The 225418-nt window shown below is 71.7% G+C and carries 204 protein-coding genes and 3 pseudogenes; 113 read left to right on the top strand and 94 right to left on the bottom strand.

The annotated features are described in order from the left end of the window. Positions 1 to 368 precede the first annotated feature (368 nt). On the bottom strand, positions 369 to 1130 hold the full coding sequence (locus MB828_RS32975; protein WP_301651394.1) for a hypothetical protein: 762 nt from the start codon (positions 1128 to 1130) through the stop codon (positions 369 to 371). A 349-nt stretch (positions 1131 to 1479) separates the two neighbouring features. On the opposite strand from MB828_RS32975, the gene purN reads away from it, so the two are divergent. Next, positions 1480 to 2109, top strand: a complete 630-nt coding sequence (gene purN / locus MB828_RS32980; RefSeq protein WP_133028863.1) for a phosphoribosylglycinamide formyltransferase — start codon at positions 1480 to 1482, stop codon at positions 2107 to 2109. Further along, positions 2106 to 3689 (top strand): bifunctional phosphoribosylaminoimidazolecarboxamide formyltransferase/IMP cyclohydrolase, encoded by a 1584-nt coding sequence (gene purH / locus MB828_RS32985; RefSeq protein ID WP_301651395.1) that lies wholly within the window; start codon positions 2106 to 2108, stop codon positions 3687 to 3689. Before purN ends, purH begins: the two co-directional genes overlap by 4 nt. Positions 3690 to 3793: 104 nt before the next feature. On the opposite strand, the gene MB828_RS32990 is transcribed toward purH, so the two are convergent. Beyond that, positions 3794 to 4390 (bottom strand): RDD family protein, encoded by a 597-nt coding sequence (locus MB828_RS32990; RefSeq protein ID WP_046727309.1) that lies wholly within the window; start codon positions 4388 to 4390, stop codon positions 3794 to 3796. 229 nt (positions 4391 to 4619) lie between these two features. Between MB828_RS32990 and MB828_RS32995 the strand changes: the two genes are divergently transcribed. The 8 genes from MB828_RS32995 (at position 4620) to MB828_RS33030 (ending at position 12752) form a co-directional block, all read left to right on the top strand. After that, positions 4620 to 5483, top strand: a complete 864-nt coding sequence (locus MB828_RS32995; RefSeq protein ID WP_133028866.1) for a bifunctional methylenetetrahydrofolate dehydrogenase/methenyltetrahydrofolate cyclohydrolase — start codon at positions 4620 to 4622, stop codon at positions 5481 to 5483. Next, complete coding sequence (locus MB828_RS33000; protein ID WP_343236223.1) at positions 5470 to 5889, top strand: DUF3017 domain-containing protein; 420 nt, start codon at positions 5470 to 5472, stop codon at positions 5887 to 5889. Before MB828_RS32995 ends, MB828_RS33000 begins: the two co-directional genes overlap by 14 nt. A 271-nt stretch (positions 5890 to 6160) precedes the next feature. Continuing rightward, a complete protein-coding gene (locus tag MB828_RS33005; RefSeq protein ID WP_301651396.1) occupies positions 6161 to 7324 on the top strand; it encodes a sensor histidine kinase in 1164 nt (387 codons plus the stop codon). Continuing rightward, entirely contained in the window at positions 7321 to 7998 is a 678-nt protein-coding gene (locus MB828_RS33010) for a response regulator transcription factor (protein WP_301651397.1), read from the top strand. Before MB828_RS33005 ends, MB828_RS33010 begins: the two co-directional genes overlap by 4 nt. A 274-nt stretch (positions 7999 to 8272) precedes the next feature. Beyond that, the gene (locus MB828_RS33015; RefSeq protein WP_301651398.1) at positions 8273 to 8734 is read left to right on the top strand and encodes a helix-turn-helix domain-containing protein; all 462 of its coding nucleotides are present in this window, start codon (positions 8273 to 8275) and stop codon (positions 8732 to 8734) included. Positions 8735 to 9000: 266 nt separating this feature from the next. Further along, positions 9001 to 10050: a helix-turn-helix domain-containing protein gene (locus MB828_RS33020; protein WP_301651399.1), complete on the top strand. Its 1050-nt coding sequence runs from the start codon at positions 9001 to 9003 to the stop codon at positions 10048 to 10050. 342 nt (positions 10051 to 10392) lie between these two features. Continuing rightward, on the top strand, positions 10393 to 11382 hold the full coding sequence (locus tag MB828_RS33025; protein WP_133028872.1) for a malate dehydrogenase: 990 nt from the start codon (positions 10393 to 10395) through the stop codon (positions 11380 to 11382). A gap of 113 nt (positions 11383 to 11495) precedes the next feature. Next, the gene (locus MB828_RS33030) at positions 11496 to 12752 is read left to right on the top strand and encodes a hypothetical protein (RefSeq protein ID WP_301651400.1); all 1257 of its coding nucleotides are present in this window, start codon (positions 11496 to 11498) and stop codon (positions 12750 to 12752) included. Between the two features lie 3 nt (positions 12753 to 12755). On the opposite strand, the gene MB828_RS33035 is transcribed toward MB828_RS33030, so the two are convergent. Both MB828_RS33035 and MB828_RS33040 read right to left on the bottom strand, forming a co-directional pair. After that, the gene (locus MB828_RS33035) at positions 12756 to 13442 is read right to left on the bottom strand and encodes a siderophore-interacting protein (protein WP_301651401.1); all 687 of its coding nucleotides are present in this window, start codon (positions 13440 to 13442) and stop codon (positions 12756 to 12758) included. A gap of 38 nt (positions 13443 to 13480) precedes the next feature. Next, positions 13481 to 14884, bottom strand: coding sequence for an MFS transporter (locus MB828_RS33040; RefSeq protein ID WP_301651402.1), 1404 nt, complete (start codon positions 14882 to 14884; stop codon positions 13481 to 13483). 101 nt (positions 14885 to 14985) lie between these two features. On the opposite strand from MB828_RS33040, the gene MB828_RS33045 reads away from it, so the two are divergent. The 16 genes and pseudogenes from MB828_RS33045 to MB828_RS33120 all read left to right on the top strand — a co-directional run bounded on the left by MB828_RS33045 (position 14986) and on the right by MB828_RS33120 (position 32622). Beyond that, a complete protein-coding gene (locus tag MB828_RS33045) occupies positions 14986 to 15966 on the top strand; it encodes a LysR family transcriptional regulator (RefSeq protein WP_301651403.1) in 981 nt (326 codons plus the stop codon). A gap of 100 nt (positions 15967 to 16066) precedes the next feature. Continuing rightward, complete coding sequence (locus MB828_RS33050) at positions 16067 to 17842, top strand: hypothetical protein (protein WP_301651404.1); 1776 nt, start codon at positions 16067 to 16069, stop codon at positions 17840 to 17842. Continuing rightward, positions 17832 to 18182, top strand: a complete 351-nt coding sequence (locus MB828_RS33055; protein WP_133028877.1) for a hypothetical protein — start codon at positions 17832 to 17834, stop codon at positions 18180 to 18182. Before MB828_RS33050 ends, MB828_RS33055 begins: the two co-directional genes overlap by 11 nt. A 610-nt stretch (positions 18183 to 18792) precedes the next feature. Continuing rightward, positions 18793 to 19470, top strand: coding sequence for a hypothetical protein (locus tag MB828_RS33060; protein WP_301651405.1), 678 nt, complete (start codon positions 18793 to 18795; stop codon positions 19468 to 19470). Between the two features lie 369 nt (positions 19471 to 19839). Continuing rightward, positions 19840 to 20559, top strand: a complete 720-nt coding sequence (locus MB828_RS33065; protein WP_301651406.1) for a DUF2637 domain-containing protein — start codon at positions 19840 to 19842, stop codon at positions 20557 to 20559. A 210-nt stretch (positions 20560 to 20769) separates the two neighbouring features. Beyond that, positions 20770 to 22281 carry an aldehyde dehydrogenase family protein gene (locus MB828_RS33070; protein WP_301651407.1) on the top strand — a complete coding sequence of 504 codons (1512 nt, stop codon included), beginning with the start codon at positions 20770 to 20772 and terminating at the stop codon, positions 22279 to 22281. Between the two features lie 68 nt (positions 22282 to 22349). Then, a complete protein-coding gene (locus tag MB828_RS33075; RefSeq protein ID WP_301651408.1) occupies positions 22350 to 23879 on the top strand; it encodes a GMC family oxidoreductase in 1530 nt (509 codons plus the stop codon). Further along, positions 23879 to 25004: pseudogene (locus MB828_RS33080) on the top strand (quaternary amine ABC transporter ATP-binding protein); the annotation flags it as partial. The gene MB828_RS33075 and the pseudogene MB828_RS33080, both read left to right, overlap by 1 nt. Positions 25005 to 25512: 508 nt before the next feature. Continuing rightward, positions 25513 to 27447: an ABC transporter permease gene (locus MB828_RS33085; protein WP_301651409.1), complete on the top strand. Its 1935-nt coding sequence runs from the start codon at positions 25513 to 25515 to the stop codon at positions 27445 to 27447. Between the two features lie 2 nt (positions 27448 to 27449). Then, the gene (locus tag MB828_RS33090; RefSeq protein WP_133028882.1) at positions 27450 to 28400 is read left to right on the top strand and encodes an ABC transporter substrate-binding protein; all 951 of its coding nucleotides are present in this window, start codon (positions 27450 to 27452) and stop codon (positions 28398 to 28400) included. A 106-nt stretch (positions 28401 to 28506) separates the two neighbouring features. Next, complete coding sequence (locus tag MB828_RS33095; RefSeq protein WP_301651410.1) at positions 28507 to 29373, top strand: tyrosinase family protein; 867 nt, start codon at positions 28507 to 28509, stop codon at positions 29371 to 29373. Between the two features lie 123 nt (positions 29374 to 29496). Beyond that, a complete protein-coding gene (locus tag MB828_RS33100) occupies positions 29497 to 30909 on the top strand; it encodes a condensation domain-containing protein (RefSeq protein ID WP_301651411.1) in 1413 nt (470 codons plus the stop codon). A gap of 152 nt (positions 30910 to 31061) precedes the next feature. Then, entirely contained in the window at positions 31062 to 31307 is a 246-nt protein-coding gene (locus tag MB828_RS33105; RefSeq protein ID WP_301651412.1) for a hypothetical protein, read from the top strand. A 36-nt stretch (positions 31308 to 31343) separates the two neighbouring features. Next, positions 31344 to 31721 carry a hypothetical protein gene (locus MB828_RS33110; protein WP_301651413.1) on the top strand — a complete coding sequence of 126 codons (378 nt, stop codon included), beginning with the start codon at positions 31344 to 31346 and terminating at the stop codon, positions 31719 to 31721. Positions 31722 to 31852: 131 nt separating this feature from the next. Next, complete coding sequence (locus MB828_RS33115; RefSeq protein WP_301651414.1) at positions 31853 to 32113, top strand: hypothetical protein; 261 nt, start codon at positions 31853 to 31855, stop codon at positions 32111 to 32113. A gap of 164 nt (positions 32114 to 32277) precedes the next feature. Continuing rightward, positions 32278 to 32622 carry a hypothetical protein gene (locus MB828_RS33120; RefSeq protein ID WP_301651415.1) on the top strand — a complete coding sequence of 115 codons (345 nt, stop codon included), beginning with the start codon at positions 32278 to 32280 and terminating at the stop codon, positions 32620 to 32622. Positions 32623 to 32691: 69 nt separating this feature from the next. On the opposite strand, the gene MB828_RS33125 is transcribed toward MB828_RS33120, so the two are convergent. The 3 genes from MB828_RS33125 to MB828_RS33135 all read right to left on the bottom strand — a co-directional run bounded on the left by MB828_RS33125 (position 32692) and on the right by MB828_RS33135 (position 34192). Beyond that, the gene (locus MB828_RS33125) at positions 32692 to 32982 is read right to left on the bottom strand and encodes a hypothetical protein (RefSeq protein WP_301651416.1); all 291 of its coding nucleotides are present in this window, start codon (positions 32980 to 32982) and stop codon (positions 32692 to 32694) included. Between the two features lie 246 nt (positions 32983 to 33228). Continuing rightward, positions 33229 to 33510 carry a hypothetical protein gene (locus MB828_RS33130; protein ID WP_301651417.1) on the bottom strand — a complete coding sequence of 94 codons (282 nt, stop codon included), beginning with the start codon at positions 33508 to 33510 and terminating at the stop codon, positions 33229 to 33231. Positions 33511 to 33715: 205 nt separating this feature from the next. Then, on the bottom strand, positions 33716 to 34192 hold the full coding sequence (locus MB828_RS33135) for a hypothetical protein (RefSeq protein ID WP_301651418.1): 477 nt from the start codon (positions 34190 to 34192) through the stop codon (positions 33716 to 33718). A 464-nt stretch (positions 34193 to 34656) separates the two neighbouring features. Here MB828_RS33135 and MB828_RS33140 point away from each other — a divergent pair, with 464 nt between their 5' ends. The 3 genes from MB828_RS33140 (at position 34657) to MB828_RS33150 (ending at position 36647) form a co-directional block, all read left to right on the top strand. Beyond that, positions 34657 to 35427, top strand: a complete 771-nt coding sequence (locus MB828_RS33140; RefSeq protein WP_301651419.1) for a hypothetical protein — start codon at positions 34657 to 34659, stop codon at positions 35425 to 35427. Between the two features lie 70 nt (positions 35428 to 35497). Further along, on the top strand, positions 35498 to 35776 hold the full coding sequence (locus MB828_RS33145; RefSeq protein ID WP_046727339.1) for a hypothetical protein: 279 nt from the start codon (positions 35498 to 35500) through the stop codon (positions 35774 to 35776). Between the two features lie 217 nt (positions 35777 to 35993). Further along, positions 35994 to 36647, top strand: coding sequence for a chaplin (locus MB828_RS33150; RefSeq protein WP_343236224.1), 654 nt, complete (start codon positions 35994 to 35996; stop codon positions 36645 to 36647). 77 nt (positions 36648 to 36724) lie between these two features. Here MB828_RS33150 and MB828_RS33155 read toward each other — a convergent pair whose 3' ends face one another. Continuing rightward, positions 36725 to 37222: a carboxymuconolactone decarboxylase family protein gene (locus MB828_RS33155; protein WP_301651421.1), complete on the bottom strand. Its 498-nt coding sequence runs from the start codon at positions 37220 to 37222 to the stop codon at positions 36725 to 36727. Between the two features lie 46 nt (positions 37223 to 37268). On the opposite strand from MB828_RS33155, the gene MB828_RS33160 reads away from it, so the two are divergent. Then, positions 37269 to 38711 (top strand): PLP-dependent aminotransferase family protein, encoded by a 1443-nt coding sequence (locus tag MB828_RS33160; protein WP_301651422.1) that lies wholly within the window; start codon positions 37269 to 37271, stop codon positions 38709 to 38711. A gap of 52 nt (positions 38712 to 38763) precedes the next feature. Next, positions 38764 to 39249: a carboxymuconolactone decarboxylase family protein gene (locus MB828_RS33165; RefSeq protein ID WP_301651423.1), complete on the top strand. Its 486-nt coding sequence runs from the start codon at positions 38764 to 38766 to the stop codon at positions 39247 to 39249. Positions 39250 to 39345: 96 nt separating this feature from the next. Here MB828_RS33165 and MB828_RS33170 read toward each other — a convergent pair whose 3' ends face one another. The 6 genes from MB828_RS33170 to MB828_RS33195 are packed head-to-tail and all read right to left on the bottom strand — an operon-like array spanning position 39346 to position 47339. Next, positions 39346 to 40134: an aminotransferase class IV gene (locus tag MB828_RS33170; protein WP_301651532.1), complete on the bottom strand. Its 789-nt coding sequence runs from the start codon at positions 40132 to 40134 to the stop codon at positions 39346 to 39348. 23 nt (positions 40135 to 40157) lie between these two features. Then, a complete protein-coding gene (locus MB828_RS33175) occupies positions 40158 to 41336 on the bottom strand; it encodes an FAD-dependent monooxygenase (RefSeq protein WP_301651424.1) in 1179 nt (392 codons plus the stop codon). Continuing rightward, positions 41333 to 42904, bottom strand: coding sequence for a class I adenylate-forming enzyme family protein (locus MB828_RS33180; RefSeq protein ID WP_301651425.1), 1572 nt, complete (start codon positions 42902 to 42904; stop codon positions 41333 to 41335). The genes MB828_RS33175 and MB828_RS33180 overlap by 4 nt, the downstream gene beginning before the upstream one ends. Before the next feature lie 2 nt (positions 42905 to 42906). Beyond that, positions 42907 to 44415, bottom strand: coding sequence for an AMP-binding protein (locus tag MB828_RS33185; protein ID WP_301651426.1), 1509 nt, complete (start codon positions 44413 to 44415; stop codon positions 42907 to 42909). After that, positions 44412 to 46721 carry an aminodeoxychorismate synthase component I gene (pabB, locus tag MB828_RS33190; protein ID WP_301651427.1) on the bottom strand — a complete coding sequence of 770 codons (2310 nt, stop codon included), beginning with the start codon at positions 46719 to 46721 and terminating at the stop codon, positions 44412 to 44414. The genes MB828_RS33185 and pabB overlap by 4 nt, the downstream gene beginning before the upstream one ends. Before the next feature lie 30 nt (positions 46722 to 46751). Then, positions 46752 to 47339: a hypothetical protein gene (locus MB828_RS33195; RefSeq protein ID WP_301651428.1), complete on the bottom strand. Its 588-nt coding sequence runs from the start codon at positions 47337 to 47339 to the stop codon at positions 46752 to 46754. A 208-nt stretch (positions 47340 to 47547) separates the two neighbouring features. Here MB828_RS33195 and MB828_RS33200 point away from each other — a divergent pair, with 208 nt between their 5' ends. Then, entirely contained in the window at positions 47548 to 48336 is a 789-nt protein-coding gene (locus tag MB828_RS33200; protein ID WP_301651429.1) for a DUF3050 domain-containing protein, read from the top strand. A gap of 6 nt (positions 48337 to 48342) precedes the next feature. Here the strand turns inward: MB828_RS33200 and MB828_RS33205 are convergent, their stop codons facing one another. Both MB828_RS33205 and MB828_RS33210 read right to left on the bottom strand, forming a co-directional pair. After that, positions 48343 to 49206 (bottom strand): DMT family transporter, encoded by an 864-nt coding sequence (locus MB828_RS33205; protein ID WP_301651533.1) that lies wholly within the window; start codon positions 49204 to 49206, stop codon positions 48343 to 48345. Positions 49207 to 49254: 48 nt separating this feature from the next. After that, positions 49255 to 50258 (bottom strand): annotated as a pseudogene (locus MB828_RS33210) (hydrolase); the annotation flags it as partial. Positions 50259 to 50523: 265 nt separating this feature from the next. Here MB828_RS33210 and MB828_RS33215 point away from each other — a divergent pair. Together MB828_RS33215 and MB828_RS33220 are read left to right on the top strand one after the other, a co-directional pair. Then, the gene (locus MB828_RS33215) at positions 50524 to 50865 is read left to right on the top strand and encodes a hypothetical protein (RefSeq protein ID WP_133025684.1); all 342 of its coding nucleotides are present in this window, start codon (positions 50524 to 50526) and stop codon (positions 50863 to 50865) included. A gap of 7 nt (positions 50866 to 50872) precedes the next feature. Further along, on the top strand, positions 50873 to 52057 hold the full coding sequence (locus MB828_RS33220; protein ID WP_301651430.1) for a glutathionylspermidine synthase family protein: 1185 nt from the start codon (positions 50873 to 50875) through the stop codon (positions 52055 to 52057). Positions 52058 to 52086: 29 nt separating this feature from the next. Here MB828_RS33220 and rocD read toward each other — a convergent pair whose 3' ends face one another. Further along, positions 52087 to 53292, bottom strand: coding sequence for an ornithine--oxo-acid transaminase (gene rocD, locus MB828_RS33225; protein ID WP_301651431.1), 1206 nt, complete (start codon positions 53290 to 53292; stop codon positions 52087 to 52089). A gap of 401 nt (positions 53293 to 53693) precedes the next feature. Here rocD and MB828_RS33230 point away from each other — a divergent pair, with 401 nt between their 5' ends. From MB828_RS33230 to MB828_RS33240, 3 genes are all read left to right on the top strand, one after another. After that, positions 53694 to 55148 carry a glycine hydroxymethyltransferase gene (locus MB828_RS33230; RefSeq protein ID WP_301651432.1) on the top strand — a complete coding sequence of 485 codons (1455 nt, stop codon included), beginning with the start codon at positions 53694 to 53696 and terminating at the stop codon, positions 55146 to 55148. A 124-nt stretch (positions 55149 to 55272) separates the two neighbouring features. Beyond that, positions 55273 to 56286 carry a tryptophan--tRNA ligase gene (gene trpS / locus MB828_RS33235; protein ID WP_301651433.1) on the top strand — a complete coding sequence of 338 codons (1014 nt, stop codon included), beginning with the start codon at positions 55273 to 55275 and terminating at the stop codon, positions 56284 to 56286. 144 nt (positions 56287 to 56430) lie between these two features. Continuing rightward, positions 56431 to 57009: a 2'-5' RNA ligase family protein gene (locus tag MB828_RS33240; protein WP_301651434.1), complete on the top strand. Its 579-nt coding sequence runs from the start codon at positions 56431 to 56433 to the stop codon at positions 57007 to 57009. 18 nt (positions 57010 to 57027) lie between these two features. Here MB828_RS33240 and MB828_RS33245 read toward each other — a convergent pair whose 3' ends face one another. Together MB828_RS33245 and MB828_RS33250 are read right to left on the bottom strand one after the other, a co-directional pair. After that, on the bottom strand, positions 57028 to 57783 hold the full coding sequence (locus MB828_RS33245) for a decaprenylphospho-beta-D-erythro-pentofuranosid-2-ulose 2-reductase (RefSeq protein WP_133025678.1): 756 nt from the start codon (positions 57781 to 57783) through the stop codon (positions 57028 to 57030). A 22-nt stretch (positions 57784 to 57805) separates the two neighbouring features. Beyond that, the gene (locus MB828_RS33250) at positions 57806 to 59188 is read right to left on the bottom strand and encodes an FAD-binding oxidoreductase (protein ID WP_301651435.1); all 1383 of its coding nucleotides are present in this window, start codon (positions 59186 to 59188) and stop codon (positions 57806 to 57808) included. A 151-nt stretch (positions 59189 to 59339) separates the two neighbouring features. On the opposite strand from MB828_RS33250, the gene MB828_RS33255 reads away from it, so the two are divergent. Genes MB828_RS33255 through MB828_RS33270 form a run of 4 tightly spaced genes read left to right on the top strand, consistent with a single transcriptional unit; the run spans position 59340 to position 62183 of the window. Next, positions 59340 to 59864 (top strand): phosphatase PAP2 family protein, encoded by a 525-nt coding sequence (locus MB828_RS33255; protein WP_046727362.1) that lies wholly within the window; start codon positions 59340 to 59342, stop codon positions 59862 to 59864. Continuing rightward, entirely contained in the window at positions 59861 to 60868 is a 1008-nt protein-coding gene (locus tag MB828_RS33260; protein WP_430381466.1) for a decaprenyl-phosphate phosphoribosyltransferase, read from the top strand. The genes MB828_RS33255 and MB828_RS33260 overlap by 4 nt, the downstream gene beginning before the upstream one ends. Continuing rightward, positions 60865 to 61290, top strand: a complete 426-nt coding sequence (locus MB828_RS33265) for a GtrA family protein (RefSeq protein ID WP_301651436.1) — start codon at positions 60865 to 60867, stop codon at positions 61288 to 61290. Before MB828_RS33260 ends, MB828_RS33265 begins: the two co-directional genes overlap by 4 nt. Then, the gene (locus tag MB828_RS33270; protein WP_301651437.1) at positions 61278 to 62183 is read left to right on the top strand and encodes a YihY/virulence factor BrkB family protein; all 906 of its coding nucleotides are present in this window, start codon (positions 61278 to 61280) and stop codon (positions 62181 to 62183) included. Before MB828_RS33265 ends, MB828_RS33270 begins: the two co-directional genes overlap by 13 nt. On the opposite strand, the gene MB828_RS33275 is transcribed toward MB828_RS33270, so the two are convergent. Further along, the gene (locus MB828_RS33275; RefSeq protein WP_301651438.1) at positions 62131 to 63417 is read right to left on the bottom strand and encodes a D-alanyl-D-alanine carboxypeptidase family protein; all 1287 of its coding nucleotides are present in this window, start codon (positions 63415 to 63417) and stop codon (positions 62131 to 62133) included. The genes MB828_RS33270 and MB828_RS33275 overlap by 53 nt on opposite strands. 91 nt (positions 63418 to 63508) lie before the next feature. Here MB828_RS33275 and MB828_RS33280 point away from each other — a divergent pair, with 91 nt between their 5' ends. The 3 genes from MB828_RS33280 to MB828_RS33290 all read left to right on the top strand — a co-directional run bounded on the left by MB828_RS33280 (position 63509) and on the right by MB828_RS33290 (position 66860). Beyond that, a complete protein-coding gene (locus tag MB828_RS33280; RefSeq protein ID WP_046727365.1) occupies positions 63509 to 63748 on the top strand; it encodes an SCO4848 family membrane protein in 240 nt (79 codons plus the stop codon). A 16-nt stretch (positions 63749 to 63764) separates the two neighbouring features. After that, positions 63765 to 65060 (top strand): metallophosphoesterase, encoded by a 1296-nt coding sequence (locus MB828_RS33285; RefSeq protein ID WP_301651439.1) that lies wholly within the window; start codon positions 63765 to 63767, stop codon positions 65058 to 65060. Positions 65061 to 65303: 243 nt separating this feature from the next. Beyond that, positions 65304 to 66860 carry an ABC transporter substrate-binding protein gene (locus MB828_RS33290; RefSeq protein WP_301651440.1) on the top strand — a complete coding sequence of 519 codons (1557 nt, stop codon included), beginning with the start codon at positions 65304 to 65306 and terminating at the stop codon, positions 66858 to 66860. A gap of 31 nt (positions 66861 to 66891) precedes the next feature. Here MB828_RS33290 and MB828_RS33295 read toward each other — a convergent pair whose 3' ends face one another. Both MB828_RS33295 and MB828_RS33300 read right to left on the bottom strand, forming a co-directional pair. Then, a complete protein-coding gene (locus MB828_RS33295; RefSeq protein WP_301651441.1) occupies positions 66892 to 68325 on the bottom strand; it encodes a sensor histidine kinase in 1434 nt (477 codons plus the stop codon). Beyond that, a complete protein-coding gene (locus MB828_RS33300) occupies positions 68322 to 69011 on the bottom strand; it encodes a response regulator transcription factor (RefSeq protein WP_133025670.1) in 690 nt (229 codons plus the stop codon). The genes MB828_RS33295 and MB828_RS33300 overlap by 4 nt, the downstream gene beginning before the upstream one ends. Positions 69012 to 69186: 175 nt before the next feature. Between MB828_RS33300 and MB828_RS33305 the strand changes: the two genes are divergently transcribed. Then, positions 69187 to 71598, top strand: coding sequence for an MMPL family transporter (locus MB828_RS33305; protein ID WP_301651535.1), 2412 nt, complete (start codon positions 69187 to 69189; stop codon positions 71596 to 71598). Here the strand turns inward: MB828_RS33305 and MB828_RS33310 are convergent, their stop codons facing one another. From MB828_RS33310 to MB828_RS33350, 9 genes are all read right to left on the bottom strand, one after another. After that, positions 71599 to 72342 carry a TetR family transcriptional regulator gene (locus MB828_RS33310; RefSeq protein WP_133025669.1) on the bottom strand — a complete coding sequence of 248 codons (744 nt, stop codon included), beginning with the start codon at positions 72340 to 72342 and terminating at the stop codon, positions 71599 to 71601. A gap of 9 nt (positions 72343 to 72351) precedes the next feature. Further along, positions 72352 to 72852, bottom strand: coding sequence for a thiol-disulfide oxidoreductase DCC family protein (locus MB828_RS33315; RefSeq protein ID WP_301651442.1), 501 nt, complete (start codon positions 72850 to 72852; stop codon positions 72352 to 72354). Then, the gene (locus tag MB828_RS33320) at positions 72849 to 73256 is read right to left on the bottom strand and encodes a hypothetical protein (protein WP_132891332.1); all 408 of its coding nucleotides are present in this window, start codon (positions 73254 to 73256) and stop codon (positions 72849 to 72851) included. Before MB828_RS33320 ends, MB828_RS33315 begins: the two co-directional genes overlap by 4 nt. A 94-nt stretch (positions 73257 to 73350) precedes the next feature. Further along, positions 73351 to 73761, bottom strand: a complete 411-nt coding sequence (locus tag MB828_RS33325; RefSeq protein ID WP_046729766.1) for a VOC family protein — start codon at positions 73759 to 73761, stop codon at positions 73351 to 73353. Positions 73762 to 73862: 101 nt separating this feature from the next. Further along, positions 73863 to 74642: a succinate dehydrogenase iron-sulfur subunit gene (locus tag MB828_RS33330; protein WP_133025665.1), complete on the bottom strand. Its 780-nt coding sequence runs from the start codon at positions 74640 to 74642 to the stop codon at positions 73863 to 73865. Further along, positions 74642 to 76396: a succinate dehydrogenase flavoprotein subunit gene (gene sdhA / locus MB828_RS33335; protein ID WP_133025664.1), complete on the bottom strand. Its 1755-nt coding sequence runs from the start codon at positions 76394 to 76396 to the stop codon at positions 74642 to 74644. Before sdhA ends, MB828_RS33330 begins: the two co-directional genes overlap by 1 nt. A gap of 19 nt (positions 76397 to 76415) precedes the next feature. Beyond that, complete coding sequence (locus MB828_RS33340) at positions 76416 to 76898, bottom strand: succinate dehydrogenase hydrophobic membrane anchor subunit (RefSeq protein ID WP_133025663.1); 483 nt, start codon at positions 76896 to 76898, stop codon at positions 76416 to 76418. A 5-nt stretch (positions 76899 to 76903) separates the two neighbouring features. After that, on the bottom strand, positions 76904 to 77284 hold the full coding sequence (gene sdhC / locus MB828_RS33345; protein ID WP_133025662.1) for a succinate dehydrogenase, cytochrome b556 subunit: 381 nt from the start codon (positions 77282 to 77284) through the stop codon (positions 76904 to 76906). 191 nt (positions 77285 to 77475) lie between these two features. Next, on the bottom strand, positions 77476 to 78024 hold the full coding sequence (locus tag MB828_RS33350; RefSeq protein ID WP_301651443.1) for a 2-oxo-4-hydroxy-4-carboxy-5-ureidoimidazoline decarboxylase: 549 nt from the start codon (positions 78022 to 78024) through the stop codon (positions 77476 to 77478). 227 nt (positions 78025 to 78251) lie between these two features. Here MB828_RS33350 and MB828_RS33355 point away from each other — a divergent pair, with 227 nt between their 5' ends. The 4 genes from MB828_RS33355 to MB828_RS33370 all read left to right on the top strand — a co-directional run bounded on the left by MB828_RS33355 (position 78252) and on the right by MB828_RS33370 (position 82706). Continuing rightward, complete coding sequence (locus MB828_RS33355; protein ID WP_301651444.1) at positions 78252 to 79829, top strand: beta-N-acetylhexosaminidase; 1578 nt, start codon at positions 78252 to 78254, stop codon at positions 79827 to 79829. Positions 79830 to 80083: 254 nt separating this feature from the next. Beyond that, positions 80084 to 80641, top strand: a complete 558-nt coding sequence (locus MB828_RS33360) for a hypothetical protein (protein WP_301651445.1) — start codon at positions 80084 to 80086, stop codon at positions 80639 to 80641. Between the two features lie 136 nt (positions 80642 to 80777). Then, a complete protein-coding gene (locus MB828_RS33365) occupies positions 80778 to 81158 on the top strand; it encodes a hypothetical protein (RefSeq protein ID WP_301651446.1) in 381 nt (126 codons plus the stop codon). A gap of 75 nt (positions 81159 to 81233) precedes the next feature. Continuing rightward, positions 81234 to 82706, top strand: a complete 1473-nt coding sequence (locus MB828_RS33370) for a DHA2 family efflux MFS transporter permease subunit (RefSeq protein WP_301651447.1) — start codon at positions 81234 to 81236, stop codon at positions 82704 to 82706. A 13-nt stretch (positions 82707 to 82719) separates the two neighbouring features. Here the strand turns inward: MB828_RS33370 and MB828_RS33375 are convergent, their stop codons facing one another. Beyond that, positions 82720 to 85023, bottom strand: a complete 2304-nt coding sequence (locus MB828_RS33375) for a peptidoglycan recognition protein family protein (protein WP_301651448.1) — start codon at positions 85021 to 85023, stop codon at positions 82720 to 82722. Between the two features lie 697 nt (positions 85024 to 85720). Here MB828_RS33375 and MB828_RS33380 point away from each other — a divergent pair. Next, a complete protein-coding gene (locus tag MB828_RS33380; RefSeq protein ID WP_133025655.1) occupies positions 85721 to 86383 on the top strand; it encodes an RNA polymerase sigma factor in 663 nt (220 codons plus the stop codon). Next, a complete protein-coding gene (locus tag MB828_RS33385; protein ID WP_301651449.1) occupies positions 86383 to 87438 on the top strand; it encodes a hypothetical protein in 1056 nt (351 codons plus the stop codon). Before MB828_RS33380 ends, MB828_RS33385 begins: the two co-directional genes overlap by 1 nt. 210 nt (positions 87439 to 87648) lie before the next feature. Here MB828_RS33385 and MB828_RS33390 read toward each other — a convergent pair whose 3' ends face one another. Further along, a complete protein-coding gene (locus tag MB828_RS33390) occupies positions 87649 to 88539 on the bottom strand; it encodes a L,D-transpeptidase family protein (RefSeq protein ID WP_301651450.1) in 891 nt (296 codons plus the stop codon). Positions 88540 to 88637: 98 nt separating this feature from the next. On the opposite strand from MB828_RS33390, the gene MB828_RS33395 reads away from it, so the two are divergent. Then, entirely contained in the window at positions 88638 to 90218 is a 1581-nt protein-coding gene (locus MB828_RS33395; protein WP_301651451.1) for an acyl-CoA mutase large subunit family protein, read from the top strand. A 45-nt stretch (positions 90219 to 90263) separates the two neighbouring features. Beyond that, complete coding sequence (leuE, locus tag MB828_RS33400) at positions 90264 to 90917, top strand: leucine efflux protein LeuE (protein ID WP_301651452.1); 654 nt, start codon at positions 90264 to 90266, stop codon at positions 90915 to 90917. A 25-nt stretch (positions 90918 to 90942) separates the two neighbouring features. On the opposite strand, the gene MB828_RS33405 is transcribed toward leuE, so the two are convergent. Further along, positions 90943 to 92322 carry an FAD-dependent monooxygenase gene (locus MB828_RS33405; protein ID WP_301651453.1) on the bottom strand — a complete coding sequence of 460 codons (1380 nt, stop codon included), beginning with the start codon at positions 92320 to 92322 and terminating at the stop codon, positions 90943 to 90945. Positions 92323 to 92393: 71 nt separating this feature from the next. On the opposite strand from MB828_RS33405, the gene MB828_RS33410 reads away from it, so the two are divergent. Further along, the gene (locus tag MB828_RS33410; protein ID WP_301651454.1) at positions 92394 to 93044 is read left to right on the top strand and encodes a TetR/AcrR family transcriptional regulator C-terminal domain-containing protein; all 651 of its coding nucleotides are present in this window, start codon (positions 92394 to 92396) and stop codon (positions 93042 to 93044) included. Between the two features lie 94 nt (positions 93045 to 93138). Here the strand turns inward: MB828_RS33410 and MB828_RS33415 are convergent, their stop codons facing one another. Together MB828_RS33415 and MB828_RS33420 are read right to left on the bottom strand one after the other, a co-directional pair. Then, a complete protein-coding gene (locus MB828_RS33415) occupies positions 93139 to 94050 on the bottom strand; it encodes a class I SAM-dependent methyltransferase (protein WP_301651455.1) in 912 nt (303 codons plus the stop codon). Positions 94051 to 94256: 206 nt separating this feature from the next. Beyond that, a complete protein-coding gene (locus MB828_RS33420) occupies positions 94257 to 95366 on the bottom strand; it encodes an acyltransferase family protein (RefSeq protein WP_301651456.1) in 1110 nt (369 codons plus the stop codon). Positions 95367 to 95628: 262 nt separating this feature from the next. Here MB828_RS33420 and MB828_RS33425 point away from each other — a divergent pair, with 262 nt between their 5' ends. Next, complete coding sequence (locus MB828_RS33425; protein ID WP_301651457.1) at positions 95629 to 97089, top strand: glycosyltransferase family 29 protein; 1461 nt, start codon at positions 95629 to 95631, stop codon at positions 97087 to 97089. Further along, positions 97086 to 99404, top strand: a complete 2319-nt coding sequence (locus MB828_RS33430; RefSeq protein ID WP_301651458.1) for a glycosyltransferase — start codon at positions 97086 to 97088, stop codon at positions 99402 to 99404. Before MB828_RS33425 ends, MB828_RS33430 begins: the two co-directional genes overlap by 4 nt. A gap of 200 nt (positions 99405 to 99604) precedes the next feature. On the opposite strand, the gene MB828_RS33435 is transcribed toward MB828_RS33430, so the two are convergent. Together MB828_RS33435 and MB828_RS33440 are read right to left on the bottom strand one after the other, a co-directional pair. Next, on the bottom strand, positions 99605 to 100939 hold the full coding sequence (locus tag MB828_RS33435) for a polysialyltransferase family glycosyltransferase (RefSeq protein ID WP_301651459.1): 1335 nt from the start codon (positions 100937 to 100939) through the stop codon (positions 99605 to 99607). Beyond that, positions 100936 to 101913, bottom strand: coding sequence for a glycosyltransferase family 2 protein (locus tag MB828_RS33440; protein WP_046729787.1), 978 nt, complete (start codon positions 101911 to 101913; stop codon positions 100936 to 100938). The genes MB828_RS33435 and MB828_RS33440 overlap by 4 nt, the downstream gene beginning before the upstream one ends. Positions 101914 to 102111: 198 nt before the next feature. Between MB828_RS33440 and MB828_RS33445 the strand changes: the two genes are divergently transcribed. From MB828_RS33445 to MB828_RS33470, 5 genes are all read left to right on the top strand, one after another. Then, positions 102112 to 103437, top strand: coding sequence for a DUF6716 putative glycosyltransferase (locus MB828_RS33445; RefSeq protein WP_133025643.1), 1326 nt, complete (start codon positions 102112 to 102114; stop codon positions 103435 to 103437). Between the two features lie 59 nt (positions 103438 to 103496). Next, entirely contained in the window at positions 103497 to 104747 is a 1251-nt protein-coding gene (locus MB828_RS33450) for an acylneuraminate cytidylyltransferase (RefSeq protein ID WP_301651460.1), read from the top strand. Positions 104748 to 104762: 15 nt separating this feature from the next. Further along, on the top strand, positions 104763 to 105698 hold the full coding sequence (locus MB828_RS33455; RefSeq protein WP_133025641.1) for an N-acetylneuraminate synthase family protein: 936 nt from the start codon (positions 104763 to 104765) through the stop codon (positions 105696 to 105698). 46 nt (positions 105699 to 105744) lie between these two features. Continuing rightward, on the top strand, positions 105745 to 106887 hold the full coding sequence (locus MB828_RS33460; RefSeq protein WP_301651461.1) for a hypothetical protein: 1143 nt from the start codon (positions 105745 to 105747) through the stop codon (positions 106885 to 106887). 290 nt (positions 106888 to 107177) lie between these two features. Further along, a complete protein-coding gene (locus tag MB828_RS33470; RefSeq protein WP_301651536.1) occupies positions 107178 to 108074 on the top strand; it encodes a hypothetical protein in 897 nt (298 codons plus the stop codon). Positions 108075 to 108120: 46 nt separating this feature from the next. Here the strand turns inward: MB828_RS33470 and MB828_RS33475 are convergent, their stop codons facing one another. After that, the gene (locus MB828_RS33475) at positions 108121 to 108855 is read right to left on the bottom strand and encodes a helix-turn-helix domain-containing protein (protein ID WP_301651462.1); all 735 of its coding nucleotides are present in this window, start codon (positions 108853 to 108855) and stop codon (positions 108121 to 108123) included. Between the two features lie 233 nt (positions 108856 to 109088). Here MB828_RS33475 and MB828_RS33480 point away from each other — a divergent pair, with 233 nt between their 5' ends. Next, entirely contained in the window at positions 109089 to 109760 is a 672-nt protein-coding gene (locus MB828_RS33480) for a DUF4097 family beta strand repeat-containing protein (protein ID WP_301651463.1), read from the top strand. A gap of 123 nt (positions 109761 to 109883) precedes the next feature. Next, the gene (locus MB828_RS33485) at positions 109884 to 110972 is read left to right on the top strand and encodes a glutamate--cysteine ligase 2 (protein WP_301651464.1); all 1089 of its coding nucleotides are present in this window, start codon (positions 109884 to 109886) and stop codon (positions 110970 to 110972) included. 37 nt (positions 110973 to 111009) lie between these two features. Here the strand turns inward: MB828_RS33485 and MB828_RS33490 are convergent, their stop codons facing one another. After that, on the bottom strand, positions 111010 to 111243 hold the full coding sequence (locus MB828_RS33490) for a DUF6480 family protein (protein WP_133025635.1): 234 nt from the start codon (positions 111241 to 111243) through the stop codon (positions 111010 to 111012). A gap of 140 nt (positions 111244 to 111383) precedes the next feature. After that, on the bottom strand, positions 111384 to 112046 hold the full coding sequence (locus MB828_RS33495) for a class I SAM-dependent DNA methyltransferase (RefSeq protein WP_301651465.1): 663 nt from the start codon (positions 112044 to 112046) through the stop codon (positions 111384 to 111386). Positions 112047 to 112307: 261 nt separating this feature from the next. On the opposite strand from MB828_RS33495, the gene MB828_RS33500 reads away from it, so the two are divergent. The 9 genes from MB828_RS33500 to MB828_RS33540 all read left to right on the top strand — a co-directional run bounded on the left by MB828_RS33500 (position 112308) and on the right by MB828_RS33540 (position 123163). Further along, positions 112308 to 113525 carry a M20 family metallopeptidase gene (locus MB828_RS33500; protein WP_301651466.1) on the top strand — a complete coding sequence of 406 codons (1218 nt, stop codon included), beginning with the start codon at positions 112308 to 112310 and terminating at the stop codon, positions 113523 to 113525. Between the two features lie 345 nt (positions 113526 to 113870). After that, the gene (locus tag MB828_RS33505) at positions 113871 to 114902 is read left to right on the top strand and encodes a BMP family lipoprotein (protein ID WP_301651537.1); all 1032 of its coding nucleotides are present in this window, start codon (positions 113871 to 113873) and stop codon (positions 114900 to 114902) included. A gap of 244 nt (positions 114903 to 115146) precedes the next feature. Then, on the top strand, positions 115147 to 116193 hold the full coding sequence (locus MB828_RS33510) for a BMP family lipoprotein (protein ID WP_133025631.1): 1047 nt from the start codon (positions 115147 to 115149) through the stop codon (positions 116191 to 116193). Between the two features lie 459 nt (positions 116194 to 116652). Next, positions 116653 to 118353, top strand: a complete 1701-nt coding sequence (locus MB828_RS33515) for an ABC transporter ATP-binding protein (protein WP_343236225.1) — start codon at positions 116653 to 116655, stop codon at positions 118351 to 118353. Then, positions 118350 to 119471 (top strand): ABC transporter permease, encoded by a 1122-nt coding sequence (locus MB828_RS33520; RefSeq protein WP_046729801.1) that lies wholly within the window; start codon positions 118350 to 118352, stop codon positions 119469 to 119471. The genes MB828_RS33515 and MB828_RS33520 overlap by 4 nt, the downstream gene beginning before the upstream one ends. After that, complete coding sequence (locus MB828_RS33525; protein ID WP_301651467.1) at positions 119471 to 120733, top strand: ABC transporter permease; 1263 nt, start codon at positions 119471 to 119473, stop codon at positions 120731 to 120733. The genes MB828_RS33520 and MB828_RS33525 overlap by 1 nt, the downstream gene beginning before the upstream one ends. Continuing rightward, positions 120730 to 121128 (top strand): cytidine deaminase, encoded by a 399-nt coding sequence (locus MB828_RS33530; protein ID WP_133025627.1) that lies wholly within the window; start codon positions 120730 to 120732, stop codon positions 121126 to 121128. Before MB828_RS33525 ends, MB828_RS33530 begins: the two co-directional genes overlap by 4 nt. Before the next feature lie 71 nt (positions 121129 to 121199). Continuing rightward, on the top strand, positions 121200 to 122483 hold the full coding sequence (locus tag MB828_RS33535) for a thymidine phosphorylase (RefSeq protein ID WP_301651468.1): 1284 nt from the start codon (positions 121200 to 121202) through the stop codon (positions 122481 to 122483). A 95-nt stretch (positions 122484 to 122578) separates the two neighbouring features. Then, positions 122579 to 123163 carry a Uma2 family endonuclease gene (locus tag MB828_RS33540; protein ID WP_301651469.1) on the top strand — a complete coding sequence of 195 codons (585 nt, stop codon included), beginning with the start codon at positions 122579 to 122581 and terminating at the stop codon, positions 123161 to 123163. Positions 123164 to 123171: 8 nt separating this feature from the next. Here the strand turns inward: MB828_RS33540 and MB828_RS33545 are convergent, their stop codons facing one another. Beyond that, positions 123172 to 124092 carry an AEC family transporter gene (locus MB828_RS33545; protein ID WP_301651470.1) on the bottom strand — a complete coding sequence of 307 codons (921 nt, stop codon included), beginning with the start codon at positions 124090 to 124092 and terminating at the stop codon, positions 123172 to 123174. A 161-nt stretch (positions 124093 to 124253) separates the two neighbouring features. On the opposite strand from MB828_RS33545, the gene MB828_RS33550 reads away from it, so the two are divergent. Further along, positions 124254 to 124640 (top strand): STAS domain-containing protein, encoded by a 387-nt coding sequence (locus MB828_RS33550; RefSeq protein ID WP_133025623.1) that lies wholly within the window; start codon positions 124254 to 124256, stop codon positions 124638 to 124640. Here MB828_RS33550 and MB828_RS33555 read toward each other — a convergent pair. Both MB828_RS33555 and MB828_RS33560 read right to left on the bottom strand, forming a co-directional pair. Further along, complete coding sequence (locus MB828_RS33555) at positions 124524 to 125537, bottom strand: sigma-70 family RNA polymerase sigma factor (RefSeq protein WP_301651471.1); 1014 nt, start codon at positions 125535 to 125537, stop codon at positions 124524 to 124526. The genes MB828_RS33550 and MB828_RS33555 overlap by 117 nt on opposite strands. Positions 125538 to 125744: 207 nt before the next feature. Next, positions 125745 to 127013 (bottom strand): MFS transporter, encoded by a 1269-nt coding sequence (locus MB828_RS33560; protein ID WP_301651472.1) that lies wholly within the window; start codon positions 127011 to 127013, stop codon positions 125745 to 125747. A gap of 62 nt (positions 127014 to 127075) precedes the next feature. On the opposite strand from MB828_RS33560, the gene MB828_RS33565 reads away from it, so the two are divergent. Further along, positions 127076 to 128029, top strand: a complete 954-nt coding sequence (locus MB828_RS33565) for a LysR family transcriptional regulator (protein ID WP_133025620.1) — start codon at positions 127076 to 127078, stop codon at positions 128027 to 128029. 83 nt (positions 128030 to 128112) lie between these two features. Here MB828_RS33565 and MB828_RS33570 read toward each other — a convergent pair whose 3' ends face one another. After that, a complete protein-coding gene (locus tag MB828_RS33570; RefSeq protein ID WP_301651473.1) occupies positions 128113 to 128874 on the bottom strand; it encodes an alpha/beta hydrolase in 762 nt (253 codons plus the stop codon). A 123-nt stretch (positions 128875 to 128997) separates the two neighbouring features. On the opposite strand from MB828_RS33570, the gene MB828_RS33575 reads away from it, so the two are divergent. Next, entirely contained in the window at positions 128998 to 130155 is a 1158-nt protein-coding gene (locus MB828_RS33575) for an adenosine deaminase (protein ID WP_301651474.1), read from the top strand. Positions 130156 to 130306: 151 nt separating this feature from the next. After that, complete coding sequence (locus tag MB828_RS33580) at positions 130307 to 130660, top strand: ATP-binding protein (protein ID WP_301651475.1); 354 nt, start codon at positions 130307 to 130309, stop codon at positions 130658 to 130660. A gap of 81 nt (positions 130661 to 130741) precedes the next feature. On the opposite strand, the gene MB828_RS33585 is transcribed toward MB828_RS33580, so the two are convergent. The 5 genes from MB828_RS33585 to afsQ1 all read right to left on the bottom strand — a co-directional run bounded on the left by MB828_RS33585 (position 130742) and on the right by afsQ1 (position 134657). After that, positions 130742 to 130939, bottom strand: coding sequence for a PspC domain-containing protein (locus MB828_RS33585; protein ID WP_046729811.1), 198 nt, complete (start codon positions 130937 to 130939; stop codon positions 130742 to 130744). 95 nt (positions 130940 to 131034) lie between these two features. After that, on the bottom strand, positions 131035 to 131586 hold the full coding sequence (locus tag MB828_RS33590; protein ID WP_133025616.1) for a VanZ family protein: 552 nt from the start codon (positions 131584 to 131586) through the stop codon (positions 131035 to 131037). Between the two features lie 202 nt (positions 131587 to 131788). Beyond that, the gene (locus tag MB828_RS33595; protein ID WP_133025615.1) at positions 131789 to 132391 is read right to left on the bottom strand and encodes a hypothetical protein; all 603 of its coding nucleotides are present in this window, start codon (positions 132389 to 132391) and stop codon (positions 131789 to 131791) included. Further along, positions 132391 to 133983 carry a sensor histidine kinase gene (locus MB828_RS33600; RefSeq protein WP_301651476.1) on the bottom strand — a complete coding sequence of 531 codons (1593 nt, stop codon included), beginning with the start codon at positions 133981 to 133983 and terminating at the stop codon, positions 132391 to 132393. Before MB828_RS33600 ends, MB828_RS33595 begins: the two co-directional genes overlap by 1 nt. After that, a complete protein-coding gene (gene afsQ1, locus MB828_RS33605; RefSeq protein ID WP_177232965.1) occupies positions 133980 to 134657 on the bottom strand; it encodes a two-component system response regulator AfsQ1 in 678 nt (225 codons plus the stop codon). The genes MB828_RS33600 and afsQ1 overlap by 4 nt, the downstream gene beginning before the upstream one ends. 250 nt (positions 134658 to 134907) lie before the next feature. Here afsQ1 and MB828_RS33610 point away from each other — a divergent pair, with 250 nt between their 5' ends. Further along, positions 134908 to 135648, top strand: a complete 741-nt coding sequence (locus MB828_RS33610; protein WP_301651477.1) for a SigE family RNA polymerase sigma factor — start codon at positions 134908 to 134910, stop codon at positions 135646 to 135648. A gap of 242 nt (positions 135649 to 135890) precedes the next feature. Here the strand turns inward: MB828_RS33610 and MB828_RS33615 are convergent, their stop codons facing one another. Continuing rightward, positions 135891 to 136535, bottom strand: a complete 645-nt coding sequence (locus tag MB828_RS33615; RefSeq protein WP_301651478.1) for a uridine kinase family protein — start codon at positions 136533 to 136535, stop codon at positions 135891 to 135893. A gap of 127 nt (positions 136536 to 136662) precedes the next feature. On the opposite strand from MB828_RS33615, the gene MB828_RS33620 reads away from it, so the two are divergent. Then, positions 136663 to 137058, top strand: a complete 396-nt coding sequence (locus tag MB828_RS33620) for a hypothetical protein (RefSeq protein ID WP_301651479.1) — start codon at positions 136663 to 136665, stop codon at positions 137056 to 137058. Positions 137059 to 137126: 68 nt separating this feature from the next. Here the strand turns inward: MB828_RS33620 and MB828_RS33625 are convergent, their stop codons facing one another. The 3 genes from MB828_RS33625 to deoC are packed head-to-tail and all read right to left on the bottom strand — an operon-like array spanning position 137127 to position 140429. Next, on the bottom strand, positions 137127 to 138026 hold the full coding sequence (locus MB828_RS33625) for an aldehyde dehydrogenase family protein (protein ID WP_301651480.1): 900 nt from the start codon (positions 138024 to 138026) through the stop codon (positions 137127 to 137129). Next, positions 138019 to 139455 carry an aldehyde dehydrogenase family protein gene (locus MB828_RS33630; RefSeq protein ID WP_301651539.1) on the bottom strand — a complete coding sequence of 479 codons (1437 nt, stop codon included), beginning with the start codon at positions 139453 to 139455 and terminating at the stop codon, positions 138019 to 138021. The genes MB828_RS33625 and MB828_RS33630 overlap by 8 nt, the downstream gene beginning before the upstream one ends. Positions 139456 to 139475: 20 nt before the next feature. Continuing rightward, a complete protein-coding gene (deoC, locus tag MB828_RS33635; protein WP_301651540.1) occupies positions 139476 to 140429 on the bottom strand; it encodes a deoxyribose-phosphate aldolase in 954 nt (317 codons plus the stop codon). Between the two features lie 120 nt (positions 140430 to 140549). On the opposite strand from deoC, the gene MB828_RS33640 reads away from it, so the two are divergent. Further along, positions 140550 to 141212 carry a PH domain-containing protein gene (locus tag MB828_RS33640; RefSeq protein WP_301651481.1) on the top strand — a complete coding sequence of 221 codons (663 nt, stop codon included), beginning with the start codon at positions 140550 to 140552 and terminating at the stop codon, positions 141210 to 141212. A 213-nt stretch (positions 141213 to 141425) separates the two neighbouring features. Then, positions 141426 to 142052: a TetR/AcrR family transcriptional regulator gene (locus tag MB828_RS33645; protein WP_301651482.1), complete on the top strand. Its 627-nt coding sequence runs from the start codon at positions 141426 to 141428 to the stop codon at positions 142050 to 142052. A 21-nt stretch (positions 142053 to 142073) separates the two neighbouring features. Here MB828_RS33645 and MB828_RS33650 read toward each other — a convergent pair whose 3' ends face one another. The 5 genes from MB828_RS33650 to MB828_RS33670 form a co-directional block, all read right to left on the bottom strand. After that, entirely contained in the window at positions 142074 to 142838 is a 765-nt protein-coding gene (locus MB828_RS33650; RefSeq protein WP_301651483.1) for an SDR family NAD(P)-dependent oxidoreductase, read from the bottom strand. Positions 142839 to 143092: 254 nt separating this feature from the next. Further along, a complete protein-coding gene (locus tag MB828_RS33655; protein WP_430381467.1) occupies positions 143093 to 144277 on the bottom strand; it encodes a hypothetical protein in 1185 nt (394 codons plus the stop codon). A 326-nt stretch (positions 144278 to 144603) separates the two neighbouring features. Continuing rightward, a complete protein-coding gene (locus tag MB828_RS33660) occupies positions 144604 to 146235 on the bottom strand; it encodes a phospho-sugar mutase (RefSeq protein ID WP_301651484.1) in 1632 nt (543 codons plus the stop codon). A 589-nt stretch (positions 146236 to 146824) separates the two neighbouring features. Next, complete coding sequence (locus MB828_RS33665; protein WP_133025606.1) at positions 146825 to 147649, bottom strand: purine-nucleoside phosphorylase; 825 nt, start codon at positions 147647 to 147649, stop codon at positions 146825 to 146827. Positions 147650 to 147784: 135 nt separating this feature from the next. After that, positions 147785 to 148225: a gamma-glutamylcyclotransferase gene (locus MB828_RS33670; RefSeq protein WP_133025605.1), complete on the bottom strand. Its 441-nt coding sequence runs from the start codon at positions 148223 to 148225 to the stop codon at positions 147785 to 147787. A 97-nt stretch (positions 148226 to 148322) separates the two neighbouring features. Between MB828_RS33670 and MB828_RS33675 the strand changes: the two genes are divergently transcribed. Continuing rightward, positions 148323 to 149771 carry an NAD(P)H-quinone dehydrogenase gene (locus MB828_RS33675; RefSeq protein WP_046731850.1) on the top strand — a complete coding sequence of 483 codons (1449 nt, stop codon included), beginning with the start codon at positions 148323 to 148325 and terminating at the stop codon, positions 149769 to 149771. 166 nt (positions 149772 to 149937) lie between these two features. Then, a complete protein-coding gene (locus tag MB828_RS33680; protein WP_133025604.1) occupies positions 149938 to 150906 on the top strand; it encodes a DeoR/GlpR family DNA-binding transcription regulator in 969 nt (322 codons plus the stop codon). 37 nt (positions 150907 to 150943) lie between these two features. On the opposite strand, the gene MB828_RS33685 is transcribed toward MB828_RS33680, so the two are convergent. Continuing rightward, complete coding sequence (locus MB828_RS33685; RefSeq protein ID WP_301651485.1) at positions 150944 to 151492, bottom strand: TetR/AcrR family transcriptional regulator; 549 nt, start codon at positions 151490 to 151492, stop codon at positions 150944 to 150946. Positions 151493 to 151568: 76 nt separating this feature from the next. Beyond that, positions 151569 to 153341 (bottom strand): acetyl/propionyl/methylcrotonyl-CoA carboxylase subunit alpha, encoded by a 1773-nt coding sequence (locus MB828_RS33690; RefSeq protein ID WP_301651486.1) that lies wholly within the window; start codon positions 153339 to 153341, stop codon positions 151569 to 151571. A 372-nt stretch (positions 153342 to 153713) separates the two neighbouring features. On the opposite strand from MB828_RS33690, the gene MB828_RS33695 reads away from it, so the two are divergent. Then, positions 153714 to 154286 (top strand): hypothetical protein, encoded by a 573-nt coding sequence (locus MB828_RS33695; protein ID WP_301651487.1) that lies wholly within the window; start codon positions 153714 to 153716, stop codon positions 154284 to 154286. Here the strand turns inward: MB828_RS33695 and MB828_RS33700 are convergent. From MB828_RS33700 to MB828_RS33715, 4 genes are all read right to left on the bottom strand, one after another. After that, positions 154258 to 154860, bottom strand: a complete 603-nt coding sequence (locus MB828_RS33700) for a Maf family protein (protein WP_046731855.1) — start codon at positions 154858 to 154860, stop codon at positions 154258 to 154260. The genes MB828_RS33695 and MB828_RS33700 overlap by 29 nt on opposite strands. A 23-nt stretch (positions 154861 to 154883) precedes the next feature. Next, a complete protein-coding gene (mmpB, locus tag MB828_RS33705; RefSeq protein ID WP_301651488.1) occupies positions 154884 to 155012 on the bottom strand; it encodes a morphogenic membrane protein MmpB in 129 nt (42 codons plus the stop codon). A gap of 95 nt (positions 155013 to 155107) precedes the next feature. Then, entirely contained in the window at positions 155108 to 155320 is a 213-nt protein-coding gene (locus MB828_RS33710; protein ID WP_133025601.1) for an acyl-CoA carboxylase epsilon subunit, read from the bottom strand. Between the two features lie 17 nt (positions 155321 to 155337). Continuing rightward, positions 155338 to 156930, bottom strand: coding sequence for an acyl-CoA carboxylase subunit beta (locus MB828_RS33715; RefSeq protein WP_133025600.1), 1593 nt, complete (start codon positions 156928 to 156930; stop codon positions 155338 to 155340). Between the two features lie 110 nt (positions 156931 to 157040). Between MB828_RS33715 and MB828_RS33720 the strand changes: the two genes are divergently transcribed. Both MB828_RS33720 and MB828_RS33725 read left to right on the top strand, forming a co-directional pair. Next, on the top strand, positions 157041 to 157916 hold the full coding sequence (locus MB828_RS33720) for a biotin--[acetyl-CoA-carboxylase] ligase (protein ID WP_301651489.1): 876 nt from the start codon (positions 157041 to 157043) through the stop codon (positions 157914 to 157916). 201 nt (positions 157917 to 158117) lie between these two features. Next, the gene (locus MB828_RS33725; protein ID WP_046731859.1) at positions 158118 to 159224 is read left to right on the top strand and encodes an adenylate/guanylate cyclase domain-containing protein; all 1107 of its coding nucleotides are present in this window, start codon (positions 158118 to 158120) and stop codon (positions 159222 to 159224) included. Positions 159225 to 159478: 254 nt separating this feature from the next. Here the strand turns inward: MB828_RS33725 and MB828_RS33730 are convergent, their stop codons facing one another. Then, entirely contained in the window at positions 159479 to 160033 is a 555-nt protein-coding gene (locus tag MB828_RS33730; protein ID WP_301651490.1) for a hypothetical protein, read from the bottom strand. Between the two features lie 214 nt (positions 160034 to 160247). Between MB828_RS33730 and MB828_RS33735 the strand changes: the two genes are divergently transcribed. From MB828_RS33735 to hutH, 3 genes are all read left to right on the top strand, one after another. Continuing rightward, entirely contained in the window at positions 160248 to 161042 is a 795-nt protein-coding gene (locus tag MB828_RS33735; RefSeq protein WP_301651491.1) for an enoyl-CoA hydratase/isomerase family protein, read from the top strand. A gap of 164 nt (positions 161043 to 161206) precedes the next feature. Then, positions 161207 to 162352, top strand: a complete 1146-nt coding sequence (locus MB828_RS33740; protein ID WP_301651492.1) for a GGDEF domain-containing protein — start codon at positions 161207 to 161209, stop codon at positions 162350 to 162352. A gap of 76 nt (positions 162353 to 162428) precedes the next feature. Beyond that, positions 162429 to 163997, top strand: a complete 1569-nt coding sequence (gene hutH, locus MB828_RS33745) for a histidine ammonia-lyase (protein ID WP_301651542.1) — start codon at positions 162429 to 162431, stop codon at positions 163995 to 163997. Between the two features lie 88 nt (positions 163998 to 164085). Here the strand turns inward: hutH and MB828_RS33750 are convergent, their stop codons facing one another. Then, a complete protein-coding gene (locus MB828_RS33750) occupies positions 164086 to 164868 on the bottom strand; it encodes a hypothetical protein (RefSeq protein ID WP_301651493.1) in 783 nt (260 codons plus the stop codon). 41 nt (positions 164869 to 164909) lie between these two features. Beyond that, on the bottom strand, positions 164910 to 165227 hold the full coding sequence (locus tag MB828_RS33755) for an LAETG motif-containing sortase-dependent surface protein (RefSeq protein ID WP_133025596.1): 318 nt from the start codon (positions 165225 to 165227) through the stop codon (positions 164910 to 164912). 109 nt (positions 165228 to 165336) lie between these two features. Between MB828_RS33755 and MB828_RS33760 the strand changes: the two genes are divergently transcribed. The 5 genes from MB828_RS33760 (at position 165337) to MB828_RS33780 (ending at position 173262) form a co-directional block, all read left to right on the top strand. After that, positions 165337 to 165681 carry a hypothetical protein gene (locus tag MB828_RS33760; protein ID WP_301651494.1) on the top strand — a complete coding sequence of 115 codons (345 nt, stop codon included), beginning with the start codon at positions 165337 to 165339 and terminating at the stop codon, positions 165679 to 165681. A gap of 221 nt (positions 165682 to 165902) precedes the next feature. After that, positions 165903 to 167147 (top strand): L,D-transpeptidase, encoded by a 1245-nt coding sequence (locus MB828_RS33765; RefSeq protein WP_301651495.1) that lies wholly within the window; start codon positions 165903 to 165905, stop codon positions 167145 to 167147. Between the two features lie 153 nt (positions 167148 to 167300). Then, entirely contained in the window at positions 167301 to 168782 is a 1482-nt protein-coding gene (locus MB828_RS33770) for an ABC transporter permease (protein ID WP_301651496.1), read from the top strand. A 253-nt stretch (positions 168783 to 169035) separates the two neighbouring features. After that, positions 169036 to 169719, top strand: coding sequence for an ABC transporter ATP-binding protein (locus MB828_RS33775; RefSeq protein ID WP_133025592.1), 684 nt, complete (start codon positions 169036 to 169038; stop codon positions 169717 to 169719). Between the two features lie 291 nt (positions 169720 to 170010). Further along, complete coding sequence (locus MB828_RS33780) at positions 170011 to 173262, top strand: S8 family peptidase (protein WP_430381468.1); 3252 nt, start codon at positions 170011 to 170013, stop codon at positions 173260 to 173262. An 82-nt stretch (positions 173263 to 173344) separates the two neighbouring features. Here MB828_RS33780 and MB828_RS33785 read toward each other — a convergent pair whose 3' ends face one another. Beyond that, on the bottom strand, positions 173345 to 174277 hold the full coding sequence (locus MB828_RS33785) for a helix-turn-helix domain-containing protein (RefSeq protein ID WP_133025590.1): 933 nt from the start codon (positions 174275 to 174277) through the stop codon (positions 173345 to 173347). A 174-nt stretch (positions 174278 to 174451) separates the two neighbouring features. Here MB828_RS33785 and MB828_RS33790 point away from each other — a divergent pair, with 174 nt between their 5' ends. Next, positions 174452 to 175495 (top strand): NAD(P)-dependent alcohol dehydrogenase, encoded by a 1044-nt coding sequence (locus MB828_RS33790; protein ID WP_133025589.1) that lies wholly within the window; start codon positions 174452 to 174454, stop codon positions 175493 to 175495. On the opposite strand, the gene MB828_RS33795 is transcribed toward MB828_RS33790, so the two are convergent. The 3 genes from MB828_RS33795 to MB828_RS33805 all read right to left on the bottom strand — a co-directional run bounded on the left by MB828_RS33795 (position 175462) and on the right by MB828_RS33805 (position 178244). Then, positions 175462 to 175917, bottom strand: a complete 456-nt coding sequence (locus tag MB828_RS33795; protein ID WP_301651498.1) for an iron chelate uptake ABC transporter family permease subunit — start codon at positions 175915 to 175917, stop codon at positions 175462 to 175464. The two genes, MB828_RS33790 and MB828_RS33795, sit on opposite strands and share 34 nt — an antisense overlap. A 275-nt stretch (positions 175918 to 176192) precedes the next feature. After that, complete coding sequence (locus tag MB828_RS33800; protein ID WP_301651499.1) at positions 176193 to 177185, bottom strand: FecCD family ABC transporter permease; 993 nt, start codon at positions 177183 to 177185, stop codon at positions 176193 to 176195. Continuing rightward, the gene (locus tag MB828_RS33805; protein WP_301651500.1) at positions 177186 to 178244 is read right to left on the bottom strand and encodes an ABC transporter substrate-binding protein; all 1059 of its coding nucleotides are present in this window, start codon (positions 178242 to 178244) and stop codon (positions 177186 to 177188) included. An 82-nt stretch (positions 178245 to 178326) separates the two neighbouring features. Between MB828_RS33805 and MB828_RS33810 the strand changes: the two genes are divergently transcribed. Beyond that, positions 178327 to 178710, top strand: coding sequence for a VOC family protein (locus tag MB828_RS33810; protein WP_301651501.1), 384 nt, complete (start codon positions 178327 to 178329; stop codon positions 178708 to 178710). Between the two features lie 18 nt (positions 178711 to 178728). On the opposite strand, the gene MB828_RS33815 is transcribed toward MB828_RS33810, so the two are convergent. Continuing rightward, positions 178729 to 179838, bottom strand: a complete 1110-nt coding sequence (locus MB828_RS33815) for a serine hydrolase domain-containing protein (RefSeq protein WP_301651502.1) — start codon at positions 179836 to 179838, stop codon at positions 178729 to 178731. A gap of 297 nt (positions 179839 to 180135) precedes the next feature. Between MB828_RS33815 and msrA the strand changes: the two genes are divergently transcribed. The 3 genes from msrA to MB828_RS33830 all read left to right on the top strand — a co-directional run bounded on the left by msrA (position 180136) and on the right by MB828_RS33830 (position 182742). Then, positions 180136 to 180648, top strand: a complete 513-nt coding sequence (msrA, locus tag MB828_RS33820) for a peptide-methionine (S)-S-oxide reductase MsrA (protein WP_133025584.1) — start codon at positions 180136 to 180138, stop codon at positions 180646 to 180648. 92 nt (positions 180649 to 180740) lie between these two features. Further along, on the top strand, positions 180741 to 181238 hold the full coding sequence (locus MB828_RS33825) for a hypothetical protein (protein WP_301651503.1): 498 nt from the start codon (positions 180741 to 180743) through the stop codon (positions 181236 to 181238). A gap of 238 nt (positions 181239 to 181476) precedes the next feature. Then, positions 181477 to 182742 carry a vanadium-dependent haloperoxidase gene (locus MB828_RS33830; RefSeq protein WP_301651504.1) on the top strand — a complete coding sequence of 422 codons (1266 nt, stop codon included), beginning with the start codon at positions 181477 to 181479 and terminating at the stop codon, positions 182740 to 182742. A gap of 50 nt (positions 182743 to 182792) precedes the next feature. Here MB828_RS33830 and MB828_RS33835 read toward each other — a convergent pair whose 3' ends face one another. Then, entirely contained in the window at positions 182793 to 183911 is a 1119-nt protein-coding gene (locus MB828_RS33835; RefSeq protein WP_301651505.1) for a hypothetical protein, read from the bottom strand. A 188-nt stretch (positions 183912 to 184099) separates the two neighbouring features. On the opposite strand from MB828_RS33835, the gene MB828_RS33840 reads away from it, so the two are divergent. Further along, complete coding sequence (locus tag MB828_RS33840) at positions 184100 to 185254, top strand: cystathionine gamma-synthase (protein ID WP_301651506.1); 1155 nt, start codon at positions 184100 to 184102, stop codon at positions 185252 to 185254. A gap of 4 nt (positions 185255 to 185258) precedes the next feature. Here the strand turns inward: MB828_RS33840 and MB828_RS33845 are convergent, their stop codons facing one another. The 3 genes from MB828_RS33845 to MB828_RS33855 all read right to left on the bottom strand — a co-directional run bounded on the left by MB828_RS33845 (position 185259) and on the right by MB828_RS33855 (position 186646). Continuing rightward, positions 185259 to 185507, bottom strand: a complete 249-nt coding sequence (locus MB828_RS33845; protein ID WP_301651507.1) for a hypothetical protein — start codon at positions 185505 to 185507, stop codon at positions 185259 to 185261. Then, entirely contained in the window at positions 185504 to 186010 is a 507-nt protein-coding gene (locus MB828_RS33850) for a sigma factor-like helix-turn-helix DNA-binding protein (protein ID WP_301651508.1), read from the bottom strand. The genes MB828_RS33845 and MB828_RS33850 overlap by 4 nt, the downstream gene beginning before the upstream one ends. Before the next feature lie 141 nt (positions 186011 to 186151). Continuing rightward, complete coding sequence (locus MB828_RS33855) at positions 186152 to 186646, bottom strand: MarR family winged helix-turn-helix transcriptional regulator (protein WP_133025726.1); 495 nt, start codon at positions 186644 to 186646, stop codon at positions 186152 to 186154. A 169-nt stretch (positions 186647 to 186815) separates the two neighbouring features. Here MB828_RS33855 and ilvA point away from each other — a divergent pair, with 169 nt between their 5' ends. The 3 genes from ilvA to MB828_RS33870 all read left to right on the top strand — a co-directional run bounded on the left by ilvA (position 186816) and on the right by MB828_RS33870 (position 190093). After that, positions 186816 to 188045, top strand: coding sequence for a threonine ammonia-lyase (gene ilvA / locus MB828_RS33860; protein ID WP_301651509.1), 1230 nt, complete (start codon positions 186816 to 186818; stop codon positions 188043 to 188045). Positions 188046 to 188267: 222 nt separating this feature from the next. Then, on the top strand, positions 188268 to 189296 hold the full coding sequence (locus MB828_RS33865) for an ATP-binding cassette domain-containing protein (RefSeq protein ID WP_301651510.1): 1029 nt from the start codon (positions 188268 to 188270) through the stop codon (positions 189294 to 189296). A 17-nt stretch (positions 189297 to 189313) separates the two neighbouring features. Beyond that, positions 189314 to 190093, top strand: coding sequence for an ABC transporter permease (locus MB828_RS33870; RefSeq protein ID WP_301651543.1), 780 nt, complete (start codon positions 189314 to 189316; stop codon positions 190091 to 190093). Between the two features lie 18 nt (positions 190094 to 190111). Here the strand turns inward: MB828_RS33870 and MB828_RS33875 are convergent, their stop codons facing one another. The 5 genes from MB828_RS33875 to MB828_RS33895 all read right to left on the bottom strand — a co-directional run bounded on the left by MB828_RS33875 (position 190112) and on the right by MB828_RS33895 (position 195892). Then, positions 190112 to 191086 carry an antibiotic biosynthesis monooxygenase gene (locus MB828_RS33875; RefSeq protein WP_301651511.1) on the bottom strand — a complete coding sequence of 325 codons (975 nt, stop codon included), beginning with the start codon at positions 191084 to 191086 and terminating at the stop codon, positions 190112 to 190114. 6 nt (positions 191087 to 191092) lie between these two features. Continuing rightward, positions 191093 to 193810, bottom strand: a complete 2718-nt coding sequence (locus tag MB828_RS33880) for a molybdopterin-dependent oxidoreductase (protein WP_301651512.1) — start codon at positions 193808 to 193810, stop codon at positions 191093 to 191095. Next, positions 193807 to 194634 (bottom strand): FAD binding domain-containing protein, encoded by an 828-nt coding sequence (locus MB828_RS33885; RefSeq protein ID WP_301651513.1) that lies wholly within the window; start codon positions 194632 to 194634, stop codon positions 193807 to 193809. Before MB828_RS33885 ends, MB828_RS33880 begins: the two co-directional genes overlap by 4 nt. Positions 194635 to 194824: 190 nt before the next feature. Then, positions 194825 to 195325 carry a transcription elongation factor GreA gene (gene greA / locus MB828_RS33890; RefSeq protein ID WP_046731888.1) on the bottom strand — a complete coding sequence of 167 codons (501 nt, stop codon included), beginning with the start codon at positions 195323 to 195325 and terminating at the stop codon, positions 194825 to 194827. A 168-nt stretch (positions 195326 to 195493) separates the two neighbouring features. Continuing rightward, positions 195494 to 195892 carry a DUF4307 domain-containing protein gene (locus MB828_RS33895; RefSeq protein ID WP_046731889.1) on the bottom strand — a complete coding sequence of 133 codons (399 nt, stop codon included), beginning with the start codon at positions 195890 to 195892 and terminating at the stop codon, positions 195494 to 195496. 137 nt (positions 195893 to 196029) lie between these two features. Between MB828_RS33895 and mca the strand changes: the two genes are divergently transcribed. Both mca and MB828_RS33905 read left to right on the top strand, forming a co-directional pair. Beyond that, entirely contained in the window at positions 196030 to 196911 is an 882-nt protein-coding gene (mca, locus tag MB828_RS33900; RefSeq protein WP_133025572.1) for a mycothiol conjugate amidase Mca, read from the top strand. Next, positions 196904 to 197155 (top strand): hypothetical protein, encoded by a 252-nt coding sequence (locus tag MB828_RS33905; RefSeq protein ID WP_301651514.1) that lies wholly within the window; start codon positions 196904 to 196906, stop codon positions 197153 to 197155. Before mca ends, MB828_RS33905 begins: the two co-directional genes overlap by 8 nt. 6 nt (positions 197156 to 197161) lie before the next feature. Here MB828_RS33905 and MB828_RS33910 read toward each other — a convergent pair whose 3' ends face one another. Continuing rightward, on the bottom strand, positions 197162 to 200380 hold the full coding sequence (locus tag MB828_RS33910) for a tetratricopeptide repeat protein (protein WP_301651515.1): 3219 nt from the start codon (positions 200378 to 200380) through the stop codon (positions 197162 to 197164). Between the two features lie 90 nt (positions 200381 to 200470). After that, on the bottom strand, positions 200471 to 200863 hold the full coding sequence (locus tag MB828_RS33915) for a hypothetical protein (RefSeq protein WP_133025569.1): 393 nt from the start codon (positions 200861 to 200863) through the stop codon (positions 200471 to 200473). A gap of 185 nt (positions 200864 to 201048) precedes the next feature. Between MB828_RS33915 and MB828_RS33920 the strand changes: the two genes are divergently transcribed. The 6 genes from MB828_RS33920 to MB828_RS33945 all read left to right on the top strand — a co-directional run bounded on the left by MB828_RS33920 (position 201049) and on the right by MB828_RS33945 (position 210294). Continuing rightward, complete coding sequence (locus MB828_RS33920; protein ID WP_301651516.1) at positions 201049 to 201624, top strand: ArsR/SmtB family transcription factor; 576 nt, start codon at positions 201049 to 201051, stop codon at positions 201622 to 201624. A 274-nt stretch (positions 201625 to 201898) separates the two neighbouring features. Then, positions 201899 to 203929 (top strand): thioredoxin domain-containing protein, encoded by a 2031-nt coding sequence (locus tag MB828_RS33925; protein ID WP_301651517.1) that lies wholly within the window; start codon positions 201899 to 201901, stop codon positions 203927 to 203929. A 249-nt stretch (positions 203930 to 204178) separates the two neighbouring features. Then, positions 204179 to 205474 (top strand): glycosyltransferase family 2 protein, encoded by a 1296-nt coding sequence (locus tag MB828_RS33930; RefSeq protein ID WP_301651518.1) that lies wholly within the window; start codon positions 204179 to 204181, stop codon positions 205472 to 205474. A 49-nt stretch (positions 205475 to 205523) separates the two neighbouring features. After that, the gene (locus tag MB828_RS33935) at positions 205524 to 207455 is read left to right on the top strand and encodes a right-handed parallel beta-helix repeat-containing protein (RefSeq protein WP_301651519.1); all 1932 of its coding nucleotides are present in this window, start codon (positions 205524 to 205526) and stop codon (positions 207453 to 207455) included. Beyond that, on the top strand, positions 207452 to 208849 hold the full coding sequence (locus MB828_RS33940) for a right-handed parallel beta-helix repeat-containing protein (RefSeq protein WP_301651520.1): 1398 nt from the start codon (positions 207452 to 207454) through the stop codon (positions 208847 to 208849). The genes MB828_RS33935 and MB828_RS33940 overlap by 4 nt, the downstream gene beginning before the upstream one ends. Before the next feature lie 119 nt (positions 208850 to 208968). Continuing rightward, positions 208969 to 210294, top strand: coding sequence for a UDP-glucose dehydrogenase family protein (locus MB828_RS33945; protein WP_301651521.1), 1326 nt, complete (start codon positions 208969 to 208971; stop codon positions 210292 to 210294). 18 nt (positions 210295 to 210312) lie between these two features. On the opposite strand, the gene MB828_RS33950 is transcribed toward MB828_RS33945, so the two are convergent. The 4 genes from MB828_RS33950 to trhA form a co-directional block, all read right to left on the bottom strand. Beyond that, positions 210313 to 211035: a Mut7-C RNAse domain-containing protein gene (locus tag MB828_RS33950; protein WP_301651522.1), complete on the bottom strand. Its 723-nt coding sequence runs from the start codon at positions 211033 to 211035 to the stop codon at positions 210313 to 210315. A gap of 33 nt (positions 211036 to 211068) precedes the next feature. Beyond that, positions 211069 to 211710 carry a TetR/AcrR family transcriptional regulator gene (locus tag MB828_RS33955; protein ID WP_301651523.1) on the bottom strand — a complete coding sequence of 214 codons (642 nt, stop codon included), beginning with the start codon at positions 211708 to 211710 and terminating at the stop codon, positions 211069 to 211071. Next, positions 211707 to 213275 (bottom strand): MFS transporter, encoded by a 1569-nt coding sequence (locus tag MB828_RS33960; protein ID WP_301651524.1) that lies wholly within the window; start codon positions 213273 to 213275, stop codon positions 211707 to 211709. The genes MB828_RS33955 and MB828_RS33960 overlap by 4 nt, the downstream gene beginning before the upstream one ends. 149 nt (positions 213276 to 213424) lie before the next feature. Beyond that, positions 213425 to 214141 (bottom strand): PAQR family membrane homeostasis protein TrhA, encoded by a 717-nt coding sequence (trhA, locus tag MB828_RS33965; RefSeq protein WP_301651525.1) that lies wholly within the window; start codon positions 214139 to 214141, stop codon positions 213425 to 213427. A 352-nt stretch (positions 214142 to 214493) separates the two neighbouring features. On the opposite strand from trhA, the gene MB828_RS33970 reads away from it, so the two are divergent. Together MB828_RS33970 and MB828_RS33975 are read left to right on the top strand one after the other, a co-directional pair. Next, a complete protein-coding gene (locus MB828_RS33970; RefSeq protein ID WP_301651526.1) occupies positions 214494 to 216317 on the top strand; it encodes a phosphoenolpyruvate carboxykinase (GTP) in 1824 nt (607 codons plus the stop codon). 344 nt (positions 216318 to 216661) lie between these two features. Then, on the top strand, positions 216662 to 218632 hold the full coding sequence (locus tag MB828_RS33975; RefSeq protein WP_301651527.1) for a calcium-binding protein: 1971 nt from the start codon (positions 216662 to 216664) through the stop codon (positions 218630 to 218632). A gap of 7 nt (positions 218633 to 218639) precedes the next feature. Here MB828_RS33975 and MB828_RS33980 read toward each other — a convergent pair whose 3' ends face one another. The 6 genes from MB828_RS33980 to MB828_RS34005 all read right to left on the bottom strand — a co-directional run bounded on the left by MB828_RS33980 (position 218640) and on the right by MB828_RS34005 (position 225011). Then, positions 218640 to 219242: a hypothetical protein gene (locus MB828_RS33980; protein WP_301651528.1), complete on the bottom strand. Its 603-nt coding sequence runs from the start codon at positions 219240 to 219242 to the stop codon at positions 218640 to 218642. After that, positions 219229 to 220773 carry a substrate-binding and vWA domain-containing protein gene (locus MB828_RS33985; RefSeq protein ID WP_301651529.1) on the bottom strand — a complete coding sequence of 515 codons (1545 nt, stop codon included), beginning with the start codon at positions 220771 to 220773 and terminating at the stop codon, positions 219229 to 219231. The genes MB828_RS33980 and MB828_RS33985 overlap by 14 nt, the downstream gene beginning before the upstream one ends. Further along, positions 220770 to 221969 carry a toxic anion resistance protein gene (locus MB828_RS33990; RefSeq protein WP_301651544.1) on the bottom strand — a complete coding sequence of 400 codons (1200 nt, stop codon included), beginning with the start codon at positions 221967 to 221969 and terminating at the stop codon, positions 220770 to 220772. Before MB828_RS33990 ends, MB828_RS33985 begins: the two co-directional genes overlap by 4 nt. 30 nt (positions 221970 to 221999) lie before the next feature. Continuing rightward, entirely contained in the window at positions 222000 to 223076 is a 1077-nt protein-coding gene (locus MB828_RS33995; RefSeq protein WP_301651530.1) for a substrate-binding domain-containing protein, read from the bottom strand. 200 nt (positions 223077 to 223276) lie between these two features. Beyond that, positions 223277 to 223684: a hypothetical protein gene (locus MB828_RS34000; RefSeq protein WP_301651531.1), complete on the bottom strand. Its 408-nt coding sequence runs from the start codon at positions 223682 to 223684 to the stop codon at positions 223277 to 223279. A 115-nt stretch (positions 223685 to 223799) separates the two neighbouring features. Continuing rightward, positions 223800 to 225011, bottom strand: coding sequence for a pyridoxal phosphate-dependent aminotransferase (locus MB828_RS34005; protein ID WP_133025552.1), 1212 nt, complete (start codon positions 225009 to 225011; stop codon positions 223800 to 223802). A 159-nt stretch (positions 225012 to 225170) separates the two neighbouring features. On the opposite strand from MB828_RS34005, the pseudogene MB828_RS34010 reads away from it, so the two are divergent. Further along, a pseudogene (locus MB828_RS34010) lies at positions 225171 to 225418 on the top strand (hypothetical protein); the annotation flags it as partial.

Below are 225418 nucleotides of genomic sequence, written 5' to 3' on the forward strand. Positions count from 1 at the left end.
CCTCCCACCCCCGACCGCCCCGCCCACCCCGACAGACTGAGCACCGGCCGGGAGGCCGGCGGGGCACGGAGGCGTCGAGGACGGACCGGAACCGCAACACCGGACGCGCGAGCAGGCCACGGCGGCCACCCAACGCCGAGGCCGGCCATCCCCGGTGCGGGAGCGAACAAGCGGCCCCCGCACCGGGACCGTACGTCCGCGCACCCCCTCAGAACCGGCCGAGTCGAAGAACGCGCCCCCGCGCAAGGCGTCCGCGCACCCCCTCAGAACCGGCCGGGTCGTAGAACTCGCCCCCGCACCGGGACCGTGCGTCCGCGCACCCCCTCAGAACCCGCCGAGTCGAAGAACTTGGCCCCCCCGCGCCGGGGTCAGCTGTTTGTGGTGGTCAGGAAGGGGCGGAGGTTCTTGGGGAGGAGGTCGTCGCAGGACTGTCTGGCCTCGTTGGTCAGGGCGTCCGCGGCGCAGGTGTAGTAGTCGCGGTAGACCAACTGGACGGTGAAGTTCGTGGCCACCAGGGCCAGCGCCAGGGAGGCCGTGACCAGCCCGCTGATCGCCGCCGTCGTCTGGGGCCGGCCGGTGGCCGCCTCGTCGGCGCCGGCCGACTTCGCGCGGAGTGCGCTGACCCCCCAGTAGACCGCCGGCGCCCCCAGCAGCAGCGCCACGTACGGCCAGCCGAAGAGCGCGAAGAAGAAGGCCCACATACCGCACAGCAGGGCGTAGCGGGCGCGTCGCTGGACCGGGTCCGTGGGGTCCCAGCGCATGCCGGGCCCACCGGGGCCGCCGCCCTGGCCGCCCCCGTTCGGACCGTCGCCCTCGGGCCGGCGCTCGCCGAAACCGCCGGACTGCCGGCCGGGCTGGCGGTCGCTCCACTGGCTGCCCCACGGTGACCCCTGGTCACCGTCGTGGTCGCCGTCACCCTCGCCGGTGGGGCGGCGCGGCCGCCACGGCGAGTCCGGTGTGCCCTCCGGCGGCGGGGCGAAGGGGTTGTCGTCCTGCTGCGAGCCCTTCGGCCGGTCCGAGGGCGCGTCCGGCGGCGAGGCCGGCCGCTCCCGCAACAGCACGGCGGAACGCGCCCCGTCCTGTACCGACTGCGGGGGGAGCATACGGAGTCCCAGGCTGCGGTCCGGCATCAACTGAGCGTCTTCCCCTAGATCGACTACTGCTGGTGAGTACGGCTGATGATCACGGCTGATCGATACGGCTGAGCAGTACGGCGGACGAACACCCGGCCATCTCGTGAACGCGTCGCGCCCCGGACGCGTTCCCGCCGCGGTACCCCCCAGACGCTACCTTCCGGCCACGCCCCCGTCCCGTGGGGGCCGTCCGGTGTGCCGGTATCGTTGCTGACGGTCGGCCGCTTCGTAGACTTCCCCGTATCCCGGGGCGTGAAGCACTCGTACGAATGTACAAGCACCGCGAGTACAAGCTCGGCACGAGGCCGGCCGCCGTACCGACGCTTCCCCGAGAAAGGGCCCCGCCGTGGCCGCCAAGCCCGTGGCCAAGCGCCTCGTCGTGCTGGTCTCCGGATCCGGCACCAACCTCCAGGCGCTGCTCGACGCGATCGCCGAGAGCGGTGCCGAGGCCTACGGTGCCGAGGTCGTCGCCGTGGGCGCCGACCGCGACGGCATCGAGGGCCTCGCGCGCGCCGAGCGTGCCGGGATCCCGACCTTCGTGACCAGGGTGAAGGACTTCGGGACCCGGGAGGAGTGGGACCGGGCGCTGGCCGAGGCCGTCGCCGCCCACCGGCCCGACCTCGTCGTCTCCGCCGGGTTCATGAAGATCGTCGGCAAGGAGTTCCTGGCGCGGTTCGGGGGGCGGACCGTCAACACCCACCCCGCCCTGCTCCCCAGCTTCCCGGGGGCCCACGGCGTACGCGACGCGCTCGCGTACGGCGCCAAGGTCACCGGCTGCACCGTCCACTTCGTCGACGACGGCGTCGACACCGGACCGATCATCGCTCAGGGCGTGGTGGAGGTCCGGGACGAGGACGACGAGAGCGCTCTGCACGAGCGCATCAAGGACGTCGAGCGAAGGCTGCTCGTCGAGGTCGTGGGGCGGATCGCCCGCAACGGCCATCGCATTGAGGGACGAAAGGTAGTTATCCAGTGACCGCCGAGAGCACTGTCACGGCCGAGAGCGGCAAGCGGGCCATCCGTCGCGCGCTCGTCAGCGTCTATGACAAGACCGGGCTCGAAGAGCTCGCCCGTGGACTGCACGAGGCCGGTGTCGCGCTCGTCTCCACCGGCTCCACCGCCTCCCGTATCGCCGCCGCCGGCGTCCCCGTCACCAAGGTCGAGGAGCTCACCGGCTTCCCGGAGTGCCTGGACGGCCGGGTCAAGACCCTGCACCCCCGGGTGCACGCCGGCATCCTCGCCGACCTGCGCCTGGACAGCCACCGCGAGCAGCTCGAAGAGCTCGGTGTCGAGCCGTTCGACCTCGTCGTCGTCAACCTCTACCCGTTCCGCGAGACCGTCGCCTCGGGCGCGAGCGAGGACGAGTGCGTCGAGCAGATCGACATCGGTGGCCCCTCGATGGTCCGGGCCGCCGCCAAGAACCACCCGTCGGTCGCCGTCGTCACCAGCCCGCAGCGGTACGCCGACGTCCTCGCCGCCGTCGCCCGGGGCGGCTTCGACCTCGCCACCCGCAAGCGGCTCGCCGCCGAGGCCTTCCAGCACACGGCGTCCTACGACGTGGCGGTGGCCTCCTGGTTCGCCTCGGAGTACGCCCCGGTCGACGAGTCGCGGTTCCCGGACTTCCTGGGCGCCACCTGGGAGCGCGAGAACACCCTGCGCTACGGCGAGAACCCGCACCAGCCCGCCGCCCTCTACGTCGACGGCAGCGGCGCCGGCCTCGCCAGGGCCGAGCAGCTGCACGGCAAGGAGATGTCGTACAACAACTACACGGACACGGACGCCGCGCGCCGTGCCGCGTACGACCACGACGAGCCGTGCGTCGCGATCATCAAGCACGCCAACCCCTGCGGCATCGCGGTCGGCGCGGACGTCGCCGAGGCGCACCGCAAGGCCCACGCCTGCGACCCGCTGTCCGCGTTCGGCGGGGTCATCGCCGTCAACCGGCCGGTGAGCCGGGAGATGGCGGAGCAGGTCGCCGAGATCTTCACCGAGGTCATCGTCGCGCCCGACTACGAGGACGGCGCCCTCGAAGCCCTGGCCAAGAAGAAGAACATCCGGGTCCTGAAGGCGCCGGGCGCCCCCGCCAACCCGGTCGAGGTCAAGCCCGTCGACGGCGGTGTCCTCCTCCAGGTCACCGACCGCCTCCAGGCCGACGGCGACGACCCGGCCCACTGGACCCTCGCGACCGGCGAGGCGCTGAGCCCGGCCGAGCTGGCGGAACTCGCGTTCGCCTGGAAGGCCTGCCGCGCGGTGAAGTCCAACGCCATCCTGCTCGCCAAGGACGGCGCCTCGGTCGGCGTCGGCATGGGCCAGGTCAACCGCGTCGACTCCGCGAAGCTCGCGGTCGAGCGGGCCGGCGAGGAGCGGGCGCGCGGCTCGTACGCCGCCTCCGACGCGTTCTTCCCCTTCCCGGACGGCCTGGAGATCCTCACCGCGGCCGGGGTCAAGGCCGTGGTGCAGCCGGGCGGTTCGGTCCGTGACGAACTGGTCGTCGAGGCCGCCCGGAAGGCCGGCGTGACCATGTACTTCACGGGGACGCGGCACTTCTTCCACTGAGCCGGCCGCGCGCGGCCGCCGGCGCCTGGCCGCCGGCGCGCGGCTGAAAACACCAGGGCCGTGTCCCCCGCGGGGGACACGGCCCTCGAAGTGCGTGCGGCCGCTCAGTTGCTGCGGATCACGATCGTGCCGCAGACCTTGTCGGCGAACGTCTGGCGCTTGGAGTCCCACGCCGGCCACAGCCAGCCCAGGTAGCAGGCGAGGCTGTCCAGGATGTGCGCGATACGGCGTACGAACGCCATGCCGACGCCGATCGGCTGGCCGGTGGCCTCCTTGACCAGGCGGATGCCCAGCGCCTTCTTGCCGATCGTCTGGCCGGTGCGGCCCTCCTGGATCAGCTGCCAGATCGCGATACCGATGAGCGCGAGCCCGCCGATGATGCCCAGCACCGCCGCCTTGCTGCTGAAGAGCACCAGGATGTACGGCACGAGGAAGACCAGGCCGTCGACCAGCGTGCCCAGGAACCGCTGGCCCCAGTTCGCGTACGGCGGCGTCGCGCCGTAACCCTGCTGCGGGTAGCCGTAGCCGCCCTGCTGCGGGTAGCCGGGCTGCTGGGGGTAGCCGTAGCCCTGCTGCGGCGGCACGCCCTGCGGGGCCTGCTGGTAGCCGGGCTGGCCCTGCTGCGGGTAGCCGTAGCCGGGCTGACCCTGCTGCGGGTTCTGCGGCTGACCATAGGGGTTGTTGGGCGAGCCGAAACTCATGGCGGTCTTCCTCCGTTGGACCTGCGGGGACGCGCGGACAAGGACGGAGGTACGTCATGATCTGAGCGGTTTGCCCCCCAACCGGACCGCGATACTGCGCCGTTCATCGTCAAGTACGGCGGAGGTGTTGTCCAGTCCGATTCGCGAGGTGTTGTGCAAGTGCAACATCATTGATCATGACCGCACACCCGACTGGAACCAGGGGCCCGGCATCCGCGAGGATGGAGCCATGACCGCCCAGATTCTCGATGGCAAGGCCACCGCAGCCGCGATCAAGTCCGATCTGACCGTCCGCGTGGCGGCCCTGAAGGAGAAGGGCGTCACGCCCGGCCTCGGCACGATCCTCGTCGGGGACGACCCCGGCAGCCAGAAGTACGTCGCCGGCAAGCACCGTGACTGCGCGCAGGTCGGCCTCGCCTCCATCCAGCGTGAACTTCCGGCCACCGCGACCCAGGAGGAGATCGAGGCGGTCGTCCGCGAGCTCAACGAGGACCCCGCCTGCACCGGCTACATCGTCCAGCTGCCGCTGCCCAAGGGCATCGACGAGAACCGCATCCTGGAGCTGATGGACCCGGAGAAGGACGCGGACGGCCTGCACCCGATGAACCTCGGCCGGCTGGTGCTCGGCGAGCCCGCGCCGCTGCCCTGCACCCCGAACGGCGTGCTGACCCTGCTGCGCCGCCACGGCGTCGAGATCAAGGGCGCCGAGGTCGTGGTCGTCGGCCGCGGTGTGACCATCGGACGCCCGATGCCGCTGCTGCTCACCCGGCGCAGTGAGAACGCGACGGTCACCCAGTGCCACACCGGCACCCGGGACCTCGCCGGGCACCTGCGCCGCGCCGACATCATCGTGGCCGCGGCCGGCTCCCCGCACCTGATCCGCCCCGAGGACGTCAAGCCGGGCGCCGCCGTCCTCGACGTCGGTGTCTCCCGCAACGCGGAGGGCAAGATCGTCGGCGACGTCCACCCGGGCGTGGCCGAGGTGGCCGGCTGGATCTCCCCGAACCCCGGCGGTGTCGGTCCGATGACCCGGGCGCAGCTGCTGGTCAACGTGGTCGAGGCGGCGGAGCGCGGTGTCGGTGCGGGGGAGTGAGGCCGACGGGGGGCGCCGTACGACGCGGCGCTTCCCGTTGTTCACCCGGGACACGGCGCGTCCCGAAGGGGGCGGCCGGGCGGCGTCCGGGGATCTGCCGGCGCCGGCCCGGCAGTGGCCGATGCTGGTCGTGCTCTCGACCGTCGCGGTGGGGTTGCTGCTGACCTCGCTGGACCAGTTCCGGGTGGGGGCGCTGTTGGTCGGGGCGGCGCTGCTCGGCGGGGGCGTGATGCGGTGGGTGCTGCCGAGCGTCGGCATGCTGGCCGTGCGGTCACGGTTCACGGACATCGTGACGTACGGGGTGCTGGGGCTGGCGATCGTGCTGCTGGCGTTGATGGCGCAGCCGAAGCCGTGGCTGGTGATCCCGTTCCTGAAGGACACCCTGCACTTCACGATGAAGAACTAGGGGCCGGGTTTCGGCCGCGGGCCGGTGGGGGCTCGTCGCGCAGTTCCCCGCGCCCCTGACGGGGCGCTTCGCCCCTGACGGGGCGCTTCGGTGACCCGAGTGTGGAAAGGCCCGCACCTCCCCCGGTGGGTGCGGGCCTGCTTCCCCCCGGGTTCGAAGGTAGGGATGCGGCGGGTCCGGCGAATCCCACGTCCGATTGAACCGTCTACAACTTCCGCGGTACGTCGGGTGATTGACTCGGCCGCTTCGAGCCCCGCGTTACGCTGCGGCGATGCGCCCGCGCACCCCGCCTCCGCTCGCCGTCGACACGCTGATCGCGTGCATGACGGTCGCGACGGCCGTGTCACTGGGGCGGGAGTCGCCCGCGCAGGGCTGGCCGGCGCTGGACGCGCGGGCCTACACACTGGTGGCCCTCGCGCATCTGCCCACCGCGCTGCGCGGACGGTGGCCGCTCCAGGTGTTCGCCGTCGTGCAGAGCGCGTCGATCGTCTACGTCAGCTTCGGCTACTGGCCCGTGGTGTGCAGCTTCGGCTCCATGCTGGCGCTGTACACGGTCGCGTCGGTGCGGCCGGTCCGGGTCGCCGTCGGCTGTGCCGTGTGCATGGCGGGGACGTGGCTGTACGGCGGGCTCGTCAGCGCGCACTCCTCGATGCCCTCCGTCGTGCTCCAGGCACTGCTGTACTGCACGGTGCTGGTCTGGTTCGGGCACCTCGCCCAGCGCTCCGGTGAACTCTCCCGGCGGCTGCGGGCCGAGCAGGCCGAGCGGGCGCGGCGCGCGGTTGCCGAGGAACGCGGGCGGATAGCAAGGGAGTTGCACGACGTCGTCGCCCACCACATGTCGGTGATCTCGGTACAGGCCGGGCTGGCCAGGTTCGTCTTCGAGTCGGACCCCGGCAAGGCGCGGGGCGCTCTCGGCACCATCGCCGACACCAGCGGGGAGGCCCTGGAGGAGTTGCGGCGCATGCTCCAGGTGCTGCGCGAGGAGGACCCGCGGGTCGCCGAGCGGGCCCCGATGCCGACCCTGGAGCGGCTGGCCGACCTCGTCGAACGGGTGCGCGGCGGGGGGCTGTCCGTCGCGTACGCGGTCGAGGGCGAGCCCCGCCCGCTGCCGCCCGGCGTCGAACTGTGCGCCTACCGCGTCGTCCAGGAGGCGCTCACCAACGTCCTCAAACACGCCGGTCACGCGCAGGCGCGCGTGCTGCTGCGGTACCGGCCGCACGAGCTGACCGTGTCCGTCCTCGACGACGGGGAGGGGGTGAATCCGGACAGAGTGCGAACGGGCGCAGGCCACGGCTTGATTGGCATGCGCGAGCGGGCCAAGCTCTACGGCGGGACGATCAGTGTCGGCCCGCGCTCCGAGGGCGGCTTCGCGGTCGAGCTGACCCTGCCGACCTCGGCCACACTCGCACGGCGGGGGGACGACCGTACCGGATGACCAGAGTGCTCGTGGTCGACGACCAGTTCCTCATCCGCGCGGGTCTGGTGGGGCTGCTGGAGGCCGCCCCCGGGTTCGAGGTGGCCGGCGAGGCCGGGGACGGCGCGGAGGCGGTGCGGCTGGCCGCCGAGACCCGGCCCGACGTCGTCCTCATGGACATCCGGATGCCGGGTCTGAACGGCATCGAGGCCACCGAGCGGATCCTCGCGCAGGCGACGGCGCCCGCACCGCGCGTCCTCGTCCTCACCACCTTCGACCTCGACGAGTACGTGTACGGCGCCCTGCGGGCCGGCGCCTCGGGGTTCCTCCTCAAGGACTCAGGACCGGAACGGCTGCTGGCCGCCGTCACCGCGGTGGACGGCGGGGACGCCCTGTTCGCGCCCAGCGTCACCCGGCGCCTGGTCGAGGCGTTCGCCCGGCAGCGCGGCCCCGACCCCGGCACCGGTCCGCCGCCCGACCTGGAAGTGCTGACCACCCGTGAGGTCGAGGTCCTCGAGCTCACCGCGCGCGGCCTGTCCAACCTGGAGATCGCCGACCGTCTCTTCATCAGCGAGGCGACCGTGAAGACCCACCTGAACCGGACCATGACCAAACTGGACCTGGGCAGCCGGGCGCAGGCGGTGGTGGTGGCGTACGAGACGGGACTGGTGAAGCCGGGCCGTCAGGGAGGCTGAGGCCTTGGGCGGCCCGTCCCCTCCCCCGAGCGGGACGGACCGCCGTCGGGATCCAGCCTTCCCGCCGCGGGGCGGCTGTTCAACGCCGGTCCGCCGGCTGTGGCACAGAGGTGACGGTTCCGGTACGGGCCGTCCGTACTGCGACAACCTGCGGGAACCGGCGGGAACCTGCGGGTATCTGCGGGTATCTGCGGGAACCGGCGAGGCGCCACCCGTCGTCACCCGCTCTGGACCGGCAACGAACTGGCAACAAGGCAAGCCGTGGAGGTGCGTGATGGGCGGCTGGCAGCCGCTGCCCCAGGGGCTCCCGCCGGAGGTGCGGCACTTCGTCGAGCAACTGCGGCTCCTCAAGGACGACACCGGGCTCAGCCTGGTGGCGCTGGGCGCCCGTACCGCGTACAGCAAGTCCTCCTGGCAGCGCTACCTCAACGCCGTGCAGCCGCCGCCGCGGCAGGCCGTGGTCGCGCTGTGCCGGGTCGCGGGCCTGGCCGGCGCGGACGCCGAACGGCACGTCGTGCGCTGGGAACTGGCCGTCCAGGCCTGGCCGCGCCCGGCGACCGCCCCGGACCGCCCGCCGGGCACCGAGGAGTACGAGGACGACCCGACGCTCCCCTGGTGGGACCGGCCGGAGCCGGAACCGGCCCCGCGCCCGCACGGGCGGCTGCTGCTCTACGCGATCCTGCTGCTGCTCGTGCTGCTCCTCGGAGCGGTCGTCGCGGTCGTGGTTCTCGGGTGACCTGAGACCGCTGTGACCTGGGAGGTCACGACCGGATGACCGGTGTGTCGATGTGTTGACAAACCGGTGGGCAGATCACCGTGGCACCGCGCGATCCGGCTAACGTGTCCAACCGGGGCGGGCCGAGGGGCGGTTGGACCGTACGCGGGTCGGTGCTTCGGTGCGCCCCCCTGCCCGGGGCCGGGTTCCGGGGCCGCCGCGGTCCGGTGGGTAGCAAGGACCGGGGGAAGACCGGGGCGAAGAGGACCGGGGGAAGAGGGGGAGCAATGCCTCGTTGGAAGGACCTGCCGGATGAACTCGATCCGCAGGTCAAGGAGTTCACGACCCAGCTGCGGCGGCTCGTGGACCGCGGCGGGCTGAGCGTCGCGGCACTGTCCGACCGTACGGGCTACAGCAGGACGTCCTGGGAGCGGTACCTGGGCGGCCGGCTGCTGGCGCCCAAGGGCGCGATCGTCGCGCTCGCCGAGGTCACCGGCACCGATCCCGTCCACCTCACCACCATGTGGGAGCTGGCCGAGCGGGCCTGGAGCCGTTCGGAGATGCGCCACGACATGACCATGGAGGCGATCCGGATCTCCCGGGCGCGGGCCGCGCTGGGCGAGTTCGGGGCGCCGCCGGCCACCTCCGCGGCCGGCGCCGGGGGCAAGCCGCCGCGCCGGGCGGCCGCCTCCGTCGCGTCACCGGGGATCGCCGGACCCGCGGGGGTGTCGCCCACCATCCCGCCCCAGCCGACCGCCCCCGACGCCGACCGCCGGGACCGCGGGGGTGCGGGCGGCCGGGGGCCGGCCGCACCCCGGAGGCCGATGCCTCCGGGAGGGGACAGGCGCCGGCGGCTGACGATGTTCCTGGCCGGGGTCGTCGGGGTGGCCGTGGTCGTCGCCGGTGTCCTCTTCCTCACCGACGACGGCGACCACGGGAAGAAGAACCAGGGCACGGGCGCCTCCGCCACCCCGTCGGCGACCGCCGGCACCGGCCTGCCGGCCGGGGTGAAGTGCGCGGGCGCCGGCTGCACCGGCAAGGACGCGGAGGCCATGGGGTGCAGCGGTGACCTCGTGACCACCGCGAAGACCGCCGCGGTCGGCACGGCCACCCTGGAGGTCCGCTACAGCAGGACCTGCGGCGCCGCCTGGGGCCGTATCACCGGTGCCGCCCGGGGTGACTCGGTCCGGGTCACCGCCGGAACGGTCACGGAACGCGGCGACATCACGGCCACCGGCGACACCATCGCGTACACGCCGATGGTGGCGGTGAAGGACGCGGCGGCGGCGAAGGCCTGCGCGACGCTGGCGTCCGGGCCGGCCGGCTGCACGTCGTAGAAAACCGCGGGGTCCGGGAATGCCGCGCCGATTCCCGGGCACGCGAACCGTAACCCCCACGGGAGTCCGGTCGACGGCACCCCCGAGCGGCGGCCGGCCTGTCCCACCCTCTCCCGGACAGGCGGCCGCCTCTTTTCGTGGCGGCGCCTCCCAGGGGCGTGTGTCCTCCCGGTGGCGTGTGTGTGGGGTGAGCCACACCGACCCCTCCACGCCCGGCATCCGTGATGCGCGATAGCCTGACCGGTGGATCTCTTGATACCAAGAGATCGATCATTTGTACGTCCGCACCCCAGGGCACCCAGGGCAAGGACGCCCACCGCCAGCTGTCATACGGAGAACGCCATGACCCGCACTCCCGTGAACGTCACCGTCACCGGCGCGGCCGGCCAGATCGGTTACGCCCTGCTCTTCCGCATCGCCTCCGGCCAGCTGCTCGGCGCGGACGTGCCGGTCCGGCTCCGCCTCCTGGAGATCACCCCGGCGCTCAAGGCCGCCGAGGGCACCGCCATGGAGCTCGACGACTGCGCCTTCCCCCTCCTCCAGGGCATCGACATCTCCGACGACCCGAACGTCGCGTTCGACGGCGCCAACGTCGCCCTCCTGGTCGGCGCCCGCCCCCGCACCAAGGGCATGGAGCGCGGTGACCTCCTGGAGGCCAACGGCGGCATCTTCAAGCCGCAGGGCAAGGCCATCAACGACCATGCCGCGGACGACATCAAGGTTCTGGTCGTCGGCAACCCGGCCAACACCAACGCGCTGATCGCGCAGGCCGCCGCCCCGGACGTACCGGCCGAGCGCTTCACCGCGATGACCCGCCTCGACCACAACCGCGCGCTGACCCAGCTCGCGAAGAAGACGGGCTCGACGGTCGCCGACATCAAGCGCCTGACCATCTGGGGCAACCACTCCGCCACCCAGTACCCCGACATCTTCCACGCCACGGTGGCCGGCAAGAACGCCGCCGAGGTCGTCAACGACGAGAAGTGGCTGGCCGAGGAGTTCATCCCGACCGTCGCCAAGCGCGGCGCGGCCATCATCGAGGCCCGTGGCGCGTCGTCGGCCGCCTCCGCCGCCAACGCCGCGATCGACCACGTCCACACCTGGGTCAACGGCACCGCCGACGGCGACTGGACCTCCATGGGCATCCCGTCCGACGGCTCCTACGGCGTCCCGGAGGGCCTGATCTCCTCCTTCCCGGTCACCACCAAGGACGGCAAGTACGAGATCGTCCAGGGCCTGGAGATCAGCGACTTCTCCCGCGCCCGCATCGACGCCTCGGTGCAGGAGCTGGCGGAGGAGCGCGAGGCGGTCCGCGCCCTCGGCCTCATCTGAGCCACCCCGCGGCCCACGGGCCCCGATCCGGTTTCGTCCGGATCGGGGCCCGTTCCCGTTTTCGCCGCTACCGTCGAAAGCGGCACTCGGCGCAGTGAATCGGGGGGTTCGCGATGGTCCGCTGGAACAAGGAGAACGACGGGGAAGACCGGCAGGAGGGCTCGGGGAGCGACGAAACCGGCCAGGACGTCCAGGACGTCCAGGACGTCCAGGACGTCCAGGACGTCCGGGACGGACACGACGGCCACGCGGGCCAGGCCGGACCCGGCCCGCAGGACCGGTGGCGGTCACCGGAGGAGCCATGGTGGTCCGCCGGGCCGCTGTCCCTGGAGAAGCCGCGAGGAGCGGAGGGACCGGAGGGACCGGAGGCGGCGGGGTGGCCGCCGGTGGTTCCGCCCGACGGAGCGCCCGGCCCGCCGGACGGGTTCAGGGCGTCGCCGCCCCCGCTGCCCGACGGGTTCAGGGCGTCGCCGCCCGGCCCGCCGGACAGGACCCCGGCGTCGCCGCCCCCGCCGCCCGACGGGTTTCCGGTGCCGGCGTCGGGGCTGCCGGACCTGCCCACCCTGGCGGCCCTGCCCGCCACGCCCCCGCCGTTCCCGGACCGGGGTGACGGCTACACCCCGCCGCCCTGGTCGGGTACCTCGCGGCTGCCTGCCACGCCGCCGCCCGCCGGATACGCCCGGGGCGGGCGCTCCCGCCAAGTGGCCCTCGCCGTCCTCGTGTTCGCGGTCGTCGCCGGGCTGTCCGGGCTCGGGGTCTGGTACTTCGGCCGGGACGGCGGCACCGGCGGCACCGCGGCACCGAGCGCCGGTGCCGGCGTGAAGTCGTCGGCGTCCGGGTCCCGTCCGCCCACGACCGCCGGCGCCGGCCCCACTCCCGGCACCAGCCCCACGCCCGGCACCACCCCGGCCGTCCCCTCCGGGTACCGCGTCGTGCACGACCCCGTCGGCTACACCCTCGACGTCCCCGAGGGGTGGACCCGGCGCCAGGTTCAGGGCGAGAAGGCACCGGTCGTGTACTACGACTCCCCGTCCGACGGACGGCAGTTGCAGATCTTCGCCCTCTCCGAGGACACCCCGGCCCAGTCGCTCGACCTCGCCGAGAACGACCCCGGCTACGGGTACGCGAAGCAGCCGGGCTACCGGGCCGGGCAGCGCACCTCCGGAGACACCTGGGCCGAGCTGTCGTACCGCTACGACGACGCGGACAAGGGGGCCCGGCAGGTCGTCGACCACCGTTTCCAGGCCGCCGACGGCACCCTGTACGCCGTCCGCTCCAGCGGTCCCGAGAGCCTTGCCGCCGCCCTGGTCCGGGGTCCGCTCACCGCGGCCGTCGGCTCCTTCTGCCCCACCGGCGCCCAGTGTTCCTGAGCGTCACTCCATCCCCTTCTTCCCCGGCGTCCAGAACGGCTTGGTGAGTACGGTCCGCCGGTCCCACCCCAGCTCCTGGACCAGCACCTTCCGCACCGCCTGCACGGTCCGCGCCTCCCCGGCCACGTACGCCACCCCACCGGGGGCGGGAGCGAGCCGCCGTACCGCGTCCGGCAGCGCGGTCCCGCCCCGGAGCGTCCAGTCGAGGCGGTCGCCGTGGGCCAGGGGCAGGCGGTCCGCGGCGGTCGCGGTCTCCACGCAGCCGGAGACCTCGGCGTCCGCGGGCAGCGCCGCGAGCATCGCGCCGAAGGCCACCGAGGCCGTCTCGTCGCCGACGAAGACGTGGTGGGCGGCGTCGGGGCGGAGCGTGAACGTGCCCTCGGGGCGGCGCAGCCGGACCTGCTCGCCCGGTCCTACGGTGCGCCCCCAGTGAGCCCCCGGGCCGCCCTCGGGGTGGTCCAGCACGCACAACTCGACGACGCCGGAGGGGTCGTGGCGCCACACGGAGTACGTGCGCAGGGTCAGCCCGCCGACCAGGACCCGGACCTGCTGCCCCGGGCGGACGTCCAGTCCGGCGAGCTGGTCGCCGTCGATGCGCAGACGGCGCATCCGCGGGGTGAGCTGCTCGGTCTCCGTGACGGTGCCGCGCAGGGTCAGCAGATCGAGGACGGGGTTCAGCAGAGTGGGCATGGGGGCTCCTCGACGGGCCGTGTCGTGACGGGAGTTGCTCAGGCACCGGACGAACGCGATAGTACGCGTTCTCGCCCGGACGCGATACTGCGTGTCGGGGTCCGGCCGCCGTATCCGGCCACCACGACCGCGGTCGCCGCGAGCACCAGCAGCGCGACGGTGCGCAGCGCCGGACCCATGCCCGTGGTGAGGTCGGAATGGGCGGACAGCACCGTGCCGGTGACCGCGACCCCGAGGGCCGCGCCGGTCTCCCGGGCGGTGGTGCCGAGACCGGAGCCCAGCCCCGCCTGGTGCGGCGGGAGCGAGGTGACGACACCGAGGGTCAGGGCCGGCATGGACAGCCCGGTGCCGGCCGAGATGACCAGCAGCCAGCAGGCGTACCCCCAGTACGGCGTGGCCGCGCCGACGGTGGACGCGCCGAGCAGGCCGAGGCCGATCAGGGCGAGCCCGGCGCCGGCGACCGCGCGCGGCCGGTCCGCCCAGCGGGCGGCGACCCTCGGGACCAGCGCCATGCCGATCGTCAACGGCATGATCGCGACCCCGGTGACGGCCGCGTCGTAGCCCTTGACGCCTTGCAGGTACTGGGAGTTGAGGAAGAACAGGGAGAACAGTCCGAAGAAGCCGGTGGCCGTGCCGAGGGTCGCGGAGCGCAGCCGGGCGGACCGGAACACGCGCGGGTCGAAGAGGGGCTTCGGTGAGCGCAGCGCGTGAGCCGTGAAGCCGCCGACCAGCGCGCCGCCCGCCGTGAACGCGCCGAGGATGGCGGCGGAGGTCCAGCCGTACGTCGGGCCCTCGATGATGCCGAACAGCACTGCCACCAGTCCCGTGGTCAGGAGCAGGGTGCCGAGCGGGTCCAGGTCGCTGTGCGCGGAGCGCTCGGTGCGCGGGGTGGTGACGGCGACCGCGAGGGCGAGGAGGGCGGCGAGCGGCACCATCGCCGCGAACAGGGCCCGCCAGGACAGGAACTGGCCCACCAGGCCGCCGCCCATGTTGCCGGCCGCGCCGCCCAGGCCGATCGCCAGGGTCCAGGAGGCCAGCGCGCGGGCCCGGTGCTCCGGGGTGGCCAGGTGCATCAGGAGCGACAGGGTGGCCGGGGTGATCAGGGCCGCCCCGGCACCCGACAGGCCGCGGCCCGCGATCAGCACCGCGGGACCGGGCGCGAGCGCGCTGGTGGCGGCGCCCGCCGCGAACAGGGCGAGTCCGGCGAGCAGGGCGCCCTTGCGGCCGTACCGGTCACCGGCCGCCCCGGCCGGGATCAGCAGACCGGCGAAGGCGATGACATACGCGTCGACGGTCCACAGGATCTCGCTGTGCGAGGGGTGCAGCGCGGACGCGGCCAGTTCGGGGATGAGCAGGTTGATGGCGGCGACCATGCTCTGCGCGACCAGCACGCAGGCGCACAGGACGAGCAGGACAGGTCGTTTCAGGGCGTGCGTGGGCACGGCTCCTCCCGGGGAGCTGGTGGGTGGTGTGGGATGCCCTGTCACCGTAGGCTCGGCGCTGACCTGCTTTCCAGTGCAACTTGTGCAAGGGATGACTGCGCATGACGCAATCCGCGGCCGAGCCGGCGGCGGGCGGCCCTCCGGGGCCCGGCGGCCTCGACCTGAACCTGCTGGTCGCCCTGGACGTGCTCCTCGAGGAGCAGAGCGTGCAAGGCGCCGCCCGGCGGCTGCACCTGTCCGAGCCCGCGATGAGCCGCACCCTCGGCCGGGTCCGCAAGGCCCTCGGCGACCCGGTGCTGGTGCGCGCCGGCCGCCGGATGGTGCCCACCCCGCACGCGCTGGCCGTACGGGCCGAGGTGAGCGCGGTGGTGGAGCGGGCGCGGGCGCTGTTCGCGCCGGGCCGGGACACCGACCTGCGGACCGTCTCCCGGACCCTCACGATCATCGGCCACGACGCGATCGCCGGCGCCCTCGGGCCGGCCCTGTTCGCCCGGGCCGCCGCGGAGGCGCCCGGCATCCGCATCCGGTTCCTCGCCGAGAGCCACCTCGACGCACCGGTCCTGCGGCACGGCACCGCCGACCTGGAGGTCGGGGTGATCGACACGGACCTGCCCGAGGTGCACGTGGAGCAGCTGCACGAGGACCGGATGCTCGGTGTCGTACGGGCCGGGCACCCGCTCCTCGACGGCGAGCCGACCCCCGAGCGGTACGCGACCGTGGCCGGTCACCTGAACGTCTCGCGGCGCGGCAGGCTGCACGGCCCGGTGGACACGGCACTGGCCGAACTCGGCCTGGAGCGCCGGGTAGTGGGCACCGTCGGCACCTTCCCGGCCTCGCTCTTCGTGGTCCGTGACTCCGACCTGATCGGCCTGATCAGCTCCTGGAGCGTGCCGCTGGCCGACGCGCTCGGCCTGGTCACCTTCGAGGTGCCGCTGCCGCTGCCGCCGATGGCCGTCGGGCTGGCCTGGCACCCCCGTCACGACGCCGACCCGGCGCACGCCTGGCTGCGGCGCCGCGTACGGGAGCTGATGGCGGCGGAGCGGGCAGGGCAGGACCGCCGGCCGACTTCTGACCAGCGGTGACTTCGGTGAATTCCGTATCGCGGGTCACGGTCGTCCCCCTATGCTGATGGCCTGTCAACTCGCCGTCTAGCAACGCACACCACACGCATCGGGGGATCGCGTGAGCACTGCTTACGTGCCACAGCAGCCGCAACACCCGCAGCAGCCGCAGCCTTCGGGACCGGCCGGGGCGCCGCCCGCACTGCCGCCCACACCGCCGTACGCCAGCGAGGCCACCCGGCTGCTGTGCGCGGGAACCTATCTGGACTCCGGCTACCGGGACCGGGTCATCGAGGAACTCCAGCTCAACGAGCAGCGGATCGCGGCCCCCTCGCTCGGCTTCGACGCGGCCCGCGTCCTCGCCCACGCGCTGCGCGCCCGCCGCCAGGAACTGCTCTGGGCCGCCGCGATACTCGGGCTGTGGGCGGTCGGGCTGCCGCTCAGCGGCTGGCTGCTCGCGTTCTTCCTGCTGCCCAGCATCGCGCTCGCCGTGGCCCCCTGGATCGACGGGTTCACCGTGGTGCCCCCGCTGTACCGCCTGATCGCGGCCTTCCTGGTGCGCTGGTGGGGCCGCGTGTTCTTCACGATCGCCCTGGTCCTGACCCTGGTCATCGCCTTCGGCGGCGGCTCGGACGGCGGCTCGTCCTCCGGTTCGTACAACTCGTACGACTCCTACGACAGTTACTCCGGCTCGTCGCCCGGCTGGGGCGACCTGCTCGTCCCCGGCCTCAGTGACATCGGCGGCCTGGCGAAACCCTGGCACGCCTGGCTGGCGCTCGCCGCGCTGGCCGGCATCGCCCTGTGCGAGCACGCCCAGCGCACCCGGTTCACCCGGGTACTGGCCGCCGAACTCTCCCCGCAGCGCTTCCCGGACGCGGCCAACGACCCCGCCGAGAAGGCGGAGAACCCGCGCTTCCAGCGGCTCAAGCAGCGCATCCGGATCGAACAGGACGCGCCGCTGATCATCTACAACGAGGCCGACCCGTTCTGCGGGGCCGGGGCCGCCTACAGCACCTGGGTGCTCGCCGTCGAACTCCGGCGCGACGAACTGAAGAAGGAGCAGCAGCCGATCGGCAACCGGGCGATCCTGGAGCGGATCCGCCCGCTGCTCGAACAGCTGCGCATCCCCGCCGAGTACGCCGGGCACGGCGTCCGCGACCGGCTGCGGCAGCTGGAGATCGACGAGTGCGTGTTCCTGCCCGCCGAGGGGCTGCCCAGCCGGGACCAGGCGCCGTACACCGCACAGGCCTTCGAGGAGCACCGGGCGCGGGCCGTCGAGGAGGGCGGTGAGAAGCGCAGGCACTTCCTGCGCATCCGCGTCGGCGGCTGGGAGGAGGAACTCGTCGTCACGGTGTTCGTGCGCCTCCACACCCAGGGCCGGATGCTCGTGCTGGAGGTCGCCCCGCACGTCCTGACGCCGGTCCGCGCGGACTTCAAGGACGCCGACCGCACCGCCCACCGGTTCCGGAACAACAACTGGGTCGGCAAGTCGGCCGCCGCGGTGGTCCGGGTCCCCGGCTCCGTGGGCCGTTCCCTCGCCCAGCTGGCCCGGGGCGCGGTGTACGTGTGGCGGCTGCTGACCGGCGGCCACGCGGGCGCGCTGCCCGAAGGGCCGGCGCTGTCCGTGCGCGAACTGGGCGCGGTGGACGTCGGCTCCCACTTCCAGGAGATGGACGTGGTCCGCTACCTGCGCAGCATCCAGGACCGGGTGGCGCACGGGGTACGGGCCGCGCTCGCCGAAGCCGGGTACGAGACCGGCGAGTTCGTCCAGAAGATCGTCAATGTCAGCAACGACGTGAGCATCGGCCGCGTCGAGAACTCCACGTTCGCGGTCGGCAGCCACGCCACCGCGTCCGGCGCCGCGCAGCAGAAGGGGGCCGACAGCAATGGCCAGTGAGGAACCGCGGGTCACCATGGGGAACGTGTCCGGGAGCACGTTCGCCATCGGTAGCCACGCACACGCCGAGAGCCACCACCACGGGGCCGGCGGCTCCGGGACCGACGAGGAACTCCTGGCCGCCGTACGGGATCTGCGCGCCGACCTGGCGCGGGTGCGGGGCACGGAGCAGACGGCCGCGCTGGGCACGGCGCTCGCCGAGACCGAGGACGAGATCACCAGCACGGGGCAGGCGGGGCCCACCCGCCGGGAGCGTCTGCGGGAGCTGCTCGCCGACTCCCAGGCGCTGCTGAGCGTGCTGGCCTCGGCGGGCGCCCTGGCCGGCCTGCTGGGGATGTGAGAGGGCGACGATGAGCAACGGGGGCACGGGCCACTGGAACGAGGCCACACAGCGCTGGGAGGACGACACCGCCCACCCTGCCGCCACGCCGCCCACCCCGCCACCGGTCCCGGCGCACCGGCCCCCGGCGACACCGGCCGCCCCGGCCGACTGGTGGACGGGCCCGAGGGACACCTGGGCGACCACGGCCGTAGGGCCCCCGCCGCGACGACCGGACACACCACCGGCCCAGCCCCCGCAAACGGGCCCGGCACACCCGTCGTCACCGGACCCAACCCACCCCCCGACAGCCACCCCGCCCCACCCCCTGACACCGGAACCGCCCCACCCGGCCCCGGTCCAGCTGACGAAGGTGCCGGGGACACCGGTACCCGACTGGCCGCCCGTGGCCGACGGACCAGCTGCGCCGGCCACCGCCCACGCAACCCCTCTGCCGCCCGTTTCCGACGCGTCCGTTCCTCTGCCGCCCGATGCCGGTCCCTCCGGTCAGGAAACGGCCCCGCTGTTCTCTGCGGACGGGGCCGGCTGGCGGCATGCGGCGCCGATACCTCCTCGGCCGCCTGCCGTGGGTGCGGGTGGGCGGGGGCCCAGTCGGCGGGTGGTGTGGTCCGTGGTCGTCGGGGCCGCCGCCGTGGGCGTGGCCGTGAGCCTGGTGGCGACCCTGGTGGTCGGCAAGGGCGACGGTGACAAGCCCGCCGCGGCCGCCGCCTCCGTCAGCCCGAAACGTTCCGCCCCTCCGACGCCGTCGCCGTCGCCGACCTCCGCGTCCCCCACGGAGTCCGCCTCCGCGCCCCCGGCGGGGTACCGGCTGCGGCAGGACACCGAGGGCTTCCGGATCGCCGTCCCCGAAGGCTGGACGCGCTCCAGCGTCGCCTCCTCGTACGGCTTCGCCGTGGTCAGCTACCGCAGCCCCGACCGCGAGCACCGGCTGCAGGTCTACCAGGTCGCCGAGAGCACCCCGGCCGCCTCCTTCGAGCTCTACCTCTCCGACCAGACCCCCAAGCCGGCCGGTTTCCAGGAACTCGGCCTGACCACCCTCGACGACGGGGAGTTCACCGGCTCCCGCATGGAGTACCTGGCCGGCACCATCAAGGGGGAGCCGGACGTCGGCACCTGGCACGTCGTCGACGAGCGGTTCTTCGGCCAGGACGGCAGGGTCTACGCCGTCGCCTCGTACGGCCCGGACTCCGACGGCCGTGACGACGAACTGACCTACCTGACGACCGCGGTCGACTGGTTCTGCCCGCCGGACACGGTCTGTGACGCCCACCCCTTCGACACGGACTGACCCGGTCACATCGTCCTTCATTTCATTCTGCGTATTCACGGAATGTAACCGCCCGCATATTCACAATTTCTCATGCCGGGCGGCCGCAGGTATTCAATAGGTTCTCTTCCGGGTGACGCGAATTCCCCCGAACGCCCCAAATCCCGTTCCGCGCGCCGGTCGTTAGGTGACCGTGACGCGATTGGACTGGCGCATCGCCGAAGATCACCCGACGACCGTACTCCGCTGGCCCGGAAGTATGGATATCACCTCATGCTCGGACCTGCTCGATGATTTCCTGAAGAGAATCAATGCTATGGAAACTGAATATCGACGGACGTTGGCGGATCTGTACGGGGCGGCCTGAAGCAGCGTGTGGAGGTTTATCCGATGGACGGGATTCAGCATGACACCGGCCTCTATGACAACACGGGTCTCTACGACCACCCAGGCCTGTACGACCACAGCGGTCTCTATGAGCACGCCGGTCTCTACGACCATTCCTGGGGCGCGCCGGAACCCGACGTCGCCCCGAACGACTGGGATCCGGTCGAGGAGCTGGCCCAGATGCTGTCCGCACCGGCCGGGGTGAGTGCGGCCACCACCCTGCTGGACGTGCCGGCCCCGCGCAGGTCCAGCCGCCGCCGGGTCCGGCAGGACTCCCACCTGCTGGACGGCGGCCGCCGCGTCACCCACATCACCCTGCTGATCGTCGCCGTGTCGGTGTGCGCGGTCTGCATGCTGGCGTGGTCGGTCTGCTACTCCTACGGGCAGCTGCGCGGCATCGCCTCGTCCGTGCTGCCCGTGCGACTCGCGCTCTACTGGCCGCTGACGGTGTACGGACCGTGGTTCGTGGCCGCGCTCTCCGTGCTGCGGGCCACCGCTCAGCGGCGCAGCGCGCGCCGGTCCTGGTGCGTGGTGCTGGCGGCCTCCCTCATGGCGGTGGCGCTGTGTGTCAGCCACTCGTCGCACGCGCTGTTGTCGTTAGTGATCTTCGGGATCCCGCCCGTCACCGCACTGGTGTGCTTCTGGGAGCTCGTCGGTCAGATCTCGACCAAGACCCGCCCCCGGCACGCCTCCCACGGCGAACCGTCCGGCGCAAAGGCCTGACTCAGGGGCCGAACGACGCCGTTCCGACGCCGTTCCGGCGCCATCCTGAACCCGTTTCGACCCGCTTTGTCCGTTTGTTCAGTGATGCGGCGCACTTTCGGCCACCGATTGCGCATGCAATCCGAGTCCTTGGGCAGGCGGTGACGGTCCCCGAGTGTGACCTCAGGGTCACACAGGGGTACTGACCAGGAACGGAAGGCAATACCGATCATGGCGGACCGAACCGCACGAGCGACCATCCAGGTCGGAGGCGAGTGGCTGGAAGCCGCCTCCGGCGCGACACGCGAGATCATCGACCCTGCGGACGGCCTGCCCTTCGCCGTGGTCGCCGAGGGCGACGAGAAGGACGCGGAGTCGGCGGTGGCCGCCGCCCGCCGTGCCTTCGACACCGGCGACTGGCCCCGCACCCCCGTCGCCGAGCGCGCCGACCTGCTCCGCCGGGTGGCCGGCCTGCTCGTCCGCGACCGCGAGGAACTCGGCCTGCTGGAGAGCCGGGACGCCGGCAAGACCGTCGAGGAGGGCCGCGTCGACATCGACTGCGTCGCCGACGCCTTCCGTTACTTCGCCGACCTGGTGGCGGCGGAGGGCGCGGGCCGCGTGGTGGACGCCGGCTCGCCCGACGTCCACAGCGTCGTCGTGCACGAGCCGGTCGGCGTCTGCGCCCTGATCACCCCCTGGAACTACCCGCTGCTCCAGGCCAGCTGGAAGATCGCCCCGGCGCTCGCGGCCGGCAACACGTTCGTGGTCAAGCCGAGCGAGATCACCCCGCTGACCACCGTCGCCCTGATCGGCCTGCTGGCCGAGGCCGGACTGCCGGCCGGCGTCGCGAACCTCGTCACGGGCCCCGGGCACAGCGTGGGCGCCCGCCTCGCCGAGCACCCCGACGTCGACCTGGTCTCCTTCACCGGCGGCCTGGTCAGCGGGGTCAAGGTCGCCCAGGCCGCGGCACCCACCGTCAAGAAGGTCGCGCTCGAACTCGGCGGCAAGAACCCCAACGTCGTCTTCGCCGACGCCTGTGCCACGGACGAGGGCTTCGACACCGCCGTCGACCAGGCCCTGAACGCCGCGTTCATCCACAGCGGCCAGGTCTGCTCGGCCGGCGCCCGCCTGATCGTCGAGGAACCTCTGCGGGAACGTTTCGTCGCCGAACTCGCCCGGCGGGCGGCGAAGATCCGCCTCGGCCGGGGCACCGTGGACGGCGTCGAGTGCGGCCCGCTCGTCTCCGAGCAGCAGCGCGCCAAGGTCGAGGCGTACGTGGCGTCCGCGCTCGCGGAGGGCGCGGTGCTGCGCTCCGGCGGCAAGCGGCCCGAGCCGTCCCCCGACCGGCCCGCCACCGGCTACTTCTACGAGCCGACCGTCCTCGACCAGTGCCATCGCGAGATGAAGGTGGTGCGTGAGGAGGTCTTCGGACCGGTCCTCACCGTCGAGACCTTCCGCACCGAGGACGAGGCGGTCGCCCTCGCCAACGACACCGAGTACGGCCTCGCGGGCGCCGTCTGGAGCACGGACGCCGGAAAGGCCCGCCGGGTCGCGGGCCGGCTGCGCCACGGCACCGTCTGGATCAACGACTTCCACCCCTACCTCCCGCAGGCGGAGTGGGGCGGCTTCGGAAAGAGCGGCACCGGCCGCGAGCTGGGCCCCGCCGGTCTCGCCGAGTACCGCGAGACCAAGCACGTCTACCAGAACCTCGCGCCGCGGCCAGTGCGCTGGTTCGCCGGCTGAACTCCCACAACGCCCAGCCGGCGAACCCCCTGCGACCCGTTCTCCCACCCCCCAGGAGTAACCACCCCATGGCCGATCACACCCAGGAATTCGACTACGTCTTGATAGGCGGCGGAACCGCTGGTTCCGTCATCGCCTCCCGCCTCACCGAGAACCCGGACGTCACCGTCGCCGTGATCGAGGGCGGCCCCAGTGATGTCGGCCGCGACGACGTCCTCACCCTGCGCCGCTGGATGGGCCTGCTCGGCGGCGAACTGGACTACGACTACCCGACCACCGAGCAGCCGCGGGGCAACTCCCACATCCGGCACAGCCGCGCCCGCGTCCTCGGCGGCTGTTCCTCGCACAACACGCTGATCGCCTTCAAGCCGCTGCCCTCCGACTGGGACGAGTGGGAGGCGGCCGGGGCCAAGGGCTGGGGCGCGGTCCCGATGGAGGCCTACTACGCCCGCCTCCTCAACAACATCGTCCCGGTCGACGAGAAGGACCGGAACGCCATCGCCCGCGACTTCGTCGACGCCGCGCAGACCGCGCTGGGCGTCCCGCGCGTCGAGGGCTTCAACCGCAAGCCGTTCACCGAGGGCGTCGGCTTCTTCGACCTCGCCTACCACCCCGAGGACAACAAGCGGTCCAGCGCCTCGGTCGCCTACCTGCACCCGGTCATGGACGAGCGTCCCAACCTCCATCTCTTCCTGGAGACCTGGGCCCACCGGCTGGAACTGGACGGCACCCGCGCCGACGGCGTCCACGTGCGCACCAAGGACGGCGAGGAACTGCTGATACGAGCCCGCGAGGAGGTCGTCCTGTGCGCCGGCGCCGTCGACTCCCCGCGTCTGCTCCTGCACTCGGGCATCGGCCGCCGGGCGGACCTGGAGGCGCTCGGCATCCCGGTCGCGCTGGACCTTCCGGGCGTCGGCGAGAACCTGCTCGACCACCCCGAGTCGGTGATCGTCTGGGAGACCGAAGGACCGATCCCGGAGAACTCCGCGATGGACTCCGACGCGGGCCTGTTCGTGCGCCGGGACCCCGAACACCCGGGCCCCGACCTGATGTTCCACTTCTACCAGGTCCCGTTCACGGACAACCCGGAACGGCTGGGCTACGAACGCCCCGCGCACGGCGTCTCGATGACCCCGAACATCCCCAAGCCGCGCAGCCGCGGCCGGCTCTACCTGACCAGCGCCGACCCGTCCGTGAAGCCCGCGCTGGACTTCCGCTACTTCACCGACGAGGACGACTACGACGGCCGCACCCTCGTCGACGGCATCCGGATCGCCCGCGAGATCGCGCGGACCGAACCGCTGGCCGGCTGGCTCAAGCGCGAGGTCTGCCCCGGGCCCGGGATCGTCGGCGACGCCGAACTGAGCGAGTACGCCCGCAAGGTCGCGCACACCGTGTACCACCCGGCGGGCACCTGCCGGATGGGCGCGACCGACGACGAACTGGCCGTCGTCGACCCTGAGTTGCGCGTCCGCGGACTGGACGGCCTCCGGATCGCCGACGCCTCCGTCTTCCCGACCATGCCGGCCGTGAACCCGATGATCGGAGTGCTGATGGTCGGTGAGCGGGCCGTGGACCTGCTGAAGGGCGGTGCGTGATGAACAGCACGACCAACGGGACGACCAACAGTACGACCCAGACCCAGACCCAGACCCCAACCCAGCCCCAGACCAACAGCCAGACCCCGTCTCCGAACCCCGTCTTCTCCGTCGACGGACTGTGGAAGGTGTTCGGCCCCAAGGCCGAGCGCGTGCCCGGGGACCCTGAACTGACCGGGCTGCCGCCCGCCGAGCTCCGCTCCCGCACCGGCTGTACGGCCGCCGTCCGCGACGTCTCCTTCGACGTGCGCAAGGGCGAGGTCTTCGTGGTGATGGGTCTGTCGGGCTCGGGCAAGTCGACCCTGGTGCGCTGCCTGACCCGGCTCATCGAGCCGACCGCCGGCACGATCGCCATCGACGGCGAGGACGTCCGGGCGATGGACCGGGGCCGGCTGCGTGAGCTGCGCAGGCACCGGGCCGCGATGGTCTTCCAGCACTTCGGGCTCCTTCCGCACCGGTCCGTCCTCGACAACGTGGCGTACGGCCTGGAGATCCAGGGCGTCGGCAGGGCCGAGCGGCGGGAACGGGCCGCGGAGGTCGTCGCCAAGGTCGGCCTGGAGGGCATGGAGCAGCGCCGGCCCGGTCAGCTGTCCGGCGGGCAGCGCCAACGTGTCGGTCTGGCGCGGGCGTTGGCCGTCGACCCGGAGGTCCTCCTCTTCGACGAGCCGTTCAGCGCGCTGGACCCGTTGATCCGGCGGGACATGCAGGAGGAGGTCGTGCGCCTGCACCGTGAGGAGGGCCGCACGATGGTCTTCATCACCCATGACCTGTCGGAGGCGCTGAAGCTCGGTGACCGCATCGCCCTGATGCGCGACGGGCGGGTGGTCCAGCTGGGCACTCCGGAGGAGATCGTCGGCTCCCCGGCCGACGACTACGTCCGCGAGTTCGTCCGGGACGTGCCGCGCGAGCAGGTGATGACGGTGCGGCGTGCGATGCGGGCCGCGGGGGCGGGGGAGACCGAGGAGGGGCCGGTGGTCAGCCCCGGCGCGACGGTCGCCGAGGCCATCGACGTGGTCGCGGGGGCGGGGACCGCGGCGCGGGTCGTGGAAGGCGAACGGTGCGTCGGGATCGTGGACGCCGACGCGTTGCTCGGGGTCGTGGCGAAGAACGATGCGGGCAGTGCTTCGGCCGCGGCCGAGCGGGGGCCGGTCGCGCAGTTCCCCGCGCCCCTGAGCGAGAACCCGCACCGCCCACCGACAAGCCCCCCACCCCCAGCCACCCCAACCCCCGCTCCGACGGACACCACCCCAGCCTCCGCCCCCGCGGATGCCCACCCGGCTCCCGCCCCGGCGGATGTCCGCCCGGCTCCCGCCTCCGCGGATGCCCGTCCGGCTCCCGCCCCGGCGGATGTCCGCCCGGCTCCCGCCTCCGCGGATGACCGTCCGGCTCCCGCCCCGGCGGATGCCCGCCCGGCTCCCGCCCCGGCGGATGACCGTCCGGCTCCCGCCCCGGCGGATGCCCGCCCGGCCTCCGCCTCCGCGGACGCTCACCCGGCCTCCGCCCCGGCCTCCGGCGATGGCGGTTCAGTTGCGGGTAGTCGTGCCGGTGGGGCGGCGCGGGTGGGCGCGGCGGCGGCACGTGAGCGCGGGCAGGTGCAACCCCCTGCTCCTCGCACCAGTCCGGAGGGTGTCTGATGGCTACGGTCAGTGTCCCTGCCCTCCGGCGGCCGGCCCTGCCCGCCAGCCAGGCCGTCCGCAAGCTGCTCGTGCTGGCCGTGGTCGCCGCCGTCCTCGTGCCGTTCGCCACCGCCCGCTGGACGTCCGCCGCCTGGCCGCACGGCCTCACCGTCGATCTCACCAAGCCGCTGGCCTCCGCCAGCGACTGGGTCATCGACAACCGTGACACCCACCCCCTCTTCCTCTACTTCTTCGGCTACATCAGCAACGCCGTCGTCCTCACCGTCCGCGCCGTCTACCTCACCCTCCTCGCCGCCGGCTGGCCCGGCGTCACCGTGCTCGCCGCCGCGGTCGCGCACCGCGTCGCCGGTGCCAGGCTCGCCGCCGGCACGGCCGTCGCGTTCCTGGCCTGCGGTGCCCTCGGCATGTGGGTGCCGACGATGCAGACCCTCGCGCTGATGGTCGTGGCCGTGCTGGCGTCCGTCGCCGTGGGCCTCGTCCTCGGCCTCGGCGCCGGCCTCTCCGACCGGCTGCACCGCGCCCTGCGCCCCGTCCTTGACACCATGCAGGTGCTGCCGGCCTTCGCGTACCTCCTTCCCGTCGTCCTGGTCTTCGGCATCGGCGTCCCGGCGGCCGTCCTCGCCACCGTCGTCTACGCCGCCCCGCCGATGGCCCGCCTCACCGCCCTCGGCCTGCGCGGCGCCGACCCCGAGGTCCTGGAGGCCGTGGAGTCGCTGGGCGCCACCCCCCGCCAGCGGCTGCTGACCGCCCGGATCCCGCTGGCCCGCAAGGAACTCCTGCTCGGCCTCAACCAGACGATCATGATGGCGCTGTCGATGGCGGTCATCGCCTCCGTCATCGGCGCCGGCGGCCTCGGTGACCGGGTCTACCAGGCGCTCGCCTCGGTCGACGTGGGCGCGGCGCTCGCGGCCGGCATCCCGATCGTCCTGCTGGCGGTCGTACTGGACCGCATCACCGCCGCGGCGGGAGAGCGCGGAGACAGCCGTAAGCCTGCCGCCGGTCTGGCCTACGCCCTCGGCGCGACCGTCGCCGTCGCGCTCGCCGCCCGGCTCCTCGGACGCCTGGACTGGCCCGCCTCCTGGACCCTGGACTTCGCCCAGCCCGTCAACCGGGCCGTGGACTGGATGACCGCCCATCTGTACTCGGGCGTGCCGGTCGTCGGCGGCACCGCCGACTGGGCGGGGCACTTCACCACCTGGGTGCTGGACCCGCTCCGCGACGGGCTGCAGTGGCTGCCCTGGTGGTCGGTGCTGCTGATCGTCGGCGCCCTGGCATGGCTGATCGGCACCTGGCGCACCGCGCTCACCGCCGTCCTCGCGATGGCCGCGATCGGTGTGCTGGGAGTGTGGGAGCCGTCGCTCGACACCCTCTCGCAGGTGCTGGCGGCCGTCGCCGTCACCCTCGTGCTCGGCTTCGCCACCGGCGTCGCCGCCGCCCGCAGCGACCGCGTGGAACGCGCCCTGCGTCCGGTGCTGGACGTCTTCCAGACGATGCCGCAGTTCGTGTACCTGATCCCGGTGGTCGCCCTGTTCGGGGTCGGCCGCGCCCCGGCCGTCGCCGCCGCCGTCGTCTACGCGCTGCCGGCCGTCGTACGGATCACCGCGCAGGGGCTGCGCCAGGTGGACCCGGCCGCCCTGGAGTCCGCGCGGTCGCTGGGCGCGACCGGCCGCCAGCAGCTGACGCAGGTCCAGCTGCCGCTCGCCCGGCCCGCGTTGCTGCTCGCCGTGAACCAGGGCGTGGTGCTGGTCCTCGCCGTCGTCATCATCGGCGGACTGGTGGGCGGCGGCGCCCTCGGTTACGACGTCGCCTTCGGCCTCGCCCAGGGCGACCTGGCGACCGGTCTGGTGGCCGGCGCCGCCATCGTCTGCCTGGGGCTGATGCTCGACCGGGTCACCCAGCCCACGGAACGCCGTACCGGGAAGGGAGCGTGACCATGCGCCGTACCCCTGTGATCGCCGCCTCCTGCGTGCTGGTCCTCACGACCGGCTGCGGTGCCGCCGACATGACTAAACAGGCCTCGCCGTTCGCCAACGCCCAGGGCGCGAAGTCGCTGACCCTGTCCGTGCAGTCCTGGGTCGGCGCGCAGTCCAACGTCGCCGTCGCCCAGTACCTGCTGGAGCACGAGCTCGGCTACCGGGTGGACACCGTGCAGGTCGACGAGGTCCCGGCGTGGGACGCGCTCAGCCAGGGCCGCGTCGACGCGATCCTGGAGGACTGGGGCCACCCGGACCAGGAGAAGCGGTACGTCGACGACAAGAAGACCATCGCGCGGGCTGGCGGCCTCGGGGTCACCGGGCACATCGGCTGGTTCGTGCCGACCTATCTCGTCAAGCAGCATCCCGACATCACGGACTGGAAGAACCTGAACAAGTACGCCTCGCTGTTCCGCACCGCGGAGAGCGGCGGCAAGGGGCAGTTGCTGGACGGCTCACCGTCGTACGTCACCAACGACAAGGCGCTGGTGAGCAACCTGAAGCTGGACTACCAGGTCGTCTTCGCCGGGTCCGAGGCCGCCCAGATCACCCAGATCAAGCAGTTCGCCAAGGAGAAGAAGCCCTTCCTGACCTACTGGTACGCGCCGCAGTGGCTGTTCAAGAAGGTGCCGATGACCGAGGTGAGACTGCCCGCCTACAAGGAGGGCTGTGACGCCGACGCGGCCAAGGTCGCCTGCGCCTATCCGCACACCCCGCTCCAGAAGTACCTCAACGCGGACTTCGCGCGGAGCGGTGGCAGGGCGGCGGCCTTCCTGAAGAAGTTCAGGTGGACGACGGAGGACCAGGACCAGGTCTCCCTGATGATCGCCGAGCAGAAGCTGAGCCCCGAGGAGGCCGCGAAGAAGTGGGTGGACGCCCACCCCGGCGTGTGGAAGCGGTGGTTGTCCTGACCTGACCGCCGGGCGTGGCCACCGCGTCACCGGTCCGGCCGTAGCGCGGTGACCCGAAGGTGTGTCCGGCGGTTACCCCTCCGGCCGATGCCCGAGGGAGGCACACGTGGTCCACGTCCGGAAGAACGTCAACAGACTGACCCGAGCCGAGCGGCGCCGGTTCGTGGGTGCTCTGCTGGAGGTCAAACGCCGCGGCGAGTACGACGAGTTCGTGCGGGTGCACATCGCGCACAACTCCGCCGACCGGGAACACCGGTTGCGCACCGCCCACATGGCGCCGACCTTCCTGCCCTGGCACCGCAAGCTGCTCCTCGAACTGGAGCAGGCGCTGCGCAGGGTGGACGCGTCGGTGACCGTGCCGTACTGGGACTGGACCCGGGACCGGACCCCGAACTCCCCGCCGTGGACCGATGATCTGCTCGGCGGCAACGGACGGCGCTCGGACCGGCAGGTGATGACCGGTCCGTTCGCCTACCGGGCGGGCCACTGGAAGATCACCGAGAACGTGACCGACGTGCACTACCTCACCCGCGACCTCGGCCGGGCCCGCGCGCCGATCCAGCTGCCGACCGAGCGCGACCTGGAATTCGCGCTGGCCGACCCGGTCTACGACAGCTGGCCCTGGAACTCGGCGGTCAGCCGCGGGTTCCGCAACCGGCTGGAGGGCTGGGGGCGGGGCGTGGGCAGCGTCTCCTGGCTGAACCACAACCGGGTCCACCACTGGGTCGGCGGGGTGATGGTGAGCGCCGCCTCCGTCAACGACCCCGTCTTCTGGCTGCACCACTCCTTCGTCGACCTGCTGTGGACCCGCTGGCAGCGACGGCACCCCGGCCACCGGTACCTGCCCGCCAAGCCGCCCGGTACCGGCGACCCGCAGCACGGCCGGGTCGTCGCCCGGTACGAGCGGATGCCCCCCTGGGACGTCACACCGGCCCAACTGGAGGACGTGAGCGGGATCTACAGGTACGAGTGAGGCGGGGCGCTCGTCCGTTCGAGATGTCACACGTCCCGCTGAAACGGCGGCGACACACCGGCCATCGCGCGCGTACGGCGTCACCTTGATGAAGCTGGTGTCTTCTGCGAAGGAGACGCCACCGTGCGAATTTCTGACATCCAGCGTTGCGAAATCCGGCCGGGACGGCTCGTCGAGTGGAGGTTCAGCCCGGTGACCATCGCGGCCGCGGCAGCGCTGCCACCGGATCCGAGGCCGCCGGCGTACATCCAGGAGTCGCACATCAGGACGGCCCGGTCGGTACGGGAGGACGGACTGTTCGTACCGACCTGGCTCGGTGCGGCGTTCGACCTGCCCGGCCGGGTCGATCTCGACGCGCTGGAGCGGGCGTTGTGCGACTGGACGCTCCGTCACGAGACGCTGCGCAGCGGTTTCCGGTGGGCCGGTGACGACATGCACCGGTTCACGCTCGACGAGGACGACGTGTCGCTGCACCGCGAGGTGGTCGGCGACTTCACCGACGCGGGGGCGCTGACCCGTTACCTGCAGGATCGGTTCGACGCGGCGGCGGACGCGCTCGGCTGGCCGAACCTCATCTACACGGCGGTCGTACGCGAGGACTCCACCAGCGTCTACATGGCGTTCGACCACACCAACGTCGACGCCTACTCCATCCACCGGCTCCCGGACGAGATCCGCGGCCTGTACGCGGGGGCCGTCACCGGCAGGCCCGTCACCGGTCCCTCGGTGGGGAGTTACGTCGACTTCTGCGAGCAGGAGCGGGCCAACGCGGACGGCATCGACGACACCCACGCGATCGTCGCGCGCTGGCGGGAGTTCATCGCCCGGTGCGGCGGCCGGCTCCCGGAGTTCCCCGTCGACCTCGGTCTGCGGCCCGGCGGCGTGCTGCCCACCCAGAAGCTGGTGTGCGAGCCGCTCGTCGACGCGGACGCGGCCGCCGCGTTCGAGGCATACTGCCGTCCGTACGGCGGCAGTCTGGTGGGCATCCTGGCCGCGACCAGTCTGATCGTCCACGAACTCGGCGGGCAGCCGGTCTACCGCACCGTCGTGCCCTTCCACACCCGGCTGAAGTCCGCGTGGTCGGACTCGGTGGGCTGGTACGTCGGCGGCGCCCCCATCGAGGTGCCCGCGGCGCGTGACCTGGAGGGCGCGCTCGAGACGGTCCGTGCCGAACTGCGGGCCAACCGGTCGCTGGCGCGGATCCCGCTGGCCCGCGTACTGCGGCTGCTGGGCGCCGACTTCAGGCCGACCTCGCCGGACATGTACTCGATCATCTCGTACGTCGACGCCCGCCTCATCCCCGGTGCGGCGGACTGGGCCGAGCAGAAGGCGTACGGGCTGCTGCGGGTGTCGTACGGCGACCAGGTGTGCGCCTGGGTCAACCGGCTGCACGAAGGACTCTGGTTCGCCTGCCGTCACCCGGACACCGACATCGCCTACAAGAACGTGCGGCGCTACGTCGAGAGGCTGCGGGACCTGATCCTCTCGGTGCCCGCCCCGGACCGTCCGCGGGCCACGGAGCTGGCGCTCTCCTGACCCAACTCACCATATCCATAAGGTGATTATGTGCTGCTATGTCACCCTGGGGATGGATGTCCGTTGTGGAAGCCCTTGTCCCGCTACTGCTAGTGTTCACCGAGTCACGCTAGGCAACCAATTCCCTGTATGAGCAAAGGACCGAGGGTTCCATGCGCAAGCTTCAGCAGGTCGTGATCGCAGCAGTGGCGGCGGCCGGTGGACTGTCCGCCGTCGGCGCCACCCCCGCCGTGGCCGACTCCTACGACGGCGGGCCGGCGGTGTCCAACCAGTACCGCCCGTACCAGGAGTGCAGCCCGCAGACGGTGTCCGAGAACGACGTCCCGATCGCCGTGCTCGGCCTCGCCGACACCCTCGACACCACCTGTGGCCAGTACAACCAGGCTTTCGCCGGCTGAGTTCGGCTGGTGCCCTCACGAAGGAAAGCGCATCACATGTTCAGCGGGAAGAAGATCGCGGCCGTCTCGGCGCTCGTCGGCGGCCTCGCCGTGGCCTGTGCCGGCCTCACCTCGGCGTACGCCGCGGCGGGTCCGGGGGCGTGCACCGACGACCTCATGGGCAACCTCACCTGCACCCAGCGGATCAGGGGTGAGGTCCCGGAGGGCAGCACGCCGCCGCACCAGGAGACCTGCAAGCCGGTGCAGCCCGTGCAGCTGCCCGCCGTCCTAGGCCAGGGCACGGAGCGGCTCGGCCCCGAAGTGACCTGTTCCCCCGCGACCGTGGGGGTGGCGCCGGTGGAGAAGGGTGCCGAGGAGCCGGCCACCGGCCCGTTCGGGGTCATGAGCCGGATCCTTCCGGTCGGCGTCCAGTAGCGCTTATACGGCAGACGGGGCCGACGCGCCACACGCCGGGTGCAGATCCCAGGATGACTACTGCGGGTGTGTATATGCTCACATTAAGTAGTCAAGCCGGGCCTTCCAGCCTGGACGAGAAAGGGTCAATCATGCGTAAGTTTCAGCGCGTCGCACTCGTAGCGGCGACGGTTGCGGGGCTCTCCCTCCTCGGTGCCGGGGTCAGCTCCGCCGCCGGTGGCGAGGACGCGCCCCCGCAGATCACCGCCGTGGCCAACTCGACCGCCAACGCCCTGGCCGTCGGTGGCGGTTACTACACCACCCCGCAGGCCGAGCCGCAGGCGCAGCCGCAGGAGCAGGGCAACCCCGGCCCCGAGCAGGGTGGTTACGACGAGAACCAGGGTGGCGAGTAAAGACGCACCCCGCGCGAACTCGGCAGCACGCACCGGTACGGCACTGATCTGCCCTCCGGTGCGCTGAGTGACAACCATGGCGAAGGCAGCCCGGACGCACCCCGACTCCGTCGAGGTCCGCGTCCGGGCTGCGTTGCATTCACCTTCGTAGAGAAAGACATCTCATGTTCACTGCACGCAGGATGGCCACCGTCTCGGGACTCGTCGGAAGCCTCGCCGCGCTCTGCGTCGGCGCCGGGCAGGCCCACGCGGACGGATCCCCGGACGACTGCAGGACCACCGCACAGGGCGGCACCGTCTGCGTCCACAAGAGCGAGAGCCGTCTCGACAAGAACGGCACGCACGTGCTCAAGCAGGCGCAGGACTGCTCGACCTCCGACCGTCCGCAGGTGATGTTCCCGGGGGACCAGCCGGAGGGTGCGGGATCCACCACCGTCGGAGAGGTCGTGGACTGCTCCAACAAGGCCGAGCTGCCCAAGGGCTTCAAGCGGCCGCACATCGAGTTCTGAGCACCCCCGGAAACGACAATCCCCGGTTTCCCGGCCGACGGCCGGGAAACCGGGGATTGTCGTTCAGCGTTACTTACCGAACGAGTTGCTGCAGCCCATGGACGAGCCCAGGGACGACTGCTGCGCACCCGAGTTGCCCTCGCCGTTCAGCAGGTTGCCGCCCAGGCCGTTGAGGATGCCGACCTCGCCGAGGATGTCCAGGTTCAGGTCGTGCGACCGGCAGTTGCTGCTCTGCTGGATGTTGAACTCGTCGCCGCCCTTCTTGCCCCAGCCCTGGTCGGCGTGGGCAGCGCCGGCGCCCAGGAACCCGAGGCTCCCGAATGCGGTGATGATAACGGCGGCGGTGCGGAGCTTGTGCATGTCATCTCCGATGTGGAATGGGGTGGATGCGATCCGGGGGGAAATCGCCATCTGTGTCATAAAGGCTGATACGAAATACCCGGTACATCCGGACGACGCGCCGAATACCGGTGGTATTTCGCTACCTTGGCGACCCCCGACACACACGAATGGTCCCGGCGCGGGGCGTTCGGCCCGGCGCCGGGACCATGTGCCGTCCGGCGCCGTGGCGCCGGACGAGGCCTCGGAAGGCTGTGGTCACAGGCCTCAGAAGGCGCTGTTGTTGCAGCCCATCGTCGAACCGAGGTTGGTGGCCTGGGCGCCCGGGTTGCCCTCGCCGTTCAGGGCGCTGCCCAGCAGGCCGTTGAGCACGCCGACCTCGCCGAGGACGTCGAGGTTCAGGTCGTGCGACTTGCAGTGCGAGCTCTGGTTGATGTTGAACTTGTCGCCGTGCCCGTGGCCCTCGCCGCCGGCGTAGGCCGTGCCGCTGACCAGGCCGATGCTGCTGAGGGCGGCGACCAGGACGGCGGCGTTGCGAAGCTTGCGCATGTCATCTCCGTGGAGTGGGGGGTGCGATCTGTGCCAGATCGACTTTTTACAGTTACGGGAGATTAGTACGTAATACGCCAAATCCGGCAGCGACGCGCTGTTTTCTTCGGCGTGTGACAGAAACACCCGAAAAGTCGAATGACCCGTGCACGGGCCGTCGGCTGCGGCTCTCGAAATGCCCGAGCCCGGCGCCGAGTTCGGGCCGTCAGCCCTGGCGCTGCGCGCTGGCGAGGGCGTTCGACTGGCTGTTGGCCTGGTTGCAGTCGACGCCCCGGGTCTGGGAGGCCGCGAGCAGGGCGACCGGGACGTTCGCGTCGAGCAGGGACTGCGGGCTGCACTCCTGGTACGGACGGAACAAGTTGCTCTGGGTCACCGGGCCGCCCTGGGCGACCTGCTGCGGGGCCTGGGGCGAGATCTGGGGGCTGATCTGCGGGTTCAGCTGGGGGTTGAGCTGCGGGGCGACCTCGGTGCCGCGCTGCGGCGCCGACTGCGGGGCCGGCGTGCCGTACGTCTGCGCGGTCGCCTGGGCGGAGGTGGCCGCGGCGGCCTGGGCGTCCGGCTGCGAGAGGGGGGTCGGCCCGGTCCCGTAGGAGACGGGGGCGGCGGAGCTGGGGCCGGCACCGACGGCGGTCAGTCCGCCGGCTGCTGCGACGATGAGCGCGACTTGCCGAAACTTGCGCATGAAATCCTCGGCCCTTCATTTGATCTGTGCATGGAACCTGATGAAATGACTGATGAGGCAGCGCGGTTATCGCTTTTTCGCCGCCCGGGGCGGCTGGGATGGACCTTCGCCCTCACCCCGTGGGGAACGACGGGCTCGCGGAACCGGATACGGGCGCGGTGTCGTGTCACCCGTTCGGCGAAATAGCATATGAGCGGTAAAGCTCGTACCGGTGACGGCAATTGGGTGACGGGTCCTCGAATGCCCGTGACCACGGCCGGGCAATCCTCGTTCCGGTGGGGAGAAGGCGGTGGCCGAGGAGCTGAGAGAACGAGGCGAATCGCTGCCGGCTCCGATGCGAAGTTCGCGTGCTGCTCAGGCGTACCGCTGCTGAAAGTGCAGTGTCATTACCGCACCGACTGCACGCGCGACCGCACTGAACGCAATGGACTTTCTCATCCAGGTATCGAAGGGCCGAGGGTTTCATGCGCAAGCTTCACAAGGCCGCGCTCGTTCTGGCGGCGGCCGGCGGTCTGTCCGCCATCGGCGCCGGCGTCAGCTATGCCGACGCTCCCGTCGGGTACGGCGGTGCGGCTCCGGTGCCGGCTCCGGACCAGCCGTATCCGCAGGCCCCACCCCCGGCACCGGCTCCGCAGGCCCCTTACGCCGCCGGCCAGACGACGGGCTCGGCCCAGGCAACCGTCCCCGCCTACCCGCAGCAGCAGGCCGCCCCGCCGCAGTACCAGCAGCAGGCGCCGCCCCCGCAGTACGCTCCGCCGCAGTACCAGCAGGCCCCGCCACCGCAGTACCCCCAGCAGAGCACCGGCTACGCCGCCGCCTCGGCCTCGTCGCAGGGCTCGGCCCAGGCCTCCACGGCTCCCGTGTACCAGCAGCCGCAGGCCGCGCCGCCGCAGGCCGCCCCCGCCTACCCGCCGCAGCCGCAGTACGCCCCGCAGCCGCAGTACGCTCCGGCCCCGCAGTACGCGCCGCCGCAGTCCGCCCCGCCGCAGGTCGTACCCCAGGTCATGCCTCAGGTCATGCCGCAGGTCGCGCCGCAGCTGGCCGTTCCCCAGGGCTACGCCCCGGAGGGTCCGACGCGCGTCACCCCGCAGGTCAACCCCCAGGTGAACCCGCAGGTGAACCCGCTCGTCAACCCCATCCTCGGGGCGCCGGCCGTGCCCGGTCTCGCGCCGGTCGGCCTCGGCCAGGTCGCGGCGCCTCCCGTCGGGCAGCTGGGGCTCCCGCGCCTCGGCTGAGGCCCCGTCACCGTCCGCACCACCATTCGATCCGTCGCGGATCCCGGTCCGCTCGACCCACGGAGAACCCATGCGCACGTTCCACAAGGCAGCCCTGGTGGGCGCCGCCGTCCTCGGCAGCGTCTGCTCGTTCGGCGGCGGCACCGCCTTCGCACACGGTGAGCCGGGCCACGACATCGACGTCACCCAGGGCACCGAGTGTCGCTCGCACGACATGAACATCGAGGTGCTCGGCGGTGTCGGCGTCCTCACCGGGCTGGCCGGCAACCTGCTGAACGGCGAAGGCAACCCGGGCGCCCAGCAGAGCCACCTCGGCTCCGACATGGGCTGCAACAACCAGGCGTTCTGACCCGGCCGGCCGGAACACGCCTCTCAGCAAAACCCCCAGCAGAACAGCTCAGCAAACCCCTCAGCAAAACCCCTCAGCAGAACAGCTCAGCGAAACCCCTCAGCAGATCTCCTCAGTAGATCTCCTCAGCGTTACACCGAGTCCGGGTGAGTGCCCGCGACGCGTCTGGAAGGGCAGGGACCCCATGAAACGGGCTACCCGAAACAGTGTGATCGCCATGGCCGTCGCCTCCGGCGCGATGGCAGTCGCGGGGACGGCACACGCCGACTCCGCCGCGGACGGTACCGCGAGCGGCTCGCCCGGCCTGGGGTCCGGCAACACCATTCAGGTGCCGGTGGACATCCCGGTGAACGTCTGCGGGAACACCGTGGACGTCATCGGGCTGCTCAACCCCGCGATGGGCAACAAGTGCACCAACAGCAGTCACAAGGCGCCGGGCAAGGCGGCCTCGGCGGGCTCCCGCAACTCGGGGCAGGCCACGGCCGACAGCAGCACCCATGACTCGCCGGGCATCCTCTCCGGCAACGGCGTCGAGGTCCCGGTCCACGCGCCCGTGAACCTCAGCGGCAACAGTGTCAACGTGGTGGGTGTCGGCAACCCGGTCTTCGGCAACGAGTCCACCAACGGCCCGTCCGACGAGCCCGCCCCCAGCACCCCGTCGACGCCCCGCGTCCACCCCCAGCCGCACCACCCGGCCAAGGCCCACCCGCGGCCTACCACCGTCGTGCGGCAGCGGACCACCGACACGCTCGCCCACACCGGAGCGGCCAGCCCCTGGGCGCCGGCGATGGTGAGCCTGGCCTCCCTGGCGGCCGGCGCGGTGCTGTACCGCCGGTTCCGCCCCGGGGCGAGCAACGCGCCCTACGCCTGATCGCGCTGACGGCCCCGAGTCCGCCGAGCACGGCGGGCGCGGGGCCGTCGCCGTCCCCGCGCGGTCGTCCGCCTCGCTCAGCCGTGCTGCCCCGGCGTGTAGTGCCCCGGGACCATACGGGTGGTGACGGCGAACCGGTTCCAGGAGTTGATCACGATGATCGACGCGATCAGCTGGGTCAGCTGCACCTCGTCGAAGTGCTTGGCGGCCCGCTCGTAGACCTCGTCCGGCACGAACCCTTCGGTCAGCACGGTGACGGCCTCGGTCAGCTCGATCGCGGCGATCTCCTGCTCGGTGTAGAAGTGCCTCGACTCCTCCCACGCGCTGAGCTGGATGATGCGCTCGACGCTCTCGCCCGCCGCGAGCGCGTCCTTGGTGTGCATGTCGAGGCAGTACGCGCAGTGGTTGAGCTGCGAGGCGCGGATCTTCACCAGCTCGAACAGCTTGCCGTCCAGTCCCTTGCGGGCGGCTCCGTCCAGCCGGACCATCGCCTTGTAGACCTCGGGGGCGTGCTCCGCCCAGGCGAGGCGCGGGGTGTGCTCGGGGGCGTACTGAATCGTCTCTTCTGTGCTCATGCCTTGAGCCTAGGAGCCAGGCAGCCCAGAGGTATGGTCCATTTCCATGGGGAAGACATGGGCCAATCGGCCCGCTCGGACGGCTCTGGGCATCGACCTGCACGTGGAACCGGCCGGTCCGGGCCTGCGCCGCGGCCTGACCGACGCCCTGCGCGAGGCCGTCCGCAGCGGCCGGCTGCTCCCCGGCACCCGGCTGCCCTCGTCCCGCTCCCTCGCCGCCGACCTGGCCATCGCCCGCAACACCGTCGCCGACGCCTACGCCGACCTGGTGGCCGAGGGCTGGCTCACCGCCCGGCAGGGCTCCGGCACCCGGGTCGCGACCGGCGTACCGGCCCTGCCCGCGGACCCCCGCACCGCGGCCACGGCCGCCGCGACCGCCCACCGCCCCGCCTACGACCTGCGGGCCGGCTTCCCCGACGTCTCCGCCTTCCCGCGCACCGAGTGGCTCAAGGCCGCCCGCCGCGCCCTCACCGCCGCCCCCAACGACGCGTTCGGCTACGGCGATCCGCGCGGCCGGGTCGAACTGCGCACCGCGCTCGCCGCCTACCTCGCCCGTGCCCGGGGCGTGCGCGCCGACCCCGAACACATCGTGATCTGCGCCGGGTTCGCCCACGGCCTGACGCTGCTCGGCAAGGCCCTGCGGGCCCGCGGGGCCGACACGATCGCCGTGGAGTCGTACGGCCTCGACGAGCACTGGCAGCTGCTGACCGCGGCCGGGCTGCGCCAGGTCGCCCTGCCCATGGACGAACTGGGCACGGACACCGGCGCGTTGGGGCCGGGCCCGGCTGCGGTGCTGCTGACCCCCTCGCACCAGTTCCCGCTCGGCCTGCCGCTGCACCACGACCGGCGGGCGGCCGTCGTGGACTGGGCGCGGCGCACCGGCGGCCTGGTCCTGGAGGACGACTACGACGGCGAGTTCCGCTACGACCGCCGGCCCGTCGGCGCCCTCCAGGGCCTGGCCCCCGACGAGGTGGTCTACCTGGGCACCGCCAGCAAGTCCCTCGCCCCCGGGCTGCGGCTGGCCTGGATGGTGCTGCCGCCGGCCGTGGCCCGCGAGGTGACCGCGGCCAAGGGCGGCGTGGACACCTGCGGCGCGCCGGACCAGCTGACCCTGGCCGAGTTCATCGACTCCGGCGGCTACGACCGTCATGTCCGTGCCTCCCGCACCCGTTACCGGCGGCGCCGGGACGCCCTGGTCGCCGCACTCGCCGAACGGGCCCCGGCGATCCGGGTCACGGGCATCGCGGCGGGCCTGCACGTGGTGCTGCGACTCCCGCCCGGCAGCGTGGGCCGGGTGATCCGGGCCGCCGCCGCCCGCGGCCTCGCCGTCGAGGGCCTCACCCCGCGCCACCGGCACCCCACGGCCGCCGTCGAGGCACCGGACGCCCTCGTCCTCGGCTACGGCACGCCCGCCGACCACGCCTGGTCCGGGGCGCTGGACGTCCTGTGCGCGGTGCTGTCCGACCCGGCTGTGATCAGCGCCGCCTGAATTCCCGGACAACGGACCACGCGATTGAATTCTGAAAGCTAGAGTCTCACCCATGAGCAATGGTGATCAGATTTCCCGTGTGGCCCTCAAGAAAATCACCCCGGACGTCTCCTCGGCGATGGGGTCCCTGCATGCCGCCGCGGTCGCCGCGGCCCAGGACGCCAAGGTCGAACCGGAACTCCTGGAACTGGTCAGAATTCGCGCCTCCCAGCTGAACGGCTGCGCGTTCTGCCTCGACATGCACACCAAGGACGCCCGCGCCCAGGGTGAGACCGAGCAGCGCATCTACGCGCTGAACGCCTGGCGGGAGACCCCGTTCTTCACCGAACGGGAGCGTGCCGCACTGGAGTTGGCCGAGGCGGTGACCGTCGTCGCCGACGGCCGTGTCCCGGACGCGGTCTACGCGCAGGCCGCCGCCGTGTTCGACGAGAACCAGGTAGCGGCCCTCATCTGGGCGGCCACCGTCATCAACGCCTACAACCGGATCGCCATCGCCACCCGCATGGCGCCGGGCGCCTATCAGCCCCAGCAGAAGTAATTCCGGCGACGCCGAAATCAATTCAGGCACCGGAAAGTGCCGGGTCGAACCAGAACATATTCGGCCCGGCATGTTCGACGTGTCCGTACGGTTTGTTCAGTTCCCCGGCAGCGGCTCCATGGCGGCGTCCAGCCACGCCCGCCATTCCCCGGCGCGGACCGCCGGCCCCGCCCGCAGGGGTTCGCCGATCCATCCCGCGACCGGCCTGATCCCGTGCAGCGCGTTGACCAGCCACACCTCCCGGCCGTCCAGCTCGGGCAGGGTCCGGTCCCGGTGGGCGACCGGAACCCCGGTGCGCAGCGCCCGTTCCTGAAGGAGCGCGACGGTCACCCCGGGCAGCACGGGCAGCTGCGGAGACGGCAGGCACAGGGTGCCGTCCTCCCACCACAGCACGCTCGCGGTGGCCGCCTCCAGCACCACCCCCGTGGGCGTCACCAGCACCGCCTCCTGCGCGCCCGCGCCGGTGGCCCGGCCGCGCACCCGGGCCAGGGTGTCCAGGTCCGGCCCCTTGCGGCGCGGGACGGTCCGCGGATCCGACTGGCCGGCCGCCCACACCCGGACCTCGGACCCGAGCGGCGGTGCGTGCCGCAGCCGCAGCCGCAAGTCGAGCGAACCCGGCACGAGTTCGACCCGGGGGAACCACTCGCCGGTGCGCGGCAGGGCGGCCGTCATCGCCTGCCAGAACTCCAGCAGCCGGGACACCGGCGGCCCGCCGCACTCGCCGCAGGACCGCAGGAATCGCTCCCGGTGCCGGTCGAGGGCACGTACCCGGCCGTCCCGGACCAGCCAGGAGTCGGCGACGAGCAGCCGCCCGCCCGGCCCCGCGTCCCCGGCCGGCCGGGGACCGTCGGCCGCCGACCACGTCAGCAGCCCCTCACCGGACATCACCCGACCGCCCACGCTCCTCCTCAGTACTTTCCGCCGGCCGGCACCGGAACCCCGGTCCGCGGCCCGTACGGCGCGTGCTCCAGCCAGGATCCGCAGGACGGCAGGACGGGCGCCAGGGCCGCCGCCGCGCGCTGCCGCAGCCGTACGATCCGCCGCCGGGGCCGCAGATGGTCCAGGGCGATCCCGGCCGCCTCGCTGTTGAACAGGGCCGCGGCCCGCCGCGCCGCCGCGAAGCCGGCCACCGCGCCGGTCGCCACCGCCTCCGCTGCCGCCGCCGCGTCGGCTATCCCGCTGTTCATGCCGCGCGCCCCGAACGGCGGGAACAGGTGCGCTGCCTCCCCGGCCAGCAGGACCCGCTCGTGCGGATCGGTGAAGGAGGCCGCCACCTTGCGCAGGAAGCGGTACGTCGACACCCACAGGATCCGGTCCGTGTGGTCTTCGTATCCTTCGCCCACCACCCCGGGCAGCCAGCGGCGGACGGCCTCCTCGGTGCCGAAGTCCTCCGCCCGGTCCCCGGCGTGGCACTGGAGGTCCACCTGGAAGCCCCCGGTGAACGGCACCCGCATCACGCTGCGACCGCCGGCGCCCGGATGCTCGTAGTGGAAGACCCGCTCCAGCGGCAGTTCCGCGCCCGGTCTGTCGGCCACGTCGACGACCACGTGGAAGCCCTCGCCGTGGGTGCCCTCCATGGGGATGCCGAGCCCGGCCCGGACGGCGGACCGGGCGCCGTCCGCCGCGATGACGTGGCCGCACGTCACCTCCCGCCCGTCCGCGCAGCTCAGCGAGACACCCGAGGCGGTGGAACGGACGCCGATCACCCGCGCGTCCCACCCGAACTCCACGCCCGCCCGCTCGCAGGCGGCCCGCAGGAACCGCTCGGTGTCCACCTGGCGCAGGCTGGTGAAGGGCGGCCGGCCGGAAGGGGGCGGGAAGGTGCGGGAGTACACCTCCCGCCCCCGGTACAGGGTCCGCCTCGTGTGCCAGGTCCGGCCGTAGGAGGTGATCTCCCCGGCCAGTCCCGGCCGCATCGCGTCCAGCAGCGCCAGGGTCTCGCGGTGCACGAACAGCGCCCGGCTGCCCGGCCGTTCACGGCCCTCCGGGTCCGCCTCCAGGAGCAGCACCGGCAGGTCACGCGCACGCAGCGCGAGCGCCGCCGACAGGCCCACGGGCCCGGCGCCGACCACCACGACCGGCGTCACGCGCGCACACCCGCCGCCAGCATCCGGGTGATCTCCACCCGCTTCACCTTCCAGGTCGCCGTCATCGGCAGCTCCTCGAACCGCCACTGCCTGGGCTCGGCCATCGCGGGCAGGCCGGCGGTGGCCGCCCGCCAGCGCTCCGGGTCCAGCGGCCGTTCCCCGCGTACGCACACCACCGGGACCGGCTCCCGGTCCGCGCCCGGCACGATGACCACCTCACGCAGCTCCTCCAACCGGTCCATCAGGATGTCCTCGACCTCCAGGTTGCTGTGCACGGAGTCGATCCGGTCGATCTCCCGGTCGATCAGGTACAGCGCGCCCAGCCGGTCGCGATACCCCATGTCGCCCATCTGCCACCACGCGCCGTCGAGTTGGCGCTCGTACTGCTCGCGGGCGCCGAGGTAGGTGAGGATCCGGCCCCGGGTACGGGCCTCGATCCGGCCGGGCGTGCCGGGGGCCGCGGGCCGTCCGTCGGGGGCGGTGACCCGGACCCGGGTGAAGCCCGGTATCCCGATCCCGACCCGCCGCCCGTCCGCCCGGGACGCGCTCCTGCGGGTGAACCACTGGAACGCGACAGGACCGGTCTCGCTCTGGCCGTACAGCTGGATCAGCCACGGCGACCGGCGCCTGGAGGCGTCGAGCAGCCGCCGTACCGTGCGCGGGTGGATCGCGTCGAACGTCGAGCCGTACGACCTGACCCGGGACAGCGGGGCGCCCGGCGCGTCCGCCAGCTCCTCCCACAGTACGAAGGTGTTGGGGTGGGTCTCGACGATGCCGGGGCGGTGCCGGGCCAGCAGCGGGCCGACCGTCGCCGGGTCCGGGTCGGTGATCAGCAGCAGCGGGCTGCCGAAGTGCAGCAGGACGCCGAGCAGATGGTAGAAGCGCGAGTGCACGAACGACATGTGCAGTGCCGCCACCTCACCGCGGGTGGGCCAGCCCAGCGCCTGCTGCGGCACCAGGCGGTTCCACATCGTCTGCGGGCAGTGCACGGCGAGTTTCGGGACGCCGGTGGTGCCGGAGCTGTGCGTGATCAGGGCGGGTTCGCGCGGGTGCAGCCGTACCGGCGCCGGCACCTCGGCACCCGCGTGCTCCGGCAGGGACACCACACCGGGCACGCTGTCCACGGTGAGGGTCTGCCGGACCAGACCCCCGACCTCCAGGCCGGCGAGCTTCGCCGCGTCCGTGACCAGCCACGGCCGCCGGAGCCTGGCGAGCAGCTTGCCGACCACCTCACCGGCCAGAGTGGGCGAGAGCAGCACGGGCACCGCGCCGATCCGGGACACCGCGCAGGTCAGCAGCACGATGTCGACGTTGTCCGTCTTGTGGACGACCACCTGTTCCGCGGGCCGGACCCCGGCGGCCCACAGGCGCCCCGACAACTCCTCGGCGGCGTCGGCCAGTTCCGCGTAACTGAGGCGGACGCCGAGGTCCGGGTGGGTGTCCAGGGGCCGGTCCAGGGTGACGGACACCCCGCCGTGCCGGTCGGCCGCCCGCCGGAACAGCGGGCCGAGGTAGAAGCCGCGCTCGCCGATCAGGGACTCCTGCATGGAGACGGTCCTTTCAGTCATGGTCACCACGCGCCCCGGCGGACCAGATGGCGGCGGAGCTTCCCGGACGACGTGCGGGGCAGGGAGGGCAGCAGGCTGACGCTGCGCGGGACCTTGAACGCGGCCAGCCGCTGCCGGGCCAGCGCCAGCAGCTCCTCCGGGAGCCCGTCCGGCGCCGGCGTCACGGCGGGTACGACGAAGGCGCGCAGCCGTCCGGCGCCGGACCCGTCGGGTACCGCCGCCACCGCGACCTCGCGCACCCCGGGATGGGTGCGCAGCACAGCCTCCACCTCCAGCGGGGAGACGGTGATCCCGCCGACCATCTCCATGTCGTCGGTGCGGCCCAGGTGCCGGTAGGCGCCGTCGGGTTCGCGGACCGCCCGGTCGTGGGTGGCCAGCCAGCCGCCCACCAGGGTGCGGGCGGTGTCCTCCGGCCGGTTCAGGTAGCCGGGCGTCACCGTCGGCCCGCGCAGCCACAGTTCTCCCTCGTGGCCGTCCGGCACCGGACGGCCGTCGCGGTCGCGCAACTCCACCTCGAAGCCGGGCACCGGACGGCCCACGGTCCCGGGATGGTTGTGGGCCAGGCTGTTGGCGCAGAAGGCGTGCCCGGCCTCGGTGGAGCCGATCTGTTCGAGCAGCGGCGCACCGAGCAGCTCCGAGACCTGCTCGCCGAGTCCGGCCGGCAACCCCTCGCCGGCCGACACGGCGGCCCGAACCGAGGCGAAGCAGGCCTGGTGACCGCTGCCCCGGTCGGCGACCAGCGCCGCGTACGCCGACGGCACCGAGTACACCAGGGTCACCCGGTGCCGCGCGATCAGCTCGTCCACGGCGGCCGGGCCCGGCCGCCGGTCCGTCAGGACGGCACTGGAGCCGGAGAAGAGCGGGAAGACGAAGGCGTTCCCGAAGCCGTACGCGAAGTACAGCCTGGACACCGACAGCGTCACGTCGTCCTCGGTGACGCCGAGCAGCCGCCGCCCGATCAGGTCGTGATACGCGGGCGGGTCGGCGTGGGTGTGGACGACCCCCTTGGGCCTGCCCGTCGTCCCGGACGTGTACTGGACGTACAGCGGGGTGTCCGCGTCGACCGGGTGGGCCGGGGCCGGTACGGCGGCGGGGGCGAGCGCGAGCAGCTGGTCGGCGCCGAGCCGGACCCGTCTCGCGAAACGGTCGTCCAGGCCCGGGCCGGTCAGGCACAGCACCGCCTCCGTGTCGGCGGCCATGAACGCGTGGTCGGCAGCCGGGAGTTCGGGGTTGACCGGGACGGCCACCGCGCCGAGCCGGGCAAGGGCCAGGAAGGCCACCACCCAGGCCATCGAGTCGGGCAGCGCGAGGACCACCCGGTCGCCGGGGCCGGCGCCGTGTTCCGCGAGGACGGTCGCGGTCCGCGCTCCCAGCTCGTGCACCTCGCCGTGGGTGAAGACGCGATGACCCTGGTGGAAGGCGGGCCGGCCGTTCCAGCCGTACCGCTCGGCGCGGTCGGTGAGCCGGGCGGCGAGGTTGGCGGTCGCCGTGACGGCGGGGGCCCGGGTCACCGGGCGGCCTCCTGCACGGCGTCCGCCGCGGACGCGCTGTGCGCCCGCAGCGCCCGCATCTGCGCCGCCGTCTTCAGCAGCATCTCGTCGTACTCGGCGGCCGGGTCGGAGTCCAGGACGATCGCGCCGCCCGCGCCCAGCTGCATCCGGCCGCCCGTCATCACCGCCGTACGGATGACGATGCCGAGGTCCGCGCCGCCGCTGCACCCGAGGTAGCCGAGCGCCCCCGAGTACACGCCCCGGGCCTCGGTCTCCAGCGAGTCGATGATCTCCAGGGTGCGCAGCTTCGGCGCCCCGGTCATCGACCCGCCCGGGAAGCAGGCCCGTACACAGTCCACGGCGTCCGTCCCGGCCCGCAGCCGGCCGGTCACCGTCGACACCAGCTGGTGCACGGTCGCGTACGACTCGGTGGCCATCAGCCGGGGCACCCGGACGGTTCCGGTACGGCAGACCCGGCCCAGGTCGTTGCGGAGCAGGTCGACGATCATCAGGTTCTCGGCGCGGGTCTTGGCGTCCGCCGCCAGCGCGTCCCGCAGCCGGCCGTCCTCGAACGGGGTCGCACCGCGCGGCGCGGTCCCCTTGATGGGTTTGGCCTCCGCCACCCCGTCCCGGGTGATCCGCAGGAACCGCTCCGGTGAGGAGCCGGCCACGTCCAGGTCGCCGAACCGCAGGAGAGCCGCGTACGGCGCCGGGTTGACGCGGCGCAGCTCCCGGTAGAAGGCGTACGGGTCCGACGGCGCGGGCAGCCGGGCCGCGTTGGTGAGACAGACCTCGTAGCTGGTGCCGGCCCGCAGTTCCCGTTGGCAGGCCTCGATGTCCGCGAGGTAGGTGGCGCGGTCGCGCACCAGCCAGGGCTCGGCGGCCTCCGGATCGGGTGCGCCGGCGGCGGGCGGGGCCGGCCGGCGGTCGCCCGGTGCCAGGAAACTGAGCTGGGCCAACGTGTCCGTCAGCCACTCCTCGGCCTCTGCCGCGGCCTGCGGGGTGTCCTCGGCCAGGCAGACCGCGTAGGTGACGTCCTCCTCGTGGTCCACGGCGAGCAGCCGGTCCGCGAACAGCCAGCAGGCGTCCGGGGTCTCGGCGCGGTGCCGGTTGGGGGAGCCGCAGTCGGCCTTGGTCTCGTAGCCGAAGTAACCGACGTAGCCGCCGGTGAAGTCGAACGGCAGCCCGTCGGCGTCCACCCGGCGGCTGGTCAGCTGCCGCTTCAGGTAGTCGAAGACGCTCGCCGACACCTTGCGCGGCGGCCGTCCGGCCCGTATCACCTCGCACCGCCCGGCCGTCACGTCGTACCGCACGAACTCGGCGAGCGGACCGCTGTCGTCACCGAGGAACGAGAACCGCGAGCGGCTCTGCTCGACGAGCGAGCTGTCCAGCCAGAAGGAGCGGGCCGAGGCGGCGAAGAGGCGGCCGTAGGCGGCCTCCGTGTCCACGGCGCCGGCGAGCCGGCGGGTGTGCAGCCGGTACGCGGGCACGTCGCCCTGCCGGGGCCGGGGGAGGGCCGCGCCGGGACGGGGCGCGGCTGTCCGGGCCGTGTGCCTCGCACGGGGGAGCGCGGCCGGGAACCCGGCCTCGTCGGCACCACCCGTGACGCCCGCCGGACCGGCCGCGCCCGCGGTGCTCTGCGCACCGACCGCGCCCCTCGTGCTCTGCGCGCCGGACGCCGACCTCGGCCGGGGGATCGCCGCCTCGGTCGGAGGGACGGCGGTGTTCTTGGTGCGTGCCCTGCGGGCCCGGCGGGCGGTGAGGTTGCGGAAGTTCACCAGCATGCGGTGGCCGTATTCGGTGAGCACCGACTCCGGGTGGAACTGCACGCCCCACAGCGGCCGTTCACGGTGGCGCAGGCCCATCAGGACGCCGTCCTCGGCCCAGGCGGTGGCCTCCAGGGCGGCGGGCAGCGGCTCGTGCACCGCGAGGGAGTGGTAGCGCACGGCCGTGAAGTCCTGGGTCAGCCCCTCGAACAGGTCCCGCCCGTCGTGCCGCACTCTGCTCAGATGTCCGTGCCGCGGCTGCGGGGCGGGAGCCACCCGGGCCCGCTCGCCGAGCGCGATGCCCTGGTGGCCCAGGCACACCCCGAGCACGGGCACGGTGGCCTCGGCGATCACCCGGGCACTGACGCCGAAGTCACGGCCGTTTCCCGGATGCCCGGGCCCCGGGGACACCACCACGTTGTCGAACTCCGCGAGCCGGGGGAGTGCGCCGTCCCCGTCGTCGTTGCGGACCACCACCGGTTCCTCGCCATTGACCTCGGAGATCAACTGGAACAGGTTGTAGGTGTACGAATCGTAATTGTCGATGAGCAGGGTCTTCACCCGCCCACCTCCCTCGGATCGTTCCCGGGCCTATGCGGCCCGTCGTTTGTGTCGCCCGCGCAGCGCCTGGAGCGGCGGATACAGCCATTTCTTGAAGAAACGCTGAAGCCGCGGCATGAGAATCCAGGTGACAAGCGCGGTCACACAGAGGCAGAGCACCAGTGTGCGAATGAGCGGATTGACGCCGCTGAGATAGGGCAGCACGACGATATTGAAGAGCAGGACCGGTGGGAACACCGCGCTCATGTTGATGAACCACAGTTTCCATTTGGCCGGCGGAACGGGCGGCGGCGGGGCGGGCGGCGGCCCGTTCAGCGCGTCGAACCACTCCTTCGACCCCCGTACGCTACGGCGCCCGGTGAGGCGGGCGATACCGTCCGTACGGGTCTCCCAGTGCCCGCGGTCCAGGGAGTTCTCCCAGGCCAGCGCCGAGTCCTCGGTGGCGAAGCGATACACGACATGCCATTCCGCCTCCTGGTCGACTAGGACGCCGCCGCCGAGGAACCCCGGCTGTCGGGCGCTCGCGCCCAGCATGGCCCACCCCCACGAGTGGAAGTCGCCTTCACGACCCGGCATCACGTGATAGGCCACGGTGACGGTGACGGGATTACTGGTCACGGTGTCCTTTACGGAATCGACACAACGCGCGTTCACAGGTTCGGTGAGATTTTTTCGCGTCCGGAACGTAACTTTTTATAGCGCTTTCTATGGAGTTCGTGCCTTCCGTGTACCGCTACTCCGGGTAACTTTCACGGAATTCCGGAAAGTGCTTGCCCGGCGGTCCCTGGAGTTGCACGATCGCCGTCCGGAACGAAGGAGAGACGCCATGTCGAGGTATGTCTGGGAGCTCACCCGGGAAAGCCGCGAGGCAATCGATCAGGCGCGCGCGGTGATCGAATCCGCACGTAAAGAGGTGACCGCGCACCCGCTTTACCGGCGGATATCCGACCGGGACCGGCTGGCGACGTTCATGACCCACCACGTCTTCGCCGTCTGGGACTTCATGTCCCTGCTCAAGTCGCTCCAGCGGGAGCTGACCTGCGTCGACGTGCCCTGGGTGCCCCGCGGCTCGGCGGTGGCCCGCCGGCTCGTCAACGACATCGTGCTCGTGGAGGAGAGCGACGCCCGCGACGGCGGCTTCACCAGTCACTACGAGCTGTACCGCGCGGCCATGGCCGAGGCCTCCGCCGACACCGTCCCGATCGACACCTTCGTCGCGCTCGTCGCCGAGGGCCACGACGTCTCCGCCGCCCTGCGGGTGGCTGAGGTCCCCGCGCCCGCCGCGGAGTTCGTCCGCACCACCTTCGGGATCATCGCCGACCGCCCGCTGCACTGCCGGGCCGCCGTGTTCGCCTTCTCCCGGGAGGACCTGATCCCGGACATGTTCGACCAGGTCGTCAGGGAGGAGGGCACCGACCGCTTCCCGCTCTTCAGGGACTACCTCGCCCGCCACATCGAGGTCGACGGCGAGGAGCACACCCCCATGGCCCTCCAGATGGTCGCCGACCTGTGCGGTACCGACGAACAGCGCTGGGCGGAGGCCGTCGAGACCGTTCTCGTCGCCCTGGAGGCCAGGTCCCGCCTGTGGGACGGGATCACGGACGCGATGGGCTGACCGGGATCACGGACGCGAGGGGCCGACCGGCTCGGACGCGCCGGGCCCGGCGTCCGCCGTGTCCGGTGCCTCCCCGAACCGGCCCAGCGCCAAAGCGCCCGCCACGGCCACCGCGAACCCGAGCACCGCCAGCCAGGCCAGGCCCTCCCTGGTGCGGTCCCCGAGCCACACCACCCCCACCGCCGCCGGGCCGATCGTCTCGCCGATGACCACGCCGGCCGTCGCCGTGGTCACCGAGCCGCGCTGGAGCGCCGAGGTCAGCAGCATGAAGGCGGCGCCGCCGCCGACCAGCAGGGCGTACGTCGCCGGGTTGGTGAGCAGATCGGGCAGCCGGAGCGTGTCGATCAGCCGTACCGACACCTCCACCACCCCGAACCCGAACCCGGCGCCGAGGCCGAGGACCAGGGCCCGTCCCCGGCCCGACAGCCGCCCGCCGGCCAGGCCGAGCAGCAGCACCGCCACGGCGGTCCCCAGCATCACCCACTTCAGCGTCGTGGACCCGGCCCGGTCCCCCTCGGGTCCGGAGGCCAGCCCCAGCATCGCCAGGCCGGCGCACACCACCCCCACGGCCGCCCACTCCACCCCGCTGAGCCGCACCCGCAGCAGCCGCGCCGCGACCACCGCCGTCACCGCCAGCGAGGAGGCAAGGGCCGCGCTCACCGCGTAGATGGGCAGCGAGCGCAGCGCCAGGATCTGGAACACGAACCCCAGTCCGTCCAGCCCGAGCCCGACGACGTACCGCCACTGCCGGACCGCCCGCAGCAGCAGCGCCGCCTCCCCGCCGGTCCCGTCACCGGCCGCCCGCGCGGCCATCGCCTGAAGGACTGTCGCCGTACCGAAGCAGACCGCGGCCGCGAGGGCGCACACCATTCCGAAGAGCACAGAGGGACTGTAGGGGAGACGGGCAGGCGGTGGCCGGGAGGAAAGGTAAGAAGCGGGCCCGGGAGTCCCGGACCCGCCTCCTTCCGTCCCGCCGCGGGTCAGCTCGCGCCGGCCAGCCAGGCGGTGGCGTTGAGGGCGAGGGCCGCGTTGGTGGCGCCGGTGTCGTTCCAGCCGTCGTAGAGCTTGTTGCCGGACTGGCCGGTGCCGTCGTCGATGGGGGAGCTGTCGCCCCAGAAGGCGACCCGGCCGCTGCCGAAGGTGCTGGTGAGGAAGAACGCGCCGGTGTTGCCCGAGTAACCGCTGCGGTACACGAGCCCCTTGACGTTCGAGTTGTCGGCGGGCTTGAGGGTGGCGGTGGTGCCGTCGGCGATCAGGCTCTTGGTGACGGTGCCGAAGCCGCCGTGCAGCACAGGATCGCTGCTGTCGCTGACGGCCTTCGGGTAGCCCGAGCTGATGTCGAGGGAGTCGATGGAGAAGCCGAACGGGTCGGTCGAGTCGACGCTGTTGTTCGTCATCAGGTCGTTGAGGATCTCGACCGCGTCGTAGCCGTCGTTGTTGCGGTCGGCCCCGGTGTGGTCGGAGATCATGAACAGCCCGCCGCCGGCCTTCACGAAGTTCATGATCGCGTTCTTCTCGGCGGTGGTGAACTTCGTGTTGGGCTCGGGAAGCACCAGCGCGTCGAACTTCGACAGGTCGGTGGTCGAGGAACCGCCGTACGTCAGCGCGCTGGTGGCGGTCTTCAGGCTGTAGTCCCCGGTCTTCTGGAGGGCCACGCCCCACGAGGAGAGCGCGCCGGTCCAGTCGGTCTCGGAGGACGGGGAGGAGTCCTCGGAGAGCGGGTCGGGCTTGCCGGTGGAGATGATCCAGTCCGCGTTGCCGGCCTCCTCGGCGTGGCCGTCGTCGAACAGGACGCGGTAGGTGCTGGCCGCGTGGGCGGGGGTCGCGGCACTGGTGGCCTGAACGGCGGCACCGGCCGCGAGCAGGCCGAACACGGCGGCGGCCGTGGTGAGTTCGCGGCGCGAGGTGGCGAAGCCGGGCATCTGTCATTCCTCCGTCGGTGGGGGATGGGAGAGAGGGATGGCGGTGCGGGTGTGGGGGTAGTGCGTCGGTCTGCGCGCGTAGAGTCGAAGTTGATCGTTCACCCGGGGGCAGGCTGGACGGTACCCGGACGACCCGGCGCGCCGACAGGATCTCCGGGGGCTTCACAGGAATTTCTTACCCGTACATGACAACAATGGGATGGCTGAAACCGCTCCTCTAAACTGACGCCCGACATCACACGGGCAGCACGGGGGGAACACGGACATGGCAGACGTACGCCGTCAACTACGCTCGGGAACGGTCGTCCTCGGCGGTATGGGCCTGCTGGCCGCCGCCCTGACCGCCTGCTCCTCCGACCCCGACAAGCGCTGCGTCGACCGCGACAGCTACCGCGCCGGCAAGGGCTACCAGGTCGTCTCCGACAAGAACTGCACGTCCACCAAGTCCACCGTCGACGCCGGCTACTACTACGGCGGCAAGAAGCGGAGCGGCTGGGTCAAGGGCGGCTCGTTCACCAAGTCCGGCGGGGGCGGCGGCTCGTCGAGCGGCGGTCACAGCGTCCACCGCGGCGGCTTCGGCGGCGGCCACGGCAGCTCCGGCGGCTGACCGGACCATGGAGCGCCGTACCACCGACCCCCGCCCCGGCTGGCAGCGGACCGTCGAGGAACAGGGTGTGATCTACCCCCTCACCCGCCATGCCGACGGCGCGCTGCGCCCGTACTGGGACGAGAGCGCCTACTACGCCTTCACCCTCGCCGAGGTGGAGGCGCTGGAGGAGACGGTCGGGGAACTGCACGCCATGTGTCTGGCGGCGGCGGACCACATGGTCGCGAAGAACCGTTTCGCTGACCTCGGCATCACCGATCCCCGGGTGGTCGCCGCCGTTACCGAGTCCTGGCACCGCCGTGCCGAACTCCCCTCCCTCTACGGCCGCTTCGACCTCCGCTACGACGGCACCGGCCCGGCGAAGCTCCTGGAGTACAACGCCGACACGCCCACCTCCCTGGTGGAGGCGGCCTCGGCCCAGTGGTTCTGGATGACGGACCGCTTCCCGGGCGCCGACCAGTGGAACAGCCTCCACGAGCGCCTGGTCGCCGCCTGGCGCGACCAGGCCCGCCTGCTGCCCCCGGGCACGCCCCTGCACTTCGCCCACTCCGCCGCCGACGAACTGGGCGAGGACCTGATGACGGTCGCCTACCTCAAGGAGACGGCCGAACAGGCGGGCCTCGCCACCGACTGGATCTCCATGGAGGAGATCGGCTGGGACACGCTCTCCGGCCGCTTCGTCGACAACCGGCTCGGTTTCATCCGCGCCTGCTTCAAGCTCTACCCCTGGGAATGGCTCACGACCGACGAGTTCGCCGGTCACGTCCTCGACACCCTGGACAACGGCGGCGGTACGGGCACGACGATGTGGATCGAGCCCGCCTGGAAGATGCTGCTCAGCAACAAGGCGCTGCTGGCGGTCCTCTGGGAGCTGTACCCGGGCCACCCGAACCTCCTGGCGGCCTACGTGGACGGTCCGCGAGAGCTCGCGGACACCGGCGGGTACGTCAGCAAGCCGCTGCTGGGCAGGGAGGGCGCGGGGGTACTCGTGCACGAGCCGGGCCACGCCCCGGTCGTGCGCGAAGAGCCGTGCTGCTACCAGGAGCTGGCCCCGCTGCCGGCGTTCGACGGCAACCACGTCGTGCTGGGCGCATGGGTGGTGGGGGCCGAGGCGGCGGGTCTGGGCATCCGCGAGTCCGCGGGCCTGATCACGGACGACTACGCCCGCTTCCTGCCCCACGTGATCCTCTAGCGCCCCCTAGTGGCGCTGGGGGTACCCCCCTAGGCGCTCAGAACCCCCCACAGCTGCTCGATCCCCCACTCCAGGTCCTCCTCCTCGACCACCAGCGGCGGCGCCACCCGCACCGTCGACCCGTGCGTGTCCTTCACCAGCACCCCCCGCTCCAGCAGCCGCTCCGAGACCGCCCGCCCCGACCCCACCGCCGGAGCCACGTCCACCCCCGCCCACAGACCCCGCCCCCGTACGGCCGTCACCCGGCCGTTGCCCGCGATCTCCGCCAGCCGCCGGTGCAGCAACTCCCCGAGCACCGCCGCCCGCTCCTGGAACTCCCCGGTCCGCAGCATCGCGATCACCTCCAGGCCCACCGCACAGGCCAGCGGGTTCCCGCCGAACGTGGAACCGTGCTCCCCGGGCCGGAACACGCCCAGCACGTCGGCACCGGACACGACCGCCGACACCGGCAGCACCCCGCCTCCGAGCGCCTTCCCGAGGACGTACACATCGGGCACCACCCCCTCGTGCTCGCAGGCGAACGTGCGCCCGGTGCGGCCCAGCCCCGACTGGATCTCGTCCGCGACGAACAGCACGTCCCGCTCGCGGGTCAGCTCCCGCACCCCCGCCAGATAGCCCGCCGGCGGCACGATCACCCCGGACTCGCCCTGGATCGGCTCCAGCAGCACGGCCACCGTGTTCTCGGTCAGCGCCGCCCGCATCGCCGTGAGGTCCCCGTACGGGACGATCTCGAAGCCGGGCGTGTACGGCCCGAAGTCCGCCCGTGCCTCCGGGTCGGTCGAGAAGGAGATCACCGTCGTCGTACGGCCGTGGAAGTTCCCGCCCGCGACCACCACCTTCGCCATCTCCGCCGGCACGCCCTTGACCCGGTAGCCCCACTTCCGGGCGGTCTTCACCGCTGTCTCCACCGCCTCCACCCCGGTGCTCATCGGCAGCACCATCTCCATCCCGCACAGCTCGGCCAGCTCCGTGCAGAACGCGGCGAACCGGTCGTGGTGGAAGGCCCGGGACGTCAGCGTCACCCGTTCGAGCTGCGCCCGCGCCGCCGCGACCAGGCGCGGATGGCCGTGCCCGAAGTTCAGCGCCGAGTAACCGGCCAGGAAGTCCAGATAGCGGCGCCCCTCGACGTCCGTCAGCCATGCCCCCTCGCCCGTGGCGATCACCACCGGCAGGGGATGGTAGTTGTGCGCGCTGTGCAGGTCGGCGGCGGCGATGAGGGCTTCCGTAGTGGTCACGGCGACTCCAGAGAGGGCGGCGAGATGTTCCCTTTCCTACCCTCTGTCCGTGCCCGACTGGTGGACGCCACGGCCCCCGGACCGGGCGTGCCCGGTAGTGTGACCGCAGGGCCGTGACTGGCGCGCTGGGGTCTGCCGTCACATTCCCGTCGTCCGCCCGGAGGGCGGGCCCCGGGGTGGCTGGTGCGTGCAGCTGCAAGGCGGAGGAGGGAGTCGACGCGGAGCGTCGGCGACCGACGACAACGCCGCAGATGCGCGTGCCAGGCGCCCCGGGGCAGGCGGGAATGTGACGGCAGACCCCGAGGATGGGACGGACCATCGGGGAGCGGCTCGTGCTGTGATCGAGTGCCGTGCGCCTGGGCCGAACCGTGAGTGCCGAACGACATGTCCGGAGGTCCCGAATGACTGACAAGTCCGCGCCCCTGTCCACCGAGTCCACCGCCTACCGCGCCGCCCTCGACGTGATCCGCGCGGTCGAGCCGCGCGTCGCCGACGCCATCGGCCAGGAGGTCGCCGACCAGCGCGAGATGCTCAAGCTGATCGCGTCCGAGAACTACGCCTCCCCGGCGACCCTGCTCGCGATGGGCAACTGGTTCAGCGACAAGTACGCCGAGGGCACCATCGGCCGCCGCTTCTACGCCGGCTGCCGCAACGTCGACACCGTCGAGGGCCTCGCCGCCGAGCACGCCCGCGAGCTGTTCGGCGCCCGGCACGCCTACGTCCAGCCGCACTCCGGCATCGACGCCAACCTGGTCGCCTTCTGGGCCGTCCTCGCCGACCGCGTCGAGGTCCCCTTCCTGGAGAAGACCGGCGCCCGCCAGGTCAACGACCTGACCGAAGCCGACTGGGCCGAGCTGCGGCAGGCCTTCGGCAACCAGCGGATGCTCGGCATGTCCCTGGACGCGGGCGGCCACCTCACGCACGGCTTCCGCCCCAACATCTCCGGCAAGATGTTCGACCAGCGCTCCTACGGCACCGACCCGGCCACCGGCCTCATCGACTACGACGCGCTGCGCGAGCAGGCCCGCGAGTTCAAGCCGCTGATCATCGTCGCCGGCTACTCCGCCTACCCCCGCCTGGTGAACTTCCGGATCATGCGCGAGATCGCCGACGAGGTCGGCGCGACCCTCATGGTCGACATGGCGCACTTCGCGGGCCTGGTCGCCGGCAAGGTCCTGACCGGCGACTTCGACCCGGTCCCGCACGCCCAGATCGTCACCACGACCACCCACAAGTCGCTGCGCGGCCCGCGCGGCGGCATGGTCCTGTGCGACGACTCCCTCAAGGACCAGGTCGACCGCGGCTGCCCGATGGTCCTCGGCGGTCCGCTCCCGCACGTCATGGCCGCGAAGGCCGTCGCCCTGGCCGAGGCCCGGCAGCCCGCCTTCCAGGACTACGCCCAGCGGATCGTCGACAACTCGCGCGCGCTCGCCGAGGGCCTGACGCGCCGGGGCGCCACCCTGGTCACGGGCGGCACCGACAACCACCTCAACCTGATCGACGTGGCCTCCTCCTACGGCCTCACCGGCCGCCAGGCGGAGTCCGCGCTCCTCGACTCCGGCATCGTCACCAACCGCAACGCGATCCCGGCCGACCCGAACGGCGCCTGGTACACCTCCGGCATCCGCATCGGCACCCCGGCGCTGACCACGCGCGGCCTGGGCACGGCCGAGATGGACGAGGTCGCCGGCCTGATCGACCGCGTCCTCGCCACCACCGAGCCGGGCACCACGAAGTCGGGCGCGCCGAGCAAGGCGAGCCACGTCCTCGACGAGAAGGTGTCCAAGGAGATCGCCCAGCGCGCGACCGACCTGGTGGCGGGCTTCCCGCTGTACCCGGAGATCGACCTCGGCTGAGGCGCCCCGCAGGGGCGCGGGGAACTGCGCGAACGGCCCCCACCGGCCCGCAGTCCCCCGCGCTCCGAAACCACCCCCCACCACCGGGCCATTCCCACCCTCACCCTCTGAGAGAATGGTGAACATGGCCTCAGATCGACCCCGCGTGCTCTCCGGCATCCAGCCCACCGCCGGCTCGTTCCACCTGGGCAACTACCTCGGCGCCGTCCGCCAGTGGGTAGCCCTCCAGGAGTCCCACGACGCCTTCTACATGGTCGTCGACCTGCACGCGATCACGGTCCCGCAGGACCCCGCCGAACTGCGTGCCAACACCCGGCTCGCCACCGCCCAGCTGCTCGCCGCCGGCCTGGACCCGGACCGCTGCACCCTCTTCGTGCAGAGCCACGTCCCGGAGCACGCCCAGCTCGCCTGGGTCATGAACTGCCTCACCGGCTTCGGCGAGGCCAGCCGGATGACCCAGTTCAAGGACAAGGCGGCCCGGCAGGGCGCGGACCGCGCGTCCGTCGGCCTGTTCACGTACCCCATCCTCCAGGTCGCCGACATCCTGCTCTACCAGGCCCACGAGGTCCCGGTCGGCGAGGACCAGCGCCAGCACGTCGAGCTCACCCGTGACCTCGCCGAGCGCTTCAACGGCCGGTTCGGCGAGACCTTCACCATCCCGAAGCCGTACATCCTCAAGGAGACGGCGAAGATCTACGACCTCCAGGACCCGTCGATCAAGATGAGCAAGTCGGCGTCCACGCCGAAGGGCCTCATCAACCTCCTCGACGACCCGAAGGCGACGGCGAAGAAGGTCAAGAGCGCCGTCACCGACACGGACACGGTGATCCGGTACGACGCCGTGGCGAAGCCGGGTGTCTCGAACCTCCTCACCATCTACTCCACCCTCACCGGCAAGCCGATCGCCGAGCTGGAGCAGGAGTACGAGGGCAAGATGTACGGCGCGCTCAAGACGGACCTCGCCGATGTCATGGTCGAGTTCGTGACCCCGTTCCGGGAGCGCACCCAGCAGTACCTGGACGACTCGGAGACGCTCGACTCGATCCTGGCCAAGGGCGCGGAGAAGGCGCGTGCCGTCGCCGCCGAGACCCTGGCCCAGGCCTACGACCGGGTCGGCTTCCTGCCCGCCAAGCACTGAGCCGGCACCGAGTCGCGCGGCGAAGCGCTGCACATCACTTCGGCCACGGCTGCCCGGGAGGCGGCCGTGGCCGTACAGTCGATAGCCGGACGGCCGGGTACGAACCCGACACCCGTCCGACCATCACGACCGACGGGAGATGACGTGGGGACCGTAACGATCGGCGTGTCGATCGCGGTCCCGGAGCCTCACGGCAGCCTGCTCCAGGAGCGGCGCGCGGGCTTCGGCGACGCCGCGGCCCATGGCATCCCGACGCACGTGACCCTGCTGCCGCCGACGGAGATCGACGCGGGCGCGCTGGGCGCGGTGCAGGCCCACCTGAGCGAGGTCGCGGCGGTGGGCAGGCCGTTCCCGATGCGGCTGTGCGGTACCGGTACGTTCCGGCCGCTGTCACCGGTGGTGTACGTCCGGGTGGTGGAGGGCGCGGACGACTGCGCCTGGCTCCAGCAGCGGGTGCGGGACGCGTCGGGGCCGCTGGAGCGGGAGCTGCAGTTCCCGTACCACCCGCATGTGACGGTGGCCCACGGGATCGACGAGGCCGCGATGGACCGGGCGTTCGCCGAGCTGGCGGAGTTCGAGGCCCAGTGGTCGTGCATGGGGTTCGCGTTGTACGAGCAGGGGGCGGACGGGGTGTGGCGGAAGCTGCACGAGTACGCCTTCGGCGGGGCCGTGGTGCCGCCTCAGGTGGGCCATGTGGAGCGGGGGAGTATCGCCAGTCGGTAGCCTGCGCGACCAGCCCCTCTAGATCGGCAGGCGTCGGAAGACCGATCGCGGTGCGTGTCGTAGGGCCGACATCACCACCCTTAGCGCGCCCGGCACCCACACCATCTCCGAGCGCCGGCGCAGGCCCGTCTCGATCGCCGTCGCCACCGCCTCCGGGGTCGTCGCCAGCGGGGCCTCCTCCAGGCCCTCGGTCATCTTCGACCGCACGAAACCCGGCCGTACGACCATGACGTGCACGCCCGTCCCGAGCAGCGCGTCGCCGAGGCCCTGTGCGAAGGCGTCCAGGCCGGCCTTGCTGGAGCCGTAGATGAAGTTGGAGCGGCGGGCCCGCTCTCCGGCCACGGACGACAGGACCACCAGCGAGCCGTGGCCCTGCGCCTGCAGAGCCCGCGCGCTGACCAGGCCCGCCGAGACGGCGCCGGTGTAGTTGGTCTGGGCGACGCGCACGGCGTTCACCGGCTCCCGCTCGTCCGTCGCCTGGTCGCCGAGGACGCCGAAGGCCAGCAGGACCACGTCGACGTCGCCCTCCGCGAAGACCTTGCCGAGGACCGCCTCGTGGGACTCGGGGTCGAGGGCGTCGAAGGGGACGGTGTGGACGTCCGGCCCGAGCGTGCGCAGGTGCGCGGCGGCCTGTTCGAGCGCGGGGGAGGGACGGCCGGCCAGCCACACGGTACGGGTGCGGCGGGCGATCAGCCGGCGCGCGGTGGCCAGCGCGATCTCGGACGTACCGCCGAGGACGAGCAGGGACTGGGGCATTCCGAAGGCGTCCTTCACGACAGCTCCTGGAGACTGGGGGCTAGAGACCGAGACGGCGGGACAGGTCGGAGACGAACACCCCGCGCGGGTCCAACTCCGCCCGCAGGGCGCGGAATTCGGCGAGCCGCGGGTACATCGCGGTGAGCAGTTCGGGGCGCAGCCGGGAGTCCTTGGCGAGGTAGACCCGGCCGCCGGCGGCCGCCACCTCCTCGTCCAGTTCGTCGAGGAGGGCGGCGAGGCCGGGCAGCGCGGCCGGGATGTCCAGGGCGAGGGTCCAGCCGGGCACCGGGAAGGAGAGCCAGCCGGGGTCGGCGTCGCCGAAGCGTTTGAGGACGGCCAGGAAGGACGGGCAGCGGCGTTCGGAGATCCGGGCCACGATCCGGCGCAGCGTGTCCTCCTGGCCGTGTCCGACGGCGAACTGGTACTGGACGAAGCCGGCCCGGCCGTAGACGCGGTTCCAGTGCGGGACGCCGTCCAGCGGGTGGAAGAACGCGGAGACGCGCTGGAGCCGGCCGGCGCTGGCGCGGGGCGCCTTGCGGTACCAGAGCTCGTTGAAGAGGCCCACGGTGGTGCGGCCCAGGAGGCCACCGGGGACCAGGTCGGGGGCGGGCGGAAGGCTGCGGGGGCGGAAGGCGAGGGGCGCGCGCCCGGCGCGGGTGCGCGGGCCGAGCGCTTCCAGGGGGGCGTGGTCGCCCCGGGTGAGGACCGCGCGCCCGGTCGCCGGCCCGCGCGCGAGCAGGTCGATCCAGGCGACCGAGTAGCGGTACCGGTGGTCGGTCTCGGTGAGCCGGGTCAGCAGGTCGTCGAGGTCGGCGGCGCGTTCGGTGTCGACGGACATGTACGACGTCTCGACGGGGAGGAGGCGGACGGTCGCCGTGAGGATCACTCCGGTCAGACCCATGCCGCCGGCCGTCGCGTCGAACAGCGGGGTGCCGCGGCTCACCGTGCGGACATGGCCGTCCGCGGTGAGGAGTTCGAAGGACAGCACGTGACGGGAGAACGATCCCGAGACATGGTGGTTCTTGCCGTGGATGTCGGCGCCGATCGCGCCGCCCACCGTCACCTGGCGGGTGCCCGGGGTCACCGGGACGAACCAGCCGAGCGGCAGCAGCACCTCCATCAGGCGGTGCAACGAGACCCCTGCGTCGCACAGCACGGTGCCGCCGTCCGCGTCGATGGCATGGATGCGGTCGAGGGCCGTCATGTCGAGCACGGCACCGCCGGCGTTCTGCGCCGCGTCCCCGTACGCCCGCCCGAGGCCCCGCGCGATACCGCCGCGCGCCCCGCAGTTCCGGACCGCGTCGGCGGCCTCCTGGTACGTGCGGGGGCGGATCAGCCGGGCGGCGGTGGGGGCGGTGCGCCCCCAGCCGGTGACGGGGACGGTGGTGTCAGGCGCGACGGGCCCTCCAGGCTTTCCAGGCATGGGAACGACCGTATCGCTGCCGTATGGGTGTTATGGGTGGAATAGGGGATTGAGTTACGGAAGATCACCTGACTCCCCGAAACGGGTGATTATCCGAATGTCGATCCATATGGTCGTAGCTTTGGCAGGGTGAAGGTGAACAGTGAGTCCAATGGACGACATGGACCACCGGATCCTCTCCGCGCTGCACGCCTGCGGCGCCGATCCACGCGTCGCGTCGGCCGCGCGCGGACTCTCCCTCGCCGGAGAGCACGGCGCGCTCTGGCTCGCGGCGGGCCTCGCCGGGGCCGCCGTGGACGGCGCGCGACGCGGCGCCTGGTTGCGCGGCACGGCGCTGGTCGCGGGCGCGCACCTCGGCAGCATGGGCGTGAAACGGGTCGTACGGCGGGCGCGTCCCGCGCATGTGCGGCCCCGGGTGCGTACCGCGGGCCGGCACTCCTTCCCCAGCTCGCACGCCACCTCCGCCACGGCCGCCGCCGTCGCCTTCGGCGCGCTCGGCGCCTCCGCCCTCGCGCCCCTCGCGGTCGCCGTGTGCCTCTCCCGGCTGGTCGTCGGGGTGCACTACCCGACGGACGTGGCGGCGGGCGCGGCCCTGGGGGCGCTCACGGCGCGCGCGGGAGCGCGTTGGATGCGCGACGGAGTGCCCGGCGCCTCGTACCCGGGGAGGCGGGCGTGACCGAGACCGCCCACGCGGCCGGTGAGGCGCGGGCCGGTGAGGCGCGTGCTGAAACGACTCTGCACGAGCAGCGCGGCCACCCCGTCCGGCCGTCCGGACCGGTACGGGCCCCGGTCACCCCCGGCGGTCTCCTCACGGGCCTGCTGAAGACCACCCGCCCCAAACAGTGGGTCAAGAACGCCCTGGTCATCGCCGCCCCGGCGGCCGCCGGACGGCTGTTCTCGGTGTCCGCCCTGCTGCGTGAGGCCCTGGTCTTCGCCCTCTTCACGGCCTGTGCCGCCGCCGTCTACCTGATCAACGACGCCCGGGACGCCGAAGCGGACCGCGCCCACCCCACGAAGTGCCGCCGCCCGGTCGCCGCCGGCCGGGTCCCGGTCCCCGTCGCCTACGCCGTGGGAGGCGTCCTCGCGGTCCTCGCGCCACTGCTCGCGGCCCGGCTGACCCCGCCCCTCGTCCCGGTCCTCCTGGTCGCCTACCTGGCCGTGCAACTGGCCTACTGCGTCGCCCTGAAGCACGTCCTGGTCGTCGACCTCGTCGTCGTCACCACCGGCTTCCTGATGCGGGCGATGATCGGCGGGGTCGCGCTCGGCATCCCGCTGTCCCGCTGGTTCCTGATCACCACCGGCTTCGGCGCCCTCTTCATGGTGTCGGCCAAGCGCTACTCCGAGGCCGTGCAGATGGCCGGGAAAGCGGGCGCCACGCGCGCGCTGCTCACCGAGTACACCACCGGATACCTCCGTTTCGTCTGGCAGCTCGCCGCCGGGGTCGCCGTCCTCGCCTACTGCCTGTGGGCGCTGGAGGGCCACGGCGGGCCGGGCCCGGGACTGCTGCCCTGGCGCCAGCTGTCCATGGTCGCCTTCATCCTGGCGATCCTGCGCTACGCCGTCTTCGCCGACCGGGGCACCGCGGGCGAACCCGAGGACGTCGTCCTGCGCGACCGCGCCCTCGCCCTGATCGGCCTGGCCTGGCTGACGATGTACGCCCTCGCCGTGGCCCACTGGTGAGCGCGGACCGCCGTGAGCTGGCGGGGTTCGCCGCCGTCGGGCTGCTCGCCTACGCCGCCGACCTCGCCCTGTTCAGCTGGCTGCGCGGCCCGGCCGGGCTGGGCCCGCTCACCGCGAAGTCCCTGTCCTTCGTAGCGGGTTGCACGGTCGCCTACCTCGGCAACGCGCTCGGCACCTACCGGCACGCGCGCGCCACCGGCATACGCGCCTACGCCGTCTTCGTCGCCGTGAACGTCGCCGGCGCCCTGGTCCAGCTGCTCTGTCTCACCGTGAGCCACTACGGACTCGGCCTCACCTCGCAACGCGCCGACACCGTCTCCGGTGCGGTCGTCGGCATGGCACTGGCCACACTCGTGCGCTTCTGGGGTACCCGCACATTGGTATTCCGCGCAGGGGGCAGAGTCGGATCATGGACTGGCTGAGAAAACTTCCCGTCGTCGGCCCGCTCGTCGGCCGGCTCATGGCCACGCACACGTGGCGGTCGTACGAGCGGCTCGACCGGGTGAAGTGGTCCCGGCTGGCCGCCGCCATGACGTTCATCAGCTTCGTCTCGCTCTTCCCGCTGCTGACCGTGGGCGCCGCGATCGGGGCCGCCACGCTGAGCGAGTCGCAGCAGAAGGACCTCCAGAACAGGATCGCCGACCAGGTGCCCGGCATCTCCGACCAGCTGGACATCAACGCGCTGGTCCAGAACGCCGGTGCCGTCGGCCTCATCGCCGGTGCGGTACTGCTGTTCACCGGCATCAACTGGGTCGGCCAGATGCGGGACTGTCTGCGCGCGGTGTGGGAGCTGTCCGACAAGGACGAGAACCCGGTCCTCGCCAAGCTCAAGGACGGCGGCATCCTGGTCGGCTTCGGCGGCGCGGTGCTCGCCACCCTCGCCGTGTCCACGCTCGCCTCGGCGGCCGTCGGCTGGACGTCCCGGCAGCTCGGCCTCGCCGAACACGGCTGGGGCAGCGTGCTGCTGCGGATCGCCGCGTTCACCGTCGCCGTGGCCGCCGACTTCCTGCTGCTGCTCTACGTCCTCACCCTGCTGCCCGGAGTCGAACCGACCCGCCGGCGCCTGCTGGTCGCGGCGCTGATCGGCGCGGTCGGCTTCGAACTCCTCAAGCTGCTGCTCAGCGGCTACATCCAGGGGATCGCCGCGAAGAGCATGTACGGCGCGTTCGGGGTGCCGGTGGCCCTGCTGCTGTGGATCAACTTCACATGCAAACTCGTCCTGTTCTGCGCCGCCTGGACGGCGACGGAGAGCGGCAGGGCGGTCAGGGCCGAGTCCGCCGGCGCACCAGATCCGGCAGTGGCCAACGGCGGTTGACCAGGAACGCCGCGACCGCCAGCAGCACCAGCGCCCCGCCCGTGATCGCCAGCGCCACCCCCATCCCGCGGGAACCCCCGGCGGAGGCGGCGGCCACCGGCTTGGACCCGGTGCCCCTGCCGCTGCCCTTCCCGGAGCCGTCCGCGGTCGCCGAGGCGGTCGCCCCCGGCTGGGCACTGGAGCTGACCGCCCCCCTGGGCGGGACCAGTTCACCCACCGGAGTCGTCTTGCCGGCCGCCTGGAACCCCCAGTCGAACAGCTTGGCGGTCTCCTTGTAGACCTCGTTGTGCTCCTTCTTCTCCGGGTTCATCACGGTGACCAGCAGCACCTTGCCGCCCCGCTCGGCGACGCCGGTGAAGGTGGCGCCCGCGTTGGTGGTGTTGCCGTTCTTCACCCCCGCGATACCCGGGTAGACCGACACGTCGGCGTCCCCGCTGAGCAGCCGGTTGGTGTTCTGGATCTCGAAGGAGCCGCGGACCGACTTGCCCTTGGCGTTCTTCGTCGTGTCACCCGGGAAGCTCGCCCGCACGGTCGAGCAGTACTCCCGGAAGTCCTTCTTCTGCAGCCCCGAACGCGCGAACAGCGACAGGTCGTACGCCGACGACACCTGCTCCGGCTGGTCGTACCCGTCCGGGCTCACCACGTGCGTGTCCAGCGCCTGCAGTTCGTCGGCGTGGTCCTGCATGTCGGCGACCGTCCGCGCCACCCCGCCGTTCATCGCGGACAGCACGTGCACGGCGTCGTTCCCGGAGCGCAGGAAGACGCCCAGCCACAGGTCGTGCACCGTGTACGTCTGGCCCTCCTTTATCCCGACCAGGCTCGACCCGGCGCCCATGCCCGCCAGGTCGCTCGGCACCACCTTGTGCGTGGTCGCCTTAGGGAACCGGGGCAGCACGGTGTCCGCGAACAGCATCTTCAGGGTGCTCGCCGGGGGCAGCCGCCAGTGCGCGTTGTGCGCGGCGAGCACCTCGCCCGACTCGGCGTCGGAGACGATCCAGGAACGCGCGGTGATGTCCTTCGGCAGCGCCGGCACCCCGGCGCCCAGGTTCACCTGGGTGCCGGGCCGGCCCAGGCGGGCGCCCCCGACCGTCGACATCCGTGCCGGGGGAGTGGCGGACGGACTCGTCGAGGGCGTCGGCGCGGCGAGCGCGGCCGGCGCGCTGAGCGACAGGGACAGCAGGGTGGCGGAGGTGACCAGCAGGGATCGGCCGGCCTTCGGTTTCGGTGCGGACACGGACGAGAACGTACCCGGCACGGAGGGCGAAGTCCCGCCACCCGCCCCACCCCGGAATCGGAACCGGACAGCGGGCGGCGATACTGAACCCATGAAGCTCAGCCGTCCGGTCTCCTGGTTCCTGCTCGCCTTCGGGGTGTGGAGCTGGTTCATCTGGATCACTTTCGTCAAGAACCTCGTCAAGGACGGCAGCGGACTCGCCTTCGACGACGGCCGCCCCACGGCGTACTTCTGGGTCCACCTGACGCTGGCCGTCGTGTCCTTCGTATTGGGGACGGTCATCGGGGTCATCGGGTTGCGCGGAGTGCGCGCACTGCGCCGCACGTCATAGGAAGAGGCACGCCGGGGTGATCATCGTCTTCGGGCTCGTCGCCCTGGCCGTGGTGGCCGTCCTGTACTGGTACCTGTGGCGCCGCCTGGTACGGGACACGACGGCGGGACCGGGACGGGCGCGCCGCGCGGGCACGGCGCTGTTCGTCGTCGGCCCGCTCCTGATGTTCGCGGCCCTCTTCGCGGAGGTCGGCCACGCCCCGTTCGCCCTCCAGCGCACCCTGGCCTGGCCGGGCTTCCTGTGGATGGTCCTCTCGCTGTACCTGCTGCTGGCGGTGGTGGCGGGCGAGGTGCTACGGCCGTTGTTGCACCGTGCACTGAAGCGCCCCGAAAGGGGCGCGGGGCTGTATGCGATGTGCGGCTACCGCCGCGCGGGCGCGCCCAGCCCCCACGAAGCGCAACCGTCCCCACAGCCCGAAGCCCCCCTGAGACAACTCACCCGCACCGAAACCGAAGACCCCACCCCCACCCCCACCCCCACTCCCGCGCCCTCCCGCCGCCTCTTCGTCTCCCGCGTGGTGGGCGGTGCGGCCGCCACCGCCGCCGTGACCACCGTCGGCCTCGGCACCTACGGCGTCCTCCGCGGCCCCCGCGTGAAACGCGTCACCGTCCCCCTCGCCAGACTCCCGCGTGCCGCCCACGGTTACCGCATCGCCGTCGTCAGCGACATCCACCTCGGCCCCATCCTCGGCCGGGGCTTCGCGCAGCGGGTCGTCGACACCGTCAACGCCACCCAGCCCGACCTGATCGCGGTGGTCGGCGACCTCGTCGACGGCAGCGTGAAGGACCTCGGCCCGGCCGCCGCCCCCCTCGCCCAGCTGTCGGCACGGCACGGCGCGTACTTCGTCACCGGCAACCACGAGTACTTCTCCGGCGCCGCCCAGTGGGTCGAGGAGGTGCGCCGTCTGGGCCTCCACCCCCTGGAGAACGCCCGCACCGAACTGGCCCACTTCGACCTCGCCGGGGTGAACGACATCGCGGGCGAGAGCACCGGCCAGGGCCCCGACTTCGACCGTGCCCTCGCCGGCCGCGACCCGGCCCGCGCCTGCGTGCTCCTCGCCCATCAGCCCGTCCAGATCCACGAGGCCGTCCGCCACCACGTCGACCTCCAGCTGTCCGGCCACACCCACGGCGGCCAGCTCTGGCCGGGCAACTTCATCGCCGCGGCGGCCAACCCGACCGTCGCCGGTCTGGACCGCTACGGCGACACCCAGCTCTATGTCTCCCGGGGGGCCGGTGCCTGGGGTCCGCCGACCCGGGTGGGCGCCCCGTCGGACATCACGGTCATCGAACTCGCGTCGAAGCGGGCCTGACCGAAAACCGGCCCCGTCGCACCGCCGTCAGCCGTCTCCGCACCGCCGTCGACCCTGTGGAGGCGCTGTGAAATCCGGCGGAAACGAGCGCTCGGTAAGTTCTTCCTCATCTAGTCAGATCGCTCTTCCCCCACATGAAACACCTGTGATTAGGTGAGCCGCGTCACTTAGGGGAGTGGCGTTTGCGAAGGGCCCCGGCCGGGACCGGACGGGCCCGTGCGGGTCCTGGGGAGGGCACCAACCATGCGATCTGTTCGCATGCGGATTCTCGTCACGCTTGTCGTCCTGGCGATCGTGGGGATCGGCGGCTGGCAGCTGCTGCCGGCGCAGGGGAACAAGAACAAGACGATCACCGTCGGCACGACGGACGCCGTCACCTCGCTCGATCCGGCCGGCGCCTACGACGCCGGGTCCTGGGCGCTGTACAACAACGTCTTCCAGACGCTGCTCACCTTCGAGCCCGGTGGTGTCCAGCCGGTCCCGGACGCGGCCCAGAGCTGCTCCTTCTCGGACTCGACGCTCAGGACGTACCGCTGCGAGGTGCGCGACGGGATCACCTTCCCGAGCGGCCGCACCATGACCGCCGAGGACGTGAAGTACTCCTTCGACCGGGTCAAGAAGATCAACTCCGATGTCGGTCCGGCGTCCCTGTTCGCCACGCTCGGTTCGGTGACCACCGGCGGCAAGGACGTCACCTTCCACCTGTCCTCCCCGGACGCGACGTTCCCGTTCAAGCTGGCCACCGGCGCCGGCGCGATCGTCGACCGCGACAAGTACCCGGCCGACGGCCTGCGCACCGGCACCTCGGTGGACGGCACCGGCCCGTACACCCTGACCTCGTACACCAAGGACAAGCGGGCGGTCCTGCGGCCCAACGGCCACTACAAGGGCGCGCTGAGCGGCACCGGACGCCCCGTCGACCTGCGGTACTACCCGGACTCGGCCAAGCTCGCCGCCGCCTACGAGGCCAAGCGCGTCGACGTGGCGACCCGGACGCTGCCGCCCGCCATGGTCTCCAAGCTCTCGCCGAGCGACCCGGACCAGCGCGTCCTGGAGTCCGACAGCTCCGAGACCCGCAACCTGTACCTGAACACCCGTGACAAGTCGCCCCTGCACGACGTGCTGGTCCGCCGTGCCCTCGCCTGGCTGGTCAACCGCGAGCAGCTGGCCTCGACCGTGTACGACGGCACGGTGGAACCGCTGTACTCGCTGATCCCGACCGGCCTCACCGGTCACACCACGTCGTTCTTCGACTCCTACCCGGAGCAGAGCGTCGCCAGGGCGAAGGCGCTCCTGGCACAGGCCGGCGTCAGCACCCCGGTCGAGTTCTCCTTCGGCTACGGCATCGGGCACGGCGCGGGAGCCGAGGAGGCCGCCGCGCTGAAGAAGCAGCTGGAGACGGGCGGCCTGTTCAAGGTGGACGTCAAGGGTTACGAGTGGACCGACTTCCAGAAGTCGTGGGCCGCGGGCAAGATGGACGCCTGGGCGGTCGGCTGGGTCGCCGACTACCCCGACCCGGACACCTTCGGCGCCTCCCTGGTCGGCAGCGGCTCCGTGATGAGCACCGGCTACAGCAACAAGGCCGTGGACCATCTCCTGCTGAACAGCCAGCGGTACGCCGACCGCAGCCAGGCCGAGCAGGACTTCCGCAAGGTCCAGACGGACGTCGCCGACGACGTGCCGCTGATCCCGCTGTGGCAGCGCACGGACTACGTCCTCAGCAGCGAGGAAGTGGTCGGCGCCCAGTACCTCACGGACAGCACCGGCGTGTTCCGGCTGTGGAGCCTGGGCTGGCTCTGACGGGCCGCCCCGGGCCGGCCGCGTCCGGGGCTCAGTCCGACCGCAGCGTGACCGTCACGGCCAGCCCTTCGCCGGGTGCCGTGCGCACGTACACCTCACCCCCGTGCGCCTCCACCACCCCCTGCACGATCGCCATCCCCAGCCCGCTGCCCTCGCCGCTCCCCACCCGGAAGAACCGGTCGAAGATCCGCGCCGCGTCCTCGTCCGTCAGCCCCGGCCCCTCGTCGGCGACGCAGACCCGCACCGCTCCGTCCGCCCGCTCCACGCCCAGGCGCACGGCGGCGCCGACCGGCGTGTGGACCCGGACGTTGGCCAGCAGGTTCCCCAGCACCTGCCGCAGCCCCGACTCGTCGGCCCGGACCAGCACCGCCCCGTCGGCCGAGACGTCGACCCGCCGCTCCGGCTGCTGGGCCCGCAGGTCCTCCGCCGCGTCCCGCACCAGCCGGCTCACGTCGACGTGCCGGAACCGGAGCTCCGGCCGCTGGTCGAGCCGGGCGAGCAGCAGCAGTTCGTCCACCAGCCGCCCCATCCGGTCCACCTCGCCGTGCATCCGGTCCCAGGCCCGCCGCCGCTCCCCCGGCTCGCTCAGCATCCCCTGGTCGTACAGCTGGAGATAGCCGCGGATCGCGGCGAGCGGGGTGCGCAGCTCGTGCGAGGCGTCGGCGACGAACCGGCGCAGCTGTGCCGCACTGTGCTCACGCGTCCGGTACGCCGTCTCCACCTGGTGCAGCATGGAGTTGAGGGCGAGCCGCAACTGCTCGACCTCCTGCGTCGGATGGTGGCTCGACGGCACCCGCCGGGTGAGGTCGCCCTCGGCGATGGCGGACGACGTCTCCACCATGTCCTCCAGCGGCAGCAGCCGTCGCCGCACGCTGTACATGGTCAGACAGCACAGCAGCGCGAGCAGCAGCGTGCCGATGGCGAAGTCGAGCCGGAGCGCCTTGGCTATGCCCTTGTGCAGCAGTTCGGTCGAGGTGGCCAGCAGGATGTAGGGGCCGTCGGCCAGCCGGGTCGCCGTCACCCGGTAGGCCGCGCCGTGCACGTCGACGTCGCGCGGGCCGGGCGCGGCGACCAGGGCGCGCGGGTCGGGCACGGCGGCCGCGAGCGCGCGCTGGGCGCCAGTCGGCTTCATGTCGAAGACGGTGAGGGCGTCGCCCTTGGTGTCGACGACGGTGAAGATCGAGTCCGGTGTCGGGTCGGACTCGGCCGGGGTGATCCGTTCGCGGACCACGCCGAGCGCGGTCACCGAGTCGACCTGCCGCAGGGTGAGACCCGAACTCCCCAGGGAGGTACGCATCTTGAGCAGTTCGGAGTCCACCTGGTCGAGCAGGTACAACCGCATGCCCATGATGCTCACGGTGGTCGCCACCACGATGCCGACGGCGAGCAGCCCGACGTTGGCCAGGGTCAGCTTGCCGCGCAGCGAGTGCACGCCGTGCCGGTGACGGCGGTCGCGCAGGCTCATGCCAGGCCGTATCCGACACCCCGCCGGGTGGTGATCACCGGCGCTCCCAGGGTGTCGAGCTTGCGCCGCAGATAGCTGATGTACGTCTCCACGACGGTCGAGTCCGAGGGCGCGTGCTCGTACTGCCAGACGTGCCTCAGCAGTTGCTCCTTGGGCACGATCCGGCCGCCGTTGCGCACCAGGAAGCGCAGCAGCGCGTACTCGGTGGGGGTCAGCTCGACCGTGCGGCCCGCGCGGTGCACCGAGTACGTCGTCTCGTCCAGTTCCAGGTCGCCGTAGCGCAGGGGCGGCCGCTGCTGGATGACGTCGGCCGGGCGGGTGCGGCGCAGCACCGCGCCGATCCGGGCGACGACCTCGTCGATGTTGAAGGGCTTGGTGATGTAGTCGTCGCCGTAGCCGAGGGCGCCGACTATCTCGGCCGGGGCGTCCCGCGCGGTCAGGAAGACGAGGGCCAGGTCCGGCTGGCGGACGCGCAGTTCACGGGCGAGTGCCCGGCCGTCGCCGTCGGGCAGCATCACGTCGAGCAGGGCCGCGTCCGGGCGGGTGCGCTCGGCCAGCGCGAGGGCGCCCTGGACCGTGCCGGCCGTCATCACCTCGAACCGGTGGTAGCGCAGGGCGATGGCGAGGACGTCCGCGATGCTGGGTTCGTCCTCCACGATCAGCACGGTGCTGCCTGGAGCCGTCATGCCCCCAGTATCGGCGCCCCCGCCGCCGCCCGGAGGCGCGCAGCTTTGGAGTTCCTTGAGAGTCATGCGCGCCGCGTGTCCCGCCGGGCGCCCCGCTGCCGATCCTGTTGCCCAGGACCTGGGGGACCGACCGACCGAAGTGATCTACGACAAGGAGCTGTTGAGCGTGACGGCATTGGCACGGTGGTGCTATCGGCACCGGCTGGTGGTCCTGTTGCTGTGGGTGGGGGCGCTGCTGGGGGTGGGCTTCTCGGCCTCGGCGGCGGGCACGAACTACGCGAACGTCTTCTCCCTTCCCGACACGGACTCCAAGAGCGCGTACGACCTGATGCAGAAGGCCTTCCCGGACACCTCGGGTGACACGGACACCGTGGTGTGGCGGGTCACCGACGGCTCGGTGAAGGACCCGGCGGTCCGGGACCGCGTCGGGCCGGCCCTGGACACGATCGCGAAGCTGCCCGGTGTGGGCGCGGTCACCAGCCCCTACGCCGGTCCGCAGGGCGCGGCGCAGATCAGCAGGGACGGCACGGTCGCCTACGCCCAGCTCACCTTCACCAAGCGGGCCAACGAGATACCCAAGGAGCAGATCCAGCGGGTCCTCGACACCGCCAAGGACGCCGAACGCGACGGCCTCCAGGTCGAGTTGGGCGGGCAGGCGGTCCAGCGCGTCCAGGAGCCGCCGCAGGGCCTGTCCGAGATGGTCGGCATCATCGCGGCCGCGGTCGTCCTCTTCCTCGCCTTCGGGTCGTTCTTCGCGATGACCCTGCCCATCGCGATCGCCGTCTTCGGCGTCGGCATGGGCCTGTTCTCCACCCAGTTGCTCAGCCACACCACCGACATCCCCGACATCGCCCCGCTGCTCGCCTCCCTGATCGGCCTCGGTGTCGGCATCGACTACGCCCTGTTCATCGTCACCCGGCACCGGCGCGGCATCCTGCGCGGCCTGGACCCGGAGGAGTCGGCGGTCACGGCCCTCAACACCTCGGGCCGGGCCGTGCTGTTCGCGGGCGGCACGGTCTGCATCGCGCTCGCCGGCATGCTGGTCACCCGGCTGCACTTCCTGGACGGCGTGGTCATCGGCACGTCCCTCACGGTCGTCCTCAGCGTCCTCGCGGCCACCACCCTGCTGCCGGCCCTGCTCGGTTTCCTCGGCCCGCGCGTCCTCAGCCGCCGCCAGCGCCGCCGGCTGGCCGCCGAGGGCCCCGAGCCGGAGCGGGCGAGCGGCCTGGCGGCCCGCTGGTCGGCGAACGTCGAGAAGCGCCCCCGCCGTATCGCGGCTCTGGCGCTGGTCGTGATGGCGGTGCTCGCCGTCCCCGTCCTCTCCCTCCGCCTCGGCGCCACCGACCAGGGCAACGACGACGCGTCCACGACCACCAGGAAGGCCTACGACCTGCTCGCCGAGGGCTTCGGCCCCGGTTTCAACGGCCCCCTCCAGGTGGTCAGCGTGGGCGGCGACACGGCACGGCTGGTGCGCGGCCTGGAGTCGACGCCGGGAGTCGCGCGGGTGGCCCAGCTGCCGCCCGCGCAGGGGGTGACGGTCATCCAGGTCGTCCCCACCACCTCTCCCCAGTCCAAGGAGACGGACGACCTGATCGACACCCTGCGCGACCGGGTGATCCCGCAGGCGGGCGCGCAGGCGCACGTCGGCGGGGTGACGGCGGTCTCCAAGGACTTCGCCTCCGTCACCGGCGACCGGCTGCCCCTCTTCGTCGCGACGATCATCGGGCTGGGCTTCCTGCTGCTCCTGGTCGCCTTCCGCTCCCTGGTCGTCCCGCTGACGGCGGCCGTGATGAACCTGATCGCGGCGGCGGCCTCCTTCGGCGTCCTGGTCGCGGTCTTCCAGTGGGGCTGGGGCCTGGACCTGCTGGGCCTCGGCAAGGAGGGCCCGATCAACGCGTTCCTCCCGGTCATCATGCTCTCCCTGCTCTTCGGCCTCTCGATGGACTACCAGGTGTTCCTGGTGAGCCGGATGCACGAGGAGTGGGTGCACACCAGGGACAACGCGCGGGCGGTGCGGGTCGGGCTGGCCGAGACCAGCCGGGTCATCAACTCCGCCGCCCTGATCATGGTCTGCGTCTTCCTGGCCTTCGTCCTCAGTGGCGACTCGGGCGCGGCCATGGCGGGCGTGGGCCTGGCGGCGGCGGTCGCGCTCGACGCCTTCATCCTCCGTACGGCCCTGGTGCCGGCGGCGATGCATCTGCTGGGCGCCGCCAACTGGTGGCTGCCGGGCTGGCTGGAGAAGCGGCTGCCGCACCTGGCCGTGGAGCCGGCGGAGGAGACCCCGGAGCCGGGGGAGCCGGCCGGCCCGGCCTCGGTGGTCCACGGTCTGGTCCGCACGCCGGACGGTGACCCGGTGGAGGGCGCGTCGGTGACGCTGACGTCCGAGGGCGGCCGCCGGCTGGACCAGGTGTCGTCGCTGGCGGACGGCTCCTACATCGTCTCGGTCCCGGCCCCGGGCGCCTACCTGCTGGCGGTGACCGTGCCGTCGTACGGCTCGAAGGCCCACCGCGTGACGGTGGGGCAGGGGCCGCTGGTGTACGACGTGGAGCTGACGGAGGGCGAGGTGGACGCGGTCAACCGGAAGTGATCAGCCGTCCCGGCGGCCCTTGGCCGCCGGGTCCGGCAGCACCCGGGTCATTCCCGGCAGGAAGTCCGTGAACAGTTCGTGGACCTCCAGCACCAGCGGCCGCAGCACCCGGAACCGCGCGAGGGAGACGCCTCGCGCGGTCAGCCGGGCCCCCCGTTCGGCCAGCCGGTAGCTGCGCTCCCGCCCCTCCGTCCGGTCGAAGATCCAGTACAGGACCAGACCCATCTGCGAGAGCCACATCAACTCCGGCAGCACGTCCCGCAGTTCCGGAGCCACCTTGGTCCTCGCCCCGGCGAGCACCTCCCGGTGCACGCTGATCGCCTCCTCACGGGCGTGCTCGCTCTCCGGGGAGAAGGGGCTGAGCGGGCTGTCGGGGTCGGCGGCGTTCTTGAAGAAGTGGACCGCGAACTCGTGGTACGGCAGGGCGATGTCCAGCCAGACCTTGAGCACCCCCGAGAGCCTCGCCTCCAGGTCCGTCTCCCGGTCCAGGACCTCGCGGACCGCCGCCCGGTGCTCGGCGGCGAGCTGGTCGTAGAAGCCCTGGATCAGGTGTTCCTTGCCGGCGAAGTAGTAGTACGCGTTGCCGACCGAGACCCCCGCCTCCGTGGCGATGGCCCGCATCGTGGTCTTCTCGTAGCCCCGCTCCCGGAACAGCCGCATCGCCGTCTCCAGGATCAGCGCGCGGGTCTGCTCGGACTTGCTGGGGGCACCGGCCTCGACGGGACCGTCGTTCTTCGCGGACACGGACAGAGCCTAACCAGTCGCGCAGACGCCACCGGCACAGCCCGGAGGGTCGTATATCCACCCGATACCGGGTTCGTACACCCAGCCGTCCTGCCGCCGGAAGGGCCTGCCGTCACCGCTGCCCTGGCCGCCCCGCCACCAGGCGGCGGCGAGCACCGCCCCCCGGGCCAGCCTGGCCCCGGCCGGGGTGCTGAGCCGGTGGGCGAGCGGCCGGTGCTCCCGCAGCGCCCAGAGCACCACGATCCACGCGGCGGTGTCCCGGTAGACCTGCCCGGCGTCGCCGACCACGGTGACCTCGTCGAAGGTGGCGGAGTGGTCCAGGTCCGGGAAGCGGGCCCGGGCCTCGTCGGAGCCCGCCGGCACCAGCTCCAGCGGTACCAGCTGCGGCTGCCGCGCGAGCCAGTCGCGCAGGTGGGTGCAGAGGGTGCACTCCGCGTCGTAGAGAACGGTGAGCCCGTGAACCGGGACGCGGACGGCGTCCCGGTTCCCTGTCGCCGGCACGGTGCTCACGCCCCGGCCGCCGGTGCCGTCCAGCCCTGCGGCGGGACGGGCGGGAGCTGTTCCTTCTCCATGATCCCGCGGCGGCGGATTCGGTTGAGCACGTACACGTTGCCGAGGTGCATCACGCCGAGCACCAGCAGGACCACCCCGAGCTTGGACGACAGGGCCTCGAAGATGCCGCGGGTGTCGTCGATGGTGTCGCTGGTGTGCAGGTACAGCGCGACGAAGCCGAGGTTGACCAGGTAGAAGCCGACCACCAGCAGGTGGTTCACGGCGTCGGCGAGCTGCTCGTTGCCGTGCAGGACGTCGGAGAGGAAGATCCGCCCGTTGCGGCTGAGCGTGCGGGCCACCCACACGGTCAGACCGATGCTGACGAGCAGGTAGATGACGTAGGCGATGACGGTACGGTCCATGCCCCACCCCTTCTTGAACGCGTTCAAAACGCTGACAGGGATGACTGTAGACCTGCTTTTGAACGTGTTCAACTCGATGGCGGAGTGACCCCGTTCACGCCCGCCGTGCGAGCGCCGGCCGCTTGCTGTAGTCGGTGAACCCGAGGACGTTCCCCCAGGGGTCGGCGATCTCCACGGTCCAGCCGGTGGCGACGGAGAACGGCTCGTCGAGGACCAGGATCCCGGCGTCCGTCAGCCGCCGGGCCGCGACCCGCGCGTCCGGCACCTCCAGCCACACCCGCGGCGCGGCCCACACCGGCGTGCGGTGCCCCAGCCCCTCCTCGGCCCGCAGCAGGATCCCGGGCGTCTCGCCCCCGACCTTCAGCAGCGCGATCCCCCCTTCGTCGAACCGGAACCCGACCGTGAACCCGGCACGCTCGTAGAAGGCCACGGCATCGGCGAGACTCCCGACCGGAAGCAGCACGTTGTCGAACCCGAGCAGCTCGTACGACTCTTCATCTGACATACCGTCAGGTTAGAACCGCGCAACCGCCCCGACGGCAGACACGCGGAAGGGCCCCGCTTCCGGCCGGAAGCGGGGCCCTTGTGGTCCGGGCGGGACCGGGGTCAGAAGCGGCGGGTGATCAGGGCTCGCTTGACTTCCTGGATCGCCTTGGTGACCTCGATGCCGCGCGGGCAGGCGTCCGTGCAGTTGAAGGTCGTGCGGCAGCGCCACACGCCGTCACGGTCGTTCAGGATCTCCAGGCGCTGCTCGCCGGCCTCGTCACGCGAGTCGAAGATGAAGCGGTGCGCGTTGACGATGGCGGCCGGGCCGAAGTACTGGCCGTCGTTCCAGAAGACCGGGCACGAGGAGGTGCAGGCGGCGCAGAGGATGCACTTCGTGGTGTCGTCGAAGCGCTCGCGGTCCTCGGCGGACTGGAGGCGCTCACGCGTGGGCTCGTTCGTGTCCTTCGTGATGAGGAAGGGCATGACGTCCCGGTACGCCTGGAAGAACGGCTCCATGTCGACGACCAGGTCCTTCAGGACCGTCAGGCCCTTGATGGGCTCGACCGTGATCGGCTTCTCGGGGTTGATGTCCTTGATCAGCGTCTTGCACGCGAGGCGGTTCTTGCCGTTGATGCGCATCGCGTCGGAGCCGCAGATGCCGTGCGCGCAGGAGCGGCGGAACGTCAGCGTGCCGTCGACGTCCCACTTGATCTTGTGGAGGCCGTCGAGGACGCGCTCCTTGGGGTCGATCTCCAGCTGGAAGTCTTCCCAGACCGCCTCGGCCGAGACCTCCGGGTTGAACCGGCGGACGCGGAAGGTGACGGTGATGTACGGGGAGTCGGCGAAGCCGGGCTCGGGCTCGCCGGCCGCGTCCGCCTTGTCCAGAACGGGGGTTGCCATCAGTACTTACGCTCCATCGGCTGGTAGCGGGTCTGCACGACCGGCTTGTAATCGAGACGGATGGACTCGGTGCCGTCGTCGCCCACCTCGCGGTACGCCATGGTGTGGCGCATGAAGTTGACGTCGTCGCGGTTCGGGTAGTCCTCGCGGTAGTGACCGCCGCGGGACTCCTTGCGGGCCAGCGCGGAGACCGCCATGACCTCGGCGAGGTCCAGCAGGTTGCCCAGCTCGATCGCTTCCAGCAGGTCGGTGTTGAACCGCTTGCCCTTGTCCTGGATCGAGACGTTCTTGTAGCGCTCGCGCAGCTCCGCGATCTTCTCGACCGCCGTCTTGATCGTCTGCTCGGTGCGGAACACCATGACGTTGGCGTCCATGGTCTCCTGCAGCTCCCTGCGGAGCGTGGCGACCCGCTCGTTGCCCGTCGAGGAGCGCAGCCGCTCGATCTGGGCGACCACGAACTCGGCCGGGTTCTCCGGGAGGTCGACGTAGTCCACGGTGTGCGCGTACTCGGCGGCCGCGATGCCCGCCCGGCGGCCGAACACGTTGATGTCCAGGAGCGAGTTGGTGCCGAGACGGTTGGCGCCGTGCACCGACACGCAGGCGACCTCGCCGGCCGCGTACAGGCCCGGGACGACGGTGGTGTTGTCGATGAGGACCTCACCCTCGACGTTCGTCGGGATGCCGCCCATCGCGTAGTGCGCGGTGGGCTGGATCGGGATCGGGTCCGTGTACGGCTCGATGCCGAGGTAGGTGCGCGCGAACTCGGTGATGTCCGGGAGCTTCGCGTCCAGCTGCTCCGGCGGGAGGTGGGTGAGGTCGAGGTAGACGTGGTCGCCCTCGGGACCGCAGCCGCGGCCCTCCCGGATCTCCGTGTAGATGGAGCGGGACACGACATCACGGGACGCGAGGTCCTTCATGACCGGCGCGTACTTCTCCATGAAGCGCTCGCCGTCCTTGTTGCGGAGGATGCCGCCCTCACCGCGGGCGCCCTCCGTCAGCAGGATGCCCATGCGCCAGATGCCGGTCGGGTGGAACTGGAAGAACTCCATGTCCTCCAGGGGCAGCCCGCGGCGGTAGACCGCGGCCTGGCCGTCACCGGTCAGCGTGTGGGCGTTCGACGTCACCTTGAAGAACTTGCCGGTGCCGCCGGAGGCGTAGATGACGGCCTTCGCCTGGAAGACGTGGATCTCACCGGTCGCCAGCTCGTAGGCCACCACGCCGGAGGACTTCCGGACGCCGTCGACCTCGGTGATCAGCTGGTCCAGGACGTAGAACTCGTTGAAGAACTCCACGCCCTCCTTGACGCAGTTCTGGTACAGCGTCTGGAGGATCATGTGGCCGGTGCGGTCGGCCGCGTAGCAGGACCGGCGGACCGGCGCCTCGCCGTGGTTGCGGCTGTGACCGCCGAAGCGGCGCTGGTCGATCGTCCCGTTGGGCGTCCGGTTGAACGGCAGGCCCATCTTCTCCAGGTCGAGGACGGCGTCGATGGCCTCCTTCGCCAGGATCTCGGCGGCGTCCTGGTCGACCAGGTAGTCACCGCCCTTGACCGTGTCGAAGGTGTGCCACTCCCAGTTGTCCTCCTCCACGTTGGCGAGCGCGGCGGCCATGCCGCCCTGCGCGGCGCCCGTGTGGGAGCGGGTGGGGTAGAGCTTGGTCAGCACCGCGGTGCGGCTGCGCTTCGTGGACTCGATGGCCGCGCGCATGCCCGCGCCGCCGGCGCCGACGATGACGGTGTCGTACTTGTGGATCTTCATGATTCTCGCAGCCCCGTGCCTAGCGGATGTTCGGGTCGAAAGTGAAGATCACCAGCGAGCCCAGCAGGATGGTGAACACCGTGGCCGTGTAGAGCAGGCCCTTCAGCCACAGCCGGGTGTTCGCGCGCTCCGCGTAGTCGTTGATGATCGTGCGCAGACCGTTGGCTCCGTGCAGCATCGCGAGCCACAGCATGAGGAGGTCCCAGACCTGCCAGAACGGGCTCGCCCAGCGGCCGGCCACGAACGCGAAGCCGATCTTCGACACGCCGCCGTCCAGCACCAGCTGGATCAGCAGGTGGCCGAGGACCAGTACGACCAGGACGACGCCGGACAGGCGCATGAACAGCCAGGCGGCCATCTCGAAGTTGCCGCGGGTGGAGCGCGGGGTCTTCTTGCTGCGCTTGCGCGGGGCCTCGATGAGGGGGGCCGGGTTGTCGACGTTGAAGAGGGGGGCGCCCTCGACGGGGCCGACGCCGGCTGCGGGGGATTCAGTGGTCGACATCTGCGTCAGCTCCCGAACAGGACACGAGCGGCGTGGCCGAGAACGGGGTAAACGGCCCCGGCCATCAGGACGACCCAGACACCGACGACCGTCCAGAACATCTGCTTCTGGTAGCGCGGGCCCTTCGACCAGAAGTCGACGGCGATGACGCGCAGGCCGTTGAGGGCGTGGAAGAGGATGGCGGCCACCAGGCCGTACTCCAGCAGTGCGACGATCGGCGTCTTGTACGTGGCTACGACCTTGTCGTAGTCCTCGGGGGAGACGCGGACGAGAGCGGTGTCCAGCACGTGAACGAACAGGAAGAAGAAAATGAGGACGCCGGTGACTCGGTGAGCCACCCAGGACCACATTCCTTCCCGGCCGCGGTACAGCGTTCCAGCCGGCACGGAAGTCCCTCCGGGAGCGGGGTATCGGGGCCGCGCCGGCTTGTGCTGTCGGTCGGGCCCGGCCGGGTACGGTCCACCGGCCCCCAGCATCGTAGCGAGGCGCTCGCGCTGGGCTTACGCCGGGCCTACCGGTGTGATCAAAGTGGCACGCGGATGGGTTAGCCGGGCGGCATCCGGGGTGCCGGGTTCGGTCATTTGCCGGGTGCGGGTGCGTTTGGGCTGGTCGCGCAGTTCCCCGCGCCCCTGAGTTTCTCGGCCAGCCGTCCGCCTGCCAGGCGTCGGAGTTCCTCGGCCGCCACGACTCGTTCCTCATCCGGATCGTTTGTCAAACGTGACCGGATGCCTTCCAGGACGCGGTCCAGGGCCTCGGCGGGTGTCGCGCTCCCCAGATGGATCACGAACACGTGTCCGAATTTGGCCTCGTAGGCCGCGTGGGCCGCGGTCAGGGCGGTGTGGGCCGCCGAGTACGTGTCCTCGGGCAGCTCCGGGAGGCACTCACCCGCCAGGGCCTCCGAGAGGTCCCCAGGGGACAGGTCGTACGTCGCCTCGTCCGCCGCGGCCAGCAGGGAGTCCACGTCCGGGTACGGGCGGTGCTCGGTGATGCGGCGGGCCCAGCGCGGGCTGTGCAGGCAGTGCAGGAGCAGGGCGACGGCCTCGTCGTCGGGGGCGGCGTTGAAGGCGTCCAGCGGGGTGGGGAGACGGGACGGGCGATGGGCGGGCAGCGTGGGTCCTCGCGTCACGAGCGGTGTGGCAGGGGATGCTGTGGGACAAGTGTCGTTGACGTTATCGAGGACGTTCACGAAGTGTCGGTTGGTTGCTGCAATTTCACCCGGACGGGAGAGTTTCGGAGCGGGTGGATGACGATCGCGCGGTCGCCGCGTCGTAAGTTGTGACAGTGAGCCAGCACAGGCGCAGGCCCTCGACACGACAGGTCGCGCGAAGGCGCGCGGTGGTAGCCGCGGCCTTCGTGGGAACCGTCGCGCTCGGCACGGGTATCGGGGTGTGGGCCGCCTCCGATGACGGCGGCGGGGGCGGCGGCGAGGCCGCGGGATCGGCCCGGCAGCCGTCCGGCGGCGCGCGGACCGCGAGCCCCACCCCCACGCCGACCCGCAGCTATCCCCTCTCCAAGGCCCCGCTCACCATCCCGGCCGTCCGGTCCCACACGGCCGCCCGCGGGCCCGGCTGGCGTCCCGAGAAGGGCTACCGGGTCGTGGTGAGCGACCCGGCGCTGGTCGACGAGGGGCGGCTGATAGCGGGCGAGCTGGGCCTGTCGTACGCCGGCCGCAAGGGCGCGGACGAGGACGTCCGGACCGGTGACCTGCGGCTGGACCTCGGCGGTACGGGGGACCCGGAGTCGTACACCATGACCGTGCGCGGCGGGTCGGTGCGGATCAGCGGGCCCGGTGACGCCGGCGTGTTCTACGGGACCCGGACGCTGAAGCAGGAGGTGCACGGCAGCGGCACGGCACCGGAGGGGGTCGTACGGGACCGGCCGGCCAAGCCGCAGCGCGGGTTCATGCTGGACATCGCGCGCAAGCCGTTCACCGCCGGCTGGATCGAGGCCCGGATAAGAGAGCTGGGCGACCTGAAGTACAACCAGCTGGGGCTGCACTTCTCCGACGACCAGGGCTTCCGCATCGAGTCCGGCACCCACCCCGAGATCGTCTCCCGCGACCACCTGACCAAGGCCCAGGTCAGGCGGATCGTCGCGCTCGCGGCCGGCCGGCACATCCAGGTCGTGCCCGAGATCGACTCGCCGGGACACCTCGGCGCCGTCCTCGCCGCCCACCCCGACCTCCAGCTGCGCAACGCGCGGGGAATCGCCACCAGGGGCGCCATCGACATCTCCAAGCCGGCCTCCGCCAAGATCGTCGACGATCTGCTGGGCGAGTACGCCGACCTCTTCCCCGGCACCTGGTGGAACCTCGGCGGTGACGAGTACCAGGCCCTGACCGTCGCCGACCCGCAGGCCTCCTACCCGCAGCTCGCGGCCGCCGCCCGGCGGGCCTACGGCGCCTCGGGCACCGTCGCCGACCTCACCACCGGCTGGCTCAACGCCCGCGCCGACACCGTCCGCGCCCACGACCGCACCGTACGGGCCTGGAACGACGGCTTCTTCCGCCGTACCTCCGTGCAGCCGGCCAAGGACCTCCAGGTCGGCTACTGGACCGGCAAGGAGATCGGCGCCCGGCAGCCGGCCGAGTACCTGAGCGCCGGCCGCAAGGTGCTCAACTACAACGACGAGTACCTCTACTACGTGCTCGGCGAGCCCAACACCTTCGTCTACCCGACCGGGCAGCGGATCTACGAGCAGTGGACCCCGCGCGTGCTGCGCGGCACCTCCGCCGTGTCCGCGGCCTACGACTCCCAGATCCTCGGCGGCACCTTCGCGGTCTGGTGCGACCTCGCGAACTCCCAGACCCAGGACCAGGTCGCCGCCGGCATCCGGATGCCGCTGCGGGCCACCGTCCAGAAGCTCTGGGATCCGGGCGCCCCGGCGATGTCCTGGCCCGACTTCAAGGGCCTCGCGAACAAGCTGGGCTGATCCGTCCACCCTCGGGGCCGCCGCCGTCCTCGCGATCACCCTCGTGGTCCGGCTGACCCGGACGCAGCGCGAGAAGGCGATGGCGGGCACCGCCCCGGCCGTCGGCGGTGTTGGCTGAAAACCCTTTCCTGAGGTTCCCTGGTCCGCCGGGCCGGATGCCGCTGTGACACTCCCGGTCCCTCGCACGCAGTTAGGGGAAGTGCGGGCTCCGTATAGGTCGGCGCCTTGGTATGTACCGTTGTGGGAGGCGTGGGATGAGCCTGGTGGAGCTGATCGCGCAGGCCGGTGAACGCGGACTGGCCGCCAGCGGGTTGGCCTGTTTGGATCGGTGCGTGCCGCTGCTCGGCGGGGACGACCTGGTGCTGCGCCCCCTGTGGGCGAGCCTCGCCGACGGCTCCGACTGGAGCGAGGGACTCGAGAAGGCGCGCGGCTCCCTCGCCGGCGGGCCGGGGACCGGCGCCGGTGGCGACGAGGCCGAGGCGCTGGCCCGCCGGATGCTCGACGCCGCGCCCGCCTCGCAGGAGGCCGACGGCATCCGGCTGTGGGCCGACGGGTGCTCCGTGGCCTCGCTCCAGATCCACCGGCTCCTCGACCCCGCGGCGGACCCGGCCCCCTCGGTCGACGCCCGCCGCGAGGGCGGCACCGAGGGCATGTCCCCGTTGGTCGCCGCCGAACTGCGCCGCCAGGTCACGGTGCTCGAACTGCTCGCCGCGCACGGCGGGGCCGGGCTGCGGCGCGCGCTGGACGTCTCCACGGAGGGCCGCCGGGTGCTGCGCGCGGTGGTGTCCCGGCGGGCCCGCGGACTCGGCTGAAGCCGGGGAGCTGTGTACACCGTGCGGTGGAGCTGCGGCGGACCTGCGGGGGTCCTGCACCGGTTGCCGGAACGCCCCGGATCCGGGTGACGAAAACGCCGCTGACCTCGCTCTCCCCTATGTGACAGCCCACTATGTGACAGCACAGCAGCAGACCAGGCCGCACGCCGCCGCCAAGCCGGTCCGGTGGGCGGCGGACGCGGTGGCCATGATGCGCGAGGGCGGGCGGGTCCGGCTCGACTACTCGGCGCAGAGCCTGTGGCGGGTCGACCGGCTGATCGAGGAGGTGCGCGTCGAGGGCGCGCCGTACGAGGCGGTACGGGAGATGCTGCGCGGACTCGGCGCCTATGCCGGTGAGGTGATCGCCCGTCAGTCCGGCGCCGAGTGGTGGGCGTCCGGCGGCGACCACTGGATCCGCACCCCCGACGGCCGGCTCTGGGATCCGATCGACGAGGCCCGGCGCTGTTACGGCGGTGACGGTTCGCTGCGGCTGCTGTGCCGGGACGCCGTGAGGTAGCGCGACTTCGGCAAAAACAACGTAATAAGAGACGCGGGCGTTCCCAAGTGGGGCGCCGCGGAGCACGATTGGCGCATGGCCGACAACCGACGCTGGTGGGCTCTGGTCGTCATCGCACTGGCCCAGCTGATGGTCGTGCTCGACATGACCATCGTCAACATCGCGCTTCCCTCCGCCCAGGTCGCCCTGCACATGTCGGACGGCAACCGGCAGTGGGTGATCACCGCCTACACGCTCGCCTTCGGCGGACTGCTGCTGCTCGGCGGCCGGATCGCCGACCTGGCCGGGCGCAAGCCCGCGTTCATGACCGGCCTGCTCGGCTTCGCCGCCGCCTCCGCGCTCGGCGGCGCCGCGGTCAACCAGGGCATGCTCTTCGGCGCGCGGGCGCTCCAGGGCGTGTTCGCCGCGCTGCTCGCCCCGGCCGCCCTCTCACTGCTCGCGACCACGTTCACCGACCCGAAGGAACGCGGGAAGGCGTTCGGCATCTTCGGCGCGATCATCGGCGCCGGTGCCGCGGTCGGGCTGCTCGCGGGCGGCTTCCTCACCCAGTACCTGGACTGGCGCTGGTGCCTGTACGTCAACGTGCCGATCGCGCTGGTCGCCTTCGCCGGCGCCTACGTGTTGCTGTCCGGCGGCGGCCGGCACCCCGACGCCCGTCTCGACGTGCCCGGCGCGCTGCTCGGCTCCGCCGGGATGCTCGCCCTGGTCTACGGCTTCTCCGAGGCGGAGTCCCGGGGCTGGGGCGACGCCCTGGTCCTGACGCTCCTGATCGGCGGGGTGGTCCTGCTCGGCCTCTTCGGGATCTGGCAGACCCGCGCCCGGGTGCCGCTGCTGCCGATGACCGTCGTACGCGACCGGCAGCGCGTCGGCGCCTTCCTCACCGTGCTGCTGGTGACCATCGGCATGTTCGGCGTCTTCCTCTTCCTGACGTACTACATGCAACGCGTCCTCGGCTACTCGCCCGTGAAGACCGGCGTCGCCTACCTGCCCATCACCGTCGGCATGGTCACCGGCTCCACGCAGGTCGCCGCCCGGCTGCTGCACCGGGTCCCGCCCCGCCTGCTGATGGTCCCCGGACTGCTGCTGGCGGCCGGGGCGCTCGCGCTGATAGCCCAGGTCGGGGTCGAGCCCGCGTACGCCTCGCACATCCTGCCCGGGATGCTGATGCTCGGCCTCGGCATGGGCACGGCGATGATGACCTCCGTCTCGCTGGCCACCGGCGGGGTCGCCGCCCGCGACTCGGGCGCCGCCTCCGCCACCTTCAACACCGCGCAGCAGGTGGGCGGTTCGATCGGTACGGCGCTGCTCAACACGATCGCCGCGAGCGTCACCACCCGGTACGCCACCGCCCATGCCGCGAGCATCCCGAACCGGGCGCTGCTGGAGGCCAGGGCCGCGGTGCACGGCTTCAACGTGGCCACCTGGTGGGCGATGGCGGCGCTGCTGCTGGGCGCGCTGATCGCCGGAGTGGTCGTGAACGCGGACCGGGCGCCCGCCGCGCAGGCCGCGCAGGAACGGACGCCCGAACCGGTGGACTCGGCCACCTGAACCACGCGCTGAGCTACTTGAGGTAGACCAGCCCGTCCGTCGTGACCGTCGGGCGCCCGCTGGTGCCGACGACGACGATCTTCACGGTGTGCTTGGCACCGGACGACCAGGTCTTCGTCCAGATCGCCTGACGGTAGGAGGTCGTCGTCGACTTCAGATCGACGGTCGCGACCTTGGTGCCGTCCACGTACACGTACGCCTGACCCGAGGTGGACGCCCTGCTGACCACCCAGGCGGCGGACCGGCCGGTGAAGGCCCAGCTGAGGCTCGCGCCCTTGGAGCCGCTGGAGTACGACGTGCCGCCGAGGTAGTTCGTGGCGGAACGGGCCGTCCAGGTACCGGACTTGACGGCCGAGGTCTCCTGGAGGATCACGGGGGTGAAGGACGGGGACGAGGTGCGGGTGTTGCCCGCGAGGTCGTACGCCTTCATCGACCAGACGGACGCGGTGCCGGACTTGGCGGTGCGACTGGAGCTGGTCGTGGCCGGTCCGAAGGAGGCCGTCGTCGGGGACAGCAGGCTGACCGACTTCAGGGCCGCGTTGTCGGTGGCCTTCCAGCCGAGGGTGACCGGGACGGCGGTGGTGCTGACGGTGCCGGAGCGCAGGGAGAGCCTGGGCGCGGTCGTGAAGGCGGGCGCGGTGGTGTCGGTGACGACGGTCAGCGCGGCGGTCGTCGTGGCCCTGCCCGACTGGTGCACGGCCCGTACGGCCACGGTGTGGCTGCCCGCGGCGAGCGTGGCGCCGGCCGAGCCGGCCGTACCGGCGGCGGCGACCTTGCCGTCCACCAGCATTTCGAACCTGGAGATCAGCGAACCGGGCGTGGTGGTGGACCACTTCGCGGTGATCGCGCCCTTGGTGTAGTACGTCGAACCGGACAGGCCCGCGCCGGACAGCGAGGTGAGCTTCAGGCCCTGCACCGGTCCGGCCGCCCAGGCGCGGATCGTCGGCAGCTGGGGGTAGAGCGAGTTGCCGGGGCACTGCGTGTTGTAGCCGTCGCGGTGACCGGAGATCCGGTTGAAGGTGTACGCGGTACCGGAGGTGAAGGCGGTGCCGAAGTAGTTGGACTGGGTCGCGCCCGCCGTGAGCTTGACGGTGCCGGCCGGGTCGGCGCCGTACTGGCCGAGCTTCCAGGCGGCGATCCGGGCGACCGACGCCAGGGCCGCGTTCGTGGCGCCGCCGGTGGTGTAGTCACCGAGCACCGCGATCCCGGCGGACTCCCGGTTCCAGCCGTAGGTGTGGGCGCCGAGCACCGGCAGGCCGATACCGCCCTTGCGGCCCTCGAAGATCGTGCCGCACTTGTCGACCAGGAAGTTGTAGCCGATGTCGTTCCAGTGCTCGGTCTGCGTGTGGTACGCGTAGATGCCCCGGACGATCGCCGCGGAGTCGGCGCAGGAGTAGTCGTTGCTGCCGTCCGTGTGGTGCACGAAGACGGCCTTCACGTCGGTGTTGTAGTCCGACGGGTCCGGGCTCAGCGACTCGTCGGCACCCCACCCGGCGCGCGAGACGACCGGCGGCTGCGGGACGGTGGACGGCGGGGCGGTGGGCGTGGTCGCCGACGGGCTCGCGGACGCGCCGTCCGTCGGCGTGGCGGACGTGGTGTCGCCCGGCGAGGCGGAGTCGGTGACCGGCACCGACGCGGTCGGCGGCACGGACTCGCCGGGCGGCGTGGAGTCGGCGGGCGAGGTGGAGTCGGCGGGCGGCGTGGAGTCGGCCGGGGAGGCCGGGTCGGCCGGGGAAGCGGAGTCGTTCGGCGACGCGGGGTCCGTGGGCGACGCGCTGTCGCCCGGAGTGCCGTCCACGACGAACGCGGCCGGTTCCGCCCTGGTCTCCGCGGCGGTCGCCACCCCGGGGTCGACCAGGTTCACCTGGAGCCCCTTGGGCAGACCGGAGCCGGTGGAGCCGTCCTCGTGGACGACCTGGACCTGGACGCCGTCGGAGGGGCCCACCCACAGCGGTTCGGACGCGCCGCGCGCGTCGGCGCCGGCCTCCGGGTCCTCCAGCGGATCGGCCGCCTCCAGGTCGTGCCAGGCGCTCCAGTCGCCGGTCGCCGCGCTCCGGGTGCGCACCTGGGCCGTGCCGTGCAGCCGCCTGGCCGCCCCCGTCCAGGAGACGCCGACCAGCGAGAACTGCCGGGTCTCCGTGCGCGGCAGTTCCCGCCGGCCGTTCGCGGTGCCCGTCAGCGCGAGGTCGTACACCTTCACCGGCCGCTTGGCCTGCCCGCCCCCGTGGCCGGCGGACGGACTGGCGACCGCGTACGTCACCACACCCCCGCCGCCGAGAACCACCGCGCCGAGCGTCAGCCACGCCCGCCGCTTCATGCTCAGTGGTCTGTACGCACGCTTCCCGCGTGGACTCACTCGTCCCCACCCCTAGTCGGCTGTCATGCCTGTAACACCTGTCACGCCTGTCGCACAGGTAACGCTTAGACACAGCGCGCGGTCGCGTCCGAACGTCACTGCGGCTGCACCGACTTGTGTCCGACGGCGGGCGGGGACGGCGTCAGCCGGGGCAGCCGCGGCGGCACCGGCGGCTCGCGCGCGCGGCCCGGACGGGCATCCTCGCGGAGCGGAGATCGTACGAGACCTGGTGGGCCGTCCACCTCTACGCCGACCGAGTCCGACGGCCGCGGCCATGACGGCGGCTTCGGTGACCGGGGGTTCTTCGGCGGCCAGGGCGGTCCGGGGCGTGGACCGAGGCAACGGCCGGGGCCGCCACCCCCCACAGGAGAGGCCCCGGCCGTCGCGCGGCACGGACCGCGCGGCGGCCCGTACTCTGTTCAGCGCCATGACTGCGTTTTCTGTCACACCCACGGCGTCACGAGTTAGTTGCATCTTGTACGGACGTGGACGACGAGCGGTTTCAGTGCGTAACGTGCAGTTCGCGCCGGGCCGCGGAGGACGCATGACCACCGCAACCATCCGCGTCCCGACCACCGCGACCATTAATTGAGGAACCACGACGGCCAGGACCACGACCGCGAGAGCGGCGCCGGTCCGGGCGCAAAGTAGGTATCGGGTGCTGGGGGACGACGCGGAGTTGACCGCCGCGGTGCGTGCTGCACAGGACGGGGACGAAACCGCGTTCCGTATCGTCTACCGCGCGGTGCAGCCCCGCCTGCTCGGATACGTCCGAACGCTGGTCGGTGACCCGGACGCCGAGGACGTCGCCTCCGAGGCCTGGCTCCAGATCGCCCGTGACCTCGACCGGTTCAGCGGCGACGCGGACCGCTTCCGCGGCTGGGCCGCCCGGATCGCCCGCAACCGTGCCCTCGACCACATACGGATGCGCGGCCGCCGCCCCGCGATCGGCGGCGACGAGACGGAACTGACCGGCCGGGCCGCCGAGTCCGACACCGCCGGCGAGGCCATCGAGGCACTCACCACCGACTCCGCCTTCTCCCTGATCGCGCGGCTGCCCCAGGACCAGGCCGAGGCGGTCGTACTCCGGGTGGTGATGGGCCTGGACGCCAAGACCGCCGCCGACACCCTCGGCAAACGTGCCGGTGCCGTCCGGACGGCGGCGCACCGGGGGCTGCGTAGACTCGCCGAACTCCTCGGCGCGGACCCCGAGGGGGCGGGCGTCCTCGACGCTCTTCCGCCGCAGCGAGAACCGAAAGATCGTGCGGTGACGTCCGCCAGTGTGACGCATACGCGTTCGCGGACGCAGAAGGACATGTGATGGCCGACGAGCAGTACAAGTGGCTGAACCGGACGACGGCGGAACGTCTGCTGCGCGGTGAGTCGCTCGAAGCCGTCGACGAATCCGCCCGTGACCAGGCAGAACGTCTCGCCGGGACGCTCGGTGCGCTCTCCGCGCGGTCCACGCGGGGCGGCGCCGAACTCCCCGGCGAGGAAGCGGCGCTGGCTGCGTTCCGCAAAGCGCGCGAATCCGCCGAGACCGAGCCGACCGCCGTGGCCGCGCGATCCGGCAGGACGAGGCAGGGCGGGGACGCCGGCCTCTTCCGCCTGGACGCCGGTTCCAGGTCGCCCCGGGTCCCGGGCTGGGCCCGGCCCGCGCGCCTCGGCCTCGCCGCCGCGCTGACCGCCGGCATGCTCGGCGGGGTCGCGGTGGCCGCCGGCACCGGGGTGCTGCCCACCCCGTTCCGCGACGACCGTCCCGGACCGGCCGCCTCCGTCTCCGCCGCCGGCACCACCCAGCGCCCGCAGGGTTCGCCCTCGCCCGAGTCCCTGCTCGGCGGCGAGAGCGACGCACCCCGGTCAGGCGAGCCGTCCACCGGTTCCGCACAGCCCTCGCCCGGGGCGTCCGGCAGGTCGAAGGAACGGGACACCGGTTCCGCGGGCGCCCCGAGGAACGGCTGGAGCGGTGCGCTCGCCTCCTGCCGCGCCGTGCGGAACGGCAGGTCCCTGGACGCCGACCGCAAACGTGCCCTGGAGCGGTTCGCGGGCGGTGCCGGGCGCGTCGACAAGTTCTGCACGACCGTCCTCGACACCGGGAAGAACGGCGGCAAGGGCGCGGCGGGCGACGGCAAGGGCGGCGCCGGCGGTCAGGGCGGCCAGGGCGATCAGGGCGGCCAAGGCGGCCAGAGCGGTCAGGGTGACGGCAACGGCCAGGGCGGTGCCGGTGACGGCCGGCCCGGCCGGGGCGGCGGTGCCGGCGGCGGGGGCAACGACCCCCGCCAGGACGGCGTGGCCACTCCCGCCCCGACGGCGTTCGCACCCCTGGCGCCGAACCGGCCCGTCAGCGTGCCCTCCCCGACGTACAGCGCTCTCTAGCCGCTGACCTGGGGTTTTGAAAGTCGCTGAACTTTTTTCCCGCAGGGTGTGACGTTTTCGGAGCAGGCGGCGCAGTACTGAGTGAGCCGACTGGTCATCGGCCGTCGCACAGAGCCGGGGTTCCCCCCGTACCTGCGGCTCGTGCATCGGCGCGGGCGGGACACGTTCCCCCGGTCCCGCCCGCGCCCCGAACACCTCCGGTCCCGCGCCTCACCAGTACACGACGACCTTGTCGCCGCTGCGCGCCTGCGCGAACAGCTCCGCGATCGCCGCCTCGTCCCGTACGTTCACGCACCCGTGCGAGCCGCCCGCGTACCCGCGGGCCGCGAAGTCGTACGAGTAGTGCACCGCCTGGCCGCCGCTGAAGAACAGCGCGTACGGCATCGGGGAGTGGTAGAGCGTCGAGACGTGGTGCCGGGACTTCCAGTAGACGTGGAACACGCCCTCCCGGGTCGGGGTGTACTGCGCCCCGAACCGCACCGACATCGTGGACACCGTCCGCCCGTCGATCATCCAGCGCAGCGTCCGGCTGGTCTTGCTGATGCACAGCACCCGTCCGGTCAGGCAGCGCGGATCCGGCGCGGCGGCCGGCTGACCGCCCATCAGGTACAGCTCCCACTTCCCCGGCGGGCGCGTCATCCCCACCAGCCGTCGCCAGGTCACCGCGTCGGTCTCACCCGTCCGGGGCAGCCCGCGCTTTCCCTGGAACCCCTTGACGGCCTCCGCCGTGAGGTCGTCGTACGTCCCGGTGGGACCGTCGTACAGCCAGCCGACCTGGCGCAGCCGGGCCTGGAGACCGCGGACGCCGGTGCCGGTGTCGCCGCGCGTGTACACGATGTGCGGCGGCACGGTCTCGACGGCGGACGGGGTGGGCGCGGCGGCCGGCGAGGTCGCCGGGGCCGGTGCGGTCCGGTCCGGTGCCGCCGTGCCGGCCGGCGTGCTGTGCGGAAGCTCGATGTGGACGGGCGAGTGCCCCTTGCCGTTGCCGTCCGGCGGCTGCACGGTGCATCCGCACAGGGCCGCCAGCCCGGCGAGTACGGCGGCCGAGGCGAGCGCGACGGCGGGCCGCCCGACGATCCCTGAGTACCCCGAGACCTTCATGCCGTGGATGCTTCCCCGCGTGACCGCCGCCGAACAAGGGGGCATGGTGGGAAGGGCCGGAGGCACCGGCCGGCCGGCGTACCGCGGAGGTCACCACCATGACCCGAGAGTCGGAGTCCGGACTGCCCGTCGAGCCCGTCTACGGCCCGGCGGACCTGGCGGGCTGGGACCCGGCCCGCCAACTCGGCGAACCGGGGTCGTACCCCTTCACCCGGGGCGTCCACCCGACGATGTACACCGGCCGGCCCTGGACGATGCGCCAGTACGCCGGTTTCGGTACGGCGGCCGAGTCCAACGCCCGCTACCGGCAGCTGATCGCCCACGGGACCACCGGGCTGTCCGTCGCCTTCGACCTGCCCACCCAGATGGGCCACGACTCCGACGCGCCCCTCGCGCACGGCGAGGTCGGCAAGGTGGGGGTGGCGGTCGACTCGGTCGAGGACATGCGGGTGCTGTTCGACCGGATCCCGCTGGACCGGGTGTCGACGTCGATGACGATCAACGCCCCCGCCGCCGTACTGCTCCTGCTGTACCAACTGGTCGCGGAGGAGCAGGGGGTGGCGGCGGCCGCGCTGACCGGGACCGTCCAGAACGACGTGCTGAAGGAGTACATCGCGCGCGGCACCTACATCTTCCCGCCCCAGCCGTCGCTGCGGCTGACCGCGGACCTCTTCCGGTACTGCGGGGCGGAGATCCCGCGGTGGAACACCATCTCCATCTCCGGCTACCACATGGCCGAGGCCGGCGCGTCCCCCGTGCAGGAGATCGCCTTCACGCTCGCCGACGGCATCGAGTACGTGCGCACGGCGATCGCGGCCGGCATGGACGTCGACGACTTCGCACCCCGCCTGTCCTTCTTCTTCGTGGCCCGGACGACCCTTCTGGAGGAGGTCGCCAAGTTCCGTGCGGCGCGCCGGATCTGGGCCCGGGTGATGCGGGAGGAGTTCGGCGCGCGCAACCCCAGGTCGCGGATGCTGCGCTTCCACACCCAGACGGCGGGCGTCCAGCTGACGGCCCAGCAGCCGGAGGTGAACCTGGTCCGGGTGGCGGTCCAGGCGCTGGCCGCGGTCCTGGGCGGCACCCAGTCCCTGCACACCAACGCCTTCGACGAGGCGATCGCCCTGCCCACCGACCGCAGCGCGCGGCTGGCCCTGCGCACCCAGCAGGTGCTGGCACACGAGACGGACGTGACCGCGACCGTGGACCCCTTCGCCGGTTCGTACGCCGTGGAGCGGATGACGGACGACGTCGAGGAGGCGGCCCTGGGGCTGATGCGGCGGGTCGAGGAACTGGGCGGTGCGGTGGCCGCGATCGAGCACGGCTTCCAGAAGGCCGAGATCGAGCGCAACGCCTACCGCATCGCCCAGGAGACGGACGCGGGTGACCGGGTGGTGGTCGGCGTCAACCGCTTCCACCTCGACGAGGAGGAACCGTACGAACCGCTCCGCGTGGACCCGGCCCTCGAGTCCCGCCAGGCGGACCGCCTGCGGAGGCTGCGCGCCGGACGCGACCGGACGGCCGTCACCGCCGCCCTGGACGCCCTGCGGCGGACCGCCGAGGGCGACGGCAACGTCCTCTACCCGATGAAGGAGGCGCTGCGCGCCCGGGCGACGGTCGGCGAGGTGTGCGACGCACTGCGTTCGGTGTGGGGCGTGCACGTCCCCGTCGACGCCTTCTGACCGGCGGCGGAGGCGTTGTCGTACCCCCGTGCGACACTGCTTCCCATGTTCGGTGTCATCGATCTCCCCACCTACCTGGCAGGACTTGTCCTGATCGTCCTGCTGCCCGGGCCCAACTCGCTGTACGTGCTGTCCGTCGCCGCCCGGCAGGGAGTACGGGCCGGTTACACGGCCGCCGCGGGGGTGTGGTGCGGGGACACCGTGCTGATGACGCTGTCGGCGGCCGGGGTGGCCTCACTGCTCCAGGCGAACGCCGTGCTGTTCGGGATCGTGAAGTACGCGGGCGCCGGTTACCTGACGTGGCTCGCGGTCGGCATGCTGCGGGCGGCCGGTCGGATGTGGCGGACCCGGAAGCTGCGCGTGGCGCCGGAAGCGGTGCCGGCCGCGGCGCCCGGGCCGGAGCGGCCGTACCGGCGGGCCCTGGTGATCAGCCTCTTCAACCCCAAGGCGATCCTGTTCTTCGTCGCCTTCTTCGTGCAGTTCGTGGATCCGGGGTACGCCTATCCGGCGCTGTCCTTCGTCGTCCTCGGCGTCTTCGCCCAGGTGGCCAGCTTCCTCTACCTCAGCGCCCTGATATTCAGCGGCACCAGGCTGGCCGACGCGTTCCGGCGGCGCAAGCGGCTGTCGGCGACGGCCACCTCGGCTGCCGGCGTGCTGTTCCTCGGCTTCGCGGTCAAGCTGACGCTGGCCAGCGCCTGAGCCGCACTCCGCGGCCCTCCTCGCCCTAGGCGGCGTCGAGGGCCCCGGTGCGCCGCGCGTACTCGCGCAGCCCGTCGGCCGTGTCGCCGGCCCAGCCGACGTAGCCGTCCGGACGGACCAGGAAGATGCCCGGGCCGTACGACTCCGGGGCCGGCCGGCCGCCGAAGCCCTCGACCGGTGCCGGGCTCAGCAGCGTCCAGTGCGGGCCCCGGAACACGTCGAACATCCGCACCCCGGCCGCGTCGCGCCCGTCGGGCGCGCGGTCGCCCGCCCGCACCGGCCCCGGGTCCTTCCGGGTCTCCTCCGACAGCGACGACTCCCGGTAGCCCAGCCCCAGCTGGACCGTAGCCTCCCCGCGCCGCACCTCACCCCGGTGGACGCCGGTCGTGAGGTCCAGCATCGCGGCGGCGTTCGCGCGGCGCTCCTCCTCGTAGGTGTCGAGGAGCGGGTCCGCGGCCCGGCCGGCCAGCACCGTGCCCAGCTTCCAGCCCAGGTTGTAGGCGTCCTGGATGCTGGTGTTCAGGCCCTGCCCGCCGGCCGGCGAGTGCACGTGGGCCGCGTCCCCGGCGAGCAGGACCCGGCCCACCCGGAACCGGTCGGCCAGCGCGGCCCGGGGCCGGAAGTCGGAGGCCCAGCGCAGCTCGGTGACGTCCGACGGGTCGAGATGGCTGTACGTCGAGACCAGCCGCCGTATCCCTGCCAGGGACAGTTCGGGCCGGGTGCCCTCCGGGAGTTTCGCGCCCAGCTGGAAGTCCTCGGTGCCGGCCAGCGGGCACAGCGCCACGCCGGTCCCGTCGTCGCCGGCGAAGGTGTGCCAGTGGTCCCGGTCCAGGCCCCGCACCCGCAGGTCGGCCACGAGGAACGGGCTCGGGTCCACCGGCTCGCCGGTCATCCCGACGCCGACCGCCCGCCGTACGGCCGACCGCCCGCCGTCGGCCGCCACCAGGTACCGGGCCCGGACGGCCGTGCCGTCGGCGAAGCGGGCGGTCACCCCGTCCGCGTCCTGCGCCACGTCCGTGACCGCGCGCCCGAACTCCACCCGGCCGCCCAGCTCCCGCAGCCGTGCGTACAGCACCTCCTGCGTCCGCCACTGCGCGACCATCAGCGGCTCGGTGTACGGCGCCCCCTCGTCCGCCGTCACCTCGTCGAACATCGGCTCCGTCGCGACCCGCTCACCGTTCTTCCAGAGCAGCCGGGGCGGGTAGAGCCCGCCGGCCGCGCGGATCGCGTCGCGCACCCCGAGGTCGTCGAAGACCTCCTGGGTGCGGGGCTGGATCCCCTTGCCACGGGAGCCCGGGAACAGCTTCTCGCCGGCCTCCACGACGAGCGCGTCCACCCCGCGCCGGGCGAGGTCGATGCCGAGGGCGAGTCCGGTCGGCCCCGCGCCCACGATCAGAACATCCATCGCATTTCTCCTTAACGATGTTAAGTGCCGTCGACGCCAAGGCTGCCCTTAACGCTGTTAAGCTGTCAAGTGTGAGTACGGAACGACGCGCGCCCCTCGACCGCAGGCGGGTCGCCGACACGGCCCTGCGCCTGCTGAACGAGGCCGGCCTGGACGGCCTGACCCTGCGGGCCATCGCCCGCGAACTGGACGTCAAGGCGCCGGCGCTCTACTGGCACTTCAAGGACAAGCAGGCGCTGCTCGACGAGATGGCGACCGAGATGTACCGCCGGATGGTCGCGGGCCGGGTGCTGGACCCCGCCGAGACCTGGCAGGACCGCCTGCGCACGGTGGGCCGGGGGCTGCGCACGGCACTGCTCGGCTACCGCGACGGCGCCAAGGTCTACAGCGGCTCACGTTTCACGGGCATCGACCACGCCCATGAGCAGGAGGCGAACCTGCGCGTCCTGACGGCGGCCGGCTTCACGCTGGCCCAGGCGGTGGCGGCGGGCCGCACGGTGCACGCCTACACGATCGGCTTCGTCACCGAGGAGCAGGGCGTGGAGCCCCTGCCGGGGGAGCGCCGGGAGGGCTACGACATGGCGGAACGCGCCCGCCTGCTGGCCGACTTCCCCCTCTCGGCAGCGGCGGGCGAGCAAATGTTCACCAACTACGACACCCACTTCGAGGAGGGGCTGGAGCTGGTGATCGCGGGTATCGGCCTTCGCTACAAAACCCCGTGAGGGGGGGCGCGCCCACAGGGGCGCGCGGAACTGCGCGACCAGCCACGACCAGACCCGCAGCCGCCCGGCGACAGAACACCCCACCCCCTCGGCGCTACTTCATCGCCTTCCGTATCGCCCGCGTCAGCACCGGCGGCAGCAGATCGACAGCCACCCGCCGCACCCGACTCCGCCGTCGCGCCACCGACGGCACCACCGGCACCACGGAGACCGGCGCCTCCACCGGAGGTACCGGCGCGTCCGCGTACCGCGACAACGGGAACTCCGGCGCGGCCATCCCCTTCGACTTCAGCCGGATGATCCGGTGCCCCGCCGCCTCCTGCGTGCTGAGGTGGCAGTCGGTCCGCCCCCGGACCATCTCGATCAGCTCCTCCTGCACCGGCCCGGGGTCACCCCACGTCCCGTACAGCTTCTGGGTGCTGATGCAGATCGGGCGCAGGTCCCCGTTGAGGACCGCCTCCCATGTGGCTATGGAGACGCCCGGCGTGTGCTCGGAGCGGAAGTCGTCGAGGACCACGATCCCGTCCGGCAGCAGCAGTTCGCGCGCCGCCGCTATGTCCCCGTGCACGTGCTCGTACAGGTGCGACGCGTCGACGTGCACGAACCGGCAGGAGCGGGGCGGGACTTCGTCCGGCACGACGGAGCTGGGTCCCTGGAGCACCCGGGGCAGTTCGTCGTGGAAGGCGAGGTAGTTCTCCTCGAACACGCGCCGGGTGAGCTTGCTGTACGACTTCGTGGACTCGGCGCGGTTCGCGTCGTCCGGCGCGTCGCCCTCGAAGAGGTCGCACACGGTGAACCCGTCGCCGGGCCGCAGATGCCGCCCGGTGAAGATCGCGCTCTTGCCCATGTAGACCCCGACCTCCAGGAGGTCGCCGCGCATGCCGGAGGTCTCCTGGCGGCTCAGGAACCAGTCGAAGAGCAGCTGGTCGAGCACCGGGAACCAGCCGGGGACGTCGTCGAGACGGCGGGGCAGTCGGGTCGGGGTCGTTTCCTGGGTGGTGGCCATACGGAGGAGGCACTCCCTCGATACGCGATCGGCAGCCTGTGGAAATCCTGCGCGACACCTGTGCGTCCGCGCGGTCTCCACCGTGCCTGCCCGCCGTACCGCTGCGAAACCAACGGAGAGATGAACGGCGGGCCAAGTTCACCCCACATTAACGAAAGGTGAATTCGAGCCGAATCACGGGTTCCCGGAATCGCGAGTTCCCCATGTCACGAGTTCTTCAACGCCCTCTTCAATTTCGGTCCGAACGGGGTTTCCACGAAGCGGTGGATCAGCCAGGCCAGTCCCAGCATCGTCAGCACAGTCAGCGCGAGGGTGGGCCACGGCGGCAGACCCCAGCCGCGGTGCAGCACCCGGATCGCGAACCATCCGAGGTGTTCGTGGACCAGGTAGAAGGGGTACGTCAGCGCCCCGGCCGTGGTCAGCCAGGGCCAGGCCGCCCACCGGGTCCAGCCGGCGGCCACCGCCGCCACCGCGGCGTACGCCAGGGTGACGACCAGCATCGTGACGTAGGGGTCGCGGGGAGCCCCGGCGTGCCACAACCCCTCGGTGGCGGTGCGCAGTCCGAGGATCCAGGAGAGCGCCACGATGCCCCAGGGCAGGGCCTGGCCGCCGAAGCGGTGGACCAGGTAGAGGGCCAGACCGCCGATGAAGTACGGGGCGTACGCGGGCATGACGACCAGCTCGGCCCAGGGGCCGCCGGCCGCGGTGGAGAGCACGGTGGCCAGCGTCCACACCGAGCAGAACAGCACCACCCTGCGGTAGGTGACCCCCGGCAGGACGACGGTCAGGGCGAACAGGGCGTAGAAGCGGACCTCGACCCACAGGGTCCAGCAGACGCCGAGGACGCGGGGCGCGCCCATGGGCTGCTGGAGCATCGTCAGGTTGACCAGGAACTCGTCGAGCCGGACCGCGTGGACGACGGCGGGCAGGACCAGGGACGCGCCGGTGACCAGCAGCAGGGCGACCCAGTAGGCGGGGTAGAGGCGGGCGGCGCGGGAGCGGAAGAAGTCGCCGAGCGAGCGGCCCCAACTGCTCATGCAGATCACGAAACCGCTGATGACGAAGAAGAACTCGACGCCCAGGCAGCCGTAGACGGCCGCCCGGGACAGGGTCGGGAAGACGTGGGCGGGGTTCTGGTGCCAGGACGCGGAGACGACTCCGCCGCGGCCGGCGTAGTGGTAGAGGCAGACCATCAGGGCGGCCAGCAGCCGCAGTCCGTCGAGGGCGAGAAGCCGGGGGCGGGGCCGTCCGGGTGGGGCCGGGGCGTGGGCGATCCGCGCAGGCGGGGGCGCCGTCGTGGGGGTGGCGAGAGACATGGTCCGAGACGCCTACCCGGGGCCGGGCGGTTAATCATCCGATCTGTTCACGCTGTCGCCGGGACGTGGGAAGCGCCATACCGTCACCTGGGCGAATCATAGGAATGCCGCGGTGAACCTCCTAACCATTCTCTTACCAGTCGGGATTCGTTAACCATATGGTCGTTTTGGCTTCCTAGTTTCTCCATCCATCCCCCCGGTGCGGGTCAACCCACCACACACAGCGATTACACAAGCTTTGCTTGGCAAAATCAGGAGAGCTATGACGAGGGTCCAGAACAGGCGGGCACCTGCGCGCGGAGGGGAGCTGGACGACTGCCTGCACGCCTGCGCCGTGCACAGCGGCAAAGTGGTCGGCAGCCTCGACCGGCGTCGCGCCGAACTCGCCGAGCAGCTGCGCAAGCTGCTCGTGGTCGTCGCCACGGAAGGGACCACCGCCCCCGCACCCGCCCCGGCCGGCGGTGCGACCGCCCTGCTGAAGCGGGCCGTGAAGGGCGCCACGTCCCCGTCCGGAGGCATCAGCAACGACCTGCTGGACGCTCTGCTCGCGGTCGCCAACAAGGCCCTGGAGTGCGGCTACAACGACGAGCTGAACCTCGCGCTGGTGATCAGCGACACCGTGCTCGCCCAGCGCAGGAACTCCCGCGCCGGCTGGCGGCTGCGCGCCCGCATCCTGGAGGCGCTCGGCGAGGAGAGCGAGGCCGTCGAGGCCTACGAGCGCTACCTCGAACTCACCGCCGACGACGGCTTCGGCGTCGCCAACCGCATCAGCGGACTGCGTCGCGCCGGTGAACGCGAGAACGAACTCCTGGCCCTCCTCACGCGCCAGGTGCCCACCGCCACCGAGCACACCGCCGCGCCCGCCACCGCCACCTGGGCCGAGGGCCTCGCCCTCCAGGCCGCCGGCGACTGGCAGGCCGCCGAACCCCGCCTGGTCGGCGCCCTGCTCGCGCTCACCGCGGACGAGGCCCCGGTCAACGACCGGCAGGAACTGCTCAGCCAGTACCTGGACCTGCGGCTCGCCGAGGGCCACGACGCCGGTCTCACCGAGGTCGTCGCGCTCTACGCCGAGCAGCGCCGCGTCCGGATGCGCGGGCCCGTCGCCGACCCGACCGTCGACGGCGTGCGGTGGCTCAGCCTCGGCGAGTTCCGCAACCAGATCGCCGGCAAATCCGTCTGCCTGATCGCCAACTCCGGCCGGGTGGGCGCCGGCGGCATCGGCAAGCAGATCGACGACTACGACCTGGTCGTGCGCTTCAACTCGTACAAGATCGACCCGAAGCACACCGGCGAGCGCACCGACATCCACGTCAGCATCCACAAGCACGCCTTCAACTGGGAGAAGCCGGTGACCACCCGGCTGGTCTTCGGCGGCGTCTCCGGCGACTGGAAGCACTCGCTGCGCAACAAGCTGGTGCCCGGCGCGCAGAAGTTCCTCGGCGACGAGTCGCTGCGCTGGCCGATGCGCAACATCGGGCAGATCAGCACCGAGACCTGGTCCGGCATCCCGACCTCCGGGTTCAACATGCTGTGGCTGCTGGACTTCCTGGACGTCAGCCCGACCCTGGACCTGATCGGCTTCGACTTCTACGAGAGCGGCGCGTACCGCGTGCAGGAGGCCATGAAGCTGGCCATCACCTCCGTGCACGAATACACCAGCGAGAAGGCATGGGTCATGCAGCGGGCCCAGAGCGTGACCGACATGAGGATCTCCCTGCGATGACCACCACCTTCACCCCGGCGGCCCCGAACACGGACGCGAGCGCCCTCACCAAGAAGCGCCGGATCGCCTTCGCGTCCTACGTGGACGAGAACTACCTGCCCGGCTTCCTGGTCCTGCTGCGCAGCCTCGCCCTGTCCAACCCGGGCGTCTGCGAGGACTTCGTCGTCCTCTACGACGACCTGCGCCCGGCCTCCATAGCGAAGATCCGCGCCCTGCACCCGCGCATCGTGCTGCGCCGCGTGAACGACACGCACTACGACTCGTACGTCAAGGGCGACCAGGACAACTACCTGGTCCGCAAGGCGTACTTCATCCTCGACATCTTCCGGCTGCGCGACTACGACACCGTGATCACCCTGGACACCGACATGGTGGTCCTCGGCGGTCTCGGCGAGCTCCTGGAGCTCCGCGAGGGTCTCGCGGCCGTCCCGCAGTTCTTCTACGGGCAGCACAAGCTGAACTCCGGTCTCCTGGTGATCCAGAAGGAGTACCTGTCCGACGAGTTCTGCGCGAAGATCGACAAGACCGGCCGCAGCGGCGAGTACGAGCTGGACAAGCACGACCAGGGCATCCTGAACGCCGTCCTGGACGGCGACTTCGTCCGCCTCGACGCCAGGTACAACTTCGTCAAGCGGCGGCTCTCCGGTGACCTCCCGGTCCCCGAGGACACGAAGATCCTGCACTTCACCGGGCGGCACAAGCCCTGGCAGGGCGGCGAGGCCGGCTACGCGCAGGCCGAGGAGCGCTGGCGCGAGTTCGAGCTGACCGACGCCGAGTTCCACGCGGCCTACTTCGCCTCCTCCGGCGGCCTCCACCACGACCTCGTCGTCCACTTCGGCACCCCGCACGTCAAGCGCACCGGGGACGTCGAGATCGCCCGCAAGGTGGCCGCCGCGCACATCGGGGCCGGCGACTACCAGGACGCCGTCGACACCATGAGCAGCGTCCGCGTCCCGCTGGACGAGGCCTGGCCGCACGAGGTGCTCGGCCACGCCCTGATGAGCGTCTCCCGCTACGAGGAGGCCAAGACCCAGCTGTTGCTCGCCACCGCCGCCCCCAACCGGGCCGCCACCGCCTTCGCGCGGCTCGCCCAGATCGCGTGGGTGCACGGCGACAACACCGAGGCCCTCAGGTACGCCACCGCCGGCCTCACCGTCGACCCCACGCACCGCTCCAGCCGCCTGTGGGCGCAGCGCGCGGCCGCCGTCCCCTCCCAGGAGCAGGGCAGCGCCGAGGACCAGCTGGCGCACGTCGCCTTCTACATGGACCGGCAGGGCAACGCCGGCGACAAGCTGCTCCCGGAGACCGTCCGGCTCGGCTTCGGCCCGGACACCACCTCCCGGCGCTGGCACTCCGTGCACGCCCACCGGTACTTCGACAGGGCCGCCGTGGAGCGGGTCAACGCCCGCCGGGGCCTGGTCATCGGCGGCGGCGGGCTGTTCATCCCGGACACCATGCCCAACGGCAACAGCGCCTGGCAGTGGAACGTCCCGGACGAGCACCTGCGCGCCATCGACGTCCCGATCATGGTCTACGCGGTCGGCTTCAACGCCTTCGACGGCCAGTCCTACCGGGCCCAGCGGTTCAACGAGAGCCTGCGGCTGCTGGTGGAGAAGTCGTCCTTCTTCGGCCTGCGCAACCACGGCTCCATCGCCAAGGTGCGCGGCATGCTCCCGCCCGAGCTCCAGGACAAGGTCGTCTTCCAGCCTTGTCCGACCACCGTCATGCGGCAGCTGGTGGCCGGCTGGACCGACCCGGCGTACCGCGAGGACACGGTCATGCTCAACGCGGCCTACGACCGCGCGGGGCTGCGCTTCGGCCACGACTACGGGCACTTCCTCGCGGAGATGGCCAAGGCGGTCCGCAAGATCGGCGAGCACACCGAGGTCAAGTGCGTCGCGCACTCCCTCGACGACGAGAAGATCGCCTTCGACCTGCGCCGCGAGCACGGCATCTCGCTGCCGGTGATCCCGATGTACGACTTCTCCAACGACGAGATCCGCGAGACGTACGCCAAGACCCGCCTGGTCATCGGCATGCGCGGACACGCCGGCATGATCCCGTTCGGGGTCGGCACGCCGATCGTCTCGCTCATCTCGCACCCGAAGATGGCGTACTTCCTGAACGACATCGAGCGGCCCGAGTGGGGCGTCTCCGTCCACGAGCGCGACCTCGGCGAGATCCTCGCCGAGCGCGCGATCGGCATCCTCGACCACCACAGCCGCACCGTCGCCGACGTGCACGACCGGCAGGAACAGCTGTGGAAGGTGACCGAGGAGAACCGCGCCACGATCAGGAAGATCCTGGGCAGGTGACGTAGAAGGGGCGGGCCCGGTGATCCGGACCCGCCCCTGGCGGCCCAAAGGGGCGCGGGACCGTGCTGGACATGCGGCTCCGCCGCGTGGGCGCGACCAGCCGCTGACCGGCGGCGCAGCCGCCGCTCAGGGGCGCGGGGAACTGCGCGACCAGCCCCCGCGGCGCCGCAGACGACACGACACGGCGCTCCGGAGGAAGGCTACCGGCGCACGACCCTGCGCAGATTACGTGCCTTACGGGCCATCCGCCGCACCGTCGCGTTGCGCGGCAGGAACGCCAACTGCGCCGGCACCCCGCCAGGCAGCCCCAGCGAGGTCAGCCGCTTGCGCTTGAAGTAACGGATGGTGCGGTCGTTCAGATGCCTGCTCAGGTAGCGCTCGGTCCCGGCACGCAGCTGCGGGTAGATCTTCGGCTGCATCGCGAAGCCCACCGCGCGGATCAGCTCGCCGAGCGCCTCGACGCTCATGCCGGAACGCTGCTCCTCGACCGCCTTGCGGTCGGAGAGCTCGGGCACCAGCGCGTCGACGACGGTGACCGGGACCCGGTTGCTGTTCTCGTACGGCGTGAGCTTGTCGAGGAGCGTGTCGGTGCCGACCCGGGCGGTCGGCAGGCCGTACAGCGCGGACGCGGTGAGCAGCGCGGTGGAGAAACAGCCGACGACCAGAGCCGGGCGCATCCTCTGGTAGAGGACCTCGGCGAGGACCGTGGTGTCCAGGACCGTGAGCTCCACCCCGAGCCTCTCGGCCTCCTGCTCCAGGGTCCGGGCGAACCGGGCCGGGGCGGAGGGGTGCGGCTTGAAGACCACCTTGGTGTGGCCGAGTTCGACCGCGCCCTTCAACATCCGCACGTGCAGGTTCTCCTCCTGCGCGGGGGTGAGGATGTCGAGCGCGGAGAGGTACTGGCCCAGCAGCAGGGCCGGTTCCTCGATGCCGGGCAGTTCGTCACCGCTGGGCGCGAGTTCGGCCAGCACCTTGGTGAAGGCCGCGGTGGGCACGACCTCACCGTCGACGCCGAACTCGGTGAGCAGCAGCGGCTTCAGACCCGGCACCAGGTCCAGGTGCAGGACCCGGTCCACCCGGGTGCCGACCAGCGGGTCGATCTTGTTGCGGGTCGGGCCGTAGCTCATCAGGCCGTCGGCGTAGACCGTGACCGGGGCGCCGGTGAAGATCTGGGTGAGGCTGAGCGAGGGGTTCACCTGGATCGACTCGACGGCGAACTCCACGTCGTCGTCGCCCAGTTGCCACTCGTGGCGCAGGAAGCGCTCCCAGAGCGGGAAGTCCTCCACGCGCGGCGCCCAGCCGCCCGGGTGGAACGGGAAGATCGTCTCGTTGTACGAGATCACGTCGTCGAAGCGGTCGCGCAGCCGCTCGAAGCCGGGCGCCTCGTCCAGGCCCGGGGTGGTCTCGGGGGTCGCCGCGTTGTTGCAGACCAGCAGGATGCGCCGGTCGGCCGGGCGGAAGGCGCCGGAGTCCAGGGCGGCCGCGAGGGTGGCGGTGCCGTAGAGGGTGGACGCCTGGAAGATCTGGGTGGTCACGCGGCGGCTCCCGCGGTGGCGGGACGGCGGCGCAGCCGGCGCAGCTTGGTGGCGCGCTGGAGGTCCATCGAGTCCAGGGCCTCGTCCAGCACGTCCTGCGGCATGCGCCGCAGTGCGGCCGCACTCATGGATTTCAGCTTCTTCGCCACCGCGGGCTCGAACCTTTCGATGGATCCCAGGTGATGGGAAATGATGGCGCAATACGTACGGACGGCCTTCGGCAGAAGTTCCTTCGCGTCGGCGTCCTGTGCGGTTTCCTCGATCACCTGGTCGAACGCGCGAATGAAATCGAGCTGACGGACGTCACCGATCTGTGTGAGTGACGAGGCTACGCCACGCCGGTAGAAGACGCCGAGCAGGTTCACCGCCGCGAAGGACTCGGCCTCCCGGTGCAGTTTCCAGATCCACGGCCGGTCCTCGGCCGTCCGCAGCCCGTCCGTGAAATGCACGAGTCCCTTGTCCACCAGACGACGGTGGTAGACACCCGCCCACGCGTAGGCGTAGTCGACGGAGGTGGACCGGTCGGCGGGCAGGATGGCGTCCCGCGGGTTCATCACGACGTTCCGCCGGCCGACCGGCACCCGGGTCACGAGCCGGGCCCGCGCGGTGCACTGGACATGGTCGGTACGGACGAAGTCGCAGCCCAGCGACTCGATCGCGGCCACCAGGTCCGGGTAGTAGCCCGGTGCGAGCCAGTCGTCCCCGTCCAGGAAGGTCACGTACTCGCCGCGCGCCCTGTCGATGCCGGTGTTCCGCGCGGTGGCCAGACCTCCGTTCTGTTCGTGTCTGACATGGACCGCGCCTGGCAGCTCGCGCTCTGCTCGCGCGAGAATCTCTGGCGTCCCGTCGGTCGAGCAGTCGTCGACGAGAATGAATTCGAAGTCCTCACGCGCGTTCGCACGCAGGCTCCTCAGGGTGTCGGGCGCGTATTGCTGCACGTTGTAGAACGGCACGATGACGGAGAGCTTGACCACGTGAGGGACGTTAGAGGAGACCCCGTCGTGCGTCTTGACTCCCGCCTTGATACGAGGTGAACGACATGTGGCGAGGTCGTGAACCGAGCCTTTTTGACGGCTGATCCCGGGCTGATTCGCCATTCGGCGATGTGTTGTTAACCCTTTGTTGGATTCGGGTTCGGGAGATCCTCGGAATGGCTTCCTAGCGTCTTCGGTGTGCCAGTAAGTGCAACGAAGACCCTGCGGGTGGCCGTCCTGGCGGATTCCGACACTCGGTGGAAGTGGGGCGCGCTCACCGCGAAGCGCCTCATCCCCGACGAGAGCGACGACTCGGACGTCCGGCTCGACGGCTACCTCCTGCGGGGCCGTGCCACCCCCACCGCCCGCCAGCTCCAGGAGGTCGGCGTCCACGCGGACTCCCTCCGCGAGGTGACGTCCGTCGAGTTCCTGAGAGAGATGGAGCAGCAGTCGTACGACATCCTCGTCCTCTCCCTCGTGGGCGGCGGTGTGCAGGCCATGCTGCACGGGCTGCGGGCCGCCTGGGCCGGCCGTGAGAAGCGGCCCGTGGTCGTCACCGGCTATGTCGGCGTCGTCTACGAGAAGCTCGCCGACGGCCTGCTGCTGCGGCACGGCGCGGACCTGGTCCTCGCCAACTCCCGCCAGGACGCGGAGCGTTTCCGGGCCGTCTACGACGGGGTCGGCGCCGACTCCACCGCGGTGACCGAGGTCGCGCTGCCGTTCCTCGGCGGAGCGCCCTACGAGGGCGAACACAAGCCCTACACCGTGGTGTTCGCGGCCCAGCCGTCCGTCCCGGACAGCCGCAGGGACCGCACCTACCTGCTCGACCGGCTGATCCAGCACGCCCGCCGGCACCCCGAGCGGGAAGTGCTGCTGAAGCTGCGCTCCAAGCCCGGTGAGCACACCACCCACATCGAGGAACTGCCGTACCAGAAGCTGGTCCAGGGCAAGGACGTGCCCGCCAACTTCCGGCTGGTGTACGGGCACATGGGCGAGGTGCTCGACCACACCGACCTGCTGGTCACGGTCAGCTCGACGGCCGCCCTCGAAGCCCTGCACCGGCGGATCCCGACCGTGCTCCTCACCGACCTCGGCATCCGCGAGACGCTCGGCAACCACCACTTCGTGGGCTCCGGCTGCCTCGCCTCCTGGGACCAGCTCGACGCCGGCCACCGCCCGGCGCCCGACGCCGAGTGGGTCGCCCGGCAGGGCGTGGCCGCCGGGGGCGCCTCCTACGAGCGGGCCTTCGACGCCGGCCGTGAGCGCATCGCGAAGCTGCTCGCCCGGCACGGCGGGCTGCCGCCCCTGAACCCGTACTACACACCCGAGACCGCGCCCGGCTACCTGCCCGGCATCCTGGCCCGCCACCACCTCGGCCCCGACGGTGTCCCGCTGCCCGGCGCACCCGCCGCCGACAAGGCGCCGGGACCCGTCCGCCAGATCGTGCGCCGGGCCGCCCGCGGCGCCTACCGCCACGGCGTCCAGCGGGTGGCCCCCGTGATCCGACGAATGGGAGAGCTGTGAGCGACCGGATCCCGAACCAGGCGTCGCCGGCGCCTGACGGACTTGAAGGAACAGAGCCGATGTCCCACCCCGCAGGACCCGCACTGCCGCGTGTCCTCGCCGTGATCCCCGCCCGCGGCGGCTCCAAGGGCGTGCCCGCGAAGAACCTCGCCCCGGTCGGCGGCATCCCGCTGGTCGCCCGCGCGGTTCGCGAGTGCGTCGCCTCCCGCCTGGTGACCGACGTGGTCGTCTCCACCGACGACCAGGCGATCGCCGCCGCCGCCCGCTCCGCCGGCGCCGAGGTGGTGCTGCGCCCCGCCGCCATCGCCGGTGACACCGCCACCTCCGAGGCCGCCGTCCTGCACGCCATGGACGCCCACGAGGCGCTGCACGGCGCCCCCGTCGACGTGGTCCTGCTCGTGCAGTGCACCAGCCCCTTCATTGTCCGCGAGGACATCGACGGGGTGGCCGGCGCGGTCGTCGAGAACGGCGCCGACACGGCCCTGACGGTCGCCCCGTTCCACGGCTTCGTCTGGCGCGACGAGGTGCACGCCCCGGTGCCGGCGGGTGCCGGCGAGGCCGCGGCCAGCGGCGGCTTCGGCGTCAACCACGACAAGTCGTTCCGGCCGCGCCGCCAGGACCGCCCCCAGGACTTCCTGGAGACCGGCGCCGCCTACGCGATGCGCGCCGACGGCTTCCGCGAGCACCAGCACCGCTTCTTCGGCCACACCGAGCTGGTGCGGACCGACCCCGCGCGCGTGCTGGAGATCGACGACCATCACGAGCTCGCCCGCGCCCGCGCCCTGGCCCCGCTCTTCGACGCGGACCGCCCCGGCGCGCTGCCGACCGCCGACGACGTGGACGCGGTCGTACTGGACTTCGACGGCACCCAGACCGACGACCGGGTGCTGATCGACGCCGACGGAAAGGAGTTCGTCTCCGTGCACCGCGGCGACGGACTGGGCATCGCCGCCCTGCGCAGGAGCGGGCTGAAGATGCTGATCCTCTCCACGGAGCAGAACCCGGTCGTCGCCGCCCGGGCCCGGAAACTGCGGATCCCGGTCCTGCACGGCGTCGACCGCAAGGACCTCGCACTCAAGCAGTGGTGCGAGGAGCAGGGCATCGCTCCCGAGCGCGTGCTCTACGTCGGAAACGACGTCAATGACCTCCCGTGCTTCGCCGTAGCCGGCTGGCCCGTGGCGGTCGCGAGCGCCCACGACGTCGTACGCGGCGCCGCACGCGCGGTCACCAGCCTCCCCGGCGGTGACGGCGCGATCCGAGAGATCGCCAGCTGGATCCTCGGCCCCTCTCTCGATTCCCTCCCGAAGTAAGGACACCCCACAGTCATGAGCAACTCCCGTCTGCGCCAGTTCGGTTCCCGTGAGGTCGGCCCCGGCAAGCCCGTCTACATCTGCGGCGAGATCGGCATCAACCACAACGGTGAGCTGGAGAACGCCTTCAAGCTGATCGACGTGGCCGCCGAGGCCGGCTGTGACGCCGTCAAGTTCCAGAAGCGCACCCCGGAGATCTGCACCCCGCGCGACCAGTGGGACATCGAGCGCGACACCCCCTGGGGCCGCATGACCTACATCGACTACCGCCACCGCGTGGAGTTCGGTGAGGACGAGTACCGCCAGATCGACGCGTACTGCCGGACCAGGGGCATCGACTGGTTCGCCTCCCCGTGGGACACCGAGGCCGTCGCCTTCCTGGAGAAGTTCGACGTCCCGGCCCACAAGGTCGCCTCCGCGTCCCTCACCGACGACGAGCTCCTGAAGGCCCTGCGCGCCACCGGCCGCTCCGTCATCCTCTCCACCGGCATGTCCACCCCGAAGCAGATCCGCCACGCGGTCGAGGTCCTGGGCAGCGACAACATCCTCATGTGCCACGCCACCTCCACCTACCCGGCGAAGGCCGACGAGCTCAACCTCCGCGTGATCAACACGCTGGAGAAGGAGTACCCGAACGTGCCGATCGGCTACTCCGGCCACGAGACCGGCCTGCAGACCACCCTCGCCGCCGTCGCCCTCGGCGCCACCTTCGTCGAGCGCCACATCACCCTCGACCGCGCCATGTGGGGCTCCGACCAGGCCGCCTCCGTGGAGCCGCAGGGCCTCACGCGCCTGGTCCGCGACATCCGCATCATCTCCGAGTCCCTCGGTGACGGCGTCAAGAAGGTCTACGACTCCGAGCTCGGCCCGATGAAGAAGCTGCGCCGCGTCCCCGGTGTCGTCGCCGAGGCGGAGATCGCCGCGGCCGCCGGCGAGCCGGTCCAGGTCTGAGCCGAGTCTGATTGATGTGTTACGACGACGGGACGGTCGTACGTCGATGAGCCCCCGCGCCGGGAAGCCCGGCCCCCACACCCTCGCGTTCGTCGAGAGTCCGGTGCAGCTGCTGAACGTGCTGGAGTGGGCGCATGTCCACGCCCTGCGCGGGTCGGCGGAGCCGCTGCCGACCGTACCCGGCCAGGTACGGCGCTCGGTGTCGGGCATATCTGCACCCGGCGCGGAACTCACGATCGTCGTCCTGTCCCCGACGGACCCCATGACCCGGGGCCAGCTGCGCCGGATGGCGGACCTGGCCCGGGACGAGGGCTACCGGGTCCGCTGGGAGGAGGCACGCGGCGGCACCACCGCCCCGTTCCAGACGATCGGCGGCCTGGCGGGCTCGCTCCGCCGGGCCGACCGCATCGTGATGGGGGACCCGTTCTCCCGCTACGTACAACTCCTCCTGACGATCACCCGCGCCCGCGATCTGGTCGTGGTCGACGACGGCACCGCGACGATGGAGTTCGTCGCCCAGCTGGCCCGCGGCGAACGCCTGGTCCGCTGGCACCGCAAGGGCGGCAGGCCCGGCGCCCGGGACCTCCTCTTCGCACCGGTCTCCTCCTCCGCCCGCCGCCGCCTCACCCCCAGCGACCGCCGCCGCGTCGAGGTCTTCTCCTCCATGCCGATGACGGACACACCGCAGGGCGTGACGGTCACCTCGAACGACTTCAGCTGGACCCGGGCCCGCTTCGGTCCGCCGCGCATCACCAAGGGCGCCGACATGGTCGGTACGTCCCTGGTGGAGACCGGCGTGGTCGACGGCGAACGGTACCTGGAGGCCGTCCAGACCCTCGCCAAGGCCCACGGCGCCACCCGCTACTTCGCGCACCGCCGCGAGAGCACGGACAAACTCCACCGCCTCGCCGCCGAGACGGGCCTGGAGATAGTCCGCCCGGACCTGCCGCTGGAGCTGATCGCCCGCCGGGGCCCCATCGGCCGTACGATCCTGAGCTTCCCCTCGACGGTCGTGCACACCCTCCCCCTCGCCCTGGCCGGCACCGGCGTCCGCGTCGCCGTCTGCGACATCGACCCGACCTGGCTGACGGCGAACGCCTCCCCCCGAGCCCAGGGCTTCCTCTCGGGCGTGACGGGCACGGCGAAGGACGTCCACCGGCTGGCGACGGTGGCCACCACACCGGCGTGACGGGCGCCGCCTCAGCGGCGCGCCCCGTCGGCTCTGAGACCGGCAACGAAGCGACGAAGGACCCGACCGAAAAGCCGAGAACGCCCACGGCCGGGTCCTTCGAGTCGCGCACGAACATGCAGGCGGGTGAGCCGGCCACTTCCACGCAGTCACCGCCCTCGCCTCCGCCGGAGCACGACGACCAGGGTCCGGCGTCCCCGGAGGGCGTCGTGTGGATCGGGGCATGGGACGCGGATCCCGTGTCTCCGAAGCCACCGGGATCGTTGGTGGTGTGAGTAGGGGGTGGCGTGATGGTGGGGTCGTCGCACGAGGCGATGCACCGGATCTTCCAGAAGGATCCGGGGCTGCTGACGCATGCGTTGCAGCGGGTTCTCGGGGTGGCGTTCCCTGAGCCCCGGGAGATCGCCGCGATGAACGTGGACCTGACGGAGATCGAACCGGTCGAGCGGCGGGTGGACACGTTACTGCGTGCGGAGACGGACGCGGGGACGTATCTCCTGGTCGTCGAATCGCAGGGGAAACCGGACGAGAGGAAACGCGGCAGCTGGCCCTACTACCTGTCGTATCTCTACGAGAAGTACCGGTGTGAGCCGGTGCTGATCGTGATCACCCAGAGCAGGACGACGGCGAAGTGGGCGTCGCGGCCGATCAAGCTCGGCTTTCCCGGGTGGGAGTCGCTGATCGTACGACCGCTGGTGCTGGGACCGGACAACGTGCCGGTGATCGCGGACGCCCGGGAGGCCGAACGGGACGTACCCCTTGCGGTGCTTTCGGCGATGACGCACGGACGGGGCCCGCAGGCCGCGGCCATACTGGAGTCACTCGCAGCCGCCTTGAAGACCATTGACCGCGACAGCGCCGCGGTGTTCGTGCAGTTCGTCGACTCGTGCCTGGTCGATCCCCGGGCGAAGCAGATGTGGAGGGACCTGATGACGGCGATCCAGTACTTCTGGCGGCACCCGCTGGCGGAGCAGGTGCGCGAGGAGGGACGTGAGGAAGGCCGCGAGGAAGGCCGCGTCGAGGCCAAAGCCGAGATGCTTCTCCACATTCTGGAGTGGCGGGGAATCCCGGTGAGCGACGCCGTCCGAGAGCGCGTGAGCACGTGTGCGGACCTGGGCCAGCTGGAAGTCTGGGCCCAGCGGGCCGTGCGCGTCACGGATGCCGCGGAGCTGTTCGCCGGAGAGTGAGCGTGGGGGGCGCCCGCTTCCGGGCCGGTGACTTCCTCGGTCGAGGTCAGTTGTCCGGGGCCGGGTCGGGCGGGGTGGGTTTCGTGTAGAGGATGTCGCGGGCCTGTTCTGCGGCGCGGGTCATGCTCTCGGCCACGAAGTCGACGAAGCGGGCGATGTTCTCCAGGCGGGCGGCGGCCGGGGTGTCGGGCCCGAGGACGCCGACGCCCTGCCGTGCGGTCTCGGCGAGCAGGGTGTTGGACCGGGCGGCGGCGATCATGCCCGTGTACCAGACGTCGTCGTCCACGACGTAGCGTTCGCGGCGGCCCTCGTCGCGTTCCCGGCGGATCAGGCCCTGGGTCGCGAGGAACGAGGTCGCCTTGGAGACGGTCGCCGGGCTGACCTCCAGGCGCTGGACCAGTTCCGACGCGGTCGAGCTGCCCGAGTCCGTGGTGTAGAGGCAGGTCAGCACCCGGGACATCATCCTGGGCAGGCCCTGCTGCATGAGCAGGGTGGTGAACGCCTCCTCGTACTCGCGCACGACCTCGGTGTCGCGTCCGTCGGCCGCCGCCTTCGGGGCCCGGGGGGCGGTCGTCGGCCGACGGCGGTGCGCGCGGTGTTCGGTGGCGCGGTGAGCCAGGTCGGCGCGGTAGCCGGTGGGACCGCCGTTGCGCATGACCTCGCGGGTGACGGTCGAGGTCGGACGGTCGAGCCGGCGGGCGATCTCCGCGTAGGCGAGGCCGTCGCCCAGCCCCAGTGCGATCTGCTGACGTTCCTGCTGGGTGAGTCTGCCTCCCGGCATGGGGCCTGCCTCCCTCGTGGTGCGTGACGCCCCAGCATAGCGTTCATTGTTGATTCATTGCAACGCGGCAAAGGGTGTTCGTTGCGTTAGATTCAAGCTCGTTGCAATGAAATCTCGGCTTTGAGCTGGGAATATTGAGTTGGAGTGCAACTTGGTTGTTGCTGGAAACGTAAACGCAACGTAGCGTTTGTGTCATCGGAAACAGCGAGTCCAACCCGTCCAAGGAGCACACGATGCAGAAGTTCGACACCCCCGCCCCCGTCTCCGCCGTCCTGGACATTCCCGCGGGGCAGATCCGGTTCATCGCCGCGGACCGTGCCGACACCACGGTCGAGGTCCGGCCCGCGGACGCCGGCAGGAGCCGGGACGTGAAGGCGGCCGAGCGGATCCAGGTCTCCTGGGCCGACGGTGTCCTGCGGATCGAGGCCCCGGCGGCCGGAAGCCGGATCCTCGGCGACTCCGGATCCGTCGAGGTGACCGTCCAGCTGCCCGCCGGCTCCCGCGTCGAGGCGAAGGCCGCGCTCGCCGAACTCCGTGGCGTGGGACGGCTCGGCGACGTCACCTTCGAGGCCGCGCAGGCCACGGTCAAACTCGACGAGACCGGTGCCGCCCGGCTCACCCTCCAGGCCGGTGACATCCAGGTCGGCCGGCTGGGCGGCGCCGCGGAGATCAGCACCCTGAAGGGTGACATCAGCATCGCCGAGGCCGTCCGCGGCACCGTCACGCTGAACACCCAGCACGGTGACATCGCGGTCGGCGCGGCCCGCGGGGTCTCCGCCACCCTGGACGCCGGCACCGCCTACGGCCGGATCGACAACGCCCTCAGGAACGCCGACGGCGCCGACGCCGGCCTGAACATCGCCGCCACCACCTCCTACGGCGACATCACCGCCCGCAGCCTGTGACCGCCCCGCCCGCTCCCGGCCGTCCCGCGCACCCTCAGGTGTCGCGGGCGCCGGCCTGGGAAGTCGGGGGTTACGAAAAATCTGCCGCGCCCGGTCGCGGCACGGACGGAGGGGCTGAGGGGCGTGCGTACCGTCGGTGTGGAGGAAGAGCTGCTGCTCGTCGACCCGGAGAGCGGCGAGCCGACGGCACTGGCCGCGGCGGTGCTGGCGCGGGCCTCGCTGGCCGATCCCGGGCAGGACGTGTTCGAGAAGGAGCTCTACGGCCAGATGCTGGAGTTCGCCACCCATCCGCAGTCGGACATGGCGGACCTCGGGGAGGAGATCGTCCGGTGCCGCAAGGAGGCCGCCCGGCTGGCCGGGGAACTCGGCAGCTCGGTCGCCGCCCTCGCCACCTCACCGCTTCCGGTCAGCCCCTCCGTCAGCGTCAGCCGGCGCTACCAGTGGATGGCCGAGCAGTACGGCATCTCCACCCGCGAGCAGTTGGTGTGCGGGTGCCATGTGCACGTCTCCGTGGAGTCGGACGAGGAAGGGGTGGCGGTACTGGACCGGCTGCGGCCGTGGCTGCCGGTGCTCGTCGCGATCAGCGCCAACTCGCCCTTCTGGCAGGGCAGCGACACCGGGCACGCCAGCTACCGCAGCCGGGTGTGGATGCGCTGGCCGTCCGCCGGGCCGACGGAGCTGTTCGGCTCCCCGGCGCGCTACCACCGCCTGGTCCAGGACATGGTCGACACCGGCGTCATCCTGGACGAGGGGATGGTCTACTTCGACGCCCGGCTGGCCCAGCGCTATCCGACCGTGGAGATCCGGGTCTCCGACGTCTGCCTGCGGGCCGAGACGGCCGTCCTCGTGGCCACGCTCGCCCGGGCGCTGGTGGAGACCGCGGCGCGGGAGTGGCGGGCCGGGCAGGAGCCGGTCGGCCACGGCGTGAGCCTGGTACGGCTCGCCGCCTGGCGGGCCGCCCGCTCCGGGCTCGGCGGGGAACTGCTCGACCCCGTCACCCTGCGGCCCCGGCCGGCCCGGGAAGTGGTGGGCACGCTGCTGGAGCATCTCGGGGACGCCCTCACCGACACCGGTGATCTTCCCGCCGTCCGGGAGGGCGTCGACCGGCTGCTGCGGCACGGCAACGGCGCCGACGAGCAGCGCGGGCTGCTGGAGCGCACCGGCAGCCTGCGGGAGGTCGTCACCGAGTGCGCGCGCCGCACCCAGGCCTGAGCCGGCGCCCCCGGGCCCCGGGCCGGCACCCCGCCGGTCAAAGGATCAGGACCAGGGCGTAGACCAGGAAGAAGGCCGCGACGAGTGCGACGAGCAGCAGGATCAGGGTCAGCGGAGCCTTGGCCCAGCCCTTGGTCGGATTGTGTGTCTCCTGGGGCCCCGCCCCTGGCAGGCTGCTCTCGGCGGGCGGGGTCTCGCCGGGCGGGACACCGCCTCCGGGCTCCAGCCCGGTCGTACGCTCGGGCTCCGGATCTGGGTTCACGTAACTCATGCCCCCCGAGTCCCCCGACCGGCCCGGATCATCGGCCGGAAATCCCATTTCGGCCGATTCGTCCACTCCGGCCGCCACTCCGGCCGCCCCGGCTGCGTCGGCGCCCCGGCTGCTCCCGCGCCTCTGCCGCCCCGCCTGCTTCACATCTGCTTCGGCTTCCGGGCCAGGACGAACGCCCGTGGCCACGTCTCCCCTTCCACCGGTTCGCGGATCAGGGTCGCCGCCACGTCCAGGCCCGCCGTCACGAGCATGTCGCCCACCGCGTACGCGGGGCGCCAGTGGTACCGGAGGTCGATCTCGTGGCCGAAGCGTTCCGTGAGGTGCAGTCCGGGCTGCTCGCCCTTCTGGAAGGCCAGCAGGACATGGCCGCCGGGGACCAGGACGCGATGGAAGCCGGCGAACGTCGCCGGGAGGTGGGCGTCGGGGATGTGGATGATCGAGTAGAGGGCGAGGATGCCGCCCAGGGTCCCGTCCGGCAGGTCCAGGGAGGTCATCGAGCCCCGGTGGAAGCGGACTCCGGGGTGGGCCTCGCGGGCCAGCGTGACCATCGCGGGCGAGAGGTCGATGCCGAAGGCCGGCACGCCCAGGCCGTTCACGTGGGCGGTGATGTCGCCGGGGCCGCTGCCCAGGTCGGCCACCGGCGCGGTGCCGTTCGCCTTCACCAGCTCGGCGAACGCGCCAATCATGGACATGTCCACGGGGCGGTCCGGGAGGCCGGGGTAGGCGGCGGAGTAGTCCTTGGCGATCGCGTCGTAGGACGTACGGGTGGTCTCTATGAAGTCGGGGGTGTCCGAGTCCGTCACGGTCGCGCACGCTACCGGGCGGGCGGGGCCCCGCGTGGGCAAGTCGAAGGACCGGTCCGGTCCCGTTTCGATCCGTGGACAGAACCGGCGTGATCGTAGCCGAACGTGGTATGCGTGGAAGAGGAAACATACGTGTTACCCAGCCACGTCCGAGGTCATACCTTCCCGGTCAGATTTTCTTCCCCTAAGGGGCTGAACTTTTGTTGATCTCGGGTCAGTTGACCCTTCGGGCGTCCTACCCTTCAGAGGGTGAACCAATTGATGTCCCTAGAGTCCGAGGCCGATTCCCCCGGGGACGTGCTGCCCGGCGTGCTCAGCGAGGAGCTGTACGCCGAACTCGTCGCCTTCCGCCGCGACCTGCACATGCACCCCGAGCTAGGCAACCAGGAGTTCCGCACCACGGCCGCGATCAAGGAGCGGCTGGAGAAGGCCGGGCTCCGACCGCGGGTCCTCGCGTCGGGGACCGGGCTCCTCTGTGACATCGGACCGGTCGGGGACGGGCTGCCGGTGCTCGCCATGCGCGCCGACATCGACGCGCTGCCCATCCCGGACATGAAGACGGAGTCCCCGTACCGGTCCACCGTGCCGGACCGGGCGCACGCCTGTGGGCATGACGTGCATACGACAGTGGTGCTGGGCGCCGGTCTGGTCCTCGCCGACCTGCACCGGCAGGGGCGGCTGCCGCGGCCCGTGCGGCTGCTCTTCCAGCCCGCCGAGGAGGTGCTGCCCGGCGGTGCCGCCGACGCCATCCAGGAGGGGGTGCTGGACGGGGTGGGGCGGATCATCGCCGTGCACTGCGACCCCCGGGTGGACGCGGGGCGGATCGGTCTCAGGACCGGCCCCATCACCAGCGCCTGCGACCGGATCGAGGTGGCGCTGGACGGCCCCGGCGGGCACACCGCACGGCCGCACCTGACCACCGACCTGGTCACCGCCGCCGCCCGGGTCGCCGTCGACGTGCCGGCGCTCATCGGGCGGCGCGTGGACACCCGCAGCGGCCTCGCCGTCACCTGGGGGCGGATCGAGTGCGGGCACGCGCCCAACGTCATCCCGCAGCATGCCGAGCTGTCCGGGACCGTGCGCTGCCTGGACCTGGAGGCCTGGCGGCAGGCGCCGGACGTGGTGTACGCCGCCGTCGAGGAGGTCGCCACGCTGCACCGGGCCAAGTCCGAGATCAACTACGTGCGCGGGGTGCCGCCGGTCGTCAACGACCCGGTGATCACCGAACTGCTGCGGGACGCGATGATCGCCCGCAGCGGCTCCGACTCCATCGAGACGACCGAGCAGAGCCTCGGCGGCGAGGACTTCTCCTGGTACCTGGAGCACGTGCCGGGCGCGCTGGCGCGGCTCGGGGTGCGGACCCCGGGCGAGCGGACCGTGCGCGATCTGCACCAGGGTGACTTCGACGCGGACGAGCGGGCCATCACCGTCGGCGTGGAGCTGTTCACTGCCGCGGCCCTGATCGACGCGACCAGGTAGTCGTATCGACGGGAGTCGTATCAGCTGGCGGGAGAAACGGTCACCTTGCCGTCGGTCCCGACACCGGTTCACCGCAGGGGGCGAAGAGGTGCCCGATCGGCACCTCTTCGCCCCCTTGTGTCACCCCGTCGTAACCGGTGGTCCCTCCTTGTAACCCGGAGTCGGCACGGTTCGATAACGGCCCGGAGAAACCCCGTTCCCCTCCGCTTCTACGCGCGTTACTGTGCGCCGAAATCGCCACCGCAGGTGGCCGGTTGGCAAGCGGGCCGGTGACGGTGCCGTGGGGACGAAGGGGTACGTGCTGTGCGTTCTGTCTCTCGGAGGACCAGGTTCTCCAAAGCCGCGGTGACCGTCGCCGTCATCGCCCTCGCGGCCGCCGGGTGCGGCAAGTCCAGCCAGGACAGCGGTGACACCTCCGCCACCTCGTCCGGCAAGTACAGCGGCAAGGGCATAGGCCTCGCGTACGACATCGGCGGCAAGGGCGACCAGTCCTTCAACGACGCCGCCTACGCGGGCTTCCAGAAGGCCGAGAAGGAGTTCGGCATCAGCGGCCGGGACATCGAGCCGCAGGACGGCGAGTCCGACGCCGACAAGGTGCAGCGCCTCGACACGCTGGCCAGGGCCGGTTACAACCCGATCATCGGGGTCGGCTACTCCTACGCGCCCGCGGTCAAGGAGGTCGCGGGCAAGTACCCCAAGATCACCTTCGGCATCATCGACGACAACGAGGTGACGGCGAGCAACGTCGTCGACATGGTCTTCGCGGCCGAGCAGTCGTCGTACCTCGCGGGTGTCGCCGCGGCGTCCGCCACCAAGAAGAACCACATCGGCTTCATCGGCGGTGTCGACGTACCGCTCATCCACACCTTCGAGGCGGGCTTCGACCAGGGCGCCAAGTCCGTCAACCCGAAGATCAAGATCGAGTCGCAGTACCTGACCCAGACGGCCCAGGAGGGCGGCTTCTCCAGCCCCGACAAGGGCAAGGCCGCGGCGCAGGGCCAGATCGACGCAGGCGCCGACGTCATCTACCACGCGGCCGGTCTCTCCGGCCAGGGCGTGATCGAGGCGGCCGCCACCGCCAAGGTCTGGGCCATCGGCGTCGACTCCGACCAGTACAGCCAGAGCGCGCTCGCCAAGTACAAGGACTACATCCTGGGCTCCGCCCTGAAGAACGTCGGCGGCGCGGTCTACGACCTCGTGAAGTCCGTCTACCAGGGCAAGCCGGAGACCGGTGTCGTCGAGGGCACCCTCAAGACCGGCGGCGTCGGCTTCGCCGACACCAACCCGAAGTACAAGGCCCTGACCAAGGTCGTCGCGGCCGTCGACAAGGCCAAGCAGGAGATCATCGACGGCAAGGTGACCGTCGCCACGAAGTGACGCCGTCCGCCGGACCGGCCGGGTGACCGGCCCTACCCACGGGTAAGGCCGCCCGCGCGCCGTTGCAGTCCGTACGCCCCTTGCCTCCCGCAAGGGGCGTACTGCTGTGCGTAACCTTGGCCGTGAGTGTGGCCACAGCTAGATAACGGACCGGACATTGGGGGTTTTCCGTCTGGTCTACGCGCGTTACGCTGCGGCGGAACCAGCGCTCGGTTTGGGCGCTTGCACAAAGGAGTCAAGTTCCATGCGCCGGGTGTCCCGTATCGCGGTTGCGGGCGTTGCAACCGCAGCCCTTGCCGCCACTGTTTCCGCCTGTGGCAGCTCTTCCACCTCGTCCTCCGCCAGCAAGGGCAAGGACCTCGGTCTGGCCCTCGCCTACGACGTCGGCGGCAAGGGCGACCAGTCCTTCAATGACGCCGCGACCTCCGGCATGGACAAGGCCGACCAGCAGTACGGCTACAAGTCCACCGCCGTCGAGCCGCAGGACGGTGAGTCGGACGCGGACAAGGCCCAGCGTCTGGAGACCCTGGCCAAGGCCGGCTACAACCCGGTGATCGGCGTCGGCTACTCGTACGCGCCGGCCGTCAAGGAGGTCGCGGAGAAGTTCCCGAAGGTCACCTTCGGCATCATCGACGACAGCACCATCAAGGCCGACAACGTCGCCGACCTCGTCTTCCACGAGGAGCAGGCGTCCTACCTGGCCGGTGTCGCCGCCGCCAAGGCCACCAAGACCAACACCGTCGGCTTCGTCGGCGGTGTGGACGTGCCGCTGATCCACAAGTTCGAGGCGGGCTTCGAGCAGGGCGTCACGGACACCAAGAAGGGCGTCAAGGTCAAGTCGCAGTACCTGACCGAGACCGCGGCCGAGGGCGGCTTCTCCAGCCCGGACAAGGGCAAGACCGCCGCGGACGGCCAGATCGACGCCGGTGCCGACGTCGTCTACGCCGCCGCCGGTCTGTCCGGCCAGGGTGTCATCCAGTCCGCCGCCGCGCACAAGGTGTGGGCGATCGGCGTCGACTCGGACCAGTACAAGCAGGACGCGCTGGCCAAGTACAAGGACTACATCCTCACCTCGGCCATGAAGGACGTCGCCGGCGCGGTGTACAACCTGGCCAAGTCCGTCCACGACGGCAAGCCGGAGACCGGTGAGATCCGTGCCAGCCTGGCCACCGGCGGTGTGAGCCTCGCCGACTCCAACCCGGCCTTCAAGAACAACGCCGACATCCAGGCCGCGCTCAAGAAGGCCGAGGCCGGCATCAAGGACGGCTCGATCGTGGTCAAGACCTCCTGACCCAGCGGTCATGGTCTCGGGACCTGCCTTTCGGACCAGCCCGGTAACGCGGGCCCTGGCACGCGCATCTGCGGCGTTGTCGTCGGTCGCCGACGCTCCGCGTCGACTCCCTCCTCCGCCTTGCAGCTGCACGCACCAGACCCCGCTCGGGTCGGCCGAGAGCCACAGTCTCTCTCGGGCGACCTGATCCGAAAGGCAGGTCCCGCCGTAAGCATGGCCAAAAGAACGCTGTAATGGCAGCGTTACGGCCACGGAACGGGGTGCGGGCAGGATCTTCCTCCCGTGCCCCTGCCGTAGATCCGGCATCACAGGACGATCTACGGCGGGGAACGCATCCCGTTCGCGCGGCAGAATGCTCGGAACGGATCGAGAGTCAAAAAAGCTCGGTCAGGTCCGGGCACTATTTAAAGCAGGGGCGCTACGCGCGTAGAGCGGCCCCTTTCCCTAGGAGAGTGCGCCATCGACGCGTCCAGCAGCCCTCCGCTCACCGCAGAGACGACAGCCGCGGTCGAGCTGGCGGGGATCACCAAGCGATTCCCGGGTGTCGTAGCGAACCACGACATCCACCTGTCCGTCCGCAAGGGCACCGTCCATGCCCTCGTCGGGGAGAACGGGGCCGGCAAGTCCACCCTGATGAAGATCCTCTACGGCATGCAGAAGCCGGACGAGGGCACCATCGCGGTCGACGGCGAGCAGGTCACGTTCTCGTCCCCGGCCGACGCCATCGCGCGCGGCATCGGCATGGTCCACCAGCACTTCATGCTGGCCGACAACCTGACCGTCCTCGAGAACGTCGTGCTCGGCAGCGAGAAGCTGTACGGCATCGGCGGCAACGCCCGGAAGAAGATCCGCGAGATCTCCGACCGGTACGGCCTCGGCATCCGCCCGGACGTCCTGGTCGAGGACCTCGGTGTCGCCGACCGGCAGCGCGTGGAGATCCTCAAGGTCCTCTACCGCGGCGCCAAGACCCTGATCCTCGACGAGCCCACCGCCGTCCTGGTCCCGCAGGAGGTCGACGCGCTCTTCGACAACCTGCGCGAGCTGAAGTCCGAGGGCCTGTCGGTCATCTTCATCTCCCACAAGCTGGGCGAGGTGCTGTCCGTCGCCGACGACATCACCGTCATCCGGCGCGGTACGACGGTGGGCACGGCGATCCCGTCGAAGACCACCCCGCGCCAGCTCGCCGAGCTGATGGTCGGCAGCGAACTGCCCACCCCGGAGACCGCCGAGTCCACGGTCACCGACCAGGCCGTCATCACGGTGCGGAACCTCACCGTCCACGCCGGCGGCGGCATCGCCTCCCTCGGCGAGGTCGGCGCCCAGCCCGAGACCGCGACCGTCGGCTCGGCCGGCGCCACCGCGGGCGCCGACGTGCTCACCGAGGCCACCACCCCCGGCGCCGCCAAGCGCGTCCTGGACGACGTCTCCTTCACCATCCACGCCGGTGAGGTCATGGGCATCGCCGGCGTCGAGGGCAACGGCCAGACCGAGCTGATCGACGCGCTCATCGGCACCCGGCACGCCGACTCCGGCGCGATCGAGTTCCTCGGCGAGGACATCACCGGCTGGGCCACCCGCAAGCGCCGCGAGTCCGGCGTCGGCTACATCCCCGAGGACCGGCACCGCCAGGGTCTGCTCCTGGAGTCCCCGCTCTGGGAGAACCGCATCCTCGGCCACGTCACCGAGAAGCCCAACGCGCGGGGCTTCTGGCTGGACATCAAGGGCGCCCAGGCCGACACCCGCCGGATCGTCGAGGAGTACGACGTCCGCACCCCCGGCATCGACGTCACCGCCGCCTCCCTCTCCGGCGGCAACCAGCAGAAGCTGATCGTCGGCCGCGAGATGAGCCACAGCCCGAAGTTCCTGATCGCCGCCCACCCCACCCGCGGTGTGGACGTCGGCGCGCAGGCGCAGATCTGGGACCGCATCCGGGACGCCCGCCGCGAGGGCCTGGCCGTGCTGCTGATCTCCGCCGACCTCGACGAGCTGATCGGCCTGTCGGACACCCTGCGAGTGATCTACGACGGAAAGCTGGTCGCGGACGCCGACCCGGCCACCATCACGCCCGAGGAACTGGGCTCGGCCATGACAGGTGCCGCCACCGGCCACCTGGAGCATCACGATTCCGACGGTGTGTCCGGGGAGGACCAGGACCGATGAAGAAGTTCGACAAGGAGCGGGTGCTCCTCGCGGTGGCCGGCCCGGTCATCGCGCTCGTCCTGGCGATCGCGCTGACGTCGATCGTGCTGCTGGCCTCGAACCGCAACCCGTTCGAGCCGTACGTGCTGATGCTCCAGCAGCTGCCGTACTCGGACATCCAGGTCCTGATCATCAACCAGGCGGCGATGTACTACATCGCGGCCATCGCGGTCGCCCTCGGCTTCCGGATGAACCTGTTCAACATCGGCGTCGACGGCCAGTACCGGCTCGCCGCCGTGATGACGGCCGTGGTCGGCGCCAACATCGGCCTGCCCGCCGCGCTGCAGATCCCGATGCTGCTCCTGGTCGCCATGTTCACCGGCGCCTTCTGGGCCGGTATCGCGGGCGTCCTCAAGGTCACCCGCGGAGTCAGCGAGGTCGTCGCCACGATCATGCTGAACGCCATCGCCACCAGCCTCATCGGCTACATCACCCTCTCGAACGTGTGGGGCGTCCAGGTCGGCAACAACATGACGACCGGCGTGATGAAGAAGTCCGGCTGGTTCCCCGGCATCGACCTGGGCTCCGACGTCGGCGAGATCTACGGCATGGTCTTCGTCGCCATCGCCCTCGGCATCGCCTACTGGGTGGTCCTCAACCGCACCCGCTTCGGCTTCGACCTGCGCGCCACCGGCGCCTCCGAGTCGGCCGCCGCGGCCTCCGGCGTCGACGCCAAGCGCATGGTCCTGGTCTCCATGCTGATCTCCGGCGCGGTCTCCGGCCTCGCGGGTCTTCCGCTGCTGCTCGGCGACTCGCACACCTACAGCCTGGACTTCCCGGCCGGCCTCGGCTTCACCGCCATCGGCATCGCCCTGCTCGGCCGGAACAACCCCGGCGGCATCGCCTTCGCCGCCCTCCTGTGGGCCTTCCTCGACAAGGCCTCGCCCGCCCTCGACTACGCCACCCCGGTGGCGTACGAGAAGGAGATCGCCACGATCATGCAGGGCCTGATCGTCTTCTCCGTCGTCATCTCCTACGAAGCCGTACGCCAGTGGGGCCTGCGCCGCCAGCAGCGCCAGGTCGGCGCGGAGCTCGCCGCGGCCGCCGCCCAGAACACCAAGAAGGAGGTGGCGGCCTGATGTCCACCGCGACCATCGCCAAGCCGCAGGCGAAGCAGCCCGGCAAGGGCGGCCGCCGAATGTCGCTCCCGGTACTCCTGCTGGTCATCGCGGGCGTACTGGTCCTCACCTCGGCCGTGCGCCTCATCACCGGCGCCGAGGGCATCACCTCGACCGGCCAGATGTCCACCGCGCTGCGCCTCGCCGTCCCGATCGGCCTCGCCGGCCTCGGCGGTCTGTGGGCCGAGCGCGCGGGCGTCGTCAACATCGGCCTCGAAGGCATGATGATCCTCGGCACCTGGTTCGGCGCCTGGGCCGGCTACCAGTGGGGCCCCTGGGTCGGCGTCGTCTTCGGCATCCTCGGCGGCGCGCTCGGCGCCCTGCTGCACGCCGTCGCCACCGTCACCTTCAACGTCAACCACATCGTCTCCGGTGTGGCCCTGAACATCCTCGCCCTGGGCGCCACCCGCTACCTCTCGAAGTTCACCTTCGAGAACGCGGAGGGCGGCTCCTCCAAGCAGTCCCCGCCGATCGACTCACTGGGCACCTTCAGCGTCCCCGGCCTGTCGGACTGGCTGAACACGCTCAACGGGAAGCATTGGTTCCTGGTCTCCGACATCGCTGGCCTGGTCGGCGGTCTGCTGACCGACCTGTCCCCGCTGACGGTCGTCGCGGTCGCCCTGGTCCCGGTCACCTGGTGGGTCCTGTGGCGCACGGCCTTCGGCCTCCGCCTCCGGTCCTGCGGCGAGAACCCGGTCGCGGCCGAGTCCCTCGGCGTCAACGTCTACAAGTACAAGTACATCGCGGTGATCATCAGCGGTGGCTTCGCGGGTCTGGGCGGCGCGTTCCTCTCCATCGTCGCCTCGAACGTCTACCTGGACGGCCAGACGGCCGGCCGCGGTTACATCGGTCTTGCGGCGATGATCTTCGGCAACTGGATGCCGGGCGGCCTCGCCCTCGGCGCCGGCCTGTTCGGCTACACCGACAGCCTCAACCTGCGCGGCGGCACGGTGAACGTCCACGCGCTGATCCTGCTGATCGCCACCCTGCTGGTGGCCGGCGCGGCCTACCAGGCCTGGCGCAGGAAGTACGTCCCCGCCGTCATCACGATCGTCGTCTCGGTCCTGATGTTCGTCTGGTACGCCTCCACCAACGAGGTCCCGCGGCAGCTCGTGACCGCGACCCCGTACCTCGTGACCCTGCTGGTCCTCTCGCTGTCCGCGCAGTCCCTGCGGATGCCGAAGGCGGACGGCCTGCCGTACCGGAAGGGACAGGGCAAGTGACCACCGCCGCCTTCGACTGGGAACCCCTGCGGGCCGAGGCGCGGGAGGCCATGTCCCACGCCTACGCCCCGTACTCCGGCTTCCCGGTCGGGGTCGCGGCCCTGGTGGACGACGGCCGTACGGTCTCCGGCTGCAACGTGGAGAACGCGTCGTACGGCCTGGGGCTGTGCGCGGAGTGCGGCCTCGTCTCCGAGCTCCAGCGCACCGGCGGCGGCCGGCTCACCCACTTCACGTGCGTGGACGGCACGGGCGGGCTCCTGGTCCCGTGCGGCCGCTGCCGCCAGCTGCTCTACGAGTTCGGCGGCCCGGACCTCCTCCTGGACACCCCTCAGGGCGTCCTGCCCCTCTCCGAGATGCTGCCCCAGGCCTTCGGCCCGGCCCACCTCACCAAGTAATCCCGTACGGCCCCTCCCCGCCCGTCCGCGCGGAGGGGCCGTGCGCTTCGCAATGCTCCGAAGGGAACGTCATGGCCATGGACGCCATCTCCGTCATCCGCACCAAGCGGGACCGCGGTGAGCTCGGCGACGAGCAGATCGACTGGGTCATCGACGCGTACACGCGCGGCGAGGTGGCCGACGAGCAGATGTCGTCGCTCGCCATGGCCATCCTCCTCAACGGCATGAACCGCCGCGAGATCGCCCGCTGGACCGCGGCGATGATCGCCTCCGGCGAGCGCATGGACTTCTCCTCGCTGTCCCGCCCGACCGCCGACAAGCACTCCACGGGCGGTGTCGGCGACAAGATCACGCTGCCCCTGGCGCCTCTCGTCGCCGCCTGCGGCGCGGCCGTCCCGCAGCTCTCCGGCCGCGGCCTCGGCCACACCGGCGGCACCCTCGACAAGCTGGAGTCGATCCCCGGCTGGCGCGCCCTGCTCTCCAACGAGGAGATGCTGTCGGTGCTGGACTCGACGGGCGCGGTGATCTGCGCGGCGGGCGACGGCCTGGCCCCCGCGGACAAGAAGCTCTACGCACTGCGTGACGTCACCGGCACGGTCGAGGCGATCCCGCTGATCGCCTCCTCGATCATGTCGAAGAAGATCGCCGAGGGCACCGGCTCCCTGGTCCTGGACGTGAAGGTGGGCACCGGCGCCTTCATGAAGACCATCGAGGACGCCCGCGAACTGGCCTCGACGATGGTGGGCCTCGGCACCGACCACGGCGTGAAGACGGTCGCGCTCCTCACCGACATGTCCACCCCGCTCGGCCTCACGGCGGGCAACGCCCTGGAGGTCCGCGAGTCGGTGGAGGTGCTCGCCGGCGGCGGCCCCTCGGACGTGGTCGAGCTGACCCTCGCGCTGGCCCGGGAGATGCTGGACGCGGCGGGCATCCATGACGCCGACCCGGCGAAGGCGCTGGCGGACGGCTCGGCGATGGACGTCTGGCGCCGGATGATCGCGGCCCAGGGCGGCGACCCGGACGCGACGCTGCCGGTGGCGCGCGAGCAGCATGTGATCACGGCCCCGTTGTCGGGCGTCCTGACCCGCCTCGACGCCTACGGCATCGGCGTCGCCGCATGGCGCCTCGGCGCCGGCCGCGCCCGCAAGGAGGACCCGGTGCAGGCGGGCGCGGGCGTCGAACTCCACGCCAAGCCCGGCGACACCGTCACCGCCGGCCAGCCCCTGCTCACCCTCCACACGGACACCCCGGAACGCTTCGAGTACGCACTCCAGGCGGTCGAGGGTTCGTACGGCATCGCGGCGGCCGGTACGGACTTCACGGCGTCGCCCGTCGTGCTGGAACGTATCGCCTGACCAGGTGTTTCTTCTTTGGGGTGAACGGGATCGGTGGACCTGCGCCGGTCCCGTTCGGCATGCTGGGATCGGTGACGCAACCGAAGGAGACCGCCATGAGCGCACTCACCGTGGGCCACGACCCCGAGCAGAGCTGGGACGAACTCGTCCAGTTCTGGGAGGAGATGGAATGGCCCGAGGGCAGCAAGGTGGAGATCATCGAGGGGATCGTCACCGTGTCACCTGCTCCCGCCTCCCGCCACAACTTGATCGCGGCCCGCATTCAGCGCCGCCTCTACAGCGTGGTTCCCGACGACTTGGAGATCTTCCAGACGCTGGCCATCGCGGTGCCGTCGCGTCTGGGGATGCTCATCCCCGACCTGGTGGTGGCGCCGGTGCAGGGTTGTGTGGAGGCGGACTCCCACATCCCCGCCGCCCTCGCCGAGCTCGTCGTCGAGGTCACCTCAAGGTCCAACGCCCGGCACGACCGCGTCAGCAAGCCCGCCGCGTACGCCACCGCGGGCATCCCGCTCTACCTCCTGATCGACCGCTGGGCTCCCGGCGGCCCTACCGCCACGCTCTACGGTGAGCCGAAGGGCGATGTCTACCAGGTGCTCAGCGCGGTCAAGTTCGGAGACCCCGTCGTCCTGCCGGAGCCGTTCGGCCTCACCATCGACACCGGCGAGTTCCCCGTCGACTGACCGGCCGGTCACCCCAGCAGCGCCGCCACCACGACCAGTACCGGTACCGACAGCACCGTCGAGAGCAGGATCGAGTCGCGGGCCAGTTCCTCGCCGACCCGGTAGGTGCTCGCGTACGTGTACAGGTTCTGCGCGGCCGGCAGCGCCGAGGTCACCGTCACGTCCAGCAGGGGCGCGCCGTGCAGGCCGAAGACGGCCGACGCCAGGGCCCAGGCGGCCAGCGGCTGGCCCACCGCCTTCAGCGCCACCGACAGGAACACCGGGTGGCGGTCGCGGCCCCGGCCGGGGAGGGTGCTGCCGCGCAGCGAGATGCCGAAGGCCAGCAGGACCGCCGGGACGGACATGTTGCCGATCAGAGTGAGAGGGTCCATGACCGGGCCGGGGACGTGGAGCCCGAGACCCGAGACCGCGACGCCGGACAGCGAGCCGACGGCTATCGGGTTGCGCAGCGGGGTCAGCAGGCGGCGCCACCACGGCCCCTTCTCGCCCGCGCCCGCCAGGTCGAGGACCGTCAGGGCGACCGGGGTGAGCAGCACCACCTGGAACAGCAGCACCGGGGCCACCAGCGACGCGTCGCCCAGCACGTACACCGCGATCGGGATGCCGAGGTTGCCGGAGTTCACGTAGCTGGAGCACAGCGCGCCGATCGTCGTACGTCCCACACCCCAGCCCCGTACGGCACCCACCGTCACGAACACGCCCGCCGCCGCTGCCGTGGACAGCGCCGTCACCAGGAGGCGGCTGGAGAAGACCACCGCCAGGTCGGCCTTCGCGAGGGTGGTGAACAGGAGCGCGGGGGAGGCGACATGGAAGGCGAGCCTGGTGAGGACCTCGCGGCCGTTCGCCCCGAGGTGGCCACCGCGGCCGAGGAGATAACCGACGGCGATCACGATCGCGATCACCGCGAAGCCGCTCAGCACCCCTTGCACGGAACCCCCAGGGCGTGCGCCGGGCCGTCGGGTATCGGGATGGGTGCTGATCTGTGGGGCATACACCTGACCCTCTGGTGCGGGTCAGGTGCAGGTCAACTTTGTGATCGTTGCGATCGCTGTGATCTGTGCGGCACGCGCGGGGCGCGCCGCGGCTACCGATGAGTTGTCAGGCCCGGCCCGGTCTACCGCTCGTGGATGCCGTGACCCCCGCCGTACTGACGCTGTCCGGCCCCGTCGCCAGGGACGAGGTGCCGGGGCTCTGCGACGACGTGCGGGCGCTGCTGCGGGGCGGCAGGGCCCGGGTCGTCGTCTGCGACGTCGGCGGCCTCGGACCGCCGGGCCTCGCGGTCGTCGACCTGCTGGCCCGGCTGGAACTGACCGCCCGCCGGGCCGGCGGCCGGATCCGGTTGCGGGACCCCGATCCCGCCCTACGCTCCCTGCTCCGGTTCGTCGGACTCCGCATCCAGGTGGAGAGGGAGGTCGAAGAGCGGGAACCAGCGCTTGGTGTCGAGGAAGAAGTGGAACCCGGTCAGCCGTCCGTCTGAGATCTCCAGGACCTGGATCGACCACGGCGTCCAGCCGCCGGTGTCCGGGTCGGGCTTGTACTGGGCGAACCCGGGCAGGCCGTTGACCTGGACCGGGAACAGGCGTGAGCCCTCGCAGGCCGAGCCGAGGGTGGTCATGAAGCCGGCGATGTCCTCGTGACCGGTGAGCCACAGGTCGAACGGCGGCATCGTCATGATGGCGTCCTCGTGGAGGAGTGCCGTCAGCGCCGTCATGTCGTACCCCTCGAAGGCCGCGACGTAGCGCTCCAGGAGCTTCTGCTGCTCCTCGTCGAGCGCGTCGGACACCTCGGCCTGGGCACCCGACTGCTGCTGCTCCGCCAGCGTGGCCCGGGCCCGCTGGAGGGCGCTGTTCACCGACGCGACCGTGGTGCCGAGCAGTTCGGCGACCTCGCTCGCCTTCCAGGCCAGCACCTCGCGCAGGATCAGCACCGCCCGCTGCTTGGGCGGCAGCTGCTGGAGCGCGGCCATGAAGGCGAGCCGGATGGACTCCTTGGCCACGGCCGCCTCCGCCGGGTCGCCCACGGTGGGCAGCACGCGGGCGTCGGGCACCGGCTCCAGCCAGGTGTTGTCGGGCCGGGGGGAGAGCGCCGCCTGGGCGAGCGGCGTCGACTCACTGAGGTCCATCGGGCGGGCCCGCTTGTTGCCCGCGTTCAGCATGTCCAGGCAGACGTTGGTCGCGATCCGGTACAGCCACGACCGGAGGCTGGCACGGCCCTCGAACTTGTCGTAGCTCCGCCAGGCCCGTACCAGGGTGTCCTGTACGGCGTCCTCGGCCTCGAAGGACGAACCGAGCATGCGGTAGCAGTAGCCGGTCAGTTCGGTCCGGTGCTTCTCCAGTGCGACGTCCAGTTCCGCGGTCGCCGTGCTGTTGGTCATGCCGTCCACCCACCCCACGTGGCCATGTCGCGCGCCTTCGCGCTCCAGCACTTGAAAGCTAGCGCAGGGGACTGACAATGGCGTCCGAAGTCGCAGAACGTGCAGGTGGGAGTGGGTCGCCTATGGAGGTGGGGTGCGGGGTTCGGTGGCGGGTGCGGCGCGGTGGGGGCTGGTCGCGCAGTTCCCCGCGCCCCTTTCAGGGGCGCTTCAGTGGGCGTTGGCCGTCACACTGCGGCGGGCTGCCAGTGAGCCCAGGACCGTGATGGTGACCACGCCCGCTATCGCCAGGAGGCCGACGGCCACCGTGCCCGACCAGCCCTGCGCGTGGAACGCCAGCGCTCCGATCGTGCTGCCCGCGCTGGAGCCGATGTAGTACGCGGACTGGTAGAGGGCCGAGGCCTGGGCGCGGCCGTGGGTCGCCGTGTGGCTGACCGCCGAGGAGGCCACCGCGTGGCCCGCGAAGAAGCCCGCGGTGATCAGGACCAGGCCCAGCAGGACCAGCGGGAGCGAGTCGGCCAGCGACAGCAGCAGGCCCGTGGCCGTCGTGCCGCCGCCCAGGTAGAGGGCGCCACGGCGGCCGAGCCGGGCGACCAGACGCCCGGCCGTCGACGCGGAGACCGTGCCCACCAGGTACACCAGGAAGATCGAGCCGATGATGCCCTGGGGGAGCGAGAAGGGCTCCTCGGTGAGGCGGTAGCCGATCACCGTGTAGACACCGCCGAAGACGGTCATGAAGAGCGCGCCGATCGCGTACAGGCGGCGCAGCAGCGGGTTCGCCAGGTGGTCGCGGACCGTGCCGAGCAGCCGGCGCGGGTGCAGCGAGCCCGCCGTGAAGTGCCGCGGCGCGGGCAGCAGCAGCCGGAAGGCCACCGCGCAGCCGACGGCGATCACACCGATGGTGCCGACGGCGATCCGCCAGCCCCACTCCTGTGCCACCCAGCCGGTGATGACCCGGCCGCTCATCCCGCCGACGCTGTTCCCCGCGACGAACAGGCCGATCGCCGTGACCAGCGCCTTCGGGCGGACCTCCTCGGCCAGATAGGCCTGCGCGGAGGCCGGCAGACCGGCCAGTGCCGCGCCCTGGACGCCGCGCAGCACGACCAGCACACCCAGCGAGGGCGCGAAGGGGACCAGCAGGCCGACGGTCACCGCCACCGCCAGCGAGGCGGTCATGATCGTACGACGCCCGAAACGCTCGGAGAGCGCGCTCATCGGGATGACGAACAGCGCCAGACCGCCGGTCGCCGCCGCCACCGTCCAGCTCGCGTCGCTCGCGCTGACCCCGAAGCCGTCGGAGATCAGCGGCAGCAGCGCCTGGGTGGAGTAGAGGAGGGCGAAGGTCGCGACACCGGCGAGGAAGAGCGCGAAGCTCATCCGGCGGTAGCCGGGACCGCCCGGGGTCAGACGGGAGTCGGCGGCGGGGACGGACGGGACGGCGCCCAGGGTGGTGGACGCCCCGGTACTGGCGGGAGACATGCTTCGAACGTACGGACCCCCTCTTCATCCGTCCAATGCATGGAATCGTCATAATCGTTCCCATGGAGCATCAGCAGAGGTCAGCCGCGCGCCTGTCACCGTCCAGTGACACAGAAGACATGACGATGTTGCTGGCGCCCCGCCTCGCGTACTTCGCCGGCGTCGCCCGCACCGAGCACGTCACCAGGGCCGCGCAGGAACTGGGCGTCCCCCAGTCCACCCTGTCCCGGGCGATGGCCCGCCTGGAGGAGGACCTCGGCGTCGACCTCTTCACCCGGCACGGCCGCACCGTCTCCCTGACCCCTGCCGGCCGTACCTTCCTCACCTCGGTCGAACGCGCCCTCGGCGAGGTGCAGCGCGCCGCCGACGAGGTACGCGCCGACGCCGACCCCACCACCGGGAAGGTCGCCTTCGGCTTCCTGCACACCATGGGCGCGGAGACGGTTCCCGGCCTGCTCCAGGCGTTCCGGGTCGACCACCCCCGCATCCGCTTCAGCCTCGTCCAGAACTACGGCGAGGCGATGATCGAGAAGCTGCGCGCGGGGGAGCTCGACCTGTGCCTCACCTCGCCGGTCCCGGACGCGCCCGACCTGGTGGCCCGCCGCCTGGACGAACAGAAGCTCCGCCTGGTGGTCCCGGCGGACCACCGTCTGGCGGCCCGCCGCCGGGTCCGTCTCGCCGAGGCGGCCGACGAGACCTTCGTGACCCTGGAACCGGGCTACGGCCTGCGCCGCATCACCGACGACCTCTGCAAGGAGGCGGGCTTCAGACCGCGGATCGCCTTCGAGGGCGAGGAGGCCGAGACCTTGAGGGGCCTGGTCGCGGCGGGACTGGGGGTGGCCCTCCTGCCTCCGCCGGTCTTCCCCCGCCCAGGAGTCGCGGAACTGACGGTCACGGCACCGAGGGCGGCGAGGGAGATCGGCGTGGCATGGCTGGACGGCCACCCGGACACCCCACCGGTGACCGCCTTCAAGAAGTTCCTGCTGTCAAGAAGGGGCAACTTGCTGCCGACCTAGGCGCAGCGCCCCGTCAGGGGCGCGGGGAACTGCGCGACCAGCCACCACGCATCCGCACCCGGAACACCACCGAACCCCACCCCTTACCGCCGCAACGACTTACCGAACCCCGCGGCCAACGGCATCCGCAAGCCGATCGGCGGCGGCGCCGCCAGCGCGTCCTCCACCGGCCGCGACACCGCGTGCCCGTACACCGCCCCCATGACGAAGTCCGAAGCGAGAGCGAGGACTTCGTCCCGGTGCTGATGCAGCCCGTGGCCGTCGGAGTGCACCTCGAACCGGCACACCTCCCGGTTCGCCTTCTTCGCCCGCGCCGCCAGCCGGAACGACAGCTCCGGATCGGTCCGTTCGTCGTTCGTGCCGTGCACGATCAGCACCCGTCGGCCCACCAGCTGCCGAACCGGTTCCTCAGGTGCCGCCACGTCCGTCTCCGGCAGCCAGGGGGCGATGGACACGACGGAGTTGACGGCCTCGTGGCCTCCCGCCCGAAGCGCCGCCCGGCCGCCCATCCCGACGCCCAGCAGGCAGACGGGCACGTCGCCGTACCGTCGTACCACCTCGTCGGCCGCCCAGTCGGCGTCGCCGGCGAGGTGTGCCTCGCTGCCGTTCCAGCCGCGATAGCGGTAGTGGACGACATACGCCGCGAGCCCCTCGTAGCGGCCGTCGCGGGCGAGCCGGCGGCCGAGCGCGCGGATGAGGGTCGTCGCCCATACGGGGGACGGCTTGCGGGCGGAGTTCTCCTCGCCGCCCGGGAGCAGCAGGACCGCTCCGCTCACCGTCGCCGGCTCCTGGCCGACTGCCCTGCCCAGTCTGGCCGTTCGCACCGGGGTCGCTTGCTGTGCCATGACAGAACAGTGTCAGAAGACGCGGTGCACTTGACCCGTCCGTGGGGTCACCGTTGGGTATCGACGGAACGGGAAACAGCCGACCACCGGGCGATCTACGCGCGTAGGAGTTAGAGTGCGGAAATGACGAGCCAGAGCACCGCGAACACCCCGACGCCGGAGCAGATCCGCCGGGCGCCCAAGGTTCTGCTGCACGACCACCTCGACGGCGGCCTGCGTCCAGGCACGGTCGCCGACCTCGCCCGGGAGACCGGCTACACCCAACTCCCCGAGACCGACCCGGACAAGCTCGGCGTCTGGTTCCGCGAGGCCGCCGACTCGGGCTCCCTGGAGCGCTACCTGGAGACCTTCTCGCACACCGTCGGCGTGATGCAGACCCGGGACGCGCTGGTCCGCGTCGCCCGCGAGTGCGCCGAGGACCTCGCCGAGGACGGCGTCGTCTACGCCGAGGTGCGGTACGCCCCCGAACAGCACCTGGAACAGGGGCTGACCCTGGAGGACGTCGTCGAGGCCGTCAACGAGGGCTTCCGGCAGGGCGAGGCGCTGGCACGGGAGAGCGGCCGGCGGATCCGGGTCGGCGCCCTGCTCACGGCCATGCGGCACGCGGCCCGCTCGCTGGAGATCGCCGAACTCGCCAACCGCTACCGGGACCTGGGCGTGGTCGGCTTCGACATCGCCGGTGCCGAGGCCGGCTACCCGCCCACCCGGCACCTCGACGCCTTCGAGTACCTCAAGCGCGAGAACAACCACTTCACCATCCACGCCGGCGAGGCCTTCGGGCTGCCGTCCATCTGGCAGGCCCTCCAGTGGTGCGGCGCCGACCGGCTCGGGCACGGCGTGCGGATCATCGACGACATCCAGGTCCACGAGGACGGCACGGTCAAGCTCGGCCGGCTCGCCTCCTACGTCCGTGACAAGCGGATCCCGCTGGAGCTGTGCCCCAGCTCCAACCTCCAGACCGGGGCCGCCGACTCCTACGCGGGCCATCCGATCGGGCTGCTCCGCCGGCTCCACTTCCGCGCGACCGTCAACACGGACAACCGGCTCATGTCCGGCACCAGCATGAGCCGGGAATTCGAGCACCTCGTCGAGGCGTTCGGCTACACGCTCGACGACCTCCAGTGGTTCTCCGTCAATGCGATGAAATCAGCGTTCATTCCTTTCGATGAACGCCTTGCCATGATCAATGACGTGGTGAAGCCCGGATATGCAGAGCTGAAATCCGAATGGCTGTTCCGGGGGACCGCCTCCACCAGCGGTTCTGCCGACTCGGAGGGCTGACCGGGCATCCGGGCGGGGCGCGGAATGCGGACGGGCTTTCACAAGCCGTCCGCATTTCGGTGTTTGCGGCGGGTGGCGGCCCGTGTTTACGGTCGTGGACCGCTCAGCTTGTAGTCGATCCCCGTCACCGCATTCCAAGGACGCATTTACGATGAAGCAGTCAGCTGCCAAGACCCTCGGTGTCGCCGCCCTCGGTGCCGCCTTCGCCGCTGTCGGCGCGGGCGCGGCCAACGCGGCCCCGGCCGTCCCGGACTCCTCCCAGGCCCTGGACACCGTCACCAGGACGCTGCCGGCCGAGAACGTCTCCAAGGCGCTGCCGGGTGCCGGGCAGGCCGTGGCGCAGGGGCAGAACGCCCTCGGTGCCGGCCTGACCGCCGTCCAGCCGGCCGTCCAGCAGGTGCTCGCCGGCGGCCCGACCAAGCCCGCCGCCGGACTCCTCGGCGGACTGCCCGTGCAGGGCCTGCCCACGCACGGCCTGCCGGTCAACGGGATTCCGCTCGGCTGACCCTCTCCCCAGCCGGGCGGCAACGCCGTCGGGGCGCCCCGGACTCCTCCGGCGCGCCCCGACGGCGTTCGCTCCCCGGTGTCACCAGGCGGCGGCCTTCTCCTCGGAGGGGAGGAGGATCCACAGGGCGATGTAGAGCAGGAACTGCGGGCCCGGCAGCAGGCAGGACAGCAGGAATATCACCCGCATCGTCGTGGCGGAGGTGCCGAAGCGCCGGGCCAGCGCGGCGCACACTCCGCCGATCATGCGGCCGTGGGTGGGGCGGGCGAGGCTGGACATCTGCGGCTCCTTCGTGAGCGTCCGGTGCGAGACGGCCCGTACGGCCCCTCGTCTGCCCACTACGCTACGGAGCCGAACCGGGTCGGAGCGTCGCTCTACGGAGCGATCCCGACCCTGGGAATCGTCGGGGTACGACCCTGAGCCGCGTCCTCCTGGAGGACGGCGGCCGGCCGTTCCCGCCGGTCCCTGCGGCGGAGCCGGGCGCGGGCCGCCGGAACCACCGCCAGGTGCGCGACGACCACGCCCACGGTGTTCAGCAGGATCGAGTCGACGTCCACCACCCGCCCGGGCACCCCGGTCTGCAACAGGGCGATGCCCAGCGAGATCAGGGCGGCCGCGGTGGCCGTGGCGACCAGCGAACCGAGCGGGGAGACCCGCAGCCGGCCGTGCACCGCCGGCAGCAGCACGCCCAGTGGCGCCAGCAGCGCGAGCCCCTCACCGATCCGGTGCGCCGCCTCCCGCGGGCCCAGCGCCAGGTCGGCCCGGATGCCGGCGAACGGGTGCAGGTTGGCGGGCAGCACCCAGGGCACGTCCAGCGGGCGCAGCATCAGCCAGGCGACGAACGCGAGGTGTGCGGCAAGGAGGACACTCCCCGCCACACGGACCCGGATCGCGGCGCTGCCGCCGATGAACCCTTGACGCTGCACGCCCCCCAAGACGCCCTCGCGCACCCGAACGGTTCCGGACAGGGGCGTGAGCCCTCCAACACGCGCCCCCGACAGCGCCCCTTCAGGGGCGCGGGGCTGTATTGGATATGCGGCTACCGCCGCGCGGGCGCGACCAGCCACGCACGACCCGCAGTCGCCGCGTGACCTGCCCAGGCACCCCATGAGGCGCCCCGACCCCCCCTCACCCCGAAGCGACCTCGGTGGACGGCGGCCGGTTCCCGCTCGGAGAGTTCCGCACGGCGTCCGTGCACGCGTACCGCAGCAACGGCTCCGTCCCCGGCCCGCCCAGGATCACCGACCCGTCGCCCTCCGCGGCCGCCGAGTCGGACAGCGTGCACACGATCTGGGCGAGCGCGTACGACGTCAGCTGCGGCGGCGAGGTGCTCAGCCGCAGCGTGTCGTCCGGGTCCCCGCGCCGCGGCCCGCCGACGCTCATCCCGCCGCGCACGTACGTCGTGTAGCCCGCGTCCTTCTCGGCGGCCGACGGCGTCTCGGCGAGCTGGTCCAGCAGCCCCTGCGCGACGATCACCCGCCGCCTGGCGTCCGCCGTGCCGTCGGGCACGCGCACCGCCCGGTCGACGGTGACCAGCGACGCCCCGCACAGCAGGAACACCTGCACCGGCACCCCCTGCGCGGACTGTGCCGGCAGGTCGGGCTGGGACATGGAGCACGGCACCCGCGACGGCGCCCCGCCGAAATCGGTCGGCACCTCGGTCGCCCGGATCCCGCACCCGGCGAGCGCCAGCGCGAGCACGGCGACGCCCACGAGTCCTCGTACCTGCATCAGACGCCCTTCCCTCCGGCGACCCCGGCGTTCCCGGCGTCCCCGGCGTCCTTGCTCTCCTCGGTCAGCGCCGAGGCGTCCCGGGGCAGCCGGAGCGTGAAGACCGCGCCGCCCTCGGGGGAGTTGGCGGCGGTGATCGAACCGCCGTGGATACGGGCGTTCTCCGTCGCGATGGACAGGCCCAGACCGCTGCCCTCGGAGCGCGGCCGGGAGGCGCTGGCCTTGTAGAACCGGTCGAAGACGTGCGGCAGCACATCCTCGGGGATACCGGGCCCGTGGTCGCGTACGGCGATCACCAGATCCCCGCCCTCCTGCTGCTCCATGCGCACCGACACCCGCACCGGCGAGCCGCCGTGCTTGAGGGCGTTGCCGATCAGGTTGGCGAGGATGACGTCGAGGCGGCGCGGGTCGAGGCGGGCGTGGATGCCGCGCTCGGCATCCAGGTCCACCGCGTCCAGCCAGGCACGGGCGTCGATGCAGGCGGTGATCTGGTCGGCGATGTCGACGTCGTCGAGGACGAGACGGGCCGTGCCGGCGTCGAAGCGGGTGACCTCCATCAGGTTCTCGACGAGGTCGTTGAGCCGGCGCGTCTCGCTGACGACCAGCCGGACGGCGGGCTCGATCATCGGGTCGATCGACCCCGACTCCGCCTCCAGCTCCTCCTCCAGGATCTCCGTGACGGCGGTGATCGCGGTGAGCGGGGTCCGCAGCTCGTGGCTCATGTCGGCGACGAACCTGCGGGACGCGTCGTCGCGCGCCGCCATGTCGTCGACCCGCTTCTCCAGCGCCTCCGCCGCGTCGTTGAACGTCCGGGACAGGTCGGCGAGTTCGTCGGTACCGGAGACCCGCAGCCGGGTGTCCAGCTTGCCCTCGCCGAGCCGCCGCGCGGCGACGCCCAGCCGGTGCACCGGCTTCAGCACGGTCGTGGCGGCGGCCTGGGCAAGCAGCGCGGAACCGATCAGGGCCAGGGCCGTCGCGATGCCCAGCGACCAGGCCAGCGAGTTGAGGTCCTTCGCCTCCGGCTCCAGGGACTTCATCATGTAGCCGGTCGGGCCGCCGCCGATCAGCCGCGTCCCGGCGACGAGATACGGCGTGCCGTGGTCCACGACCCGCTGCCAGTACAGGTGGTACGCCGACTGGTTGTTCTCGGTGACCTTCTGCTGCTTGTCGACGGCCTTGCGCAGCGAGCCGGGCACGTCCTCCAGCGCGAACCCGCTGAGCCCGCCCGAATTGCCGTACGTCACCTTGCCGTTCGCGTCCTCGCCGACCAGCAGCACGCTGAAGCGCTGACTGCTGTTGGCCATCTGCCCGGCCGTGCGCTGGAGTTCGTCCTGGGTGGGGTGGACCGGCAGCGCCCCGGCCCGGTTCTGCATCTCCTGCTGGAAGTCGCGCAGCACCGCGTCCTGGGTGCGGGTGAGCACGGCCTCGCGGTTGAGCCAGTACGCGATGCCGGACGCGGACACGGCGGCGGTCAGCGCGACGAGCCCGAAGACCACGACGAGCCGCAGCCGCAGACTGGTGAAGCGCAGCCGGGACACGGCTCCCCTGCGTTCCGAGGCCCAGCCCCGGAAACCCTCGTGCCGGTCCGTCACTGAGGGGCGTCCAGGCGGTAGCCGACACCACGCACGGTACGGATCAGGGTCGGGGACGAGGGCACGTCCTCCACCTTGGCGCGCAGCCGCTGCACGCAGGCGTCCACCAGCCGGGAGTCACCGAGGTAGTCGTGCTCCCAGACCAGCCGCAGCAGCTGCTGCCGGGACAGCGCCTGCCCCGGCCGCCGGCTCAGCTCGAGGAGCAGCCGCAGCTCGGTCGGGGTGAGCTGGAGGTCCTCGCCGTTCTTCGTCACGGTCATCGCGGAACGGTCGATGACGACGTTGCCGAAGGTCGCCGAGTCGGTGGACTCCCGCTCGCCGCGCCGCAGCACGGCCCGGATCCGGGCGTCCAGCACCCGCCCCTGGACGGGTTTGACGACGTAGTCGTCGGCGCCGGACTCCAGCCCGACCACCACGTCGATGTCGTCGCTGCGCGCGGTCAGCAGGATGATCGGCAACTGGTCCGTGCGCCGGATGCGCCGGCACACCTCGAACCCGTCGATCCCGGGCAGCATGACGTCGAGGACGATCAGATCGGGCCGCTGCTCGCGCAACAGCTTCAGACCGTCCTCACCGGTCGCAGCGGTGGCCACCCGGTGTCCCTGGCGCGTCAGTGAGAGCTCCAGGGCCGTTCGGATGGCGTCGTCGTCCTCGATCAGCAACAGGGAAGGCACGGGCTCATTCTGGCCCATGAGGGCCCTGTCGTACGACCTGTACGGCTCGGAGCTGCCGGGAAACCTCTGTAGCCCCCTCCGCTGTGCGACCGCTGTGGTCCTTCTGTGCCGGACCCCTGTGACAGGTCTGTGACAGTCGGCGGATACGGCCGTGAAGGTGGCCCGGCAGAGTTCTCGGCACAGGCAAGCGAGCGGGCGGCGCGGAGCCTGGGGGACCGAACTACCGGAAGTCCACGACGGGGGGCGCGAGATGAACACGCTGATCGGTCACAGCACCAGCGGCGCAGTGATCACGCGTCTGCACGACGTGCACCGGGGTTCCGAGAAGTCCGGTGCCGTGAGCGGGCGGGGGTGCGCTCGCGGCACCGGGCGTCAGCACACCGGTTACATGACGGTGGTTGACGGCGGCTCGGGGGAGTCGCACGGGGGATCCGCATACGGGGAGGACACGGGGGAGCGCCGTTCGCTGACCGAGGCGGAGTTCACCGCCTACGTCCAGGAGCGCCGCGCCTCCCTGTACGCGACCGCCTACCACCTGACCGGCGACCGCTTCGAGGCCGAGGACCTGCTGCAGAGCGCGCTGTTCTCGACGTACCGGGCGTGGGAGCGGATCAGCGACAAGGCGGCCGTCGGCGGTTACCTGCGGCGGACCATGACCAACCTGCACATCAGCGCCTGGCGGCGCCGCAAGCTCAACGAGTACCCGACCGAGGAACTGCCGGAGACGCCCGGCGACACGGACGCGATGAGCGGCACCGAGCTGCGCGCCGTCCTGTGGCAGGCGCTCGCCCGGCTCCCCGAGCTCCAGCGCACCATGCTGGTCCTGCGCTACTACGAGGGCCGCACGGACCCGGAGATCGCGGAGATCCTCGACATCAGTGTCGGCACGGTGAAGTCCAGCATCTGGCGGTCGCTCCGCCGGCTGCGCGAGGACGACGTCCTCAGCTTCGGCCGTGACGAGGAGAACGCCTTCGGGGAGCTCGTCGCCTGAAGGTAAGGGGATCCGGGGGGATCCCGACGGGGAAACCGGGGGAGACAGGGGCCCGGGGGAGGGTCCGGGGGGACCACGGGGGAGAGCGGGTCCGGGGGGACTCGCGCGGTAAGCACGGGGGAGCTCCGCCACGGGGGACACGGGGGTGTTCGGCGGAGCGACGGGGGAAGCGGGACTGGAGGGCCGGGGGGTCCGTCCAGTCCCGCTTTTTTCTGCTTTCCTCTACGGCCCGGATACGACCGTCACGCGGCCGGTGCCTGGGTCCGGTCCCGGGTCTGCCGGCCCACCGCTGCCGCGGCCATCCGGGACAGTGCCTCGTCGCGGTCGCACGGGTGCGCGCCCAGTGCCACCTGGCGGGCCACGATGGTGCGTTCGGCGCGCATCAGCCGCCAGCCGCGGCGCAGCAGGAACGGCACCGACTTACGGCCCTCCCTGAGGTCGCGCAGGAAGCGGCGCCGGAAGGTCTTCACCGGACCCCGGCTGAGGCACAGCGCGTCGGCCAGCAGCCCCAGTTCGCGGCAGCGCTGCACGATCTCGGCGGCGAAGATGCCCTCCGCGATGAACAGCGGGGTGCGGCCGATGCGCAGGGTCTCCTCGCCGGTGCGGGCACTCAGCGCGATGTCGTACACGGGCACGCCCGCCGAACCCGTCGCGCACAGCCGGCCGATGGCCTCGACCGCCACCTCGGCGTCCCAGGACTCCGGGTGGTCCCAGTCGATGTCCGAACTCCCCGCCACCAGCGGCAGGGTCGGGTCGGAACCCTCCTTGTAGAAGTCGTCGAGACGCAGCACGGGAAGCCCGGAACGGGCGGCGACGAGGGACTTGCCCGAGCCCGAGGGGCCGCACAGCAGCACGACGCGGGCGGGGGGCGGAGGATGAATGCTCACGGAACACCAGTTTGACGCATGGGGGGCGTCCTGCCGACCCCGCGGGTCGGCTTTGGAGCGTGACTCACACCTCAACTACCCTGTGTGCCGAACAGATCACCCTGCGCACCCGAAGGTGGCACCAGCGATGGCCCGACACGCGTCCTCCCCGAACCCGACCGCCCCGCGCGCGCTGGTCGCGCTCGCGACCGCCTCAGTCGCGCTCGGCGCGGGCGCCGCGACGGCCGCGGCGGACACCAGGCCCGGGGCGGACGTGGCGCGGACCCAGCCCACCTCGGTCGGTCACGTCGACCCGCAGGCGGGCGTGCGGGCGCTGTCCGGCATGCTGCCGTACGTCACGGGGGCGGTGGCCGGCCTGAAGCCGAACCCCCTCGCGGGCACGGGTGTCGACCCGCTGGACAACGGCGTCGGCACCCAACTCGCCGACTTCAAGCCGCTGACCTCCAAGACACTGACGGGACCGGTGGCGCAGGCCCCGTCGGTGGGGGCGCTCCCGGTGGTCGGGAAGGCCCTGCGGGGCTGAGCGCCCCCGAAAGGGCGGGGCTGCGCGACCGGCCACGGCCGGCCCGCAGGTCCCCACGACCCCGTCTCCTAGTACGACGAACCCGACGCTCCCAGCGACCCGGTCGGGTGCCACACCGTCTTCGTCTCCAGGAACGCCGTCAGGCGGTCGGTCCCCGGCGTCACCGTCCAGTCGTCCACAGGCTGTGGACGCAGTACGCGCTTCAGGTTGTCGGCCGCCGCGATCTCCAGCTCCTTCGCCAGCGCCTCGTCGGCGCCCGCGAGGTCGATCGCGTTGACGTCCTGGTGGGCGGCGAGGGGCGGCGCGATCTCCGCCGTACGGCCGGAGAGGACGTTGACGACCCCGCCCGGCACGTCGGAGGTGGCGAGCACCTCGGCCAGCGAGAGGGCCGGCAGCGGGGACTTCTCGCTCGCGACGACGACCGCCGTGTTGCCGGTCGCGATCACCGGCGCGAGCACGGACACCAGGCCCAGGAACGACGACTCCTGCGGGGCCAGCACGGCGACCACGCCGGTCGGCTCGGGGGAGGAGAGGTTGAAGAAGGGGCCCGCGACCGGGTTGCCGCCGCCGACCACCTGGGCGATCTTGTCGGTCCAGCCCGCGTACCAGACCCAGCGGTCGACGGCCGCGTCCACGACGGCGCCCGCCTTGGACTTGCCGAGGCCCTCGGCGTCCGCGACCTCGCGCACGAACTGGTCCCGGCGGCCCTCCAGCATCTCCGCGACGCGGTACAGGACCTGGCCCCGGTTGTAGGCGGTGGCCCCGGCCCAGCCGCCGAACGCCTTGCGCGCGGCCACGACCGCGTCCCGGGCGTCCTTACGGCTCGACTGCGGAGCGTTGGCCAGCCAGTTGCCCTTCGAGTCCGTCACCTCGTACACCCGGCCGCTCTCGGAACGCGGGAACTTCCCGCCGACGTACAGCTTGTAGGTCTTGAAGACGCTCAGACGTTCATTGGTGCGGTCAGACATCGAGGTACGCCTCCAGGCCGTGACGACCGCCCTCGCGGCCGAAGCCCGACTCCTTGTAACCGCCGAACGGCGAGGTCGGGTCGAACTTGTTGAACGTGTTGGACCAGACGACGCCCGCGCGCAGCTTGTTCGCGACGGCCAGGATCCGGGAGCCCTTCTCCGTCCAGATGCCGGCGGAGAGGCCGTACTGCGTGTTGTTGGCCTTCGCCACCGCCTCGTCCGGGGTGCGGAAGGTGAGCACCGACAGCACCGGGCCGAAGATCTCGTCGCGGGCGATGGTGTGCGCCTGGGTGACGTTCGTGAAGAGCGTCGGGGCGAACCAGTAGCCCGCGGACGGCAGTTCGCAGGCCGGGGACCAGCGCTCGGCGCCCTCCGCCTCGCCCTGGTCGGCGAGCGTGGTGATCCGGGCCAGCTGCTCGGCGGAGTTGATCGCGCCGATGTCCGTGTTCTTGTCCAGCGGGTCGCCGAGGCGGAGCGTGGACAGCCGGCGCTTCAGGGAGTCCAGCAGCTCGTCGTGGACCGACTCTTGGACGAGCAGTCGGCTGCCCGCGCAGCAGACCTGGCCCTGGTTGAAGAAGATGCCGGTGACGATCCCCTCGACGGCCTGGTCGATCGGGGCGTCGTCGAAGACGATGTTGGCGCCCTTGCCGCCCAGTTCGAGGGTGAGCTTCTTGCGGGTGCCCGCGACGGTCCGGGCGATCTCCTTGCCGACCGCGGTGGAGCCGGTGAAGGCGACCTTGTTGACGTCGGGGTGGGCGACGAGCGCGGCGCCCGCGTCGCCGTAGCCGGGGAGGATGTTGACGACACCCTTGGGCAGGCCCGCCTGACGGCAGATGTCCGCGAAGAACAGGGCCGACAGCGGCGTGGTCTCCGCGGGCTTGAGGACGACCGTGTTGCCCGTCGCCAGCGCCGGGGCGATCTTCCACGCCAGCATCAGGAGCGGGAAGTTCCAGGGGATGACCTGGCCGGCGACGCCGAGCGGCCGCGGGTTCGCGCCGTACCCGGCGTGGTCGAGCTTGTCGGCCCAGCCCGCGTAGTAGAAGAAGTGCGCGGCGACCAGGGGGAGGTCCGCGTCGCGGGTCTCCTTGATCGGCTTGCCGTTGTCGAGGGTCTCCAGGACGGCGAGCTCGCGCGAGCGCTCCTGGATGATCCGGGCGATGCGGAAGAGGTACTTGGCGCGCTCGGAGCCCGGCAGCGCGGACCACTTCTCGAACGCCTTGCTGGCGGCGCGCACGGCGCGGTCGACGTCCGCCTCACCGGCCCGGGCGACCTCGGCGAGGACCTCCTCGGTCGACGGGCTGACGGTCTTGAAGACCTTGCCGTCGGCCGCCTCCGTGAACTCGCCGTCGATGAACAGGCCGTAGGACGGGGCGATGTCGACGACGGAGCGGGACTCGGGCGCCGGTGCGTACTCGAAAGCGGTGGTCATCTTTTCCTTGGCCATGGTGATCAGTCCACCGTCACGTAGTCGGGGCCGGAGTAGCGGCCGGTGGCCAGCTTCTGACGCTGCATCAGCAGGTCGTTCAGGAGCGAGGAGGCACCGAAGCGGAACCAGTGGTGGTCCAGCCAGTCCGCGCCCACGGTCTCGTTGACCAGGACGAGGAACTTGATCGCGTCCTTGCTGGTCCGGATGCCGCCGGCCGGCTTGACGCCGACCTGGACGCCCGTCTGCGCCCGGAAGTCGCGGACGGCCTCCAGCATGAGCAGGGTGTTCGCCGGGGTCGCGTTCACCGCCACCTTGCCGGTGGAGGTCTTGATGAAGTCGGCGCCCGCCAGCATGCCGAGCCAGGAGGCCCGGCGGATGTTGTCGTACGTCGACAGCTCGCCGGTCTCGAAGATGACCTTGAGCCGGGCGGCGGCCCCGCAGGCCTCCTTCACGGCGGTGATCTCGTCGTACACCTTGCGGTAGTTCCCGGCGAGGAACGCGCCGCGGTCGATGACCATGTCGATCTCGTCGGCGCCCGCGGCCACGGCGTCCCGCACGTCGGCGAGCTTCACCGGCAGGGCCGCGCGACCCGCGGGGAAGGCGGTGGCGACCGAGGCGACCTTGACGGACGAGCCGGCGACCGCCTCCTTGGCGGCGGCCACCATGTCGGGGTAGACGCAGACGGCGGCCGTGGCGGGGGTCGTACGGTCCGTGGGATCGGGGCGGACCGCCTTGGCGCCGAGCGCCCGGACCTTGCCCGGGGTGTCCGCGCCTTCCAGCGTCGTCAGGTCGACCATCGAGATGGCGAGGTCGATGGCGTACGCCTTCGCGGTGGTCTTGATCGAACGGGTGCCGAGCGAGGCGGCGCGCGCCTCCAGGCCGACCGCGTCGACGCCGGGCAGCCCGTGGAGGAAGCGGCGCAGCGTGCTGTCGGACGCGGTGACGTCAGCAAGTGCGTGGGGTGCGGTGGTGGGCATGGTCACCAGCCGAGCATATCTACGCGCGTAGCGGCTGTACACCCCGAGGGGACGGTTCTTCTGTGGCGCGGCCACGCCCCCCACCGCGCTCCCGGGCGCGGCTGAGGCAGAATCGGCGGCATGACCACGCCCCTCGTCAAGGACCGCACCTACCGCTCGCCCATGGCCCTGGTAGGTGGCGTACTGCTGCTCGCCATCATCGGCTGGCTCGGCATCGACGCGCTGATCCGCGGGCACGGCCGTACCCCCTGGCTCGCCCTGGCCATGATGATCCTCCTCGTGCCGCTGGTGGTTGCCTTCACCCTGCGCCCCGCGGTGTTCGCGGGCGAGGACCGGCTGCGGATCCGCAACCCGTTCCGGGTGATCACCCTGCCGTGGGCGGAGGTCGCCGCCCTGCGCTCGGGTTTCTCGAACGAGGTGGTCACCAGCTCCGGGGCGAAGTACCAGCTGTGGGCGATCCCCGTCTCGCTGCGCGGCCGCAAGAGGGCGGCGCGCCGGACGGCGAAGTCCGAGGCGGACGCGCAGCGCGGCCGGACGGCTGCCGCGGGACCGCGGTCCGCCGGGGTGGGCGCCGGTTTCCGGCCGGTGCGGGACACCGACGGCGCGGGTGGTCCGGCGCGCGCGGAGGCCGACCAGATCATGGACGAACTGCGGCAGCTGCTGGAGAGCAGGTCGGCGGCGGAGTCTGCGCGGGGCGAGGTGACGGTGCGCTGGGCCTACGAGGTGGCCGCGCCGGCCGTGGCAGGAGCGGTGCTGCTGGCGATCCTGCTGGCGGTGGGGTAGCGGCAGCCCCTGCGGGGCGGTGGAGTAGCGGCAGCCCCCGCGGGGCGGTGGAGTAGCGGCAGCCCCCGCGGGGTGGTGCGGCAGAGGCAGCCCGCGACCCCCGGCTCGGCATCGTCGGCGGCACGGTCGCCAGCCGTGGTGCCGGCGGGCACGGTCCTCGCCGGCTGACCCGTACAGTGGACCGTCCAGTCCACTCGTCGCGGAGGCCGGTCCATGCGCAGGGAACTCACGGCCAAGGGCAGGGCCACCCGGCACCGGATCGTCGAGGGGGCCGCCGAGGTGCTGCGCGAACAGGGGGTCGGCTCCGTGACCCTCGACGACGTGCTGGCGCGTACCAGCGCCAGCAAGGGCCAGCTCTTCCACTACTTCCCCGGAGGCAAGGACGAACTGCTGCTCGCGGTCGCGGAGTTCGAGGCCGATCAGGTGCTCGAGGACCAGCAGCCGTACCTCGGCTGTCTCGACTCCTGGGAGAACTGGCAGCGGTGGCGTGACCAGGTGGTGGCCCGCTACGAGATCCTGGGCGACACCTGCCCCCTCGGGTCGCTGTTCCTCCAGGTCGGGCGTTCGACGCCGGGGGCGCGGGCGATCGTCGCCGAGTTGATGCGACGCTGGCAGGAGAGCCTGGCGGCGGGCATCCACGCGCTGTGGGCGGCCTCCGGCCGGTCCGCCGAGTTCGACGTCGACGCGCGGGCCGCCGCCCTGCTGGCCGCGATCCAGGGCGGCGTGTCCATCCTGCTGTCGACGGGACGCTCCGACCACCTGCGGGCCGCCCTCGACCAGGGCATCGCGGACCTGCGACGCGACCTCACGCCGCAGGCCCGGGCTGTCACACCGGGGTGACCGCCGCGGCCGTACGGCCCCTCACGCGGCGACCACCGCGACGCCCATGCGGCCGCCGTCCACGTCGAGCACGGTCCCGTGCACGAACGAGGCCTCGTCGGAGGCCAGATACACCGCCGCGCTCGCGATCGCGTCCGGCGTGCCCATGCCGCCCGCCGGTGTCCCCTTCATCATGCCCGCGCCGATGGCGGCGACCTCGGCGTCCGACGGCAGTATCGCGCCCGGCGAGATCGCGTTCACCCGCACCCCCTGCGGCCCGAACTCCGCCGCCCAGGACCGGGTCAGGGTCTCCAGGGCCCCCTTGGTCGAGCTGTACAGCGCGGCGACGGAGATGCCCAGGCGGGCGATCCACGAGCTCAGGTTGATGACCGCTCCGCCGCCCGCCTCGGCCATCGTGGGCGCGACGGCCGCCGTCAGGAAGAACGGAGCCTTCACGTTCACCGCGTACACCTCGTCGAAGGTCTTCTCGTCGGTGGCGGCGGTCGAGTCGGCGGGATAGACGCCCGCGTTGTTGACGAGCACGTCGACACGGCCGCCCAGCACCCTGGTCGCCTCCTCGGCGAGCGCCCGCGAGGCTGCGGCGCTCCCGTCAAGCTCGGCCCGCACGAAGTCGGCCCGCCCGCCCCGGGCCCGGATCGCCTCCACCACCTCGGCCCCGCGCGCGGCACTGCGCCCGGAGACGACGACATGAGCCCCTTCGGCGGCGAACGCCTCCGCGATCGCCCGCCCGATGTTGCTGGTGGATCCGGTCACCAGCGCGGTCTTTCCCGCCAGTCGCATGCCCATGATCAAGCCTCCGTGTCCTCGGTTCCCGGTCAGGTGCGGACCACTGTGCGCCCAGAAAAATGGACCAGCAAGTCCAGAAAGCGCACGTGGGGCACGCCGGGAGGGGCGGCCTGCCGGATGACTGTCCTGCCGCTGTCAGCGTCTGTCCGTGGCCCGAGGGTGTCCTGTTCCCGCGAAGGTGATCCAGCAGGTCTCCCGGCCGCTGTCGAGCGTGATGGCAGGGCGCGGCGGCCCCGCGCTCCACGGCCGTCCCGTCACGGCGCGCTCGGCCACACCAGGAGCATGTAGGCCCCGCAGTACGCCGATCCCAGCACCGCCGCCGTCAGCGTGAGCACCCGCAACCGCCGGGAGGCACGGGCCAGATACCCGGCGAGCGGCAGCAGCAGCGGGAAGCCGGGGAGCAGGAAACGGGCGCGCGGGAAGTACACCCCGCCGCTCGTCAGCACGATCACCAGCAGCACCCCGCCGAACACCAGCAGCGGCACCGGCTGCCGGTCCGCCACCGCGCACCCGAACAGCACCACCGAGACCAGCATCGTCACACTCACCACGACCAGGAACAGCTCCGGCCGCGACACCTGCCCGAACAGCTGCCGCAGCCAGCGCACGGTCTGCGCACCGCCGTCCACCTCGTTGTGCCACATCCGCTGCACGGCGAAGTACCCGTCCCAGCGGCCGAGCCTGACGCCCACCCAGCCGACGTACGCGCACCAGCCGAGCGGGGCGGCCAGCGCCGCGGCCAGCACCCGCGCCGAGAAACGGGTGCGCAGCGACAACAGGGCGGTCACCGTCACCGCCGCGGCCACCGCGATCCCGGTCGGCCGGGTCAGCCCGGCGAGCACCGCGCCCGCCGCCGCCCACCACCAGCGCCCGGCCAGCACCGCGTACAGCGTCCACGCGGCGAACGCCGTGAAGAGCGACTCGGTGTAGCCCATCCACTGGACGAGACCCACCGGGTACGCCGCCCACAGCACGGTCAGCAGCACCCCCGTCCGGCGCCCGGCCAGCCGGTCGCCCACCGCGAACACCCCCCAGGCGGCGGCCAGCGAGGCCAGCCACGCGAGCGCCAGGCCGGTACTGGCCCGGGTCCCCGGGGTCACCACCGCGGCCGCCTTGACCAGCAGCGGGTAGAGCGGGAAGAAGGCGAGGTTGTTGTGGTCGTAGGCGACGCCCAGCGCGTGCGCGTAGCCGTGGTCCGCGATGCCCAGGTACCAGCGCGAGTCCCACTGCGTCGCCAGCATCGGCCAGATCCCGTGGTGCCGCCGGTGCGCCCAGACGGCCAGGAACGCCAGGCCGGTGAACCGGACGGCGAGATACCCCGCCAGCGCCGGGGCCGCCCGGCGCAGGGTGGGGCGCGGGGCCGTCGCGGACGGCGGGCCGGGTCGTCGGGTGCCCGGGATGTGCCCGCTGGGGACGGTGTCGGGGGCGGTCGAGGACACGGCGGCGGCTCCTGTACGACGGCTGTTGGCGCGGGCGTTACCGCTCCACCGTTTCCCGGCCGCCGGGGCCGCACGTGGAGCCCGGGTCACCTACTGACGGGAAATCACCCGATGGGGTGCCCCGGACTCGTACATGGGGGAGGGAGGTGTGCGGTGCGCTGGGCCGTGGGCCGTGGGCCGTGGGCCGCGCGGCGTCGGCCGTGTGCGGTGTGGGGTGTGCCGTCGGCCGTGTGCGGTGGCGCGGTGTGGTGGCGCTGTGTCGTGTGCGGTGGCGCTGTGCCGTGGTGCGGGAAGTGGTGGGCGCCGGGCGGGGCGCCCACCGGTTCTCAGATGCCGGCTGCCGTGGAGAGGTCCTGCTTGATCGCGGCGAGCAGGTCGGCCGCCTTCGCGCGGGCCGCGGGCAGCTCGTGATGGTCCGCTACCGGGACGACCACCTCCAGGTAGCACTTCAGCTTGGGCTCGGTGCCGCTGGGGCGGACGACGACCCGGGCGCCGGTCAGGGTGTAGCGGAGGCCGTCGGTGGGCGGGAGCGTGTCCGTGCCCTGGGTGAGGTCCTCGGCCCTGGTGACCGGCAGGCCCGCGAGACCGGTGGGGGGCTGCTCGCGCAGGCGGCGCATCGCGTCCGCGATGACGGAGAGATCCTGGACGCGGACCGAGAGCTGGTCGGTGGCGTGCAGGCCGTGTTCGACGGCGAGGTCGTCGAGGAGGTCGAGGAGCGTGCGGCCTTCTTCCTTGAGGGCCGAGGCCAGTTCGGTGATCAGGAGGGCCGCGGTGATGCCGTCCTTGTCGCGTACGCCGTCGGGGTCGACGCAGTAGCCGAGGGCCTCCTCGTAGCCGTAGCGCAGGCCGTCGACGCGGGCGATCCACTTGAAGCCGGTGAGGGTCTCCTCGTAGGGCAGGCCCGCCTTCTCGGCGATGCGGCCGAGGAGGCTGGAGGAGACGATCGACTCGGCGAACACGCCGGTGGCGCCGCGGCGGACCAGGTGGGCGGCGAGGAGCGAGCCGACCTCGTCGCCGCGGAGCATGCGCCACTCGCCGTCGTCCTTGACGGCGGCGGCGCAGCGGTCGGCGTCGGGGTCGTTGGCGATGACCAGGTCGGGGTCGGTGGCGCGGGCCTGCGCGAAGGCCAGGTCCATCGCGCCGGGTTCCTCCGGGTTGGGGAACGCGACGGTCGGGAAGTCCGGGTCCGGGTCGGCCTGTTCGGCGACGAGGACGGGGGCGGGGAAGCCGGCGCGGGCGAAGGCGGCGAGCAGGGTGTCCTTGCCGACGCCGTGCATGGCCGTGTAGACCGTGCGGGCGGTTCGGGGGGAACCGGGGGCCAGGACGGCGTCCGTACGGGCCAGGTAGGCCTCCAGGACGGTGTCGTCGAGGGTTTCCCAGCCGGTGTCGGGGCGGGGAACGTCGTGGAGACTGGTGATCGCGTCGATCTCGGCGGCGATCCCGGCGTCGGCGGGCGGGACGATCTGGGAGCCGTCGCCGAGGTACACCTTGTAGCCGTTGTCGCGGGGCGGGTTGTGGCTGGCGGTGACCTCCACGCCGGCGACCGCGCCGAGGTGCCGGACGGCGAACGCCAGGACGGGGGTGGGGAGGGGGCGGGGGAGTACGACGGCCCGGAGGCCGGCGCCGGTCATGACGGCGGCGGTGTCACGGGCGAAGTCGGCGGACTTGTGACGGGCGTCGTAGCCGATCACGACGGTGCCGGTGCCCTGGCCCTGCTTCCTCAGGTACGCGGCGAGGCCCGCGGCGGCGCGGATGACGACGGCGCGGTTCATGCGCATCGGGCCGGCGCCGAGCTCACCGCGGAGGCCGGCGGTGCCGAACTGGAGGGTGCCGCTGAAGCGGGCTTCGAGTTCCTCGGTGGCACCGGCGTCGATCAGCTTGGCCAGTTCGTCGCGGGTGTCCGGGTCGGGGTCCTCGGCGAGCCAGGTCCTGGCCCGGGCGGTGAGATCGTCGTGCACGGTCGGTCTCCTGGTCTCGGGTGATTCGCGTGGATGCCTGCGGCGCCGCCGCGGCTTCGGTGGGGGTGCGCGTAGCGCCTACGGGTGGTGGGTGAGTCGGGGCCGGGGAGGGGAGTCCCCGTCCTCGGACCGGCGGTGCCGTCTCTCCTGCTGCACGGCTTGCGAAACGCCGGCCACTGCGGGCGGGAACTCCCCACCCCGTCCCCTTCCCGCCGCGGGCGAGTGCACCCCGGGGAGGGGGAGGGGAGGGGGAGAGAAGGGGCTGAGGCGGAGTCCACCATTCCGTCGGGGGGCGGGTCCGCCATCCCGTCGGGGGGCGGGTCCGCCGTTCCGTCGGGGGGCGGGTCCGCCGTTCCGTCGGGGGGCGGGTGCACCGTTCCGTCACGGCGGGCGGGTGCGCCGTTCCGTCACCGGGGCCGGTTCGGTGCTCCGTCGGGGGGAGGCGGGTGCGCCGTTGCGTCAGGGTGACCGGGTGCACCGTTCCGGCGGGGGGTGCGGGCAGCGCCCCGGCAGGGGCGCGGGGAACTGCGCGATCGGCCACGGCGGGGGCGCGGACGCTCCGCGGCCTTGGTGGCACCCTCTGCGGCGTTTACAGCCGGCCGAGTACCTGCGTCAGCAGCTCGCCCATGCGCGCCGCCGAGTCACGGCCCGCCTGGAGGACCTCCTCGTGGTTCAGGGGCTCGCCCGTCATGCCCGCCGCGAGGTTGGTGACCAGGGAGATGCCCAGGACCTCGGCGCCCGCCTCGCGCGCGGCGATCGCCTCCAGGACCGTCGACATGCCCACCAGGTCCGCACCGATCACGCGGGCCATGCGGATCTCGGCCGGAGTCTCGTAGTGCGGGCCGGGGAACTGGGCGTAGACGCCCTCTTCGAGGCTGGCGTCGACCTCCTTGCACAGCGCGCGCAGGCGCGGCGAGTACAGGTCGGTCAGGTCGACGAAGTTCGCACCGATGATCGGGGAGGTCGCCGTGAGGTTGATGTGGTCGCTGATGAGGACCGGCTGACCCGGGCGCATGCCCTCGCGCAGACCTCCGCAGCCGTTGGTGAGGATGATCGTCTTGCAGCCGGCGGCGACGGCCGTGCGGACGCCGTGCGCGACGGCGGCCACCCCCCGGCCCTCGTAGTAGTGCGTGCGGCCCAGGAAGACCAGTGCTCGCTTGTCACCGATGGAGTACGAGCGGATCTTGCCCCCGTGACCCTCCACGGCCGGCGGCGGGAAGCCGGGCAGCTCGGTGACATGGAACTCGGCGTCGGGAGCGCCCAGGGCGTCGACGGCCGGAGCCCAGCCGGAGCCCATCACGAGGGCGACGTCGTGGGTCTCGGCGCCCGTGAGTACGCGCAGGCGCGCGGCGGCCGCGTCGGCGGCGGCGTGGGGGTCGCCCTGGATGTCGTCCGGAAGGAGAGATGCGTTCACGCGATGAGAGTAGCCGGTCTGGGCCTACGCGCGTAGATGACGGAGCTCACGGGATGGCGATCGTTGTCTTGTCGTTTCCAACCATCCGTGTGACGCAGGCGACCTTTGTGGTGGCTGTGGGCGGTCTGTGCGACTTCAGCAGGGGCGCTTGCGGAGTTCCATCACGTAGTCGTGGGGGGCGCCCGCGGACTCCGCCGCGTCGGCGATCTCGCCGAGGTAGCGGGCCGAGGGGAGGCCGCCCTCGTAGCCGTCGAGGACGTAGAGCCAGGCGGGCTCCTCGCCCTCCAGGGTGTGCACGCGCACCCGGGCGCGGCGGTAGATGCCCAGGCCGACGCCCTCCCAGCGGTCCATGGACTCCTCGTCCATCGGGGCGATGTCGTAGAGACCGACGAAGACCTGGGAGAGCGGGTCCTCGACGATCGTCGCCAGCGAGCCCTCCCAGCCCATCTGCTCGCCACCGAAGGTCAGCCGCCATCCGTTCAGCCAGCCGGTGGCGCGCAGGGGGGAGTGCGGTGCGCGGCGGGACATCAGCCGCGCGTCGAGATTGCCGGCGTACGCGGCGTAGAGCGACGACATGGGGAGAGGGTACGGCAGCCGCACCGTGTGCCACTCCTGTCCCAGGCGGCGCCGGGTGGCGCCCCCCGGGCAGTAGCACCTTGAAGCGTGCGGGACAATGGAGTACGTGACTCGGATCGTGATCATCGGTGGCGGACCCGGCGGCTATGAGGCGGCGCTGGTGGCCGCGCAGCTCGGCGCGGAGGTGACCGTCGTCGACTGCGACGGTCTGGGCGGAGCGTCGGTGCTGACCGACTGCGTGCCGTCGAAGACCCTTATCGCTACGGCCGAGGTCATGACGACCTTCGATTCGTCGTACGAAGAGCTGGGGATCATCGTCGCCGACGACACTCCGCCGCTGGAGCAGGCTGCCCGGGTGGTGGGGGTCGATCTGGGGAAGGTCAACCGGCGTGTGAAGCGGCTCGCGCTGGCGCAGTCGCACGACATCACCGCGTCTGTGACCCGCGCCGGTGCGCGGGTCATGCGGGGGCGGGGGCGGCTGGAGGGCATGCAGGCCCTGGACGGGTCGCGCAAGGTCGTCGTGAGCGCGGCGGACGGGAGTGAGGAGACTCTTGTCGCGGACGCGGTGCTCATCGCCACCGGCGGGCATCCCCGTGAGGTGCCCGACGCGCAGCCCGACGGCGAGCGGATCCTGAACTGGACGCAGGTGTACGACCTCGACGAGCTGCCCGAGGAGCTCATCGTGGTCGGGTCGGGTGTGACGGGTGCCGAGTTCGCCGGTGCCTACCAGGCGCTGGGGTCGAAGGTCACGCTGGTGTCGTCGCGGGACCGGGTGCTGCCCGGTGAGGACCCGGACGCGGCCGCCGTGCTGGAGGACGTCTTCCGGCGGCGCGGCATGAACGTCATGGCCCGGTCGCGGGCGGCGGCGGCCAAGCGGGTGGGCGACCGGGTGGAGGTGACGCTGGCGGACGGCCGGGTCATCAGCGGTTCGCACTGTCTGATGGCCGTCGGTGCCATTCCGAACAGTGCCGGTCTGGGGCTGGAGGAGGCCGGCGTCAAGCTGCGCGACTCCGGGCACATCTGGACCGACAAGGTGTCCAGGACGACCGCGCCGGGTGTCTACGCCGCCGGTGACGTGACCGGTGTGTTCGCCCTCGCGTCGGTGGCCGCGATGCAGGGGCGTATCGCCATGTACCACTTCCTCGGTGACGCGGTGGCGCCGCTGAACCTGAAGACCGTCTCGTCGAACGTGTTCACCGACCCGGAGATCGCGACGGTGGGTTACACGCAGGCCGACGTGGACGCGGGCAAGATCGACGCCCGGGTCGTGAAGCTGCCGTTGCTGCGCAACCCGCGCGCCAAGATGCAGGGCATCCGGGACGGCTTCGTGAAGATGTTCTGCCGGCCGGGCACGGGGATCGTGGTGGGCGGTGTGGTGGTCGCGCCGCGCGCCTCGGAGCTGATCCATCCGATCTCGATCGCCGTCGACAACAATCTGACGGTCGAACAGATCGCGAACGCGTTCACCGTGTATCCGTCCCTTTCGGGGTCGATCGCGGAGGTCGCGCGGCAGCTGCACACCCGGAAGACCGGCGGCGAGGCCTGACGGCCGGAACCGACTCCCCGCTGGTCACGGGGAGTTGTCGAGCATGCGTACGGCATAGTCGGGGTGGGTAGGCTCTATACCACTTCCGACCCTACTGTGCGAACAACTTCTGCTATTCGGCGCAAACTGCTGAAAGCAGACGGTCGTTGGGGTTACTGTCAGTTTCGTGTTCGCTGCAGAACGTCGCCAATTGATCCTCGAAATGGTGCGAGCGAACGGGGCCGTGTCGCTCCGTGAGCTCGCCCGCGTCGTCCAGACCTCCGAAGTGACCGTACGGCGGGACGTGCGCGCACTGGAGGCAGAAGGACTCCTCGACCGCCGGCATGGCGGTGCGGTATTGCCGGGCGGGTTCACGCGGGAGTCCGGCTTTCCGCAGAAGTCTCATCTCGCGACCGCCGAGAAGACGGCCATCGCCGATCTCGCCGCGGGCCTCGTCGAAGAAGGCGAGGCCATCGTGGTCGGAGCGGGAACCACCACGCAGGAACTCGCCCGCCGGCTGGCGAGAGTGCCCGGCCTCACCGTCGTCACCAACTCACTGCTGGTGGCACAGGCGTTGGCGCATGCCAACCGGGTCGAGGTCGTGATGACCGGCGGAACCCTGCGGGGCTCCAACTACGCGCTCGTCGGCTCCGGTGCGGAGCAGTCCCTCCAAGGGCTGCGCGTGTCACGGGCCTTCATCTCCGGGAGCGGCCTGACGGCCGAACGCGGGCTGTCCACGTCCAACATGCTGTCGGCGTCCGTCGACCGGGCGCTGGTGCAGGCCGCCGCGGAGGTCGTGGTCCTCGCCGACCACACCAAGCTCGGTACGGACACGATGTTCCAGACCGTACCGACCGACCTCATCACCCGGCTGGTCACGGACGAGCCGCCGGCTCACGACGACCGGGCCGGCACCGAACTCCAGGCCCTCGCCGACCAGGGGGTGCAGATCGCCGTGGCCGGGGCGTCCGGGAGCCCGGGGGGTGACCAGGTCCCGGCGCGTCAGCAACAGCACCAGCAGCGCCGGGACGTCGCCCTGCCGGGACCGCGGCGAGGTGTGCCCGGCTCGGGGCTGCGGTCGGCTTCCGTGCTGGGGGGAGAGCAGCCGACGGGTACCGAACAGCGGGGGCGGGTCGCCGACATGCGCCGGCGGTAGCCGCCCACCGGCCCGGCCCCGCGCCCCGGACGGGGCACTAGGGCTTGAGTCCCCGCAGCGTCAGGGACAGCAAGCGGTCCGCCAGATCCGGGTCTCCCGGTGACTCCTCACCCGCCAGGGCGATGGCATGGGTGAGTTGGAGCAGGTCGCCGATCTCCACATCGGTGCGGACCGTCCCCGCCTGCTGGGCACGGGTCAGCAGTGCCGTGCCCGCCTCCCTCATCGGGGTGCCGCAGCGGGACAGGGCCGAGGCAGAGCCGGCGGACGACGCCGACATCAGGGCCCTCGACAGGCCCCGGTAGGCCGCCGCGTGCGTGACCACCTCGCGCAGCCAGGTCAGCAGGGCCCGGCACGGGTCGGGAGCCGCCCGCAGTGCGCGGGCCCGCGCCAGGAGTTCGTCGACGGCGTCCTCGAAGACCGCGCTCATCAGGGCGTGCCGGTTCGGGAAGTGCCGGTAGAGGGTGCCGATGCCCAGGCCCGCCCGGCGGGCCACGTCCTCCAGCGAGGCGTCGGTGCCGTGTTCGGCGAACACGGCACGGGCCTCGGCGAGCAGCCGGTCGTGGTTGCGGCGGGCGTCGGCGCGCATGGGCCGTTCCAGAAAGTCGGGCGCCCGGCGAACGGTCGGAAGTCGTTCGCCGGGCGGCGCGTGCGGTCCGGGTGGGTCAGTCCTTGATCTCGCAGATCACGGCGCCGGAGGTGAGGGACGCGCCGACCTCGGCGGCGAGGCCCTTGACGGTGCCGGTCTTGTGCGCGTTCAGGGGCTGTTCCATCTTCATCGCCTCGAGGACGACGATCAGGTCGCCCTCCTTGACCTCCTGGCCCTCCTCGACCGCGACCTTGACGATCGTGCCCTGCATGGGCGAGGCGAGGGTGTCACCGGAGGCGACCGGGCCGGACTTCTTGGCGGCGCGGCGCTTCGGCTTGGCGCCCGCGGCCAGCCCGGTGCGGGCCAGGGTCATGCCCAGGGACGCCGGGAGGGAGACCTCCAAGCGCTTGCCGCCGACCTCGACGACGACCGTCTCACGGCCCGTCTCCTCCTCGGCCTCGGCGTCGGCCGGGGCGGCGAAGGGCTTGATCTCGTTGACGAACTCGGTCTCGATCCAGCGGGTGTGGACCGTGAAGGGGTCCTCGGAGCCGGTCAGCTCGGGCGCGAACGCCGGGTCGCGGACGACGACGCGGTGGAAGGGGATGGCCGTGGCCATGCCCTCGACCTGGAACTCGTCCAGCGCGCGGGCGGCCCGCTGCAGGGCCTCGGCGCGGGTGCGGCCGCTGACGATCAGCTTGGCCAGCAGGGAGTCCCAGGCGGGGCCGATGACCGAGCCGGCCTCCACACCCGCGTCCAGGCGGACACCGGGACCGGTGGGTGCGTCGAAACGGGTGACGGTGCCGGGGGCCGGCAGGAAGTTACGGCCCGGGTCCTCGCCGTTGATCCGGAACTCGAACGAGTGACCGCGCAGCTCGGGGTCGTCGTAGCCGAGCGCCTCGCCGTCGGCGATCCGGAACATCTCGCGGACCAGGTCGATGCCGGCGACCTCCTCGGTCACCGGGTGCTCGACCTGGAGGCGGGTGTTGACCTCCAGGAAGGAGATCGTGCCGTCCTGGCCGACCAGGAACTCGCAGGTGCCGGCGCCGACGTAGCCGGCCTCCTTGAGGATGGCCTTGGAGGCGCGGTACAGCTCGGCGACCTGGGCGTCGGAGAGGAACGGCGCGGGGGCCTCCTCGACGAGCTTCTGGTGACGGCGCTGGAGCGAGCAGTCACGGGTGGAGACGACGACCACGTTGCCGTGGGTGTCGGCCAGGCACTGGGTCTCCACGTGCCGCGGACGGTCCAGGTAGCGCTCCACGAAGCACTCGCCGCGGCCGAACGCGGCCACCGCCTCACGGACGGCGGAGTCGTACAGCTCCGGGACCTCCTCCAGGGTGCGGGCGACCTTCAGGCCGCGCCCGCCACCGCCGAAGGCGGCCTTGATGGCGATCGGCAGGCCGTGCTCCTGGGCGAAGGCCACCACCTCGTCGGCGCCCGAGACCGGGTCCGGGGTGCCGGCCACCAGCGGGGCACCGGCGCGCTGGGCGATGTGACGGGCCGCCACCTTGTCGCCCAGGTCGCGGATGGCCTGCGGCGGGGGACCGATCCAAGTCAGGCCCGCGTCGAGGACCGCCTGCGCGAACTCCGCGTTCTCGGAGAGGAAGCCGTAGCCCGGGTGAACGGCGTCCGCCCCGGCCTCGCGCGCCGCGTTCAGGACCTTCTGGATGTCCAGGTAGCTGGTGGCCGGGGTGTCACCGCCCAGGGCGAACGCCTCATCCGCGGCGCGGACATGCAGAGCGTCACGGTCCGGATCCGCGTAGACGGCCACGCTCGCGATCCCCGCGTCCCGGCAGGCCCGGGCCACACGGACAGCGATTTCGCCACGGTTGGCGATGAGCACCTTGCGCACGATTGAGGCTCCCTCCTTGAAACAAGCCGAGTTTAGGGAAGGCCGACACGGCACTTCGACCCGTCCCCAATGGTGAGCTTGCCCACACGGAGCGTGATGCGAGGCTCGCCCGACCCGCGAAAGTCCTTGTCGCACCACGGTACGCAGGACTCCTGCGGGAAACCCTAGCCCCGTCGTGTGGTCAAGGTCTCTGTGAGAGCGTGCCGCGCCCCACTCCGTTTCTTTGTCGAGTCCCTACGAATGGCCCAACGATTCTTTGCTGGCGACCGGACCCTTGTCCCCGGGTTTACCCGTTAGTAGCGTTCGCGATGTCTTGAACGAACTTCAAGTAACACCGGCTCACTAGTGCCGGGGACGAAAGTGGGTGGACCGGTGGTGCGCAGACCGTTGGCGTGGGTCGTGGCGGTCGTACTCTTCGCCGAGGCACTCGGCATCGCGGCGCTGAACTGGTTCATGGCGGTCGCCGTCGACCGCCAGCACATGTCCCTGGCGGGCCTCGACGCGGACCGGATGTCGATGTCCGCGCGGATCGGCGCCGTGGTCTTCGGCCTCTACTTCGCGCTGTGCGCCCTGGTGGCCCTGCTGGTGGCCGTGCGCAACCGCCCGCCGGCCGGCTTCGGCCGGGTGCTGCTGATCAGCGTGGCGGTCGTGCACGCGCTGCTGGGCGCGGTGACGTGGGGCCCGATCGGCTGGAACGCGTTCCTGTACATGGTGGTCGTCCTCGCGCTCGTCGTCCTGCTCCTGATGACGTACGACCGGACGGACGAAGCCGGTGCGGGCGTGACGACTGGGACGGACGGGCCGGGTGGGCCGGACGGGGCGAGTGGAGGCGACGAAGGCGCCGTGACCGGACCCGGTCCCGAGGGCGACCCGGCACCGGCGCTCCGCAAGGACGACACGCCGCCCGCCGGGCCGGTCACCCCGCCGGCGCCCACAACTCCGTGATGCCCACGCCCAGGTCGGCCAGGAGCCGCCGGACCAGGGGCAGGCTGATGCCGATCACGTTGCCGTGGTCGCCGTCGATGCCCTCGACGAACGGCGCGCTGCGGCCGTCCAGCGTGAAGGCCCCCGCCACGTAGAGGGGTTCCCCGGTGGCGACGTACGCGGCGATCTCCTCGTCGGTGGGCTCGCCGAACCGTACGACCGTGGACGCGGTCGCCGACACCCAGCGCTTGGCCGCCGTGTCCCACACGCAGTGCCCGGTCTGCAGGGTGCCCGCCCGGCCGCGCATCGCCTTCCAGCGGGCGGTCGCCTCCTCGGCGTCGGCCGGCTTGCCGAGCGCCTGGCCGTCGAGGTCCAGCACCGAGTCGCAGCCGATCACGATCGCGCCCTGAACGTCCGGACGGGCGGCGACCACGGACGCCTTGGCCTCGGCGAGGGCGAGGGCCAGATCGGCCGGGGTGGGGGCGGTGACGGCCTCCTCGTCGACGCCGCTGACGATCACCTCGGGGGTGAGACCGGCCTGACGCAGCAGGTTCAGCCGGGCGGGGGACTGGGAGGCGAGGACGAGTCTGCGCATGGCGTCAGCGTAGTGGCTGCGGTTCATCTGACGCCCAGCACGATCATCGCCAGCAGCATGGCCAGGGCCAGGAGGACGCCGAGCCGCCGGAGGGTGTTCTGCATGTCCCGCAGTTCCTTCGGCGGCTCGTCTTCGGGGTCCGACCAGAGCATGTCACCAGCGTGCGGCCCGGCCGGGGGCCGGCGCCTGAGTAGGGGTACTCAGATCGGAGCCCGGTGACCCGCTTCCGTGCCGGTTCGGGCGGCCGCTAGCTGGGCCAGTAGGTGCGGGTCCATGCCGTCTGGCTCGGCAGGGGGAAGCGGCGCCGGGCGATGCGGGCCGGGTCCGACCAGGCGTCCTTGTCGCCCGTGGCCTGCTCGGGGACGGCCGCTGCCATGGCGGCCGCGCGTGCTCTTACGACCGCCAGTGCGGCGGCCAGTTCCTCCGGGGTCGGGTTGCCCCGTACGACCTTGATCGTCACCGTGGCTCCTTGGGTCCTTAGAGGGGGATGTTGCCGTGCTTCTTCGGGGGCAGCGACTCGCGCTTGGTGCGCAGCTGGCGCAGGCCCCGCACGACGTGGCGGCGGGTGTCGGAGGGCATGATCACGGCGTCGACGTAACCGCGCTCGGCCGCCGTGTAGGGGTTGAGGAGGGTGTCCTCGTACTCCTGGATGAGCTGCGCCCGGGTGGCCTCACCGGTCCCCGAGGCCTCGGCCTCCGCGATGGTGCGGCGGTGCAGGATGTTGACCGCGCCCTGGGCGCCCATGACGGCGATCTGCGCGGTCGGCCAGGCGAGGTTGAGGTCGGCGCCCAGGTGCTTGGAGCCCATGACGTCGTAGGCGCCGCCGAAGGCCTTGCGGGTGATGACGGTGATCAGGGGGACGGTGGCCTCGGCGTAGGCGTAGATCAGCTTGGCGCCGCGGCGGATGATGCCGTCGTGCTCCTGGTCGACGCCGGGCAGGAAGCCGGGCACGTCGACGAAGGTGAGGACCGGGACGTTGAAGGCGTCGCAGGTGCGCACGAAGCGGGCCGCCTTCTCGCTCGCCTTGATGTCCAGGCAGCCGGCGAACTGCATCGGCTGGTTGGCGACGATGCCCACCGGGTGGCCCTCGACACGGCCGAAGCCGGTGACGATGTTCGGCGCGAACAGCGCCTGCGTCTCGAAGAACTCGCCGTCGTCCAGGACGTGTTCGATCACGGTGTGGATGTCGTACGGCTGGTTGGCGCTGTCCGGGACCAGGGTGTCCAGCTCCAGGTCCTCGGCGGTGACCGTGAGGTCGGCCTCCTCGGGGAAGAGCGGGGGCTCGGAGAGGTTGTTGGACGGCAGGTAGGACAGCAGCTGCTTGATGTACTCGACGGCGTCCTTCTCGTCGCCCGCCATGTGGTGGGCGACGCCGGAGACCGAGTTGTGGGTGCGGGCGCCGCCCAGCTCCTCGAAGCCGACGTCCTCGCCGGTGACCGTCTTGATGACGTCCGGTCCTGTGATGAACATGTGCGAGGTCTGGTCGACCATGACCGTGAAGTCGGTGATGGCGGGGGAGTAGACCGCGCCGCCGGCGCAGGGCCCGACGACGAGCGAGATCTGCGGGATCACGCCCGAGGCGTGGGTGTTGCGGCGGAAGATCTCGCCGTAGGCGCCGAGGGAGGCGACGCCCTCCTGGATGCGGGCGCCGCCGGAGTCGTTGATGCCGATGACCGGACACCCGGTCTTCAGGGCGAAGTCCATCACCTTGACGATCTTCTGCCCGTAGACCTCGCCCAGCGCGCCGCCGAAGACGGTGAAGTCCTGGGAGAAGACGGCGACCGGACGGCCGTCCACAGTGCCGTAGCCGGTGACCACACCGTCGCCGTAGGGGCGGTTCTTCTCCAGGCCGAAGTTGGTGGAGCGGTGCCGGGTGAACTCGTCCAGCTCGATGAAGGAGTCCTCGTCGAGGAGCAGTTCGATCCGCTCACGGGCCGTCAGTTTGCCCTTGGCGTGCTGCTTCTCGACCGCGCGCTCCGAACCGGCGTGTGTCGCTTCGTGGACACGGCGCTGGAGATCCGCGAGCTTGCCCGCGGTCGTGTGAATGTCGATCTCTTCCGGCTCGGACATCGGGATGCGGCTCCCTGCCTGCTCAAAAGGGGGGACGGTTACTCATCCGTAGCGTAGTGGGGCACCTACCAAACGGCAGTGCGGCGTACAACACACCTAGGGTGGCTTGCATGACGCCGCGAGATGCAGCAGACGCCAACAACAATCCCTGGTCCGACCTGGACCGTCCACCGCTCAAGGAGACCGGACTGCGCAGGGCCCTGGTGCGGGACGGGGGGCACGGGGGTCTCTACTGCGACGTCGTGGTGGTGCCGCGCACCGGATCGACCAACTCCGATCTCGTGGCCCGGGCCCTCGCCGGGGACGCCGACGAGGGGGTCGTGCTGGTCGCCGAGGAGCAGACGGCGGGGCGGGGGCGGCTGGACCGCCAGTGGACGGCGCCCGCGCGCTCCGGGCTGTTCTTCTCGGTGCTGCTGAAGCCGGCCGAGGTGCCGGTGGCCCGCTGGGGATGGCTGCCGTTGCTGACGGGGGTGGCGGTGGCGACCGGGCTGGCCCGCGCGGCGGGCGTCGACACGGCGCTGAAGTGGCCCAACGACCTCCTGGTCACCGTGGACGGCGAGGAGCGCAAGGCCGGCGGCATCCTCGCGGAGCGGGCCGGTGAGGACGGCGTGGTGGTCGGCGTCGGCATCAACGTCACGCTGCGCGCCGCGGAGCTGCCGGTGCCCCAGGCGGGGTCGCTGGTGCTGGCCGGGGCGGTGAGCACGGACCGGGAGACCCTGCTGCGGGCCGTTCTGCGGTCCCTTGAGGACTGGTACGGCCGTTGGCGCGCGGCGGGCGGTGATCCGGCCGTGAGCGGGCTCCAGGAGGCGTACGCGGCGGGCTGCGCGACGCTGGGACGGTCGGTGCGGGCCGAACTGCCGGGGGACCGGTCGCTGGTCGGGGAGGCGGTGGCCATCGACGGCGACGGCCGGCTGGTGATCGCCACGAAGGAGGGCGTGCAGGAGCCGGTGGGCGCGGGCGACATCGTGCACCTGCGACCGGCGTGAGGGACGCTTGCCGGCGTCGGCAGGGTGCCTCCCCCAGCTGTCCCGGCTGACGCGGCTCCAGCGCCCCTCACCCACCCGCACCCGGAAATCGACCCCCACCACCCCGATGTCGGCTTACCTCACGAAGTGAGCTACCGCACACCTGCCGTAGAGTTGAGGCCGGTCGGTATGCGACCGCGGTAGATCGGAAAGGCAGCAGGCGTGACCGTCGACGACACGGGCTCCGGCGAGGGCGCGGACGCCGCCGACTCCGGCGAGGACCCCCTCGCGCTGCGCCTCGAAGGCCTGATCCTCGGGGCCGAGCGCCGCTACACCCCGTTCCAGGCGGCCCGCAGCGCCGGTGTCTCCATGGAGCTGGCGTCGAGGTTCTGGCGGGCTATGGGCTTCGCGGACATCGGGCAGGCCAAGGCGCTCACCGAGGCCGACGTGCTGGCCCTGCGCCGGCTCGCCGGTCTCGTCGAGGCGGGCCTGCTCAGCGAGGCCATGGCGGTGCAGGTGGCGCGGTCGACCGGGCAGACCACCGCCCGTCTGGCGGAATGGCAGATCGACTCCTTCCTGGAGGGTCTGACCGAGCCCCCCGAGCCGGGCATGACCCGCACCGAGGTCACGTATCCGATCGTCGAGCTGCTGCTGCCCGAGCTGGAGGAGTTCCTCGTCTACGTGTGGCGCCGCCAGCTGGCCGCCTCGGCGGGCCGGGTCGTGCAGGCCGCGGACGACGAGGAGATGGTCGACCGGCGGCTCGCCGTCGGCTTCGCCGACCTCGTCGGGTTCACCCGGCTGACCCGCCGGATGGAGGAGGAGGAGCTCGGCGAGCTGGTGGAGGCCTTCGAGACCACCGCCGCCGACCTGGTCGCGGCCCGTGGCGGCCGGCTCATCAAGACCCTCGGTGACGAGGTGCTGTACGCCGCCGACGACTCCGGTGTCGCCGCCGACATCGCGCTGCGCCTGGTGGAGACCATGGCGCACGACGAGACCATGCCGGAGCTGCGGGTCGGGATGGCCTTCGGCACCGTCACCACCCGAATGGGCGATGTCTTCGGCACGACCGTGAACCTGGCCTCCCGGCTGACCTCCATAGCCCCGCGGGACGCCGTGCTCGTCGACTCCGCGTTCGCCGAGGAGCTGATCCGCTCCGGTGAGGCCCCCGCCTCGGAGGCGGAGGCCGCCGAGGCGGCCGCGGCGGCGGAGAAGGAGGGCGAGGAGCCCCCCACCTACCGCTTCGCGCTCCAGCCGATGTGGCAGCGTCCGGTGCGCGGCCTGGGCGTCGTGGAACCGTGGCTCCTGACCCGCCGCGACGGAGAGCCCTAGCCCCCGGCCGACACCCTGCCGGTGCCCCGGGCGTACACCCCGACACCGAGGGCGACCCGCCCACCCCGGTTCCCTCGCCTACTGCCGCTCCCGTTGCCGCTGCCGCTGCCGCCGCCGCTCCCCGCACCTCGCCTGGTCCGCCGGATGCCTGGAGGCCGCCCGGAGGCCGCCCGGTGGGTCGGTCCGCGGGGACGGGGTGGCCCCGGCGGGTGTGGCACCGTGACCTCTCCCTGTGGGCTGAGCCGCGGGCTTCCCTAGCCGGTCGTGAGTGGGTTCACGCACAGGCCGACGATCGGCAGGCAGACGGTGCCGGTCGGCTGGTGCGTGCTGGGTGCCGGGGTGGGGGACGGGGTGGTGGTCGTGGTCGGTGCGGTGGTCGTCGGAGGGAGTGTGTCCGGTGGGCGGGCCGGGCCCGCCGGGATGGTGGTCGGAACCGTGACCGTGCTGGGCAGGGCGGTGGGCGAGGGCGACGGCGAGGGCGACGCGGCGGCCGTACCGCCCGCCGTGGTGGCCGTCGGCGCGGGGCTCGCGCCCCCGGTGCCGCCGGCCGCCGACGGGGCGGCCGTGGGGACCGAGCCGATGGTGGCGGCCGCGTTCGCCGAGCGGGCCGTCGTCGCGTCGGCGGTCGGATCCAGCCGGGGCTCGGCCTCCGCCGTACCGGGCGCGCCGGCCCCGCCGCCGTCCGGCGCCAGCTGTACGAGGCTCAGCACACCCGCGGCCACCGCGAGCCCTCCGGTGGCGAGCAGCACCTTGTGGGGCCGGGGCTTGCGGTGCCGCCCCCGGCGCCGGACTGCGGACGTTCCCGTCATGGGCCTTCCCTCCCCGCCGTGCTCCCCGATGTGCCATGGCGAGCGCACGTTATGCGCTCCTGTGGGGTGTGCGCCGGGAGTCTCCCGGGATGTCACCCGAACGGGGGGCTACGGGCCGATCGGTGTCCGGGGCCGGCCGATGCCCCTTTCCCTGGCCCGCCCCGGCTGCGATGATCGGGGCCAGGCTGTTAACCCGCGTTAACCGGAGGGTGTCGTGAGCGAGGAGCGGTTCGGGGAGTTCGTGCTGGTGCGACGGCACGGCCAGGTGGCGGAGCTGGTCCTGGACCGGCCCAAGGCCATGAACGCGGTGTCGGCGGACATGGCCCGCTCGATCGTGGCCGCGTGCGCCGCGCTGAGCGCCGACCGGGACGCCCGGGTGGTGGTGGTGACCTCCTCGCACGAGCGGGCGTTCTGTGTCGGCGCCGACCTCAAGGAGCGCAACTCCATGACCGACGCGGAACTGCTCCGGTCGCGGCCGCTGTCGCGCGGGGCGTACACGGGCGTGCTGGAGCTGCCGATGCCGACGATCGCCGCCGTGCACGGCTACGCGCTCGGCGGGGGCTTCGAGCTGGCGCTGTCCTGCGACGTGATCGTGGCCGACGGCACGGCCGTGGTGGGCCTGCCCGAGGTGTCGGTGGGCGTGATTCCGGGTGGCGGCGGCACGCAGCTGCTGCCCCGCAGGGTCGGCGCGGCCCGCGCGGCCGAGCTGATCTTCTCGGCCCGGCGGGTGGAGGCGCCGGAGGCGCACGAACTGGGCCTGGTCGACCAGCTGGTGGAGCCGGGGCAGGACCGGGAGGCGGCGCTGGCGCTGGCGGCGCGGATGGCGGCGAACTCTCCGGTGGGGCTGCGCGCGGCGAAGCGGGCACTGCGGCTCGGGCACGGCCTGGACCTGAGGACCGGCCTGGAGGTCGAGGACGCGGCCTGGCGATCGGTGGCCTTCTCGGGCGACCGCGCGGAGGGCGTCGCGGCCTTCAACGAGAAGCGGAAGCCGCAGTGGCCGGGAGAGTGAAGCGCCTCGTAAGGGGCGCTGGGGGCACCCTCCGGCCGAAGGCTGGGGGAGGAACCGCGCGAGCGACCCCCACCGGCCCGCGGTCCGCGAGGAGCCGATCAGCTGCAACACCTGTTCGCCGCACCAGCATCCCGAATGCAGCAAATCATCCCTAACCTGGAGTAATGGGTGATGACAACCGTCTCGCCGCCGTAGTGACGCTGGCGCAGGGCATGGCTGCCGCTCACACCCCACGTGAGTGCTGGCACGCCGCCGCCACCGGCGCCTGCCGCGCCCTGGCCGGCGGCTTCGCTGCGCTCTCCGTCTGGGAGCGCGACCTCGGCCGGCTGCGGGTCCTCGTGAACGTCGGGGAGCGTGCCCCGGACGAGGAGGAGTTCCCGGAGGCCGAGGCCTATCCGGTGCACCAGTTCCCGGAGATCACCGAGTTCCTGCACGAACGCTGGGCGGGCGGCGGCGGCCCCAACGCCTGGGTCGAGACGGCCGAGGGTCCTGCCGCCGGCCGCCCCGGCTACTCGCACCGGCGCGTCGACGCCCTGCGCCGCCGGGGCCGCGGCTGCTGCCTGGTCGCCCCGATCGTGCTGCACGGCAGGGCCTGGGGCGAGCTGTACGTCGCCCGCGCCGCCCAGGCCCCCGTCTTCGACCGCGCCGACGCCGACTTCGCCACCGTCCTCGCCTCCGTCGTCGCCGCCGGGATCGCCCAGACCGAGCGGCTGGAGGAGGCCCGCAGGCTCGCGTACACCGACGCCCTCACCGGTCTCGCCAACCGCAGGGCCGTCGACGTACGCCTCGACGAGGCGGTCGACCGGCACCGCGCGGACGGCGCCGTGGTCAGTCTGGTGGTCTGCGATCTCAACGGGCTGAAGAGGGTGAACGACACCCGCGGTCACGCCGTCGGCGACCGGCTCCTCGAACGCTTCGGTTCGGTGCTGTCCCTGTGCGGGGCGATGCTCCCGGGTGCCCTCGCCGCGCGGCTCGGCGGGGACGAGTTCTGTCTGCTGGCGGTCGGCCCGCCGGCCGACGCCGTGGTCAAGGCCGCCGGTGAACTCTGCCGCCGGGCGGCAGAGCTGGAGCTGGGGGAGGGGGTCGCGTGCGGGGTCGCCTCGACCGCGGACCCGATCGGACCGGTGCGCTCGGCCCGCCGCCTGTTCCGGCTCGCCGACGCCGCCCAGTACCGTGCCAAGGCGCTCCGCGCGGACCGGCCGGTGGTGGCCGGGCGGGAGGGGCCGGACGATCCCGTCGTACGGCTGGCGGACGCGCCCCCGCCGGACCGGGCCGAGCGGCGCAGCTTCCGGGGACGCCGGGGACTGTGACGCAGAAGTAAGGGGCAACCCCGTACCCCAGTAGTGACAGCAGCCGCATTCAGTGCTTACGATCCTGAATATGGATATGCACACTGTGGTGGTGGGGACGTCCGGTGTCACCGCGTCCGACGTTCTCGCCGTGGCCCGCGGCGGCGCCCGCGTGGAGCTGTCGGCGGAGGCGGTCGCGGCGCTCGCCGCGGCCCGGGAGATCGTGGAAGCGCTGGCGGCCAAGCCCGACCCCGTCTACGGCGTCAGCACCGGCTTCGGCGCTCTCGCGACCCGGCACATCAGCCAGGAGCTGCGGGCCCAGCTGCAACGCAACATCGTCCGCTCGCACGCCGCCGGCATGGGGCCGCGGGTCGAGCGCGAGGTCGTACGGGCCCTGATGTTCCTGCGGCTGAAGACCGTCTGCTCCGGGCACACCGGTGTGCGTCCCGAGGTCGCGCAGACAATGGCCGACGTGCTGAACGCCGGCATCACCCCGGTCGTCCACGAGTACGGCTCCCTCGGCTGCTCCGGCGACCTGGCCCCGCTGTCCCACTGTGCTCTCACCCTCATGGGGGAGGGCGACGCCGAGGGCCCGGACGGGATCGTACGGCCCGCCGGTGAACTGCTCGCGGAGCACGGGATCGCGCCCGTCGAGCTGCGCGAGAAGGAGGGGCTCGCCCTCCTCAACGGTACCGACGGCATGCTCGGCATGCTGGTGATGGCCCTCGCCGACCTCGACATGCTCTACAAGTCCGCCGACGTCACGGCCGCGTTGAGCCTGGAGGGGCTGCTCGGCACCGACAGGGTGCTCGCGCCCGAACTGCACGCCATCCGCCCGCACCCCGGGCAGGGCGACAGCGCCGCCAACATGCTCGCCGTGCTCGACGGCTCCGAGCTGACCGGGCATCACCAGGACGACGCGCCGCGGGTCCAGGACGCGTACTCCGTGCGGTGTGCCCCGCAGGTCGCCGGGGCGGGCCGGGACACCCTCGCGCACGCCCGGCTGGTGGCCGAGCGGGAGCTGGCGTCGGCCGTCGACAACCCGGTGGTGCTGCCTGGGGGCACCTCCCAGGCTTTTGGCTCTGGGGGAGGGCGGGTCGAGTCCAACGGCAACTTCCACGGGGCGCCGGTCGCCTACGTCCTCGACTTCCTCGCCATCGCCGTGGCCGACCTGGCGTCCATCGCCGAACGGCGCACCGACCGGCTCCTCGACAAGAACCGCAGCCACGGCCTGCCGCCGTTCCTCGCGGACGACGCGGGCGTCGACTCGGGGCTGATGATCGCGCAGTACACGCAGGCGGCGCTGGTCAGTGAGTTGAAGCGGCTGGCCGTTCCGGCGTCCGCCGACTCCATCCCCTCCTCGGCGATGCAGGAGGACCACGTGTCGATGGGGTGGTCGGCCGCGCGCAAGCTGCGTACGGCGGTGGGGAATCTGACGCGGGTCATCGCGGTCGAGCTGTACGCGGCCACCCGGGCGATCGAGCTGCGGGAGGGGCTGACGCCGGCACCGGCGTCGCGGGCGGTCATCGAGGCGGCGCGCTCCGCGGGGGTGCGGGGGGCTGGGCCTGACCGGTACCTGGCGCCGGACCTTGCTGCGGCGGAGGAGTTCGTGCGGGGCGGCGGCCTTGTCGCTGCCGTGGAGACGGTGACCGGGCCGTTGCGGTAGTTCGTCGGGTGCGGGTGCGTGGGGGCTGGTCGCGCAGTTCCCCGCGCCCCTGACGGGGCGCTCCAGCAGCGCCCCTCAGGAGATGCGGTCAGTTCAGCTTGGCCGACTGGGCCTTGATGACCTTTGGTGGGACCGTGTAGGTCTTGCCGGCCATCATCGCGCCGATGTTCATCGTGAAGTACGTCGCGAGGGTGTTGCCGTGGCGGACCACCTCCGCGTGCAGCGGGGCCTTGTCGCCGTCCATGTCGGTGATCGCCGTGAAGGCCACCGACTCGTCACCCGCGCCCGAGGGCTTGACCGCCGTCACCTTCGTGATCTTCTGCTCGTCGCCGGCGGTGCCGCCGGTGAAGCCGGCCGCGCAGTCCTTCAGCGCGGTGGAGACCGCCTTCATGGCGTCCTCGGCGCCCCGGCCGTCGTACGACGACAGGTCCAGGGACGTCACGTCCAGGTTCAGCGAGTCCTTGAGCGCGCTCTCGAACTTGCCGTCGGCCAGGTCGTCGAGGGAGGTGGCGTCGTCGGTCGGGTCCTTCTTGTCCTCCCGTACCGTGCGGCCGATCTCGGCGGGCGCGTCGGCCGGGGCGAGGCCGGTGAGGACGTAGGCCAGCGGCCGGCACTTCTCGTCGCTGGTCCGCACCTTGCTCTTGACCGGGGCGCCGTCGCCGACCGCGTTGACCTTGTAGCCGTCCACCTCGCCCTGCGCGAGGATGCGCTGCTTCAACTGCGCGGCGCTCAGCGCCCGTACGGACGAGGCGGTGGACTTCTGCGCGGACTCTTCCGCCGAACTCCCGCCGGAGCAGCCCGTGACGAGGGCGAGGGACAGCGTGCCGCCGACGGCGAGGGCGCAGATCCGCACGCCCGATGATCTCTTCATGAGAGGACTCTGAGTCCTCGGTCAAAGAGTGGTCAAGCTGTTTAAAATTCCAGCCGTTCCCGGCGGACCGAATAGACCACGAAGCCCGCGCCGACCGCGAGGAAAAGGGTCCCGCCGACGACGTACGGGGTGGTGTTCGGGCTGCCGGTGTCGGCGAGCCGGGTGGCGTCCCCGGTCGCCTCGGACGTCGCCTCGGAGAGCGCCCTGGCCTGCTGGGTGACCCGCGTCGCGGTGCCCTCCGACGTGCTGGTTCTCGCCGGGGCGTCCTGGGACGCGTTGGCGGACGGGACGAACCACAGCGCGCACAGGAGCGTGCCTGCGGCGGTGGCGGTCAGCAACGGGCGGCGAGCGGATGCCACGGAATATCGATCCCCTTGTGACGCTGGCGAATTGGCCGTGTGGGCAGATGTTAGTGAAAGTCGCGGGTCACAGGAAAGTCACGGGAGGTTTCGGTCGTACGCTCCGGGCATGAGCACTCCAGAGACATCACGTTTTGTACGGCTTCGGGTGGAACTGGTCCTCGAGGTCGAGGACGCCTCCGAGGTCGCCAAGGCCGCGCTGGACCGGATCGCCGAGGACCCCGAGCTGCCCGACGAGGAGCGGAGTCATGCCGAGGCGGCTGTGACGGAAGACACCGCCGAGGCCATCGCCTACCTGGTGGACCCGTTCGACCTGGTCAGCGAGGTGCCCGGGGTCGAGCTCCAGCAGGCCTCCTGGTCCAGCGAGCGGATTTCCTACGATCCGGATTCGCCGGAGTGGGATCTCGACGAGGATGATGGCGAGGACGACGAAGAAGAGGACGGCATCGGCTGAGCGATCCGGGGAACCAGTGACCCCGGACGGCAACGGCCGTCCGGGGTTTCGTCGTCCGATGGACGCTCGGACCGACCCTCGCGCACCGGCCGCCCCGGCGGACGTGGTGTGCCCCACAGATCCCAGGAATGCGGAACGGGGCGGCGCGGCCGGAGCGTTGAGACTTCCTGACGGGGACTCCCGGTGTGTTCGCGGACTCGGCAACGATGGAGAAGCGTGTGATGACGGACAGTAAGCGGCGCAAGGGCCTGGTGGCCGCGTCCGCACTGCTCGGTGGTGTTCTGGTGCTCACGGCGTGTTCCGGCAGCGACGACAAGGCGTCAGGCGGCGACACCAGCACCCAGGCCCAGGCGGACGAGGCGGCGGCCAAGAAGTCGTCGCAGGCCGACATCACGATCACACCCAAGGACGGGTCGAGCAACGCGTCGATCAACAACTCGGCGGCTGTCACCGTCAGCAAGGGCACGCTCACCGGCGTCACCATGACCACCGCCGACGGCAAGGCGGTCTCCGGCGCGCTGTCCGCCGACAAGAAGAGCTGGAAGCCCTCCGCCCAGCTGGAGCGGTCCACCACCTACAAGGTCGCCGCCGAGGCCAAGGACTCCGCCGGCCTGGTCGCGCACGAGAACGCGTCCTTCACGACGGTCTCCCCGGCCAACAGCTTCATAGGCAGCTTCACGCCGGAGGACGGTTCGACCGTCGGCGTGGGCATGCCCGTGTCGATCAACTTCGACAAGCAGATCACCAACAAGGCCGCCGTCCAGAAGGGCATCACGGTCAGCACCACCAGTGGCCAGGAGGTCGCCTGCCACTGGTTCTCCACCCAGCGCATGGACTGCCGCCCCCAGGACTACTGGAAGGAGAACTCCACCGTCACGCTGAAGCTCGCGCTCGACGGTGTCGAGGGCGCCTCCGGTGTCTACGGCGTCCAGCAGAAGACGGTCACCTTCCACATCGGCCGCAACCAGGTCTCCTACGTCGACGCCAAGACCAAGGAGATGAAGGTCACCCAGGACGGCAAGACCATCAAGACCATCCCGATCTCCGCGGGTTCGCCGGAGAACAAGACGTACCAGGGCGTCATGGTGATGTCCGAGAAGTTCAAGGAGACGCGCATGAACGGCGCGACCGTGGGCTTCACCGACAGCGACGGCAAGGGCGAGTACGACATCAAGGACGTGCCGCACGCCATCCGCCTCACCAGCTCCGGCACCTTCCTGCACGGCAACTACTGGGGCGCCAAGTCCGTCTTCGGCGCCGTGAACACGAGCCACGGCTGTGTCGGCCTCTCCGACACCAAGGGCGCCAACGACACCAGCACGCCTGCCTACTGGATGTACAGCCACTCGATCGTCGGTGACGTCGTGGTCATCTCCCACACCGGCGACAAGACCGTGGCCCCCGACAACGGCCTCAACGGCTGGAACATGAACTGGGCCGCCTGGAAGGCCGGTTCGGCCGTCTAGCCGCGTCCGGGCGGCCGCCGCACAGTCGCCCCACAGCTTCACGGTGCCGCCCCCAGGGGCGGCACCGGTATTTCTGGGGTCCGCCACAGCCTTCTCATGCTTCTCTTATTTCGGCCTTATCGAGCCATCACGGTGCGTCCCTACCTTGCGGTCATGTTCTTCACCTACCTGAGGCGCGAACTGCGCCGCCGCAGAAAGGCGGCTCTCGTCGTCGCCTCCGGCCTCGCGCTGGGCATCGCACTGGTCATCGTGGTCACCTCCGTGTCCTCCGGCATGGGGAAGGCACAGGACAAGGTCCTCCAGTCGCTGTACGGCCTGGGCACGGACATGACGGTCACCAAGGCCGCCTCCGCCACCACCAGCAGCTCTCAGCGTCCACGCTTCAACTTCGACGCGCAGAACAGCGGTTCGGCGAAGACGCAGAGCAGCGACCGCGTCATGGTGCAGGGGTTCACGACCCTCGCCTCCTCGACCGTCACCAAGGTCTCCGACCAGAAGGGTGTCTCGACCGCGGTCGGCGGGCTGAGCCTCAACGTGGTCAAGATCAGCGGTCAGTTCACCCGCGGCCAGTTCCAGCAGGACCAGAACTCGGGCGGCAACGGCGGCGGCTTCCCGGGCGGCGGCAGCTCCGGCGCCCCGCAGGGTGAGGTCCGCGGCGGCGGCGCCGACTTCGACGTCAACAGCTACAGCGTGTTCGGCACCGACGTCGCCAACGCCGACCTCGGCCCGCTGACCTCGTCGAAGATCACCAGCGGCCGTACCTTCAAGTCGAGCGAGGCGAACGCGAAGGTCGTCGTCGCCGACTCGGCCTACGCCAAGCAGAAGAAGTACAAGGTCGGTTCCACGGTCACCATCAAGAGCGTCAAGTTCAAGGTGATCGGCATCGCCACCGCCAACTCCGGTGACTCCGCGGCCAACCTGTACATCCCGCTCCAGCAGGCGCAGACGCTGGCCAGTGAGAAGAACAAGGTCACCACGATCTACGTCAAGGCGACCGACTCGCAGCAGATCGACACCGTCAAGAGCGCGATCCAGAAGAACGTCTCGGGTACGACGGTCACCACGTCCGCCGACCTCGCCAAGACGGTCTCCGGCTCCCTCTCCACCGCTTCCAGCCTCGCCACCAACGTCGGCAAGTGGCTGTCCATCGCGGTGCTGGTGGCCGCGTTCCTGGTCGCCGGTCTGCTCACCTCCTCGGCGGTCTCCCGCCGGGTCCGCGAGTTCGGCACCCTGAAGGCGCTGGGCTGGAAGTCCGGCCGGGTCACCCGGCAGGTCATCGGCGAGGCCATGGTCAACGGCCTGGTCGGCGGCGCGCTCGGGATCGCGCTCGGCCTCGCGGGCGCGTACGTCGTGACCGAGATCAGCCCCACCCTGGAGGCCTCCCTCGGCAGCAGCGGCGGCAACGCGGGCGGCGGCCCCGGCGGGGGCGGTGGGTTCGGCGGCGGTGGCGGCGGCTTCGGCCCCGGCCGGGCGACCGCGAAGACCCTGGAGGTCGCCCTGACGGCTCCGGTGAGCGTGACGACGATCGTCCTCGCGGTGGCCCTCGCGGTGGCCGGCGGCCTGATCGCGGGCGCGTTCGGCGGCTGGCGCGCGTCGCGTCTGCGCCCGGCGGATGCGCTCAGGCGCGTCGAGTAGCAGACGCCGGTCGTGACCGGGGTGGGGGTTTCGCTCGCCCGCGCTCGCGGGGTGCCGCTGCGCCCACCCTCCCCCACTCTCGGCTTCGCTCGAGCGGGGGGACCCCCATCGCCCTGCGGCACGCCTGCCCGCAGCTATGTAGCTGACGTGACTGCAGCGCCCCGTAAGGGGCGCGGGGAACTGCGCGACCAGCCCCCACCCAACCCGCGGCCGACAACGCACCGCACCACCCCGAAGGAAACCAGGAGCCTCCATGTACGAACTCAGAAACGTCACCAAGGTCTACAGCCGCGGCAAGGACACCGTCCGCGCCCTCGACGGCATCGACCTCACCATCGCCGACGGCGACCGCCTGGTCATCCAGGGCCCCACCGGAGGCGGCAAGTCCACCCTCCTCCAGATGCTCGGCGGCCTGGACCGCCCCACCTCGGGCGAGGTCGTCCTCGACGGCACCGACCTGGCCAAGCTCTCCGAGACGAAGCTCACGGCGGTCCGCAGCGCGAGCATCGGCTTCGTCTTCCAGTCCTTCAACCTGATCCCGACGCTCACCGCCCAGGAGAACGTCGAGACCGCCCTCGTCCCCCTCGGCGTCAAGGCCAAGGACCGCCGGGCGCGCGCCGCCGAGGCGCTCACGTCCGTCGGTCTCGGCGAGCGTCTCGGCCACCTCCCCGGCGAGATGTCCGGCGGCCAGCAGCAGCGCGTCGCCATCGCCCGGGCCTTGGTCAAGCAGCCCAAGGTGCTGCTCGCCGACGAGCCCACCGGCAACCTCGACGAGGGCATGCGCGACGAGATCATGGACGTACTGGAGCGCATGTGGAAGGAGCACGGGCTGACCTTCATCATGGTCACCCACGACTCCGCGATCGCGAAGAAGGCGCCGCGCCTCGCGACCATCCGCAAGGGCAAGATCACCGTCAAGGAGAACGCCGGCGCATAACACCGAAATCCGTTGCCTGACCGCGCGGTTGTGTAACGGTGTCCGCCCCGGCGGGTAACAAATCCCGCGCGCTCTTCTTACTGGTCTCTCATCTATTGAGGCAGCTGATCACCCCCCGGCATACTCCGTGTTCCGGGGGGTTGACGTATGTGCGTACGAGACTTCCCCCGGCCGGGTGAACGGGGAATTCGCCCGGCACACCGTCTCCCAGGGGGAGTCTTGCGCAGACAAGTGAAAAGAGCCGCCGGGGCCACCGTGGCCACGGCCGCAGCCGTCGCCCTCGCCGCGGGCATGACCAGCCCGGCGTCGGCGAAGCCGGAACCGCGAGCCGCCTCGGCCGTCGCCGCGGCCCGCTCTTCGCTCACCGGCAAGCAGCACGTCACTCTGATCACCGGCGACCGGGTCGCCCTCGACGCCAAGGGTCGCGTCGTCGGCCTGGACCGGGCGAAGGGGCGCGAGCACATACCGTTCCGGATCAGCAAGACCGACGGACACACCCTCGTCGTGCCCGGTGACGCCGTGCAGTTGGTGGCCTCCGGGAAGCTGGACCAACGGCTGTTCGACGTCACCGAGTTGAACAAGGCCGCGACCCGCAGGGCGCAGCGGAGCGGCCTGAAGGTCATCGTCGGCTACACCGGTGCCGCCTCCGCGGCCAGGGCCGACGTCCGGGACGCGGGCACCTTGCGGCACAGTCTCAAGGCGCTCAACGCGGACGCCGTGCAGACCCCGGTCAAGGACGCACCCGAGCTGTGGGACGCCGTCACCGACGGCGACAAGGCGGCCGCCGGCATCGCGCACGTCTGGCTGGACGGCGTCCGCAAGGCCAGCCTCGACAAGTCCGTGCCGCAGATCGGCGCACCCACGGCATGGGCGGCCGGGTACAACGGCAAGGGCGTCAAGATCGCCGTCCTGGACACCGGTGTGGACACCACCCACCCGGACCTCAAGGACCAGGTGGTCGCCTCCAAGAACTTCACCACCGCCGCCGACGCCTCCGACCACTTCGGCCACGGCACGCACGTCGCGTCCATCGCGGCCGGCACCGGCGCCAAGTCGCACGGCAAGTACACGGGTGTCGCACCCGGCGCGAAGATCCTCAACGGCAAGGTCCTCGACGACACCGGCTCCGGTGACGACTCCGGGATCCTCGCCGGCATGGAGTGGGCGGCGGCCGAGGGTGCCGACGTCGTCAACCTCAGCCTCGGCGGCTACGACTCCCCGGAGATCGACCCGCTGGAGGCCGAGGTCAACAAGCTCTCCAAGGAGAAGGGCATCCTGTTCGCGATCGCCGCGGGCAACGAGGGCCCCGAGTCGATCGGTTCGCCGGGCAGCGCCGAGTCCGCGCTCACCGTCGGCGCGGTCGACGGCGACGACAAGCTCGCCGACTTCTCCTCCACCGGCCCCGCCGCCGACGGCTCCCTCAAGCCGGACGTCACCGCGCCGGGCGTCGACATCACCGCCGCCGCGGCCAAGGGCAGCGTCATCGACCAGGAGGTCGGCGAGAACCCGCCCGGCTACCTGACCATCTCCGGTACGTCGATGGCCACCCCGCACGTGGCGGGCGCCGCCGCGATCCTCAAGCAGGAGCACCCGGACTGGGGCTACCAGGAGCTGAAGGAGGCCCTGACCGGCTCCGCCAAGGGCGGCAAGTACTCGCCGTTCCAGCAGGGCACGGGCCGGATCGCCGTCGACAAGGCCATCAAGCAGACCGTGCTCGCCGAGCCGTCGTCGGTCAACTTCGGTGTGCAGCAGTGGCCGCACACCGACGACACCCCGGTCACCAAGCAGCTGACCTACCGCAACCTCGGCACCAAGGACGTCACCCTCAGCCTCGCGGCGACCGCCACCGACCCCAAGGGCGCGGCGGCCCCGGTCGGCTTCTTCAAGCTGGGCGCGACCAAGGTGACCGTCCCGGCGGGCGGCACCGCCTCCGTCGACGTCACCGTCAACACGAAGCTGGGCGGCACGCTCGACGGCGGCTACTCGGCGTACGTGACGGCGACCGGCGGCGGCCAGACCGTCCGTACGGCGGCCGCGGTCCAGCGTGAGGTGCAGTCGTACAGCGTGACGGTCAAGCACATCGGGCAGGACGGGAACCCGACCGGCGTCTACAACACCGCTCTGGTCGGCTACGCGGGCCTCGGCAACGGCCGTGCGATCAACGTGCCGGTGTCCGACTCCGGCACCACCACGATCCGGGTGCCGAAGGGCACGTACCTGCTCGACGCCTGGATCGCGAAGGACTTCACCACCTTCGACGGCGGTCTCGACTGGCTGGTCCAGCCGAAGCTGAGCGTGACCAGGGACCTCACGGTCACCGTCGACGCCCGCACCACCAAGGCGTCCGACATCACCGTGCCGGACGCGCAGGCCGAGCCGCACTCCGCGACCATCGACTACATGTACGACCCCGCGGGCGTCGGTTTCGGCGTCGGCTTCGACACCTTCGACAAGATCCGTACCGCGCCGCTGGGCGGCGAGGTCACGGACGGCCTGACCCAGACCTGGAGCGGCCAGTTCACCAAGGGCGCCGACGAGGAGTACGACGTCGCCACCAGCGCCCTGGTCAGGAAGTTCCAGGCCGGCAAGGTCCGGCACTTCAAGGCCGGCGAGCTGGCCACGGTCAGGAACACGGTCGGCGCGTCCGCGCCGGGCAAGACCGGCGCGGTCTCCCCGTGGGGTGTCGTCGGCGAGGACGTCGTCATGGGCGACGCCGTGGAGCAGAAGCTGCCCGGCTCCCGCACCTTCCACCTCTCCACCGTCGACCACGCCCAGTGGGCCTTCGACGCCATGCAGTTCGGCTCCCACGACGCCCAGGGCTTCCCGGTCGCCGACGCCTACTACACCGTCGGGGAAGCGAAGGCCTACCAGGCCGGCAAGACCTACCAGAACACCTTCAACACCGCCGTGTTCGGCCCGCACCTCACGTCCGAGTACGGGCTCTACCGTGACGGCAACCAGATCTACGGCATCGTGCCGCTGTTCTCCGACAGCGCCAAGCACCCCGGGTCCTCCGACTTCCTGTCGGTGAACACCACCCTGTACCGCAACGGCACCAAGGTGGGCTCCAACAAGGACCCGCTGTTCGGCGACGGCATGTTCACCGTGCCGTCGGGCGACGCCGAGTACAAGCTGACCACCTCGGTCATCCGCTCGGTCAAGGTCGCCGCCGCCTCCACCCGGATCGACGCGAGCTGGACCTTCCACTCGAAGAAGCCGAGCAACGGCATACCGGCCAAGCTGCCCGCCTCCACCGTCCACTTCGGCGCCAAGACCGGTCTCGACAGCCGCGTCACGGCGGGCAGCACGGTCACCTTCCCGGTCACCGTCGAGGGTTCGGCCGCCGGCCGCAACCTGAAGTCCCTCACGGTCTACGTGTCGTACGACTACGGCCGGACCTGGAAGAAGCTGACGGTCAGCCACGGCAAGATCACCGTCAAGAACCCGGCCAAGGGCAAGGCCGTCTCGTTCCACGCCAAGATCGCCGACAAGAAGGGCAACCGGTCGACGATCTCGATCTACAACGCGTACTACGCCAAGTGAGCGCGTCAGCCGCCGAGTAGACCTTCGGCGAGCGGCCCGTCGGAAGCGCGGCTTCCGGCGGGCCGTTCCCCGTGCGGGGAGGTCAGGGGGCGGACGGGACCCGGGTCGCGTCCCGGCCCCAGCTGGCCAGCAGCCGCAGCGCCTCTGCCGACGCCGAACCCGGCTCCGCGTGGTACGTGACCAGGGCCTGGTCCGTGTCGTCCGGCATCCGGAACGACTCGTAGTTCAACGACAGCTCACCCACCAGCGAGTGGTGCATCCGCTTCAGCCCGTGGCTCTTCTCCTTGACGTCGTGCGTCGCCCACAGCCGACGGAACTCCTCGCTCTTCACGGAGAGTTCGCCCACCAGCGCGGACAGCCGGGTGTCGTCGGGATAGCAGCCCGCGTCCATCCGCAGCTGGCACACGATGTCGATGGCCTTCTGCTCCCAGTCGACGAAGAGATCACGGTAGTCGGGACGCAGGAACGTCAGCCGCGCCCAGTTGCGCTCCGCGGCCGGCAGCTCCGCCCAGTCGCCGAAGACCGCCGCCGCCAGCCGGTTCCACGCCAGGATCTCCGAGCGCCGCCCCACGATGTACGCGGGCACGCCCTCCATCGCGTCCAGCAGCTGCGCCAGCGGCGCCCGCACCTGCTGGGGCCGCCCCGACGGCTTCTTCTTGTGCTGCTTGCCCTTGGCGAGATGCGTGAGGTGCGCGTGCTCCGCGTCGGAGAGCCGCAGCGCGCGGGCGATGGAATCCAGCACCTCCGCCGACACGTTCCGTCCGTTGCCCTGTTCCAGGCGCGTGTAGTACGCCACCGACACCCCGGCCAGCTGCGCCAGCTCCTCCCGCCTGAGCCCCGGCACCCTGCGATGCCGCCCGAAGTCCGGCAGCCCCACGTCGGCGGGGCGCAGCCGGGCCCGCCGGCTGCGCAGGAACTCGCTCAGCTCGGCACGCCGGTCCAGGGACGGGGAGAGGGACGGAGAGAGGGCCGGCCGGTCCGGGGCCGGGGAGGCGGGCAGGGGGTGGTCTTCCATACCTCCAGTATTCATGGTCGTACGCACCGGAACCTGACCCCGCCAGTGGTAGGCACAGCGGACGTACGCAGAGGCGGGGGCTGGGTGACGGACGTAGCGTGGGGCAGGCTGGAAGCGTGCCCGGAACGGAAGAAGGCAGCCGGGTGCGACGTCATCCCTAGGAGAACCCCCCTCATGTCCACTGTTGCTGCTTACGCCGCGCCCGCCGCCAAGGCACCGCTGGAGCGGACCACGATCGAGCGGCGCGCGGTCGGCGAGTTCGACGTGCTCATCGACGTCGAGTTCGCCGGTATCTGTCACTCCGACATCCACCAGGCCCGCGAGGGCTGGGGTACGGCGATCTTCCCGATGGTGCCCGGTCACGAGATCGCGGGCGTCGTCTCCGAGGTCGGCCCGGGTGTCACCAAGTACGCGGTCGGGGACCGGGTGGGCGTCGGCTGCATGGTCGACTCCTGCCGCGAGTGCGACAACTGCAAGGCCGGTCTCCAGCAGTACTGCACCGGCGGCGGCCCCACCTGGACGTACAACGCCGTCGGCAAGGACGGGCAGCCCACCTACGGCGGTTACTCGCAGAAGATCGTCGTCGACGAGAACTACGTCGTCCGCATCCCGGACGGCCTGTCGCTCGACGTCGCGGCGCCCCTGCTGTGCGCCGGCATCACCACGTACTCCCCCCTCAAGCACTGGAACGCCGGTCCCGGCAAGAAGGTCGCGGTCGTCGGTCTCGGCGGCCTGGGCCACATGGGCGTGAAGATCGCCGCCGCGCTCGGCGCCGAGGTCACCGTCCTGTCCCAGTCCCTGCGCAAGAAGGACGACGGCCTGAAGCTGGGCGCCACGCACTACCGCGCGACCAGCGACCCGAAGACCTTCGAGGAGCTCAAGGGCACCTTCGACATCATCCTCAACACGGTGTCGGCCCCGCTGGACTTCGACGCCTACCTGTCGCTGCTGCGCACCGACGGCGCGATGGTCAACGTCGGCATTCCCGAGGAGCCCGTGCACATCCTGCTCTCCTCCGTCTTCGGCAACCGCCGCAGCCTGAGCAGCTCCGGTATCGGCGGTATCCCGGAGACCCAGGAGATGCTCGACTTCTGCGCCGAGCACGGCCTGGGCGCGGAGATCGAACTCATCAGCGCCGACCAGATCAACGAGGCGTACGAGCGGGTCGTCAACAGCGACGTCCGCTACCGCTTCGTGATCGACACCGCGACGATCTGAGTCAGCGCGCCCGTCCGCGGCCCAGCAGGTACAGCAGACAGGGACCGCCGACCAGGGAGGTCAGCGCACCCACCGGGATCTCCAGCCACGGTCGCGGCGGCGGCGCCGTGTCCCACGCCGATGACATCCGGGCTGGCGAGCGGGTTCCGGGTGACGGTCTGCACGAGGGCTCCGGCGAGGCCGAGGGCTGTGCCGACGAGGGCGCCGAGGACGATACGGGGGACGCGGAGTTCGCCGACGACCAGGGCGTACGGGGTCTGGTCGCCGCGGATCGTGCGCCAGACGTCCGGGGGCGGGACGTAGGTCTGGCCGAGGGAGGCGGAGGCGGCCATGACGGCGGCGAGGAGCACGAGCAGCCCGAGGACAACAGCCGGCGACCGCCTGTGCAGGAGCAGAGAGAAGCGGGGGTGAGGGCGGAGCACGTACGCCCCTGCGGGCCGGCGGGACCGGAGCACGGCGACTGCGAGCCGACGGGGGCGGTGCACGGTGACTGCGAGCCAGCGGGACCGGAGCACGGCGACTGCGGGCCGGTGGGGGCTTGTCGCGCAGTTCCCCGCGCCCCTGGCGGGGCGCTGCACTCGCGCCTCTGTCTGAGCCGCGGGCAGTCGTGCCGCTTGGGCGGCACGGGTGGGCGCGGGCGGCACTCTGTCAGCGCCGGTAAGCGTCCCCGCCCGCCAGCCCTTACCCCGGGTGTGCCTCACGTCGCGGTGCCTTTCCTTCGTACCAGGGTCACCAGTACCGGCACCCCCACCAGCGCCGTCATCACGCCCGCCGGCACCTCCGCGGGGGCCCGCACCACTCGGCCCAGTACATCGGCGGCCACAAGAAGACCCGCTCCCAGCAGCGTCGACAGCGGCAGCACCCGTCCGTACCCGCCGCTCCTGACCAGCCTCCGTGCCAGATGCGGCACCACCAGGCCCACGAACGCGATCGGGCCGGCCGCGGCCACCGCGGCGGCGGTCAGCAGGGTCGCGCCCAGCGCCGCGCACCCCCGGACCACATGCACCCGGTGCCCGAGCGCGCGGGCCGTCTCGTCGCCCAGGGCCAGCGCGTCGAGACCGCGTGCGCACGACAGGACCAGTACGGCGCCCGCCGCCAGGAACGGCAGCATCCGTACGACCGTCCCCGCGTCCCGGCCGCTGAGCGCCCCCACCTGCCAGAACCGGAACTGGTCGAGGGTCGCCGAGCTGGAGGTGAGGACCACCGTCGTGGCGCCCGCGGTCATCGCGGACAGGGCGGTGCCGGCGAGCGCCAGCTTCACGGGCGACGCCCCGCCCCGGCCGCGCGCGGCGACGCCGTAGACCAGGCACGCGGCGACGACCGCGCCGGTGAAGGCGTACCAGACGTACGCCCCGAAGCCGTACGCGGCGCCCCCGAGGACGATGGCCAGCACGACGCCCGCCGCCGCGCCCTGGCTCAGTCCGAGGATGCCGGGGTCGGCGAGCGGGTTGCGGGTGACGGCCTGGAGTGTGGCTCCGGCGAGGCCGAGCGCGGCGCCCGCGGTGAGGCCGATCCCGGTGCGGGGGAGCCGCAGGGACCGTACGACCAGGGCGTCGGGCGAGGTGCCGCCGTGCAGCAGGGCGTCGAACACGGTGGCGGGCGGCACGGCACGGGTGCCGACGGCGAGGCTGAGCACGGCGACGACGGCCACCGCGAGGGTGGCTGTCGGCCAGACGAGGGCGCGGCGCACTTACCGGAGGTGCTCGGCGAGCTGTCGTACGACCAGCCGCGCGGCCGTGGGGCCGGCGTTGAGGTACCAGGGGTCGTCGTCGACCTGGACGGCGTGACCGGCGCGCACCGCCTTCATCGACTTCCAGAGCGGGCCCGCCAGAGTGCTCCCGGCGTCCGTCTTCGCGGGGTCGCCCTGCACCGAGTAGAAGATCCAGTCGCCGTCGGCGGTGTCGACCTTCTCGGCGCTGATGTCCTGCGAGATGGCGGTGAACCGCTGGGACGCGGGGCGGGCGAGGCCCATGTCGACGGCGATCGAACCGGTGAAGGAGGAGACGCCGAACATCCGGGTCCGGTCGGGGGTGAAGCGGACCATCGACACGGTGGTGGAGCCGTTCAGGGCCGACCCGCTCGCCTTGGCGCCGCGGACGATGCCGTCGAGGAGTTCCCGTGCCTGCTGCCCTTTGCCGACGGCGTCGCCGACCAGCAACAGGTCGCGCTTCCAGTTGATGCCCTGGCCCGCGGTGACCACGGTGGGCGCGATCTTCGACAGCTGGGGGTAGAGGTCGCCGAGCGAGTCGTTGACCAGGATCAGGTCGGGCCTGGCGGCGGCCAGGGACTCCAGGTTGGGGGACTGGCGGGTGCCCGCGTCGGTCATCGCCGCGAGCTTCCGCTTGTACTGCGGGAAGGCCTCGGCGAGGTAGCCGGGGACCAGGCCGGCGTTCTCGGCGCGGGTGCCGGCGGCCGGAACGATGCCGAGGGCCAGCAGGTCGTCGAGCTGGCCGGTGCTGAGTACCGCGATCCGCTCCGGCCGTGCCCCGATGGTGGTGCTGCCCTCGAAGTGGGTCACCGTACGCGGGAAGTTGCCGTCGGTGGCGTTGTCGGAGCCCATGCCGTCGGCGAGGGCGCTCGGTGCGGCGGCGGGGCCCTCGGAGGCGCCGGCGACCTTGTTCACGGCCCCGTCGGCGTGGGCGGCGGCACGGTCGTCGCCGGTGGCGGAGGAGCCGCAGCCGGCCAGCAGGGCGCCCACCACGGACACGGCGGACACGGCCAGGACGGCCCTCGATCTCGACGCACGCACGACTGGCCCTCCCGATCATCGACTAAGGCAAGCCTTACCTTAACCGGTGCCGGGAGTACGTTGGACGGGAGGAGGTCCCACGATGACCGTGAACCTGAACCACACCATCGTCGCCGCTCACGACAGGCACGCGTCGGCGAGGTTCCTCGCCGACATCCTCGGTCTCGAAGTCAGCCCGGAATACGGTCCGTTCGTCCCCGTCGCACTGCCGAACGGCGTCACCCTCGACTACATGGACAGCCCCGGCGAGATCCCGCCGCAGCACTACGCCTTCCTGGTCTCCGAGGACGACTTCGACGCGATCTTCGGCCGGGTCCGGGAGGCCGGCATCGGCTACTGGGCCGACCCGCACCACAGCCGCCCCGGCGAGATCAACCACAACGACGGCGGCCGCGGCACCTACTTCGACGACCCCGACGGCCACCGGCTGGAGATCCTCACCCGCCCCTACGGCAGCGGCGGCTGACCGACGGGCCGGGGCGGATCAGGCGCGGAGCCCCTTGAGGCCGTCCTGGGCGGCCATGACCAGTTCGACACCGCGGTTGTCGGCGGCGGGCTCGCGCATCTGGTTCGTCACGTAGGCCATCGCCAGCCGTTCCTCCGGGTCGACCCAGACGAGGGCGCCGCCCCAGCCGCCCCAGCCGAGCGCGTTGCCGAAGAGGCCGTACCCGAGGCCGTACCGGCACGGCATGCCGAGGATCCGGTCCATGCCCTCGAACTGCACCTCGCGTGCCCGTTCGCAGCCCTCCGGGGACAGCACCCGCACTCCGCCGACGGTTCCGCCGCAGGCCAGCAGGGACTGGACCAGGGCGACCGAACGGGCGTTGCCGAAGCCGCCGGCCGCGGGGATCTGCGCCCGGCGCCAGGCGAGGCTGTTGCCGTCCCGGACCCGGAGCGCGGTGGCGGCGGAGGGCGCCGTCGCGTCCCGGCCCGGCGCACTGGCCGTGTAGTCCTCGTCCGCCCCCGGCGGCGGCACGGTGAGCGCCACCCGCCCGTCGTGCTCGGCCCCCAGCCCGACATGGAAGTCGGCGCCGAGCGGCCCGGCCACCTCGGCGGCGAAGAACTCGCCCACGGTCCGCCCGGTGATCCGGCGCACCACCTCACCCACCAGGAACCCCTGGGTGAGCGAGTGGTAGCCGGCCGCGGTCCCCGGCTCCCACCGCGGGGCCTGGCCGGCGAGCCGCGCCGTGGCGGCCGTCCAGTCGTACAGCTCCTCGATGGGCCCCTCCCAGTCGGGCAGCCCGGCGGTGTGCGACAACAGGTGCCGCACCAGCACGTTCTCCTTGCCGGCCGCGGCGAACCCGGGCCAGTAGCGGGCCACCGGCGCGTCCGGCTCCAGCTCACCCCGGTCGACCAGGACGAGCGCGCAGAGCGCGGTTATCGTCTTCGTCACGGAGAACACGTTGACGATCGTGTCCCGCTCCCACGGCCGCGCCCGCCCGGCGTCGGCGAACCCGCCCCACACGTCCACCACGGGAGCCCCGTCCACGAAGACGGCGACGGCACCTCCCACGTCCCCGTCGTCCAGCAGCCCGGACAGAAACCGGGGCACAGCGGCGAACAACTCGTCGTACGACCCATGGATGTCGGCCATGACCGCCATTCAGCCGCCCGACCCGCCCCGAGGCAACCGATTTTCCCGGCACGGCGACCCGGTGATCCGCAACCGGAACCGCCCCGGATCCGACGGCGCGCCGGCGGACCTGGACGCGGCATGGCAGGCCGACCCTGGGAACGCGGGGACTCTGGTGCGGCGGGCGTTGTCAGCCAGGGTCCGTGGCCGGCGAGCGGAGGTGCGCGCACCGGTCGGAGGCGGAATCGCTCGGGGCCTTCGGGTGTTGAGCTGAGTGGTCGTGACCGCGTGGGCACGACAGAAAGAGGAGGAGTCGCGATGGCTGCGCAGACGCAGAGGGCCGTGCTGGCGGGCGGATGCTTCTGGGGGATGCAGGACCTGATCCGCAAGCTCCCGGGCGTGACCGCGACCCGGGTCGGCTACACCGGGGGTGACGTGCCGAACGCGACGTACCGTAACCACGGCACGCACGCGGAGGCCATCGAGATCCTCTTCGACCCCGAGCAGACCGACTACCGCGCGATCCTGGAGTTCTTCTTCCAGATCCACGACCCGAGCACCAGGAACCGCCAGGGCAACGACATCGGCCTCAGCTACCGCTCGGCGATCTACTACACGGACGACGAGCAGAAGCGGGTCGCCGAGGACACCATCGCCGACGTGGACGCCTCCGGGCTGTGGCCGGGCAAGGTCGTCACCGAGGTGGAGCCGGTGGGCCCCTTCTGGGAGGCCGAGCCCGAGCACCAGGACTACCTGGAGCGTTACCCCAACGGCTACACCTGCCACTTCCCGCGCCCGGGCTGGCGCCTGCCCGCCCGTACGCAGGGCTGAGCCGGGTGTCCTGAGGGGGGCGGCGCGAGCCGTGGCGGGGGCGGTGCCCACCCGGCGCGGGTGCCGTCCCCGCCGGCTGGCACACTCTCGCCATGGACACCACACCCGAGCGGATAAGTGCCCGGACCGCGGCGGCGTGGACCGTCGCCCTCGCGGTCCTCGGCGGGATCACCGGCTACGTGTGGGACGGGCCGTTCCTCGCGGTCGCCTGCGCCATCTCCCTGGGAGGCGGCGGAGCGCTGGGTTCGGTGCTGTCCCGCCGGCACATGATCGCGACCATCCGGGAGGGCCAGGGCAGGGCGGCGGCGCTCGGCTACGCCGACGGGATCGCGGACATGATGGTGCTCGGGATATCGGCGTACCGCGCCGCCGTCTTCCCGTTGTCGGGCCCCGACGCGGTGGACTCCGCCGAGCGCCGGGCCCGCCGCAACGCCGCCTACCGGCTCACGGCCGCCGACGGTCTTCCCCACCCGGTCCGCGCCGCCGCGGCCGCCGCCCTCGCCGCGATCGACGACCGGCGCGACGACGAGAGCGAGTCCGCTCTGGCCGACCTGATGAAGACCGTCCAGGAACAGCGCCGCGAGGCCTGACCCCGGAGCGGGCGAGGGCGCGAGACGTCCGCCCGGTTTGCGGCGAGTTGTCTTGATCGTGGAGTGGCGCGTTGCTATGCCTTGGGCACTCGACTCCAGTGAGGACGACGTGTACCAAGAGCCCTCTCCTCCCGTTCGACCGCGTTCTCGTGTCCGGGGATTCGTCTGCGCCGTCGCGGCCGCCGCCCTCGTGACGCTCACCGCCGCGGCGCCCCCTCCCGTCGTGGATACCCGGGGCGTGGCGGACCCGGCAGCCGTGGTCCGCGACTGGAACGCCGTCGCCACCGACACGATCAAGGCCGGTCTCGGCCCCCGCCCCTCCGGGCAGGCGGCCGTCTGGGAGGGGTTCGTCTCCGTCGCGGTGTACAACGCCGTGGTGGGGATCGAGGGGGGCTACGCCCTCTACAAATGGCACGAGCGCGGTCCGGCCGGGGCCTCCTCCGCGGCGGCCGCCGCCACCGCGGCCCACGACGTGCTGCTCACCTTGTTCCCTGCCTTCGGGGCGCGGCTCGACACCGCCTACGCGGACACGCTCGCCGCCCTGCCGGCCGGCCAGGCCACGGACCGCGGCGTCGACTACGGACGACGCGCCGCCGCCCGCGTCATCGAACTCCGCGAAGGGGACGGACGGTTCGCGGACGTTCCGTTCACCGCCGCCCCGGCACCGGGGGTCTGGCGGCCCACCCCGCCCGCGTTCCAGCCCTTCATCGACACCTGGCTCGCCAGGCTCCGCCCTCTCCTGCTCGTCTCCCCGCAGCAGTTCCGCCCCGGCGGACCTCCCGCCCTGTCCTCGGCCGCCTACGCCCGGGACATCCAGGAGCTGAAGGCGATGGGCGCGAAGACCGGCTCGGACCGGAGCGCGCGGCAGACCGAGACCGCCCTCTTCTTCAGCGGCAACCTGGTCGAACAGGTCGAGACAGCCGTACGGGACCACGCCGCCCGGCACCGGCTCGGCGTCGCCGAGACGGCCCGGCTGTTCGCCGCGGTGAACGCGTCCGCGACCGACGCCGTGGTCACGGCATGGGACGCCAAGCTCCACTACGCCTCCTGGCGGCCGGTCACCGCCATCCGCCTCGCCGACACCGACGGCAACCCCGCGACGACGGCGGACCCCGCCTGGGAGCCGCTGCTCGTCACCCCGCCGCACCCGGACCACGTCGCCGGCCACACCACCGTCGCCGCCGCCGTGGCACGCGCCCTGACCGGCGTCCTCGGCACCTCGCACATCGACCTTCACGTCCCGTCCGACGTCACCGGCACCACGCGGTTCTACGGGTCCGCTGACGATCTCGACCGGGACGTCGTCGACGCCCGGGTGTGGGGCGGCGTCCACTCCCGCACGGCGGACGTGGCCGGCTGCCGGGCCGGCGCCCGCCTGGCCGCCTGGGCCCTGGACCACTACTTCCAGCCGGTCGCCGGAGACGGCACCCACCCGTCCCCGCCGGCGCGAACGCCCCGGCAGGGCGGCCTCGCCGAGCCGAGGTGCGGCGGCGCCAGGGACTGAACCACGGAGCGGAACCAGGCGTGCGGGATGCTCAGCTCCGCAGGGTCGCCTCAGCTCCGCAGCGTCGCCGGGTTCCCGCCGTTCGCCTCGTAGCCGGCCACCGCGAGCGCGCGGTAGAGGGCGAACTCGGCTGCCGGGTTCGCCGACAGCGTCCACGGCAGGGCCCCCACGTGCCCGTCCACGCTCACCAGCTCACCCATGGCTTCCGACCAGCGCTCGGAGCGCACCAGGAAGAAGACCAGCAGGTGCCGGACGTGGGCGAGCATCGGGTCGTCCTGGCGGGCCGCGTGCACGGCGTGCAGGGCGCCGTGGACCGCCTTGGTGACGACCTCGCTCTGGTAGAAGCCCGCCACCAGGTTGACCTCGGGCAGGTGCTCGAAGACGGCGAACAACGGCAGCGCGGCCAGCAGTGAGCCCCGCGGGGCACGGGCGGCGGCGGCCTCCGCGAAGGAGTACGCCAGCTCGCGTGAACCGTGCCACTTCTCGCACCAGTAGTGCAGGGCCGCCAGATGCGCCCCCATGTGCGTGGGCGCGCGGTCCAGGATCTTCAGCCACAGCTTCTCGAACTCGGGCTGCGAGTAGTTCAGCCCGCGCGCCACCGACAGCTCGGTGACGTACGGCACCGGGTCGCCGGGGGACAGCAGCGCCGCCTGCCCGCAGGCGTCCCTGGCCTCCTCCATGATGATCCGGAAGTCGTCGGTGCCCGGTGTCGACGTCCGCCACGCCTGCTGCGCCAGGAACTCCGCGTGCACGGCGGCGCCGCCCGCGTCCTTGGGCTGCTCGGCCCGCCACACCCGCAGCCACTGGCCGCCCGGTGTCTCGCTGACCCCGCCCGGCCGCTCCTTGAGCTCCAGGGCCGCCGCGCCGGCGAAGGCCTGGACCCGCTGCCAGCGCACCTCACCCGTGATCTCCGTGCCCGCGAGCAGCTGCGCGGCCGCCCGGTAGTCCTGGGTGCGCTGCACGACGTCGAGGACGTCGAGCAGGTCCTGGTCGGGGCCGGGCAGGCGGACGTCCAGGTCCTCCTCGCGCACGAATCCGTAGTCCGCCGGGTCGGCGGCGTCCGGGTGGCTCGGGTGGACCCGCTCGATCACGCCGCGCCGCCGCCGCAGGACGGGGAGCAGCGCGAAGCTCAGCAGGAGCAGCGCCATCAGGGTCCAGAGAATCGCCATGCGTCAAGCGAACCAGACGGCGCCGACAATTGGCCAACCGGTCCCGTGGCTTGTGGACAACCGGTCCCGTGGCCTGTGGACAACGGGTGTCGTGCCCTGTGGTCAACCCGTGCCGTGGTCTGTGGACCACCGGCGGCGCGCCCGGTGCAAAACGCGCCGGGCGCGCGGGAGCACTAGGCTCACTACTCATGAGCGACAGGCACATCAGTCAGCACTTCGAGACCCTCGCCATCCACGCGGGCAACACGGCGGACCCCCTCACCGGCGCGGTCGTACCGCCGATCTACCAGGTCTCGACCTACAAGCAGGACGGCGTCGGCGGCCTGCGCGGTGGCTACGAGTACAGCCGTAGCGCCAATCCCACCAGGACCGCCCTGGAGGAGAACCTCGCCGCGCTGGAGGGCGGGCGCCGCGGGCTGGCGTTCGCGTCCGGCCTGGCGGCCGAGGACGCCCTGCTGCGCACGCTGCTCAGCCCCGGCGACCACGTGGTCATCCCGAACGACGCCTACGGCGGCACGTTCCGGCTGTTCGCGAAGGTCGTCTCCCGGTGGGGCGTGGAGTGGTCGGTCGCCGACACCAGCGACCCGGCCGCCGTGCGCGCCGCGATCACCCCGAAGACCAAGGCGGTCTGGGTGGAGACCCCCTCCAACCCGCTGCTGGGCATCACCGACATCGCCGCCGTCGCCCAGGTCGCGCACGACGCGGGCGCCCGGCTCGTCGTCGACAACACCTTCGCCACGCCGTACCTCCAGCAGCCGCTCTCCCTCGGCGCGGACGTGGTCGTGCACTCCCTGACGAAGTACATGGGCGGTCACTCGGACGTGGTCGGCGGTGCGCTGATCGTGTCGGACCAGACGCTGGGCGAGGAGCTGGCCTACCACCAGAACGCCATGGGCGCGGTCGCCGGGCCGTTCGACTCCTGGCTGGTGCTGCGCGGCACCAAGACGCTCGCGGTGCGCATGGACCGGCACAGCGAGAACGCCACCCGGATCGCCGACATGCTGAGCCGGCACGCGCGCGTGACGCGTGTCCTCTACCCGGGCCTGCCCGAGCACCCTGGGCACGAGACCGCCGCCAAGCAGATGAAGGCCTTCGGCGGCATGGTCTCCTTCCAGGTCGAGGGCGGTGAGGAGGCGGCCGTCGAGGTCTGCAACCGCGCCAAGGTCTTCACCCTCGGCGAGTCCCTGGGCGGGGTCGAGTCGCTGATCGAGCACCCGGGACGGATGACGCACGCGTCGGTGGCGGGCTCCGCCCTGGAGGTGCCCGCCGACCTGGTGCGGCTGTCCGTGGGCATCGAGAACGTCGAAGACCTGCTGGAAGACCTGAGGCAGGCGCTCGGCTGACCGGTCACCAGTCGGTGACGGGCGGGGTCGTCGTGGACGGCGGCTCCGCCCACGGGTGGACGGTGGCCGCCCACACGGTGAACGCCACCGCGGCCGCGCACAGCAGCAGCCACAGCAGCCTGCGGGCCCTGCGCCTGCGCCGCAGCATGCGGCCGCCCCGCCGCAGCACCTCGCCGTAGAGGTCGGGCGGTACCGGGGGCGGGGTGCGCTCCATGAGCCGGCGGGCGGCCGCCTCGCGCTCGATCCGGTTCACGACGGTGCCGGCTTCGCTCCTAGGAGCGTGCGCGCCGCCCTGCGGGGCGGGTGCAGCAGGGTGGCCGTCGCCCGGTCACAGAGCAGGCGCACGCGTTCCGTGGGCAGGCCCAGCAGCGCCGCCGTCTGCTCCTCGGCGACCCCCTCGTACAGCCGCAGCACCAGGATCAGACGTTCCTGCGGGGTGAGCGCGGCGAGCGTGGTGCCGGGGTGCGGGCGGGCGCGGCTCAGCGGACCGCCGTACTGGTGCCAGGCGGAGTTCGCGAAGCGCAGGGCGAGGTGCTGGCGGGCGCGGTCGTACGGGTCGTCGCCGCGCAGCCGGTCCCAGCCCGCGTAGGTGTGCGCGAGGGCGAGGGTCAGCAGGCGCCGGGCGCGCGGGTTGGCGTCCGGGGTCTCGGCGGTCAGCAGGGTGGCGGCATGCAGGAGCCGTCCGGCCGCGCCCGCGACGAACGCCTCGAACTCCCGGGCCCGGCGGGCATCCTGGGACGCCTGCCGATCACGCACCGCGCCTCCCCCTCCGCGGGACCCCCGACACGGGTACGACGGGCCCCGGTCTCATATGAGGCCAGGGCCGGGCCCTCGGTCAAGAGCCGCGCACCACGCGCGCGGGACGGATGTTCCCGGCAGGCCCCGGCGCCCGTCGGTTCAGGAGGCCGGCGGGGCGTCCGTCACCGGTGTCACGGACATCCGGGCGGACAGGGCGCTGTTGAAGCGGGTCAGCAGGGCACAGAACGTCTCGCGTTCCTGCGGTTCCCAGTCCTGGGTCAGCTCCGCCATCAACTGGCGCCGCGAGGAACGGACTTCCTCCAGCCGGGACAGCCCGCGCGGGGACAGCTGGAGCACCACGGCCCGGCCGTCCTCGGGGTGCGAGGTGCGCTTGACGAGCCCGGTGTCGACCAGCGGAGCCACCTGCCGGGTGACCGTCGAGGAGTCGATCCCCATGCTCGCCGCGAGTGCCTTGACCCCCATGGGGCCTTCCTTGTCGAGCCGGTTGAGCAGCAGGTACGCGGCACGGTCCATGGAGTTGCGCACCTGCCCGACACCGCCGAGCCGAGTCTGTTCGGCACGGCGGGCGAACACCGCCACCTCGTGCTGCAGCGTGTCGAGTAGACCGGTGTCACCGACGGTCGTCATGTCCATCGACATTTCAGGTGTTGTGGGCATGGCCGGGGGCTCACTTCATGAAGAGTGCTGGAGTGTGGGGGACAGAGTACGCGGACAGGGGGCGAGCCGTACCGGCGCTGCGCAAACCGGTCTCGGAGCTTGGTCACACCCGCGCCTTCGGCCGGTGAACTGCGAGACTCGAGTCATGAGCTACAGCACGGCTGACTCCTTGCGCTCCGTGACCCTCGACGACGTGCGCGGCGCCCAGAAGATGCTCACGGGCGTCGCGCGGACGACCGCGATGGAGGGCAGCAGACACCTGTCCCAGCTGGTCGGGTCGCCGGTGCACCTCAAGTGCGAGAACCTCCAGCGGACCGGTTCGTTCAAGCTGCGCGGCGCCTACGTCCGGATCGCCGGGCTGCTGCCCGAGGAGCGTGCCGCCGGGGTGGTGGCCGCCAGCGCCGGGAACCACGCGCAGGGCGTGGCGCTGGCCTCGTCGCTGCTCGGGGTGCACTCGACGGTGTTCATGCCCGACGGCGCGCCCCTGCCCAAGATCAGCGCGACCCGGCACTACGGCGCCGAGGTACGGCTGCACGGCCAGGTGGTCGACGAGACGCTGGCCGCCGCCCAGGAGTACGCGGCCGAGACCGGCGCGGTGTTCATCCACCCCTTCGACCATCCCGACGTCATCGCGGGTCAGGGCACGGTCGGCCTGGAGATCCTGGACCAGTGCCCGGAGGTGGGCACGATCGTGGTCGGGATGGGCGGCGGCGGTCTCGCGGCCGGGATCGCGGTCGCGGTGAAGTCGATCAGGCCGGACGTGCGGATCGTCGGCGTCCAGGCGGCGGGCGCGGCCGCGTACCCGCCCTCGCTGGCGGCCGGGCACCCGGTGACGGTGGCGAACCCGGCGACGATGGCCGACGGCATCAAAGTGGGACGGCCCGGTGACGTGCCGTTCGCGATCGTCAGGGAGCTGGTCGACGAGGTCCGTACGGTCGGTGAGGACCAGCTCTCCGCCGCGCTGCTGCTGTGCCTGGAGCGGGCCAAGCTGGTGGTGGAACCGGCCGGCGCGGGTCCGGTGGCGGCGCTGCTGGCCGAGCCCGGCGCCTTCGCCGGACCGGTCGTCGCGGTGCTGTCCGGCGGCAACGTCGATCCGGTGCTGATGCAGCGCGTGCTGCGGCACGGCATGTCCGCGCAGGGCCGCTACCTGGCCGTACGGCTGCGGCTGACCGACCGGCCCGGGGCCCTCGCCACGCTGCTCGGGGTGCTGTCGGCGGCCGACGCCAACGTCCTCGACGTGAGTCACGTCCGGACCGACCCCCGGCTGGGGCTGTCCGAGGCGGAGGTGGAACTGCACCTGGAGACCAAGGGGCCGGCGCACTGCACGGAGGTCGGCCAGGCCCTGCGCGAGGCGGGTTACCCGGTCATCGACTGAGCAGCCGATTCTCCCGACGAGACGAAAACCCCAGGTCAGAAACCAGTTATTCACTCGTTCGGGAAAATCCGTCGACGGACGCGATACATCGCGTTATGGTGTGTCGCGTGGCTGTGCCCGCTTGCCGTGCCCGCACACCGTCGCGTCGGCGAAAACCATAGGCGGGCCGAAGCGCGCATACCTAGCCTTTTTCGAAGCATCCCCGACGACGTGGAGACTGATATGCCGGGCGCCATCTATGCCGAAGGCCTGGTGAAGACCTTCGGCGACGTAAGGGCACTGGACGGCGTCGACCTCGACGTCCCCGAAGGCACGGTCCTCGGACTGCTGGGGCCGAACGGCGCCGGCAAGACCACCGCCGTGCGCTGCCTGACGACGCTGCTCCGCCCCGACAGCGGCAAGGCCGTCGTCGCGGGCGTCGACGTGCTCAAACAGCCGGACGCCGTACGCCGCTCCATAGGCCTGTCCGGACAGTTCGCCGCGGTCGACGAGTACCTGACCGGCCGTGAGAACCTGCAGATGGTCGGCCGGCTCTACCAGATGCGGGCCAGGGAGGCGAAGGCCCGCGCGGTCGAGCTGCTGGAGCAGTTCCACCTCACCGACGCCGCCGACCGCCCCACCAAGACGTACTCCGGTGGTATGCGCCGCCGCCTCGACCTCGCCGCCGCCCTGGTCGTCTCGCCGCCCGTGATGTTCATGGACGAACCGACGACCGGCCTGGACCCCCGCAACCGCCAGCAGCTGTGGGAGGTCATCAAGCAACTCGTCTCCGGCGGTACGACACTGCTGCTCACCACCCAGTACCTGGAGGAGGCCGACCACCTAGCCCACGACATCGCGGTCGTGGACCACGGCCGGGTCATCGCCCAGGGCACCTCCGACCAGCTCAAGGCCCGCACCGGCGGGGAGCGCGTCGAGGTCGTGGTGCACGAGCGCGACCACATCCGGACCGCCGCCGAGGTGCTGACCGGCTTCGGCAAGGGCGACACCACCGTCGAGGAGCACACCCGCAAGCTCACCGTGCCCGTCACCGGCGGCGCCAAGCTGCTCGCCGAGGTCATCCGCGAGCTGGACGGCCGGGGCATCGAGATAGACGACATCGCCCTGCGCCGCCCCACCCTCGACGACGTCTTCCTGTCCCTGACCGGACACGTGGCCGAGGAGCGGCCCGAGGGCGACGGCGCACCGGACAGCAAGCAGAACACCCGCGGGAACACCGGCAAGGACAGCCACGAGGAGGCCGCGAAGTGAGTGCCGTGAACGACTCGATGGTCGTGGCCCGCAGAAACTTGATTCGCATGGGCCGGATCCCCGAGATGCTCATCTTCGGGCTGATCCAGCCGATCATGTTCGTGGTGCTGTTCACCTACGTGTTCGGCGGCTCGATCACGGTCGGCTCGTCCAGCTCCACGCAGGCCTACCGGGAGTTCCTGATGGCCGGCATCTTCGCCCAGACCGTCACCTTCGCCACGGCGGGCGCCGGCGCGGGCATCGCCGACGACATGCACAAGGGACTCATCGACCGGTTCCGGTCGCTGCCCATGGCGCGCGGCGCGGTGCTGACCGGGCGCACCCTGGCCGACCTGGTGCAGACGGCGCTCACCCTGGTGGTGCTGGCGGTCGTCGCGCTGATCGTCGGCTGGCGCACGCACGAGAACATCGGCAAGGTGCTCGCCGGTTTCGGTCTGCTCCTGCTGCTCGGGTACGCGTTCTCGTGGATCGGCGCGCTCATCGGCCTGTCGGTGCGCACCCCGGAGGCGGCGACCTCGGGCGGTCTGATCTGGCTGTTCCCGCTGACGTTCATCTCGAACGCGTTCGTGGACGCGAGCCATCTGCCGGCCTTCCTGCGTCACATAGCCGAGTGGAACCCGTTCAGCGCCACCGTGCAGGCCTGCCGCGAGCTGTTCGGCAACCTTCCGCCCGGCTTCAACGCGTCGGACGCCTGGCCCATGCAGCACCCGGTGTGGGCCTCGCTGATCTGGTCGGTCGTGATCATCCTGGGCTTCCGGACGCTCGCGGTCCGCAAGTACCGCCGGGCGGCCGGCTGACGGCCGCGGCACCGCCGGTCAGGGCAGTGTCCAGAACCGGACCGTGACGAGGTAGAAGACCGCCGCCCAGCAGGCCATCACCACCGCGACGAGCCCCAGGCCCCGGGCGTTGCCCCGGGCCGGCGGCTCGTCCGGTGAGGGCCGCAGCCACCGTCCGAGCAGCGGGTTCACGTAGTAGGGCATGGTCAGGAAGCTCATGATGAAACTCGACAGCAGGTTGCCCACCAGCAGATTGATCCAGAGCGGCAGGTGCAGCGGGGACAGCGCAAGCGACAGCAGGACGACGGTCGGGTAGAGGCCCACCCAGACGGCGAGGGAGGTCCGGGTCTCCGAGGGCGGCGGCGGTGCCTCCTTGCCGTTGCCCTCGAAGGCGAACCAGCTGCCGAACGAGTTGTCGATGGTGCGCAGTCTGAAGTCGCTGAACTTCTCGCCCTCTGCCAGGACCTCCCGCCGCTCGGGCGACGTCAGCCAGGCGTCCAGGTGCTCGGCGGTGTCGTACCGGTACAGCGTGGTCCACTCCTCCTGGAGTCCCTCGACGGGACGGAAGAGCTCCGTCCCGCGGAACCCCTCGAACCTGCTCTCCTCCTCCACCATGTGACGCTGCCAGTCGAGGAAGGCGTCGACCTGGTTCCCGTCGACGCGGTGCGTGACCACCACGGTGACCAGCGGATCCAGTGACCGGCTGCCGCTGCTGACCACCTGCTGGGTCGCCGGACCGTCGAAGTACCGGGCCCCGACGTCCAGATACGTCTGCCGGGTAGCGCTGTTGATCCACGCCTGTAGGTGCGGCACCGAGTCGAACCGGTACACGACGACCCAGTCCGGTTGCAGCGGGGTCGGCTTGGAGACCTCGGCGCCGAGGAAACCGGGGTAGTAGGCGGCCGCGGCGTTCAGATCCTCCTGCCACGACTCGAACTGCCGGTCCATCCCGGGCAGCACCTTCTGGCCGATGATCGCCGTCGCCGCGCAGGCCACGTTCCGTTCGGTGTCCATGGCCGCTCAGCCCGTCGGCGTCGACTGCTCGGCGGGGAGCCGGCCGTACACCCGTTCCGGAGTGAGCGGCAGCGCACGGTAACGGACGCCCGTGGCGTCGTGCACCGCGTTCGCCAGGGCCGGCGCGACCGGGTTGATGCAGCACTCCGCCATCCCCTTGGCGCGCACGGGCCCCACCGAGTCCGCCGACCCCACCAGCAGCACCTCGGTCCGGGGGACGTCGGCGAAGGTGGGGATGCGGTAGTTCCGGAGGTTCGGGTTCACCATCACGCCGTTGCCGTCGAGGTGATGGTTCTCGGTCAGCGCGAAGCCGACGCCCTGCGCGACACCACCCTCGATCTGGCCCCGCACCTGCGCCGGATTGATGATCACCCCGGCGTCCGCGGCCTGCACGCTGTACAGGATCCGTATCTCGCCCGTCACCCGGTGCACGGCCACCCGGAAGCCCTGCGTGTTGGAGGTGACGCTGCGGGGCGAGCCGTACGCCTTGCGCGCGGCGGTGAACCGGATGCCACGCGCCCGGGCCAGCGCGACCAGTTCGGCCAGCGGCACCCGCCGGTCCCCGCACACGACACCGTCGTCGTCCATCGCGCACAGCACGACGTGGACGCCCGTGTGCGCCGCGGCGAACTCCAGGATGCGGTCGCGCACGGCGTTCGCCGCGCGCAGCACCGCGTTGCCGGCCACGAAGAGGCCCGCGCTCGCGAAGGCACCGGTGTCGAACCCGGTGCGGTCGGTGTCGGACTGCACCAGCCGGATCCGCGACGGCGTCGTCCCCAGCTGGCCGGCCGCGATCTGGACGTGGGCCGTGGAGGTGCCCTCCCCGAACTCGACGGTTCCGACGGCCACTTCGTAGACCAGATCGTCGCCGAGGGTGACCCAGGCCTCGGAGAGGTGTTCCGTCGGGGGCGCCGTCTCGTGCAGGGAGGCGGCCACACCGACTCCGACCAGCCACTCGGGACCGGGCGACGGCAGCCCCGCGGTCCGGGCCAGGGCGCTGCCCACCAGGTCGAGGCACCTGCCGAGTCCGTCCTCGGTGAAGAGCACGTCGTCGGGGCCGTCGTGCAGGGCGACCAACGGATCACCCGGCCGCACGATGTTGCGCCGGCGCAGCTCCAGCGGGTCCAGGTGCAGGGCACGGGCCAGTTCGTCCATCGCCGACTCCACCGCGAACGCCGGCTGGGTCATCCCGTAGCCGCGCAGTGCCCCGCTCGGCACGGTGTTCGTGTAGACGGAGTACGCGTCGTACTTCTTGTTGGGGCAGCGGTAGATCATGACGGCGGCGCCGCCCGCGTACAGTGTCTCGCCGCCGTGGTTGCCGTAGGCGCCGGTGTTCGAGACGTTGCGCACCCGGAGGGCGGTGAGCGTGCCGTCGGCCTTCGCGCCGAGCCGGACCGTCAGGGTCATCGGGTGCCGTGGCGAGGCCGTGGTGAACTCCTCCTCACGGGTGAACTCCAGACAGGTGGGCCGCCCGGTGTCCAGGGTGGCGAGCGCGACCAGGTCCTCGGTGATCACTTCCTGCTTGCCGCCGAACCCGCCGCCGACGCGCTCGCAGAACACCCTCACCTGGTCCGGGCGGAGCGCGAACAGGTACTCCAGTTTGACCTTCGCGATCGACGGCGACTGCGAACTGGTGCGGACGTTCAGCCGGCCGTCCGCCAGCCAGGCGATCGATCCGTGGGTCTCCAGATGCGCGTGCTGCACCCGCGGCGAGACGTAGGTGCCCTCGTGGATCACGTCGGCCGCGGCGAACCCCGCGTCGACGTCGCCGATGTGCGCGTGGAGTTCCAGCAGGACGTTGTGGACGGGATCGCGGACGAACGGATCCTCGGAGCCGTGCAGCTGGGGCGCGCCGTCGGCCATGGCCGCCTCCGGGTCGAACACCGCCGGCAGCACCTCGTACGCGACCGCGAGCCGCCGGCAGCCCTCCTCGGCCGCCCCGACCGTGTCGGCCAGCACCGCGGCGACGCGCTGGCCGGCGAACCGGACCGTGTCGTCGAGGACATAGGTGTCGTCCGGGTCGACCAGGTGATCGGTGTGGATGGCCGTGGTGAAGCGCCTGCGCGGCACGTCCTCCCAGGTGTAGACGCGGTGCACGCCGGGCACCGCGAGGGCGGCGCTCCGGTCGATCGAGAGGATCCGGGCGTGCGCGTGCGGCGAGTGCAGCACCTTCAGGTGCAGCAGGCCGTCGATCCGCGTGTCCATGGTGAACTCGGCACGGCCGGTGACCACATCGTGGCCCGCGGGCGCGCCGACACTCGTCCCGACGGCCCGGCCCGGAGCCGCCGTCTCCACCGCGCCGACGCCCCGCACGGCGTCCTCGATGGCCCGGTAACCCGTGCAGCGGCAGAGGTTGCCCTTCAGCGCCCGCGGCAGATCGGCCTGCTGCTCCTCGGTGAGGGCCGCCGACGTCATGATCATGCCCGCGGTGCAGAAACCGCACTGGAACCCGGGGGCCTCCTCGAACCGCCGCTGGACGGGATGCGGGGCGCCGGGACGTCCGAGGCCCTCGATCGTGGTCACCTCCCGGCCTTCCGCGCGGAAGGCCGGAGTGATGCAGCTGTGCACGGGGGCGCCCTCCAGCCACACCGTGCAGGCGCCGCAGTCGCCCGCGTCGCAGCCCTTCTTGACGCCGAAGTGACCGAGTTCGCGCAGGAAGGTGCGCAGGCACTGGCCGGGGGCCGGTTCCCGGTCGTATTTCCGGCCGTTCACGACGTACGTCATGGCAGGTCACCAGCGTCGAGTTCGCGGCGGATCCCCTCGGCGAAGTACCGCGTCAGATGCCGGCGATGGTCGGGGGTCCCGTTGGGATCGGCGAACCAGACGTCGGCCGGCAGCGCGTCGATGCTCCGTCGCAGGGTCCGTGCGTCGGGCAGGGAGTCGAAGACGAACCGGACCGGCCGCACGGTGCCGGCGGTGACGGTGAGCGCGAGGCCTTCCGCTCCCGGCCGCCGGACGCCGACGAGGAACACGGTCGAACGGCCGAGCCGGGTCAGCGTGAAGCGCCGGTGCGCGACGCGTGCGCGCAGCGCCTGCTCCGGGACGGTGACGCGCCGCAGGAGTTCGCCGGGGGCGAGGATGTTGCGGTGGTCGCCGGTGACGAAGTCGACGGCGTCGACGAAGCGGACGGACCCGTCGGGCGCCCACAGTTCGTACCGCGCCTCCAGCGCGACCGTCAGTGTGATCATCGGACCGGCCGGCAGGGAGAGGCAGATGTTGCCGCCGACGGTCGCCGCGTTCCACACCTTGAACGAGGACAGGAACGCCTCACAGCCGGCCCGGAAGAGCGGCCCGGCCGTCCAGTGCCGCGGCCACGGGAAGGCGTACAGGTCGCGGACGGTGCAGGTGGCGCCGATCTCCAGCCCCGCGTCCGTCGGCGCCAGCGGCTCCCAGCCCAGCGCCGTCAGGTCGACCAGCCGGCGCAGGTCCGGCTGCTCCACCGAGTAGAGCCAGGTGCCGCCCGCGAGCCAGGCGTCGCCCTCGCGCCAGTCCGGGCCGGGCCGCTCGGACGGCCGCCGGATCACTTCGGTGATGGTGTTGAGGTCCATGGGAACCGACCTCCGGGAGAAACCGGGTCACGGAAGACACCGGGCTACGGAGGAAGCCGACCTGCGCAGGAACAGTTTACGCCGCCGCCGTGTGACCCAGGTCACGACGGAGCCCCCGGCGTCATGCGGACGCCGGGGGCCCCGGTCGGTGTACTTCGGTCCGTGTTCGTCAGCCCGAGTCCGGTGTTCGTCAGCCCGAGTAGGCCTCGGCCTTCAGGATCTTCACCGAGGCCTTCTTGCCGTTCGGCAGCTCGTACTCCGCGTTCTCGCCCACCTTGTGCCCGATGACGCCGGTGCCCAGGGGGGACTGCGGGGAGTAGGTCTCCACGTCCGCGCTCGCGTACTCGCGGGAGGCCAGCAGGAACGTCATGGTGTCGTCCTCGTCGCCGTCGAAGGCGATCGTCACGACCATGCCGGGCGCGACGGCCCCGTCCGCCGACGCCGGCGCCTCACCGACCTTCGCGTTCTCCAGGAGCTGGGTCAGCTGGCGCACACGGAGCTCCTGCTTGCCCTGCTCCTCCTTGGCCGCGTGGTACCCGCCGTTCTCGCGCAGGTCGCCCTCCTCGCGCGCGGCCGCGATCTTGGCGGCGATCTCCGTGCGCGCAGGACCAGACAGGTACTCCAGCTCGGCCCTGAGCTGGTTGTACGCCTCCTGGGTCAGCCAGGTGACGTTCTCGCTGGTCTGGGTCACAGGTGCTCCTCGTCGGTACTGGGAATACAAAGCATCGCCCTACCCGGAAGCATGTTCCTTCATGGAAGGGCGAAACCACGAGCCTAACAATTCAACGGCGGAAGGGGGAGGACATAAGCCATCAGAATCACGTCAACGCAGGTCAGCGTGTACGTATTCCGGCTGACCTCAGTCGGCGTGGCAGCCCAGCAGCTCCGCCGTGGTGCCCCGGGCCGTGGTGCGGAGCGTGACCACCCGGTCGATCTCGGTCGCCGAACCGGTGAAACGGAAGTCCGCCCGGCCCACCTCGGAGCCGTCCGCCGCCTGGGAGCGCAGCGTGCAGTAGCCGGAGGCGCCGGCGTCCTTGTGGACCTCCAGGTGCACCTTCACCGCGTCGGCGGAGGCGTCGAAGGTGACGACCTGGGCGCTGATCTTGTTCTGCACGACGTAGTGGTAGGCCAGGTAACCCACGAGGACGAGCACCAGGGCGCCCAGTACCGCGCCCGCGACCTTGAGCCGGCGGTCGGCGCGCTCGTCCGAGGAGCGGCCGTAGCGGCCCTCGGGCAGCCGCGTGCTCGCGGTACTCATGATCGTCCTCCTGGCCGGAACCACCCCCGGGCCGTCAGGAACCGGGCCCCGGAATTATTCGCCCCCCGATTCAGTCACTATAGAAGCCGCCGATTACCCCCGAGCTACCGGGGCGCCGACTTACTGAGGATTGAGTCTTGACTGACCAGCTGCGACTGATGGCCGTCCACGCCCACCCCGACGACGAGTCGAGCAAGGGCGCGGCGACCATGGCGAAGTACGTGTCCGAGGGGGTGGACGTGCTGGTCGTGACCTGCACGGGCGGGGAGCGCGGCTCCATCCTCAACCCCAAGCTGCAGGGCGACAAGTACATCGAGGAGCACATCCACGAGGTACGCAAGAAGGAGATGGACGAGGCCCGCGAGATCCTCGGCGTCAAGCAGGAGTGGCTCGGCTTCGTCGACTCCGGCCTCCCCGAGGGCGACCCGCTGCCCCCGCTGCCCGACGGCTGCTTCGCCCTGGAGGACGTCGACAAGGCCGCCGGTGAACTGGTCCGCAAGATCCGCGCCTTCCGCCCGCAGGTGATCACCACCTACGACGAGAACGGCGGCTACCCGCACCCCGACCACATCATGACCCACAAGATCTCGATGGTGGCCTTCGAGGGCGCGGCCGACGCCGAGAAGTACCCCGAGGCCGAGTACGGCCCCGTGTACCAGTCGCAGAAGCTCTACTACAACCAGGGCTTCAACCGTCCGCGCACCGAGGCACTGCACAACGCCCTGCTGGCGCGCGGCATGGAGTCGCCGTACGGCGACTGGCTGAAGCGGTGGAACGAGTTCGAGCGCACCGAGCGCACCCTGACCACCCACATCCCGTGCGCGGACTTCTTCGAGATCCGTGACAAGGCGCTGATCGCGCACGCCACGCAGATCGACCCGGACGGCGGCTGGTTCAAGGTCCCGATGGACCTCCAGAAGGAGGTCTGGCCGACCGAGGAGTACGAGCTCGCGAAGTCGCTCGTCGATACCTCCCTCCCCGAGGACGACCTCTTTGCGGGCATCCGCGACAATGCCTGACATGAGCGCAAGCCTGGCACTGACGCACCTCGTCCCCCTCGCCAAGGAGGTCGACGAGAACAAGGTCACCCCCGGCGTCCTCGGCTTCATCGTCTTCGCGGTGATGGCCCTGGCGGTCTGGGGCCTGATGAAGTCCATGAGCAAGCACATGCAGAAGGTCGACTTCAAGGAGTCCACGGAGTCCGAGGAGTCCCCGGCGGCCAAGGCCGACTCGGGGACCCCCGCGGCACGCCCCAAGGGCTGACCCGCGTCACGCCCCGCCCGGCACCGGCACCCCCATCACCTCACGGGCGTGCCGGCCGGGCACCATGCCCAGGCGCCAGGCCTGCCAGCCCGACTCCAGGCTCACGCCGCGCTCCAGGAGCAGCCCGTACGCCGTGACGTACTCGGCCAGTTTCTCGTCGCGCAGCGGATGCCGGGAGCGGGCGAGCTGCGCCAGGTCCTCCTGGGCGACCGCGGTGCCCACCTCCGTGCCGCCGGGCGCGGCGTAGGGCAGCAGGGTGCAGCGCAGGAAACGCGCCCAGTCCTCACCGCGGCGGTCCCCGTACGAGGCGAACAGGGCCACCGCCTCGTCGCACAGGGCCAGAGCCTGCTGGGTGCGGGCGTTGCCGGCGTCCACCACGGCCAGCTCCAGACACGTCCACGCCTCGCCGTGGGCGACACCGATGCGCTGGAAGTCGGCACGGGCGTCGACGAGCAGCTGCCGGGCGAAACCGGAGTTGCGCAGCGAGCCGGTCTGGGCCGCCCGCTGGTCGCGGGTGACCCGTGCCGAGTGGTGCCGGGCGCACGCCAGACCGTAGACGTCCCGCATCCGGGAGAACATGGTCCGTGAACGCTCCAGCTCCCGGACCGCCTGGTCCAGGGAACCGGCCTCCTCCAGAGCCTGGCCCAGGTAGTAGACGGTCCACGCCTCGCCGCGCGCGTCCTCGTTGTCCCGGTGGCGGGCGGCGGCCAGGCGCAGTCCCTCGACCGCCGGCGACGTGTCCCCGTCCACCAGCCGGGCCCGCGCCAGCTGCGTCAGCGCCCAGGCCTCGCCCCGCGCGTCCCGGGTACGGCCGTAACGCTCCAGCGCTGCCCCGAGCTCCCGCTCCGCACGCGGTACGTCACCCATCCGCAGCGCCAGCTGGCCCAGCTGGAAGTGCGCCCAGGCCTCACCGTGCACCGACCCGCCCTCCCGGTGCAGCACGAGCGAGCGGGTGAGCAGGTCCAGGGACTCCGGCAACCGGGCACGGTCGCGCTGCACCGCCGCCAGGGCGTGCATCGTCCAGGCCCGGTCGGTGGCCAGCTCGGGCGCCGCCTGGAGGTCCAGGGCCTCCTGGAGCCTGGCCGCCGCCTCCGTGAGCTGGCCCTGATGGTGCAGGGTGATCCCGAGCGAGCACAGGGCGCGGGCCGCGCCTGCGTCGTGATGCGCCTCCATGTAGAGGTCGACGACCGAGGCGAGCGTGGTGCGGGCCTTGTCCAGTTCACCCAGCTGACGGGCCGCGATACCCGTGCGCCACTGCACGGAACGGACCATCAGCCCCTGGTCCACCGACTGCGCCAGCTCACTGATCTCGCCCAGCCGGTACAGGTCACCGCGCAGCAGGCAGTAGTCGCACAGGGCACCCAGCAGGTTCTGCACGGCGGTCTCGTCGACGCCCTCGGCGTGCCGGAGCGCCGCCGTGATGAAACTCGACTCGTCGTCCAGCCAGCGCAGCGCCTCGTCGAGCGAGGTGAAGCCGTGCGGGCTGAACCGGTCCGAGCGGGTCGACATGTTCCCGTCCACCAGACGCAGCACGGAGTCCGCGAGCTCCGCGTAGTTCACGATCAGCCGCTCCTGCGCGGCCGTCCGGTCGGCCGCCTCCTCCTCGTCCAGCAGGCGGGCCTGGGCGAAGGACCGGACCAGGTCGTGCAGCCGGTACCGGCTGCCCCGGACATGGTCGATCAGGCCGGCCCCGGCCAGCGCGACCAGCTGCCGGGTCGCCTCCGCCTCGTCCGTGGCCAGCAGGGAGGCCGCGGCCGCCGCACCGAGCGAGGCCCGCCCGGCCAGCGCCAGCCTCCGCAGCAGCCGGCGCCCGATCTCCGGCTGGTCGGTGTAACGCAGCCACAGCACCCGCTCCACCGGCTCCACCGGCCCGTACGCGCCGAGATCCGCGGCCAGCCGGCCCGGCGAACGCGCACCCGACGGCGTGTCCCCGCCCAGCGAGGAACCCGCGATCCGCAGGGCCAGCGGCAGCCCGCCGCACAGCTCCCGGATCCGGTCCGCCGACTGCGCGTCGTACGGACCCGACGCGTCCCGCGCCGCGGCGCCGAGCAGCTCCTCCGCGCCCGCCGCGTCCAGCGCGGTCACCGGGAGCTGGTGCACCCAGGCCGGCAGATCGGCCGGCAGGTCCAGCTGCTCCCGGGCCGTGACCAGGACCAGGCTGTCGGACCGCTCCGGGATCAGCGTGCGCACCTGCTCGGCGTCACAGGCGTCGTCCAGCACGATCGTCACCGGCAGGCCCGTGAGGTGCTGGTGGTACAGCTCGCTCAGCCGCTTCACCTGCTGGTCGGGCGAGGAACGCTCACGGAACAGCAACTGCTCGCGCGGCGCGCCCAGCCGGTTGAGCAGATGCAGCAGGGCGTCCCGGGTGGGCAGCGGCGGTTCGTCCCGGCTGCCGCCGCGCAGATCCACCACCACCGCGCCCCGGAAGAGGTCCCTCAGCTCGTGGGTGGCCCGGACCGCGAGGGTCGTACGGCCGGAACCCGGCTCACCGTGCAGGACGACGACCGTCGGACGCGTCTCCGTGGCCGCCCGGGCCGCCTGGGCCCACTGCCGGATCCGCGCCAGCTCCTGCTGCCGGCCGGCGAACGGGCCCGCCGGGTCGGGCAGCTGGCCGAACGACTGCTGAAGCACCGTTCGCCTGCGGGCCGCCGCGCTCTTGTCCGTGCCGCGCAGTCCGGGGCCCTGCTTCTTCGGTCCCGTGGAGGCGCTGAGCACCCGCTGCTGGTCGAGGAACGGACGGATGCCCCGCACCTCGAGCGCGGTCAGCCACTGCAGCCGCAACTGCTCGGGACCGCCGGGCTGACCGGCCGCGCCGGCGTGGTGATGAGCGGCCGGCAGATGAGAACCGGCGACCTTGACCACGGTGGCCGCGGCACCGATCACCCCGACCACCACACCCGCGCCGAGCGCCGTGGCCACCCCGGTGCCCAGGGAGAGGTCGGCGACGGTGGCCGCGACCGCCGCGACCGCCGCGACCAGCAAGGGAGTTCCGCCGCCCTCCCTGGCGTACCGCTGCCCGAAGCTCTGCCGGCCCGCCTCCGTCTCGTCCAGCGCGTGGGTGTACGACGTGTACTCCTCGGTGGCCGACCGCGCCATGGTCTCCATGCCCGCGCGTGCCCGTGACAGGAGCAGTTGTCCGTCGACGCGCCCGCCGGAGCGGCGGACCTCCTCCTCCACGGCCCGAACCAGCAGCCGGTCGGCCTCCGCCCGGTGGGCGTCCCGCATGTCCCGTCCCCCTCCAGCGGCAACTCCGTTGCCTACGAGTGTCCTTCGGGGGAGGCGAAGTTGCGAGAGGGCCGGATCATCCCGGGCGCGTCAGCCCCGGGTCACGGGCTCGCTCTGCCGTCCCTTCGACAGCGCCAGGAACACGCACGCCACGGCCAGACCCGCCTCCGCCACCGCGCTCGCCAGCGCCTCCACGAGCGCCCGGCCCACCGGTGACGTCGTTATGTCGAACCACGCGTCCAGGACGGCCACCGATGCCGTCGCCGAGGCGGTGAGGCGGGCCCGGGCGTCGCCCAGCAGGCCCAGGACCGCCGTCGCCGCGCAGCCCGCCGCCATCAGGACGTCCAGCCCGATCCAGGCCAGCGACCAGTTGTGCACCTCGGTGCTGGCGGGCAGCGTCACCGCCAGCACCACCATCCACGGCACGAGCAGCACGGCGGAGGAGCCGAGCAGGATCAGTGCCCACCGCTTCGTCCGCTTCATCAGCCGCGCCTTCGTCGTAGTCGTCTCGTGCAACGTGATCGCCCCCCGCCTTGTTCCGTGCTCGGTTGTCCCGCCCGTGCCGGTCCAATCCGCATGCCCCCACCGTAGACCGCAGAGAAAATTCTGCAAAGAAAATTCGGCAGATATCAGGGACGGCTCAGGGTTCTCAGGGTTACGGTGACCGCATGACCGACGGCACGCCCGAGCCCCCCGAGCTGACCAGCCTGGAGCGCACCGCCCTCTACAAGTCGCTCGGCAACCCGCTGCGCCGCCGCATCCTCGACTACCTGCACCGGCACGCCGAGGCCAACTCGACCGTGCTCGCCCGCGAACTCGGCGAGAGCTCCGGCACCACCAGCTACCACCTGCGCAGACTCGCCGAGCAGAAGCTCATCGAGGAGATCCCGGAGAAGTCGCGGGGGCGGGAGCGCTGGTGGCGGAGCCTGCCCTTCAGCCACACCACGCCCGACCCCGCGACGATGGCCCCCGACGAGTACGACGCCGCCAGGCAGCTCGCCATGCTCAAGATCGACGTCGACACCGAACTCTTCCGCCGCGCCCACCGGGAGTACCGGGGCCCGGAGGGGTGGGCCCAGGTGCAGCGGTACGGAACCTGGCTGACCAAGGAGGAGTTCCTCGCCTTCATGCGCGAGTACCAGACCCTCCTCGACCGCTACGCCCACTCCCGGGAGACCGCCACGGAAGGGGCACGCCCGGTCGACATGCGTTTCTACGCGGCTCCCAGGGCCGAGGACGAGTAGCGCGGCGCACCCGCCGGCAGATGGGCTGCCGCATGCACGGTGACCCGGAGGCGGCTCGACATGGGCGTGGAGGAGAAGCGCAGAACCGTCCGGTCCGTTCTGAGCTGCTGCATCGTCCGTCCTGGGGTGAAGGGGAATCCGTCCTGGGATCACGCCCGAGTGCGACCTGAGTGGCGTGTCGCAGCCCGAGCGGAGGCGTCGCGGTGGACCAAGAGCCGTTCCGCCGCGGAGTGGGCGGGAGCCCGTAGGGGAGGCGGTGGGGGAGGATGGGGGTATGCCGAACCGACTGGCCCATGAGACGTCCCCGTACCTGCTCCAGCACGCCGACAATCCCGTCGACTGGTGGCCCTGGTCGGGCGAGGCGTTTCACGAGGCACGGCGGCGAGGCGTTCCGGTACTGCTCAGCGTCGGCTATTCGAGTTGCCACTGGTGCCACGTTCTCGCAAGGGAAAGCTTCGAGGACGAGACAACGGCAGCCTTCATGAACGAGCACTTCGTCAGTGTCAAGGTCGACCGTGAAGAGCGGCCCGATGTGGATGCCGTTTACATGGAGGCCGTGCAGGCGGCCACCGGGCAGGGCGGCTGGCCCATGACCGTGTTTCTGACCCCGGACGCCGAACCCTTCTACTTCGGCACCTACTTCCCGCCCGCCCCGCGGCACGGCATGCCCTCCTTCCGGCAGGTCCTGGAAGGTGTCCGGAGTGCCTGGGCCGACCGGCGGGACGAGGTCGCCGAGGTCGCCGGGAAGATCGTCCGGGACCTCGCCCAGCGCGAGATCAGCCACCAGGGCACCCGGCCGCCCGGCGAGCAGGAACTCGCGCAGGCCCTGCTCGGCCTCACCCGCGAGTACGACCCGCAGCGCGGCGGGTTCGGCGGCGCCCCCAAGTTCCCGCCGTCCATGGTCATCGAGTTCCTGCTGCGGCACCACGCCCGCACCGGTGCCGACGGCGCCCTCCAGATGGCCGCGGACACCTGTGAGCGCATGGCCCGCGGCGGCCTCTACGACCAGCTCGGCGGCGGCTTCGCCCGCTACTCCGTCGACCGCGACTGGGTCGTCCCGCACTTCGAGAAGATGCTGTACGACAACGCCCTGCTGTGCCGCGCCTACGCCCACCTCTGGCGGGCCACCGGGTCCGCGCTCGCCCGCCGGGTCGCCCTGGAGACCGCCGACTTCATGGTCCGCGAACTGCGCACCGCCGAGGGCGGGTTCGCCTCCGCCCTGGACGCGGACAGCGACGACGGGACCGGAAAGCACGTCGAGGGGGCGTACTACGTCTGGACGCCCGCGCAGTTCGAGGAGGTCCTCGGCGACGACGCGGACCTCGCCGCCCGGTACTTCGGCGTCACCCCGGAGGGCACCTTCGAGCACGGCCAGTCGGTCCTGCAACTCCCGCAGCAGGAGGGCGTGTTCGACGCGGAGAAGATCGAGTCGGTGAAGCGGCGGCTGTTCGCGAAGCGGGCCGAGCGCCCCGCCCCCGGCCGTGACGACAAGGTCGTCGCCGCCTGGAACGGCCTCGCCGTGGCCGCCCTCGCCGAGACCGGCGCCTACTTCGACCGCCCGGACCTGGTCGAGGCCGCCGTCGGCGCCGCGGATCTCCTCGTACGACTGCACCTGGACGACCACGCCCGGCTCGCCCGGACCAGCCGGGACGGCCATGTCGGCGCCAACGCGGGCGTGCTGGAGGACTACGGCGATGTCGCCGAGGGCTTCCTCGCGCTCGCGTCGGTGACCGGCGAGGGCGTCTGGCTGGACTTCGCCGGGCTGCTGCTCGACCACGTCCTGGCCCGCTTCGCCGACGGCGAGACCGGCGCCCTCTACGACACCGCGTCGGACGCCGAGCGGCTCATCCGCCGCCCCCAGGACCCGACCGACAACGCCACCCCGTCCGGCTGGTCCGCCGCCGCGGGCGCCCTGCTGGGCTACGCGGCCCACACCGGCTCCGAACTCCATCGCACCGCGGCGGAGCGGGCGTTGGGCGTGGTCGGGACGCTCGGGCCGCGGGTGCCGCGGTTCGTCGGCTGGGGGCTGGCCGTCGCCGAGGCGCTGCTCGACGGACCGCGCGAGATCGCGATCGTCGGGCCGGCGGGTGGCGGCCGGGACACAACGGCTCTGCACCGCACCGCACTTCTCGGTACCGCGCCCGGCGCGGTGGTGGCCGTGGGGACTCCGGGAAGCGACGAGTTCCCGCTGCTCGCGGACCGCCCGCTCGTCGGTGGTGCGGCGACCGCGTACGTCTGCCGCGACTTCACCTGTGACGCCCCGACCACCGATCCGGAGCGGCTGAAGGCGGCGCTCGGCGACTGAGCGGGCGCCGGGACCGGCGGGCCTCCGCGGGTGCCGCGGCCACCGTGGGGGCCGGTCGCCCAATTCCCCACGCCCTGCGGGCGCTTCGGGCAAGACGGCGCGACTGTGTTTCGTGCAGATTCTGTGTGTGAAGTTTGTGTCTCGTGTGTCCCCTGTTCATTCAAGATCTCCTAGCATCGCTCAAGCAGTGCCCGGTTCTGACTGTTTTCGGACCGCGGCGATCGTGCTATGTGGGGGGAGAACGCAACATTGTCCGAGTTCTTCGACCAGGTCTGGTCGTGGATCGTCGAGGCTGTGGGGGAGACCTCGTGGCGGGAGCTGATGCCACTGGGGCTTGCCGGACTCTTCGTCTGGGCCCTGTGGCTGTACCGAGCGGTGCTCTCCCGGTTCGCGAGACCAGTCGTCAACGACTTCCGTACCAGCGTCTCCGTGGTGGTCCCGGCCTACCGGGAAGACCCGGAGATCCTGCTGGAATGCCTGGAGACCTGGATCGCCCAGGATCCCGCTGAGATCATCATCGTCCCCGACGTGGACGACCACGAGGTGCTGCACCGGCTGTCCCTCGTGGAGGACCCGCGGGTCCGGGTGCTCGCCTTCGAGCACCGGGGGAAACGTTCCGCTCTCGGCGTCGGCATCCGCGCCGCCCAGGGGGAGGTCGTCGTCCTGGTGGACTCCGACACCCGATGGGAACCGGGTCTGCTGGACGCCGTGCAGATGCCCTTCGCCGATCCGACCGTCGGCGGGGTGGGCACCCAGCAGAACGTCTACCAGCGCACCACCAGCGTGTGGCGCCGAATAGCCGACTGGCTGGTCAACCTCCGCTACTACGACTACGTCCCCGCCATGGGCCGGGCCGGGGCGGTGGCCTGCCTGTCCGGCCGTACCGCCGCCTACCGCCGCGCGGCCGTGCTGCCGGTGCTGGAGAACCTGGAGAACGAGTTCTTCCTCGGCCGCCGCTGTGTGGCGGGCGACGACGGCCGGCTGACCTGGCTGGTGCTCGCCTCCGGCTACCGGACGGTGCACCAGTCCTCCGCGCGGGCGCTCTCCATGTTCCCCTCGTCCTTCCGGGCGTTCGTGAAGCAGCGCGTCCGCTGGAGCCGCAACTCCTACCGCTGCTACCTGACCGCGCTCTACAAGGGCTGGCTGTGGCGGGCCCCGCTGGTCACCAAGATCACGGTGCTGCAGATCCTGCTGACCCCGGTCACCATGGGCATGGCCCTCGGCTACCTGCTGCTGAGCCGGCTCGACCTCAGCGGCCGCGGCATCGTCCTCACCCTGATCTGGCTGCTGCTCGGCCGGGCCGTGCGGGGCTACTCGCATCTGCGCCGGCACCCGCAGGAGATCCTCCTGCTGCCGCTGACCGCCCTCGTCGTCATCATGATCTCGCTGCCGATCAAGCTGTACGCCTTCGTCACCATGAACAAGCAGGGCTGGCTCACCCGGAACAGCAGCAGCGTCGGGGGCGAGGGGCAGAGCGCGGCCACCCTCTCCGGTCCCGCCACCGGATCCCAGAACCACTCCGCGCTCCAGCCGGAGGTGATCTGAGGTCATGACCGCACGTCTCATGACGCGGAGAAGCGTGACGCCGAGAAGCGTGACGCGCAGGAGACCGGGTGCCGGGCGGCTGCGCCGGGCCGGTGCCAGGGCGGTGGGTCTGCTGGGCGCCTGCGCGGTGGCGGTGCCGCTGCTGCTGGCCGCCTCGGCCACGGCCCACGCGGACGGGAAGGGGGCCGCCGGCAAGCAGCGGGCGGCCTCCGAGGACGCGGAGACCCAGGCCGCCCTGGTCGCCGACGAGGACCACCGGCTCAACCAGGTACGGGCGTTCACCTCGGTGGCACCCCTGCAGAGCACCAAGTGGACCGTGCCGTACCGGCTGGACACCGACAACGGCTACACCCTGGTGCTGACCGAGCGCCGCGCCCCCTACACGGTGGCCGACCTGCTCAGACTCGCTCCGCAGACCTTCGTGCGGCGCAAGGACGGGTCGTACGTGCTGACCGAGAACATCTACCTCAACGTCGGCGCCAAGCTGAAGCTCTCCAACCCGGGCGGACTGACGCTGCGGATGGCCAGCAACCGCAGCGGCTTCGTCTCCATCGTGTCCTTCGGCGGCGAGCTGTCCCTCCAGGGCACCGCGCAGGCGCCGTTGACGATCACCAGCTGGAACCCGCAGGCCAACAAGCCCGACACCGACGTCCGGGACGGCCGCGCCTACATCCGTACCATCGGCGGACAGTTCCGGATGACCCACACCGCACTGTCGGACCTGGGGTTCTGGAGCGGCCGTACCGGCGGGCTCAGCCTCACCGGGACCGACCGGCCCAACACCGGTTCGTTGGAGGACACCGGCCAGGTGCACGGCAAAGCCGCGCGTGAACGGGCCCAGCAGCAGGGCGACGCGCAGGACGACGGCAGCTCCGACAGCAGCGGGATCACGGCCATGCCCTCGGGCGCGCTGACCACGCCCGACGCCCGGTTCTCGACCGCGGGCCTGTCCTACGTCTCCGGCTCCATCACCCACTCGACGATCACCGGGAACGCGTTCGGGATCTTCATCTCCAGCGCGACGGGGATCGAGATCAGCGACACGACCGTGCGGGACAGCCTGGAGGACGGGGTGGTCCTGCACCGCTTCGTCTCCAGTTCGCTGGTGCAGCGCACGGTCGCCAAGGACAACGGCGGCGACGGCTTCATCCTCTCCCGGGCCACCCAGCAGGTGCGGATCAGCGGCTCCACCGCGGAGGGCAACGGCGGCAACGGCTACACGCTGAGCGGCAGGCCGCTCGCCGACGGGCCCTCCGCCTCCGGGCAGGCCGTCGACAGCTACGGCTCCAACTCGGTCGCCAACAGCGTGGCCAAGGACAACGGCCGGTACGGCGTCGAGGTGCTCGGCGGCTTCGACGTCGGCGTGCAGAACAACCGCATCGAGGGCGGTGACATGGGCATCGTGGCCCGCCTGGCGGCCGACAAGGTGTCCATCACCGGCAACCGGCTGACCGGCCAGAACCGGCAGGGCATCTCGGTGCGCGACGGGGTCACCGGCGCCACGGTCACCGGCAACATCATCGACGGTCCGGAGACCGGCGTGTACGTGCGGGACTCGGACGCCGACATCCGCGGCAACACCGTCCAGGACGCGACCAACCACGGGGTCAGCCTGGTCGGCGCCGTGAACGGTACGTCGGTCTCCTTCAACGTGATCGGCGGGGTCGGCCCCAGCGCGCTGGACTACAGCCGCTCGCACGGCGGTGCCGACATCAAGGAGAACCAGACCTTCGCCTGGTACGACACCAGTTCCTTCTGGGTCAGGGTCAAGCACTACGCGAGCCCGATGACCCTGCTGTGGACCGGCATCCTGCTGCTCATCCTGTTCTCGGCCGCGATGGGCCGGCGCAGGAGGCGGGGCCGGCAGGGCAAGGACGGCGGAATCGTCCACCCGTACTCCGACAAGGCACCGCTGCCCGCCCCGCCCGCGAGCGAGATCGCCGTGGCGGGCCGCCGACGGGAACCGGTGATGAGCGAATGAACGACAACTCCCGGCCGGCCGACAACTCCCGGCCGACCGACGACAGCCCGGCTGCCGACGACAGCCCGGCTGCCGACGACAGCCCGGCTGCCGGCGCCGGCGCTTCGCCGACCGACGACGGCCTGCCCGCCGGCGGTGGTTCCCCGGCGACCGACGGCAACCTGCCGGGTGGCGGCAGCCGGGGGTCTTCCGTGGGTGCCTTGTGGGTGGCGTCGGTTGCCCTGGTGGTCTCGGTGGTGGCGCTGGTCGTGGCCGCGGTGTCCGCCGGTGATGACCCGGCCGTCGTGTACGGGGCCGGTCCCACCGCCGGTCCCACCATCCCGGTCGCCGGAGCCACGGACGACGGGGGCGACACGGACGGGTCGGGTGCCACGGCCTCCGGTCCGGCACCGGGCGACACGGCGGGCACCGAAGGGACGGCCGGGGCGGGCACCGAAGAGACGGCCGGGGCGGCCACAGAAGGGACGGTCGGGGCGGGTACCGAAGGGGCGGACGGGCCGGTGACGTGTCCCGCCGCCACCGTCACCGTCGGCGACGCCAAGTCCCTGAAGGACGCGCTGAAGGAGGCCCGGCCCGGTGACGTCATCAGGATGCTCGACGGCGTCTACGCGGACCGGTTCACCGCCGACACCCCCGGCACGGCGGACCGCCCGATCTTCCTGTGCGGCGGCCCCGGCGCGGTCCTGGACGCCGGTGGCGTGGACGGCGGTTACGCGTTCCACCTCGACGGCGCCAGCCACTGGCGGCTGCTCGGCTTCACGGTCCGCGACGGCCAGAAGGGGGTCATGGCCGACCGCGTCCAGGGCACCGTCATCCAGGGCCTGACGGTCGAGAACATCGGCGACGAGGGCATCCACCTGCGCGACTTCAGCTCCGGCAACGTGGTCGAGAACAACACCGTCCGCGACACCGGCAAGCGCAAGGAGCAGTTCGGCGAGGGGATCTACGTCGGTTCCGCGGAGTCCAACTGGTGCACCGTGACCGACTGCAAGCCGGACCGGAGCGACCACAACGTCATCCGTGGCAACCACGTCAGCGCCACCACCGCCGAGTCCGTCGACATCAAGGAGGGCACCACGGGCGGCTCCGTCATCGGCAACACCTTCGACGGCGCCGGCCTCAGCGGCGGCCACAACGACTCCTGGGTCGACGTCAAGGGCAACGACTGGCTGATCAAGGGCAACGTGGGCCGGCACTCCCGCGAGGACGGCTTCCAGACCCACCGGATCCTCGACGGCTGGGGCACCGGGAACGTCTTCCAGGCCAACACCGCGCAGGTCGACGGCCCCGGTTACGGCTTCCACCTCACGCCCGCCGACGGCAACAAGGTCACCTGCGACAACAAGGTCGGCGACGCGACGAAGGGCCTCGCCAACATCGCCTGCTCCTCCTGACGGGAAGGGGCCCGGTCACGCCGGGCCCCTCGGCCGAACCCGTCCCTCACCCATCTCCCGCATGCACCTTTCATCCGCATATGGGCATTGCCCCTGCTCCCCGACCTCCCGGAGGAATCATGGACACCCGTCCCCGTCTGACCGTCATCGGCACCGGCTACCTGGGCGCCACGCACGCCGTGTGCATGGCGGAGCTCGGCTTCGAGGTGCTCGGTGTCGACGTGGATCCCGCCAAGATCGACCTGCTGAGAGCCGGGGAGGTGCCGTTCTTCGAGCCAGGTCTCGCGGAACTCCTGGTCAAGGCGCTGGACTCGGGCCGGCTGCACTTCTCGACCAGCCTCGCCGAGGCCGCGGACTTCGGCGACGTCCACTTCGTCTGCGTGGGCACCCCGCAGCAGTCCGGCTCGTACGCCGCCGACCTGCGCTTCGTGGAGGGCGCGGTGACCGAGCTGGCCCGGCACCTGCGCCGCCGGGCGCTGGTGGTCGGGAAGTCCACGGTGCCGGTCGGCACCGCGGCCCGGCTGGCCGAGCTGGTGCGCACCACCGCTCCGGCCGGGGACGCCGTGGAGCTGGCCTGGAACCCGGAGTTCCTGCGCGAGGGCTTCGCCGTGCAGGACACCATGCACCCGGACCGGCTGGTGTTCGGCACCGAGTCGGCCTGGGCGGAGGAGCGGTTGCGCGCCGTGTTCGCGCCCGTCATCGAACAGGGCACCCCGGTGGTGGTCGCCGACCTGCCGACCGCGGAACTGGTCAAGGTCGCCGCCAACTCCTTCCTGGCCACGAAGATCTCGTACATCAACGCCATGGCGGAGGTCTGTGAGGCCACCGGCGCCGACGTGCAGCGGCTCGCCGAGGCGCTGGCCTACGACGACCGGATCGGGGGCCGCTTCCTCAAGCCGGGGCTGGGTTTCGGCGGCGGCTGCCTGCCCAAGGACATCCGGGCCTTCATCCACCGCGCCGAGGAACTGGACGTCGCCCAGGCGGTCGCCTTCCTGCGCGAGGTGGACGGGATCAACCAGCGCCGCCGGGCCCGCACCGTGGACCTGGTCCGTGAGCTGGTCGGCGGGGACCTCGCCGGGGCGCAGGTGGCCGCGCTGGGCGCGGCCTTCAAGCCCGACTCCGACGACATCCGCGACGCCCCCGCCCTGGACGTCGCCGCCGCCCTGCACCGGGCCGGCGCCCGGGTGACCGTCTACGACCCGGTGGCGATGGACAACGCCCGCCGCGTCCACCCGGAACTCACGTACGGGACCGACGTGCTCCAGGCCGCCGCGGACGCGGACGTGGTGGTCCTGCTGACCGAGTGGACGCAGTTCCGGGAGATCGACCCGGAGGTCATGGGCTCGGTGGTGAACCGGCGCCGGGTGGTGGACGGCCGGCACGCCCTGGACCCGGTCCGGTGGCGCGCGGCCGGCTGGGAGTACCGGGCGCTTGGCCGCAACTGACCCGGGAACCGGGCCGGTTCAGGCGAACTCGGCGAGGGCGCGCGCCACGATCTCCTCCAGCTGCCGGTGGTGCGCGCCCTTCCAGTAGGCGCGCCCGCACTCCTCGCACCGTGCGAAGACGTCGTACGACTTCCGCGTGCCGCCCTTGAGCTGCTCCGCCACCTCCTCCTTGGCCGCCGCCCGCAGCACGCCGTTGCAGGCGGTGCAGCGGGTCCACGGGTGCAGGGCGGGGGCGAAGCGGGCGAGGACGTCGCGGAGTTGGTCGTCGGGGCTGGTGCTGTAGACGTAGGCGCCGGCCCAGAGCTCGCGGCGGCGCAGCAGGCCCCGGTCCCGGCTCAGCATGACCCGTTTCTCGGCCGCCGAGCGGGCCGCGAGGGCCGGGTCGCCGATGTCCGTCGACTCGTACGCCGTGTCCACGCCGAGCAGGCGCAGCCGCCGGGCCAGGGTGCCGAGGTGGACGTCGAGGAGGAACCGGAGCGGGGCGCCGGGGACGGGCTGGGGGCGGCTGACCGGGCGTACGGCCACCCGCTCGCCGTCCGCAGGGATGTGGGCGGCCGGCGCCTCGCGGCCGTCCACCACCAGCGCGCCGACCTCGGTCAGCGGGACGCCCAGCGACTCGATCACGTGGCCGAGCGTCGAGACACCGTCGACGGCGAGCGGGTGGACGCCCACCCGGCGGGCGTGCGGGACGAACAGGGCCAGCTCGGGGGCGACTTCGACGTGGATCTCGGCGGTCTTCACCTGGTCAGGATGGCATGGGGACCGGGCGTGACCTCAGTGGTTTTCCGGCGGCAGGCCGTACCCGATCACGTCCAGGGTGCGGTCCAGGAGGGCGTCGAAGTCGCCCTCGTGGGCGTGTTCCGCCCAGTACATCGAGGTCTCCATCAGGCCGCCGACGAGGGACATCGCGTAGACCCGGACCTCCAGGCTCTCCGGGTCGCGGCCGGTGCGCTCGCCGATGGCCTGGCAGAGCATGCGGCCGGTGGCCGCCATGCTCTCCATCATCCGGGAGCGCACCGCCGGGACCTCGACCATCAGCCGGGTCCGGAGCCGGGAGACCCGGAGGGGTTCCTTTAGGCCCAGCTGGACCGCCCGGTGCATCACGTGGCGCAGGGAGTCCGGCCACGGCTCGTCGGCGGGCCGCGCCCGGAGCTCCTCCATGATCAGCGGGTCGTACTCGTCCGTGAGGACGATGTCCTCCTTGGTCGGGAAGTACCGGAAGACGGTCGACGGCGACACCTCGGCCCGCTCGGCGATCTGCTCGATCGTGGTGGCGTCGTACCCCTGCTCCTCGACCAGCGCGTACGTCGCGGAGCGGATCGCCTCGCGGGTCTTGATCTTCTTGCGCTCGCGGAGTCCGAGCCGGGGGTTGTCGGCGGGGGAGTAGGAGGTGTCTGGTGCCGTCATACCGGTCATTCTCCGGCATCGACCGTGGTGGGGGCCACGGCCGGGGTGCCGTCCCCTTCGGTGCGGCGCGCGGTGGGTGTGTTGGGCAGCAGCGCGGCGGCCAGCAGCGCGGTCGCGAGCGCGGCGATCCCGCAGACCAGCAGGACCAGGCCCATGCCGTGCACGTAGGAGGCGTTCGCGGAGTCGGCCAGGCGGGCCGAGCCGGTCCGCGTGGCGACCAGGTGGGCGGCGACCACCGACTCGCCGGCGGTGTGGCCGAGCGGGGCGGGCAGACCGGTGACGTCCAGCCGGTCCCGGAAGGCGCCGGCGAGCAGGCTGCCCAGCAGGGCGATGCCGATCGCGCCGCCGACCTGGCGCAGGGTCATCAGCAGCCCGGAGCCGCTGCCGGCCCGGTCCGCGGGGAGGGCGCCGAGCGCGCCGTCCATCGAGGGGACGACGGAGAAACCGAAGCCGAGGCCCGCTATGGACAGCCACAGCGCGGTGAAGCCGTAGCCGTCGTGGACGGTCGTGCGGCTGCCCAGGAGCGCGGCGAAGGCGAGGACGACCAGGCCCGCGGAGACCACGGCGCGTGACCCGAAGCGGGCCACGCAGGGCTGGGCGGCCCGGGCGGCGATCATCAGGCCGCCCATCATGGGCAGCATCCGCAGTCCGGTGCCGAAGGCGTCGTTGCCGAGGACCGCCTGGAGGTAGGGCGGCAGTACGAACATCAGGCCGGAGAGGACGAACATCACCAGCGTCGCCGCGGTCGCGTTCAGCAGGAAGCCGCGGTGGGTGAGCAGTTCCATGTCGAGCATGGGCCGCTCGACCCGGCGTTCCCGCAGTACCAGGCTCCCGATGAGGACCACGGCGAGGCCGAGGAGGACGAGCACCAGCGGGTCGCCCCAGCCGCGGTCGGGGGCCTCGATGATGGCGTAGATCAGGGCGCCGAGGCCGGTCGCGGTGAGCACGGTGGACAGGACGTCGACCCGGGGGGAGGCCGGGTCGCTGGTCTCGGGGAGCAGGAAGACGCAGGCGGCGACGCCGATCGCGACCATCGGCACGTTGATCAGGAAGACCGAGCCCCACCAGAAGTGGTCGAGCAGCCAGCCGCCGATGATCGGGCCGAGCGGCAGGCCGAGCGCGGAGGCGGCCGAGACGACGCCGACGGCCCGGGTCCGCTCGGCGGGGCCGAACAGCGAGGGCAGCACCGACATCGCCAGCGGCATCACCAGGGCCGCGCCGACGCCCATCACCGTGCGGGCGGCGACCACCCAGGTCACGTCGTCGGCGAGGGCGCCCATGACGGAACCGGCGAGGAAGACCACGAGTCCGGTGACGAGCATCCGGCGGCGGCCGAAGCGGTCGCCGAGCAGGCCGGCCGGGAGCATCAGCGAGGCGAACACGACGACGTACGCGTCGGCCATCCACTGCTGCTGGCTGGTGGTGGCGCCGAGCTGCCCGGCCATCGTCGGCAGCGCCACGTTGAGGATCGTCGTGTCGAAGCCGAGCACCAGCATGCTCGCGACCAGGGCGCCCAGCGCCCACCAGCGGCGGGGGTTCGGGGGTGTCTCACCAACGTGAGTGACAGTAGCCATGAAATGAATGTAACTCTCAAAATCTAGTCACTGTCAACAGGTAGTGAGTGTCAGGGTGAGTTGCAGGGTGGACGTCAGGGTGAGCGCCGTGGCATGAAAAAGTGGCCACGGCTCGGGAGCCGTGGCCACGCCTGGGAGGTGCGGTGGAGCTATGAGTGCTGGTACGCCACCAGGGAGATGCCCACGTAGTGGACGACGAAGGCGGCCAGCGTGAGCGAGTGGAAGACCTCGTGGAAGCCGAAGTAGCGCGGTGACGGGTTCGGGCGCTTGATGCCGTAGATCACGCCGCCCGCGCTGTAGAGCAGGCCGCCGACGATGACCAGGACCAGGACGGCGATGCCGCCGGTGCGCATGAAGTCGGGCAGGAAGAAGACGGCCGCCCAGCCCATCGCTATGTAGCAGGGCGTGTACAGCCAGCGCGGAGCGCCGACCCAGAACACCCGGAAGACGATGCCCGCGGCCGCCGCGCCCCAGATGCTCCACAGCAGCCACTGGCCCTTCGACCCTGGCAGGAGCAGCAGGGTCAGGGGCGTGTAGGTGCCCGCGATGATCAGGAAGATGTTGGCGTGGTCGAGTCTGCGCAGGATGCCGTCCATGCGCGGGCTCCAGTTGCCCCGATGGTACAGCGCGCTGACGCCGAACAGCAGGCAGGCCGTCAGCACGTAGATCCCGCAGGCGACCCGGCCGCGCGGTGAGTCGGCGAGGGCGGTGAGGACGAGGCCCGCTATGAGTACGGCCGGGAACATGCCCAGGTGCAGCCAGCCGCGGAGCTTGGGCTTGACCTGTTGCGACAGGGACGAGAGCGCGGCGGGACCGCGGCCGGCGGCCGGCGGGTCCGTGCGCGCGTCGGGGGCGGACGCAGTCATGGACGAATCGTACCTACGGAACCGTAGGTTACGCGTCAGTCCCGGCCGGTGCGCTACCCGGAGTGGCCATCATCTCACGCGCGCCTCGCGCGCGGCCGGGTGCGGGCAAAAAGATCTCCAGTTGAACTCAACGTGGACGCAAAGAAACGCAGGAAAACGCAGAAACCGTGGCCTTCCTCACGTCGCTCATCTGTGACTCCCTCTGGACAGATGGGAGATCGAGTCGGAGGATCAAATGAGTGCGGTCGGCACCGGATGAGCGGCTACGAAGCATCCGGGTCGCAGCCCCCACGGGGCAACAAGGCCTTCCAGCAAGGCCGAAAGATCAAAAATCCCTCATTTAGGAGCAATCGTGGCGCGCGACATCGCGGCTCCCACCGTCATCCCCACCAACCATCAGGAACTGATCTCGTGGGTCAACGAGATCGCCGAACTGACCCAACCGGACAGCGTGGTCTGGTGTGACGGATCCGAGGCCGAGTACGAGCGACTGGCAGAGGAGCTCGTGGCGAAGGGCACCTTCAGGAAGCTCGACCCGATCAAGCGCCCCCACTCGTACTACGCGGCCTCCGACCCGACCGATGTCGCCCGGGTCGAGGACCGCACGTTCATCTGCTCCGAGCAGGAGAAGGACGCCGGCCCGACCAACCACTGGAAGGACCCCGCCGAGATGCGGGAGATCTTCGCGGGCGAGAAGGGCCTGTTCCGCGGCTCGATGAAGGGCCGGACGATGTACGTCGTCCCGTTCTGCATGGGCCCCCTCGGCTCCCCGCTCTCCGCGCTCGGCGTCGAGATCACCGACTCCGCGTACGTCGCCGTCTCCATGCGCACGATGACGCGCATGGGCCAGGCGGTCCTCGACGAACTCGGCGACGACGGCTTCTTCGTGAAGGCCGTGCACACCCTCGGCGCCCCGCTGGAGCCGGGCCAGGCCGACGTGCCGTGGCCGTGCAACAGCACCAAGTACATCTCGCACTTCCCCGAGTCCCGCGAGATCTGGTCCTACGGCTCCGGCTACGGCGGCAACGCCCTGCTCGGCAAGAAGTGCTACGCCCTGCGCATCGCCTCCGTCATGGCACGCGACGAGGGCTGGCTCGCCGAGCACATGCTGATCCTCAAACTCACCCCTCCCCAGGGCGAGTCCAAGTACGTCGCCGCCGCCTTCCCGAGCGCCTGCGGCAAGACCAACCTCGCCATGCTGGAGCCCACCGTCTCCGGCTGGACCGTCGAGACGATCGGCGACGACATCGCCTGGATGCGGTTCGGCGAGGACGGCCGCCTCTACGCGATCAACCCCGAGGCCGGCTTCTTCGGCGTCGCGCCCGGCACCGGTGAGCACACCAACGCCAACGCGATGAAGACGCTGTGGGGCAACGCCGTCTTCACCAACGTCGCGCTCACCGACGACGGCGACGTCTGGTGGGAGGGCATGACGGAGGAACTGCCCGCCCACCTCACGGACTGGAAGGGCAACGACTGGACGCCGGAGTCCGGTACCCCGGCCGCCCACCCCAACGCCCGCTTCACCGTGCCCGCCGCGCAGTGCCCGATCATCGCGCCGGAGTGGGAGGACCCGAAGGGCGTGCCGATCTCGGCGATCCTGTTCGGCGGCCGGCGCGCCACCGCCGTACCGCTGGTCACCGAGTCCTTCGACTGGAACCACGGTGTCTTCCTGGGCGCCAACGTGGCCTCCGAGAAGACCGCCGCGGCCGAGGGCAAGGTCGGCGAACTGCGCCGCGACCCGTTCGCGATGCTGCCGTTCTGCGGCTACAACATGGGCGACTACATGGCCCACTGGATCGACGTGGCCAAGGGCAAGGACCAGGACAAACTGCCGAAGATCTACTACGTCAACTGGTTCCGCAAGAACGACCAGGGCGCGTTCGTCTGGCCCGGCTTCGGCGAGAACTCCCGTGTCCTGAAGTGGATCGTGGAGCGGCTGGACGGCAAGGCGGACGGTGTGGAGACGCCGATCGGCGTGCTGCCGACCCGGGACGCCCTCGACACCCACGGGCTCGACCTCGACGACAGCGACCTCGACTTCCTGCTGACCGTCGACAAGGAGGTCTGGCGCGAGGAGGCCGCGCTGGTCCCGGACCACCTCGACACCTTCGGCGAGCACACGCCGAAGGAGCTGTGGGAGCAGTACCGGGCGCTGGTCGAGCGCCTGGGCTGAGCCCCGACGAAGACTCCGCGGCCGGTACGGGTGTGCCCTGACCAGCGATCGTCACGACCGGCCGCGGTGTGAACCGGCGAGGCCGCGCACAACGGCGTGCGGGGCCTGTGGGCCTGCCGTCGCCTCTTCCCGTCCGCCCCGACGGGAGCCCGGCGACGGCAGGCCTCCGCCTGTGCGAGGCGCCGGCCTCACCCGCCGGGGTGGATTCCTGCGGCCGGTGAGCCCAAGAGCCCTCGTGGCGAGCTGACTCCCGGTCCGGCACCGGGACGCTGTCGCCCATGCTCACACCTCACGTTCGATCGATCACACCTGGTGTTCGATCGCTCACGGTCCGGGCCGGAACCGTGGCCGCCACCCTCCTGGCGCTCGTCCTGGCCCTGCCCGGCACCGCGGTCGCCGCCCCCGGCGACCTGGACACCGCTTTCGGCGGCAACGGCAGGGTCGTCACCGACTTCGGCGGCGACGACTCGGCGAACGACGTGGCGGTCCAGCCCGACGGCAAGATCGTCTCCGTCGGCTCCGCCGCCGACAGCTCGGTACCCGAGAGCGACTTCGCGGTGACCCGGCACAACCCCGACGGCACCCTGGACACCGGTTTCGGCGGCGACGGCAAGGTCACCACCCCCGTCAACAACATGATCGCCGACGGCGACCTCCAGTGGAGCGAGGCCCACGCCGTGGCGCTCCAGCCCGACGGCAAGATCGTGGTGGCCGGCGGCAGCTGGCGGGGGTACGAGAACTGCTGCTGGTTCACGGTGGTCCGCTACAACGCGGACGGCACCCTGGACACGGGCTTCGGTGACGGCGACGGCCGGGTGTTCACCGACTTCGGCACCCCCGAGGAGGCCGCGGACGTGGCGGTGCAGCCCGACGGCAAGATCGTCGCCGCGGGCTATGTCGGCGGCCGGGCCGCGGTGGCCCGCTACAACCCCGACGGCAGCCCGGACACCAGCTTCAGCGGTGACGGCATGGTGACCACCAACCCCGCGGGCTCCACTCCCCAGGAGGGCGGGGACGCGCGCGCCCTGCTCCTGCAGCCCGACGGCAAGATCGTGGTCGCGGGCGAGGTCGGCACCACCCGCTTCGACTTCGCGCTCATCCGCTACAACCCCGACGGGGGCCTCGACACCGGGTTCGGCGACAGCGGCATCCAGCGCACCGACTTCGGCGACTACGACTCCGCGGAGGCGCTCGCCCTCCAGCCCGACGGCAAGATCGTCGCGGCCGGCGGGGGCGGCGGCGGGTTCGCCCTGGCCCGCTACAACGCCAACGGCACCCTGGACCCGGGCTTCGACGGCAACGGCCTGGTCGTCACCCCCGGCGGGGCCGCCCAGGACGTCAGACTCCAGAGCGACGGCCGGATCGTCGTCGCGGGCAGCGGCTCCGGCGGGTTCAACGTGCTGCGGTACAACCCCGACGGCAGCCTGGACGGCGGCTTCGGCAACAACGGCAGGACGACCACGAGCTTCGGCGGCAGCGACGTGGCGCACGGCGTGGCGCTCCAGTCCGACGGCCGGATCGTCGCCGTCGGCCAGGGCGGCCCGAACGGCGACTTCGCCCTCGCCCGCTACCTGGGCGGCGGTGGCACCGTACCGCCGCCCCCGCCCAGCGCCGACCTCTCGGTCACCAAGGCCGGCCCGTCCTCCGTCACCCTCGGCGACCGGGCCACCTACACCGTCCGCGTGACCAACTCGGCCACCTCCACCGCCTCCGCCACCGGGGTCAGCCTGACCGACACCCTCTCCGGGGCGGGCGCCACCCTGATCTCGGCCACGCCCTCCCAGGGCAGCTGCACCACCACCGCCACCGGCGCCACCTGCGCCCTGAACACGCTGGCCCCGGGCGCGAGCGCCACCGTCACGGTAGTCGCCGAACCCCGGGCCGCCGGCACGCTGCGCAACACCGCCACGGCCGGCGGCACCCCGGCCGACCCGGTGACCGGGAACAACACCGCCACGGCCACCGGCACCGTGGTCAACTCCCGGGGCTGCACGATCATCGGCACCAGCGGGGCCGACCGCCTGAACGGCACCTTCGGCAACGACGTGATCTGCGGCCTGGGCGGCAACGACACCCTGCTCGGCAACGGCGGCACCGACACCGTCTACGGCGACTACGGCAACGACACCATCGACGGCGGCGCCGGCAACGACACCCTGTACGGCGGACCGGGCGACGACTCGGTGAGCGGTTCCGCGGGCAACGACCGGGTGGTCACCACCGACGGCGTCTCCGGCAACGACACCGCCAACGGCGGCCTGGGCACCGACACCTGCACCACGGACCCGGGCGACACCCGGATCAGCTGCCCCTGAGCGGCGCTCAGTTGCCCCGCTCCTCCAGATAGCGGGTGTGCGTCTCCTGGCGGCGGGCCTCGGTCTCCCTGAGGCCCGCCGCCAGCTGCTCGGCCTCCTCCTTCAGGACCGCCAACTGCCGCTCCAGGTGGCGTTCCGGGGGTTCCTGACCCGGTGCCATCCGCGTCCACCACCGGGTCCGTACGAAGCTGTCGACCGCCTCCGGGATGTCCTGCCGTACCGCCCGGGAGAGCACGTGCACCCCCTCGGGGTCCTGGGCGAGCAGCTCGGCCGCCCGGCCCGGGTCCAGCAACGCGGCCAGCAGGGACCGCAATTCGGTCAGCCGCCCGGCGGCCGCCGGGGGCAGGTCCACCTCCGCCAGATAGGCACCCAGCTGCTCGAAGTCACCGCGCACCTCGTTCAGCTGGGCCGAGGGTGTCGGGAAGTCCGGCGGCGCGGGGCGCTCCGGCGGCGCGATCAGGGCACCCGCGCCGTACAGGCCGGCCACCACCACCGGCCAGTAGGGGCCCGCCAGCCCGGTGAAGGTCAGGACCAGGCCGAGGAGACCGCCCGCCGAACCGGTCAGGTTCTTGCGGGACTCCAGGTAGGCGAGGACCTTACTGGTAGCCACGGATCTCCTCGAAGGCGCCGTCCAGGGAGCCCTCCCGGCCGTCGAAGAGACGACCGCCGGTCAGGTCCGCGATGTGCTGGAGTTCGACGCGTGAGGAGTCGCCGAAGAGGATGGGGAAGACGGGGATGTTCCGGCGGGCGGCGGACAGCCCCCGGTAGAAGCCGTCGAACTCCGCGGCCTTCGCGCCCGTGGTGTTCTCGCCGTCCGTCATCAGCACGATCGACGTGAACGTGTCCTCGCCGCTGCCCAGATGGTCGTACGCCTTCTCCAGCGAGGTGTAGACCGCCGTGTTGCCGTCCGCGCTCAGGGCCTCGGTGTCCTTGCGGATGGCGTCCAGTCCGGCCTTCGGGTCCGCCGGTTCCACGACATGGGTGCTGACGCTCTTCACCGCCGAGCCGAACGGCATCAGGGTGACCTCCTCGCGGTCGCGGAAGTCGCCGGTGAGGGCGGTGAGGGCCTTCTTCAGCCGGTCCAGCCGGTCGCCGTCCATGGAGCCCGAGGTGTCCAGGACGTAGACCGTGCGGGACGGGCGGCGCAGTTCGTTCTCGTACGCCGAGATCAGCCCGTCGGCCACCGACTTGCTGCCCGGGAAGGGGAGTTCGCGGCGGCGGGTGGTGTCGAGACCGGCGGCGGGCGGGACGGAGGCGACCACCGGCCGGCGGCGCGTGGTGTCCGTGATGAGCTTCTGCACGGCCGTGGTGCGCAGGCCCTCGGTGACCTTGCGGACGTCCTCGCGGGTGTCGGCGGAGGTGCCGGCGAGCGAGGAGAACGGGTAGTCGGCGGTGACCACGCCGTCGCTGGGCCGGATCACCGTGAGTCCCGGGATGCCCTTGAGGACGGACTCGTAGTTGAGCAGCGCGTCGACGTCGCCGCGCCGCCGGTAGGCGGAGGCCAGCCAGCCCGAGGAACCCGAGGTCAGCTTCTGGCCCTTGAAGAACTCCTTCAACTGCGGGGTCGCCTTGGTCACGTCCGCGTCGGTGAGCGCCGACTGGGCGCCGGAGAGCGCGGAGGCCACCGAGATCAGCGTGGCGAAACCGGAGTTGGAGCGCGCCGGGTCCGTCATGCCGTAGGTCAGCCGGCCCGCCGTCACGGCCTGTTCGACCTGGGACCAGGTGACCGTGTCCGGCTTCCAGCCGAGGGCCTTCACCGTGGCCGTCCGCACGCCGATCGCGACCGGGCTGGTCATGACCGAGGTCTCCGAGACGACCTTCCTCGCCGCCTCCGGGCGCAGCCTCAGGTAGTCGTCGGAGGACAGCCACAGCGCGTCGTACCTGCCGTCCGCCCTGCCCCGGGCGACCAGGTCGACGGCGTCCAGGGTGCCCATGTAGGTGGGGCGGACGGTGACCCCGGTGTCCTTCTTCACACGGTCGAGGACGGCTGTCATGTCGCTGAGTTCGGAGGAGGCGAGGACCCGCAGGGTGCCGGGGACCGGCGCCGTGGAGTCGTCGTCCTTCCTGTCCGGCCCGGAGGTGCAGCCGGTCAGCACGACGGCGGTGGCCGCCGCGAGGGCGAACACGGTACGTCTGTTCATGCGAGGCCGCCCTCCAGCGCGCCCTTCGCGCGGCTGCGCTCCAGGTAGGCCCCGGCCTGCTGGAGTTCGTCGGTGAGGGACCGTACGGTCGCGGACATCGCCTCGGTCGCCTGCACCTTGTAGGCGTCGATGGCGTCGAGGGTGCGGTAGATCTGCTGGAAGGCGGCGCGCAGCGTCTCGGCGCCGACAGCCGGGTCGGCGGCGATGCGCTGGATCTCCCCGCTCTGGCTCGCCAGCATCTCCGCGTTGCCCCGGATCAGCTCCTCGGTCGTCCCGCGCAACGCGTCGACCTGCTCGATGACCTTCCTCTGGTTGTCGAGCGCGGAGGCCAGCATCACCGAGATGCGCAGCGCGGACACGGTGGTGGTGGCGGCGCGTTCGACGCCCTTGATCAGCTCCTCGTTGTTGCGCCGTACGACGTCCATCGCCAGGTAGCCCTGCGCGGAGACCGCGAGCTGGGTGAGCAGGTCCTGGTGCTTCTGCCGGACCGGGAAGAGCACGTCGGCGCGGAGCGCGTCGGCGTCCTGCGGGTCCGGGAGCCGGGTGAGGTGCTGCTCCACGGCGGTGTCCAGGGCCTGGGTGAGGACCACGTACTCCTGGAGCTTGCCCATGGTCTCCCAGAGGCGCACCCGCTCGGTCTCCAACGCCGCGTTGTCCCGCCGGAGTTCGTCCTGGCCGCCGCGCAGCGAGCCCACGATCCTGTTCAACGTGCCCCGCGCGGACGCGTACTTGGCGACATGGTCGCGGAGCCTGTTGCCGCCGGGCAGCCGGGAGAGGAACCTGCGGCCCCTGCCCGCGGGCAGGTCGCGCGGGTCCAGGTCCTCGACGACCCGGCGGAGTTCGACCAGCGAACCGGCCACCTTGGCCTGGGCGTCGCCGCCCTTGTCGGGGAGGCTGCGGACGGCGCGTTCCAGCATCCGGTTGGACTGCGCGGCGGCGGCGCGCATCTCGCCCGCGCCCAGGCCGGTGATCTCACCGACCTTGCCCGCGAACTCCGGTGACCGCGCGTCCAGGCCGGCGAGACCGCGGACGTACTCGGCGGCCTTGTCCGCCATGTCGGCGCGGACGCCGTCGTCGACCGGCACCAGGCCGCCGGCCCGTTCCCGGGGCACCGGCGCCACCGCCTCCGGCGGGGTCAGCGTGAAGACGTCCTCGCCGCTGAGGGTGGGCGGGTGCGCACCGCCGCTCGGTGTCATCTTGTCGAAGTTGCTCACAGGGTCCCCCCGTCAGCCGCGCGCCCGGCGGGCCATCTCGTGCAGCACCGCGGAGGTGGGCACGGGCGCCTGCCGGACACCGGTCAGTGTCTGGTTGAGATAGGCGGCGCGGTCGGCGGTGGCCTGGACGAACTCCGCGGAGTCGCCCTGGGGCCGGAAGCCGTGCCGGACCGCGAGCTTGCGCAGGGCCGGATCGGTGCTGAGGAGGTCGCCGAGCTGCCGTCCGGCGTCGTCCAGCGGCACGATCGTGTGGTCGCTGTTGACCGTGGTGTCGGGGTAGAGGACCACGAGGTCGTCGGCGCCGTGCTGTTCGGCGAGGAGCGAGACGACCTGCGACTCGTACAGGAACACCAGCGGGTTGCCGGCACCGCTGATGAAGTCCCGGAACACCGAGTCGCTGCTGGGCTGCTGGGCGCCCTGCACACTGACGAGCTTGCGCAGCAGCGGTGCGGTCCGCGCGATGTCGGCGTCGCTCGCCACGACCCGGCCGCCGTTGGCGACGTAGGAGGCGGCGGCGAGGTAGAGGGCACCGGAGTTGGAGGTCTCCGGGTCGGTGCTGGTGACGTACAGCGTCCCGGTCAGCTCCCCGTGCGCCTTGGCCCCCTTCAGCTGCTGCCAGGTCCGGTCGTGCCGGGCGGCGTCCAGGTAGCCGGCCATCCTCAGGGTGCCCTTGCCCTTGCCGTCGAGCACGGCGAGCCCGCCTGCGGCCAGCACCTGGGCCGCGCTGCGGTGGGCGACGACCACGAGGGGCGAGTAGAAGGGCCGGGGGAGGGGCTGGCGGGCGTGGTACTTCGCGGCCAGCGCGTCGGCGGGCGCGGAGCTGGACGGGAAGGCGAAGTCGTAGCCCTTCAGGTCCAGTTCGTCCATGGCCCAGGACCCCGACGCCTCCGTCCTCACGGTGTAGCCCTTGGCGGCGAGGGCTTTCACCACATCGGGATCGGCGAAGAAGTCCGACTTCTCCGAACCGATCACACCACGCACGGTCTTCGTTGCCGTGCCTTTGTCATCCCCGTGCCGGCCTGCGACGACGGCAGCCACCACGCCACCGATCAGCAGTACCGCGAGGACGATTCCTGCGATTCGTCTCACGCGGGGGAGCGTGCTCGCGGAACCCCACGTTCCTGGGCGTCCAGGATGAACGGGGGGTGAATCGGACGTCCCGGATCGCAACGGGGGACGAAGGCCGGTCAGGAGTGCAACGGGCGGGTCCCGGGGCCGGGTTGTGGCAACCCGGTCCGCGCGTCGCTGCGGGTGCGCGCGGACCGGGGCCGTTCATGGGAAGGGGCGGGTCAGCCCGTCGCGGTGAGTTCCGTCGCCGCGGCGTGGGCGTCCATGCGCTCCGCCGCGAGGATCGCCGCCGCGGTGTCCGCCCGGGAGGCGGCGACCAGCAGGGCGCGGCCCGCCAGCGCGTGGGCGCGTTCGTGGAGCGTGGCCGGCTGCTGGACCGTCGTCAGTGACGCGCGGACCGGAGTGCGTCCGCCCCGCAGCCGGGTCACCTGTTCGGCCAGCCGGGTCGCGGCGGCGTCGAGGTCGGTGGACGGTGCGAGGGTGCGCAGCTCGTCCGTCACGGCGAGCAGCGCCGCGAGGTGCCCGGCGAGCTGGATGTCCAGCTCCTCCTCGCGCGTGCGGTGGGGGAAGTCCGAGGGCGTGCCGGCCATCGTGCTGTGGACCGACTTGCTGCGGATCGGCTCATACATGGGAGATGGCCTCCTGTGCTCTGGCAGGAAACCATCCTAGCTTAGATCTCGTCTAAAGTTGATCCGGTTCACAGACGGTGGCCCGGCGGCTACCAGCGGCTGCGTCCGCTCGCGGCTACGGCTGGCCGTACCCGTCCAGGAACCGCCCGATCCTGGTGATCGCGTCCCGCAGGTCGCCGACCGTCGGCAGGGTCACCACCCGGAAGTGGTCCGGCTCCGGCCAGTTGAAGCCGCTGCCCTGGACGACCATGATCTTCTCCTGCCGCAGCAGGTCCAGGACCATCTGCCGGTCGTCCTTGATCTTGAAGACCTGCGGGTCGAGGCGCGGGAACAGGTACAGGGCACCCTTGGGGCGGACGCAGGTGACGCCCGGGATCTGGGTGAGCAGGTCGTAGGCGAGGTCCACCTGCTCCTTCAGCCGCCCGCCCGGCAGGACGAGGTCGTTGATGGTCTGCCGGCCGCTGAGCGCGGCGACCACCCCGTGCTGGCCCGGCATGTTGGCGCACAGCCGCATGTTCGCGAGGATCGTCAGACCCTCGATGTAGGAGTCGGCGTGCGCGCGGGGCCCGGAGACGGACATCCAGCCGACCCGGTAACCGGCCACCCGGTACGCCTTGGACATGCCGTTGAAGGTGAGCGTGAGCAGGTCGGGGGCGACGGAGGCGGTCGGCGTGTGGGTGGCGCCGTCGTAGAGGATCTTGTCGTAGATCTCGTCGGAGCAGACGAGCAGGTTGTGCCGGCGGGCGATGTCGGTCAGGCCCTTCAGCATCGCCTCGTCGTACACCGCGCCCGTCGGGTTGTTCGGGTTGATGATGACGATCGCCTTGGTGCGGTCGGTGACCTTGCGTTCGATGTCGGCGAGGTCGGGCATCCAGTCCGCCTGCTCGTCGCAGCGGTAGTGCACGGCCGTGCCGCCGGACAGGGAGACCGCCGCGGTCCACAGCGGGTAGTCCGGCGCCGGTACGAGGACCTCGTCGCCGTCGTCCAGCAGGCCCTGCATCGCCATCACGATCAGCTCGGAGACGCCGTTGCCGATGAAGACGTGCTCGACGTCGGTCTCGATGCCGATGGTCTGGTTGTGCATGACGACCGCGCGCCGGGCGGCCAGCAGGCCCTTCGCGTCGCCGTAGCCGTGTGCCGTGGAGACGTTGCGGAGGATGTCCTCCAGGATCTCCGGCGGGCACTCGAAGCCGAAGGCGGCCGGGTTCCCGGTGTTCAGCTTGAGGATGCGGTGCCCCGCCGCCTCGAGCCGCATCGCCTCCTCGAGAACCGGGCCCCGGATCTCGTAACAGACATTGGCGAGCTTGGTCGACTGGATCACCTGCATGCCGGTGAGCTTACGGCCCGGTAACGCCCGCCGTGCCGTGTTTCCCACCACGTGAGACACGGACGAGGGACGCGTGGGACGGTTCCGGGCCCTGGCGATTTGGCCTGTTATCGCCGGTAGCTGTCTCAAAGGCCCTTCCCCTCCCTAGAATCCGCGTCCATGCCGAGACCTGCCGAGGACGACGAGACCGGGGCGCCGAGCGTCTACCAGACCCAGGCCGGACCGGCCCCGGAGTACGCGGAGTACGGGGACCCGGCGTCCGCGCACGGCTGGCTCAACGCCTACGACGAGACGCGCGAACTGCCCCGGATCGCCCCGGCCGCGGCCCCGGCGGCACCTCCGGCGGCACCGGGCCGGGCGGAGCGGCGCCGGGCGGCGGCCGGCCGCCGCCCGAGGAACCGGGCGGC

This window comes from Streptomyces arenae (genome assembly GCF_022343545.1).
Taxonomy (GTDB): Bacteria; Actinomycetota; Actinomycetes; order Streptomycetales; family Streptomycetaceae; genus Streptomyces; species Streptomyces humi.

Coding starts and splice junctions, on each gene's coding strand:
- MB828_RS33575 (WP_301651474.1), top strand. CDS start 128,998: ATGACGAGCCAGAGCACCGCGAACACCCCGACGCCGGAGCAGATCCGC.
- MB828_RS33360 (WP_301651445.1), top strand. CDS start 80,084: ATGAGCCTGGTGGAGCTGATCGCGCAGGCCGGTGAACGCGGACTGGCC.
- MB828_RS33090 (WP_133028882.1), top strand. CDS start 27,450: ATGCGCCGTACCCCTGTGATCGCCGCCTCCTGCGTGCTGGTCCTCACG.
- MB828_RS33855 (WP_133025726.1), bottom strand. CDS start 186,646: ATGGACATGACGACCGTCGGTGACACCGGTCTACTCGACACGCTGCAG.
- MB828_RS33130 (WP_301651417.1), bottom strand. CDS start 33,510: ATGCGCAAGCTTCGCAACGCCGCCGTCCTGGTCGCCGCCCTCAGCAGC.
- MB828_RS33570 (WP_301651473.1), bottom strand. CDS start 128,874: ATGGCACAGCAAGCGACCCCGGTGCGAACGGCCAGACTGGGCAGGGCA.
- MB828_RS32995 (WP_133028866.1), top strand. CDS start 4,620: ATGACCGCCCAGATTCTCGATGGCAAGGCCACCGCAGCCGCGATCAAG.
- MB828_RS33520 (WP_046729801.1), top strand. CDS start 118,350: ATGAAGAAGTTCGACAAGGAGCGGGTGCTCCTCGCGGTGGCCGGCCCG.
- MB828_RS33565 (WP_133025620.1), top strand. CDS start 127,076: ATGGAGCATCAGCAGAGGTCAGCCGCGCGCCTGTCACCGTCCAGTGAC.
- MB828_RS33540 (WP_301651469.1), top strand. CDS start 122,579: ATGAGCGCACTCACCGTGGGCCACGACCCCGAGCAGAGCTGGGACGAA.
- MB828_RS33065 (WP_301651406.1), top strand. CDS start 19,840: ATGGACGGGATTCAGCATGACACCGGCCTCTATGACAACACGGGTCTC.
- MB828_RS33070 (WP_301651407.1), top strand. CDS start 20,770: ATGGCGGACCGAACCGCACGAGCGACCATCCAGGTCGGAGGCGAGTGG.
- MB828_RS33990 (WP_301651544.1), bottom strand. CDS start 221,969: ATGACACCGAGCGGCGGTGCGCACCCGCCCACCCTCAGCGGCGAGGAC.
- MB828_RS33370 (WP_301651447.1), top strand. CDS start 81,234: ATGGCCGACAACCGACGCTGGTGGGCTCTGGTCGTCATCGCACTGGCC.
- MB828_RS33685 (WP_301651485.1), bottom strand. CDS start 151,492: ATGCGCGCCGACGCCCGCCGCAACCACGACCGGCTGCTCGCCGAGGCC.
- MB828_RS34000 (WP_301651531.1), bottom strand. CDS start 223,684: ATGTATGAGCCGATCCGCAGCAAGTCGGTCCACAGCACGATGGCCGGC.
- MB828_RS33910 (WP_301651515.1), bottom strand. CDS start 200,380: ATGCGGGACGCCCACCGGGCGGAGGCCGACCGGCTGCTGGTTCGGGCC.
- MB828_RS33525 (WP_301651467.1), top strand. CDS start 119,471: ATGTCCACCGCGACCATCGCCAAGCCGCAGGCGAAGCAGCCCGGCAAG.
- MB828_RS33145 (WP_046727339.1), top strand. CDS start 35,498: ATGCGCACGTTCCACAAGGCAGCCCTGGTGGGCGCCGCCGTCCTCGGC.
- MB828_RS33270 (WP_301651437.1), top strand. CDS start 61,278: ATGGACTGGCTGAGAAAACTTCCCGTCGTCGGCCCGCTCGTCGGCCGG.
- MB828_RS33085 (WP_301651409.1), top strand. CDS start 25,513: ATGGCTACGGTCAGTGTCCCTGCCCTCCGGCGGCCGGCCCTGCCCGCC.
- hutH (WP_301651542.1), top strand. CDS start 162,429: ATGCACACTGTGGTGGTGGGGACGTCCGGTGTCACCGCGTCCGACGTT.
- MB828_RS33170 (WP_301651532.1), bottom strand. CDS start 40,134: ATGTCCGGTGAGGGGCTGCTGACGTGGTCGGCGGCCGACGGTCCCCGG.
- MB828_RS33500 (WP_301651466.1), top strand. CDS start 112,308: ATGTCCCTAGAGTCCGAGGCCGATTCCCCCGGGGACGTGCTGCCCGGC.
- MB828_RS33815 (WP_301651502.1), bottom strand. CDS start 179,838: ATGGCCGACATCCATGGGTCGTACGACGAGTTGTTCGCCGCTGTGCCC.
- MB828_RS33460 (WP_301651461.1), top strand. CDS start 105,745: ATGAGCCCCCGCGCCGGGAAGCCCGGCCCCCACACCCTCGCGTTCGTC.
- MB828_RS33835 (WP_301651505.1), bottom strand. CDS start 183,911: ATGGCGATTCTCTGGACCCTGATGGCGCTGCTCCTGCTGAGCTTCGCG.
- MB828_RS33045 (WP_301651403.1), top strand. CDS start 14,986: ATGACGCAATCCGCGGCCGAGCCGGCGGCGGGCGGCCCTCCGGGGCCC.
- MB828_RS33510 (WP_133025631.1), top strand. CDS start 115,147: ATGCGCCGGGTGTCCCGTATCGCGGTTGCGGGCGTTGCAACCGCAGCC.
- MB828_RS33865 (WP_301651510.1), top strand. CDS start 188,268: ATGCCGGGCGCCATCTATGCCGAAGGCCTGGTGAAGACCTTCGGCGAC.
- MB828_RS33915 (WP_133025569.1), bottom strand. CDS start 200,863: ATGAAGCGGACGAAGCGGTGGGCACTGATCCTGCTCGGCTCCTCCGCC.
- MB828_RS33670 (WP_133025605.1), bottom strand. CDS start 148,225: ATGTCGTCGCTCTACGCCGCGTACGCCGGCAATCTCGACGCGCGGCTG.
- MB828_RS33940 (WP_301651520.1), top strand. CDS start 207,452: ATGAACGACAACTCCCGGCCGGCCGACAACTCCCGGCCGACCGACGAC.
- MB828_RS33160 (WP_301651422.1), top strand. CDS start 37,269: ATGGGGAAGACATGGGCCAATCGGCCCGCTCGGACGGCTCTGGGCATC.
- MB828_RS33840 (WP_301651506.1), top strand. CDS start 184,100: ATGAGCGACAGGCACATCAGTCAGCACTTCGAGACCCTCGCCATCCAC.
- MB828_RS33375 (WP_301651448.1), bottom strand. CDS start 85,023: ATGAAGCGGCGGGCGTGGCTGACGCTCGGCGCGGTGGTTCTCGGCGGC.
- MB828_RS33215 (WP_133025684.1), top strand. CDS start 50,524: ATGGCAGACGTACGCCGTCAACTACGCTCGGGAACGGTCGTCCTCGGC.
- MB828_RS33250 (WP_301651435.1), bottom strand. CDS start 59,188: ATGCCTGGAAAGCCTGGAGGGCCCGTCGCGCCTGACACCACCGTCCCC.
- MB828_RS33395 (WP_301651451.1), top strand. CDS start 88,638: ATGACCCGAGAGTCGGAGTCCGGACTGCCCGTCGAGCCCGTCTACGGC.
- MB828_RS33700 (WP_046731855.1), bottom strand. CDS start 154,860: ATGCGCAGACTCGTCCTCGCCTCCCAGTCCCCCGCCCGGCTGAACCTG.
- leuE (WP_301651452.1), top strand. CDS start 90,264: ATGTTCGGTGTCATCGATCTCCCCACCTACCTGGCAGGACTTGTCCTG.
- MB828_RS33790 (WP_133025589.1), top strand. CDS start 174,452: ATGTCCACTGTTGCTGCTTACGCCGCGCCCGCCGCCAAGGCACCGCTG.
- MB828_RS33625 (WP_301651480.1), bottom strand. CDS start 138,026: ATGTCTGACCGCACCAATGAACGTCTGAGCGTCTTCAAGACCTACAAG.
- MB828_RS33580 (WP_301651475.1), top strand. CDS start 130,307: ATGAAGCAGTCAGCTGCCAAGACCCTCGGTGTCGCCGCCCTCGGTGCC.
- MB828_RS33290 (WP_301651440.1), top strand. CDS start 65,304: ATGCGATCTGTTCGCATGCGGATTCTCGTCACGCTTGTCGTCCTGGCG.
- MB828_RS33775 (WP_133025592.1), top strand. CDS start 169,036: ATGTACGAACTCAGAAACGTCACCAAGGTCTACAGCCGCGGCAAGGAC.
- MB828_RS33550 (WP_133025623.1), top strand. CDS start 124,254: ATGAGTTGTCAGGCCCGGCCCGGTCTACCGCTCGTGGATGCCGTGACC.
- MB828_RS33925 (WP_301651517.1), top strand. CDS start 201,899: ATGCCGAACCGACTGGCCCATGAGACGTCCCCGTACCTGCTCCAGCAC.
- MB828_RS33740 (WP_301651492.1), top strand. CDS start 161,207: ATGGGTGATGACAACCGTCTCGCCGCCGTAGTGACGCTGGCGCAGGGC.
- MB828_RS33255 (WP_046727362.1), top strand. CDS start 59,340: ATGGACGACATGGACCACCGGATCCTCTCCGCGCTGCACGCCTGCGGC.
- MB828_RS33295 (WP_301651441.1), bottom strand. CDS start 68,325: ATGAGCCTGCGCGACCGCCGTCACCGGCACGGCGTGCACTCGCTGCGC.
- trpS (WP_301651433.1), top strand. CDS start 55,273: ATGGCCTCAGATCGACCCCGCGTGCTCTCCGGCATCCAGCCCACCGCC.
- MB828_RS33005 (WP_301651396.1), top strand. CDS start 6,161: ATGCGCCCGCGCACCCCGCCTCCGCTCGCCGTCGACACGCTGATCGCG.
- MB828_RS33770 (WP_301651496.1), top strand. CDS start 167,301: ATGTTCTTCACCTACCTGAGGCGCGAACTGCGCCGCCGCAGAAAGGCG.
- MB828_RS33645 (WP_301651482.1), top strand. CDS start 141,426: ATGCGCAGGGAACTCACGGCCAAGGGCAGGGCCACCCGGCACCGGATC.
- msrA (WP_133025584.1), top strand. CDS start 180,136: ATGGCTGCGCAGACGCAGAGGGCCGTGCTGGCGGGCGGATGCTTCTGG.
- MB828_RS33020 (WP_301651399.1), top strand. CDS start 9,001: ATGCCTCGTTGGAAGGACCTGCCGGATGAACTCGATCCGCAGGTCAAG.
- MB828_RS33480 (WP_301651463.1), top strand. CDS start 109,089: ATGCAGAAGTTCGACACCCCCGCCCCCGTCTCCGCCGTCCTGGACATT.
- MB828_RS33340 (WP_133025663.1), bottom strand. CDS start 76,898: ATGTCGACCACTGAATCCCCCGCAGCCGGCGTCGGCCCCGTCGAGGGC.
- MB828_RS33760 (WP_301651494.1), top strand. CDS start 165,337: ATGAGCACTCCAGAGACATCACGTTTTGTACGGCTTCGGGTGGAACTG.
- MB828_RS33300 (WP_133025670.1), bottom strand. CDS start 69,011: ATGACGGCTCCAGGCAGCACCGTGCTGATCGTGGAGGACGAACCCAGC.
- MB828_RS33035 (WP_301651401.1), bottom strand. CDS start 13,442: ATGCCCACTCTGCTGAACCCCGTCCTCGATCTGCTGACCCTGCGCGGC.
- MB828_RS33325 (WP_046729766.1), bottom strand. CDS start 73,761: ATGTCAGATGAAGAGTCGTACGAGCTGCTCGGGTTCGACAACGTGCTG.
- MB828_RS33120 (WP_301651415.1), top strand. CDS start 32,278: ATGTTCACTGCACGCAGGATGGCCACCGTCTCGGGACTCGTCGGAAGC.
- MB828_RS33675 (WP_046731850.1), top strand. CDS start 148,323: ATGGAGTACGTGACTCGGATCGTGATCATCGGTGGCGGACCCGGCGGC.
- sdhA (WP_133025664.1), bottom strand. CDS start 76,396: ATGAAGATCCACAAGTACGACACCGTCATCGTCGGCGCCGGCGGCGCG.
- MB828_RS33585 (WP_046729811.1), bottom strand. CDS start 130,939: ATGTCCAGCCTCGCCCGCCCCACCCACGGCCGCATGATCGGCGGAGTG.
- MB828_RS33455 (WP_133025641.1), top strand. CDS start 104,763: ATGAGCAACTCCCGTCTGCGCCAGTTCGGTTCCCGTGAGGTCGGCCCC.
- trhA (WP_301651525.1), bottom strand. CDS start 214,141: ATGACTGCGTCCGCCCCCGACGCGCGCACGGACCCGCCGGCCGCCGGC.
- MB828_RS33470 (WP_301651536.1), top strand. CDS start 107,178: ATGGTGGGGTCGTCGCACGAGGCGATGCACCGGATCTTCCAGAAGGAT.
- MB828_RS33055 (WP_133028877.1), top strand. CDS start 17,832: ATGGCCAGTGAGGAACCGCGGGTCACCATGGGGAACGTGTCCGGGAGC.
- MB828_RS33415 (WP_301651455.1), bottom strand. CDS start 94,050: ATGGCCACCACCCAGGAAACGACCCCGACCCGACTGCCCCGCCGTCTC.
- MB828_RS33205 (WP_301651533.1), bottom strand. CDS start 49,206: ATGGTGTGCGCCCTCGCGGCCGCGGTCTGCTTCGGTACGGCGACAGTC.
- MB828_RS33030 (WP_301651400.1), top strand. CDS start 11,496: ATGGTCCGCTGGAACAAGGAGAACGACGGGGAAGACCGGCAGGAGGGC.
- MB828_RS32990 (WP_046727309.1), bottom strand. CDS start 4,390: ATGAGTTTCGGCTCGCCCAACAACCCCTATGGTCAGCCGCAGAACCCG.
- MB828_RS33895 (WP_046731889.1), bottom strand. CDS start 195,892: ATGAGTACCGCGAGCACGCGGCTGCCCGAGGGCCGCTACGGCCGCTCC.
- MB828_RS33220 (WP_301651430.1), top strand. CDS start 50,873: ATGGAGCGCCGTACCACCGACCCCCGCCCCGGCTGGCAGCGGACCGTC.
- MB828_RS33875 (WP_301651511.1), bottom strand. CDS start 191,086: ATGGACACCGAACGGAACGTGGCCTGCGCGGCGACGGCGATCATCGGC.
- MB828_RS33905 (WP_301651514.1), top strand. CDS start 196,904: ATGCCTGACATGAGCGCAAGCCTGGCACTGACGCACCTCGTCCCCCTC.
- MB828_RS33945 (WP_301651521.1), top strand. CDS start 208,969: ATGGACACCCGTCCCCGTCTGACCGTCATCGGCACCGGCTACCTGGGC.
- MB828_RS33450 (WP_301651460.1), top strand. CDS start 103,497: ATGTCCCACCCCGCAGGACCCGCACTGCCGCGTGTCCTCGCCGTGATC.
- mmpB (WP_301651488.1), bottom strand. CDS start 155,012: ATGCTCTGGTCGGACCCCGAAGACGAGCCGCCGAAGGAACTGCGGGAC.
- MB828_RS33075 (WP_301651408.1), top strand. CDS start 22,350: ATGGCCGATCACACCCAGGAATTCGACTACGTCTTGATAGGCGGCGGA.
- MB828_RS33155 (WP_301651421.1), bottom strand. CDS start 37,222: ATGAGCACAGAAGAGACGATTCAGTACGCCCCCGAGCACACCCCGCGC.
- MB828_RS33330 (WP_133025665.1), bottom strand. CDS start 74,642: ATGGCAACCCCCGTTCTGGACAAGGCGGACGCGGCCGGCGAGCCCGAG.
- MB828_RS33425 (WP_301651457.1), top strand. CDS start 95,629: ATGACGAGGGTCCAGAACAGGCGGGCACCTGCGCGCGGAGGGGAGCTG.
- MB828_RS33405 (WP_301651453.1), bottom strand. CDS start 92,322: ATGGATGTTCTGATCGTGGGCGCGGGGCCGACCGGACTCGCCCTCGGC.
- MB828_RS33785 (WP_133025590.1), bottom strand. CDS start 174,277: ATGGAAGACCACCCCCTGCCCGCCTCCCCGGCCCCGGACCGGCCGGCC.
- MB828_RS33960 (WP_301651524.1), bottom strand. CDS start 213,275: ATGGCTACTGTCACTCACGTTGGTGAGACACCCCCGAACCCCCGCCGC.
- MB828_RS33010 (WP_301651397.1), top strand. CDS start 7,321: ATGACCAGAGTGCTCGTGGTCGACGACCAGTTCCTCATCCGCGCGGGT.
- MB828_RS33720 (WP_301651489.1), top strand. CDS start 157,041: ATGACGCCGCGAGATGCAGCAGACGCCAACAACAATCCCTGGTCCGAC.
- MB828_RS33610 (WP_301651477.1), top strand. CDS start 134,908: ATGAACACGCTGATCGGTCACAGCACCAGCGGCGCAGTGATCACGCGT.
- MB828_RS33025 (WP_133028872.1), top strand. CDS start 10,393: ATGACCCGCACTCCCGTGAACGTCACCGTCACCGGCGCGGCCGGCCAG.
- MB828_RS33180 (WP_301651425.1), bottom strand. CDS start 42,904: ATGACTGAAAGGACCGTCTCCATGCAGGAGTCCCTGATCGGCGAGCGC.
- MB828_RS33880 (WP_301651512.1), bottom strand. CDS start 193,810: ATGACGTACGTCGTGAACGGCCGGAAATACGACCGGGAACCGGCCCCC.
- MB828_RS34005 (WP_133025552.1), bottom strand. CDS start 225,011: ATGCAGGTGATCCAGTCGACCAAGCTCGCCAATGTCTGTTACGAGATC.
- MB828_RS33765 (WP_301651495.1), top strand. CDS start 165,903: ATGACGGACAGTAAGCGGCGCAAGGGCCTGGTGGCCGCGTCCGCACTG.
- ilvA (WP_301651509.1), top strand. CDS start 186,816: ATGAGCTACAGCACGGCTGACTCCTTGCGCTCCGTGACCCTCGACGAC.
- MB828_RS33630 (WP_301651539.1), bottom strand. CDS start 139,455: ATGACCACCGCTTTCGAGTACGCACCGGCGCCCGAGTCCCGCTCCGTC.
- MB828_RS33430 (WP_301651458.1), top strand. CDS start 97,086: ATGACCACCACCTTCACCCCGGCGGCCCCGAACACGGACGCGAGCGCC.
- MB828_RS33115 (WP_301651414.1), top strand. CDS start 31,853: ATGCGTAAGTTTCAGCGCGTCGCACTCGTAGCGGCGACGGTTGCGGGG.
- MB828_RS32975 (WP_301651394.1), bottom strand. CDS start 1,130: ATGCCGGACCGCAGCCTGGGACTCCGTATGCTCCCCCCGCAGTCGGTA.
- MB828_RS33560 (WP_301651472.1), bottom strand. CDS start 127,013: ATGTCTCCCGCCAGTACCGGGGCGTCCACCACCCTGGGCGCCGTCCCG.
- deoC (WP_301651540.1), bottom strand. CDS start 140,429: ATGCCCACCACCGCACCCCACGCACTTGCTGACGTCACCGCGTCCGAC.
- MB828_RS33640 (WP_301651481.1), top strand. CDS start 140,550: ATGACCACGCCCCTCGTCAAGGACCGCACCTACCGCTCGCCCATGGCC.
- MB828_RS33810 (WP_301651501.1), top strand. CDS start 178,327: ATGACCGTGAACCTGAACCACACCATCGTCGCCGCTCACGACAGGCAC.
- MB828_RS33715 (WP_133025600.1), bottom strand. CDS start 156,930: ATGTCCGAGCCGGAAGAGATCGACATTCACACGACCGCGGGCAAGCTC.
- MB828_RS33985 (WP_301651529.1), bottom strand. CDS start 220,773: ATGAACAGACGTACCGTGTTCGCCCTCGCGGCGGCCACCGCCGTCGTG.
- MB828_RS33150 (WP_343236224.1), top strand. CDS start 35,994: ATGGCCGTCGCCTCCGGCGCGATGGCAGTCGCGGGGACGGCACACGCC.
- MB828_RS33015 (WP_301651398.1), top strand. CDS start 8,273: ATGGGCGGCTGGCAGCCGCTGCCCCAGGGGCTCCCGCCGGAGGTGCGG.
- MB828_RS33390 (WP_301651450.1), bottom strand. CDS start 88,539: ATGAAGGTCTCGGGGTACTCAGGGATCGTCGGGCGGCCCGCCGTCGCG.
- MB828_RS33320 (WP_132891332.1), bottom strand. CDS start 73,256: ATGGACCGTACCGTCATCGCCTACGTCATCTACCTGCTCGTCAGCATC.
- MB828_RS33870 (WP_301651543.1), top strand. CDS start 189,314: ATGGTCGTGGCCCGCAGAAACTTGATTCGCATGGGCCGGATCCCCGAG.
- MB828_RS33555 (WP_301651471.1), bottom strand. CDS start 125,537: ATGACCAACAGCACGGCGACCGCGGAACTGGACGTCGCACTGGAGAAG.
- MB828_RS33200 (WP_301651429.1), top strand. CDS start 47,548: ATGTCGAGGTATGTCTGGGAGCTCACCCGGGAAAGCCGCGAGGCAATC.
- MB828_RS33420 (WP_301651456.1), bottom strand. CDS start 95,366: ATGTCTCTCGCCACCCCCACGACGGCGCCCCCGCCTGCGCGGATCGCC.
- MB828_RS33475 (WP_301651462.1), bottom strand. CDS start 108,855: ATGCCGGGAGGCAGACTCACCCAGCAGGAACGTCAGCAGATCGCACTG.
- MB828_RS33490 (WP_133025635.1), bottom strand. CDS start 111,243: ATGAGTTACGTGAACCCAGATCCGGAGCCCGAGCGTACGACCGGGCTG.
- MB828_RS33620 (WP_301651479.1), top strand. CDS start 136,663: ATGGCCCGACACGCGTCCTCCCCGAACCCGACCGCCCCGCGCGCGCTG.
- MB828_RS33650 (WP_301651483.1), bottom strand. CDS start 142,838: ATGGGCATGCGACTGGCGGGAAAGACCGCGCTGGTGACCGGATCCACC.
- MB828_RS33230 (WP_301651432.1), top strand. CDS start 53,694: ATGACTGACAAGTCCGCGCCCCTGTCCACCGAGTCCACCGCCTACCGC.
- MB828_RS33280 (WP_046727365.1), top strand. CDS start 63,509: ATGAAGCTCAGCCGTCCGGTCTCCTGGTTCCTGCTCGCCTTCGGGGTG.
- MB828_RS33920 (WP_301651516.1), top strand. CDS start 201,049: ATGACCGACGGCACGCCCGAGCCCCCCGAGCTGACCAGCCTGGAGCGC.
- MB828_RS33140 (WP_301651419.1), top strand. CDS start 34,657: ATGCGCAAGCTTCACAAGGCCGCGCTCGTTCTGGCGGCGGCCGGCGGT.
- MB828_RS33110 (WP_301651413.1), top strand. CDS start 31,344: ATGTTCAGCGGGAAGAAGATCGCGGCCGTCTCGGCGCTCGTCGGCGGC.
- MB828_RS33730 (WP_301651490.1), bottom strand. CDS start 160,033: ATGACGGGAACGTCCGCAGTCCGGCGCCGGGGGCGGCACCGCAAGCCC.
- MB828_RS33885 (WP_301651513.1), bottom strand. CDS start 194,634: ATGGACCTCAACACCATCACCGAAGTGATCCGGCGGCCGTCCGAGCGG.
- MB828_RS33135 (WP_301651418.1), bottom strand. CDS start 34,192: ATGCGCAAGTTTCGGCAAGTCGCGCTCATCGTCGCAGCAGCCGGCGGA.
- MB828_RS33780 (WP_430381468.1), top strand. CDS start 170,011: ATGACCAGCCCGGCGTCGGCGAAGCCGGAACCGCGAGCCGCCTCGGCC.
- MB828_RS33385 (WP_301651449.1), top strand. CDS start 86,383: ATGGCCGACGAGCAGTACAAGTGGCTGAACCGGACGACGGCGGAACGT.
- MB828_RS33105 (WP_301651412.1), top strand. CDS start 31,062: ATGCGCAAGCTTCAGCAGGTCGTGATCGCAGCAGTGGCGGCGGCCGGT.
- MB828_RS33535 (WP_301651468.1), top strand. CDS start 121,200: ATGGCCATGGACGCCATCTCCGTCATCCGCACCAAGCGGGACCGCGGT.
- MB828_RS33955 (WP_301651523.1), bottom strand. CDS start 211,710: ATGACCGGTATGACGGCACCAGACACCTCCTACTCCCCCGCCGACAAC.
- MB828_RS33825 (WP_301651503.1), top strand. CDS start 180,741: ATGGACACCACACCCGAGCGGATAAGTGCCCGGACCGCGGCGGCGTGG.
- MB828_RS33595 (WP_133025615.1), bottom strand. CDS start 132,391: ATGCAGGTACGAGGACTCGTGGGCGTCGCCGTGCTCGCGCTGGCGCTC.
- MB828_RS33750 (WP_301651493.1), bottom strand. CDS start 164,868: ATGAAGAGATCATCGGGCGTGCGGATCTGCGCCCTCGCCGTCGGCGGC.
- MB828_RS33125 (WP_301651416.1), bottom strand. CDS start 32,982: ATGCACAAGCTCCGCACCGCCGCCGTTATCATCACCGCATTCGGGAGC.
- MB828_RS33165 (WP_301651423.1), top strand. CDS start 38,764: ATGAGCAATGGTGATCAGATTTCCCGTGTGGCCCTCAAGAAAATCACC.